Below are 230686 nucleotides of genomic sequence, written 5' to 3'. Positions count from 1 at the left end.
GAAAATCCTTGTTCTTTATATGCACTTTTTTTCAACTCTACCTTTATATTCTTCAATGGTGCGCTGATGATAAAATCTTCTATGACCTCAACCACATCACGATCCAGGAAATCTGCCCGTGTTGCATCAATGAGTACATAAGCGTTTTCAGGCACCTGTGCAAGTTTGCGTTTTATAATTGGCTTATTCAGGTAGCTAACATCCTTGCGTAAACGAAACAGATAATTGTTCTCATCATTCACAACAAATACTGCCGACCTGAAATTACTCCGCATAACGAAAAATAATCCTACAAGGCAACCGATCATGATCCCAACAAGAAGGTCGGTAAATAATATGGCCACAATGGTAACAACAAATGGAATGAATTGGTCAAATCCTTTGCGATAGAACTCCTTAAAGATAGCTGGTTTGGCAAGTTTGAAACCCGTGTAAATCAATACAGCGGCCAATGCAGGCAGGGGAATGAGATTGAGTATTTTGGGAATCAATGCAACAGTTAATAAAAGCATTATACCATGCATTATGGCCGACATTTTTGATTTTGCCCCCGAGTGCACGTTTGCCGAAGTCCGTACAATTACCGAGGTCACGGGCAATCCACCAAGTAATCCGGAAACAAGATTTCCCGCACCCTGTGCCTTTAACTCGCGGTTAGTTGGGGTAACTCGCTGGTAAGGGTCTAATTCGTCAGAAGCCTCAATATTCAGCAAAGTCTCCAGACTGGCAACAATGGCAATGGTTGCCGCAGAGATCCATACCTGGTAATTAGTTATATAACTGAAATCCGGAAACATAAAGAAGGATAGAAAACCCTCTAATGACTCGGCAACGGGTATGCTTACAAGCGCATGAGCCGGCAGTGCCAGCGAGGGGCTATAGATCATTGCCCATTGGTTGATGCCAATAGCAACCAACACAACTATCAAAGGCGCCGGAATGAGCTTGAAGAATTTTGCTTTTTTTGCCAGTATATTATCCCATACTATCTGGATTCCTAAAGAAATCAGCCCGATAGCAATGGCTAGTGGCAAAATATAATTTAATGCTTTGAAAATTCCTGTGAAAGTATTGGAGCCATCAGGCTGGCGAAAACTTTCATCTCCTTCGAAATCGGCATTATACCCCACAAGATGTGGTAATTGTTTCAGTATGAGTATAAGCCCAATAGCTGCAAGCATGGCCTTAATAACAGCACCTGGAATATAATCGCCCAGTATTCCCGCTTTCAGAAAACCAAGGATCACTTGAAATATCCCCGCCAGCACAACGGCAAGAAGAAATGCTTCAAATGCAGGTAACTTGCCTATTGCTGCTGCAACAATGGCTGTAAGTCCCGCTGCAGGACCGCTCACGCTGAGATTCGATCCACTTAGGATTCCGATAACTATTCCACCAGCTATGCCAGCTATAAGACCGGAAAATAGAGGAGCATTTGATCCGAGGGCGATACCAAGACAAAGTGGAAGCGCCACCAAAAAAACTACAACAGATGCGGGAAAATCAGCGCCAAGATTGCTGAAAACGTTGCGTACAGAACGAGCCATAAAAAAAGGAGTTTATAAATTAGCCAATCAACCGAACCGTCCGTTTGCACATGAAAATGCACAATTCTTACAGATGGTGATAAATGTTATTGCAGGAAAGTAAATATTGAAACTATCAACACTCCGGAGGCTGTACGATCCTTTTTGAATGTAAGGATGAGAGAATATCCACAGAACGTGGAATATTGTAATGAGACCTGCTTAAACGCTGGCTCAAAAGAAAAGCATCGAAATCATATAAATGGCCATTAAAGGATTTGCCATTCTTATGCTCTTCATTTATGTTATTTGAACTGCTCCCGCCTGCTTCCTCTTCAACAGTATTCAGGATCACTGTTTTGTTTTGTCTGGATGCAAAAGGCAGCATAACCAAACTGCTACTCAATGCCATCATGAAGAGCACCGCCACGGAACAGAGCAAGACCCTATACCGGTATAATGCCGGGTAAAATGATGAATTGATGTTGGTCATGGCGCGAAATTACTTTAATAACATCAGAATGCTTCCTATTGTTAATGTATTTAACAATGACTTTTTCTCAGTCTTCAATTTCTTCCGAACTCTCCGGAAGATGATCATATTCTCCTTTAAGTGCATAAAAACCAAATATTATTAAGCCGATCGCAATAGGGAAAAAGACAATTACAAAAACACCCCATTGGATCTTTGTATCAATTACAGGTTTGGCGGCAATCTCCGCCAGCGCTGTTCTTACCAGGTAATACATCGAAAACGGGGCCAATGCCATCCATAATATCCCCAGATATCTTTTCAGTAAGTTCATTTTTTGATGGTTTAGTCATTAACATTAGGATCAATCCGGTTACTTACATACAACGCTCCAATTACAAGGCAAACAGCCGCGATCGCAATCGGATACCATAGCCCTACCAGTTTATCAGCATAAATTGTTGTGAGCAACGTTGCGATAAACGGTGTCAGCCCTCCAAAAACCCCATTCCCGATATGGTAGGGGAGCGACATGCTGGTATACCTGATCTTGGTAGGAAACAGTTCAACCAGGAAAGCAGCGATAGGCCCATATACCATGGTTACAAGCAGAACCTGTATAAAAACCAGCAATACGAATTTCCAATAAGTTGATTGGTCAAGTTTTTTTTCCAGGTACCGGATTTCTGGGGCAGACGTTTGTAACTGGCCAGAAGTATAAAGAGTATCCGCCGCTACACTTTTATACCTGATACCGTTATAAGCTGTTTTATTAACAATGGTTGTGAGAAGAGAATCAGTGCTGTTTGGTAGCGCCGTTTTTTTAATAGTGGAAGCAGTGATAGTTGGAGATGTAACTTTTTCCAAAGCGGCCACATCACTGAGTAACAGGAATTGTTTATAAATGGGGCGATAAGAAAATATGGCTATCAGCATTCCGGCCATCATGATCCATTTTCTGCCAACCCTGTCGCTCCATGATCCGAACACAACGAAAAAAGGTGTTGCAAAAAGTATGGCCCAGATAATTATAGTTCGGCTTTGATCAAAATCTATTCTGCAAACATTTTCAATAAATGATTGGGCATAGAATTGTCCTGTGTACCAAACTACCCCTTGCCCCATCGTTGCGCCAAAAAGTGCCAGCAATACCATTTTAAGATTAGTACGATGCCCAAAACTTTCCTTCAGTGGATTGGTCGAGAGATTACCCTCCTTCTTGAGTTTGGCGAAAAGTGGCGATTCGTTCATTTTCATCCTGATATAAATTGAAACGATCACCAGTACAATCGACACCAGGAATGGAATCCGCCATCCCCATTCATTGAATTTTCGGATAGACTCCTCGGGGTCGGGGTCAAGACTATGCCGTGTGAGCAGTATCACTCCAAGCGAAACAAAAAGCCCTAATGTGGCAGTGGTTTGTATCCAGGAAGTAAAATATCCTCGGCGGTGCGGTGGTGCATGTTCCGCAACATAAGTGGCCGCACCCCCATATTCTCCACCCAGGGCAAGGCCCTGCAGCAACCGGAGCACTAATACAATGATCGGTGCGGCAAAGCCAATGGTTTCATAGCCTGGTACTAACCCTATCGCAAAGGTGGAACCTCCCATTAATACCAGGGTTAAGAGAAAAGTGTATTTACGACCAATAAGATCTCCTAGCCTCCCAAACACAAGCGCACCGAATGGTCTGACTATAAATCCAGCTGCAAACGTTGCCAGTGTGCTCAATAATGCTGCTGTGGGATTAGTATTGGGAAAAAATTGTGTGGCGATTACTGTTGCAAGGCTTCCGAAAATATAGAAATCATACCATTCAATTAAAGTGCCCACAGATGATGCACCAATCACTTTCCATATGCCTGTTGAAGTACTTGCCTGATTCATTGCTTGCTTCCTATTTACCTTAAACATACTAAATTAGCGAACTGAATTCGTTGCCCCTGAACCTTTTCCTGTTTCAGGAACGCAACCTAAAACGATACAAATGTCATATCCTTACCAAATCAGGTCACTCGAACAATACAATACTGTCTATAAAAAAAGTGTGGATGACCCCGAAGGTTTCTGGGCCGATATTGCGTCAAATTTTTATTGGCGCAAACGCTGGGATAAGGTATTGGAATGGAATTTCACAGAACCGAAAATTGAATGGTTCATCGGTGGCAAACTTAACATTACAGAAAATTGTCTCGATAGGCACCTTGGTTCTTTGGGCAATAAACCAGCTATAATATGGGAACCCAATGATCCTGATGAACACCACCGTATCCTCACATACCGCGAGCTTCATAATAAGGTTATTCAATTCGCCAATGTCCTTAAAAACAATGGCATCGGTAAAGGCGACAGGGTTTGTATCTACATGGGTATGGTACCGGAACTTGCCATTGCTGTGCTCGCCTGCGCTCGCATCGGAGCAATACATTCCGTGATCTTTGGTGGCTTTAGTGCCCAGTCTATCGCCGACAGACTTATGGATGCCAATGCTGAATTCGTGATCACCTGTGACGGCGCCTTCCGGGGCAATAAATCCATCCCTTTAAAAAGTGTTATTGATGATGCCCTCATTCAATGCCGCTTCGTTAAGCGGGTTATCGTACTTACAAGAAATCGTACGCCTGTTTCCATGATAAAGGGAAGGGATGTATGGTGGGAAGATGAGATCCGTAAGGTGGAAACACAGGGTAATCCTGATTGTCCGGCTGAAGAAATGGATGCTGAAGATCCCCTGTTTATTCTATACACCTCCGGCTCTACAGGTAAGCCTAAGGGAGTGGTTCACACCGTTGGCGGTTATATGGTTTACACCGGATATACTTTTGTGAATACCTTCCAGTATGAACCGGGCGATATTCATTTTTGTACCGCAGATATCGGCTGGATCACCGGGCACAGTTATATTGTTTATGGCCCCCTGCTATCAGGTGCAACCACGCTTTTGTTTGAGGGCATCCCCACCTGGCCCGATGCGGGAAGATTCTGGGAGATCGTTGACAAGTATAAGGTAAATGTGCTCTATACCGCCCCCACAGCCATACGTTCTTTAATGGGCTTTGGTCTTGGCCCCGTACATGGTAAAAATCTTTCTTCGCTTAAAGTGCTCGGTACGGTTGGCGAACCTATCAATGAAGAAGCCTGGAACTGGTACAATGAAGAGATCGGCAAAGGGCGCTGTCCAATTGTTGATACCTGGTGGCAAACCGAAACTGGTGGCGTGCTGATTGGTAATATGGCTGGAGTTACTCCCGCCAAAGCAACCTTCGCCACACTGCCTATGCCAGGTGTACAGCCAATATTACTGGATGAAAATGGAGTGGAAATTACCGGTAATAATGTTAGCGGAAACCTATGTATCAAATTTCCCTGGCCATCTATTTTACGCACAACCTATAATGACCATGAACGCTGCCGTATGAATTACTTTACGGCTTATCCAAATATGTACTTTACCGGCGATGGTTGTTACCGCGATGAATCAGGTAATTACCGTATCACAGGAAGGGTTGATGATGTACTGAATGTGAGCGGTCACCGGATCGGCACAGCTGAAGTAGAGAACGCTATCAATATGCACGCAGGAGTAGTGGAGAGTGCGGTTGTGGGCTACCCTCACGATATAAAGGGCCAGGGTATTTATGCTTTCGTAATTTACCAGAGCAGCCACGGAGATGAGCATCTTAGCCGTCAGGATATAACTCTAACGGTTAGCCGCATCATTGGACCAATAGCAAAACCCGATAAGATCCAGTTTGTATCCGGACTTCCAAAAACCAGAAGTGGTAAGATCATGCGCCGTATACTCCGTAAGATCGCAGAAGGTGAAACAGAAAATCTGGGCGATACTTCAACCTTACTCGACCCTGCAGTTGTAGATGAAATTAAAATTGGAAAGCTTTAATTATTGCTTAACGGATTACTATGTGCATTGATCTGCTCAAGTATTTCCTTACGCAGTCTTCCCATTTCTGAGCGTAATGCTTCTGGCAATTTAAGACCGTTTTGCTGCAATCTCCATTGATGGTAATAGCGGTAATAGTTCCAGGAATATTGTCCCGTTGCCACCATCACAAACAATATTCCTATGGTCTGCCATCCACTGAGCATATTCATTGCTGAAACAGTAATGCCAATAAACCATAATACATAAAGCAAAGCAGAACTAACTACAAGTACCCAGGAATAAAAATCAGTTCGTTTTACCTTTTTGTCGGTAATCATCCTTGCCAGCAAAAGGGGGAGGGCATTCAGAAACCATCCAATGGCAGCAGCGGGGAAGCCAAGTAAAAGTGGAGCCTTCGACATTTTTTTTCTGCCAGCCGCAACCACTTCTTCATCAGTGCAATGGTATGCCGCCAATAATTTTTCATATTCCTGTAATGGCAATTGCACATGGTGCATCCATTTCGGCTGTGCTTTGCTGATAGCATATTCTGCCACTATCTGTTGCTCACCAGAAATATTCAACGCATGTTCAGAATTACGCCATATGTTTAGGCAGGAAAATAGTTGAGGTGAGTGCCCGGCCATGGCATCTATAGCAATATCCCTTACAGCCTTTTCTGCATCCCTTGTTAACTGCCTTATGCCAATAGCCCTATGCTCATTATAATTATCCAGGTAGTCTTTTACAAATATGGGTTCCGCTGCCTGCACCCATACTGAACTGAAAATTGCAGTGGGGTGACTATAATTTATAGCTATTGGAACAACCTGAATATCAAGTCCGGGTTTCCGCGATACTGCCTGCAGAGCAATTCTGAATGCTCCTTTACGGAAGGAGAGAAGATGATAGTCTGTATGGCTGCTACCCTCCGGAAAAAATAATACAAGGGCACCTTCGTGAAGAAGCGTTATTGCTTTTTCGAAACTGGCATCGTTAGCAGTTAATGTATCTCTCCCGCCTTCATGATGATGCACCGGATGCATGTGCAGTGCTTTAAGGATACTGTTCACAATAGGATTCATGAAAACATCACCTCGTGCAAAAAAATGAATCGGCCTTTTCAACAATACACCCAGTAAGGCAGCGTCCATAAGGGAGGAAGGGTGATTAGAAATCAAAATTGCCGCGCCTTTCAAAGGGATTTGATGCATGTTCCGCAACATCGAATGCCGGTAAAACATTCCAAGGGCAGATCTCATTAGCATTTTAACCAGGCGGTACAGCATATTCGGATAATGGGTAAAAATAGGGGAATCTCCCAAAAAAAAGGACCGCCCTTTCGGACGGTCCATCGTATAATTTAGGGGATCTGATTATTGTACAAGGAAAGGCATTGTTTGCTTTTCGCCATTCAGGTAAGTGCTTACAAAGTATGATCCCTTCTGCAATGAAGAAATATTGACTTTGCTTCTTCCGTCAGCACCAAATGTCACCTGGTCCTGGTAAACAATACCACCCACCGCATTGAAGATGGTAACATTCACCTTCTTATTGGTCCAGCTGCTATTTTCAAGCGTTAATGGAATATTGCCAGCGGCCGGGTTCGGGAACAAGCGGAGACCTCTCATTGATGGACTGCTGCTTGAAACCCTGATCACATCACTGTAAGAAATTTTTCCATCGCGATCTGTTTGCTTAATACGATAATGTCCTGTTCCAGACAATGGTCTTGGATCTACAAAATTGTAAACTGAAGTAGTAGATGCATTACCTCTTCCTTTCACCGTACCAATGGCACTGTAATTAATTCCATCTGCTGAACGCTCCACAGTGAACATATCATTGTTCTGCTCAAGAGATGTACTCCAGTTCAATTCTACGGCTGCATTGTAATAACGACCTGTAAAGCTCAGCCAACGCACTGGAAGCGGGTTCGCAATTGGGTTGTTTGTTCCCAGCGTATAGATTCCTGAAATGAAGTTGACTGGTCCAATCGAACGACGGAAATTAACTGGTGAACCAGTAAATATGCCACCTGTTGCTTCCCAATAGCTGGTCAATGGTGGGATCCAGGCCATAACTGCAATGTTGTTGGGGGCTGTAATGCCACAACTTCTTGCATCATCAAAACTTAACCAGATTACTGGGTCAGCAGTACCAGCAGTACGCTGCATATTCCAATACTCGCATTCGCTCACCTTGAAATTATTTGCAATGGCAAATGGAGATAAACTTGTATGAGGGTACCCTGCCAGATCTGGGTTCACACGGAAATATTGAGCCACATGTGTAACGGAACTGGCAAAAGGACTCTCAAAAATGGTTGCTCCACTTATTGAAATCCCACCCCAGAATCCTGCATCACCAACCGGGAATGTAAATCCGGAAATTCCTGATTTCTGTACCGGACCATCAACATAGCTTGAATTTGATTGACCAATGGCAGTTACACCATCTGTGAAAATCATCAGATTGGTCTGCGTTGTATTAACCACTCCACTAGTAAAAGTTACTGTCTGACCTAACTGGTCAAATAAAATCGGACTATTTAAAGTAACTGTACCAGTCGGATTCCCTGATTTGTTAAATAGAATATTTCCATTCCAGCTGCCCTGTACTGCTGCATTAAAAGTGACCGTTTGGTTAGTATTGCCTGCAAATTCAAGTTGGGCATTTGACGGTAAGAATCCTGCACCGGCAACAATATTTCCTATAGCTCTTATTTTGCCAACAGTACTTCCAACACCCAGACCGTTAACTCTTCCATTTTGAAGTGTTAGTGTGCCTCGAACCTGCATTACATCACTAAATGAAATTAGTGTTTCATCACTTCCAGGGGCAATATTGTTTATAGTAACATTATAAAGATTGATTCCTGTAGTACCTGAACCATTACCAATAACCAATGCAGGCGTTGCACGCTCATTGTTGAAAATGACAGTGCTTCCTGTTTGTCCAACCACAGGTGTGTTTCCTTGAAGAATGGCACCATTGTCGAAATCTACTATGAGGCTTCCGTTTAATGTGGTGGTAGAACTATTGCCAAGTTGGATAATTCCGCCTGTCATGTTAATGTCCCCCGATGCATTAAGGGTACCTTGAACCTGAATTATTCCGCTGCTCATAACTATAGAAGAGAGAAGGCCGCTGGAAAGAAAGCCGGTAAGATTTTTATTTCCATTTCCGTTTAAGACAATAATGCCTTCAAATCCGACAATCCTAATACCCTGGAAAGTTTGTCCTCCTCCAATGGTCACTATGGAGTTAAATCCATTAGATGCAATGTCAAATACTGCGACATCATTGGCTCCTGGTGAGCCTGCATTGCCCGGACCTCCAGGTGTTAAGGACCAGTTTCCACTCTGTTGGAAATTGTCATTATTTCCTACCCAATATTTGTCAGCGGCATTGGCCGTGGTTAGGGTTACGAATAAAAATAAGGTTAAGTGTACAAGTTTTCTCATGGTAGAGTAATTGATTTAATTCAATGGTGGTTTTTGAAAACAAAGAGGCAGATTCCTCAAAGGAATTGGACAAGTTTGGTTGTTTTCGAAAAGGAAGATGGATCAATTACCCTGGTGGAAGTATTGTAGTGGGAGTACCATACGCCCTCATAAGCAAAACAAAAATAGCCATATTTGTGATATTGCTATAATAATGTCAATATTTTTCGGTTAACCCCTGTTTTTTAAAAGCGAATGGGATTATCACTACTCTTTTCAGTAGTAATAATCCCATTGCAGGATTCTTTTTCTGGTTATTTTAATTGATTGGTTGGCCCTGTTATTTCCTAATCGTTACCCTGGTACCAACCGGGATCATATCATATAGCTCGATCATTTCGCTTCGTTTCAGACTAACACAACCATTTGTCCAGTTCTGGAAATAATCTACAGCCATATCATCCCGCTGCCAGGTACCATGAATGCCTATCCCATTTCCAATTCCCTTTTTGGGCGGAATCAGGCCTTTGGCTTTTCTTTCATTGAACTTGGCCTTGTCGGCGGCTGTAGGATAATCGATCAGCATGATCTGTCCCCATTTCTCATGGGGGCGCTTGGAAATGATTTTGTAATCTCCTTCAGGCGTCTTCCGGTCGCCTTCCCACATTTTATCTCCCAGTGTCTTTTCACCAAAAACGACCGGATAAGTGGCATACCATCCCTCATCATCAAAAATGCTGAGTTCATAGTCTGATTTGTCAATGAGGATTCTTGCGGTACCATTTAATTCACTGTTTAAGCGATTGTACCGGATTTTCCGGATGTTGTGGCCGGAAAAGGACATTAGTCCAACGGCAAAAAGAAGCACCATGGATACGGATACTCGTGACAGCTGCATAGGTTTTCAATTTAAAAGTAGCTTCAACGGTTAGGGTACCCCAAAAACGCTGCCAGAGACTAATTTATTTTCAGTGTGGAAAAACTTTGATTAATGTTAACAAAAGCGCCCCGGAAATACCGGGGCGCTCTCTACCTGTCTGACATATGTCCTGACAAACGTCAGACGGATATCACTTGCGGGGGATCTTCAATTCCCATCCTGGCTGGATAAGATCAGGATTTTCGATCCTGTCCGTATTGGCTTCGTAAATTTCCCTCCAACTGATGCCGGGATATTTCTGCGCAATTTTACTAAGACTATCTCCGCTGCGTACCGTATACGTTTCCTCAGCTCCTTCCGCAACAGAAAGATTCATCACCAGATCAGAATCGCGGAAATCCGGGTTAATGGTTTCATACAGATCCCACAACTCCTGCTTTGCCGAACTGCTAGGAGCAGTACCATCAATATATAATACACCTTCCTGCTCGCGAACCTGAAGATCGCTGATGCCTTTTGCCGTAGCAGCATCAACAAGCGCTTTATATTTACTTTCCTGTAATGCCATGATGTTCTATTTATTTAATGGTCAATTTATTTTCAATCTTCTTAGGCTTCAGCTCATTAAGCTTTTGCATCAGATTAGGCAGATCCGCCTTTTTGATTTCACCCGTTAAGGTTACAACACCATCATTAACAGTAGCCACTACCTGGCCCAGGCCCATTGAAGTGAGCGTGCTTGCAACAGTTTGCTGAAGCGTGGCATCGGCACTAATCTCCACTGGTGGTGGTGGTGGCGGAACAGAAAGATTATTAGTTACCGATTTAACTCCTTTCACAGATTTAGCGGCAGTTTCAACAGCAGCCTTTGTGGATTCATCGGCAACCTCACCCGAAATGGTAGCCACACCATCATTAACACTAACACTTACACCCGGATAACCCGCAACAGCGGTGGTAACATTTTTTTCAATGTCCGTGTCCTTTGGTTTACATGCCGTTAACGACACTGCACTGGCTATTGCCAGTCCCAGTAAAACCCTTCCGATTCTTTTCATGCTTTTTGTTTTGAATTTATAAATAAGATTAATGGAAAACCTTTGGTTCCATCGATTTGGATGCAAGAATCATTCCCTCTACCATTTCTAATGAAGGAACTTTTCCGGTTAACCCAAACTCCTTGTTTACTTCTATTAATTTAGCGTGAAGATTGGCGGCATTCCTGGTTGATAACTCTTTTACCGTGTCTACTCCGGCCGCTTCAAGCAATTCAGCCGTTTGACCCGCAACACCATTGATGCGAAATAGATCTGCATGGTTTACCCAGGTAAGTATCAGTGATTCCGGAATACTTGTTGCTGCCGCAAGTATTTCACGTCCCGCCTTTGTACCTGCCTTCTGCAATAGATCCCCTGTTGTCCTTATGCCATGTAACTCAAGTTTGGCTCCATAAGTTTCTCCGATTCCCTCAATGTCAATTACATTATAACTCATAATTTAAAATGATTTATGCCTTCAATATACAACAATGTGGCTACTCCCCGGGGGAGTAGCCACATTAATATAGTATGAAATCAGACTACCAGTTGCTCAGCCTTAATCCAACCGCATAGGGTGTATGATCAAGCCCTTTTTTGTAAATTGATTTTGTTGCATATGATCCATATAGTTTAACCGGACCAAGTTGTACTTCGGCTACGTATGCCAGTTTGAAATCTCTCAGTCCGATATTTCCCTTGGTTTTCTCTTTACCCGTTTCACCACTCTTGTATTTCTGACGACTGGCATAGAGATAACTTCCGCTTACACCTGCACTGATCCCAAATGATTTATTGTATTCCTTATTGGGCGTGAAGTTGAAATCAAGCATCACAGGCACTGTCAGATAATCAGCTGCCAGCTTGTTTTTGGTGTAATTTATCTGGTTGTCTAACTCAATGCGTGCAGGTCCTTTCCTGAATCTGATGTCTTCTTCAAAACGGAAGTTGTACAATTCAATACCTACTCCGTATTTAAGGTTTACAACATGTTGGATGAGATTAAGTCTTTGTGTAAATATCCAGATGTTCACATTCACTGATTTTCCATTGCGAAGGTTAAACCAGTCCTCACTCGATCCCGGAGCAAATGCCTGCGCCTCAGCACTCGCATAGTTCGTATTGTCAATGAAATTATTGAAGCCAATATCAACAATTCCCCAATTCGTCACTTTACTTGACGATTTCTTTCGGTTGGTGTTAATGTTGATGGTCACATTTTTATCATTGTCCGTAGGTTCTGAACCACCGTTTTTCAGAATAATGATGTTCCCGATCCTGACGGTATCACCAGCTGGTGTTGGTTGTTTGGTGGTATCTGTCTGGGCCTGGCTGCTCATTACGGCAATACTTGCCAGGGCCAAAAAGGTAATCTTCTTTAGCATATCCTTTGTTTTATCGTAAGTGATTGATTACTGTTCTGCTGAGGCAGTGAATACACCGCCCTTACTGCGTTCTGTGGAAAGTGGATTTTTTTGTTCGAGATATCTCCCTGCCTTGCGAAGGATCCCCCGTAGCGGCGTCTTTCTCACCAGGTTATCTGTTGGCACGAATATATAATCTTCTTCTGCGGCATTACTTGCATACACTACATTCGGCCTGTCATCAGGAACTATCCGAACCACTTTATCTATACCTGCAGAAGGAACTGTTTTTGCTGCGACAACCTCTACATTCACCGCATTTAAATTGTCCTTTATTATAGGTGTTATCACTGCTTCCGGATCACGCCTCTTATCGTTATTCGCAACAGACTCCGCCACACTTGTCTTTTCACTATTACCTGTTGCCTTTAATTCCCCTGCTGATACTTTTTTCTTCTCTTTGCCTGCCACTAACTCGCTTGCCTTTTTTTCTTCAGGAATGATTGTTTCCTGCTTATCATCCACATCCTTCTTTTCGTTTAACGGTTGCTGTGATGCAATAGTTACAGTTCCGTCCAAATTATTTTCAACCACATTATTCTGACTCAGCCAGAAAATACCTGCAGCTATCAAAACTGCCGCCGCCACCGCATACCTGAACCACATACCGATCACCACCGGACGGCTCTCTTCCTTCTCATAACGATATAATGATTTCTTATCAGGGAATTTGACACTCATGTCTGGTACCAGCTTAGTCTGCTGCATGAGTTCAAAATCTGACTGGTACTCCGGATGCTTATAAACAAATAATTCAGTTGCCCCCTTTTCTTCATTCGTCAGTTCATCATCGGCATATCGTACAAACCAGTCTTCATAATTGGTGATATTCACCAGGCTATCAGTATCCGTTGTACGAAACAGGCTTTCTTTATCCGGGAATCCCAGGCTGCTTTCTACTGGAAGTATTGCCTGCATGAACATTTCAAGTTCAGCCTTCAGGTCGGGATTCTCTTTTATAAAATCTTCTACGCAACCTTTCTCGGCTGCTGTCAGCTCATTGTCAGCATATAGCAGGAAGATCGTTTCGTAATTATTTCTGTTGATGTTCATTGTGTTTCCTTTTGGGTGACTAAACAACATTTTCAGGTCGCACCAGCCAGTTTTTTAACTGTATCCGCGCACGGTGCAGGTAAACCTTCACCTGGCTCTCACTGAGTCCCGTTATCCTGCCTATCTCCTCGTATGAATAACCCTCGTAGTCCTTTAACAGCACCAGGCTCCTCTGTGTTTCCCCCAACCTGGCCAGCGCCTCATCCAGTATCTTCTTCAGGTTGTTCACGGGTTTGTTAATGATACTTGTCTGCTCACTGAATCCCTCTTTCAATAGAACCCTTTTGCTCTTTCGAAGGTGATCTATCATCTGGTGGTAGGCAACCGTAAAGAGATAACTCTTGCTTTTCTCATAATCCACTTCCTCCCTTCGCTGCCACATTTTTTCAAATGCACTCTGTACCACATCCCGTGCATCTTCCTCATGCCGGAGGTTTTTTACGATGAAGCGATATACATTATCTGCATATTGCCGCACACATTCATTGTATTCCCTTTCAGTCATAAACAGTTGAACTTGATATTTTCAGGATGGTTTGCTTGTAGTACGGATTATGAAACCATAAAGTTACAATCCCCGGTAAAAAAATATCCCCCGGCGGGCGGGGGAGGGTCAGGAATCATTCATTTATTGGTTCGCCTGGGCATTTTCAGGGGTGAATCAGCATAATTTAAGTACCAGTATTGCCCTTAAACAAGCATTTTCCCGCTTAAATTCAAAATGTGAGCATCAGCAGGTTTCCACTCATTGAATCCCAGATTATTGAACTGCCACCCGTAACAGGCTGCGGAACAATCAATTTTTTCTCCTCATCACATGACTTTTCTTTCAGGCAACAGGCTTGCATATTTTTTTCCGTGCTTCCGTAAGAATAATTATGATATATGGCAAAACCCGCAATAAATAGTATGGCGGTGGCCAATGCTTTAATATAGAATGGAATTTTCATGTGCAGGTTTTAGGAATATGACGCAATTTAATTACCTCATGTTACAGGTTGCATTTAAAAAAGTTAAAAAGGATGGCTCTCGATAAGATGACACGCTGTTTCCTTATTTGCTCATCAGCACTTTTCTTTCCTATTTTTGGGCCCTAAAATTTTCCTGATGAACGAAAAATTCGTGAAACGTATTGCTACAGAATTAGAAGAGATCAAGAGCGCAGGCTTATTCAAATCAGAACGCATCATCACCAGTGAACAGGGACCGGAGATCATGGTGAATGGAAAAGAGGTTTTGAATTTCTGTGCCAATAATTACCTCGGACTTTCTTCCCATCCCCGGGTTATAGAAGCTGCCCACAAAGCGATTGATTCCCATGGCTATGGCATGAGCAGCGTACGTTTCATTTGTGGTACACAGGATATCCATAAAACGCTGGAGAAAAAGCTTGCCGAATTCCTGGGTACAGAAGATACTATTTTATATGCTGCAGCATTCGATGCAAATGGGGGAGTATTTGAACCACTTTTTGGCACTGAAGATGCCATCATATCCGATGAGCTGAATCACGCTTCAATTATTGATGGTGTCAGGCTTTGTAAAGCCCAACGCTTCCGTTACAAACATAATGATATGGCCGATCTGGAAGTTCAGCTCCAGGCCGCCGCCGCTGCCAGAAGCCGTATTATAGTAACAGATGGCTCTTTCAGTATGGACGGAACCATAGCCCAGCTGCACACCATTTGCGACCTGGCCGATAAATACGATGCCATCGTAATGATCGATGAATGTCATTCTTCGGGTTTCCTGGGTAAAACCGGAAGGGGCACCCATGAATACCGCGGAGTGATGGGCCGCATTGATATCATCACCGGCACCCTGGGTAAAGCCCTCGGCGGGGCATCGGGTGGTTTTACCAGTGGTCGTAAAGAAATTATCGAGATGTTGCGTCAACACAGCAGACCATATCTTTTTAGTAATACACTCGCACCCTCAATTGTTGGTGCCTCTATTGCTGTGCTGGATATGCTTAGTGAAACAACTTCCCTGCGCGACCAACTTGAAACTAATACATCTTATTTCAGATCTAAGATGACAGAAGCAGGTTTTGATATCCGTCCCGGTGACCACCCTATTGTGCCCATCATGCTCTATGATGCAGTGATTGCCCAGCAATTCGCAGCAAAACTCCTTGAAGAAGGGGTTTATGTGATCGGCTTCTTTTTCCCGGTTGTGCCAAAAGGACAGGCTCGTATCAGGGTTCAACTAAGCGCAGCTCATAAACGGGAACACCTCGATAAAGCCATCGCTGCATTTACAAAGGTTGGAAAAGAGCTTGGTGTCATTCGCCCTTAACAGCAATCATACTTATCTCAACATTCACATTTCGTGGCAATCCCTTAACGGCAACGGTTTCCCGGGCTGGATAATCGCTATCGAAAAACCTGCCGTAAACCTCGTTCACTGAATTGAATAAACCCATATCACTCAGGAAAATGGTCGTTTTTACCACATCACTGAAATTCATTCCGGCTTCATGAAGCACGGCCTTGAGATTGCGCATAACCTGCTCCGTTTCCCCTGCTGCATCAGTTGCCTCCAGATTTCCGGTTACAGGGTTGATGGCCACCTGGCCTGATATGTATAAAAACGAACCTACCTGTACAGCCTGGCTGTATGGCCCGATCGGTGCAGGCGCATGCGGAGTATTGATGATCTTTTTTTCCATTCCACAAAAATAATGCTTTGTACTTTTGACCATGATTCTTCCCCCACTTTCTGTTGCCATGATGGTGAAACCAGGTCATGATCCTTTCCCGGTGAACTGCGCAGAGCCCGTTATTCTGCATCATTATCATGATTTCAGTCTCTTTTGCCAGGCTCATGCCAATCTCTTCATCGATTGTGATTTTTCCCCTTCAGCGGAGCGAATAAAATGCCTCACAGCACTGGCAGCACCGGTCATTGTCAATTCTGTTTCATATACCACCAGGGAGATCGGTTCCTCAATGATCCGTTTCAATGGGTGGACAGGGTTCAGCCACCAATCCGTTCTCGAACTTGCTGCTGCAAGTAAAGAACTGCCCGACGCGGTAGAACAATTTGCACTGGCCTGCGGACTCAGTATCGTAATGGCTCCCGATACCGCCGGAATGGTAAGAGCCCGTATAATAGCCATGATAATTAATGAAGCCTATCATGCCCTGGGAGAAGGCGTAAGTACAGAAGAAGATATAGATACCGCCATGAAACTGGGTACCAATTACCCTTACGGCCCCTTCGAGTGGGCTTCCCGGATAGGCCATGATAATATTGTAGAACTTTTGGAAATTATGTCTCTTACCGATAAAAAATACCAGCCCGCCCCAGCATTGGTGGCGGCTGCCAAATCATAATGGCCATAATATTAACCATCGATACCGCAGGTGAACAGGCCGGCATTTGCCTGTCTCTGGGCGAACATCATATTCAATCGGTGAACCCCCTTCAAAAAGACCATGCTGCCTGGTTGCAGCCCGCTATAAAGGGGCTTTTTGAGGCCTCATCCACTGAACTATCCTCCCTTGATGCAGTTGCCGTTACCGCCGGACCGGGTTCTTATACCGGACTTCGGGTTGCACTTTCTTCCGCCAAAGGCCTCTGTTATGCCTTAGGTAAACCGCTTATCACAATGAGTTCTTTACTTGTAATGGCCAAAACAGCAGTAAAACAACTGGAAAAACCAATGCTGCTCTGCCCCATGATAGATGCTCGCCGGATGGAGGTCTTTACCGCCCTCTTTGATGAGAACGGGCAGCAACTCCAGGAGGCCTTTGCCCTGGTCCTTGAACCCGATAGTTTTGATAAATGGCTCCTCGAAAAACCGGTTTGTTTCTTCGGGGATGGAGCTGCGAAATATAAAAACATGTTAAAAAATGTTAACGCATACTTTGAAAATATCCATGCCGATATCATTATAACAGCCCAATTAGCGGCTGAAATGTATGCCAAACAGGCTTTTTCTGATCTTGCTTACACAGAACCGAATTACGTAAAAGCTTTTTACAGCCCCCAAAAAGCAAAATCATGAAGCATTTTAAAAAATTGCAATGTAAATTTGCATGTTTAGGCTAAGGCAAATAGTTGACAATCATAAATCCAATTTTCACACATGAACACAGTAGCAGCAAATTATCTAGTGGTTAACGAGGTAGAAGGCTCGGAAATGAAAGTAGATTTCTTACATGTAAAAAAAGCGGCTCTTACACTAAGGGCGATGAATCACAAATTGCGTCAGCAGATCATGAAGTTGTTGGAAGAGAGTGACAAACTCACCGTAACTGAAATTTATGTCAGGTTAAGGTTAGAGCAGTCCGTTGCTTCTCAACACCTCGCAATTCTTCGCCGCGCAGGTATTGTGAAGACTGAACGCGATGGTAAATTCATTTATTACAAATTGAATGAACCCCGCATCATTGAAATCAGTCGCTGCGTGGAAGACATTATCAGCTAATTGGTTCTACCATAGTTTATAGCGGATCGCCTTCGGTCCGCTATTTTTATTACACCTCAACAAGCAGTTTTAATTTTTACTTTCAGCTATGTCAGCATTTAGTTTTATTTCTCCTGCCGAATTACAGGAAAAACTCAAGTCTTTAGATATAACCCTAATCGATACCCGACCATCTTCCGAATTCTCCATTGGCTTTGTTCCCGGCTCCCTTGGTATCGGACCCGATGGTCGCTATGACTCATGGGCTGCTACCTACACCGAAGGCAGCACTAATATCAATCTCATTACTCCCCTCGGTGAAGAAGCTTCTACTGTAGAGCGCCTCCGCAAAGCCGGGGTTCGGAATATCAGCGCAGTACTGGAAGGTGGATTTGAAGCCTGGCAAAACATCGGCGCCCCGGTCGACCTCCTGATCGAAGTTGAACCCGATGAACTTGCTATGGATCTTCCACATGATCCTCATCTGATCGTTGTAGACCTTCGCAGCCCTATTGAATACAATGAATCTCATGTTACCGGCGCGCAAAACCTTCCCCTCGCTGAAATGACCGACCTGGCAACTATTGCCAATTTCGAGGAGTTTCAAAATCTCTATATCCATTGCGGTGGGGGACAAAGAAGCGTTATCGCTGCCTCCCTTCTGAAAAGACAGGGTATTCATAATCTCCGGATCATTACAGGAGGATTTCCCGCTATTAAAGAAGAGAAACGGATACCTCTTGAAAAAGAGGTCAGCAAGCTGAATTAAACTGAAAATATCCCATTTCGGATCGCAAAGGTCACCAGCCCCACCCTTGTCTTTAAGCGCAGCTTTTCAAATAAGGTGTCCCGGTAACCATCTATGGTACGGGGACTCAGAAACATTCTCCCTGCAATTTCCTTATAGGTCATTTCCGTACAGGCATATTGCAGGAATTCAATCTCACGGTCATTCAAAACCGAAATTGGATTCCTGCCTTCCTCTTCTTCATATCCATTAATGGTATGAATAAGCCTGCCCGTTACCAGTTCCGAATAATAATATCCCTTTTGTATTAGCGCATCCATGGCAGTCCGCAAATCTCTTGGGTCTGCATATTTCATCACATAACCCCTTACTCCGGCCTTGAACATCCTGATGATAGCATTCTCTGTGTCATACATAGACAGGGCCAGGATCTTGACATCGGGGTAATGCCTTTTCAACCAGCTGGTGGTAGCACATCCATCCATCTCCGGCATGTTGAAATCCATCAACACGATATCCGGTAAATTCAATGGGTCGATCATGTTCATTAACTCCTTGCCATTGTTTGCCTCAAATATCACCTGGTACTGATCAAATCCCTCCACCAGTCTTGCCAACCCGTTTCTCAGCAGGGCATGGTCATCCACCAGCACTACCTTAAATAGTTCATTCATGTTTAGCTTTTAAGTGTGATAAATATTTAGAATTGTGGCAGGGAGAGGTTATTTCAGCAGATAATCAGACTGATTTATTTGAAACATAAGGGTTGATCCCACGCTGCGGTGGTGGAAGAAGATCGATCCATTGTGCAATGTATTCAGCCTTCCATGGTTTTTTCCATCGTCGGTGGCTCCATAACCACATATCGGGGTGTTGGCGGATAACTCGCTGTAAAAAATCCCGGTATTGTATCGTCATCTCACCTTCAGGCCAACGTGCAGGATCTTCCGTAACCAGTGTTGCATGCAGGTAGTAATAACCACGCTTTTCTTTAGTTATGTTCACAAATACAACTGGTATATTACCCGCCCTTGCACCTTTTTCAGGACCCGGAATGAAGCCCGTAGGCATTCCCAGGAAATCCATCCAGAAGGCCCGCTCGGGTCGGGGAGGTACCTGGTCGGCTACGAGCCCCAACAGGTATTGTTGGTCACGGTATGGCATTATGCTCTTTCGCATATCCGTTGCCGGAAGAAGGATGGTTCCAGTCCTGCTCCTGAGCTTGCGAAAGATACGATCCATGGTCTTATTCTTCAGGGGCATATATACTCCCAGCATCTGGTAACTGCTATTCAAACTGAATGAAAGATTTCCCAGCTCCCAGTTGAAATTATGCCCCATATGCACCTGGCATTTAAGACCCTTTTTATACAGGTCTTCAAAAACATGGTAATCGCCCGGCATACGTTCACGGATAAACGCATCGCTGGCCGAAAACAGTTTGATGGTCTCCATGAAAGTGTCAGTAAAATTCCTCGCAAAACGATAGGCTATCTCATCCCGCTCTTTCTGGGTCTTTCTGGGGAATGCAAGATTCAGATTCATGCGGATCACCCAGTAACGATAATTGAATACATCAAACAGAAGCCAGGCCACGAAATCGCTAATCAGGTAAAGCGCCCACATCGGCAGCAGCGATACAACATAAAGAAATCCGTACACCAGGTAATACATGTTGAGTTGGTTCAGGCTACAAATGTAACGGGCACTTCCTCTCTTTCCAAGTAGTGGGAGGGGAGAAAAACACGGTATTTTATCAAAGCACGATATTCTGCAGCAATCCGCTTTTTTCCGGGTAATCTGTATTGTAATGCAAACCCCTGCTCTCTTTACGGAACTGCGCCCCCTTAACAATAAGGAATGCAACACTGATCATATTTCGCAATTCACAGAGCTGGGGTGATACCGTTGTTGTTTGATAAAGTTGCTCCGTCTCTGTCCATAGGAGGTCGAGCCTCTTCATGGCTCTTTCCAGTCGCACATCTGTTCTCACGATTCCAACATAGTCGCTCATAATTAATTGTAGCTCCTTTAAACTCTGGGTTATAAGGATCATTTCTCTTGGGTCAGTTGTACCACCCGCATCCCAATCTGGTATCATGGCATCATCCAGAGGATCCACGTGATGTTTGGACCCTTCATCAAAAGCACGGTGACCAAATACCATTGCCTCCAGCAAAGAATTTGAAGCCAGCCGGTTGGCTCCATGCAATCCCGTTGAAGCACATTCCCCGGCCGCATAAAGATTGCGGATAGATGTGCGTCCCCACTCATCGGTCTTGATTCCGCCGCAACTATAATGGGCAGCTGGTGCAACAGGAATCATATGCTTTGAAACATCTATACCGATAGAAAGACATTTCTCATGAATGTTTGGAAAGTGATGTATGAATTTTTGCTGGTCCATATGCCTGCAATCAAGGAAAACATGGTCGGTACCCATGATCTTCATCTCACTGTCTATAGCCCTTGCAACAATATCACGAGGGGCAAGATCAAGCCGCTCATCATAGCGTTCCATAAAGGCCTCACCCTTTCTGTTGCGCAGAATACCACCATCTCCCCGAACAGCTTCAGTTATCAGGAATGCCTGTCCGCCACTGCCGGGCTCGTATAAGGCAGTAGGGTGAAACTGGATGAATTCCATGTTTTCAATGCGGCCCTTTGCTCTGTAAACCATTGCCACACCATCACCTGTTGCAATGGATGGATTGGTGGTGGTGCGATAAACCTGCCCATTTCCTCCGGTTGCAAGAAGGGTGGTGCCAGCAAGTATTTTTTCGATCTGGTAGTTATGCGTATTGAGCGCATATACACCATAACACTGGATGTCAGGAGTGCTCTTTGTTACCAGAAATCCAAGATGGTGCTGCGTTATAAGTTCTATCACAAACCAATGCTTGATGAACTCGATATTAGGATACTGCTTTACCTTTTCTAATAGTGTACGCTCAATTTCCTTTCCCGTCACATCCTTATGGTGCAGGATCCTGTATTCACTATGTCCGCCTTCCATACCAAGCGCATAATCTCCATCAGCATCCTTGTCAAATTTTGCACCCCATTCTATAAGCTCGCGGATTCGTTGCACTCCTTCCTTCACCACGATCTCCACTACCTGTGGATTACAGAGCCCGTCACCCGCTATGAGGGTGTCTTCAATATGCTTCGCGAAACTGTCATTCTCAAAATCGGTTACTCCCGCTATGCCTCCCTGCGCATACTTGGTATTGGTTTCGTCGGCTGCCGCTTTGGTCACAACCGTGATCTTTTTATCCGGAAAACGCCCCGCCATTTTAATGGCATAGGTCAATCCGGCAATGCCACTCCCTATAACAAGGAAATCTGTCTGTTTCATATTGAAAAATATCTTTTTGTTGTTTCCAGCCATCCGGTTACACCATATACTATCAACACCTGCGCCAAAATATAGGTGATCATTACTGCCAACGAAGCCATCGAAAAGTTTTCTACAAAGCTATTTACCGCAAGCAGGCTGTCTGATACAATGAATAAACCCGCCCCAATCAATACACCGCCCCGCTGTCGAAATGAATGCCAGGCCGCCGCAAACATGGAAGCTATCACCAGCGCATATACGAAAACAGGAATTTTCAGGATATGGTTCAGATGGGGAGAAAGGTAATAATAGAATACCCCCACATAGGCCAGCAACACTAGTATAACCACCCTGTTCAGCGGTGTTGAAGTGGTGGTAGCGCCACGTGCCCAAAGAAAAAATAGTATGTAAAAAATATGGGCAGTTAGAAAGGAAGCCAGCCCCGCTATAAAATATAATTCTCCACTTCCCATCAGGAATAGATCCCCCAGCCACGAAAAGAATATGGCAGCGGTGATAAAATGTTTTTTACCTGTGCCGATGTTGGCGGTTGCAGAAAGAAACCAGACCAATAATAATATCATCAGCAATGGCTTGGTTATGATCCTCAACCAATACAGATCTGCTGCAATGGCAAACAAATGCAACAAGGCGCAAACACCATATCCGTATAACCAGTTTCTAACCTGCATCAGTACTCGACGTTGATCTCAAGTGTTTCGGGTTTATCGATCATCTCCGTCATGCTTCCCGCCAGGGTCACCTGCCGCTTGTCAGCACTTAAGGTTGCTTTCGGGTTGGATACTTTTTTTGCAGCTCTCGGCAATTTGAGCACCAGCGTATATTTGGCATCTTCCATCATCGCCATCATCGACTTGGCTTCCGTCATTTTGGGATCGGCCATAAGCGTGTCATACTTGGCCTTGTTAAGCGTACGCTTATAACTATTCTTGCTATACAGAATATCATAAATGGATCCGATCTTATCAAGCCCGCCATTGGATCCGCCGCTTTGCGTATCTGCATTCGGGTTAACTCCCTTCATCGCCCTTTCCATCACGCCATTCTGGTTGATCACCGTATTGAGTTTGTTGGCATCAGCCAGATTGCTGAAGGGATTATTTATATACATCTTCAGCATGTTGCTGTCAAAATTCATTTGCATACGCAAACTTCCTCTCTGTAGCAATCGTCTTTCTTCAGCACTGATATTCTCTACTGTATCCATCACATCTTTAAGCATTATCAGGGTATCCATAGATTCTTTCATCCCCTCTTTCTTAAGGTCCTCTTCTGTGGCAAAACCCTTTAGCAATTCCAGCATCTTGCCCATGTCTGTGGTTATATTCATTTGTCCCGATCCGTCATTATTAAGCTGCACCTCTTCCGTGATTTCCAGGCAGGCGGTAAAACTCATGGCCAGCACAATGGCCAGCAAAACTTTGATCTTTTTCATCTTCAGGGTTTGTTTACAGTTACTTCGTAATGCAGGGTATAAGTTTGGGATTTTCCTGGTTCAAGTTCCAGCAGTCCCATTTTGTTATTGAATGCATCGGGGGCGGCACTTAGATTTTCTATTGCCATGCTCTCCCTGTGCGGTGGGATATAGATTTGTAAATAAGGATAATTTCCATCCGTATGAAAGCGGATGCCAACACCATTGGCCGGATTGAGGAAAACGCAAACCGGTTGTTCACCTGGCTCCAGCACAAAACAATTATCAAGCGAAACCGAGCCAACAGGAGCAGAATTGTTAAAGGCATCGAAAGGAACCATTTTGCCGGTTGGTAATAACTTATCATCAAATTCTAACATTCCGATCGCCGGAAATTGGAGAAGGCAATCATCCACTTTAGTTCCCATATTGAAATATGGATGCCAGCCATCTGCTATTGGAATGGTCCTGCTGTCGAGGTTTTCAAGTGTTGTCTGCACCTGCAGCGTTTGTGTGGGCAGTAAAGTATAAGTAATGGTGCAGGCATACCGGAATGGATAACCCGCATCCTCAGCATCGTATTCATATCGGAAACTCGCCGATGCCATAAAATCCGTAACCACCTGTTCTGTTACGGCAAAGGCTTTATTGAAAAGCAAACCATGGATGGCACTGCCATCAGCAAACTTATTCGCGAACTCATAATCCTTCCCTTCCCACTGGTACCTGGCCTGGTTGATGCGGCAGGCAAAGGGTGAAAGCTTGCTGCTTTTATAAGACCGGGAGAGGTTATCCTGAAGATCAGTTGCGTTTAAATAGTTATCTATTATGTTATGAGGCCCTTCAGCAAGCGGAACTACAAAAGCATGCAGCATGGCACCCGAATCCGGTGCAATGGATATGGTTACCCCGCCACTCTCATCATGAAGGTGCAATAGCGGTATATCGTTGGTGACAGATCTTGAAATACGGAATCTCATTGAACAAATCTACCATAAATGCACTTCAAATGAGAGTTCCCCTACCTTTGCGCCACAATTATTTCCATATGCTTTCAGTGTTCAATTATAGACGTCATATTCCTGGTTCCACTAAACAAGAGCAGAGTCTGTTCTCTATTCCCCTGATTCTTTTTTCATTACTGTTATTAACGGGTTGCGCTCCCAATAATGTGGAAGAAAATAGGGAGCTCGAAAAATATTTCACTGCACAAAAAGTGACCGGCGTTTTCGGGATGTTTGATAACGGCCTCGGCAGTTTTATTATCTCCGACAAAAAACATTTCCGCGATTCTGCATTCCTGCCAGCCTCAACGTTCAAAGTGGTGAATGCCCTGGTGGGCCTTGAATCGGGTGTACTGAAAGATGATAGCGTAGTAATAGCATGGGATGGCATTAAAAGGCCCATAGAAAGCTGGAACCAGGACCTGAGCCTCTATAGCGCCTTCCGATTTTCATCTGTTCCATATTTCCAGGAACTGGCAAGGCGTATAGGAAAGGATAGCATGCAGCAATGGCTCGATACACTGGGTTATGCCGGTCGGTATGGACGGGCCATCATTAGCCAGGTGGATAGCTTCTGGCTCGATGGCAGCATTAAAATAACCCCTGATGAACAACTGGGATTGATGAAAAAACTCTATTTCGATCAGCTTCCCTTCCAGCGTCGTAGCAATGAGATGGTGCGAAAAATGATGCTGATGGAAGATAATTCCAATTACAAACTCAGCTACAAAACAGGTTGGGGAAAAGATGCCAATGGCGACTCTATCGGTTGGATCATCGGTTGGATCGAGGAAAACCGCCATCCCTACTTCTTTGTACTACAACTTCGAACACCCGATCCCGCCGCCGATATCCCCACCATCCGGCTGAAGATCCTGAAAGATATCCTCGCCCACCTTGGCTTCCTGAAAGGCGAAAAATAACATACCCGTCTGACATGCGTCAGGACGCATGTCAGACGGGTACCTCCAAATACCAGTTTGGCCTCTTTTTTGTCTTAACTTGCTTCAAACAGTCCACCCTTGTTCCGATTTGAAAATATTTACCTCTTTGCAGCACTCGCCCTTGTGGCAGTTTTACTCTCTTTATTCATGGCTGCTTTGCGATGGAAACGTCGCGCTGCCAGAAAGGTTGGAGACCCCGCCCTGGTGCAGGCATTGACCCGCAGTTATTCTCCCCGTAAGTTTTTTGTAAAAACGGTTCTGGCATTATTGGCGCTCGCATTATTGGTTGTTGCCGCGGCCAATCCCCGTAAAAAAGGAGCAACGGAGGCGGTCAACCGAAAAGGTGTTGATGTGATGTTGCTCATGGACGTGAGTAAGAGCATGCTGGCGGAAGATATCAAGCCCAACAGGCTGGAGCGCTCAAGGCAGTTGGCTAGCCTGCTGATTGATCAACTGGCCGATAACAGGATAGGGATGATATGGTTTGCCGGGCATGCCTACATGCAGATGCCCCTCACATCAGATGCCTCCGCCGCCAAATTATATCTCCAGAATGCCGGTCCCGACGCCGTTCCTACACAGGGAACGGTCATTGGTGAAGCACTTCGGATGGCGGGCACAGCTTTCAATAGCAAAGAGAAAAAATACAAGGCCGTCGTACTTATATCTGATGGCGAAGACCATGACGCCGAGGCATTAAAGGTGGTTCGTGACCTGGCTTCTACAGGGGTTATGATCAATACAGTGGGAGTGGGGTCAGCCGAGGGTTCTACCATTTACGATCCCTCCATCAACGACAGCAAGCGCGATGCACAGGGCAATGTTGTAAGGACTAAATTGAACGAGGCGCAACTCCGCGAACTGGCCCAGGTGGGAAACGGCGTTTACGTATATCTGCAGGATGCAGGATCAGCCGCAGCCACCATTCGCGAACAATTAGCAGGTATTGAGAAAAAGGAATTGGAAGACGAGGCCTTCGTTCAATACCATAGTTATTTCTATTATGTTATGGCACTGGCACTTATCCTGCTGCTGGCAGAACTTTTTATTTCAGAACGTAAAAAAGTCCTTGCATGAGAACATTCTCTATAATGATGATTCTTGGGGGATGTCTTTTCATCTCCATAAATGCAGATGCACAATTGCCCGCCGTCCGTGAAGGCAACAAGTATTACCGCGAAGGCAATTTTGAAGAGGCACTTAAAGCTTATGATAAAGCAGTTACCACCAATCCAGCCGATCCAACTGCCATGTATAACCGCTCCAATGCACTGGTGAAAAAAGGCGATGCCTCAGCAGCTCTTGGTGGTTATGAAGAGGTCATCGAAAAAGGGAAGGACAAGAAACTTACCCAGCAATCATGGTACAATAAAGGGGTGGTACACCAGCAGGGGAAGGAACTTGATAAGAGTATCGATGCCTGGAAAATAGCGCTGAAGCTGGATCCGGAAGATAAGCAGGCACGCGAAAACCTACAAAAGGCTCTCCGGGAGAAAAAGCAACAACAGCAACAACAGCCCAAAGACCAGCAGCAAAAACAACAGGAACAACAAAAACCACAACCACAGCAAAGCAAACTGAACCAGAAACAGGTCGAACAATTACTTAAAGCCCTCGAGCAAAAAGAAAAGGAGATCCAGAAAAAGCTTCAACAAAAAGGCCCCGGCGTCAACCGCCCCGAAAAAGATTGGTAAGGGTTAGGTGGTAATAACCCGTCTGACATCCGTCCTGACAGATGTCAGATGGTGGGGAAAAGTATAGACATTCGATCAAGTTCAAGTAATTCCATCGCCATATCCTGGTTACACATTCCTTTCTTTTCTGGATATAAGTATTCTGAATATGAAGAAAATTTCCAATCCCGCATGCGCTTTACTAGACCAGCGGTAACCGGGTTAGAATGCACATAATGAAATGTATTTCGACCTTGGCGTAGAACATCTGGGCCTATGATTTTATGTTTATATTTCTGGTGGAAAAGGTTGCCTGATTTTTCATACCAGGAATTGAATGCTTGCGTATAACTGCTTTGGAGTTTACGCATACCATCTGATAATTGGGTAATGGGCAATACCCTCCCTTCGAGTATTTTTATAGTCTGCTCATTCGCATGAATTAGAAAATGAAAATGGTTTGGCATCAATGTCCATGAGAGCAGGTCCACGTGAGGAACCAGATGTTCATTCATTTTGTCCAGGAAATGGTAATAATTCTCTTCATTCAGAAAAATTGATTGTTTCTGATTGCCCCTGTTGTAAATATGGTACAACTCCCCAAGTAATGGTTTCATGAATACAATATAAAACCTCGATTTACCCCATGGTAGAGTGAAAAAACCCCTTATCGGTCTGACATCCATCCTGACGTAAGTCAGACATGTTATCTTTGCCCTATGCAACTATATACCGAATCACTGACTACATATAAAAGGCTGCTAACCAAAGAGGTTAAGATCGGGAATCTCCTACTTGGCAATGGCCACCCCATCCGTATTCAAACAATGACCACCACAGATACCATGGATACCCTTGCAACGGTGGAGCAAAGCATCCGTTGCATCGAAGCAGGGGCAGAACTGGTAAGGATCACCGCACCCAGTAAAAAAGAAGCGGAAAACCTCTTAGAGATCAAAAAAGAACTTCGCGCCCGGGGATATGAAACACCGCTTGTAGCCGATATTCATTTCACCCCAAACGCTGCAGAGATCGCCGCCCGCATCATCGAGAAAGTAAGGGTCAATCCGGGTAACTATGTTGATAAGAAGAAGTTTGAACAGATCGAATATACCAATGCAGAGTATGCCGCGGAAATTGACAGGATCCGCGAACGCTTTACCCCCCTTGTAAAAATATGCCGGGAATACGGTACCGCTATGCGTATTGGTACCAACCATGGATCATTAAGCGATCGCATCATGAGCCGTTATGGCGACACCCCCATGGGTATGGTGGAAAGCGCAATGGAATTTCTTCGGATCGCACGCGATGAAAGCTACCACAATATCATTCTTAGCATGAAGAGCAGCAATCCGCAGGTGATGGTTCAGGCTTACCGGATGCTGATACAAACCATGGAAGCCGAATTCGGAGAAATCTATCCACTGCACCTTGGCGTGACGGAAGCAGGCGATGGCGAAGATGGAAGAATCAAATCAGCGATCGGTATCGGCAGCTTGCTGGAAGACGGTATAGGCGATACCATACGGGTATCATTAACCGAAGACCCTGAATTTGAGATACCCGTTTGCCGCGACCTGGTAAAACGTTATTCAAATCCGCTATCATCAGAAAGAGTTCAGCCTGCCGACATTGCAAGGCTTGGATATTCTCCCTTTTCATACCAGCGTCGTAATACTGACCCTGTTCAGAATATTGGTGGCAGGCAGGTTCCGGTTGTTGTGGCCGATCTTAGTAGTATTTCCCGAATTCAACCACATCACCTGCAGGCAATCGGCTACACATATGATGCAACTACAGATAAATGGAATATTGGTGATGCCGCTGCAGATTATATTTTCACAGGTCACCAGCTTCTTACCTTTTCGTTACCCGGCACCCTCAAAGTAATCGTTTATCCCGCTGCATGGGAATCAGCAATCGATAAAACAAAATATTTCCCCATCTTCCAGGATAGTGGATTTGTAACTGCCAAAGAAAAAAGCAACCAACTTAATTTTGTGATGGTTGATTGTTTCGGTGATGATACTGCGCTCAATGATTTCACCCATATCGATACACTTGCGAATGATCATACTGTGGTCATATGCCTAAGCAGTACCAACCGGAATGCCATGCAATCGGTACGACGCATGTTCATAGAATTGCTGCAACGCGGTATTCTTAATCCAGTGGTCCTCATTACTGACAGTCATGGTCAAACGCCCGACGAGCACCTGATTCATTTTGCCACAGAAACAGGCGCCTTACTGCTCGATGGTCTAGGCGATGGTATCTGCCTCGGCTATAGTGCCGACGCTAAGGTTGAAAACATGCAGGTTAGCGGTCGCACCTATTTGCCGGTAAAAGATATTCAACAATTCACCAATAATACCGCCTTCAGTATTTTACAAGCCACACGCACACGAATCAGCAAAACTGAATATATTTCCTGTCCAAGCTGCGGCCGCACACTGTTTGATCTGCAGGAAACCACCGCAAAGATCCGCTCAGTTACCAACCATCTTAAAGGAGTTAAGATCGCAATAATGGGATGTATAGTAAATGGACCGGGTGAAATGGCGGATGCCGATTTTGGTTATGTAGGAAGCGGACCCGGAAAGATCACATTATATAAGGGTAAGGAAGTTGTAAAGCGAAATGTTGATAGTGAAGTGGCAGTGTCGGAACTGATAAGTTTGCTTAAAGAGAATGAAGCATGGGTTGACCCTGCTGTTTAAGATGAATTTTAATACCTGTATAAAACAGCTCGTTGGTAGGTTCTTATCCCATAACTTTTTACTTTAGGAATTGTACTATCCCCACCACCGCTTATCGCGATCGGCTTTTCCTGCATATTGTAAAATTCAACACTTAAACTATCCCCGCTTAGCCAGGTATTATTTATTAGTGTATTACCCTGAACTGTAAAACTGCTGCTAAACCTGTCGCCCACCAAAAAATGATCAAGCACGATACTATTCCTTTCATCAATAAGCCAATGTCCCTTCTCTTTATTAAAAGGCTTTAAAATGTATGGTCTCACATCCGATTGCTGACTGCCATAAATCATACGCCAGGTATAGTGATCAGCACTATCGAGCGGTAAAATATGCAGCTCCATTAGTACCGGCTCGCGTTCAACAAGGCCCTGGTACCAATGCATGGTTCCCTTCCATTTCCCAACCCACCTCCTGGGAAAATCATTTGTTGAATCATTGCCTTTTACGGATGTATTTTTTCCATTATCCTGTGCGAATAACGACATCGAACAAACGAAAATCAATAAACTCCCTAACCCATACATGCGGCATATCTTCATAATCGCAATATTACGAAAAAACCCATCTGACGCCTGTCACGACAGGCGTCAGATGGGTTTAACTGAGGGTTATCAGAATCTCAATGAATATCCCAGGTTCACGGAGTAGTCCGCAAAAGCAGCATCACCATGACGGAAGGTACCACTTTGCAAGGAGGCCTCCTTGTCTGTTACACTACGGGTACGGTTACGTTCCAATGCTACCGGTACAGTAGCATAAAACACGCCCCGCTTTGCCTGGTAAGTTATTCCGGGCTCCACAGCTATTACATATCCCGGCCTCCGAAATCCACCACTTTCTCCCAGCAGGTCCTCAACAGGAATTCCCTCAATGCGTCCACCAATGCTTCCGGATACACCCTTTAATTTCCCCAAAAAATTGTAATTGAATCCCGCCCTTGCCATATACTGGTCGGGAACGCTCATGATAGATTCATTGGCTAATACAGCATTTAATGTTTCTCGGTAAGTGCGTGTGCCATTTACTTCACGTGGATTGGATAAATAATAAAGATTGGTATATAGTCCGGCTATCGGCGAAAAGCTATAGAAACCATTCAACTCAACTGCAATGCCCGTACCTCCATCTCCCAACTGGATAGATTGATCAACAGGCCTCAGTTCCGGCTTTCCGTCTACCCCAACATTCTGGAAATAGTCCTGGTAATTATAATTGCCGGTGGGAAGTTTCAATCCCATCCCCAATTGAAAATTTCCCTTACTATGTTTCGCAGGATCGATCATCCACCGATATGCCATAACCCGCATATCGCCAATGCCGAATGATTCGGTATTATGACGCTCAGTGCGGCCATGCTCATATAAAGAGGATCGCTTGTTGATCCCTATCGGTAAGCCTATCAAAAATGACCACCTATCATTCAGTTGCTTAGCAACCGAAAGGTCCAAAAGATGTTGCCAGTTGATTACCTCTGTATTCTGTTTCAGTCTTTCTTCCTGTTCATCCCTGCCCTTAAAATGACGGAATGATTTGAAATAACGATAGCCGATATTTAATTGCCATTGCCCGGCAGCCACCTGCTGCCCCGATACTGAACAATTGGTGCCAGTGCCCCTGATCGCAACACAGCCCTGTGAATTCGCATTTAATGCCAGCAGCGCCAGCGCAAAAAGAGATAATATTATTTTTTTCATTGCAGTTGTTTTATCCGTCTGACGTCTGTCATGACGCATGTCAGACGGGTTAGTTATTTTTTCATTTTTAATCGGCTTACTACCATTTCGCCAATACGACGCCCCGACTCAGCGCCCATATCATTGTCAAAGCGGAAATGGATGCCTCCATAAAGGCGGCTCATGGCTGCTTCCGCAGCTGCATCCCTGAAAGATGTGATCTCCCGGTTGGCTATACCAAACTCAAGAAGGGAAGTATCCGTGAATCGTAATTTATCACCAAAAACACTGGTCATCGCCTCGGCAGCAGCAGCCGACGCCGTTCCATGCCCGCTCGGAAAAGAGGGGAATGGAGGTGTCTGAATATAAGGCCTCCACTCAGGATCGATCACCTGGTTTATGACTGTTTCAGGACGTATCGAATTGTAACTGTATTTACCTTCCCAGCAACTGATAAAAGCATCAAAAAGTGTAATGGCTGTTTTCGCATATCCGGTGACGGTAGTATTGAAATCGGCACCAGCCTTTTGTGCCGCTATCCCCACAATATTCATCCAGTGACCTGGCGGAGAAAACTTCTTGGTAGCAAACATTACATGACCACTCACATTCATTTTAAAGGGATTATCGTCCCAAAAATCTGCGATATGTTTTTGCTCATCTGTAAGGCTGTCACCAATAGTTTTTACTTCCATTGCCGCCTTGTAATAAACCCCACTGGTATCGCGCATGTTGAATGGCGGTGGCTGATGTGCCTTGCACACGGAAGCGCTGTCAAGCACAAGTGTCCTTATTTCCATCCAGTGCGGTTCCATTGCCTGGGCATACATTGGAGGAGTAGGTATCCAGCGACCTTCATCACTGTTTACTGTATATCGGGTACTGGAGCGGGTTTGGGCGTAGTTATCAGTTTTCGACCAGGCCATGATGGCAGCTGAGATTGTATCAGCATAGGCCCTGGTGCCATCCACTATTGCAGACGGCATGCCCAAACTATCAGCCTTCTCCAATAACTCATCATAATATCCCATTAAACTTCCTTCCGGAAAAGTAACCGCATTACCCACCTTTGTAAAAGCAAGCATCGCAGCCAGAGGAAAATCAATGAGTGAAGTATCGGCGGGTTTTGGCATTGGAGGAAGATGTTTAATCTGCCCCGATAAGCTCTGGTAATGCAAAGGGTCGCCGGCAGCTATGACCTCATATGCCGCAATATTGGCATAGGCATAATTCCGCGTTGCTATCATAGGAGGAAAATTATTCTCCAATACAACATCATTTAATTTCTTCACCGTTTTGCAGTAAAGAAATGGATCATGCATAGCAGCCTTATAATCCTTCTTGCCACCGCAACTTATAAGTTGCATCACCATTGCAAGTAAAGCCAAAACAGCCGACATCTTCCTCATCATTGTTCTCGTTTTCATGGATTATTTCTTCATTTGTATGTTATTCCTAATGCAACTACACATCACCGTTAATACTAATTAGAACCATCCCGCTGGCCAAGTTTTACCGCAAAACTACCTATTGCCTTACCACAATCCAGTCCGGCTTCCGAATCAAAACGATAATGTATGCCACCATAGATACGTGATTCAGCAGCTTCCAGCGCCATAGCTTCAAAGGATGCACTTTCTCCCGGAAAGATATAACCCAGAACAGTAGCCGCAGCAGCGGAAAAAGTTGAGTGCCCCGATGTGTAGGATGGAAAATTAGGCAGACCAATTGTTTTAATTGATGGATCTACCTGCGAGGGTCGTGGATAATAATAGTAGGTCTTCGCATCCCAGCAACTTATACCTGCATCAAAAATCGCCATATTCATAAGTGCAAGTGTTCTCGCTGTTCGCAACTCACTGAATTTATTGGCAACAATTGATTTGCAGGCGATCTCATTCCAATGTCCCGGTGGCGTATATGTGCCAGCACCATCGCCCCACAATTGTGCAATGCGCCAAACTTCTCCGGAGCGTATCTCTGACATTCGTTTCACTTCCGCAAGTGCTTCTTTAAATTCAGCCGAGCCAATAGCAGGTGGCGGCGGCGGACGTAATGAATCTCGCTGACTGGTTGTGATCAGGAATTGTTTCACATTCCCGAAAAACGTGAGCATTCCGGGCCTTGCCGGTTTCTCCAGGCTCTCCCATGGCATTGTTAATCCGCGGTCGATAGCGGCCTGTTTGGCTTCTGCCCATAATGCCGGATTACCTCCCGCCTGGCCCATACCATCGGTGCGGTAACGCGCTAACACCTTTTCCACTACCTGGTTGGCGATCTGCTCTCCCGCAGCAATATCTGATGGCGCAGCCACCCCGCTAACCACCTTTGCACGCTTCTGTTCATCGCGCTCAGCAGCCAGCATCGTACTGTCATTCGGAAACATAACCCTAAGCAGCCGGTAACTTACCTGTGCCACTACTGCATCTTCCGAAGGGAAAGATGGCAGGCCTTCCTGCAAAGGCTCAAGCGCTTTAATGGCCCCACCCTGCGCGGCGGGCGACTTCCTGTTATACTGAAATTTATATTTCCATGTGGTCACCAACGCATCATAAATAGCAACATGCAAATATGCATAGGCCCTTGATGCATAAGGGGGATTGGCAAAAGGAAATTTTGGATAAGCACCCGGATCATTGGCATTGGGAGCAGGATAATTACCTTCCGCATTTGCTTCCGGCGGAATATTATATACAGCTACCAGCTTTCTCGCAATTTCATTCCACCTTATGATCCCGCTATTTTTCCATTTGTTAATAGCGCGCTTATCCGTGTCCGTTATCGATGCCTGCATATCAGCTATCTGCTGTAATTCAGCCGTATAAGCTGCACTTCCAACCGCCTCAGGCGCGCTAATAGTAATGTCAGCAGGGCTTCCAACAAGTATGGTCTTCCAGTTGCCCCCATCGTTTTCAACAGCTACAGGTTCAAACGAGGGTAACGATCGTTGCTCAACCTCTTTTGAACACCCGGCGAAGATTGCCATCATAGCAACTCCCCCCAATATGATATAATTAGTTTTCTGCTTGCTCATTTTTCTTTTTTTGGAAAGGTTTAAAAACATATTGCACGCCACCCATCCAGGTAAAGGACTTGCCAATATTTCTGCCTGCCACAACCTGGTCGCCCATGGCATGTATAGCCAGTCCTTTGATCCATGGCGTCCACCATAATGCACTCACACCCACGCTCTGCCGGTCCATACGGTTTCCCGGAAACGGCATATCATTACGACGGATATCACTCCCACTGGTGCTGATGGCCCAGTTATACTGTACCCCAAGCCTTACATGACGATTATCAAAGCCGGCACGAACACTGCCATCCCAAACATCAGGAATGGCCATTTCCTTGCTGTAATACTGATCATCAGTATAATATGTCTCCCGGTCCACCTCAATTTTACCACGCATTATATAACCTGTCTGAATGGTAGTGAACCAACCCTTATCCAGTTTATAATGCCCTATGGCCCTTAATTGGGCTGTCTTGGATCCCAACCCGATTGAATATGGCAGGAAATCGGGGATATAATCTGTTACCGGAACAGAAAATCCTACAGTGGCAAAGCTTAACAGCGTGCCTTTTCCAACCCTATTCTTTGTCAGTTGAACCTTGGCCTCAACGGCCAGGTCCTGCCAGCCCTTTAAATTGGCCATATAGCCGGCATCTGATGAATTGTTGATATAAGGTACAGTGGCAAATACCGCTATCCTGTCGGTAATGCCATATCCCAGCATGGGCATAAAGATTTTAGAGGTGAATTCACCTATATTAAGATTCTCTCTCAATCTTTTTCCCTCCCAGTATTCTGTCCATTTGGATTCTCCATAATCGGCCACGATGCAGAGCTCTCCTTTTGTCATCGTGAAACCGTCGAAGGCGGTTTGCGCCATTGTATTTAACGCCGCCCCTGTAAAAAGATACAGAATGGCGACGCATTTAATTATGCGTCTGATCATTGCAGTTGATTGGTTAAGTTGCTTACTTAAGTGTGGCTCAACCGGGTATGCCATCAGTGTATGCCAACGCATACCCGGTTTGAGTACACTTACTTTCAATAAACGTAGTCACGAAAACAATCAGGCATCTGGCGGCTGTTCGGAAGAATGCTTTATTCCCGCAGGTAGATTTACCCGGAAATCATTATAGATTATCCCGGTCTCGCGGAAAACAGGTGTGAATGCTGCAATTGCCATGCTCTCCACACATTCAGTGAGAATATTTTTTATGGAAACAGATTGTTTCCCTGTTTGGTTACCCGTAGAATTTGTATGCTGCAGGTCATTCACTAACTGGAAAAATTCATCCCTCGCATTGGTGATATGGTGCGCCTCTGCATTGGGAATGCAACGCATTTCAAGTGAGTCGTTGTAGATCCTGCGCTCCACATATTGGTATTTCATTCCGCCAATCATCACCTCACCTTTTACACGTTCAAAAATGGGAGAGTTGGTATAGTAGGGGAGTTCGTCAACAGGAACTTTGATCGTTACCAATGCCGACGCATCATAATGATCAACATCAAGCCTGGCATCTAGTTTCTGACTATAATGTGTTTCCAGGTAAGAAAAAACAGCGCGGTATCCCAGCAGATTGAACAGCAGGATGCCCATGGCAAGTATGGCAGCTAGTTTTTTCACGAGGGGGAAAGTTAGGAAATTTTTTAATATTCCGCTCCCGAACCCCCACCGCCAAATTTTCCACCGCCAAATTCCACCTCTCCACCGGCATCTGGCGCCACAGCCACACCCGAATATCCGCCCACCACCAGCCAGGGGGCACTTTGCAGCAGGTCGCCCTCATCACCGCCCTTCCTGAAGCTGTAAGAACTGTTTCCTTTTTTCAGGAATCGTACCAACAGCCCGGTTAACCCCAGCAATAACAAGCCATATATTAATGTAGTGATCTCTCCCGCAAACACCGGGTAATAATAGTGCTGGAAATAAAATACACTCAACAGCAACACCATCCATATCCTTATTTGAAAACGGTCCTTATTCACAATCGAACGCCATAACATTATTATAGGTACTACAATGGTCCAGCCCCAATGAAATACTTGCCATCCCCCTGCCAGCGTGCCACCAGAAGGCTGTTCGGCCATCAACTTGTCTATTACAAATACATGCAGCGAAACATAGGCCATCGCCGCGGCAAAACTTCTCAGCACATGCAAACAGCTCTTATGCCACCTAAACCTTTCTCTTCCCATTAAATACCCGGCAATCAGGCTGCTGGCCCCCATCGTAAAGGCCAGTGCAAAACACATCAGCTGCGACTGTGGATAATCATTCCAGTAAAACAGGGTTATCACAACTGCACAGAGGCTGAGGAGGGAAGCCACCACCGCCAGCCGGTCGAGATATCTGAGCCAGGCAACACTGCACAACAAAAAGGCGATGACCGCCACCCAAACCCTGTCGGGTGCATACAACATATCCAGTTGAAGTCCCGCAAATAAAACCAACGAACTAACACTTGTATACAATAAAATATCATCGATGCCCGATCGGTAATGCCCACGTTTCTTCACAAAAAATTCCAATGCGGTAAGGCTCGCCAATCCTGTAAAAAGCGATATATAATTTGTTTGTTCTGCCCCTGTTGCCTGAATCGCCAGTGCAGTAATGGCTTGCAAAATTATACTTGTCAAAATCGCCAGACCAATTCGCACAAAGAAATTCGGCATGTAGAGCCTCGATCCTAACTGATGATTCACCAGTAGCTTTTCTTTTTCCGTTATCAGCTCCTGCTTGAAGGCCTCATCTATAAGATCCCTTTTCTCCAGTTGCTCCAGTTCAGGAATGGGATAAGCTATCATGGTGCCTTAGTTTTTTGTTGAGGGAAATCAGTAAGGTCGCGAGCCCAATGCCCGTACCAATAAAATAAAACAGTGTTATATAAATTGTATTGGGTCCCCGGTCAAGCATTGATAAAACCTTGTCTATAAATACTATCGTTATGCCAATATAACTGTACAACACCATCACCACCATATAGTAAAAAGATCGCTCCCGAATAGCTTTCAGGTAATGATACCCAGCGCCGGCCAGCAGTAAAACAAAAAACAATGGCCAGCTCCCTTCAAAATTCAGCATCGCCCCTATCGATGAAATAAAAAAGAAATGTGTTCCAAACTGGTGATAGGTTCCTTCAAAATGTGGACGGATACTGCTCCTTTTTACCACCCACGATAATCCTGTTAAAAATACACCCAGGCCCAGCGCGGTTATTATGGTACGGTTACTGTCAAGCTCGGCCAGTCCAAACACGCTCGACGCATTAATTGTCAGGCCCAGCCATGCCGCCAGGTTGGTGACGGCCAGTGCCAGCACTCCCCGATGATCAAAATAATAGGCCGTCGCAAATAGCAATACCATGGGTATAAAGCTTGCCAGTGACCACCTGCTTCCAAATAATTGAAACTGGCTCTGTAAATAACCCACCAGGGTCACCATTAATATGGCTCCCAGCATCAATACATAGTCGAATACCGGCGATGATTCTTTATCTGATTCTGCCACCCTCAGCGCCTGCTTCTCTTTATGAAGAAAACACCATGTATAGCACCCGATGGTTGCCAATAAAAGTCCGGAAATTATAGCCAGGTGACCGATCTGGTCGATATACTTATAGATCAATACCCCGGTACCCCCACTCACCAGTAATACGCCCAGGTAAAGCAATACCTGTATCTCCAGTCGTACAGAGGTCTTCTGATACTTGTAAAACTGCCGTATCTTTTCAATGGAAGCCTCCGAAAGCATCGAGCGCGTATAGAGGGCTTCAAAAAAAGCCAGTGCCATGTTGTTAGGGTTGTTCGGTTAAGGTAACTTATTTTCTCCCAATGCCGCCACCCGCTTCCAATCATCCGCAACCTCGTCCCCCCGCCGTTGATACTAACAGGCGTTCGTAATTCGGGCGACTAACGTACATTTGCTAACTAATTGAAACTGCTTCTAATATGGGTTATACACCGGTTAATAAAGTTCGGATAGTAACCGCAGCATCGCTGTTTGACGGGCATGATGCGGCCATCAATATCATGCGCAGGATACTTCAGTCAAAAGGGGCGGAGATCATCCACCTCGGGCATAACCGCTCCGTGCATGAAATTGTGGAAGCGGCCATTGAAGAAGATGTTCAGGGCATCGCCATCACCAGTTACCAGGGCGGCCACGTGGAGTTCTTTAAATACATGAAAGACCTGCTTCACCAGAACGGTTGCGGTCATATCAAACTTTTCGGCGGCGGTGGTGGTACCATCCTCCCCGAAGAGATCCGTGAATTGCACAGCTATGGAATAACACGAATTTATTCGCCCGATGATGGCCGCACAATGGGCCTCGAGGGAATGATAGAAGACGTTATCAGGCAATGTGATTTTTCGCTTAATGGCAACGGTTATAAAGCACCCATGACGCTGGGCGAATGGAAAGATGTTCGCCTCATCGCAAGGGCAATTACAAATAAAGAATTGGGTAATGGTGAACCCGCAACAGGGGAGAAGGAAACAACCACCATACCAGTGCTCGGCATAACCGGAACAGGTGGCGCCGGAAAGAGTTCCGTAACAGATGAGATCGTCAGGAGATTCCTCAACAATTTCACCGACAAAACAGTTGCCGTAATTTCCGTTGACCCCTCCAAGAAGAAAACAGGCGGGGCCTTACTGGGCGACCGTATCCGCATGAACAGCATCAGCTCTCCCCGTGCCTATATGCGTTCGCTGGCAACCCGCGATGATAATACAGCCCTCAGCGCACATGTTCAGGACGCCATTGATATTTGCAGGGCTGCCGGTTTTGACCTCGTGATATTGGAATCTGCAGGGGTGGGACAATCAGATGCTTCCATCCTCGATCATTGCGATGTTAGTCTCTACGTGATGACACCAGAATATGGTGCTGCTTCACAACTGGAGAAGATCAATATGCTCGATTATGCCGACCTGATCGCCATTAATAAATTCGATAAAAGTGGCGCACTCGATTCATTGCACGATGTACGCAAACAATACAAACGCAATTACAATCTCTTCACCGCTAAAGATGAAGACCTTCCTATCGTTGGCACCATCGCCGCACAATTCAATGATGCGGGAGTAAACGAACTTTTTGAAAAACTGGTATCAGCAATAGAGAAGAAAACAGGAACCAGTTTTGGCACCATAGAATTTCATAAACATAATAAAGATACTTCCGCAAAATCGCAGGTGATCCCTCCTAAAAGAGTTCGCTACCTCAGTGAGATTGCAGAGAATAATCGCGGTTATGATGCATGGGTGCAGGAGCAGGTGGCCATCGCCACAAAACTTTACCAGATCAATGGAATTATTGGTGAGAAAGAAGTTTCCGGCATTCCTGAGTTATCAAAGATGCGCGATCGCTACCAGGAACAGCTCCATCCCGATTGCCGTAAACTCATTGAGGCCTGGCCTTCGCTGGTAGATAAATACAACAAGCCATTCTTTGAATACGAAGTGAGAGATAAGATCATCCGCCAACCGCTTACCACGGTTTCGTTAAGTGGCACCACCGTCAAAAAAATGGTGTTGCCAAAATACCATGATTGGGGCGATATTCTTCGCTGGCAATTACAGGAAAATGTGCCGGGAGAATTTCCTTATACCGCAGGTGTTTTTGAATTGAAAAGGCAGGGAGAAGATCCTACCCGTATGTTCGCCGGCGAAGGTGGACCCGAACGTACAAACAAACGCTTCCATTATGTTTCACAGGACCAACCCGCCAAGCGCCTTTCTACCGCCTTTGATTCGGTTACACTTTATGGTGAGGATCCCGCTCCAAGGCCCGATATCTATGGTAAGATCGGTAACAGTGGGGTGAGCATCGCAACAGTTGATGATGCTAAAAAACTTTATAGCGGTTTCGATCTCTGCGATCCTAAAACCAGCGTTAGCATGACAATTAATGGTCCTGCCCCTATTTTGCTGGCCTTCTTCATGAACGCTGCCATCGACCAGGCTTGTGAAAAATATCTCGATAAGGAATTGAAGGAATGTCGCCCGGGCATTGGGCAGTGGGGACTTGAATCTGCTGGCGACAATAATATAGCGGGGAATAAAACAAGGTCGGATAATCCAGAACAGCTTAGCGATGGGGGTGCGGGGGGATCAGCCTCCAAAGCGGATCCTGCTTTGGTGAAAGAAGTGCTGCGAAACAAATTTGCAAAACTGCCCCGACCCAAATATTATAATCCCTCCTCACCCGAACGACTACCCGAAGGAAACAAGGGGCTGGGACTCGCACTGCTGGGCTTCAGTGGCGATGAAGTTTTACCGCCTGATATTTATCAACGCATAAAAGCAGAAGCACTTAGCCAGGTTCGCGGAACAGTGCAGGCTGATATCCTCAAAGAAGACCAGGCCCAAAACACCTGTATCTTCTCCACCGAATTTGCCCTCAAACTCATGGGCGATGTGCAGCAATATTTTATTGACCAGAAGGTCCGCAATTTTTATAGTGTCAGCATCAGCGGATATCATATTGCGGAGGCCGGCGCCAATCCCATTACACAACTGGCCTTCACACTCGCCAATGGATTTACCTATGTGGAATATTACCTGAGCCGCGGTATGCATATCGATGATTTTGCCCCCAACCTCAGCTTCTTTTTCAGCAATGGTATGGATCCTGAATACAGTGTCATCGGGCGTGTTGCAAGGCGCATCTGGGCCAAGGCAATGAAGTTGAAATACAAGGGCAATGATCGCAGCCAGAAACTTAAATACCATATCCAGACCTCAGGGCGTTCGCTGCACGCACAGGAGATCGATTTCAATGATATCCGAACCACGCTCCAGGCGCTCTATGCTATTTATGATAACTGCAATTCGCTCCATACAAACGCATACGACGAAGCCATTACCACACCAACAGAAGAAAGCGTTCGTCGCGCCATGGCCATCCAGCTGATCATCAACCGTGAGCTCGGTAGCGCCAAAACCGAAAACTTTATCCAGGGTTCCTTCCTCATCGAAGAAATGACCAACCTGGTGGAGGAAGCCGTGCTGGCCGAATTCGATCGCATCAATGAACGCGGCGGTGTTTTAGGTGCTATGGAAAGGATGTACCAGCGTAACAAGATCCAGGAAGAAAGCCTTCACTACGAAATGCAGAAACATACCGGCGAACTTCCCCTGATTGGTGTCAATACATTTCTCAATAAAAAGGGGTCACCCACCATCATACCGGGCGAGGTCATCCGAAGCACCCGTGAGGAAAAGGAACAGCAGATTGAAAACCTCCATGCCTTCTGGAAACGCAATGAGGGACGCTCCGCCGCTGCACTGGCCAAACTCCGCGAAGTGGCCATCAATAACGGCAACATCTTCGCAGAGCTGATGGAAACCGTAAAATACTGCTCCCTCGGCCAGATCACCCACGCCCTCTACGAAGTAGGCGGACAGTATCGCAGGAATATGTAAATTTAACGAGAACATACCCAACATACCCATCTGACGCCTGTCAGGACAGGCGTCAGATGGGTATTAACCAATTGTCGCGACAGACCACTAATACCTGTCGCGACATACGTCAGACGAGTTCAAACTAACATGCATGAAACACATTTCCCTTTTACTACTTCTTTTTGCCATTGCCTCTACCGGTTTTGCACAATCGAAAAAACGCAACACCGCCAAAACACCGACCCTGCAGTCCACACCCGATTCCTCGCTCGCTCACGCTTTCAGAACTGTCAAGTTCCGGAATATCGGTCCCCTCCGCGGTGGCCGCTCTGTAACGGCAACGGGTATCCCCGGCGATGATAAAACATACTACATGGGAACAACCGGTGGCGGTGTCTGGAAAACAACCGACGCTGGTATCAGTTGGAATAATATCTCCGACGGCTTTTTCAATACCGGCTCCGTAGGGGCCGTTGCAGTAGCTGAATCGGATCCAAACGTTGTATTTGTTGGCATGGGCGAACACGCTCCCCGCGGCGTAATGACCTCCTATGGTGATGGTGTTTATAAGAGTACCGACGCAGGCAAAACATGGAAACATGTTGGATTGAAAAGCAGCCGCCAGATCTCTGCAATCCGTATCCATCCCAAAAACCCCGACCATATTTATGTTGCCGTTCAAGGCGCCCTCAACGGTCCGTCCCCTGAACGCGGTATCTACCAATCTACCGACGGTGGCAGCACCTGGAAGAATATTCTTTTTGTAAATGACAGCACGGGATGTTCAGACCTCAGCATGGACCACAACAACCCGCGGATCCTATATGCCGCCATGTGGGAACATCACCGCCTCCCCTGGGAAGTTAAAAGCGGGGGACCAGGAAGTGGTCTTTTCAAGAGCACCGACGGTGGCCTGAGCTGGCAAAAACTGGAACAGGGCCTACCCGCTGAAAAGGGAAAGATGGCCATAGAAGTATCCCGCTCCAATCCCGATAAAGTATATGCGCTGGTTGAAAGCGATACCTATAAAGAGCAGGGGGGATTGTTTGTTAGTAATGATGCAGGTGCTTCGTTTAACCGTATCAGTAAGGACCACCGGCTTACAACTCGCGCATGGTATTATATTGAACTGGCAGTAGATCCGCAAAATGAAAATGTTGTGCATGTACTCGGGGCCGAATGGGTCAAAAGCATCGATGGTGGCGCTACATGGAACAACCTTAGTACCGCACACGGCGATTACCACCAACTCTGGATCAATCCTTCCAACCCTTCCAATATGGTGATGGCCGATGATGGAGGCGCTTCCATAAGTTTCAATGGAGGTAAAACCTGGAGCTCGCTCAACAATCAACCCACTGCACAATTGTATCGCATCAATGCCGATAATCTTTTTCCCTACCAGGTCTATGCCGGGCAACAGGATAACACTTCTTTATTAATTGAGAGCAGAAATACCTGGGGCGGTGAAATAACAGAGCGCAACTGGTTCTATAGCGCCGGAGGTGAAAGCGCATTCCTGGCTTTTGACCCCGATAGTCCACGTTACGTGATGGGAGGCAGCTACCAGGGAACCATTGAACTTGTAGATCAGCAAGCGAAAGAAGGGAAGGGCGTAATGGTAGTTCCCCTTCAATACCAAAGCCTCGAAGCTAAAAACATGCGCTACCGTTTTAACTGGAATGCACCCGTGATATATAGCAAACGCGAACGCGCATTTTACCATGCCGGTAACCGCGTATTCAAAACTACTGACATGGGTAAAAGCTGGACAGTTTTCTCTCCCGATCTCACCCGTCACGATTCAAGCAAACTCGGTAAGGGCGGAAGACCCTACACCAATGAGGGAGCAGGTGGCGAAAACTATGCAACCATTTCTTACCTCATCGAATCTCCCCATGAAAAAGGTGTTTTCTATTCAGGATCCGACGACGGACTGGTGCATGTAACACGTGATAACGGTAACACATGGACGAATATTACTCCCACGGGAATGCCCGAAGCGCTTGTCAACAGCATAGAAGTGTCGCCCCATGATAAATCAACAGTTTATATCGCATGCACACGCTATAAAATGAATGACCTCACCCCGATGTTATATCGCAGTAATGATTATGGGAAAACCTGGTTACGCATAAACAATGGCATTCCCGTTGGCGCTTATACACGAGTGATAAGGGAGGATGATAAGGTACCAGGATTACTCTATGCAGGAACAGAAACCGGACTCTATATTTCGTGGGATAACGGTCAGGGCTGGTCGAAACTGCAGCTAGGACTTCCCATCACCCCGGTTACCGACCTGAAACTGCACAAGGATAACCTGATCGCTTCCACCATGGGCCGCTCATTCTGGATTCTCGACGACCTCTACATGGTTCGCAATCGCACTGCATTATTGGATTCAACCCGCGCGGCCCTTTATGGTCCCGCGCAGGTATATCGCCTCAGCGGTGGAAGTAGTCTCAATAGTCCGTCTGCTCACGATGATGCGAAACCGCTCACTGCTGTTGGGGGCGGAGTGAATGCTCCAACCGGAGCAGTATTTTATTATCAACTCCCCGCGAAATCGGATAGTGCACGGATAAGCCTCGAAATCCAGGATGAAAAAGGCCTTACTGTTCGCCGTTATGTTGATACCGCCGATAAGAAGTTTGTCAGCTTTGCAGGTGGCCCATCTCCCGACCCACTGCTACCGCGGAAGACTGCCTTAAATCGTTTCGTATGGGATCTGCGCTATCCTTCCTACCCGGGAGTGCCTACTGCATATATTGAGGGCAGCTGGAGAGGTCATAGAGCTCCTCCCGGAAAATACCGTGCCATCCTGAAAATGCAACCTAAAGGATCAACTAACAGCCAGGAGTACACGCATAATTTCGAACTGTTGGCTGACCCTCGCTTTGAAGCCTCTCCTGCCGATTACCAGGAACAACATGAGTGGCTCACAAAAGTGGAAGATGGTCTTCGTGATCTTCACAGCTCCGTTCTGAATATTCGTGTGGCGAAAGAACAGGTGAGCTCGCTCCTGAAATGGATCGATGGCGCTCCTAAGTATGCAGAAGTTACCGTAACCGCATTGGCCCTGCAGGAAAAAATGGACAAGTGGGAAGAGGAACTTGTGCAGAACAGAACCCAGAGCTATGACGATATCATCAATTTTGTCAACAAACTCAGTGCAGACTATTTCTTCCTGAAAGGCGAGATGGATAACAATATGCCCCATGTCACCAATGGCCAGAAAGAACAGTTCGCAACACTTGACGCCACATGGCAACCCCTTCGCAAAAAATACGAAGAGATCAGCACCATCGATATTCCCGCGCTCAATGCCCTCTGCCGCAAGGCCGGCATCGATCGGGTGATGATGCCTCACAAATAACAATACCCATCTGACGCCTGTCACGACAGGCGTCAGATGGATCATACCATGGAAAACAACAAACAAGGAATTGATATAGTAAACGAAGTGCTGGAAGCCTGCATTATGGCTTTCCCTGTTTCTTCATTCATTATCAGCCTCTATAAACAATACATCAGCCGTGGTAGCCTGAGCCGCAAACAACTACAGGGACTTTATGGAAAGGCCTCAAAAATTGAAGACCTCCCGCCCGGAAAACTCGCTGCCCTGGAAGCATTGATCCAAAGAATGCCCACCCGTATTAAGTCGGAAAAGCCTGCTCCCAAGCCGATGTTTGAAAAGGACGAGGCAACTGGCGCCCTCATCGAGGCCATTCTTGCAAAATTTCCGCAACACAAGCAAGTGCTGTTTATTAAAAACAAATTCGATAATAACGAGAAACTCAGTCCCGCCGAACTCGCAGACCTGAAACGTTTCGCAAAACTGATCCTGAAACTACCAGGATAGGTGTCTGACACATGTTCGTGAGACGTTAGAACATATGTTCGAACATCCTCTTAACATGTGTCAGATACCTAGCCCGGGCTTGTCTGTCGGAAGCAGAAATCCATCTTTCACCAGAAATCCGCCCTCCACCAAATCCCGACTCAAATCAAAACTTCCATCAAGATCGAGGTAGCGGGTATTTGAACAACTCATGGCTGCGTGCAAAGCAGCAGTAATACTTACCATGCTTTCGTCATTGCATCCCCAAAAAAGATCGATACCTGCCTGTTTTGCCAGCATGCCGATTTCTCTTGCAGCCCTGATCCCACCGCATTTCATCAGCTTAATATTGAAGACACCGAATGCCTTCGGTTCCCTGCATAATTCAATAGCATCTTCCACACCACATAACGATTCATCAGCAACCAATATCTTCCGGACAAATTCAGGTAATAACCGCAATTGCATTTCCTTTCCCGCCATTAATGGTTGCTCGATCACCTCTATCTGTATGCCAGCAGTGGAATCCAAAAAAATCTTTAACTCCTCTAAACTATAGCCCTGGTTAGCATCTACCTGCAACACGATATGCTCGCCCAGTGCCTCGCGGATCTTTGTAACCCGTTCAATATCTTCCCCAACATCCAGTCCCATTTTAACTTTGAGTACGCGAAATCCCATCTTGTAATATTCCATAGCCTCGGCAAGCGTTTCCTGCACACCCTTAATGCCAATGGTGACCGAAGTTTCCAGCGGAGCAATTTGCTGTCCATAATAATCCAACACCGATATACCCATGAATTTTCCAAAGGCATCATGAACCGCAATATCTATGGCAGCAACAGTGCCCGGTAGATTGGGAAAGTTTTTATAAGCCTCATCAATGATTTTGTTGAAATCCCGTATGTCGCGGCCAGCCAATCCATTGATAAATCCTGATTGCAGATGAAGAAGTGTATCAGATGGTGTTTCCCCAACCACCTCCTCAAAAGGATTCGCCGCTCCCAATCCACGGATCCCGTTTTCAAGTTCCAATTCCAGAAAAACAATTTCCGTATCAGACGTGGTCATATAAGCAATGGTATAGGGCCTCTTGAGGGGAAGCTTTTCCATCCAGCAACGTGCGGCACGAATCTTCATGTTAGCTCGATTGTAAAATTGATCTGAACACATCAATGATTTCGTCTACCCCTTGCTGTAAGGGTAATAAAACCGGCAGATCAAGCCTTGAAGAAAGTTCCTGCTGGTAAGAATAAGCTTCTTCGTCGGAACAATCCTCCGTATTAAGAGCCACCGCAATAACTGCTGATCCATACAAGCCAATCAATTCAATCTCTGATTCTATTGAAGGGATAGCACCCCACTCAGGAAGATGTTCATAATGCTTTCTTTTTGGCGCATATACAAGCACGGTATACTTAGCATTTCCTGAAACAAGAAATTCAGAGCCCGCCGGACCACTTGGATTCCGCAAGGCCGATTGCCCCTCCAGTAATATAATTTCCGCTCCTGTTTCTTCACTACAACTTACAATGCTGTGCTCCACTTCACCGGAGATGAAATCATTCAGCGTGGAATCAAAAATGAATCCAAACCTTCCACCCTGAAGCCATCCCGTTTGCCCGGTATAGATCATCTCCGCATGAATACCACTGGCCGTACAGGCCTCTCTTATCATCCGGCAGGTTGTTCGTTTCCCCATAGCACAATCCATGCCCAGCACCGCCACTATTTTCGCTTTCACATCATATATCTTCCCCGTCCAGAAATGAAGATCAGCGCGCTGCTTAGGCCTCCTTATATCAATGAGATCTACCCCATTATCGACAGCCAGACTCACCAGCCTGTGCCTGTCGCCCAAAAAATCATGCAGACCATTAACAATATGCATTCCACGACGGATGGCCGTTTCAATAAGCGGGATAAAACCTTCCGGCAGTATACCACCAATAGTAGCTATACCAATTATGCAATAACGAATATCAGCAACCGAATTTGCAGCTTCTTCTATTGTTCTATACACGGGTATATTACGATGCCTTCCATCAAGAAGTTCACCTGCATCATTAACCGCATATACTTCATCAATAACCCCAACGATCCTGAAACGTTCAGTACCACGTATCAATCCGTGTGCGGTTTTTGCATCTGAATGAAGTAAAATGCCATTAGTAAGGATGATAGCCCCCGGTTTTTCCATCTGCATTATTTTTTTATGAAGATACCCGGAAATTTGCCTGTAGCGTTACCCGATGTATAAACTTCCTCACCGTTCACCCATACCCGAAGAATGCCATCCGACAATGCTTTGGGGCTCTTAATGGTAGCGTTGTCCTTCACCATCATGGGATCGAACAACACGAGGTCAGCATAATATCCGGGAGCAATCATGCCGCGATCCCTGATGCCCATGTGCCGCGCCGCTAATGCCGTCATCTTATGAATGGCATTTTCCAGCCGCATTGATTTTTTCTCCCGAACATAATGGCCCAGTATACGGGTAAAGGATCCATACCCGCGGGGGTGGCCCCCATCCGATCCATCAGAACAAATATTGGTATGTGCCCAGTTAAGTAGATCAACAACGTCTGAATCGGTCATCGATTTTCCCATGATGCCTTCAATGCCACTGCTGTCAGGGTTTTGCCGGCGGTATTCATCTGCTTCCGCAATCAGTTCCATAAGTGTCAGCGCTTCCGTTTTACCACGCTTCTTTGCAATTTCGGAAAGGGTCATCCCTTTGTAAGATGGCTCTGGTTTGAAGGCAACAATCACCGATTCGGATGGATCAAAACTATGATTCACTGCAAATTCAGCACTGCTCAGATTGTCATAATCTGTTTTCGGAAACAATACTTTCAAAGTGCTCCGCCAGAAATCATAAGGATAACAATCTGCCGTGATATCTATTCCTTCCTTCCTGGCAGAATCCAGTTTCGCAAGTAATAAGGGTGCAGTTTTCCAGTCATCCCGAAGAGCGATTTTCAGGTGGGATATCTGTACAGGTAAGCGGGCCTCCTTACCGATCCGTATGATCTCATCAAGGGCGGCATTCAGCCCGATATCTTCACTGCGCAGGTGACTTATATAACGGCCCTTCGCCGCCGATGCCGTCCTGGCCAACGCCAGTACCTCATTGTAAGAAGAAAAATAAGCGCCCGCATATTCAAGACCGGTAGACAATCCCAATGATCCCTTACCGATCTCTTCCGCCAACAATCTTTGCATCTCTTCAATCTCACCATCCGTAGCGGCCCTGCCCAGATTATTTTCACCAAGCACTTTTTCGCGTAATGTGGTATGACCGGTATAACTGGCAACATTAACCGCTACGGGGCTCCGGATTAATCTTTTTTCCAGGCTGTCGATCCAGCTCGCATAACCATCCTGCCCCACTATAATCGTAGTAACACCCTGGTTAACTGCTGCAAGAACAGCCGGATTATCAGCAAACGATCCCTCAAGGTGACTATGTGTATCTATAAATCCCGGCACCAGCATTTTGCCTCCGCCATCTATGATCTTTTCACCCGAAATAGTTTTGAGTTTCCCAACGGCTACTATCATCTTCCCGCTTATCCGCAGGTCCGTTTTTTTTGCCACACCACCCGTTCCATCCAGCACCAAAACATTTTGAATCTGCCATGTTTTTCCCACTGCTTCATCAACCTTTACCTTCACCTGCGCATATAGCATTCCGTTAGCCATAAACGCAATTACAGCTGTTGCCTTCAGGCATTTTATTCTCATATTCATATTGCTGAAACTTGCACCATCCCGCCATTTCCGAACACATGTTCGAACATCCCCTTAACATGTGTCAGACACCTCCCCGTACTGCCTATCATCTCACCATACATCCCTGGTAAGCCCCAGGCGTTATTCCCTCTGATTTCTTGAATAATCGCACAAAATAATTCACATCGGAAAACCCGCAGAGTTGCGACACCGCTGTGATTGAATTCCGCTCATCGGCAAGCAATTGCTTGGCAAGCCTTATCCTTTCGCGGTTGATATATTCAAGCGGGGTTACACCAAACTGCTGCCGGAACCATCTAAAAAAAACATTGCGGCTCAGGTATGCCTTTCTGCATAATACATCCATCGAAATATGATCCGTAAGATGTTCATTGATATATCGTAACACATAATGTAACCGCGTATGATTGCCCCTGTCTTCGCTTTCAATCTTAACCTGCTGCAGATGCTGGCTCTGTACAAGCCTTATCAAAAGCTCCTTGAGACTGAGGTCGGCATAAATATTCTTCGCCCTGTCGCCACTGCTGCAAACCCTGATCAGTTTGTTGATGATATCCGTTACCTCCGTATCATTTTCAAAATGATATTTATTGAAACGCAACTGCCAATCATGCGGTTGCTCCTCCTCGTTATAGTATCTGTTGAGATATTGCAGCGTGTCGTCTACATAGGCTGCATCAACTGCAAGTGCAATACATTGCGAGGGATTTTCCACTGAAGCTTCCGGGAAATCAATAACCATTGTTTCATTGGCGGGAACAATAACCGTTTCGCCGGGCATGTAATCAAAGGCAGGGGCATCAAAAAGATGCATGATCTTCTTACCACGAACCATACTGGTGATCACAAAATCACTGAAAGTAAGCGGCACACGCCAGGCTTGCTGGTAACTTTCAAATACATTCATCTCGCAATTCTGCAGATTGAAAACACGGCGGTTCTCAACCATCGTCTGCAGGTATTTCGGATGTGTCAGATCTATCTTATTTAAATAATTGCGTTGTGGCATAGCAAAGTTTCAACCCGGCCTTTCTCCTCAGCCAAAGGGCTATAAGTCAATTTACCGAAATTTCACGGCTATCTCCTTATGCAGTTCCAACAGAAGGTACGATCGTGCTATTAATAAATACGATTGTGAAACCAATTGATCTCAAAAGAATAAAACTTGAAGTCATTATCTAACGATTAAAATGCTTCCATATGAGCACTGCAACTGCTATGGCGCCCACTAACGTAGCGCCCCGTCCATCCTTTAAAGACCGGTACGACCATTATATCGGTGGCCGCTGGGTAGCCCCCTCAAGTGGCGAATATTTCGATAACGTTTCTCCCATCGATGGCAAAGTTTTCACCCAGGCTGCAAGAGGTAATGCTGCCGATATTGAACTCGCCGTAACAGCCGCCTGGCAGGCCTTCCCGGGCTGGAGCAAAACCGCTGCCGCCAAACGCAGCAATATATTGTTGCGCATCGCCCAGATCATCGAGGATAACCTCGAATTCCTCGCCCGCGTCGAAACAATCGATAACGGAAAAGCAATCCGCGAAACCCGCGCTGCCGATCTCCCGCTGGTGGTCGACCATTTCCGCTATTTCGCCGGCGTCATCCGCAGCGAAGAGGGCACCGTCAGCGAACACGATGAAACTACCGTGAGCCTTAATCTTCATGAACCCATTGGCGTGGTGGGACAAATTATCCCCTGGAATTTCCCGCTCCTCATGGCCACCTGGAAGATCGCACCCGCCCTGGCTGCCGGTTGTTGTGTGATCGTGAAACCCGCCGAACAAACGCCTACCAGCATCATGGTGCTTATGGAACTCATCGGCGCAGAACTCCCCGCAGGCGTATTGAACGTGGTTACAGGTTTTGGCGTTGAAGCTGGAAAACCGCTCGCTACACATCCCAAAGTGAGTAAAGTTGCCTTCACCGGCGAAACCACAACTGGCCGGCTCATCATGCAATATGCCGCCGAAAACCTGGTGCCCGTTACCATGGAACTGGGTGGCAAAAGCCCTAATATTTTCTTTAAATCCGTAGCCGATGCCGATGATGATTTCTTCGACAAAGCCGTGGAAGGTGCCGTGATGTTCGCCCTCAACCAGGGGGAAATTTGTACCTGTCCCTCACGCATCCTCGTTCAGGAAGAGATCTATGATAAATTCATGGAGCGCGTCCTCCGCCGCGTTCAGGCCATCAAAATGGGAAACCCGCTCGCCGATGATACCATGATGGGCGCCCAGGCCTCCGAAGACCAATTCAATAAAGTGCTCAGCTATATCGATATCGGTAAGCAGGAGGGAGCCCAACTACTTTGCGGCGGTGAGGCATTCCACATCAACAGTGGACTCGAACACGGCTACTATATCAAGCCAACCGTTTTCCGCGGACATAACAAGATGCGCATTTTCCAGGAAGAAATTTTCGGGCCCGTTGTTTCCGTAACCACTTTTAAAACAGTAGAAGAAGCCATCGAGATCGCAAACGATACGTTGTATGGACTCGGTGCCGGCGTCTGGACCCGCGATGCTCATGAACTCTACCAGGTTCCCCGTGCCATACAGGCCGGAAGGGTATGGGTGAACTGCTATCATGCCTATCCTGCGCACGCACCATTCGGCGGATACAAAAAATCAGGCTTCGGTCGCGAAACCCATAAGATGATGCTCAACCATTATCGCCATACCAAGAATATGCTGATCTCTTATAGCAAGCAAAAACTTGGATTTTTCTGATAGGTTGCAAGGTTTGAAAAGAGGGTAGTGAAAAGATTATGAAGAAATGAATGTGGTGAATTACCGGTTCAGTGTAAAAAGATCCTCTTTTTTGCAGACGGCACAAGCATCGGGCCCTCAATGGGCTCGATGCTCTATATATCCCTCACATCTATGTATCCCTTTTCAGGTAAGATGGCCTGGATTTCAGTTTCTAAATAACAAAAAAACAATTAGATGTCTGTTGAAAGAGTGCTGGTAACCGAAAAAGCGGTTGAATTAATTGAGCGACTTCGCGCCGTCCACGGCCCCCTGATGTTCCACCAGAGCGGCGGCTGTTGCGATGGCTCGCAACCCATGTGTTTCCCCGATGGCGAATTCCGCCTCGGTGGCTCCGATGTTCGCCTGGGTGAAGTTGCGGGATGCGGATTCTATATGAGCTCCGACCAGTTCGAATACTGGAAACATACCCAACTGATCCTCGATGTAACGCCCGGCCGCGGTAGCAGCTTCAGCCTCGAAATCCCCCTCGGACTTCGTTTCCTGACCCGCTCCCGGATCTTCACGCCCGAAGAGCTTGCGAGTTTAGGTGTCTGACACATGTTCAGAGGATGTTCGAACATGTTGCGAACATGTGTCAGACACCTTACCCCCTAGTTTTTCCACTTCGGATTTTCATTGCCATATCCATTATGCCAATCGCCTAACCCACGAGATTCACGCCATGTCTTTTCTTCTTTGTCGAGGCCGGCTTTTTTTGAACTTCCCACAATACTTAGAATCCTTTCCTGGCGCTCCCGATTCATTTCCTGCAGTTGTTGCTGACGCTGCACCTGGCTCAGTGATTCATCTTCCTTCACCCGGTTTGCCTTGCTATGATATTCACGATTGATGGCCTGTACCATCCGCCAATCCATTTCTTCCAGTCCAGCACGTTTGAACATTTCCTTCTCCTCTTTCTCAAGCTCTTCCTTATTATGGTATAACTTTTCTTCGATGTTCGTACGCGCCTCTTCATTTCCCTTCTTAGCAGATCGTAATTCTTTCTTTGCCTCTTTTTCGGCACGTGCCTTTTCCCTTTTGATCTCTTTCTTGCTCTGTGCCTCAACAGCAATCGTTAATATGAGGAGCACAATAGACAAAACCAGTTTTTTCATTTTCGGGTATTTTGAATGATTGGTATTCAATTAATTTTTACCAGGACCATTTTGAACGAAAAAAAGCCCGCAATATTGCGGGCTCCCTAGTGTCTGACGTATGTCCTGACAGGCGTCAGACAGGTTAAAACTATCAGCCTGTATTCACAGGCATTGGCCTATACACGCGTCTGACATATGTCCTGACAGGCGTCAGACGGGTAAAAAAATTATCCTTTTTTCTTCTTGCTTTTCTTATATCCGTCGATATCATCCAGCCACTCTTCGTCAGTATCTTCTTTCTGTGTTAAACGATAAGCCTTGCGCTCTTTCTCCAATTTCTTGGATTTAGACCTGCCTACAGTTTCCTTGATACGATCCAGGCGCTCTTCATTAAGGTCGGCCAACTCATCCTTTCTTTGCTCTTCGTTAAGTGCAGAGTTTTCACGGATCGCTTTCGCTTTTGCATGAAACTCCTGGTTGATTGCCTTAACCTGCTGGCCCTGGTTATCATCTAAACCAACTTTACGATTCAACTCATCACGACCTTTTTCAATGCGCTCGCGACGTTCGTTTTCAATACGCTCTTTTTCACGACGCTCTGCTTCCTGGCGTTCTTTTTCTATCCTCTCTTTTTCTATTCTCTCTTTCTCAATGCGCTCCCTTTCAATACGAGCGGCTTCTTCTCTTTCCCTTGCTACACGAGCCTCTTCAGCTGCCTGCTCAGCAGCAATTCTTTCCTGCTCCAACTTTTCTTTTTCAAGTCTTTCCTGTTCTGCTTTTTCTTTTGCAAGCTTCGCTTTAGTAGTTGCCGTTGTCTTCTTTGCTTTAGCAGATTGAGTAGGCTTTTTCTTCGCCGTCTGTGCTTCAGCAGTGAACATAAGAATGGCTGCAGCCATCATCAATAATAATTTTTTCATGTTGCTGTTTTAAGTCTCTTATAATTTCCAATATCTATGCCAATAATTAATTGTCTTTTTTGTACTTCTTGTTGTCGTCTTTTTTCTCCATCATATCATCTTCATCTTCCCAACCTTTCGCCTTGCGATAATCTTTTATTTCCTTCTCCAGTTCTTTCCATTTCTCTGCACCGAGAATAGCTTCCAGCTTTGCATTCCTGTCTTTCAATAATGTTTTGTACTGCTCTTTACGGGCATCCTTATCGAGTGATTCATCTTTCTTCAGCGACTTGGCTTTTGCATAAAACTCATCGTTGATCGCCTTTACCTGCTGCTTCTTGGAATCATCCAGACCAATTTTAACATAGATGGCATCCATGTCTTTTTCATGCTGCATTTTAGCTGCTTCTTTTTGAGCCATTTTGGAACTATCATGGTGCGAACTGTGCATAGTAGTATCCTGGCTGCGGGCAAATAGGATGCCCATAGCGGCAAACGCCGTCAGTAATATCTTTTTCATATTCGTGGTTTTATTATTTATACCATGCAAGAATGGTGCCCGACGGCACAGATTTTTTATCTTAACAGCATGATAATTATTGAAAACGATCATTTATATGTAGCGATCCATCCAAAAGGAGCCGAGCTACAGGAGTTGCGTAACAAGCATACCGGCATCAATCATTTGTGGAGCGGTGATCCAAATTTTTGGGGGAAGTTTTCTCCTATACTTTTTCCAATTGTGGGAACATTGAAGGACAATACATACATGTATAACGGTAATGAATACACGTTACCGCGACATGGTTTTGCACGCGACCGTACATTCATTGCCGAACAGTTATCACCCGTTGCCGCAACATTCACTTTGAAAGATGATGCCGAAACACGGATCAACTATCCATTCCCGTTTAAACTTGAAGTGCATTACCAGCTTGATGACGACCAGCTTACCTGTCGCTATACCGTTAGTAATACCGGCGAATCAGATCTCCTGTTTTCACTTGGCGCACATCCTGCATTTGCGGTGCCAATGGAGATGGAGGGAATGAGTGCCGGGTATGAAGACCATTTCCTTGTTTTTGACAGATCAAGCCAGTTGCTGCGTTACAAATTAAACGACGGACTCATAAGCGAGACCACAGCAGTAGTGGAACTGGAGCAGGGTCGACTTCCCCTGAGCAGTTCTCTTTTCAGTGAAGATGCGCTTGTGATGAAAGGCATTCCCGATACAGAGATCAGGATCGAATCAAACATGCATACGCATGGACTCAGTTTTCGTTGGGAGGGATTTCCTTTCTTCGGAATTTGGGCCGCACCCGGAGCGCCTTTTGTTTGCCTGGAGCCCTGGTGTGGCATCGCCGATAGCGTAAGCCATAATAAAGAACTTGTGGAGAAAGAAGGCGTAGAACGACTTCCACCCGGCGATATGTGGACCCGCCACTGGCTCCTCAAACCCTTTTAAATCTTACCTTTAAATCTTACCTCTTACCTCTAACCTGTTTCCACCTCTTACATGCAAAGCCTCTTCCAAATCTCCCTCCTCGTTGATGACTATGACAAGGCCATAGATTATTACACACGAGTACTGGGATTCGAACTAAAAGAAGACACAGAACTCTCTCCCATTAAGCGCTGGGTAAGGGTTGCGCCGCCGGGATCTTCCTGTGGGTTATTACTTGCTAAGGCAGCTAATGAAGCACAGTTATCCCGCGTCGGAAACCAAACCGGGGGACGCGTTTTCCTCTTCCTTCATACCGATGATTTTGATCGCGATTACCAGTTGTATACAGAACGCGGTGTACGTTTTATACGCGAACCTGCAGAAGAAGAATATGGTAAAGTTGTGGTGTTCGAAGACCTCTATGGAAATTTCTGGGACCTGATCGGACCTAAAGAATGATCCGATCCGGCACTAATTAGGTTCTCAATTTCAGGACCTAAGTTTTCTTATGGAAATCGTCCAACCTGAACCACTACTCACCTTATGTGTAGCCGCAAAATTTCCCATATTGATTCCGAATGATAAATTGAGCAGACTGTTTACATAGGCAACCGGCTTTCCCTCCGGAACATCAGAAAAAGTATTTCCATAAGGGACCATCCCCTTATAGACCAGACGCTTGCCATCGCTTATTTCCACTTCTAATCGATCGTTATCGTTTATTCCCCAGTTCTTCAAAAGGCTCACCGGTATATTTGTCCAGATATTTCCATACTGTGGATCCAGCACGGGAATATTGCCCCTTATTTTATCTCCATCCAACACGGCCTTTTGGTAGGGAAGTCTTTTAGGTGTTGGGGGGAGATCATTACCTACCTGTTGAAATTGGATAACGCCCGCAGCCAGTCTGGCGGCGGTATAGGCAAACACGTCTCGACCGTGAAATGTATAGGAATCGCCGGAACCCGGAAGCCGGTTGATGGTTTCATCGATCTGGCGGAGGGAATCTATGCCAACCCCGTCGGCTACGAGGGTTAGCGTTCCATTATCCGGGGTAACGATATAATGCCCGGCTTTTGTCTTTGCTACAACAGGTAGCCTGTCAGATCCAACACCAGGATCCACAACCACTATGAACACCGTGCCGGCAGGCCAATAGGGGAGGGTCTGCTGCAGCCGGTAAGCTCCTTCCCATATATTAAAAGGAGGGATCTCATGGGTAAGATCGAACTGTTTCAATTTAGGGGATACCCCAAAGGCAACCCCCTTCATGGCAGCAACGGCTCCATCTTTTAACCCAAAATCGGTGAGATAAACCATCGCGCCATTTTGTGCCCGCACCACCGATGAATGCAGGAAAATTGCTATGACCCATAGCAACAGCGGGAAATGTTTTTTTTGTACCATATGGTGATTTCTGTGGTAGTAGTGCCAGGTAAAGTTAATATGGAGAACACAAAATTGCTTTTGCCTATCTTTACGGGAATAGAAATGATTAATATTTGTGAATTTTAGTGAATTACCCTTAGATCCGGGGTTGATGGAAGGGATCGATGCAATGGGATATGTTACCCTAACTCCCGTGCAGGAACAAGTGATGCCCTCAATACTCGAAGGGCGCGATATTATTGCCTCAGCACAAACAGGAACCGGTAAAACTGCCGCCTTCGTTCTGCCTATACTTAGCAAACTCATCCAGCATCGCCACGAGGGTCATACAAGCGCAGTAGTGATAGTGCCTACCCGTGAACTGGCCGTCCAGATCGCCCAGGTAGTGGAGGGTCTCGCATATTTTACCCCCATAAGCAGCATCGCGATTTATGGAGGGGGTGATGGTAACGCCTTTGTACAGGAAAAACAGGCGCTTCGCAACGGGGTTGACCTCGTGATCTGTACCCCCGGCAAACTGATCGCACACCTCAATATGGGATATGTGGATTTCAGCCAGATCCAATACCTGGTGCTGGATGAAGCGGACCGCATGCTCGATATGGGTTTTCATGATGATATCATGAAGATCATGAAACACCTTCCTGCCAACCGCCAGAGCCTGCTGTTTTCGGCAACCATGCCCGATAAGATCCGGCAATTGTCGAAGCGGATCCTCAAAGACCCGGCAGAAGTAAATATTGCTATATCAAGACCCCCCGAGAAGATCGTTCAGCGCGCCTATGTAGTGTACGAACCACAGAAAAACCCGCTGATCATGCAGATCATCCGGGAAACCCCACACCGCAGCCTGATCATATTCTGCAGCCGAAAGCATACCGTTAAGGAACTAACGCAAACCCTCAAACGCGCTAAATTCAATGTTGCCGAAATTCATTCCGACCTTGAACAAAGCGAACGTGAAGAGCTGCTCCAGGGATTTAAAAGTGGACGTATACCCGTAATGGTTGCTACCGACGTTCTCAGCAGGGGAATTGATATCGATACCATCGATGTTGTAGTGAATTATGATGTGCCACATGACGGTGAAGACTATGTGCATCGCATCGGACGTACCGCCCGCGCTGAAAAAGATGGTAAGGCCTTCACCTTTATCACCGACAAAGAGATCGGCCGCTTCGCACGTATTGAGCAATTGCTCGGAAAAGAAGTTGAAAAGCTGCCATTGCCCGAAAGCTTAGGCACCGGACCGGAATATGTTGTGCGCAGGGGTGGTGGAAAACGTGATGGTGGACGTCGTGACGGTGGTGACCGCCGTAACTCGGGAGACCGTCGTGACCCAGGCGCACCGGGAAAACAACATAAGCACCATAGCGGAAACAGGCAACACCCGCACCTCGATAAACCTGTCTCCGTAAACGGCGAGCAATCTTCTGAACCTTCAGCTTCCGGGCAGGAGGATAGGTCAGGTCAGCCGCGTAGCCGTCATAATGGGAGTCAGCAACGGCAATCAAATAACCGGTCCACACGCAAGCCTTCAGAAGCAGGGATCAATGACCAGCATTCTCCTGCTCCAGCCCACACTGAGGGCGAAGCGCCCAAACAGAGGACCAAATTGCAACTTGTAAAAAAATCTTCGGAACCACAGGAAGGGGAGAGTGCCGGAGGGGAATAAGGCTGGAGCTCCATCAAAAATACTTGTTCATTTTCCGGTTGCCAGGCCCTTCCCGAATCAGCAGATTTGCATGATAATTCTAAAAGATATGCAACTCACCGACGATATCATGTACCAGGCGATCCTGGATAAGAATGCTGAATTTACAGGCCTGTTCTATACCGCTGTAAAGACCACGGGAATTTTCTGCCGGCCTACCTGCACCGCCCGTAAACCAAAAAGGGAGAACGTGGTATTTTATACCAGCAGCAGCGAAGCCATTCGCGATGGATTTCGTGCCTGTAAAGTTTGCCGGCCCATGGAACTTCCGGATGAAACACCACCACTGATCCGTGATCTTCTCGATAAACTCTCAGAAGATCCGTCTGCAAAATTCCGGGATCATGACCTCCGGCAGCGGGGACTGGAACCCCACGCCCTTCGACGTTGGTTCCTCAAACATCATGGTATAACTTTTCACGCGTACCAGCGTATGCATCGCATCAATTCTGCTTTCAAAAAGATCAGCAGCGGCGCCCCGGTAACAGGCATTGCCTTTGATGCAGGTTACGATTCATTGAGTGGATTCGGTGATTCTTTCAAATCAGTATTTGGATATGCTCCCTCTGAGAGTCGGCAAAAGCAGGTGATCGATATCAAAAGAATTGAAACGCCCCTTGGAACTATGCTGGCTTGCGCCGTAAAAGATGGGATATGCCTGCTCGAATTCAGTGACCGTAAAATGCTGGAAACTGAATTGAAAGATCTTTCCCGCATTTTCAACGCAACTATAATACAGGGACAAAACCCTCATTTCCCCCTTCTGGAAAAGGAACTTCAGGCATATTTTTCCGGTAAGCTCACTGAATTCACCGTGCCACTTCATACCCCGGGAACAAGCTTCCAACAGGCAGTCTGGAATGAACTACGCGCCATCCCTTTTGCCGGCACCCGCAGTTACAAAGAAATGGCCGGCGCTGTAGGAAAGCCTGATGCCGTGCGTGCCCTGGCCAATGCAAACGGAATGAATCGTGTTGCCATCATTATACCCTGCCATCGGGTGATAGGCTCTGATGGATCCCTCACCGGTTATGCCGGCGGCATCTGGCGCAAGCAGTGGTTGCTCAACCATGAATCGTCCGCCCTCGCCAACTCTCCCGCCACCACAACCATTTGAATTCCCTCCATCCCTCCATCCCTCCATCTCTCCAAATCCCTCCATCTCTCCATCTCTCCATCTCTCCAAATCCCTCCATCCCTCCATCCCTCCATCTCTCCATCTCTCCATATTTCCCTACTTTTATCCCTTCACTCAAACAGCACCCATTGAAATTTTTATTATCGATCCTTTCCGTTGTTTTTATATTGTTTCTTGCCTGCAGTCCCAACCCATATGCAAAAACAAATAAAGCGCATAAGCGTCAGGTTAAGGAACTTGCAAAAAGGTTAAGAACATTTCCGCCAGCTAATAGTCTGGATAACTCATTATTGCAATCAACAAACAGCTGGGTTGGCACTACTAACTTCGGATTACGCAAACCTAATTTTGTCATCATACATCATACCGCACAGGACAGCTGCGGACAAACATTACGGACCTTTACACTTCCGCGAACACAGGTGAGTGCTCATTATGTAATTTGTAAGGATGGTACCATTCACCATATGCTGAACGACTATCTGCGTGCGCACCATGCCGGTATAGGAAGCTGGGGTTATGACCGCGACCTGAATTCTTCCAGCATCGGAATTGAACTCGACAATAATGGTTTCGAAAATTTTCCGGAAGCACAGCTTATCAGTCTCTATCGCGTTCTGGATACGCTGAAAAAAAGACATAATATTCCGGCTGAAAATATAATCGGCCATGGTGATATTGCGCCTACCCGCAAGAATGATCCAAACTGGAGATTCCCCTGGAAAGCTTTATCAGAGAAGGGTTTCGGGAGATGGCATGGAGATACCACCGGAATAATAATACCTGAAAACTTTGACCATATCATGGCACTCCGCCTAGTTGGATTTGATACCAAAGACAGCACTGCCTCCATCCTTGCCTTCAAGCGTCACTGGATGCAGGACACCACCTTAGGAATGACCCCCGAAGCCAAACGCATCCTCTACACCCTCATCAAATAATGCCCTCCATCTCTCCATCTCTCCATCTCTCCATCCCTCCATCTCTCCCCTCTCACCTCTTACCTGAGCTGTTTCCTCGACAGCTCCACCAAATGAATTTCCTCCGCCACGATCCGCGTAGGTTTTCCTTCCACCTTACTCCATTTCACCAGGCGCATGTATCCATCTGAGATCTCAATGCCCGTGATATTTCCATCTGCATAACAACAACATCCCGAATTGAAATAGCTGGCCTTCATTTTCCTGAAGGAGTGGCTCAGATGATCATATTCCCTGCTTCTTCTTGGGATCTCGTTAAGGATCTTTTTGATAAGTGTCTCGTCTTTTTTTTCCTGTGCGTCTTCAAGTTCCAGGTAAAGTCTTTCCAGGTGCGTGAGTGAATTGAATACCGGCTGGTGTGTATGACCCGTGATCAATATAACATTTTCCTGGGAAGCACTCCATTCATACATATAGAGGTTGTGCAGGTTTTTAAGCGTAGTATTTCCGGAGGGCATATTGATCCTGATCTCGAGGAAACTTTGAATGGGCCCCCATATATAACTAACGAACCATTTACTGAAAACATTGCCATCACTCTGTGCATCCCCCTGGTGACCATGGGTGCAGAAAATATCGATATAGCCATATGGAAGTTCTGCCCTCAATACCGCTCCTGCAGATGCTTTCAGGGCTTTCCCATAAATCGATTTCAATACCATGGGAGCAAGCGGATCATTGTCCCAGTAAAGATCATGGTTGCCGAAAATTTTGACAAAAGCATTTCGGTCGGCGAATTTTTTTTCAAGTGCAAAATTATCCTTGTTGTAATTGATCACATTGGGTAGAAGGTTTTCCCAAAGCTCTTCACTATCACCCAGGTTGATATAATAATAACCATTGTTGTCGTAATGTGTAAGGGCCGCGAGATAATTGTCTTCACAAATGGCAAAGTCATCCGCGCCATCGCGGGTTCCTTTATGCAGATCACTGAAAATAATAACAGGTTGTTCATCGGGACGAAAAGGGACCAGGGGACCTTTCTTCCCAGGTTCGGTTATGATTGACCGGTAGAGTTCACTAAGCGCCTGATTCACCTTGTCCTGCCTGGGAGCAGATGAAAACCTGTCGGCCAGCCATATCACAAGCCTCCGGAACAGGAACTGCAACACGAACCGCAGTCCCTCCAATATGAACAAAAATATTCTTCGCATGATCAACTCAGTTAGCTCGCCCTTTGTATCGCGGGAAAGTTACCGACTATTTAAATGCTAAATTGCGTGCATTGATGCAGTAAACAACAATTATGGAGTTTGGACACCTGCCCGAAGAAATGCTGGATAAGGCCGATCTCAGCCTTCCCGCTGATCCGCCAATAAATGATGCTGTACTCCCCGGCTTGAGAGCCACCGATCCTAAACTTTACCTGGGCGCCACACGCTGGACCCAGCCCGAATGGCTGGGAAATTTATATCCCGAGAAAGCAAAGGCCGCAGATTTCCTTCAGCATTATGCAGCGCAGTTTAATTGCATTGAACTTAATGCCACTCATTATAAACTTTATGATGCCGTTGCTATGCTCAGGTGGCAGCAACAGGCAGAAGCCGGATCATCCCCTGTCGGCCGCTCGCCCTTCCTGTTTTGCCCCAAGCTCTACCAGGGAATCACCCATCGCGGAAGCCTGAAAGGGAAAGAATCGATGGTTTCCGAATTCACAACGGCAATGGATGCCCTAAGAGATAGGGGGGATGGCAACCTGGGACCGATATTCATCCAGCTCTCAGAAGCATTTGGCCCCGGCAGGCAGGTAGAATTGCTTGAATTCCTCTCTTCTCTTCCAACCGGATTCAACTGGATGGTAGAACTCAGGCACCCCGAATGGTTCAGCAAACCAACCCGCACAGAACAGTTCTTTGAAACCCTTCGCACGATAAATATAGGCGCTGTGATAACAGATGTTGCCGGCCGCCGCGATGTTTGTCATATGCATTTAACCCTGCCTTCCACCATGATCCGGTTTGTGGGAAACCAGGGTCATCCAACAGACTATACCCGCCTCGAGGCCTGGGCAACCCGCCTCGCCAAATGGTATGATGCCGGACTCCAGCAGGCAGTTTTCCTCCTTCATCTCGGAAATGATGCAGTATTGCCTGACTTCTCCCAGTTCGCCGCCAAAACGCTTTCCACTGCCACCGGTATTGCCCTTTCGCCCCCCAAGCTGCATGAGAGTTCCCAGGGCAAACTCTTTTAGGTGTCTGACACATGTTAAGGGAACGTTCGAACATATGTTCGAACATGTTGCGAACATGTGTCAGACACCTAACCGCCAGGCCCCTTACCTCACTTCAAACAACTCATCCCACCTCGTTGTGTATCGCGGACTCCGCATCTCCTGCCGCATTTTCCAGGGACGATCAATTCCTGAAGCCGCAAATTTCACCATATCATTACGCTGACTGAAATTGATATTGTCCAGCGCCTGCATCAGCATTTTCCCCTTATTGCCAACCTCCCCCGAAAACAGGTTCCCCTGAATCGCTTCATCAGGTACCAATCCCCCCAACAATACACCGGCCTTAAGATAGCGCTCGCCCTTTTTAAAGAGGGCCTCCGCCAGTGGAAGCGTATACGCGATCAGGTCATTGGTAGAACTGCTCGCCGAGGCCAGCACCGCATTGCTGCTGAACTTCCTTGGATTATAACTGAATTTTTCACCCGAGGCCGCCACCACATAAACTTCCACCCAACCCGCCGCATGCTGCTGCCGACGCAGTTTTTCAGCAGCCCTCGCTGTATAGGTTGCCACGGCCTCGCGAATGGCAGAAAGATTTTCCACCGGTCTTCCAAACATTCGCGAAGTGCCGATCATTTTTTTATTCTCCAACGGATCTTTCATTTGTATGCATGGCTCTCCATTAAGCTCACGGATCAGTCTTTGTCCCACCACCCCGCCCAGGTTTTTTCTCGCCCATTCCAGTGGCATCAAACTCAGCTTCCACGCATTGCTGATACCCCATTGCCGAAGCTTTTCCGCATACTGGTAACCCACTCCCCAAATATCTCCCACTTCAGTACTCTCCAGCGCACTGCGGATCTCGTCCCTGTCATCCAGCACCATCACACATCCCGATCCCTGCTTATCTTTCTTCGCAAGGCGGTTCGCAACTTTACAAAGCACCTTCGTTTGCGCCACACCGATAGATACCCTGATCCCTGTCCATTGCTCCACCATCTCCTTTAATTGAAACGCTTGCTGTCGAAAGCTTTCACCGGTTCCTTCACCTAGCTGAAGAAAGGCCTCGTCCACCGAATATACCTCCACATTTTCTGCTCCAACCTGCATCCGCAACGTATCCATCACGCGCATGCTCAGGTCGCCATATAAATTATAGTTGGAAGAAAACACAGCTACCGATCCGGACTTCATCGCATCCCGCTGTTGAAAAAAAGGAGCACCCATGGGGATGCCCAGCGTTTTAGCCTCATCACTCCGCGCGATCACACAACCGTCATTATTGCTCAGCACCACAACAGGCGAGTTCTCCAGGGATGGCCTGAACAATCGCTCGCAGGAACAGTAAAAGGAATTGCAATCAAGTATTGCCAGCATAGGGATTTTTTTAAAGGGAATGCACCACATAAGTGACCACTCCCCAGATGCCAAAGCTTTCCGATCCTGCATCAATATCAATGGCTGCAAGCTTATCGGTTTCAGGAACCAGCCGCATCTTGTTGAAGGTTTTTTCAAAACGGCGGATCAACATCTCTCCATTTAATATGGCGATCACTACCTTACCATTCTGGGGCTTCACCGACCTGTCCACGATCACCAGGTCGCCATCATGAATGCCAGCGCCAATCATGGCATCCCCGCGAACCCGCAGGAAAAAAGTGGCCGGCTTGTTACGCACCAACTGCTCATTAAGGTCAATACCCCGTTCTGAATAATCATCGGCCCCGGCGCCGAAACCCGTCGCATTGGCATTGCGGACCTGGTGCTGGTCAAAGGTTTTCGTGCCCAGGTAGGAGGCCGTAAAAATGTTGTCGAAATCCATATAAAATAAATTTTTCAATACTAAAATCTTTAGTAAATTTATGCTAAATAAGTTGGTTGCACAGATTTTATTTTAAGAAAATGACAGAAATATTAACCTCCCGCCGGGTTTATGAAGACAGGTCCATGGCCGATTACAGGCTCCAGGTGATAGCTCCTGAGGCTGTCCGGGAAAAAATCATCGAGGAGACCAATTATGCCCGAAATGTATTTGGAGAGGAGGCTTTCACGGGCGGGGAAGATTGCCTCGTACTGGCTTCATTCAAGGCAAGGGAAGAGATGGAAGATACCCTTCTCCGATGGCTCCACCGGATCATCGGACAGCAGGAGGGCTTTGCCATACTCCTTAATAATTATGGTAGTCTGCCTGGCGCCCCCTTGTACCTGAGGATCCAGGATCCAACCCCGTTCCACCAGTTGGTCGATTCCCTCAGGGTGATCGACGCACTTATGAAAGGAAATCAATGCTCCTCACTTCAATTATACAGGACGCCCCGTCTCATGCTGATGCGATCCATGAAAGAAGAGCGGGAACTGGAAATGCTGCTCGATTTCTCCGCCAGAACATTCCGCGCTGAGATGGAGGTGGAAGAACTGCAACTTGTAAGGCAGGATAGTGAGGGCAGTATAAGACTGGTCAGCCGGCTTGCCTTAATGCCAAGGGGATTAAAAAGACAAGAAACAAATAACGATAACGATTAAATGATTCAACATGCAAACTGCAACAAGAACATATGAGCATGGCGTTAATGGTGCTGCACCGTACAATGGATTATTCAGCATGCCCGGCTACCAGGTTTATGAATACCAGTTGGTGCTGGCTATTCCTGATACTATTAAGGACAGGATCCGCAAATTGCGCCAACAGTTTTCTGAACAATACAATCTTCCTGTCCCGCGTAACAGTGCAGTGATGATACCACTCGTCAAATTTCGTCAGCGGCAGTTACTGGAAGAGAAAATGAGATCTTCCCTACACCAACTGGTAATGGGATGGCGTCCCTTTACGGTGAACCTGAAAGATTATAAAAGTATGCCTACCCACAGCATCTATATTCCCGTTACCAGTAAATCCGCCTTGCAACAATGTGGTCGTGAATTGAAATCAATGCAACACCTGCTCCGGCCCGATACCAATCACAATCCTTTTTTTCCACAGGAACAACAGTTGATCATTGCTGCCAAATTGCCTCCGGGTATTTATGAGAAAGCCTGGCAGCAATATGCCTATCGCCATTTCAATGCTCAATTCATGGTAGATGCCTGTCTGTTGCTGAAAAGAAAATCAGGTGGACAGCACTGGCAAATTTTGCAGCGAATGGAATTAAAAGACATGCCGGTAGGGGTGAAGCAGGGGATGTTGTTTGCGTAAGGAAGGCAGATGGAGGGATAGAGAGATGGAGGGATGGAAAATAAAATATTTTTATGAAGGGAAGAGGTGCGCAAATAAATACTGCCAACCGTTTTGATAAACATTCGGCAAGCAGGGAACATATCGAATCAGTTGATGACTGGAGTGAAGCTGATCCTGTTACAAAATATATTGAACAGGAAGGGAAGGCGCTGGTCAATAAGGTTGATTCGCCAGATGTAAATATGTTCTACAGCATGAATCCCTATCAGGGTTGCGAACATGGCTGCATTTACTGTTATGCCCGTAATTCGCATGAGTATTGGGGTTATAGTGCTGGAGTGGATTTTGAACGCAATATCATTGTCAAGAAAAATGCTCCGGAGTTATTGAGAAAATTCCTGATGCGACCTTCCTGGGAATGCAAGCCCATCTCCATCAGTGGTAATACGGACTGCTACCAGCCGGCTGAAAAAAAATACCGTATCACCAGGCGCCTCCTGGAAGTATGTAATGAGTTCAACCAACCAATTGGCATCATAACAAAGAACGCCGGTGTACTGCGCGATAAAGACATACTATCTTCCATGGGTGAACGAAACCTGGCATCTGTCATCGTTTCTATTACCAGTATGGATGAATCCCTCCGGCGGGCAATGGAGCCAAGAACCACAACTGCCCAACAGCGCCTTCGTGTTATAAAAGAACTCAGTGATGCGGGGGTTCGCACCGGTGTAATGCTCGGCCCCATGATACCCGGTCTTAATGATCATGAACTTCCTTCAATACTGGAAGCCGCCGCTGAAGCTGGTGCAAAGTTTTCCGGATATACTTTCGTACGACTCAACGGTGCCGTGAAACTGATCTTCCATAACTGGCTCTATACAACATTTCCTGATCGTGCCGATAAGGTCTGGCATAGTATAGAAGACGGTCATGGTGGAAAGGTGAACGACAGCCGCTTCGGTACCCGTATGCGGGGAGAAGGAAAAGCAGCAGAAATGGTCCGCCAGCAATTTAAAACCTTCAGTAAACTCTACGGACTCAACCAGGATCGCTGGGAATTGGATACGGACTCCTTTCGTAAACCCGGACAGCAACTTAGCATATTTTGATATTTTCCCGTAATTTCTACGGGTAAAGCATCAAACGCATGCCCCAATTTTCAGTAGACCCCGATATCGCTAAGGCCAAAACAATTTCTAAGGATTTTTATATTAACCAACGGCATTTTGATGATGCCAGGGAACTGATATTTGCGCCCACCTGGCAATTTATAGGTACTACAGACCTGGTTAAAGAGCCCGGTGATTGCTACCCTATTACTTTATTGAATGGTTATCTCAATGAACCACTTTTATTGACCCGCGATAAGGATGGTCAATTACATTGTCTCTCTAACGTTTGTACCCACCGCGGAAACCTTATGGTCTATGAACCCTGTCGCAATAACCAGCTCCGCTGCAAATACCATGGCCGGCTTTTTGACCTCGATGGACAATTCCGCTCAATGCCCGAATTCAAGGAAGTGGAGAATTTTCCTTCGGAAGAGGATAACCTTAAACAACTTCCACTTTTTCAATGGGGTAAGCTGCTTTTCACATCGCTGCAAGGTGCGCGCAAGGCAGGTAGCGAATCCGTCGATGAAAATAATCCTACACCTACCGCCATACCCGAAGCCATACCTGCAGAAACGATGTTCAGCGAAATGATCAACCGGGTGGGATGGCTACCTATGGATAAGATCCAATATCGTCCCGATCTTTCCAGCGATTACATGGTCAAAGCAAATTGGGCACTCTATTGTGAGAATTATCTCGAAGGTTTTCATATTCCTTTCGTGCATGCCTCACTCAATGCCGTGCTCGACTTCGGAGAATATACCACGGAAGTATATAAATATTCCAACCTCCAACTGGGCATCGGCAAAAAAGGTGATAGCTGTTTTGAATTGCCCGCTAATTCACCCGATTTCGGTAAGCAGGTGTCTGCATATTATTTCTGGGTCTTCCCCAACATGATGTTCAATTTTTATCCATGGGGATTATCATTCAACCTGGTGCAACCCCTAGACGTTGATACCTGCAAAGTTTCTTTCCTGAGCTTCGTTTATGATGAAAGCAAAATTGGAACCGGCGCAGGCAGCGGACTCGATACGGTTGAACACGAAGACGAAGAAGTAGTGCAGATGGTACAGAAAGGTATCCGTTCCCGCTTTTATGAACATGGCCGCTACAGCGTAAAACACGAAAAAGGAACACATCATTTTCATTCGCTCATCGCATCATTCATGAGATGAGCAAACTCCTCCGCACCATAAATTCCAGAACGGCAATTGCCCTCGTGGTGGGAACCGTAATTGGTTCAGGTGTTTTCATGAAGCCATCCCTCATGCTTGGACAACTGGGCTCTCCCTGGTTGCTTTTATCTGTTTGGGTGGTGGCTGGATTGGTTACTATTTTCGGTGCGCTCAGTAATGCCGAAGTGGCTTCTTTATATCCTGAAACAGGTGGTCCCTTTATCTTCTTCCAGAAAATGTATGGCAAAACATTTGCCTTTCTTTATGGCTGGGCAGCCTTCGCGGTCATCAATACTGCAGGCAATGCTTCCATCGCCTATATCTGTGCAGAATACACAAATTATTTCATTGCTCTCCCGCGCTTCGATGCCATAACGGAGAAGGCTATCCGCTTCTATATTCCCTTTATCGGCTACGTATTCCCCCTTGCCAATGCAGGCGTTAAGGCACTCACCATAATGTTGATCCTGATTCTGACCGCCATCAATTATCGCACTGTTCACGGGGGTGGCGCATTGCAACGTTTCTTAACTGCACTAAAAGCGTTGGCGATTCTGCTTTTGATAGGCGGCATCTTCACAAGCGGTAAGGGATCTTTTACCCATCTGGCGCAATTGGTAGATCGGAATTTTGAAATGAGTTATATCGGTGCCTATATGGCTGCCTTATCGGGAGCTTTCTGGGCCTATGATGGCTGGAATAATATCAATACCGTGGCGGGTGAAATAAAGGATCCCCAACGCAATATTCCGAAGAGCCTGCTGCTTGGTTTGGGTGCCTGCATGGTCATTTACCTGCTGCTCAACCTCGCCTATATTTATGTATTACCCGCGGAGCAGATGAAGCAGTCTTCTTTTGTTGCCTCCGATACGGCTGAAATGGTATGGGGCGCAATAGGGGGAAGCCTCATAACGCTGATGGTTATCTTCTCAACCTTCGGCGCACTGAATGCAAACATCTTTGCTACGGCCCGGCTAACTTTTTCTCTCGGCGAAGAAAGTAAATGGTTCTCCCGCGCAGCTAAGGTTCAACCCGATTACAAAACCCCCGGCAATGCCCTCTGGCTGAACGCCATCTGGGCCTCCGCCATGGTGATCTCCGGCTCCTTCGATATGCTCACCGATATGCTCATATTTGTATCCTGGTTTTTCTATGGCATGGGCGGACTCGGACTCTTCATCCTGCGCTGGAAAAAGCCCGATCTCCCCCGCATTTACAAAGTTCCCGGCTATCCCATCATCCCCGCAATTTTTGTACTCTTCACTGCCCTATACCTTGTCACCACGCTCTACACCGATATTGCTAACTACCGCGCAGGGAACGTCCCCATCATCAACTCCCTGCTCGGCGTCCTCATCACTCTGGTAGGCCTCCCCGTTTACTGGCTCAGCCGGCGAGGAGCTAAGGTGTCTGACACATGTTAAGGGGACGTTCGAACATATGTTCGAACATCCCCCGAATTAATCATAATATATTAGAATTCCTGAAACCTTTTCACGGTTTTATCCCAACATGTCCGAACATCATCCGAACATGTGTCAGACACCTAAAACTTAAAGCCCAACCGCACAAATCCCCTGCGTCCATTAGCGCCCATCTGCACAGCATCCCAGGGACCGCCGGTTTCATTGTTGAACGCCCACCATTTCGCTCCCGGTGCAAAACTCATATCGGGATGGGTGTTGAAAATATTGTCCACGCCCCAGTACAGCCCGAAATTCTTGCTGAGTTGGTAGCTCATATAAATATCGGCAACAGCTTTTCCGCTATACACATACTGATCGCGTACGGGGCGGCCATCATCATCGGCAGGTACATAGGCATATAGATCACCACGATTGAAAGGGGGATTGAAATCTTCTGCCGTCCCATCCCCATATCCCAGCAAAGTCTGCTTACCGAAATAAGTGATGCGACTACCGATACCGAACTTCGCCCAGTTATGTTCCAGCACCAGCCCGAACTTACTGTTAGGCGCAGACGCTAATATGAAAGCCTGCTCACGATCGGTAAGGAAAGTCGCCCTTAGTTCCGGCGTTCCGCTGAGTTTGCCGGGAACATTCACCTTGTCAATGGTCATATCCTGGATATTGCCTGTCAGCAAAGCCTTAAAACTCCTCAATCCAAAACTCTTATTATATTCCAGCACCACATCAATGCCCTTGTTGGTTGTATTCACTGCGTTCGCAAAGAACTGCGCCAGTGCAACATCCAGGCGGATCATCTCGGCCCGCAGCGCCGGGTCAATGCCTTCATCATCCGCACTAAATTGTCCACTTAGCACCACCCTGTCTTTTACCTGAACCCAATAGCCATCAATGGTAAGCGATAATGCCGATCCCAGTTTGGCGGTAAATCCAAGTGAGGCATTCAGCGAATTCTCTTCCTTCAACTCGGGTATGCCCGCAGCACGCGTCACCTCCGAATAGTTGGGAGCGATCTTCACCTCCTTGATCTCGGTACCCTGCACCGTGGTGAAGGTGGAAGAAAAGTTCATCTGTTGCAGGGAAGGCGCGCGGAAACCCGTGCTGAAAGATCCCCTGATATTCACGGCCGGACTCACCTTATACCTCGATGCTACCTTGAAATTTATGGTCTCACCGAAATCACTGTAGTTCTCAAATCGGGTTGCAACACCCACCAGCCACTTAGTGCTGATATCGAATTCTGCATCCGCAAAAACACCTACCACCGATCTTGTTGCATTCACCTCATCCGCAGGCTGGTAGCCGGGGAAACCCTGCGCACCGCCCGCCTTTTCACCCGCCGGATCATAGTTCCGATAGGATGCTTCCTCACCAGCAAAAATCTTATAGCGCTCACGACGGTATTCCGCTCCAAAAGAGAGGTTCATGCCCGCCGCCACATTAGTAAAGGCACGCGTGAAATCAAGATTGGCAGTATTCTGCCGGAAATTAAATCCGCCATCATCAAACTTCGTTTGTCCCGCACCGAGAGAAGCATTAAAAGTGCGGTCGCCATAGAAATGAAAATCATTCATACCGAAACTATTACTCAGATCCCAGTTCCAGGAACCCGCCATACCACGCAATCCCGCAGCAACACTGGCATCCTTGATCTTCGTTTGTATATGAGGGTTAAAATAGGTTTCACCATCGGAAGTTTCCTTCATGATGCCATCCACAAAAATCATATCCCCGTTTTCATCTGTGGGAAAACGATCGGGCCGGGCCGACCAGTTCCTGGTAAACGCATAGGCATCGGAAGCCTTGGCATTATAGCCGCCAAAACTGTAGAAAGTTGCATTTCCCAGGGCCTTGGGTACTTCCGCATTGTAAAAAATTCCGCCCCCCAGCATGGAGCCATCCCCATGCGCGCGGCGATAAATATTGGTGGGAAGCCAGTCCTTGGCGAACTCTTCAGTAACCAGTGTTTGACGGAATGTTTTCCCGGTGGCAAGGAAGTTCCCGGTAAAATTGATAAAACCATTATTCTTTAAAGCAACACCATAATTGAGATTGGCATTAAAAGCATTTCCGTCGATCTTTCCCTTATAAACATATTGTCCGAGATCGGGTTTCTGCGCGGGATTGAATTCATCATCATAGTAGGCCGACCAGCCCGCATTACCCGTCAGCTCGCCGGTTGATTTTTTCAGCACCAGGTTGATAACGCCAGCAATTGCATCGGAACCATACTGTGCAGAGGCACCGTCGCGCAATATCTCCACGCGTTCAATAGCATTGATAGGGAAAGCACTGAGATCGGTCCCTGAGTTACCCCGTCCGCGGGCACCAAATACAGCCACAAAAGCAGTCTGGTGGCGGCGCTTACCGTTCACCAAAACCAGTGTCTGGTCCGGACCGAGACCCCGCAATGTTGCCAGGTCAATATGATCGGCACCATCACTACCGCTCTGTTTGTTATAGTTGAAAGAGGGCGCCGAATAATTAATAATGGAGGTCAGGTCCATTCTTGCCGTAGGCAGCGATACCTGTCCAACATTCACTACATCCACCGGCACCGGTGTTTCGATCTTCACCCTGCCAGCGCGCCGGGTACCAACCAGCACTACGCCGCTGAGGTCAGTAATGGTTGGTTCCAGCGAAATACTCAGGGATGTTTCATTGCCCACGGTCACCGTCAGCGGAGCGTAGCCGATCATCGTGATATCCAGCACATCTTTGGGGGAGGCCGTTACGCTGAACTGGCCGGCCTCGTTGGTGGAAGTTCCCGCTTTAGTGGCCCGCACTTTCACCGATACGCCGGGCAACGGGGCACCCGATTTGCTATCGGTAATTGTACCGCTAATGACGGTTTGGGAAAAAACGGGGAAGCTGAGCAGGCATAATAATGCCAGGAAGCTGTTAAACAGCAGTAGTCTGGTTGGTTTCATGCAGTTGGGTGGTTTTAGTGAATTTACAGAAAATCAGGTAAAAGCCATTAAGGGGCTGCCTTTCCCTTATATTTGACGCCACTTATATGGAAAGAATAATTGAACATGTAGCAGCGCTCTGGCGAAATTATACCGGTACCGAGGCCGCGGAGATTACCAAGTTACCGCAGAGCGGTAGTGATCGCCTGTATTTCAGGATCCGGGCAGGCAGCGCTGTGGGCAATGGCAACGCCGTGAACAATGGCAGCTCCCCGGGCAACGGAATCACCGCGACCCAACCCGCAATAGTAACCGACCCCGGTCCCGCCTATAACGGCATATCCTCCTGCAAGCATTCCTGCATTGCAACCTATAATAACAACCTGCGCGAAAACCAGACCTTTCTTTCCTTTACGGAATCGCTTCGTTCCGCTGGATGTCCCGTGGCCAATGTTGTAGCGCTTAACGATGCGGGTGATACTTACCTGCAGGAGGATTTTGGCGATACCTCCCTCCTCAACCTGCTGGAGCAGCAGGGGTATAGCGCCGAGGTATATGCGCTTTTCCAGGAGAGCCTTTCTAAACTGGCGCACCTGCAGGTTCGGGGAGGTGCACAGATCAATTATGATATGTGTCTTACCGCGCATGAATTCGGCAAGCAGGCGATACTAAGCGATCTCTTATACTTTAAATATTATTTTCTCGATACGCTGAAGTTCCCGTACGACAAGCAGGCTTTGCTCAACGATTTTGAAGCGCTGAGTACCTACCTCACGCATACGGAGAACAAGCATTTCATGTTCCGCGATTTCCAGAGCCGCAATATCATGGTTACTGATGATGGCCAGGTCCATTTCATCGATTACCAGGGAGGCATGCGGGGTGCATTGCAATATGATGTGGCTTCGCTGCTCTGGCAGGCGAGGGCCGAGCTTCCGGAAGATTGGAAGAACAGTCTGCTGGAATATTATATAGGGGAGGTGTCGCAACATTTGCCGCATCCGCTGGATCCGGCACTTTTCACGGCGCAGTACAATGGGTATGTATTGATCAGGTTACTGCAGGTGTTGGGAGCTTACGGCTTCAGAGGATTTTTCCAGCGCAAGGCGCAGTTTCTTTCGAGTATTCCGCTGGCGCTGAAAAACCTGGCGGCGTTTACCGATAGCCGGCGTATGGGCATTGCCGTTCCCGAGTTCGATAAATGCCTGCAGTATTGCACCAGTGAGGAGGTGATGGCAAAGTTTGAGCCGCTCCGCGCCGATGAATCCACGCCGCTTGTGGTGCGGATCCATTCGTTCTCTTATAAAAAGGGGATTCCTCCTGATCCCACTGAAAACGGGGGGGGATTTGTGTTTGATTGTCGGGGTATCCTTAATCCGGGAAGGATCGCTGAGTACAAGACGCAAACCGGCCGCGACAAAGCTGTTCGTGATTACCTTGAGCAGCGGACGGTGATGCCTGATTACCTGAACTCTGTTTTCGATCTCGTGGATATTACAGTCACCGATTATATTAAGCGGGGATTTGAGAGTTTGCAGGTGAATTTCGGTTGTACCGGCGGACAGCACAGATCTGTTTATGCTGCCGAAGCCCTAGCCCGTCATCTGAAGAATAAATTTGGTGTCCGTATCGAGTTGCGCCACCTGATGCAGGAAGAAAAAAATTGGATCAACACGGGTTAGGGGCCCCCAAATCTTACCTCTTACCTCTTACCTCTTACTTCTTACCTCACTTTTGCCTCTTACCTTAATTCTTAATTCTTAAATCTTACCTCTTACATGAAAGGGATGCTTTTTTCCGCCGGCCTCGGCACACGTTTCAAACCTTGGACCGACAAGCATCCCAAGGCTTTGGCGATGGTGAATGGAAAGAGTTTGCTGCAGCGTAATATTGAATATTTCCAGCGATTTGGGATTACCGAGGTGGTGGTGAATGTGCATCATTTTGCTGACCAGGTGATAGAGGCGTTGGATCGTTCGGGGGGATGGGGATCTAAGATCATCATCAGCGATGAACGCGAAGAACTTCTTGAAACTGGTGGCGGACTTCTAAAGGCGCGACCTTTTTTGGAAAGGCCTGCCGCGTCACCCGTCACGCATGATGCCGAACCACGGCCAGGTCCTTCTTCAGACTCAGGTGCCGCATCTGTGCATCAGGATAGTTCCGAACTATTTGTAACGATAAACGCCGATATCCTCACCGACCTTGATCTCAATAAACTGATCGCCTTTCATAAGGAGCAGGAAGCGCTCGTAAGTTTTGGTGTAACCGACCGACTCACCTCCCGCAACTTTTTATTTGATGCGGAAAATCGTTTACGCGGCTGGGTTAATACATCAACGGGTCAATACCGCTGGCCTTCTGGTTCCACAAGCCAGGAGCCTTCCGGCCCAGCAATGCAAAACCTTTCTGACTTTACTTCACAACACCCATCTGATTTACCTATTCATTCCGCTCCGGCAAACATTTCCTCCCTCATTCAGAAAGCTTATAGCTGCGTAGTCGTCTTTGATCCCCGCATATTCGGACTCATGCGCCATACAGGGAAATTCTCCATTGTTGATACGTACCTCGATCTTGCTAACGATCACCGCATCATGGGTTATGATCATAGTGGCGACCGTCTCGTGGATGTTGGCAAACCGGAAAGCGTTGCCCTCGCAGAAGCTATGTTTCCCTGATATTTTCTTACAAATAGAAAGTGGCGGTCAATCACAAGGTTTTTTCCACCGGCGCAAAATTTTTACAAATCGAAAGTTCCCCAAAGGCCATTGGTATTTTTCGCCCGCACATAATTCTTACAAATCGCAAATGGCAACTTTCTGTCCTAGGTATTTAGTCTCACCGATTTTTTACAAATCGAAAGTTCCCCAAAATGCCATAGGTCTTTTTAGCCCGCACATAATTCTTACAAATCGCAAATAGCAACAATCTGTCTTAGGAAATTTGTCTCATCGATTTTTTACAAATCGAAAGTTCACAATAGGGCATTGGTATTTTCTCCCGCATAAAAATTCTTACAAATCGAAACTACCAAATCAGGTCTTATCACCCCTTTTACAAAACCTCCAAAAATTTACCATCTTTATCAGCCACTTGCAAGTTGTAAATTCTAAGACAGGTTAACAAAATACCTGTAAGAGAATCATGCTTACAAGAAATATTCGACCTCCACTTCGGGAGTTGCTGGAGCAGTTAAATGAAGATGGTGGTATTATTTTTATTACCGGGCCGCGCCAATGCGGAAAGACAGTACTTGTAAAAAATATTCTCGAACTATTTTCTTTTTCGGAAATGAAGTTTAGTTATTTCTCTCTATCCGATCCTGCAATTCTGGAGAAGGCAGTGATAAATCCCCCGAAGTTTATTCGATCTTTAAAGGGTTTGGTGGTGCTTGATGACCTTCATTTTTTTCCGGAACTGATTGGGATGATAGCTGAATATTCAATTTCATTAAGGAGATCCGTTATTGAAAAGAGTTCATCTTCTGATCAGGAGAAATCGGGGTTAATATTGATTTGTCACGATAAAAGCCTGGCCCCGCCTGATATTGACATGGTAATCATGCACTATCTTTCAATTTATGAGCGATCGGCAAGAAGTAGAAAGCCAACTTCACCGGAGCAATATATCATCGGAAGTACTTTCCCGTCCCGGAGTAACAAACCATATGATCCAAGGTGGTGCCAAAAGCATGTGGAGGAATTGATAATGGATATTACCAATCGTTATCAGATTCGTCAGCTTGAAAATTTCAGGAAATTTATTAAAACGGTAGCTACTTATATAGGTAAGGCAGTTAATCTAACGGATATGGCTAGCTGTATTGGTGTGAGCCGTACTACCATTTCCACCTGGTTGAAAATTCTGGAAGATAATTTTATCATTTATCTTTTGCATCCTCACCAGGATGGTTTCAGTAGAAATGGATACAAAAGAAGAACCGTTAAAACACCCAGATTGTATTTTCATGAACCAGCATTGGCAGCGTTTTTGCTGGGCATTCAGGATTTTGAATCACAGGCGACAATTCAGCTCAAAGCAGCCCTCTTCGAAAATTTTATTATCCTGGAATATTTAAAATGGATGCTGAACCGGATCGCAGAACCAGGCCTGTATTACTGGAGGGATAATACCGGAAATGAAGTTCCATTGGTGATTGAGTTAGCTGATCGACTTTTCCCTGTGTTGATCCTTTACCAGCGAAAATTATCCAGGCGTGATCTCGATTTTGTTGAGCGGTGGAGGAAGCTATGCGGGTTCTGGTGGGGAACCGGCGTTTATGCAGGAGATAATTCCTATATGGATCGCTGCCGCCGGCTGCACGCCTGGCAAAAGCCTGTGGCAGTCGAACTGGTAGATGTGCCTAAATTCCATAGAAAAAATTTTAATCTCTTGCCGGTAAAACATAAAGTATAAATTTCGTATTGTCTGGATCTATTTACGATTTGTAAATACATACTCAAACTCCGAAACCAGCTTATCATACCTCTACTTACGATATGTAAAACGTAAACCATTTCCTTTGGTACAAATCAACATGCATCAAAATTGTATTAAACTTTAACCGCTTTCGATTTGTAAAAAAACTAATTCATTTGCTTTAGTGCTCTGTTTAAACCTGCTTTCGATTTGTAAAAATTAATCAATATCTAAAGAGTATTGTATTTTACCTATTTCCGATTTGTAAAAAGATCGCAATAGTCCCCAGCTGAGGCCCTGTAATAACTACTTTCACTTTGTAAAAAATATCAACCCTTATCCAACAATTACGCTGCGTTATCTACTTTCATTTTGTAAGTAATCGCAAACACGCATGAACAGTTGTCCTGCATTATCTACTTTCAATTTGTAAAAAAACGCAACCACCCGAAAACATCATCCTGTTCAGAACTACTTGCGATTTGTAAGCATTAATTCAAATACCCTAACTTTAATCCGGGCCCAAACGATATGACGAAACTGCTCGCCAATAATAAAAAGTGGATGCTGCTTGCATTGCTCGCCATCCTCATCGCCAGCGCCGGCTTCATAAGCTTCGGCAGCAACAATGAAGTTGATTATAGCGCCGATGTAAAACCCATCCTCAATAAAAAATGTATATCCTGTCACGGCGGCGTGCAGGCAAAATCAGGCTTCAGCCTTCTCTTCCGCGAAGACGCACTCGCGAAAACAGAATCGGGAAAACCCGCCATCGTTCCGGGTGATCCCTCCGCCAGCGAGATGATCCGTCGAATCACCCACGACGACCCGGAAGAAAGAATGCCCTACCAGCACGAACCCCTTTCAAAAGAAGAGATCCGCATCCTCAAAAACTGGATCAAACAGGGCGCTAAATGGGGCGATCACTGGGCTTACCTGCCCGTGCAAAAACAAATTGTTCCGGAAGCGGCGGATTTGGAGATTGACGCATTCATTCGCGCCAAGCTCCAAGAACAAGACCTCAAACCTTCCGCCCCGGCCGATAAACCAACCATCCTCCGGCGCGTGAGCCTCGACCTCATCGGCATATATCCCGAAGATCATATCAGCAAAAAATTCCTGCAAAGCGACGGCAGCCAGCAAGCCTACCAAACACTCGTTGACAGTCTCCTCGCATCACCCCGCTTCGGCGAAAGATGGGCATCCGTATGGCTCGACCTCGCCCGTTACGCCGACACAAAAGGATATGAATCCGACGGTCATCGCGATATATGGCCATACCGCGACTGGGTGATCCGCGCCTTTAATAACGACATGCCCTACGACCAATTCCTTACCGAACAAATGGCGGGCGACCTGCTTCCATCACCCACAAAAGATCAATATATCGCCACCGCCTTCCACCGCAACTCCATGACCAACGATGAAGGCGGAACCGATAATGAAGAATTCCGCATCGCCGCAGTAATGGATCGTGTCAACACCACCTGGGAAGCAACCATGGGAACCACCTTCAGTTGCGTGCAATGCCATAGCCATCCTTACGATCCCTTCCGCCATGATGAGTACTATAAATTCGTCGCCTATTTCAACAATACCCGCGATGAAGACGTGCCGGGAGAATATCCATGGCTCAGGCAACTGGAGACCAAACAGGAAGAGCAGTTAGAAAATATTTTAGCGTGGATAAAGTCAAGTGAAAAGGCAGTAGGGAATAGAAAGAATTCCGCGGGTGCGAAAGGACCTCAAACAGACGCTGATGCAGACGCCGCAGCCGTCGAAAGAATGCTCCGGTTCTACCAGCCCGCCATCAACTCCACAACCGCAGAATGCATAAAAAACGCCGTCATCGGCGGCAACAACTATGCCCTGCTCGTTCGCAATAACGCCATTGCAAAATTCAAAAACGTTGACCTCAGCAACGCCGAAACCATGACATGGCAGTTTTACTCCAATAAAAAAGGCGGCGTCCTCACCGTTAGAATCGATTCAGCCAACGGCTCCATAGTAGTAAGGGAAAAAGTGCCGGCTAATGAGAAATGGCAGTTTGCGGAATTTGATGTTGCGCTTAGAGTGGGAGAGATGGAGGGATGGAGGGATGGAAGGAAACTTGGCGTGCATGATATCTATATCTCGTACGACAACCCGAGCTTACCGAAAGCATTTAATGAGGGGCCCGATTTCGCCATAGTATTCAACTGGATCGCCTTCAGCCCGGCATTCCCCGGAAAAGGCAGGGAAGGCTATGAATCCAACAAGAAACTTTACCGCGAGCTACTCACCGCCTATGTTCCCGGCACCCCAATACTGCTCGAGAACCCAGCTAACCTGCATCGCACCACCAACCTCTTCGAACGCGGAAACCGCATGACCCCCGGCAAGGAGGTTCAACCCGCCGTACCTAATTCGCTCCAGATAAAAGGACTCGAAAATCTTCCACCCAACCGCCTCGGCATGGCAAAATGGATGACAGACAAACGCCATCCCCTCGTATCGCGAACCATCGTGAACAGGCTCTGGGAGCAGCTCTTCGGCAGCGGGATCGTGGAAACACTGGAAGACATGGGAACCCAGGGCATCGCACCCACCCACCGCGAACTGCTCGACCACCTCTCATGGAAACTCATGCACCAATACAACTGGAGCCTCAAAAGCCTGCTCAGGGAAATGGTTATGAGCGCTACCTACCGCCAGCAATCCCGCTTTGGGAAAGATGAAGGCGACCCTTTCAATAAATTCTATTCGCGTGGACCACGCACCCGACTAAGCGCAGAACAGATCCGCGACCAGCATCTCTTCGTAAGCGGACTCATCGATACCACCATGTTCGGCAAAGGCGTCATGCCATGGCAGCCCGACGGTATCTGGCTGAGTCCATATAACGGTGCCCGCTGGGAGAAAAGCAAAGGGGGCGACCAATACCGCCGCGCCATCTACACCTACTGGAAAAGAACATCACCCTACCCAAGCCTGATCAGCTTCGACGCCGCACAGCGGGTGGTCTGCAATGCAAGACGCATCCCCACCAACACCCCGCTTCAGGCACTGGTGACGCTGAACGACAGCGCCTACGTAGATATGAGCCGGCATTTCGCGCGCCGCATGCAGTCGGAGGGCGGAAGCATCCAACAGCAGATCGGCAACAGTTACCAATGGCTCACCTTCAAGCCCCTGTCCGCAGAAAAAGCAAAACTTTTGATGGACCTATATGATAAATCACTCCGCGTATTCCGTGCCGACCCGCAGGCCACCTGCGAAATGGTAGGGATCGACGACGAATTCAACAACCCGGCCGCCGCCGCCTTAGTAGTGGTTGCCGGCGCCATGATGAACCTCGACGAAGTGATCATGAAAAATTAAAAATGACGCATAAACACGACCACGCCCAGCGCCTCCTCAAAGAGGCAGAAGCAGCCGAACTGCGAAACCATACCCGGCGGCATTTCCTCAAGGAAAGCGCCATGGGACTGGGGTCCCTCGCCATCGGCTCCCTCCTCGGCGCCTGGGGATGCGGAAACGCCGCAAGCAAAACCAACCCCCTCGGGCAGGTAGCCTTCGACCCGGCACACCCACTGCTTCCGAAGAGTCCGCCATTTCTGGGAAAAGCGCGCAGCGTCATCTACCTCCATATGGCCGGAGCTCCCTCGCAACTGGAGCTGTTCGACTTTAAACCCGAACTCGCAAAAATGGATGGACAGGATTGTCCCCCCAGCCTGCTGGCCGGGAAACAATTCGCTTTCATCCGTGGTGTCCCCAAAATGCTGGGTCCGCAGGCCAAATTTGCGCAGCATGGCGAAAGCAGGGCCTGGATCAGCGAGCACCTGCCGCATTTTTCCACCGTTGCCGATGAGGTCAGCTTCCTCAAAGCCGTTACCACCGACCAGTTCAACCATGCCCCCGCGCAGTTGCTGATGCATACCGGCAGTCCCCGCCTCGGCCGCCCTTCCATGGGTAGCTGGGTCACCTACGGACTCGGAACAGAAAACCAGAACCTCCCCGGCTTCGTGGTCCTTACCTCCGGCGGCAGCTTCCCCGACGCGGGAAAAAGCGTTTGGGGCAGTGGCTTCCTCCCCAGCGTTTACCAGGGCGTCCAGTGTCGCAGCGAAGGCGATCCCGTTCTATTTATCAACGATCCAGCCGGAATGAACCGCGACCTCCGGAAAGCATCCATCGATGCCATCAACGCCGCCAACCTGCAGGAATACAACGAATACAAAGACCCGGAGATCCTGAGCCGCATATCCCAGTACGAAATGGCTTATAGGATGCAGATCAGCGCCCCGGAAGTAATGAATATCAATAACGAACCCAAATATATTCACGAGATGTACGGTACACAGCCGGGCAAGAGCTGCTTCGCCAATAACGCCCTGCTGGCGCGGAAACTGGTGGAGAAAGGAGTACGCTATGTGCAGCTGTTCGACTGGGGCTGGGATGCCCATGGCGATAATGCCGGCAACGCCCTCAACCTCGGAATCATCAACAAATACCGGAGTGTGGACAAAGCCATGACAGCCCTGCTGCTCGATCTCAAGCAACGCGGACTCCTCGAGGAAACCCTCGTGGTATGGGGTGGAGAATTCGGTCGCACCCCCATGATGGAAAACCGGAACGGAGCCCAGAACCCTTTCAAAGGACGCGATCACCATACCGAGGCATTCACCATCTGGATGGCCGGCGGTGGAATAAAAAAAGGCTATACCCATGGCGAAACCGACGAGATCGGCTACAGCGCCGTGAGCGGCAAAGTGGAAGCCTACGATATCCAGGCCACCATCCTCCACCAGCTAGGCTTCAACCACGAAGAATTCACCTATCCCTTCCAGGGCCGCCCATTCCGCTTAACGGACGTCGGCGGCAAGGTGATCACCGAAGTGGTGTCTTGACACGTTTTTTGTGGACGAAGTCCACGAAAAACATGTCAGACACCTTGCCTCCAAGTAAGATGTAAGAGGTAAGAAGTACGAAGTAAGAATTATTAAAACACCATATGAACCGACGCAACTTCCTAAAAAACACCACCCTCGCCACAGCCGGCGTCTGGACAGTCAAAGGCAGTTGGCTAACCCCCCCGGCCAAATCCAAACTCATCATCCTCGCCACCAACTGGGGATTCACCGGAACCATGGACGCCTTCTGCGCCGCCGCCAAAAAAGAAGGCTATGATGGCATCGAAGTATGGTGGCCCGGAGAGCCAAAACAGCAACAGGAAATCGCCGAAGCCGTACAGAAACATGGCCTTTCGGCCGGATTTTTATGCGGGGGATGGCAGACTAACGTGGAAGAACACCTGAAAACATTCACCGACAGCGTAGCAAGCGCAACCGAACATAAAGACATCAAACCGCTCTATGTAAACTGCCACGCCGGCCGCGATCATTTTAACTACAACAGCAATCGCCGCTTTATCGATTATGCACTGGAGCGCTCCGCAAAAACGGGTATTCCCATCTACCAGGAAACCCACCGCGGACGGATCCTTTTTGCCGCCAATATCGCCCGCGACTATATGGAAAGACACCCTCAGATGGAGCTGACCCTCGATATTTCACACTGGTGTAATGTGCATGAAAGCATGCTGGGCGACCAGGAAGAAACCATCTCCATGGCGCTGGATAAAAGTTCGCATGTGCATGCGCGTGTGGGCCATCCCGAAGGCCCACAGGTGAATGATCCCCGCGCCAAAGAATGGGTGCATGTGGTTGAACAGCATTTCAAATGGTGGGATAAGATCGTGGAGCGCAGGAAAAAGGCCGGCCAGAACATTACCTTCCTCACCGAATTCGGTCCGCCTACCTATATGCCCGTGATGCCCCATACCCAGCAGCCCGTGGCCGACCAATGGGCCATCAACGTATACATGATGAACGAGATCCGTAAACGCTATCAATAATATGCTGGAATTCATTGGCCGTTTTCATCCGCTGCTGGTGCACCTGCCCATCGGGATCTTATTGCTTGCCTGTTTCTTTGACCTGCTCGCCATCCGTCCAGCATATGCACAGCTTCGTTCCGTTGTTCCACTGATGTTATTGATCGGATTTATCAGCGCCCTGCTATCAAGTATAAGCGGGTTCCTGCTCTCGGGTACGGCCGATTATGATGAGGACATCGTGATCTACCATCAATGGCTTGGGATAGCTACCACCGTTATGGCCGGTATCCTCTTTAGTCTCCACAAAAAAGGAAACAGCTCCACCCGCTGGGGGAGTATGTTATTGGTATTACTGATCACCATCACGGGGCATTTTGGGGGAACACTGACACATGGCGAAGGTTATCTCACCGAGGGGTTGGGTGGAGAAGTAGAAACCGGTCCTGTCCTTGATTCAGTACCCAATATTCAGGAGGTGGCAGTCTATAACGGGCTGGTACAGCCGATATTCGAAGCCCGCTGTGTTGGTTGTCATGGCGATTCAAAACAGAAGGGTGGTCTTCGCCTCGATGGGGAGGAATGGATCCTTGAAGGGGGAGAAGATGGCCCTATTTTGCCCGACCCGAAAGACGGAGAAAACAGCGAAGGCGAAATGATAAAAAGATTGCTCCTTCCCGTGGAGGCGAAAAAACATATGCCCCCCAAGGCAAAGAGTCAGCTCACGGGGGAGGAGATCTCCCTATTGCATTGGTGGGTAAGAAGTGGTGCACCCTTCAATAAAAAAGTAGGGGAGATGGAACAGGATGGAAAGATGAAAACAGTTTTAGCAGCATTAGCATCGGGAAAATCTGCAGGTGGCCCCGAAGCCTTAGTTTCAGACCTGTTGCCTTCCGTGCCCGTGGCGCCGGCGCCAGCTACAGCGGTAGACCGTCTTCGCGATGCGGGCGTAATGGTACTGCCCCTTGCACAGAACAGCAATTATCTCTCCGTCAGCTTTCTTTCTGCGCAGCGGACCGATGATTCCATTTTCCAAATACTGCAGGAATTGAAGCCGCAATTGGTCTGGTTGAAACTCGATGATATGAAGCTAAGTCCTCAAACCATTAAAAGCCTTTCCAGTCTGGCGAATCTCCGCAAGCTCTCGCTCAGTGGCAGTAATATCGGTGATGCAGACCTAAGCGCTCTCCAACAGCTAAAGCAGCTTCGCTCGCTAAATCTTTCAGCGAGCACCATAACTTCGGCGGGACTTCAATCCCTAAAGGCTTTGGCGCATCTCCGCGAACTCTATCTTTATAAAACAGGTATAAAAGGCACCGATTGGCCAGTTCTCCAGCAAAACTTTCCGAAAGTGAAAATTGATACAGGCAATTACCGCCTACCTATGCTGCCGGGTGATACGAGTGAAGTGAAGCTAAACTAGTAGTGATATCTTTAAGGGGTCAAGAAATTATGTAGCATTTGTTTATTCGCAAGGATTTTGTTCATTTCATCTATGCCCCTTTTGTTCAAATGATTAGAGTTGTAAAAGAATTGAATATTATTAATTATAGATTCCTGGTTTGTATCGATAAATGGAATTCCACTTTCCTTGCACATCTGTCCCGTCAGCTTGAAAGTGGAAGAATCATAAATTACTCTATATACTGGCGTTTGAATACATAATAGTTTAATCCCTTTCGACATACAATACTGGTTTATCCCGGAAAGCTCAGTTTTTAAAGCAGGTATGTCAGCTGGTTTAAAAAAGAATTTCATATTTTCTTTGGAAGGAGGGTAATATAATGTATCCCATTGCTCATTATGAAATGCAAATCCGAACTTTTCATATGGAGTAGATCCTGGTTTTAATTTCAGGATATCCCATAATAAATTGTATCTGAAGACGGACAATAATGGTATATATTTCTCAGCCTGGTTGAATTGAAAATAGTCAACTATCGGTTTGTTTTCTTCTTTTGGTAAAAATGCATATCTGGCAAAAATATCCTTGTATAAAAAATTGGTGTTATTGTGTACTGATCCTTTATAAATAAATGGGTCGATATTTAATATAATATACCTGGGAGGCTGGTTGTGTTCCAAGTAATGATTCAATCTTGTGGTTGCCATGGATAATTCAGAATGACCATCAACTCCGATATTTACACTTTTCAAATTAAATGTTGAATCAAAAAAAAGTGGATCAAAATGAGCCCGGGTTCTTGAACTTCCGAGAAATAATAAATCAGCATTTATATTTTTTGTCAGGTCTAAATTGTCGTGTCCTGTAAGCGTTTTTCCTTCAATTCGATAAGAAATAAGGCATTGAAGAATAATTACAATTAATATTATTCCAAAGACAAAAAAACTTACGTTTTTAAGAAATAAACGCATTACTCAAAATTGAAAATATAGGGGATAACAATAGAATCTACACGCGTACATATATTTTTTTATTGTTCATCCACCATGCAATCGCCCATAGAAATACCACAAATGTTACCGCGTAAATAAGTGATCCGGTTTCCGGTTTTTCGCTGATGGGCTTACAGACATATTCATAAAACCAGCCCAGCGGATTGGTAAATTTCGGCTCCCCTTCTGCATTGGTACCATTGGGTATGCGGATCAATGCAAGCGATTTTGGTATCAATCCACTCAGTACATATATAAAGAGTGGGTTTTTACCGAATACATCAAAAAACCGGCTCCATCCACCTTTCCACCCCCGGTATTCAATAAGCTGAATAAGGGTAGCCAGCACAATAGTGGCCAATCCACAGGTATAAAGCGTATAAGAGCTTGTCCATATTTTCTTATTGATCGGAAATATAAGTCCCCAAGCCATTCCCGCCAACCATAACACCACCCCCGCAACGAAAAGGTTTGCAACCAATCCGCCGGTGTCACCCCTCGTGGTGTCTGACGTTCCGTCAGACACCTTGCCTCCAAAGCCCAATCCCTTCATCCTTATATAATCCCCCACCAAAAACCCAAAGATCACCTGTGCAATACTTGGTATCGTACTAGCAAGCCCTTCCGGGTCAAAAGCCACTCCTTCTCCTTTGTAAAGATGGTTTTCACCAAGCAATGCCCGGTCGAGGTGAGTGCCCCAAAACCCCTCCAGGCTATAAGGGTCGGCAGGGTCCCCTGCCATAGCCGTTATAACCCAATAACCCAGTAGTAGCAGTGCCGCCATATAAAATGCACCCCTTGTCTTAAAGAAGAATATGATCAGTGCGGCGAATGTATAGGCAAGTGCGATCCGCTGTAAAACCCCAAAAATCCTCAGATCGTGGAATGATTTACCCACTAATTGCCCGTCCTCCCATCTTACGAACGGAAACCAGTTAAGAAGAAGCCCGATCAGGAATATCAGAACCCCTCTTTTGACGATTTTGGCAACCGCCGCAGCCTGTCCCATTTTTTCAAGTTTGGGAAGCACAAAGGCAATAGCATTACCCACTGCAAAAAGAAAAAAAGGGAAAACCAGGTCGGTTGGGGTACATCCATGCCATGGCGCATGTTTCAGGGGACCGAAGATGGCGCTCCAGGTGCCAGGGTTATTAACTAAGATCATAAAAGCCACGGTAGCCCCGCGGAAAACATCGAGGGAGTAAAAGCGTTGGTTCACGGCAAGAGTGTTAAAAAGTGTATCCCTAAATATAAAGAGTCTGTATGAGTGAGGAAAATTCATAATTTCGCAAACCTTTTTACTGTAAGCATTATAACAGCTGGTATATTTTTTTTACATTAAGGTTGTTGAATGTTTCCGTACATAAATCCTATGAAATTCCAAACAAAGCTCTTTAGTCCTCAGAGCTAGATTAATCACAAAAATGTTTGGATGATACTACCAGATAAAGGGGTCTCAGTTGTTGTTTGCTGTTATAATAGTCAAAACAGGTTACCTGATACCCTTAAGTATTTGGCTAATCAAGCATTTGAGAGGCATATTTCCTGGGAAATTGTAATAGTTGATAATGCATCAACTGACGATACCTTCAATGTTTCTTTAGACTTATTAAATAAACTCCTTCCGGAAAAAAACTTTAAAGTTGTTTCTGAACCCAAACCGGGTTTAAACCACGCTCGGAAAAAAGGACTAGAGCTTTCTCAGTATGAATATGTTATCTTCTGTGATGATGATAATTGGTTATCAGCTGAATATCTTTATAAAGTTTTTGATCTATTTGAAAAGCATGCCGATATTGGCATTGTTAGTGGAAGAACAACAGGTGTTTATGAAATTGAGCCACCTGATTGGTTCCAAACTATTCAGGTTTCCTATGCAGTTGGTAAGCAAGCGCCTCAATCCACCATATTAAATGCTGTATGGGGTGCAGGGATGGGAATTAGAAAGAGTGCATATAAGGAACTTTTTGCCAAGGGGTTCAAACACATGAACCTCGACAGGTTTCAGGACAAATTATATAGTGGTGGTGATACAGAATTATGTTATGCTTTCGGTTTGATGGGATATAAAATTTGGTATGAAGATTCTCTTCATCTTTGGCATTTTATTCCCATTCAAAGGCTAAATTTTGAATATGCTAAGCAGTTATTTTATTATATAGGATATGCGTCACCTACTATTCTGGTTTATGGCAATCATTCGGAGAATAAGCGAAATAAACCTTTTAATTGGTTCAAAGCATTTGTGAAATCAGTTCTATGGATGATTTATACTAGTATTTTACCATCAAAGTCCTTATCTCATAAAACTGGATATCCAAATGCTCTGTTGGTTGAAGTCGAAAAAGGCAGAGCTGTTAAATTATGGCAATGGAAGGGTAGTTATAAGCATCTCAGGCAACAGGTAATTGATGCTGAATGGAACAAAAAGGGATCACGAATTAGCAATAACTATCACCCCGTAATAAATTTTGTTGATCTTGAATAAGTTATAAAGTGGTTTTAAATGTTATCTCCGCATTAAAGCATGTGATGGCTTATATTTGCGGCGGTCACATTGATAAGATTGGGGGTTTAGCATCAGGGAAATGATGGTAAGTCAGTAAATGAAAAACCTATATATTTCATATTCTTGAGATAAAGGCATTGAAGGGTCAAGTTAGATTCTTCCATGCCTTTGTTTATTAGATTGCTGATAATCAATATATGATCATGCCTTTGGCATGATTGTGGCTTAGGCCTGCCGGCAAGGAAGTTATTGCGGCCAGTTACAGTTTGTGACTGAGGAGGCGAAGCTCTGTCCGGGAAATACTAAATTTAATGCGGTATGAGCAATGTGGGTTTAAAAAACTGGTATGCCATCTATACCAAACCAAGATGGGAAAAAAAGGTTCATGGGCTCTTTCAACAAAGAGGTATAGAAAGTTATTGTCCCTTAAATAAGGTGAAAAAAAAATGGAGTGACAGGGTTAAGATCATTGAAGAGCCATTGTTTAAGAGTTATCTATTTGTTCATATTGCTGAAGACCAAAAAACAGAGGTTCGTTTTGTAGATGGGGTTGTAAATTTTGTTTATTGGTTGGGCCAGCCCGCAAAATTACGAGAAGAAGAAATTTCTCGTATCAAACGTTTCTTAGGGGAACATACTGATGTAAAAGTTGTTCAGCTCGTTGATCCTAAACCTGGTGATAAAGTAATGATAGTTTCCGGTGCCTTCATGGAGAATGAAGGGACAGTTCTTACTGCTGACAAAAAATGGATTGAAGTCAGGATTGAAAGTTTAGGCTGTAAACTGGTAGCTTACATGGAAAAGGAAAAAATTAGTTTAAAATCCTAATTTTTCGAGGTTTATAAAAAATGAATAAAATATCTAATTTCCAATTATACAACATGTTGAAAAAACTGATTAAAGGTGCAGCTTTCATGTCTGCACTTTTTTTATTGGGTGCCTGCGGTGCCAGTAAGGAAGCTCACGAGCTTCGGCTTATTCTGCAAGGAGCAGATTCACTTGATAAATTACCGGTTGCTTTGCCAGAATTACAAATACAAAAAGGCGACTTGCTTACCATTATGGTGTTTAGCGATAATAAAGAAGCAACAGAAATTTACAATCAGCCGCAATCTTCGGGAGCCGCTTCAATAGTGGCAGGCGGCGCTGGTGGAAATGTAGCGGGATCCGGCAGGGGTTACCTGGTTGATGTTAATGGCAATATTTATTTTCATTCCCTTGGTACCATTACTGCAGCAGGCACCACCAAAAGAGAATTGGCTGACTATATTAAGGAGAATCTTAAACAATATCTTCAAAACCCCTATGTGGTAGTTCGTTTTATGAGTGCAAAAGTAACAGTTATGGGTGAAGTGAATAAGCCAGGTCAAATTGATCTTCCAGACCAGCGCCTTTCATTGCTGGATGCTATTGCACTGTCTGGTGATATGACTCCATTTGCAAGACGCGACAATGTCTTACTGATTCGCGAGCAAGATGGAATCCGGAAGGTGCAAAGGTTTGATCTACGGAACACTGACATGTACAAGACGGAGGACTTTTATCTCAAACAAAACGACCTAGTTTACCTCGAGCCAAACCGCAAAAAACCAACCGGTAACGAACAGGTTCTGGTTAGAAATATTTCAATCGGTACGGGAGTTCTCTCCGCCATTGCTTTACTCATCACTTTAATTACCCGGTAAAAATGGAAGAAGCCATAGAATACGGTTCCGATACAAAAAAGCATGTTTCCCCACGGGAATTGATCTACCGGTATGTCAAATATTTGCCGTGGATTATTCTTGCGGCAATTATTTCATTGGTTCTTGCCTGGAGTAATTTGCGCTACACAGCAAAAATCTACCGATCTACAGGCCAAATGATCCTAAAATCAGAAACACCTATGGGTGGAGGGGATGATCGTTTTAAAGACATGTTCTCATTAAGTGGAGGTGCCAACCTTAATAACGAAATGGTGATGCTGAAGTCATCATCCTTTGTTCAAAGGGTGGTTCAACGATTGAAACTCCAAACACAATATTATGGTGTTGGCAATGTAAGATCAACAATGTTGTACAATTCAAGTCCCGTAAGACTTGAAACCGTTTCAAGAAAAGATTCAGGTTCTGTAGGTTTTTCTGTAATGATAATCGATAAAACGCAGTACAAGTTAGACCAGGAAGAAACACCAAGAACATTTGGTCAACCAATCGAAAACAGTCAGGGGGTATTCAAAATACATTTTACAGGTTCGATGCCCAATGAGGGTGAAAGAAATTACCAGATTTTTTGGTATCCCCTTGATATAGCTGCAGAAATTCTTGTTAGTGGTATTGAGATTCAGCAGACCAACGAAATGACTAATATATTGGATGTCTCTTATAATTCCACTGATCGTGCTTTGGCAGCGGATTTTGTAAATGCTATTATGGATGAATACGCGGCATCTACGGTAGAAGACAAATACCAGATCGCAAACAATACAATCAATTTCATTGACGAGCGGTTAGATTCATTGCAATCAGAACTGTCAGGAGTTGAAATTTCATTACAACGTTTTAAAGAAAAAAATGATGGAATGGAACTGGAAATGCAGACCCAGTTTTTTACCACTACAATGAAAGATTTGGAGAAAAATAATAATGAACTTGAAGTAAAGAAAAGGATACTTGATTGGTTAAAAGCTTATGTAGAAAGTGAGCAGAACTTCAATAATACAGTTCCGGTAAACCTTGAAATAAACGAACCGGCGCTTGCCGCCACTATCACAGCCTATAACCAAGCCCAATTGGAGAGAGTTAGCTTGCTTAAGACAACCACAAGTCAAAACCCAATAGTTGTTGATATTAGCGCCCGTATAGACAAATTGAGGAGTAACCTTATAGAAGCTATGCAGAATGTGCGATCCTCTTATGAGATAGCAATTAAAGAAAACGATAAGATATACCGTCTATCCCAATCAAAAGCCATTAGCGTGCCAGGTAAGGCGAGAAATCTCCTGAACATCGAGAGACAGCAAAAGATCAAAGAGGAGTTATATTTACTCTTGTTATCAAAAAAGGAGGAGGTAGCCATCGGCTCAGCTGGTCTATTGCCTAATTCTGCAGTGTTAGAAAAAGCCTCGGATCGTGCGAGATTAGTAGCGCCATTGCCCAAGTCTGTATATATTAAATTCCTTCTGATAGGTTTGGCCATTCCAATTGCAATTATTGCATTGATAGAGTTTTTAAATGATAAGATCACGACCAGGAATGACATTGAGAATAATATAAGCGCTCCTATAGCTGGCGAAATCAGCCGTTCAGCAGACCCAAGCCCATTACTTGTCACACAACAGAACCGGAGTTATATCACGGAGCAGTTTCGTGCAATCAGGGCTAATATGGCCTATCTTGCAAGTCATACCAAGGAACCTGTAATACTTATTACTTCATCCATGAGCGGAGAAGGAAAATCGTTCATTAGCACCAATATTGCAGCTGCGTATGCTTTGTCTGGTAAAAAAACTCTTTTAATGGAGTTTGATATCCGTAAACCAAAAGTTGCTTCCAATCTTGGCTTAACCGCAAGAAAAGGTATTTCCAGTTATTTAGTTGCGGATGAGGACCTAGACGAACTAGTGCTTGCTGTTCCAGGCAACCCAGATTTATTTGTGTTGCCTTGTGGGGTGTTGCCGCCGAATCCATCTGAATTGCTGTTATTGCCGGGAATGAATAATTTATTCAGTTGGGCTCGCAAAAAATATGACATTATTGTTATCGATTCAGCCCCTGTTGGATTGGTTAGTGATGCTATAAGCCTTGGTAAATATGCTGACGCAACTCTTTATCTTGTGCGCCAGGGTTACACACTTAAAAAGATGACAGAATTCATTGAAAACATGTACCAGTTGAAGCGTTTACCACAGATGGCATTAGTGATAAATGATGTGAAAGTTGGAGCAGGATATGGTTATGGCTACGGCTATGGATATGGTTATGGGTATGGTTATGGGAATAAGCAAGACCAGTATTTTGATGTTGAAAAAAAACGCGCCTGGTGGAATTTTTGGAGCTAATTATTAAGATTAGAAATCATGAAAGAAAAAGTTAGTAATTCAGAATGGGACCTTGTCATATCTCCAAAATCTTCATTATTTGATTTAAACCTTCAAGAATTATGGAGGTATAGGGATTTGATGGTTCTTTTTGTTAAGCGGGATTTCATCGCTCAATATAAACAAACGATCCTTGGGCCACTTTGGCACATAATCCAACCCATTCTTACTACATTAATGTTTTTATTAGTTTTTGGTCGAATTGCAAAAATTTCAACTGATGGGATAAATCCGATTTTATTTTACTTAAGTGGCATTACTATCTGGAGCTATTTTAGTGCTTGTATTACAAACACCTCAAATACATTCGTTACTAATGCAAGTATTTTTGGCAAAGTTTATTTTCCCCGTTTAGTACTTCCAATTTCTGTAATAATGTCAAACTTAGTTAGGCTACTAATTCAATTTGGATTATTGATTATTATGATTATTTATTTTCATTTTAATGGAACTGCATTCAATTTTTCGATAAACATTTTACTAGTACCATTAATTATTATAATAGTTGCTGGTCTTGCTTTAGGTCTGGGATTAATTATTTCCGCATTAACTACAAAATATCGCGATTTCACTGTTTTGTTAGGCTTTGCAGTTCAACTGGGCATGTATATTACTCCAATTGCTTATCCCTTATCTTTTATAGAAGATAAATCATATAAATGGTTGATTATGCTAAACCCTCTTTCACCTTTAATTGAAGCATTTAGGTTTGCCTTATTTGGTAAGGGTATATTTTCAATTACTTCTATTTCGTATAGTTGTTTATTTATGTCTATATGCTTGATAATAGGAGTATTAATTTTTAATAAAGTGGAAAAGAGCTTTATGGATACCGTTTAATTAATCGAAGTAGATAATCCAGAAAAATGAGTAATACGGTAATAAGAGTTGAAAACGTATCTAAGCAATACCAACTAGGAAAGATAGGGACAGGATCCTTTTCGCATGATATAAATAGATGGTTGCACAGGGTTAGAGGTAAGGAAGATCCATATATTAAAGTAGGTGAGACTAATGACCGTACCACAAAAGGATCAAGTGACTTTGTTTGGAGTCTAAGAGATGTGAGCTTTGATGTACAGAAAGGTGAAGCCTTAGGTATTATGGGAAGAAATGGTGCTGGCAAAAGCACTTTATTGAAGATTTTAAGCAGAACAACTTCACCAACTTTAGGGAAAATTAGTATTAAAGGAAGAGTTGCAAGCCTTTTGGAAGTGGGTACTGGCTTTCATCCCGAATTGACAGGAAGAGAAAACATCTTTTTAAATGGCGCAATTTTAGGAATGACAAAAAAGGAAATTTTAAGAAAATTTGATGAGATAGTGGATTTCGCAGGTGTCGAACGTTATATTGATACCCCTGTAAAGCGATATTCATCAGGTATGTATGTTAGGCTTGCATTTGGTGTTGCAGCCCATCTTGAACCAGAAATTTTAATTGTTGATGAAGTGTTGGCGGTAGGTGATCTAGAATTCCAAAGAAAGGCGTTAGGGAAAATGGAACAGGTAAGTGAAGGGGAAGGAAGAACAGTTCTGTTTGTTAGTCACAATTTAGATTCATTGGCACGATTATGTAAAAAGGGCGTATTGTTAGATCAAGGAAAATTATTGTATTCAGGTTCAATTAGTGAAGCTTTGAATAGGTACACTTTAGTTAAACAAACGGAAGAATTTTATATCAATAATGATTCTAATCCTGAAAAGGATGTCTTTATCAGGGAGATTACATTATTGGATAAAGGAGGAAATAGAAAAAATACATTTTTCCATGACGAGGAAATTGTAGTAAAATTAAATTTAGTTTTAAATAGAAATGTTGAAGAATACTCCATATTTCTAATGGTACTTGATAAAACTAAAAGTAGAGTTTTCCCAACAGAACATAAGCTAAAAAGTGCAGTTGACACATATGAATTAGTTATAAATCCTAACTTTTTGGTAAGGGGTTCGTACTCATTGCATGTGATAATTCATAAGCCGAGAAAGGTGCAGATTGATGTAGCTGAAGATGTATGTGGATTTGAGATTGTAGATAATAATTCTCCTTTGAATATTCACAATAAATATGATTATGGGAATGTTTTTGGTAACTGTTATTGGAAATGAATATGAAATTTAACTCTTCTTACGTAGCCCCGAGAAAAGATATCGCAAAGTATATTCAAGGAAAAAATCTTCAAATACTAGATATTGGATGTTCAGATGGAACCAATGGTGTTTATCTGAAAGAATTAGGCATTGCATCTCATGTAACTGGTATTGAATATGATAACGATATGGGCCTAGTAGCATCTTCTAATTTGGATAGTGTATTTATCGGTAGTATTGAAGACCCATTAATTATTGAGAATTTATCTGATGAATTCTTTGATTATATTCTTTTTGGTGATGTATTAGAACACCTTGATAACCCCTGGAATGTATTAGCAGCATTAAGAGCGAAATTAAAACCAACCGGTAGAATCATTGTTTCAATACCTAATACTGGACATATTGATGTTGCGTATCATTTGTTGATTAAAAAAAAGTGGCCAATTAATGAACGTGGTATTTTTGATAAAACCCATAAAAGATTCTTCGCATTAAATAATTTGCACGATTTAATTGAAGGGTCTGGTTATACTACAATGGCAATAAATCGCAATTTTAGATTTAGAGATGCTATGTTCAGTGAATTTCCCTTTTATGGTAAGGTATTAAAAAAGATATTTCCAGACTGGTTTACGCATCAGTTTATAATCATTGCAAGTAAATAACTATTACTTCATACTACATTAGAGTGATAAAATAATGAAAGTATATGCTGTTATTGTTACCTACAATGGTGCTCAATGGATAGATAAATGTTTTAACAGCTTATTGAAATCTTCAATACCCATAACATGTGTAGTTGTTGATAATGCTTCAACTGATAATACAGTAAGTTTAATTAAATCTAATTATCCAGATGTTCAAATAATTGAGAATAATTCAAATATGGGGTTTGGAGGTGCTAATAATATCGGAATTAGAACTGCACTAGAAAATGATTGTGATTATATTTTCTTATTAAATCAAGATGCCTGGATCGAGGTAAATACAATTAAAGAACTTGTAGGCTATTTTCACAAGGTTACTAACCTGGGTATCATTAGTCCCCTACATTTAAATGGTGCGGGTACAGCTTTGGATAGAAATTTCTCCAAATATATTGGACCTATTAGCAATTGCATGATACTTAGTGATTGTTTAATCGGAAAGTTAAAATCCTTCTATCAAGTTGAATATATTAATTGTGCCGCATGGCTCATTTCAGCAAAATGCATTAAAAAAGTGGGAGGATTCGATCCTGTTTTTTTTCATTACGGTGAAGATGTTAATTACTGTCACAGAGTTTTATATCATGGTTTTAGTATAGGTGTGACTCCAAATACTAGAATTTGGCATGATAGAGAAGATAGAGGTGGAGGGATCCGAGAGGAATTCAAAGCATTAAATGAAAGAAGGGCTGAATTGATTTCATTTTTAAATATTAATAGTGATTCATTTAAAGAAGAAATTGGCTCAAGAAAAGCCATGTGTTTTAAATTTTTTATTAAGTCTCTATTAAAATTCAACTTGAAAAAAGCAAAATTTTGGATAGATAGTTTTATGGAGTATAAAAAGCAAGAGCCAATTTTGATCAAAAGCCGAGAGCTTAATATTAAGGGAGGAGCTTATTTGAGTTAATCCTAGTATCGAAATTTATTAAAATTTAATCTGGATTGCCTTTATTGAAAATTGAATTGAATTTATGTCTGGTTCTCCAACTATTGTTGCTATCACTTTCGATAGATTAAATTCCTTGTCAAGATTATTAGATTCATTATTGAAGGCTAATTATAATGGACATACAAATGTAAGATTGATTATTAGTATAGATGGTGGCGGATCAAAGGATGTAATTACACATTCTAATTCATTTGCTTGGCCATTTGGGGATAAGATTGTTATTAAGCATCAAAAAAATTTGGGGTTACGTAATCACGTTCTGTCTTGCGGAGATCTAACAAGTAAATGGGATGAAGTTATTATTTTGGAAGATGATTGTATAGTAGGACCTGAATTTTACAATTTTGCAGTTCATGCTTTAAGGTTTTATAATGATGATATTAGGATGGCCGGTATTTCTCTATATTCTTACCAAGTGAATGAATATGCTCAACTCCCTTTTCAACCCATTAATAATGGGTATGATAATTTTTTTATGCAAGTGCCTAGTTCTTGGGGACAAGCATGGACAAAATTCCAATGGTCGAGGTTTAAAAATTATTATAAGGACAATATGGTCATAACCGACAAGGATAAATTACCTGAAACAGTTAAGGGTTGGCCTGAAAGTTCATGGAAGAAATATTTTTATAAATATATCGTGGAAAATGATCTCTATGTTGTTTACCCTTTCCATTCTCACACATCAAATTTTTCTGAGTTAGGAACTCATGTGCAATATGATACCAGTTTTTTGCAAGTTCCATTAAGATTATTTGCACCGCACGGGGGGTATCACTTTCAAGAATTTTCAGAATCCCTTAATAAGTTTGATGCCTACTTTGAGATAGATCCGAAGTTCCTTAATTTATTTGGGTTTAATATTCAAGAGAACTTTGGTATGGATCTTTATGGCTTAAAGCAATTAAACCTGTTTTCCTATAATTATGTCTTTTCTATTAAAGATTGTAATAATCCCATTAAAAAATATGATGGTAGAATGTTTCCATTAATTCAGAATTTGATTTTTGAATTAGGTGGTGATTTCATAAGTTTTGCAAAATCTGAAGATTTTAGTTCTGTAGAAATTAACACCAAAAAAAAGTTGCTTATAAACACACAATATTTTGGATTTTGGTCTGGTTTTAAGGCTGGCATGTCGGAGGGTGTTTTGCAAGTGCAACATTCTAATACCTATAAATTAGGCACATTTCTTTTAAAACCATTTCAAATATTTAAAAAGAAAAGCAAACATTAAACTCACTGCTCATTATTGCATTGCCTGCGTTGTAAATTAAATAGGTCAAAAGCGCAGGTTCAAGGTAATGCACATAGAAGAACTCATGTTACCACCACCTTTAGTTTCGATTATTATACCAACGTATAATTCAGCAATCACTTTAGAGAAAACCCTTCAAAGTATTTTAGATCAAAGCTATATAGCACTAATTGAATGTTTAATAATGGACGGTGGTTCCAATGATAATACCTCAGCAATCATTTCTAAATTTCAGGGATTAAATATAAATTTCTCTTCTGAGTCTGATAATGGCATCTATGATGCCATGAATAAAGGTATTCGAAAGGCAAAAGGTGAATTTGTTTATTTTATTGGTAGTGATGATAGATTATATGATCCGCAGGTTATTGAGAAAGTATTTTCCAATGATTATAAGAATTACGATGTCCTTTATGGCAGTGTTTACAATGAGGAATTAAAAATTACATACGACGGAGAATTTGATGATGAGAAAATTTGCCTTCAACCAATTTGCCATCAAAGTACATTTTATAGGAAAACCCTATTCAACGAATTTGGTTATTATAATACTTCTATGAAGGTATCAGCTGACGCCTATCTGGATAAGATTCTTTTTACAGCACCGAATGTAAAATGGCTATATGTAAATCAGATCATAGCCAGCTACAGCGGAACAGGACTTAGCGCCAATACGTTTGACCTTGTTTATTGGTCAGGGGCCGAGAAATTGCTAACCAGTAGGTTTAAAGGAAAATTACCTAATAAGACCATTTACAAGGCTCTGCTTCCGTATGTGCGTTGGCATTTCAGTGGAAGGACTTTCCTTACCGCAATTAAAATTGCATGGCATGGAAACCCCATTAGTTTGAAGTACTGGCTTAATCATCCCTTCGGTTATTTCCGGAGGTTATACAAAAGGCTTTTTTGAAGAAGATATTGATTATACCCTCCTGGTATCCTACCAGTCATAATCCATCCCTGGGAGTATTTTTCAGGTTACAAGCACAGTTGCTGAGAAATGTTGGTAACGATGTTAAGGTTCTTCTACCGGTAGTGAAAAAGCAGTCAAAAAAAGAGTTTATAAAAAGCGGATTGAAAAAATCTATAACTATAAATTCCGATTATTGCCTTCAGGAACCCGAAGCAATATTCCTACAGTTTAATGTAAATGCACTTTCAAAGAAACTCGATCTTACAAAGGAAATAGTAGAAGATCTTATACCTGATCTGATTTCCATGGTTTCTAAATGGAATTGGAAACCAGATATAATTCATGCACACGATTGCTTTCCAGCAGGTTTTTTTGCCCAAGCACTTTCAAAGCATTTTAAATGTCCTTGGGTGCTAACACAGCATACTCCCTTGGTTGCAACTACACTTAATGAAAACTCCCTGAATGGATATAGGTTTCTGACTGCGAATGCCACTCTTTTCAGTGTTGTTAGCAGCTATGAAAGGGATCTTTATATCCGTAACCAGTTCCTTCATGATGCTTTTGTGCTTGGCAATCTTCTGGATGAAACATCCTTTTATCCCGCAGATGTTGGCAGTTCAGATAATAATTCCTTTACGATAATTAATGTTGGGAGCCTTAGTGCCAGAAAAGATTATCCAACCTTGCTCTTGTCATTAAAAATTTTCAAGGAGCGGTATGCTCATTTTTTTAAGGCAAAACTTGTTATGCTAACAAGCTTTACGGATGGTATTTCTCTGGAAGATATTAAGGAGATGGTTTCTGATATGAACTTAACTGATAATATCGAATTTGTTTTTGATATTTCGGATCCCGACATTATGCGAAAGCATTATCAGACATCTTCTGTTATGGTATCCACTAGTTTGTATGAAACCTTTGGTGTCGCAGTCGCGGAGGCAATAGCCTCAGGTATTCCAGTTATTGCTACTGATAATGGCGGCGTAAGAGATATTGTGGATGAAGGGGTTAATGGCTTTGTAGTGCCCTTGAAGAATGCAGAAGCCATAGCAGATAAGCTTGAATTGCTATATAATTCTTCAAACAATCTGAATAAAGAAAAATTGCATAATTCAGTTGTAAGTAAATTTGGTTCCAGGGCGTTTGAAATAAGATTGAATACCTTATATAATGATGCGGTTAATCTTTACAATAATTAATCATGATAAATGTAGCCAAGTCTTTTTTACCACCATTTGAAACATATACGGAATATTTAAAAGGAATATGGGAAAGGGGTCATCTGACCAACCACGGTCCGCTGGTAAACGAGCTTGAGGAAAAATTAAGGGATTATCTTGGTGTAAAACATTTTTTCTTTGTCAATAATGGTACAATTGCTCTGCAGATCGCCATACGAGCATTGGATTTAAAAGGAGAAATTATCACTACGCCTTTTTCATATGTTGCCACCACTTCCTCTATTGTTTGGGAACAGGCAGAACCTGTTTTTGTAGATATAGACCCGGAAACGTTTACTATCGACGCAGCTAAAATTGAAGAATCAATTACAGAAAGAACTACAGGAATTCTGGCTACCCATGTTTATGGAATCCCATGCAACACAGTTGAAATTGAAAGGATTGCTGCTAAGTTCAATCTGAAAGTTATATATGATGCAGCCCATGCATTTGGAGTGCAACACCGGGGTAAGGGCGTGATGAATTTCGGTGATATTTCAACGCTTAGCTTTCATGCCACAAAGCTCTTTCATACTGTGGAAGGGGGAGGCATTACAACTAATGATGATGATGTTGCTCATAGGATAGCATATATGCGAAACTTTGGACATAAGGGACAGGAAGACTTTTGGGGAATGGGTATTAATGGTAAGAGTTCGGAATTTCATGCTGCAATGGGCCTTTGTGTTTTCCCATACATAAATGAAATTCTTGAAACCAGGAAGGAGCTGTCCCAATATTATGAAACCTGTCTGGCTGAAAATGGCATAAAACTTCAGCGTCCTATTATTACGCTTGATACTAACTATAATTATTCTTATTATCCTGTGGTTTTTGAAACGGAAAAGCAATTGCTTGCAGTGAGGGATGCACTCAATGCCGCTTATATATACCCAAGAAGATATTTCTATCCTTCATTGAATAAGTTAGTGTATGTTAACAACAGATCAATGGAAGTTGCAGAATCTGTTGCAGCAAGAGTGATTTGTTTGCCCTTATACCATGACTTATCGAAGGAGAACATCCGGCGGATTTGTTCTATAATCGGTGATATTCTAAAATATTGACATGATAATACTAGGGGCTGGAGGTCACGCAAGGGAATTATATAATGAATTTATTTGGAGTGGAATACAACCTCCAAACTACTTTTATGATGATTCCGGCAATGCTCCTGCCACTCTGTTGGACCAAATTGTTTTGGATAGTTTGGATTCTGCCAGGAACTTGAATTCAGCTATTCAACAATTTGTAGTAGGGGTAGGAAATCCGCTAATCCGTAAGAAATTATATGACCTTTTTAGTAATGCAGGATTTGAGCCGTTCTCTCTAATATCTATTCAGGCTCGAGTAGGTATAAATAATGAACTTGGAAGAGGGTTGAATGTAATGACGGGCGCTGTGATAACCACGAATGTTTGCATAGGAGATGGGACACTCGTTCATATAAATTCTTCAATTCACCATGATTGTAAAATCGGCTCTTTTTGTGAAATATCTCCTGGCTCCAGAATTCTTGGAAAGGTGACATTAGGGAATTTGGTAAGCATTGGCAGTGGAGCTATTATTCTACCGGGTATCAGGATTGGAGATAATGTTAAAGTGGGTGCCGGAGCTGTAGTGACACGCGATTTGGAAAACAATGAAGTTGTTGTTGGCATACCGGCAAAGCCGATTAAGAAATGAAAACAATACTAGGAAATATTTCACCAGAACTTATAAAGAAAACTTATCGCTGGTTTAGGTATGGCCATGAACGGAAAAGGCTAGTCAGGGAAAATGGTATCAGGAGAAGGCAAAATGAATTATTGCCAAAGTTGTTTGTCAATAATAACCGCCCATTGGTAGTTTTTGTTGTACAAGGAGCAGATCGATTTTCTGGCAAGGATAATATTTCTGGAGGTGCAATTTCTATAATGTCTCTCTGCGAAGAAACACGTAAACTCAATGAACAGTTCGGTTTTCAGACCATTATGTGTACCATGCATGGTGAGGTCCTTCTTGAGAAGCATGAACAGTTTGAGAATAATACACCTGTTTTTCGGTTTGAACAATTGCATCGATATTTCACCCAGAGTTCTGTGTTAACATTTCATATACCAGAGTATATGACAGAAAAGTTTGTTATTACCCTTTCGGTGGCAGACCGCTTATGGTTTCAGGAGAGAAAAATGGTACACATCAATATCATGAACCAAAATATTCGCTTAATGCCTGGGGTAGACATAATAGCGAAAGTTAAAAATGTTACTAATAAGGTAACAATAACGACTGCTCACCAAAAATATTGTACTCCCATATACCGCGAGAAATATGGAGTACCAATTCATAAATTTTCTGTATGGATCAGTCCGGAACAATACAGATTTGTTGAGTGGAAGGATAAAGATAACCTGATAGTCGTTTCACCTGATGAGCATCCTATGAAATCGCAAGTATTGGAACAATTGAAGTTTATACCTGGATTAAAGGTTCAGATCATTAAAAATCTAACATATAATCAATATAAGGAACTGATATCAAGAGCTAAATGGTCGTTGACTTTTGGAGAAGGTCTTGATGGTTATTTGATTGAGCCTGTTTTTAGTGGAGCTATTGGTTTTGCCGTTTACAATGAAGATTTTTTTACCCCTGATTATAAGGAATTAAAAACAATATACAGTGATTATAATGACCTGTCTGGAAATATTCATAAGGATATTGTTAAGCTAGATATAGAGAAAGAATTTGAGAATTATCAGAAGAAGATTTTTCAAATTTGCGCTTATCATTATAGTAAAGAACAATATTTATCAAATGTTAAGGCGTTTTATGACGGAAAGTATACCCACCCTTAATAATAATTCTGATAGTCCTTTAGTTTCAGTTGTCTCGGTCACATATAATTCTGCTCGATATGTCAGAGATACTATATCTAGTGTTTTGTCACAATCATATCCTAACATTGAATATATTATAGGAGATGATAACTCCTCTGATAATACCTGGGAGATTATTAATGAATTCAAAGATCCGAGGATAATAACATATCGAAATGAGAGAAATCTGAAAGAATATGTTAATAGAAACAAAGCCATTCAACTGGCCAAGGGTAAATACCTGATTTTTATTGATGGTGATGATATTATTTATCCACATGCTATAATCACATTTCTTGAATATATAGAAAAGTATCCTGAGGCTTGTATGGCAATTCAGAAAGGTTATTTGAATAATGCAGTATTTCCATTTTTGCTTCAACCGGTAGAACAGTATAAAAATTATTTCTTTGGTAGCGTGAATCTTCTGGTATCAAGTTTTGCGTCTAATTTTTTCAGACTTGAGCATCTCAAAAAATTTATGCTGTCCGAAAAATATAAATCGGGTGATGACGAAATTCGGTTGAGGTTAGCTGCTAACTTTCCTGTGTTGTATATTCCTGGGTGGCTCTCATGGCCGCGCGAAACGCCGGGTCAGGCGTCATCCCAGATTCCCGAGGATGTGGCTTTAATTCAGGCTATGGATTACATTAATAACATTCTCAATGCTGATAATATTATTTCAGGAAATCCTGAACTTACTTATAGTATTCATGAAAAGCTTAAATGGAAATGTGCCGAATTCTGTAAACGTTCTTTAAAGAAAGGCAGAATAAAAAAAATGCTCGAGTTTCTACGGGATTCTGGTTTCTCTTCTCGTGAATTATTAGCTACAAAAAATGTAAGAGTTACTGATGTGCTTGCTACTTCAACCCCAATAAATCCATATAAAGAACCAGACAAGGTCTTATAATGATAAGTAAATTGAGGTTTTATTTAAAGAATCCATTTCGATTAATTACTGTTCCCCTGACCAGGCTTCCATATTTTTCATTTATAAGGGCTACCGATGATTATCAGAACAGAATAAATTTTGACTTCTGGTTTAAACAGAAGGTTCTGAATTTGGGGGGTAATCGAAAAGCATATTGGCCGGTTCATTGGACCAGTCAGGTATATGATGCGGATAAAATTCTTGTTGGTGTAGATGCCTATCCCGGTATAATGAAAGGCTGCTATATTCAAGGTAAGGGAGGAATTGAAATAGGTGACTACACCCAGATTGCGCCCAATGTTGTTATTGTAAGCGCCAATCATAACGTTTATGATAGCAGAGAACATATATCAGAGCGAGTTCAAATTGGTAAATATTGTTGGATTGGTGCTGGAGCCAAAATAATGCCCGGGGTTAAATTAGGTGATTGGACTATAGTTGGGGCTGGAGCAGTTGTTACGAAATCTTTTGAAGAGGGCTTTTGCATAATTGGGGGAGTGCCAGCAACGAAGATCAAGGACCTGGATGTTTCAAGATGTATTCCATTTCAGAATAAAAAACTCTATCATGGGTACATAAAAGCTGAAAAATTTGAGAAGTATAAAAATAAATATCTTAAAACTTAATGCTTGTAATTGTTGATTATGGTGTTGGAAATTTATCCTCCATTCAGAATATGATTAAAAAAGGGGGTAACCAATCAATTATATCCGGTGATATAGATACTGTAGCAAATGCTTCTAAAATTCTACTGCCAGGTATGGGACATTTTGACAATTGTATGATCAAGTTAAAAGCCTCTGGATTGTTACCTGCAATTGAAAAGAAGGTGTTTGAGGAAAAAATTCCTTTATTGGGTATTTGTGTAGGACTGCAGATGTTTATGCATTCAAGTGAAGAGGGAAGTGAACCAGGCTTGGGGTGGATTCATGGCAAAACTGTGCGTTTTGATACTACTCGCATGGATACAAACACATTCAGAATTCCAAATATGGGATGGCTGGATGTGAAGCCGGTAAAGCCCTCTAGTTTGTTTGCCGGACTGGAGGATTCCAGATTTTATTTCGCCCATACATACCATGTTAAGGTCGACAATAATTTAGATGAAATGGTAATGGCAAATTATGGGTATAATTTTACAGCCGGAATTGAATGCGGAAATATAGTTGGGGTACAGTTTCACCCTGAAAAAAGTCATCGGTTTGGTATGCAGTTGCTCAAAAATTTTATTGAGCGTTATTGATAAATAGTAGGATAGATGCGAAGAATTCGGGTAATTCCTGTTTTGCTGATACAGGATGGAGGTCTTGTTAAATCTGTGCGGTTTAAACATTATACTTATGTAGGAGATCCTATTAATGCTGTGAAGATATTCAATGACAAAGAAGTTGATGAAATTGTAATACTTGATATTGAGGCTACGAAAAATCAATCAGGACCTGACTTTCAACGAATTAAAGAAATAGCTAGCGAAGCGTTTGTTCCTTTAGCTTATGGTGGGGGAATAACTAAGATCGATGAGATTAAGCAACTATTTTACCTGGGAGTTGAGAAAGTTGTTCTGAATAACCAGGCTTATCAGAATCCATCTTTGTTGACAGAGGCGGCCAGTCTGGTAGGTAGTCAGAGTGTTGTAGCATCTGTGGATGTTAAAAAAAATTGGTTGGGTCAATACAAAGTATATGTTAAAAACGGAGGGCAAAACACAGGGAAGAGCCCTGTGGAATATGTTCAGGAGCTGGTTAATGCTGGTGCAGGAGAAATATTCCTAAACAGTATCGACAGAGATGGAACATACAATGGGTTTGATCTTGACCTGATTAAACAGGTTTGTTCAGCTGTTAATGTTCCTGTAATTGCTTGCGGAGGGGCTTCTATTATAGATGATTTTCAATCTGCAGTAGCAGCTGGAGCATCAGCTGTGGCTGCCGGAAGTATGTTTGTTTTTCAAAGAACGCATAGAGCAGTACTGATCAGTTATCCCTCACAGAAAGATTTGGAAGATAAATTATTTAGCAGATTTAATTAATTATGATGGTTTTAAGTAAGGATGATCCCAATTACCAACAATGTGTTTTGACTGTTATGGATAATATTGCAGACCCTGATATTCAATTTGATCAGAACGGGGTTTGTAATTACTATCATGAATACATGATGGCTGAAAAGGAAGGTGTTTACAAGGGTGCTGACGGAGAGAAGAAGCTAAATGAGCTGGCAGTAAGGATAAAGGAATCGGGTAAAGGAAGCCAGTACGATTGCCTTATTGGGCTAAGCGGTGGAGTTGACAGTACATATGTGGCATACCTGGTAAAAAAGCTAGGATTGCGCCCGCTGGCAGTACACCTGGATAATGGCTGGAATAGTGAACTGGCAGTTATGAATGTAGAGAATATCATTAAGAAACTTGGTTTTGATCTATTCACACTTGTCATCAACTGGGAGGAATTTAAAGACCTGCAACTATCATATTTAAGGGCTTCGGTGGTTGATATTGAGGTGGCAAGTGATCATGCCATTTTTGCAACTATGTATAAATTGGCAAAAGAGAAAAATATTGGTTACATCATCAGCGGTACTAATATTGTAACTGAATTTATAATGCCACCCAGTTGGTTGTACAAGAAAATGGATTATGCCAACCTGGAAGATATTCACAATAAGTATGGTAAGAAAAAACTGAAGTCGTATCCCACTTTTGACTTTAAAAAGTATGTGTATTACTCTGCTGTATTGAGGTTAACACCAATTTCAATTCTGAATTATGTTCCATACAACAAAGCTGAAATTAAAGAGCTCATAAAAAAGGAGCTGGACTGGCGGGATTATGGGGGAAAACACTATGAATCAATTTTCACCAAATTCTACCAGGCATATATTTTACCAGAAAAATTTCACATTGACAAACGAAAGGCACATTTGTCAACTCTAATATGTTCCGGCCAGATTACCAAATCCGAAGCAATTGCTGAGCTTGATAAACCTTTATATGATTCGAAAGAATTAGAGGCAGATAAAGAGTATGTGCTAAAGAAGCTGGGATTAAGCAACGAAGAGTTTGAAAAAATTATGGCGCTGCCTGTTCGCAAACACGAGGAGTTTAAAACGGATACAGAATCAAAGCGCAGATACATGAGTTTCCTTAAGAAAACAGAAAGAATAAGAAGAATATTAAAACCTAATAAATAAATGGGCTCATCATTAAAATTTGGAATTGTAGGTTGTGGCAGAATTGCCCAGCGACATGCAGAACATATCAATAATAAAGGTGTACTTGTTGCTGTTTGCGATATTGTAAAGGAAAAGGCTGATGAAATGGCGGGAAAATATGGCGCAAAGGCATACTATTCTATTGAAGATATGTTGCAATCAGAAACTGCTATTGATGTAATAGCGGTATGCTCACCAAACGGGCTCCATGCTCAGCATGCGATTCAGATTCTTTCAGCCGGATTTCACTGTTTGTGTGAAAAACCAATGGCGCTTACTGTAGCTGATTGTGGTGAGATGATTAAAGTTGCGGAAAGAAAGAATAAGCGGGTTTTTGCCATTAAGCAGAATAGATTCAATCCGCCAGTTGAAGCAGTTAAACGTTTATTAGATGAAGGCCGCCTTGGAAAAGTGCTAAGCGTTCAACTAAGTTGTTTCTGGAACAGGAATCCAGATTATTATCATAATTCATGGAAAGGCACGCTTGCACTGGACGGCGGTACATTATACACTCAATTCAGTCATTTTATCGATCTTCTTTACTGGATGGTCGGAGATGTGAAGAATGTAAAAGCCTTTATGGGAAACTATATTCATAAGGGTATTATTGAATTTGAAGACACTGGTGTGGTTATACTGGAGTTTAACAATGGAGCTATTGGAACAGTTAACTATACAGTAAATAGTTACAATAAGAATATGGAAGGTTCACTTACCATATTTGGCGAGAAGGGAACAGTGAAAATAGGGGGGCAATACCTTAATGAATTGGAATACCAGAACATTGAGGGTTATAAAATTGAGAATCTTCCTGAAGGAAACAAGGCAAATAATTATGGAAATTACCAGGGTTCAATGAGTAATCACGATAAGGTTTATGATAACCTTATTGATGTATTGGAAAACAATGCTGAGATATCTACCAGTTCCTTTGAAGGAATGAAAACTGTTGAGATTATTGAGAAAATCTATTCTTCTGCAGTTAAACTCTCCTAATAATTAATATGAATCAGCCATTATTATCACAGGTTCAGATTCGAATCGATGTTGAATTTGGTGAAAATGTAAAAGTTGTTCAACCCGTTAATCTCTATGGTTGCATTATAGGTGATAATTGTTTTATTGGTCCTTTTGTTGAAATTCAAAAGGATGTAAAAATTGGTAGTAATACTAAGATTCAATCTCATTCTTTTATTTGTGAACTAGTATCAATAGGTGATTATTGTTTTATTGGTCATGGCGTAATGTTCATAAATGATTTGTTTTCTGGAGGCGGACCAGCCCAGGGAAATAAAGCATTGTGGCGGCCAACGAAAATTGGTAACAATGTTTCAATAGGTTCCAACGCAACAATTTTACCTATTAATATATGTGATAATGTAGTTATTGGGGCAGGTTCTGTTGTTACAAAAAATATTACTAAAAGCGGTGTATATGCTGGAAACCCCGCAAAATTCATAAGAGAAATTTAAATAAATGAGAGTCCCGTTTGTAGATCTGAAAGCTCAATACCTTTCTATTAAAGATGAAATTGATTCTGCTATATCAAATGTGATCAACGAAACTGCCTTTATTGGTGGCAAATATGTGAATGCGTTTGAATCAGAATTTTCAAAATTATATGGAATTAAGAATGTTATCTCCTGTGCAAATGGTACAGATTCACTTTATATTATCATGAAAATGCTTGGTATTGGTGAAGGTGATGAGGTGATCACAGTGGCTAACAGTTGGATTTCAAGTTCAGAAACAATTACTCAAACCGGGGCGAGACCTGTATTTGTAGATATTGATCCGGTTTATTATAGTATGGATGTCACTAAGCTTGAAGCCGCAATAACCCCACATACAAAGGCAGTGATAGCTGTTCACCTGCAGGGACAAATGTGTCCGATTGATCTTATTAAAGCTATTTGTGATAAACAGAAGATTAATCTGATTGAGGATTGTGCCCAATCTCATTTTTCGGAATTGGATGGGCAAAGAGCCGGATATTTCGGTCTGGCTGCATCCTTTAGTTTTTATCCTGGAAAGAACCTGGGTGCCTATGGTGATGCAGGATGTATTATGACGAATGATGATGAACTGGCACAAAAGTGTCGGATGTATGCTCGTCATGGAGCACTCAAAAAGCACGAACACAAGATGGAAGGAATCAACAGCCGCCTTGATGGTCTGCAGGCAGCGATTCTGTCGGCCAAACTGCCTCATATTTTAGAGTGGACAAGGATGCGCATACAGAATGCAGATCTTTATCATAATCACCTTGCTGGAATTGCTGAGATCATCTTACCAGCCACAAGGCCGGGAACGGTGCATACCTGGCATTTATATGTGATAAGGGCGAAGGAAAGAAATGAATTAGCGAGATTTTTGTCGGACAGAGGTATAGAAACCGCAATTCACTATCCAACGGCATTACCTAATTTGCCTGCATATGAATATCTTGGCTATAAACCGGAGGATTTTCAAGTTGCTACTAACTTACAATCTGAAATTCTGTCTTTGCCAATCTACCCGGAACTGAAGGAAGAAATGATCGTTTATGTAGCTAATTCTATAAAGGAATTTTATTCTGGCAGGAAGTGAAAGTATTAACCGGTAAAACCATCTTGATATTGTCTCCCCAGTCCTGGGGAAAAATGTTCGTATCCAAGCATCATTATGCCGTTGAATTGGCGAAAGCGGGTAATGAAGTCTATTTCCTGAATCCTCCTGCACCGAATCTCGCTAATAGAGTACAGGTTTCTATACATTCCGAGATTAGGGGACTTTACATTATAGACCACAAGCTATGGTTCCCGTATGCTCTGAAGTTCCATGCTAACTCTGTCTTTCAATTGCTGATGAAAGGACAGGTTAGAGCTATTTTGAAGGAAATCAGAAAACCTGTCAATGTTATTTGGTCTTTTGACCTTGGCAATTTATACCCCTTTAAGTTCTTTCCGAAGACCGCTATTAAGATTTTTCACCCGGTGGATGAACCTTTGAATTCTTTAGCTATTCAATCGGCTCAAGGGGCCGATTTGATCATTTCTGTAACCACAGAAATACTTGAAAAGTATGGACATTATAATGTTCCTCGTTATTTTATTAATCATGGTGTCAATGAAGAATTTCTTCGTCCAACTGATTTCGAGGAACACTCAGGCCCTTTACGGATTGGTCTGGCAGGCAACCTAATCAGAAAGGATATTGACAGGAAGACTTTATTGGACATAGTAGGTAATCATCCTGAATATGAATTTTATTTCTGGGGAAACTATGATTTGTCATCTTCAAATACAGGGGGCGATGATGATGATCAGACGCGGGCCTTTATTGATTCCCTTAAGAACTTTTCGCATGTAAAGCTCTTCGGACCCGTTTCGCCATCAGATTTAGCCCGTGAATATGGAAATGTGGATGCCTTCCTGATTTGTTATGATATCAACAAAGACCAGAGCAACGGTACCAATTATCATAAGGTGCTGGAGTTTATTAGTACTGGAAAATTGGTCATTTCTAATAATATTACCACTTATTCAAGTCACCCCGACCTCGTTCAAATGACAAAGAGCAGGAATTCCAATGATCAATTAAGTGAGCTGTTTTCCGATTGCATTAGTAATCTTAAATTCTGGAACAGTCCTGAAAAAATAAAAATCAGAAAGGATTTTGCCTTGGATAACAGTTATCAACGACAATTGGAAAGAATTGATGAAAAAATTTCCCTGATCAGATAAGAACAGAATGTCGGTTTTAATTATTAGTCCATCGGGTAATTTTTACGGTAGCGAACAGGTTTTGTTTGACTATTTAACCGATTCTGTCCTGCCTTCCAGTGTTGCTATAAATGAAAGAGGTTTATTCTTAAAATATTTGAGGGCAGCAGGTACTCCGCATGAACTCTCCGGGTTTGATCCATATAAGTTACGAAGATTTTATTGGAGGCTTATACGGCATTTAGCATTAGGAAAATACCATACAGTTTATTGGAATGAAGCCGGGCATATAAATTACGTTATTCTGCTTTCCAAATTATTTCCCGGTAAGAGGTTCATAGTCCATGTACGCATAATAGAAGATACAAAAACGCAAAGGTGGTTTCTTAAACCAGGTTCCAATGTTCGTTTTATTTCTGTTTCGGATTATATCCGCCAAAACCTTCCATTTCCTTCCATCTTGTTATATGACCCTTTCAATTTTGAGGGGAAGGAAATTCCTCCATTGCACTTTAGTGGTCCATTGAGAATAGGGGTAATTGGGAGATTAACTTTTACCAAAGGCATTGAAACATTCACCGAATTGTTTTCGATGATAGAACGAAAAGGTTTGGGCAGTATGTTCAATTTTATTTTTTATGGTGAAGTTTCAGAAGATGTGAAGGAATCAGATTGGTTAAATAAGAATAGCACCTACTCCTTTGTTGCTTTTGCAGGATTTCAGAAGGACAGGAACGTCATCTACAATTCAATAGACTGCGTAATGCATCTGAGCAAACAAGAGGCATTGGGCAGAATTTTTCTGGAAGCTCTTGATGCGGGTAAGCCCCTTATAGGTATGAACGCTGCTGGAATTGGAGAAGTGGGTAATATGCTAGCAATGAGAGATTTACTAATGGAGGATGGAAAGGGGAATGATTTTTTTGAAAAGATTCTTGAGAAACTGATATATGTGCACCAAAACAGGGAAGGATTGTATTCAATGGTAAAAGATGCAAAAAATAAAGCAAAGGAAATATTCTCGCTTTCGGATTATACTGCAACAATAGATAAAATAATATCCGGTTGAATTTTTATTATATTGGTCAATACCAGTCGGGGTCCACTTCCAGAATGCGGGGAGAAGTTTTAGCGGGTTTAATAGGTGCTGCAGCTAATATAGTTATTGATACAAACGTTCCTATTACCGATGCGGGTAGGTTATTCAAAAGTATAGGCTGGAGGTTTTATATCGGCCCATTGATAAAAAAGGTCAATAATTACATTAGGGAAAGGTTAAAGGATATGGGGAAGGGTGATTTCGTTTGGGTGGATAAAGGTGTGTTTATTGAACCTGATATATTATCAGAAATAAAAAATGCCGGTGCCTTTCTGGTCCACTATACACCGGATACTGCTTTTGCACATAACAGGTCCGGATTGTTTTTCAGAGGGCTTCCTTATTACGATGCCTGTATAACGACGAAATCTTTTGAGCTACTGGATTATGAAAAAGCTGGATCACAAAAAACCATATTTTGTACCCAGGGTTATAACCCCAATTTGCATCAGCCTTTACATTCATTTGCTGAAAAAAAGGGAATATGTTTTATAGGACTTGCAGAACCTAATCGCCTCCATATTTTGAGTAAGTTGATTGAAGCAGGTTTCCCAGTTAAAATAGGGGGATACGGGTGGAGTAAACTATCGAAAAAATATTCGGGAATGGAAAACTTTACATTTCTTGGAGAAAGAATTTTTGGCGAGGATTATGTGCAAGCCATTTCATCTTCTTTACTCGCACTTGGTTTGTTATCAAAGCGATTCCCCGAATTGCACACAACCAGAACATTTGAAATACCTGCTTGCGGTACCGCATTGATAACTGAGGATAATAAAGAAATAAGACAATTTTATGGAGAGGATGAAGTTTTGTATTTCCACGACCACGATGATCTTGTAGAGAAGATTCAATACTATTTGAATAATATAAACCAATTGCAGATATTAACCCAAAAGGGGACTGAAAAAATGAGAACGGGAAAATATGATTACCCTTCCATTTTAAAGAATATTTTGGTACAACTGGATGTAGTATGAGCAAGAGGCTTTTTATCTATCATTATAATCCAATTGAGCTATTTCCGCCTGTTGTTAATTTTTTGAATTTTGCAGATGTAGCGTTGGCTCCGGAATGGCAGGTAAATGTATATACTACCTATCCGCCCGATTCAGTTGGTCTTTACCATTCCGGTTCCCGCCGAATTCAGATAATTCGACTGGGTAATGGTTTTTCAAAAGGTAAAAAGTGGCGAAACCTTATATCGTTGATGTGGTTCAATTTAGCAGGAACCTTTCAGTTGAGCCTCACCAGGATAAATGCTTTATTATATTTTGAGACAAGTTCTGCATTACCCACTATTATCGGTAAGCTACTGTTGAAGAAAGATTTCAACCTTTATATTCACTACCATGAATATATGAGTCCGAAGGATTATGCCCGAACAAGATTCCAATCCTACATTCAATCTAAAGAATTGCTTTTATATAGTAAGGCACAATGGGTCTCACATACAAATCAGAAACGAATGGAAATGTTCTTGAATGATATTCACCAACCTTTACTAAAGAATAGTGAGATAATGCCGAACTACCCCCCTGCAGAATGGATAACACATAAAAATCCTTCTTTGCGTTCGGTTGATGTGATTCGCTTTGTATTCGTAGGCTCAGTAGCTGAGCAGGGCTCCTATATCAGGGAGTTTTTGACCTGGTTAGCTGGTTTGAAAAGAGATTACACCTTCGATATATTTACACAATCAGAAACAGAAAGTTTGCGTCGCATTATCCGGGAGTGTAATGTAAAAGGGGTAAGGATTCGTGGATATGTTAATAACAGCAACCTGCCTGATGTATTAAGTTCTTATCATGTAGGCCTGATCTTGTATAAAGGTATTGAATTGAATGTTATTTACAGTGCTCCTAATAAATTGTTTGAATATCTCGCCTGTGGCCTTGATGTGTGGGTAGATACAGCAATTGAGGGTGTAATACCTTATTATACGGATAAGGTGTTTCCGAAAGTAGTGCCCGTATCATTTTCAAATCTCGATGAATATAATGTTGAACAATTAATTAACAGGGAAGGTCTTTCTTATTTACCTTTTTCAGAGTCATACGAAAAAGAATATAAAAGATTGTTGGATCGGATTTCTAATGTATCTGGTAATTAAACATGCAGTACAGATTATACATATATAATATTTTACTTTTCGCCGTAATGGTTTTATCATTTTTTGATAAAAGCTATTTCAGCTTGTCAATTTCTCTGGAAGCAATTTTACTTGTGATGATCCTTGACAAGTTGGGGAAAGGCATAGTATTAAGGGAACTAATTGCATTTCATTTTACACTGATATGTCTTCTGTTCCCGATTCTGGGCTACACATTGTACAACCGTTCCGATAGCCTTGCACAATTATGGGTACGTTATATGCCAGTATCCGAAGATATTTATTACGGATATGCCCTTCCGGCAGTTGCTGCCTTTAGTTTTGCGATAACTCTACCATTTTCACCATCCTCAGAAAAATCAGATTACGGGCAAAACCTGTATGGGATCTTTAAGCGTATAAAGGAAAAGCTTTGGCATTCTAAAACCGAAGGTATTTATATTACCATATTTGGTCTCGTATCCCTGCTTTTGATTCAAAGAGTTCCGATGTCGCTGCAATTCGTACTTAACCTGGTCTGGTTTTCTTCCTTCGCGGGAATTTTATATGTATTCTTTACCGTTAACTTGAAATACAGAAAGCTCCTGCTTGCTGGTTTTAGTTTATTTATTGTATTCTATTCCTTGCGGTTAGGAATGTTTACCATCGTGGCTTATATGGGCATGCTGATGTTTTCCTTTTTTTTCCTGGGGAAGAAATATTCGTTCATTAATAAGCTATTAGTTTTCGTTATAGGCGCATTGTTGCTTGTAGCCATCCAGAGTATAAAGCCCATATACAGGGAAATGACATGGGAAGGACAATATGAAGGCAATAAAGTCGAACTATTTGTTGAGCTGTTGGTAGATAAAGTGTCGAGTGGCGATATACTTGATGAAAAAGGGTTCTTTCCTATCTATTACCGGGGCAACCAGGGTTTCAATATCGCTTTGGTGATGATAAGATTTCCCTCGATCAAATTACATGATAATGGTAAAGTCTTATTTACCAACCTGTTTTCTTCGCTTGTTCCCAGGTTTTTCTGGCCCGATAAACCATTAGCGGGTGGGCGTTTCAACATGAAACATTATACAGGCAGCGTTATTAAAGGTTATTCAACAAATATTGGTCCTGTGGGTGAAGCTTATGGGAGTTTTGGTGTAAGTGGGGGCATTTTGTATATGTTTTTATTAGGACTTTTCATCCGATGGGCATATTCTTTACTTTTTAAAATTTCCACAAAGGTTCCCCTGGTCCTTTTATGGATGCCCGTAATTTTTTACCAGGTTACCTATTCCGCTGAAACCGATACCCTTCAAATCATGAATTCTTTGATCAAATCATCTGTTTTTGTTTTTGCTCTTTATAAGGTATATCCGAAACTATTTGAGATAGTCCAAATTATAAAGCGAAACCAGGTGAGAAAACGATTACCAGTTGCGGTTACTGTCTTGCTGGTAATGTTGTTGCCCACTTTTAACGCTTATTCTCAGGCGCTTGAAGAATTTAATGGTGCCATGCCGGGATGGGCGAATGTTAAGTCGCGATTCCGTGCTGCGGGAAATGGCAGGCAGGATGATACCCGCTCGCTTCAACAGGCATTAGACAGCCTCACCTGTACCCCTGTGAAGTTCAACACAGGTGAAAAAGCTTATACCGTTATTTATCTGCCTAAGGGTAGATATCGGATTTCTGAAACATTACGATTAAGAGGCAAAATTGGTGTTCAGATTGTTGGAGAAGATCCTCAAAATACTTTTATTGAATGGGCAGGAAAAGCTAATGACACCATGTTCTGGTCCAACGGTTCTGCTTATTTTAAATTGTCGCGCATCACCTTTAACGCTAATGACATTGCAGGAACGGAATGTGTTGGGATCCATTGGAAGGAGAAGTGGAACACTCCTACGAGTAGAAGCTTTGCCACCTTAAATATTGAATTAAGCGATCTGTATTTTATTGGAAAACCAAAATTTGGTATTAGTGGTGGTACACTTGGTGGAGGTGGAACTAACGGTACGGGTAATAATGATTCTGAGATAACAATCCGGCGATGTGTGTTCAATAAATGTACCGAGGCCGGAATTAGAATAGTGGGTTATAATGCCCTGGAATATTGGGTTTGGGATTCCAGGTTCCTGGAATGTAAAAGAGGGATTTATAGTTCATATGGAAACTATCATGCCTATCGCTGCTATTTCACACGTTGCGGAAGTGATGTGGTTCATAAGGATGGTTATTATACTTCTCTTAGGCATTGTTTTTCTGAAAACAGTTATCAATTCTCAGGTGACGAGGGAATGAGCTCTAATCCTTTTAAAAGGACATTTGAGGAAAATGTTATCAGTAATACAGGCACAATGCCAATTCAGTATTACCATGTAGGGAGACTGTCTTTATATGATAATATTATTTCAAAGTCCAGGGATAGCGCCTATCCTTTTATGGTGAACCAGAGGAGTTTTGCCCCTGTTAGCTATCAACTGCTTTCACTCGGAAATTCTTACGGTTACCAAAAGCAACCAATAAGGCTTGCTGTTGAAAAACCCCAAATATATTCTGCCGGTGACCAGCATTTTAATGGGCAGTTATCATCTGCTGCATTCCTGGCTGCAATGCCCAAAACCCCCAAGCTAACAAGAAGGAGAATGTTTGCTGTTCCAAGGGGGGCCGATAATATAGTTATTCAAAGAATTATTAATGAGGCATCTCGTTATAGAGGTAATAGACCCGTAGTTTACTTTCCATTCGGGGATTATATTTTGAAAAAGCCTGTAATTGTTCCGGCTAATACTGATATCCAGTTCGTAGGTGATGGATTAAGATATTCCACAACAATACGGTCCCAGGACCCCAATATTTTTCCCGGTCCGGCATTGTTTATAGTCAAAGGGCCCACCCATGTTAGCTTCCGGGAAATGCAATTTGGTACTGCTGCCCGCTATAAATGGAAGGGCATTGATTTCCAGGGAGTGGATCAGAAAGATGCTGCCGTACATATAGATCAGATATACTGTATTGCTGATACCAGTCTTTTTATCAAGGGTATCAACCATACTTACTTTGAAAAGAATAATTCATTTTTCAGTTCAGGTAATATCCTCATTGGCGGCGATCTTGTAAAAACAGGCAAAGGGGTATCGAGGTTAAATGCATTTGGTGGCCAGTATGCAGGTGTGAAAGTTTTCAACGGTGCTCGTTTTGTGGCAAAGGATTGCTGGTGGGAAGGACCGCAGGAAGTTGCATTGAATTTTGCTGGTGATGGCTTTATTACAATCGATGGTGCCAAAATCGCTCCAAACCGTGGTGATAGTACACCCACAATAAAAGTAGGGGACTTTACAGGTAATATATCATTGTTAAACACTTATATACAAGGGGGCATAGAATTCAAGGGCAATCATGACCGTTTGAAATTTTTGATGTGGAACGCAAATTTTTATTACAAAAAAGACATCAACGGAACTTTACCTCTCAGAACAAAGGGGCAGATAGCGTTGGCAGGTATCACCACACAGTGTTTTTATAAAGATGATCCATATTGCCAGGTTATTAAATCAACTCCCAATAAGTTTATTAATGTGAAGAATGAGACCTCATTTATGGAAGAGATGTCCATCCAGGGAAGATCTGAAGCTCCAAGAAATAACTGGAGTATGGCAAAGAACAAAAGTTCTGTTTATATCACCAGGGTCTCATTCGACTCTTTTAATGTTGCCTTACAGTTCAATTAAATTTCCATTTGAAAGTTATTCAGGTATTCCGAAAAAGGAAACAGGATTTTTTTAGCATTGAGAAAGTCTACCAGGCAGTGAATCAACATCTGGGGTCCTCAATAGAGTTAGAAGTAGTTGAACTTGGAGCATCGGCAGCTAGTTGGAAAGCGATATTGTCCAATTGGAAACAACTGAGAAAGATGAAAGCGGATGTTTATCATATTACTGGGGAGGTTAACTATGTATCACTTTTCTTACCTGGTAATAAAACAATTCTGACATTGCACGATTGTAATTTTATCAGGAGAAGCAATGGCGTCAAAGCATATTTATTGAAATTGTTTTGGTTGACTCTTCCCGTGAAGCATTGCCGCAAAATTATCGCTATCTCTCAGGCAACAAAGGAGGACATTATTCGATTAACTGGTTGTGACGCCCAAAAAATAGAAGTAATACCCAATCCTGTATTAGAATATTTCGAACCACGGCCAAAGCCTACAGCCAACAATCCATTTAAAATACTTCAGGTGGGTACCCGTTGGAATAAAAACCTGGAAAGGGTTTTGGATGCTTTGGATGGATTACCTGTCCAACTTACTATTCTGGGTAAGGTTACTAACGAGCAGGAAGAGATTATTTCAAGTAGAAAATTGGATCTAATTTATGTTAGTAATTTGAATGAGCCTCAGTTGGTAAACTTATACCAGCAATCAAATCTTGTTATGTTTGCTAGCCTGAGTGAAGGCTTTGGTTTGCCAATTCTGGAAGCACAGGCAACTGGCACACCCGTTATAACAAGCAACCTGGAACCAATGTGTACTGTAGCAGGGCAGGGGGCATTACTCGTGGATCCATATGATGTAAGTGATATAAGAAAAGCAGTGCTTCTTATTTCAGGCGATCCCTCATTTGCCGATAGCCTTATTGAGAAAGGCTTTGAGAATGTTGAAGCATACCGGTCGGAGGCCATAGCCAAAAAGTATGAAGGGATTTATAAAAGGGTAGCAGAAGCATCTTGAAATTAAAATCAAAAAATAAGCCAAGGCTGCTGGTAATGGCTGATTGGTTTGCACCAGCCTTTAAGGCGGGTGGTCCGGTACAATCAGTAGTTAATTTTGCTGAATACGCCAGTCGTTGGTATGATGTATTTGTTTTTACAGGTGATCGGGACCTTGGTGAATTGCAATCGATGAATGGAATTACAACAAATTCCTGGGTTAAATACAAGGACGTAGCTCAGGTTTATTATGCTACCCCCCAGAACCAAAAATATGGTTCAGTTTTAACAGTGATTAAGGAACTGGATCCGGATTATGTTTATTGTAACAGCATGTTCTCAACAGCCTTTGCTGTTTACCCAATGATGCTGAAAAGATTATTCGATTTCCGGGCAAAGTTAGTATTGGCTCCAAGGGGAATGCTTAAATCAAGTGCCCTTGCTTTCAAACCCGTTAAGAAAAAATTATTTCTCAGAATAATTCGCTTAATGGGTATCCCGTCAAAGATTACTTTTCATGCCACAGACATTAATGAAGAGCAAAATATACGACAGCTATTTGGACAGGTTGATGTAATCAGAGCAGCTAATATTCCGGGTAACGTTCCTGATGAAATCTATCCTGTCAAAAAGGACCCTGGTGGACTTTCCATCATTTTTATTGGACGTATTCACCCGGTGAAGAATCTCAAATTTTTACTTGACCTGCTGGGTTCTGTAAAGGGGCAGATTAAACTGACCATTGTTGGGCTTCCGGAGGATAGGGGCTATGTAAATATTTGCAGGCAATTGATTAATTCTTTTCCGGAAAGAATTAAGGTTGAATTTGCCGGAGAATTGCCCCATAATATTACAAGTGAAAAATTGAGACAGCATCATATACTGGTTTCGCCAACTTTAGGAGAAAATTTTGGACATGCAATATTTGAATCCTTGTCAATGGGTAAACCTGTGTTGATTAGTGATCAAACACCATGGCGAAACCTGGAAGTCAAAAATGCAGGCTGGGACCTCTCTTTGACAAATCCAGAGGCATTTATTAATGTGTTGAATAATTTTGTTGGAATGGATCAAAGGGAATATGAAAATTATGCCCGGGGAGCTTTTAATTTTGTCAAGGAATATTTATCTGCAAACGATCCAATGAGCGCCTATTTCAAACTTTTTCCCATCAATGAAAACTGATCTTTCATCATACAATAACAGTTGGTATGCGCCCACCATCGGGGCATCGCGTTTCAAACAATTTGTTTGGTATTACTTTAATGCATTTGTTTTTGCCACTCAATTTTTCCCAATATCTGGCATTAAGGTCAGTCTGCTTCGTTTCTTCGGCGCAAAAATTGGCAAGGGCCTGGTTTTGAAACCATCCGTGAATATTAAATATCCCTGGAAACTTACTATTGGAGATTATTGCTGGATAGGTGAGAATGTATGGATTGATAATCTCACTGAAGTGGTTATCGGGAACAATGTTTGTATATCACAGGGAGCAATGCTTTTAACCGGGAATCATGATTATTCAAAATCTACCTTCGACCTGAGTGTTAAATCCATTTATCTGGATGATGGCGTTTGGATAGGAGCTCATTCGGTTGTTTGTCCGGGGGTCACCTGTCAATCCCATGCAGTACTGGCTGTTGGATCTGTCGCAACTAAAAATCTTGAACCATATACGGTTTATCAGGGAAATCCTGCTTTGCCCATAAAAGAAAGGATAATACCTGAATAAATAATTTTAGTATGTGTACTATTTCAATTATAACTGCCACATTTAATAGTTCGGCTACTGTGGAAGATACTCTTATCAGCGTGGGGCGTCAAACACATACGGATGTGGAACATATAATTATTGACGGGCAATCCACCGATGATACGCTGAATCGGGTATATAAATACCCTCATGTCTCAAAAATTATCTCAGAACCCGATACCGGTATTTATGATGCCATGAATAAGGGAATACTTCTTGCGAGTGGTGATATCGTAGGCATTTTAAATTCGGATGATATTTATGCCCATAACAGGGTTTTGGAGAAAGTTGCCAGACTTTTTAGAAATCCTGATGTTCAAATTGTATATGCTGATCTGCAATATGTAAAACAGGATAACCTGAACAAAGTAGTCCGTCAATGGAATAGCGGTGAATACAGCTCCCAGAACTTCTTTTATGGCTGGATGCCTCCCCACCCAACATTTTTTGTAAGGCGTGAATTGTTTGATGAGTGTGGCTTGTTTGATACCAGTTTTAAATCGGCAGCTGATTACGAATTGATGCTACGCTTTCTGGTTCGCTATGATATCCCGGCAACCTATTTACCCGAAGTGATAGTGAAAATGAGAAATGGTGGAATGAGCAATGCAAGTTTCAAGAATCGCTGGCGCGCTAACCGCGAAGATCGTCGTGCATGGGATGTAAACGGCCTTACCCCTTATTTTTTTACCATACCTTTGAAACCCTTTAGAAAGCTATCTCAGTTTTTTCTTAAATATTAAATATGTCCAAAGTTGCTTTAGTTACAGGTATTACGGGCCAGGATGGCGCCTACCTGACCGAGTTGTTACTTGAAAAAGGTTATTTCGTTCATGGGATCAAGCGCAGAGCATCCCTCTTCAATACAGACAGGATCGACCACCTTTACCAGGATCCGCATGATAAAGATGTTCGGCTGAAATTACATTATGGTGATCTGACCGACAGCACCAACCTCATCCGCATCATCCAGGAAACTCAACCGGATGAGATCTACAACCTCGCGGCAATGAGCCATGTGCATGTGAGCTTCGAAGAACCTGAATATACTGCCAATGCCGATGGTATTGGAACGCTCAGAATCCTGGAAGCAGTACGTTTATTAGGGTTAACAGAAAAGACTAAGGTCTACCAGGCCTCTACCTCTGAGTTGTATGGTTTAGTGCAGGCTGTACCACAATCTGAAACAACCCCATTTTATCCTCGCTCGCCTTATGCAGTAGCAAAAATGTATGCCTACTGGATTACCGTAAACTATAGGGAAGCCTATGGCATGTTTGCTGTAAATGGTATCCTCTTCAACCACGAATCACCTCTCCGCGGTGAAACTTTTGTAACCCGGAAGATCACGCGTGGTGTGGCTAAAATGGCACTTGGTCTTCAGGATAAAATTTACCTGGGTAATCTTGACGCACAGCGCGACTGGGGTCATGCAAAAGATTATGTTGAAGCCATGTGGCTTATCCTCCAGCAAGAAAAACCAGAAGATTATGTAATTGCTACCGGGGTTACAACACCCGTAAGAGAATTTGTGAGGATGGCATTTGCAGAAGTGGGAATTGAACTAGCCTTCCGTGGTAAGGATGCAAATGAAGTGGCCATCGTAGTTTCTTGCAGTAATCCTGAATATCAATTGGAAATTGGCAAAGAAGTAGTTGCTGTTGATCCCCGCTATTATCGTCCAACTGAAGTGGAATTATTGATTGGTGATCCAACAAAAGCAAATACCCAATTGGGCTGGAAACCTAAATATGATCTCCCTGCCCTTGTTAAAGAAATGGTGGCTGCTGATGTGGAGAGTTTCAAAAAAGAAAAGCTCCTGAAAGAAAGCGGCTATTATGTGAAAAACCAGTACGAGTAATTATGCAAGTCAATTCGAAAATTTATATAGCCGGCCATCGTGGGATGGTCGGTTCTGCTATTCATAGGAAATTACAGCAGGAAGGGTTTACAAATTTTGTCTTACGGACCTCTGCTGAACTTGATCTACGTAGCCAGCAGGCCGTTGCTGATTTTTTTGTCGCTGAAAAACCTGAATATGTTTTCCTGGCAGCAGCAAAAGTTGGGGGCATACTCGCCAACAATACCTATCGGGGTGAATTTCTCTATGATAACCTGATGATCCAGAACAATGTGATCCATTCTGCCTATACAAATGGTGTTAAGAAACTTATGTTCCTTGGTTCCTCCTGTATATACCCGAAAATGGCTCCGCAGCCATTGAAAGAGGAGTATTTACTTACTGGTGAACTTGAGCCAACCAATGAGCCTTATGCCATAGCCAAAATCGCCGGCATAAAACTTTGTGATGCTTACCGTTCGCAATATGGCTGCGATTTCATTTCTGTTATGCCTACCAATCTTTATGGTCCTAATGATAACTACGACCTGAAGAACTCACATGTACTCCCCGCACTTATTCGAAAATTTCATGAAGCAAAACAAAACAACGAACCTTCCGTTGTGATGTGGGGAACAGGCACGCCTAAGCGAGAATTCCTTCATGCCGATGATCTTGCTGATGCATGTTTTTTTCTTATGCAGAACTATAGTGATTCGGGATTGGTGAATGTTGGGGTAGGAGATGATATTGCCATTAAAGATCTCGCGCTGATGGTACAGAAAGTAGTAGGGTACGAAGGTGCTATTGAACATGACCTTTCTAAACCAGATGGTACACCGAGAAAACTAATGAATGTTGACAAGCTGCATTCCCTCGGTTGGAAACATAGGATAGAGCTGGAAGAAGGACTTAAAGCTGTTTACGAAGAATTTAAAACCAAACATGCCTGACCGGCACCATGTTCTCTCTATTTAAAAAAAAGCTTCCTCCAGCGCCTGACTTATCTGTCATTGGTATCGACATGCATTCTCATCTGCTCCCCGGCATTGATGATGGATCTCCTGATACGGAAACATCCTTGCATCTTATCAATGGCTTGACTGAACTAGGCTTCAGCAGGTTTATTACAACTCCCCATATCTTTTGGGATCTTTACCGGAATAATGATAATACAATAGGCGATGCACATACAAGATTAAATGTTGCCGCCTCTTCTGCGAACGTTTCATTGTCACTCCATGCAGCCGCAGAATATATGATCGATGATCATTTCACGAACCTTCTTAAAGAAAAAACACCGCTTAGAACACTAAAGAATAATTACGTCCTTGTAGAATTTTCCTTTGTTGCCCTTCCATTCGATTGGAAAACAGTGTTCTTTGATCTTCTTATCCAGGGCTACCAACCCGTGCTGGCTCACCCCGAACGGTATAACTACCTGGCTGCCCAGCCAGAAATTTTTCAGCAAATAGCTGACATGGGCGTTCTGTTGCAGGTTAACCTTAATTCCCTTACTGGCTACTACGGCAAGCAAGCACTTCAATTGGCGCAGTATCTCACAAAGCATAAACTGGTTTCCTTCCTCGGTACAGATCTCCATCACCAGCGCCATCTCGATGCCATAAGGCATTCTCCTCCTTTGATGGAAAATATTCAACCAATTCTCGACAGCGCTAAACTCCTTAATTCAACACTGGTATAATACCCTCTTCTTATTCTCTTTTCTTATCTGAAATAAATTTGTAATATTATGGAATAACCCTTCCTAAACCATCAAGCTCTGATTATGAGAAAGATTCTCATCTATGGCGGCACAACAATAGTATTGATATTGCTGGCCGCTTTGTTGTTTATACAAGTGAAAGGAATACCATCTTACCCCGTGGAAAAACCTCCCATTACCCTCAATACTGATTCCGCATCACTTGCCAGAGGAAAAAAACTTGCATCCATGTTATGTGCAAGCTGCCACCTCAACCCCGATACCCGACAATTAACCGGAAGGCCGATGGTTGATGCCCCTAAAGAATTTGGTGAAATTCATGCACCAAATATTACCCAGCACAAGACTTATGGAATTGGCGACTGGACAGAAGGGGAGATCCTCTTCCTGCTCAGAACCGGTATCAAAAGGGATGGCAAATATGCACCACCTTATATGGCTAAACTCCCGCTGATGGCTGACCAGGATATCAATGCCATCATCGCCTTTCTTAAATCAAATGATCGCATGGTTGCAGCGGCTGATATTCCTGACCAGCCAGCAAAGCCCTCATTCCTTACTAAAGCGCTTACCAATACCGTTTTCAAGCCATTCCCTATGCCTACTGCACCGATCCCGATGCCGGATACATCCAACGCCATTGAACTGGGAGGCTACCTGGCAAAAAATCTCGAATGTTTTTCCTGCCATTCAGCCGATTTTAAATCAAACGATTTTCTTGTTCCAGAACACAGTGAAGGCTATTTTGGTGGGGGTAATAAGCCGCTTAACGAGGAGGGACAAGTAATGCCTACACCAAACCTGACTCCTGATAAGGTAACCGGTATTGGTAACTGGTCGGAAGAAAAATTTGTAAAAGCGCTTAAATCGGGAATCAAAGAGGGCGAACCTGCATTGCGATACCCGATGAAACCATACACAGAACTAACAGATAAGGAAGCAGCAGCTATCTACAAATACCTGATGTCAATTCCGCCAATTTCCAATAAAGTGGAAAGGAGTCCGGAATAGTTATTTCCTGTACTTCTCCACATCAAAATCTACAGAGATTAATTGTTCTGTAAACCGCTTTCCATTGCGCGTTTGCCGGCTGAAGTATAATTTCTTTTCCTTTTGATGCACAAAGGGACAAAATTCTGCCACCGCTGAATTGATCGGCATACCCAGGTTTATGGGCTTGCCCCAGTTTCCATCTTTGCGAAAACTGATATAGAGATCTATCTCCCCATAACCACTTGAATCGGTAGAGAAATAGATCAAATAATCTTCCTCCGGCGATATGTAAGGATTGGATTCCCTTCCTCTCGTATTGATCGGCACACCCAGGTTCTGTGGTACCTGATATTCGACATCCTTCCATGCTGATACATAAATATCAGAACTCCCCACACCATCCTCGTTGGATTTCATGAAATAGATATTTCCATTACCTGCCATGGAAGCAAATGATTCGGAACTATCTGTATTGATGGTATTTCCTAAATGATAGGGCTCCGTCCAGCCATTCCCATTTCTCTTCACTGCCCAGATATCAAATCCCTTCCGCTCAGGCTTTCCCGCTACCGGCCGGTTGCTTTGAAACAGAACCGTTTTACCATCCACGCTAAACATGGGATCAATATCCTTCCAATCCGCATTTCGGGTTGAAAAACTTGCCACCACAGGCTTGGTCCACTTGCCCCGAAATTTCTCCGATTGCATGATCTGCAAGGTATCTCGCCCACCACCGGAATAAACCCAGAGTGCGATCCTGGAATCGGGCGAAATAGTCAGGCCAAATTCACCGCCGGTTGAAATGATTCCCGGCTCAAATTGTTCAGGAGTATTTTGTGCCTGCCCATGCATCACGCAGCAGACCAGAAACGCCATCCATAGAATTCGCATATACAAGGTTTTGAAGAGGAAAGATTATACATTTTCCGCTTTTCTCAACCTAAAAGGGATGAATGGCGCTAAGCTCAGCCCAATGGCTCGCTTAGGGCTGGAATATGCAATGCGGACCAGAGAAATAGTTCGCGATGCTCAATCTTCTGCGGGTATCCTGTTTAGCAGGTTCCTTGTTTTCTTTTTCTTTAACCGTACCCGCAACATACATTCTCCTGCTATTGGGAGTAAGCAGGCTGCGGTAAGGCATTTGCTGATTATTAGTTTTCATCATTTTTCTTTTGTGTGTGTTTGGCTGCAGGGCATAAAAATAGCCTGCAAGGCCGCAGGCAATCGTAGAACACAAAATTACGCTATTTCACCCCTTTTGCTCCAAACAAGCTGTTAATGTTGAAACGCTAATTCAGCTATATCTCTGCTTGTGCAGGCTACTCCAGCTTGAAAAATACCGTGTTTTTCTCCCCCTGACCATATTCAAAAATTTAGTTAATTGTAATAACCAAACCAACATCTATGTATCATTTTGAATTCGCAACCAAAGACAAAAGGCTAACAGCCCTTGAGAGAATGGAGCCTATTGCAAACCTTACACCTAAAATACTAGGGTATTTGCACAGATATTTTCTCGAAACCGCCTCGCAGGAGGAAAAGGATGAAATTGATAACTGGATGCATGAATGCTATGCAAATGACTTCTATTTTGACCTGCTTCTGGATTATAGTGGGTTCAGGTGCATTGAATATTTGGCTGATTTGATTGAAAAAGCTGAGAAGCGCCAGCAACCAAAATCCGATTTCCAACCCCTTGCTTTCGAAACTATATTCAACAATGCTCCTGATCTTATAGGGGTTCATGATGAGAATGGTATTTTTAAACAGGTATCGGCTTCAAGTTCTAAAATAGTAGGTTATCCACCGGAAGATTTGATTGGTAAACACATTCTTTTTAGGGCTTTTGAAGAAGAATTCGAGGACCTGGTGAGTTATTACTATGAAATCGTTGAAAACGATTCTATCGCCTTTCCTCAATTTGTTTATCAAATCGTTCTTCCCGATGATTCAAGGCGTTGGCTGGAAAGCACTTTCTCCCGTATTCCACAAGATCAATCCACAACTGACCAGGTATTTATTTCTATAACACGGGTGGTTGACGATAAAGTTATCCGCCAACTTAATTACAATAGTCAAATCAGGAGTATCGGAGAAGAAATATATTGGTTGATAAGAAATGAGGCACTTACAGGTAATCTTCAAAATGAGTTAGACAAACTGAGCAGTGATCTCAATATAGATTTGGATATTCTGATAACGCCCTGGAGAAGAAAATTTCAAAATTGACAATAAATCTTGCATAAACGGGTATTTCCTGAGCCGGAATTTGCTCATTTCAATCTCCGTTTTTAAGTTTACCTGATCATTACCGTTAGTGATTTATCCAATTGGATCTTCCCGTTCTACACTCCGTCCCCCTCCCTCTTAGTCCTGCCCCATGAACAATTTATCACCCTTAAATTGTTTATCGTGTTATTCAAACTTTTTTTCAAAGACAGAAAACCCTTCTTGTTCAGTAAAATTCCACCTGATGATTTTTCTCAACCCTATATTACTGGATCAAACATTTTTTTCAGGAAATCTTTTCAAGGTGATTTATGGGTACAGGATATCCAATCAGAAATGTATGGCATTAGCTATAGGAAGTTCGATTATAAAAAGGAAGCCAATCTGAATGTAGAGGAGCTGCCCGACTGCATTCGAATAGAATATATCTATAGTGGAGCAGCCCAGATTTCACAGGATGGAAAAGATCCAAAAAAGTTGAATATTGGAAGCTATGTTATTACGAATGCCCGGGAATATATCTTCCAATCTTGTGAGAAAGAAGGGGCCGAAATTTTCATTTTTTATATTTATGACCTTCCCAGGTTAATTCCCAAATCATCAAATCTGCTGACCAGTGAAATTTATTATAGTTCACCAACGATGGCTGCAATGGTCCATAGTTTATTCAATCATAATTTTTCCGATGATAGTTGCCCATTACTTTATTACCAGACAATCTACTCTTTTTTGACTGGTCATGTAGTAACAGTTCAAAACCAAAAAGTCAAAGGCCGTTATTACCACAAAGTGATGGAATTGGCTCATATCATACGTACCCAGCTAGAAAAACGGTATACCATTCCGGAGTTGGCAACAATTGTAGGAGTCAATAAGACTACTATTCAATTACAATTTAAACTTCATACTAAAATGACCATACACGATTTCCTCTATAATTACCGTAACGAACTGGTTAAGCATTTACTCTCGCACACGGATAAGCTTTTAGATGAGATCGCTAAACTAACTGGGTATTGTCATGCTCCCCACCTGGTTAAAGACTTTTCAGACCAACATAAATTAACCCCTAATCAATGGCGCCAGCTAAACTATAGAACCTATGAGTCAAAAATTATATGAAACCATTTCCAGGTACCTTGCCCCTGATGCAAGGCCAAGATACCTGATGACTTCTTTCTTCCGTAATAAGCTTTCTCTTCGTGAAAAAAGAGAACTTGAAATATGGATAATGGCTAATGATCAGAATATGAAAGAGTTTGAATCGTGGGTAATGAAATCTGTTCATGACCCCAGCCTTGCCTTTCTCGAAGAGAAAACAAATAAATGGTTTGCCCGCGGCACTTTCGAGTACAACCTTGCCGCCTTTTTCATCTTCTGCCTCTCTGCCTGGCTTATTCACCTCGCGGTACAATGGGAACAACAGAACAATCCCATCATCATGGCAGGCGAAGGCAATGCAGCAAAGGATTTCAGGATGTTCAATAAAACAGCGCCCGCCGATAGTAACCTTTCTGTAATACTTCCGGATAGCTCAACAGTTCAACTCTCACCCAACGCTTCTGTCAACTATCCGATGAAATTCCGGAGTACAAGAATTGTTACCCTCAAAGGCGATGCATTGTTTGATGTAAGCGGTTCTCATAAAGCGCGGTTATACATCAACGTTAAAGAGTTTAATGTACGCATTCCTTCAGGAGCTGCGCGCATCACCGCAGCCATGGCAGGCGATTCCATACGCCTCGATGCAATAAATGCCGATATCCTTTTTGAAGCAGGTAAGGATTCCTGGCAGCTTAGTCCCGGCCAGTCTGCTCTCTTCGCCAATGGTAAATGGACACCATTGAATTTCTAACGAAACTCCCCGAAATATCAAAATTGATAATGCCAATTGCAGAATCGGATTGAAAAATTCCGATCTGCAAAAGGCAAGGGGGCAAGCCCTGTCCATTTTTTCACTTTCCTGAAATGTTGTTCACCATCCGTTTTATGTTGTTCACATACATATTTATGTCGTTCACCACATAAATTTTGATACAACTTCTTCCATTCTTATAGTTGATTAATTCTTTAACCCCATCAATAACCGACCATGCAACTTCATGAACTGTACATCAAAACCAACAACCGCCGTTACAGGGTGGCCCTGGAAGACATACTCCTGGTAGAGTCGTCCAACAATTACTGTCGCATTCATACAACAGCCAAAAAATCCCATCTGGTCAGAAGACCATTGGAAGAGTTGGCCGACAAATTACCAGCCGAGGCCTTCATCAGGATCCACAAGTGCTATATCATTGGCAGAAGCCATATTCAATTCTTTGAAGGCTACCATGTACAGGTCAATGATAAGCGCCTTCCCATCGGCAGGGCTTATTACAATGAGTTGATGGAAAAAATGGTGGTGGTGTAAAGAAGCCAGCCGCTCCGGCCCTCTCCTGCGGGGTGACGCACAGCGAACCGGGAAGTGCGTCCCCGGTTCGTTCCCTCCGCAGGATTAAAGGCCTGAGTTGCTGGATTATCAAACGTGAAATTGATCTGCTTTACTTCTTAAATCCTGATCCGAAATCATTGCAAAATCGCTTTAAAAATCAGAGCAGCGATGGAGCAAGGATAGAGCAAGGATAGAGCAAGGATAGAGCAAGGATGGAGCAAGGGTTAATTTCTCAAAAAAACGGTACCAAAATTTATCCAAACCTTTTTAAAAACTAAGTAAAATGGCACGTAATAAAACCAATATGTTTATGAATGGCTTCGGCGGCGCAATCGGCAAACAAATGCTCGTGCGCACAAGAGGTGGTAGAACCTACCTCGGAAAGATGCCGGCAAGTAATCCACTGTTAAAAGCCAGTGAGCAACAGGCAGTCACCCGTTTGAAATTCAGGGATTGTGTACTCTTTGCAAAAGGAGTTAAAGATAATCCTGAACTCAAAGCGCGCTATGCTGCAGCAGCAAAGCCTTACCAGACATTTGCCAACGTTGCTTTTGCCGATGCATTTAAAGCACCGGTAATCGAAAATCTCAGGGCAGAGGCTTATAGTGGTTCAGTGGGTGAGAGGATTGTGGTTAAAGTGACGGATAATTTTTCTGTTGCAAATGTTACCATCTCTATTTATGATCCGCAGGGTAACCTGCTGGAACAGGGACTGGCAATTCAGGAACAGAATCTGATCGACTGGACTTATACCACCTCACAGTTGAACCCTGCAACGGTTGGTTCATTGATTCGGGTAAGCGCCTCCGATATTCCCGGTAACCAGGTCACACTTGATCAACAGCTTTAACCATGGAACTGCATTTACAACGCAGGTACTATGAGTCGGGCACCAACGGAATCCTTAGCCATAACGGCAAACCCCTTTGTTATACCATCGAGCTCCCCTGGCGGAATAATATACGCATGGAGTCCTGTATTCCTGAAGGGAAATTCAAACTGGTTTTCCGCTACAGTAAACGACATAAACTGCACCTGATGTTGCAATCCGTTCCGGGTAGAACGCTGATCCTGATCCATAAGGCCAACGATGCGGCTAAAGAGTTGAAGGGTTGTATTGCCCCGGTGAGTTCACTCGAAGCACCAGGTAAAGGAACCGCATCGGCAAAGGCCTTTAAAAAGTTGATGGGCCTCGTTTTTAAACTCAGTACCCTTGAAAAACCGATCTGGCTGCTGGTCGACAAGCTGCCGGATTATTATTCACTTTAAAATTCAATTTGTATGAAACAAACCGAAATCGACAAACTCAGCCTGGTAGAACGCGCTACCGCACCAACCCCAGGCTTATTCGTAAAACTGCGCAACATCGCATTGGCCCTGGCCGCTGTTAGCGGTGCACTTCTCGCCTCACCCGTTGCATTACCCGCTATCATAACTACGATAGCCGGTTATCTCGGAGTGGCAGCAACAGTAGCATCTGCCGTGAGCCAGATTGCGGTGAAGGGATAACTACCCTTTCCTTTCAAACCCCGGCCGCGCCGGCCGGGGTTCTTTAAAAATTTGATCACCAATAAAAACTATTTAAAATGGCAATTTGTAACAATCCAATTATGAGCGGCATGAGTGGCCGTGTTGGTAACCTGATCTTTAGAAGGCATGGTAAAAAAACCATCGTGGCTGCCGCACCAAAAACCAATAACAAAAAACGATCGCCAACAAGCCAGCAATCTAAGAACCAGCTTACATTTCACAAAGCTACCAGGTACGCGAGTTGGGCAATGCAGCATTCCAGTCTTAAAGAATTATACGAGAAGAAGGCGCGGAAGGGGAGGACCGCTCTCAATGTTGCTTTCCGGGATGCATATATACCACCGGAAATCAGGGATATATATGCAGAATCCTATCTGGGAAAGCCGGGAGATATGATCATGATAGAAGCGGATGATGATTTTAAAGTGATCAGTGTAAAAGTGTCCATTCGCCTGGCTGGTGGTGAATTACTGGAAGAGGGAAAAGCATTAGAAGATGTTAACCCTGTTTATTGGGTCTATTTTACCTCTTTCCCGAATAATTCACTTCCCGGTACTACCATTCAGGTAATGGCAGAAGACCTCGCAGGAAATATTACCATAAGATCCCTGCAGTTATTATGATCAACACTTAGTTCATTTTTAAATTTTCATACTATGACAAAGAATGATATCCTTCTCCAGATGTATATGGATGGAAAACTTCCCAATGCTGTTCTCCGCCAACATCGAAACAAGTTATTGGTAACGCGTAAACCCAAATTCACCAATTACCAGGCAACTGATAAACAAATAAACAATCGGAAAAAATTCCGCCTCGCGGCAATCTATGCTAAAACGGTTGAGGCCGATCCATCACTTAAACAGGCATACCAATTATACACAAAGGAAGACCAGACCGTTTATACTTTGGCCATTAAAGACTATATGCAGGGACCGCGGGTACATGGATGGGACATCTCCGGTTACCACCGACGTAAAGGTGACAGTATCTTCATTAAGGCCAGCGACAATGTTTGCGTTACACGTGTGATGTGCCGCATCTTTAATGTCTTCGGTTTGCTCATTGAAGAAAATGATGCCCACTACCAACCCGATATCGAAAAATGGGAATACAAACTGCAAAAGAACCACATAATTTCACGCGCAGCCGGCTTTCATTTCAAAGCCTGGGATCTTGCAGGAAACTCAACCATCCAGAAAGTCCGCTTTAGTACAACTATTGCCGGCGACTAAAACTCTAACCAGGCCGCCGATATATAAAAATAATACAGAAGCGCATCTGCGATGCAGGGGTGCGCTTTATTTTTAAAATCATATTCCCCACTTTCGATTTGTAAAAAATTCCCGCACCTCCAAAATCCCTTCCATCTCTCTATCCCTCCATCTCTCCATTCCATCTCTCCATTTTTCGCCGCTGAACAAAACAATTCCTCTAATTTCCGTGCTGAACAGGAGAATCACCTTCCCTTGCAACAAATAATGGAAATGAAAGCAAGCCTTCTTTTACTTAAGTCAACGATCTCAAAAATTGAATCAACGATCACCAAATTAGTTTGGAATACCCTGCCATGTTTGCTGCTCCTTCAAATTTTCAGCGCAAATTCCTTAGCGCAATCAAGCCCACCCACCTCAAAAACACCACCATCAAGTGCGCAACCCGCCAACCGTACCCGTGCTTTACTCATGGAAGGCAATATCCGCCAGGTATTTTATGAACCTTCCGTAGCCCTCTACCGCGAAACCGATACACCCTCCGCCAATGAAAAACCATATTCTTATCTCTGGCCTCTCTGCGCGTTAATACAGTGTATGCAACTTGCCGACGCAAAGGATGCTGAAAAGCCGGTAGCCGTCAATCCAAATGCCACTACCAGGGTGGACCAGGTCCTCAAGTCGATCCAGCAATATTACAGCGCCCGCCAACCTGCCCCCGGCTATGCTTCCTATGTGATCAGCATGGGTGGAGGCGATCGTTTTTATGACGACAACCAATGGATCGGCATCGCTCTCATGGATGCCTATGCGAAAAACAAGAACTCTCAGTATCTCAGCATCTCCGAAGAGATCTATCGCTACATGATGACGGGCTGGGATAGCACCAGCGGCGGTGGTATCTATTGGAAAGAGGGCAATCGCTCCACCAAGAATACCTGCTCCAATGGTCCGGGTATCGTGCTGGCCCTGCAGCTTTATGAAGCCACCGGAAAATCTTCCTATCTGGATACCGCTAAGCTTTTATACAAATGGGTGAACCGTTGGCTTCGCAGTCCAGCGGGCGTTTATTGGGATAACATAAAACTACGTGATGCAAATAAGATCGATACCGCAACTTACTCCTATAACACGGGTATCATGATTCAGGCCAATGCAAAACTCTTCCGCATTACAAGCGATAACGCCTATCTTAACGAGGCCCGCCAACTCGCCCGTGCAAGCTTCGATCATTTCTTCAGTTACGATATTTTTCATTCCACTTATTGGTTCAACGCTGTGCTTCTCCGTGGCTACGAAGAACTCTACGCCATCGACAACGATCCTCAATACATGAACGCCATGCAGCGCTACGCCGACCGCGTTTGGCGTCGCGAGCGCAATGTCCGCAACCTCATCGGCCAGCAGGAAGTACGCAGCCTGCTCGACCAGGCGGGGATGTGGGAGATCTACCTCCGCCTCTCGCGCTTTCAGAAGGAGTGAGAATTTACAAAACGCGTTTAGAGTAAAAGCTATACTAAAATCTACCCAAGTGATTTATTGATTCATATATGGAGCATTATGTGGTTTTATTGTTTCATATATAGGTCAATAAAAAACATGCCTTTTTCCTGTATAGTATACTCGCTGGTTGCAATTTGTAAGACCTGCTCCCCATCACATATTCTAGTTGTCCCGCCTCCTAGTTTCAATTTGTAAGATTCTGCTCCCCTCTGACACAAATATTGCCCCGTCTGCTAGTTTCCATTTGTAAGATCTGCTCCCCATCATACATTCAAGTTACCTCACCCGCTGGTTGCAATTTGTAAGATTCAGCTCCCCATCCGACCTGTACCCCCCGCAATTCGCAAATCATACCAAACCTCCTAAAGAAAACCTTCACATTTTCTGGCACGCCACTTGTCTATGCAGGCCCATGAAAAACCTTTGGAAGCCCTGGATGGGCTGGTGCGTAGTGATCGCCGTAGTATTCTTTCTTCTCCTCACCCCCGCAGTACCCAAATTCCTGAGCAGGAACCACCTCCTGTTTAACGATGTATTCATGCATACCACCCTCTTCAGCGCATGCTACCTCCTGGCAACCGCTATCTGGAAAAACCCCATCAGCCAGTTCCTCCTGGTTACCCTGCTCTCCATATTAACAGAATACCTCCAGCAGTATACAGGCCGATCCTTCGAATGGAGCGATATGGGCGCAAACTTTATCGGCGTATTCGCAGGTTTCGCCTTCTACCAGCTTCTACTTACTTTTCCTAACTTCCGATCAACAGTCTCAAAATTTCAATCGACCCGGTAATCTAAGCAACCCGTTAAAACACCCCAAATCCCCCAATTTTTAATCCAAATCCAAACCTTTTCTACAGATTTCTGTTTAATTTCATACTAACGATATTTAAACACAAAATCTGCAACCATGAACGCCTTCACCATCAAGGATCTTGAAAACCTCTCCGGCATCAAGGCCCATACCATCCGCATATGGGAGCAGCGATACAACTTCCTCAAACCCCAGCGGACCGAAACCAATATTCGTTACTACAGCACCGATGAACTGAAATCAATCCTCAACATTGCCCTGTTAAACAAATATGGCTATAAGATCAGCCATATCGACAAAATGCACCCCGGCGAAATCCGCGACCGCATCCTCACCATCGGAAACGCCCAGGCCCAGCAGGAACGCATCGTCAACGAACTGATCCAGCATATGGTCGATATGAATATCGAAGACTTCGAAGCCGTCCTCGATACCTATATCACCGCCCGCGGAATCGATAAAACAATCACCCAGGTCATCTTCCCCTTCCTCGAAAAGATCGGTATCCTCTGGATGACCAACCATATCAATCCAGCCCAGGAACACCTTGTAACCAATATTATCCGCCAGAAACTGATCGTGGGAATCGATGGTGCCTTCTCCCATGTCCGTATAAATAAAACCGTCCTCCTTTTCATGCCCGAAGGCGAACACCATGAGATCGGCCTGCTCTTTACCTACTATCTCCTCAAAAGCAAAGGTGTGAACGTTCTCTACCTCGGCGCCAACCTGCCCCTGAAAGACGTGGAGTTTGTAGCTAACCTCAAGCAACCCGATTTCCTCTATACACATCTTACTTCTGTGGCTGCCAACTTCAATTTCGACCGTTTCCTGACTAACTACCATAACCGTTGCGGAACACATAAACTGGTGGTATCCGGATTGCTTACACAACAGTATAAAAAGAAAGTGCCCGAATCCGTCACATTCAAATTATCACTGCCCGCGGTAATGGAATTTATTGCCGCACTTGCATAAATTTTAACATTTATTAGCAAGATAATCGTTGGTTAAACTTAGAATTTTGTTTAAATTTGGACTCTTAACACTTAAACATAGACGCCATGTCAAAAGCTGACTTCAATGAGATGCTGGTGAACAACGCGGAGTTTCTTCGTCCTTTTGCCATTACCCTTACACGCGATAACGAAGCCGCGCAGGACCTGTTCCAGGAAACCATGTACCGCGCCATCGCCAATAAGGAAAAATACAATGTGGGCACCAATATCAAGGCATGGCTCTATACCATCATGCGGAATATATTTATCAATAACTACCGCAGGAAGGCTAAGCAGAATACTATATTCGATAATACACCCAACGACTTTCTCCTCGATTACAACCAGGTGGTTGCAGCCAACGCGGCCGAAAGCAACCTTAAAATAAAGGAGATCCACGAAGCCGTTCATAAGCTCCCGGAGATTTTCCGCAACCCATTCCTGCTTTATTTCGACGGTTTCAAATACCACGAAATTGCAGACATGCTCGGCGAACCACTCGGCACCATAAAAAGCCGTATCCACTTTGCCCGCAAACTGTTGAAGGCGCAGATCTCCCGTTATTGATATTCCCAACCAAATTTTAAAACAGGGTTTCCAATTATTAAAAGTTACCTTCCATAAACAACATTCTTCCAACCCTCCATCCCTCCATCCCTCCACATGTCCCTATCCAAAAAATGCATCATCATCGGTTCCGGCTTCGCCGGAATGTCGGCGGCAGCATTTATGGCGAGAGCAGGATGGGATGTAACAGTCATCGAAAAGAATGACCAGCCGGGTGGCCGCGCACGCCAATGGAAACAGGATGGCTTCACCTTTGACATGGGACCCTCCTGGTACTGGATGCCCGATGTGTTTGAAAGATTCTTCCAGCAGTTCGGAAAAAAAGTGTCGGATTATTATACCCTGGAGCGCCTGGATCCTTCGTATCGTGTGTATTGGAGCGAAGAAGAGGAGAGATGGAGAGATGGAGGGATGGATATTCCCGCGGGGTTGCCGGCGTTGAAAGAGTTATTTGAAAGTATTGAAATTGGAGCAGGTGCGAAGTTGGAACAGTTCATGGAAGAAGCCGCTTTTAAATACCGCGTAGGTATGCAGAAGCTGGTGCACAAGCCCGGTCAATCGCTCACAGAATTCATAGACCTCGATATAGTTAAAGGAGTTTTCAAACTCGACGTTTTCACTAACATGAAGGCGCATGTGCAGAAATTCTTTAAAGACCCCAAGCTCCGCCAGTTGATGGAGTTCCCCGTGCTATTCCTCGGCGCCATGCCCGAAGATACCCCAGCCCTCTACAGCCTGATGAATTATGCAGATGTTGTGGGCGGCACCTGGTACCCAAAAGGCGGCATGTACAGCATCGTGGATGCTATGTACAAACTCGCAAAAGAACAGGGCGCAAAATTTAAGTTTAATGAAACCGTTACGGCCATTGAATTGCATGCATCTACTGCCCGCTCAGTTTCAACTGACCATGGCCGTTATGATGCCGATGTCGTAATAGGAGGGGCCGACTACCACCATATCGAAAGCGCACTGCTCCCTGAAACGCATCGTTCCTACTCAGAGCAGTACTGGGATAGCAGGGTAATGGCCCCTAGCTGTTTGCTTTATTACGTTGGACTCAATAAAAAACTTGAAGGCATTCACCATCACAGTTTGTTCTTCGATACCTCTCTTCACCAGCATGCGCGGGAGATCTATGCTCATCCGCAATGGCCTTCGGCACCATTGTTCTATATGAGCGCAACATCTGTTTCTGATTCTACCGTTGCGCCTGAAGGTTGTGAAAACCTGTTTTTGCTGGTTCCTGTTGCGGCAGGACTGAACGGTGACACTGAAGAAGTGCGTGAAAAATATTTTGATCTTATCATCGGCCGACTCGAAAAACATCTTGGTCAATCTGTCCGCGATGCCATAATTCTTAAAAGAAGTTTTGCACAATCTGATTTTGTGCGTGATTATAATTCGTTTAAGGGGAATGCCTATGGACTGGCTAATACTCTTAAACAAACTGCTATTCTCAAGCCAGGATGTCGCAGTAAAAAGGTAAATAACCTCTTTTTCACTGGCCAATTGACAGTTCCAGGACCGGGTGTTCCACCCAGCCTCATCAGTGGTGAACTGGTGGCCAAAGAAGTGATAAAGAATTTTTAGTTATCTTAAAACCTGCCTAACCAACGCGTATGATGCAATTGTTCCATGCTGTTTCTGAGGTCTGTAGTCGCGTTACCACAGAACGTTATAGTACCTCTTTCTCTTCGGCCATCAAGCTGTTGCACAACGATCTGCGCCAGCCCATCTTCAATATCTATGGACTCGTGCGCTTTGCTGATGAGATCGTTGATACATTCCACGATCACGACAAAAGCCTGCTGCTGGCAGAATTCAAGCAACAAACCTATGATGCCATAGAAAGAAAGATCAGCCTTAATCCGATCCTCCACAGCTTCCAGCTTACCGTGAATGCCTATAATATTGACCATTCTCTTATTGATGCATTCTTCCGTAGCATGGAAATGGATCTCGATAAAAAGGCCTACGATCACCAGGGTTATATCGACTATATATATGGTTCTGCAGAAGTGGTTGGGCTCATGTGCCTCTATGTTTTCTGTGAGGGCGACCGCCAGCTTTATGACAAACTAAAAGGATCGGCACGATCATTGGGCGCTGCTTTCCAGAAAGTGAACTTCCTGCGCGACCTGAATGCTGATTTCAAGCAGCTCGACAGGGTGTATTTTCCAGGTTGTGATTTTACTAATTTCACCGACTGTGATAAGACAAAAATTGAAGCCGATATCCAGGCCGATTTTGATGAAGCCTATAATGGCATCATGCAATTGCCGGTAAAAGCGCGATTTGGTGTATATGTAGCCTATAAATATTATCTCTCCTTATTCCGGCGTATCAAACGCATCAAACCCGCGCGCATCATGCAGGAAAGGGTTCGCGTTCCGGATTATAGAAAGGCAGCGATCGTGCTGAGGGCAGGGGTGAAGCAGCAATTGGGGATGATGTAGTGGAGGGATGGAGAGGTGGAGGGATAGAGGAGAGATGGAGAGGTGGAGGGATGGAGGGGAGACATTTGGTAGTTTAAAACAAAATTATTTTGGAGAATTTGGTGAAAAATATGGAAGTGGTTCTGGTTGATGCATTGGATCGTGAGTTGGGTACAATGGAAAAAATGGCTGCACATGAGCAGGGTCTCCTCCACCGCGCGTTCAGTGTGTTCATCTTCAATGCCAGTGGACAAATGCTTTTGCAACAACGCGCCTTTGATAAATACCATAGCGCTGGCCTCTGGACCAATGCCTGCTGCAGCCACCCTTATCCGGGTGAAGCTGTAGAAGAGGCCGCCATCCGCAGGTTAAAGGAAGAAATGGGTTTTACCACACAACTGCAAAAAGCATTTGCGTTTGTATATAAGGCCGAATTTGACAACGGTCTAACGGAACATGAATTCGATCATGTTTTTGTTGGTGAATTCAGTGGAATAGTTAATCCCGATCCAAAAGAAGTGAATGAGTATTGTTATCTCCCGATAGAAGAAATTGAATCATCTTTGCAAAACCATCCCACCCGCTATACCGCCTGGTTTCACCTGGCATTTCCAAGGGTGAAGGAATGGAGAAAAAAATCAGCAGTATGCATTGGCTAGTTTATATAGGAATTGTGGTTGGAACGTTTTTAGTGATGGAAGGAATAACCTGGTTAACACATCGCTATGTTATGCACGGATTTCTCTGGTACCTGCATGAAGACCACCATAAAAAGGGTCCGGGTTTCTTTGAGAAGAACGACTGGTTCTTTGTGATCTTCGCCGTTCCTAGTTTCCTGATGATACTCTATGGTACCCTTCAGCCCCTTTACTGGTTGCAGGCAATTGGCTTCGGTATCATGTCATATGGACTCGCCTATTTTCTCGTACATGACATTATCATCCACCAGCGCTTCAAATTTATGAGTCGCTCTAACAATATCTATGTTCGTGCCATTCGCTGGGCGCACAAGATGCACCATAAGCATATCGGTAAAGAACATGGTGAATCTTTCGGCATGCTCATGGTGCACCAGAAATATTGGGAGAAGGTCAAAAAAGACCGTGAAAACACCCTTTCCAGGGGTAAATAATCTCCCTATCTTGTCTGGGCCAAAACAAGATTATGCCCCCGCAATATTTTTTTGAACTTCTTGATCCCGACTCCACACACGATTATGATTACGTGTTCTGCGGAGCCGGATTATCCTCTCTGAGCCTTCTCATGCGAATGCTGCAGAGCGAGGAGTTTAAGGATTGCAGGTACCTGCTGGTAGACAAGGACCAGAAGAAGGTAAACGACCGCACATGGTGTTTCTGGGAAAAAGGTGAGGGCTTCTTCGATTCTATTGTACACAAAAGATGGGATAAGGTCTGGTTTCATGGCGAAGGTTTTTCAAAGCAATTCAACATCGCACCATACCAATATAAGATGATCAGGGGCATAGACCTCTACCAGCATTGCCTGAACATCCTGGTTAAAAAAGAGAATGTTCGGATCATTTTTGAACCTATCAACAGCATCACCAATCTCAAAGGCAAAGGGGTGGTTGAACTGCATAACGGGGTGCGCTTCGGTGCCCGTAAATGGCTTTTTAATTCCATCCCATTTGACCCGCCAAAAGCGGAGCCCGGCACCCATTATCTGAAACAACATTTTAAAGGCTGGTTCATTGAAACTGCAGAACCTTTGTTTGATCCCTCTTCTAATACGCTGATGGACTTCCGCGTAAACCAGGAGCACGGAACCACTTTCGTTTATACCATGCCGTTGGATGAAACCCATGCCCTTATTGAATATACCCTTTTCACGGAAAACCTGCTGCAACAAGAGCAGTACGATGAAGGCTTAAGGAACTATATTACTGACTACCTGCAACTCAATGATTATTCTATCAAAGAGGAAGAATTTGGGGTGATCCCTATGACGGGTTTTACATTTCCCGAGCGGGATGGTAATATTGTTTATATAGGAACTGCCGGCGGACAAACCAAGCCTTCCAGTGGATACACCTTCCAGTTTGTGCAGCAGCACAGCGCCGCCATTCTGCGATCACTCCTGAAGAAAGGGCATCCCTTTCCCCCTAAGCAACATGGCGGAAGATTCCGTTTCTATGACAACGTGTTGCTGGATGTGCTGGTGAATGAAGACCTGCCTGGCGATAAGATCTTTACCCGGCTCTTCAAACGCAATAGTGCACAGCGCATATTCAGGTTCCTCGACAATCATTCTTACCTGCCCGAAGAGCTGCTGCTTATTAGCAGTCTGCCTACCATGCCTTTTTTAAGAGCCGCCCGGCGGGTAATATAGATTTGCCTTAAATTACGGTTGTGTAGTTAATTGCACAACCCATTAGCATGAGTATTAATATCAATGAGCTTCTTACCGTCACATTCACGCTATTTGCTATCATTGATATTCTCGGCTCTATTCCCCTGCTGATCTCTTTAAAAACCCGGATGGGTGCCATCCATGAGTTGAGGGCAACCCTTATTTCCGGTGGATTGATGTTATTATTCCTGCTTACCGGCGAAAAATTCCTCCAGATCCTGGGCCTCGATGTGAGCTCTTTTGCGGTGGGCGGTTCCATTGTGATCTTCATCCTTGGCCTTGAAATGGTACTTGGCATAGAATTTTTTAAATCAGATGGGGATATAAAGTCGGGCACAGTAGTGCCCATTGCATTTCCCCTGATCGCGGGTTCGGGAACGCTAACCACCATCATTTCACTGCAGGCCAACTATAATACGCTTACAGTGGCGATGGCCATCATATTAAATCTTGTTGTAGTGTATATAGTACTCAGGTCATTGGATTACATAGAAAAACTCATAGGACCTGCCGGTTTACTGGCCATCCGTAAGTTTTTTGGTGTAGTTTTGCTCGCCATTGCGGTAAAAATATTTGCCACCAATGCAGCAGGATTAATAAAATGATCCAACCGGCCTCGTAGTACAATGGATAGTATAAGAGTTTCCGAAGCTCCAGATCCAGGTTCGATTCCTGGCGAGGCCACCCATAATCCGTAATTTTCTATGAGGTTCCGCAAAACAATGTTTCGGTGAAATTGAAACATATCTAATGATTGAACGGATTCCACAAGCACCTCCTCTCATCAAGCCGGTTGAAACTACAGACAGGCCTTTATGGTCAATTATGATTCCCGCATATAATTGCCTGGAATTTCTAAAGGATGCTATTGAAAGTGTTTTAGTGCAGGATGAAGGTCAATTTCTTATGCAAATTGAGGTTGTAGACGATGCAAGTACTGATGGCGATGTAGAAGCACAGGTTAAGGAATGGGGAAAAGGAAGAGTAAGATATTTTCGGCAGGCAGAGAATGTTGGCAGCCTTCGCAATTTTGAAACCTGTCTGAACCGGGCGACAGGTCATTATATTCATCTCCTTCATGGTGACGACCTGGTCAAGCCTGGTTTTTATAAGGAAATTGAACTTCTCTTTGAAAAATTCCCATCTGTTGGCGCTGCTTTTTGTAAGAACTCTTTTATAAACAAGTTTGGTAATGAACTAACTTTCTCGGGCAATATCCTCGAACACCCTGGTATAATTCCAGATTGGTTAGATCAAATCTCACTGGTTAATCTCTGCCAGCCACCTGCAGTTGTGGTAAAACGTTCTGTATATGAACATTTAGGTAGTTTTTTTGGTGGGCATTTTGGAGAAGATTGGGAAATGTGGTGCAGGATTGCAGCAAACTATGAAGTTGCATATACGCCAAAATGCCTGGCTATGTATCGTTCGCATGCGAATAATATCACTACCCGCTCACACATGAGTGGCCAAAGCGTGGCCGATATTGAAAAATTCATAAGTATTATTCAATCATATTTACCGGAGGAGAAACGTAGAAAAATTAAGCACGGCGCTAAAAAAAATTTCTCAAACCTCTTTTCAATTGTAGCCGCTAAAAACTTTTACGGCGACAAAAAAAAATACCTGAACCTTGCTTACAAGTCTTTCCTGATGAATAAGAATAAAACCACCATATACTTTCTTACAAAAATAGTACTGAGTTATTTTGCTCAACAGAATCCTAACGACCCTAAAAGCTAGTTGATATAGTAGAAAATGCTTTTAATTTGACCTTAAGAATACCAAATGAGCCCCCGATAATACTTCCGGTAAAGGAAGGTGTTTACAGACCAAGATGGTCTGTAATGATCCCAGCGTATAATTGCAGTGAATTTTTGGCTGATGCGATCAACAGTGTGTTAATTCAAGACCCTGGTGAAAAGGAGATGCAGATTGAAGTTGTAGATGATGCAAGTACAGATAGCGATGTTGAAGCACTTGTAATGGAAATTGGAAAGGGCAGGGTCTCTTACTACAGGCAGGAGGAAAATATGGGTAGCCTTCGGAATTTTGAAACCTGTATTAATCGTGCGACTGGGCACTATATTCATTTACTACATGGGGATGATAGAGTAAAACCTGGCTTTTATGCTGCAATCGAATCTTTATTTGATGATTATCCTGACGCTGGTGCTGCATTCACAAATTGGGACTTTATCAATGCTGATGGTACGCTGATCAAGGAGGAAACTCGAAGAGCTGAATCCCCCTGTATTATTGAAAATTGCCTTCAACGTCTGTCTCATGGGCAGCTGATGCAATATGTATGTATGGTGGTAAAAAGAAGTGTCTATGAAGACTTAGGAGGATTTTATGGCGTCACTTATGGAGAAGACTGGATAATGTGGGCCCGCATTGCTAATAGATACCCTATTGCATATACACCCGCATCGCTGGCAGAGTACCGAACACACTATAATTCCATATCAGGTCATAGTTTCTTAAGTGGTAAAAATATTGAGGATCTTAGAAAAGTATTTAAGGAGATTTCCTTGTTATTGCCAGATACTCAGCGAGCAGAAGCGTCGATATCTGTACGAAGAAACTATTCTTACTGGGCCGTTGATGCTGCAAAATTTATGTGGCTGAGAACAGGAAAGAAAAAAGTTATTTATAGCCAGGTTTATCAACTACTTCGTTTATATCCTCATGGAACATTGGTTATAAAATCTTTTTCATTGTTCATATTTGTTTGGAGAAGAGAACTTATGATTAATATGAGGAAAGCGTATAAGTCTTTACGAAAATGAACTCATTCCGTCCATATCGAATAATAAACTTGAGGCTTGAAACTGACCTTGATCATATACATAGTCATTGGTATGAATTTCAAAAAGAGTTTTGTATTTTTTGGTGGCGAGGTGTTGCATTGGGCCATTTTTTCCTTGAAGGAAAAGAAAGGGATATCGCCAATGTTCCATTTTTGCAGGCGGTAAATGTTATAGCAAGTTCGCTCGAATTACAGAAGATAACTAAAAGTAAGATTCAATTAATTATTTCTGCGCTTATCGATGGTGATCAAACAGCCCTGAATGATATTCTTTCAAGTGTGTTTACAGATTCGGAATTGCTTACTGTTTCATCAAAGGCTGATATAAGCGTTGTGATTTGTACACGTAACCGAAGTAAGGAACTGAAAGAATGTCTTCATACATTATTAACTCAGTTTACGAAACCAGCGGAAATAATAGTTGTTGACAATGCCCCAACTGATGATACCACATGGTTAGTATGTAATGAATTTGGCAATGTCAAATATTTAAAGGAAGATCGGAAGGGATTGGATATTGCCCGAAATACTGGAGCAAAATTTGCCGGCTGTCCATTAATTGTTTATCTGGACGATGATGTTGTAGTTGATCCATATTGGTTATACCACATTCAAAATTCCTTTGGTGACAAGTCAATTGATGCAATTACTGGTCTTGTTTTGCCACTTCAGTTGGAGACCGAGAGTCAGTTTATTTTCGAAAGATATTGGACATTTAACAAGGGGTATGCGAAGCATTTGTATAATGATGAATTTCTTCAATCTACCCCATCCGAATGCCCAAAGGTTTGGAATATTGGGGCAGGCGCTAATATGGCATTTAGAAAAGAAGTTCTCCAAAAAGCAGGTTATTTTGATGAAAGATTAGATGCAGGTGCTGCGGGCTGCAGCGGCGATTCAGAAATATGGTTTCGGATCTTATTAATTGGAGGTAAAATTCTGTATGAACCACGTGCCATTGTATACCATAAACATCGCAGGGAAATGAAAGAGCTCAGGTCGCAGCTCTTTTATTATATGAGAGGTAATGTAGTAGCCTCTCTTATTCAGCATGAACTGGCCCCTCATTTGAATTATAGAGAGCATGTGTTTAAAGGAATGGGAGTTAATTATTTTCTTCAGTTCATTCAAAAAATAAGGCGGCCGACCCTTCGACAGAAAACCGTTGTTCCGGAGGTGATGGGAGTGCTTTCAGGTATCCTGTATTACTTTCGAAACCGTGTAAAGCACAATTAGAATTTATTGGTAATTTTCCTATATGTCAGGTAAACAAGAGGAATGGAAATGGGTCATTAATGCCCAGACAAGCTGGCTGGGGGCCCCAGTTCAGGAATTGGTTGCACATAAGGATCTGCTTTTCGGACTAGTTCGAAAGGACTTATTAGGTTCCTATCAACAAACCTTACTTGGACCTCTTTGGATATTGGTCCAACCTATTTTTTCAGTTATTATTTATGTTATAGTCTTTTCCCGAATAATGGGACTGGAGACTGCAGGGGTTCCTGCATTTTTATTCTTCCTGATCGGCATTACATTATGGAACCTTTTCTCTGATTTGTTAATCCAAACATCTTCAACCATAACTACAAATGTTCACATTTTTAGTAAAGTTTATTTTCCCCGATTGATCTCACCGCTGTCGATTCTCGTGTTGCACTATTTTCGCTTTATTATTCACTTTACACTATTGGTTGGAGTATTCATTTATTTCATATGGATGAGGAAAGTGGATTTGGTATTTTCCCGCATGGTTTTATGCTTAATACCAATTTTAGTATGCTCTGGGTTTGCATTTGGTATTGGTTTGGTTTTTTCAGTCCTTACAGCGAAGTATCGTGATTTGGCTGGCTTGCTTCAAATTTTGCTGAGATTGTTCATGTTTATCTGTCCGGTATTTTATTCAATGACTACTATACCGGTGAAATATAGGTTTTATATTGAATGGAATCCGCTGGCATACCAGTTTGAGTTGTTCAGATATGCATTTACAGGGCATGGGTTGATTGCATTCTACCCAATAATTTTAGGGATTGTACTTATGATATTCACACTATCTGTTGGGGTTTTGCTATTTAATAAAATGACCGATAAATTAATGGACGTGGCATAGTATTATTCAAAATTCAACATTACCAAATTTGTCAGCTTTTCCAAAGGTTTCAATTGTCATAACCACATTTAATAATTACCACTTTATTGGTACTGCGATAAGGAGCGCTCTTGAACAGGATTATAAGAATATTGAGATAATTGTAGTGGATGATGGCTCAACTGATCAAACAAAAGATTTGGTGGATTCTTTTTCTGGTGTTACTTATATCTTTCAATCTAATCAGGGCTTATCTGCCGCTCGAAATGCTGGGTTGCAATATGCTGGTGGTGAATTCATTTGTTTTCTGGATGCGGACGATTGGCTTTATTATAATGCCATTTCCCTGAATGCCATGTTTTTACTGGATGATCCTGATTTAGCTTTTGTTGCAGGCGCACATACAATTTATTATGAGTTTACCGGAGTATTCGTTGATGTAATTAAACAGCCCGGCAATAATATGTATAATGAACTGTTAGGTGGAAATTTCATTGGTATGCATGCCACAGTTCTCTATCGGTCTGATATTTTGAGAGAATTTATCTTTGACACTGCTCTGCCAAACTGTGAAGACTATGATGTTTATCTAAGAATCGCCCGTAAACACCCAATAAGACACCATAAAACAATCATTGCGGCTTACAGGAAACATCAGGAGAATATGTCGGGCGATAATATTGCCATGCTAAATGGAATACAGGAGGTGCTTGGGAGACAAAAATATTTTTTAAAGAATGAGGATGAAGTAAAGGCCTATGTTAAAGGGATTGAGTTTAACAGGAGATACTATTCAGAGCAGATGGCTTCCCGACTTAAAACTATACATTATAGTAAATGGGAGATTCGTGAAAGTAAGGAGTATTACTTTTTGAAAAAGTATTTTCCTGAGATTGGAAAGGAGCTTTCCAGCTACATTTTCAAGCAAAAAAAATTTAGTGTTATGAGAAACATTAAGAGAATATTTTTTGGGAGAAAGCAGGAGTCTAATGAAATGATTGCACTAAAAAACCTGCCATTAAAACCTGTCAGTACACAGTTTGGATATGATAGGGGTGGTCCGATCGACCGATATTACATCGAAACATTCCTGGCTGAGAATAGTTTTTGCATTCATGGGAATATCCTTGAAATAGGTGATAATTACTATACCATGCGTTTTGGGGGGGATAGGGTTAAAACAAGCGATGTATTGCATGTTGATGATACCAACCCTGCAGCCACAGTCATTGGAGATCTTTCTGATCTACCCAATGTTGCAGACAATACTTACAATGCAATCGTACTAACTCAAACCTTGCATTTAATTTATGACTTTAAGAGGGCCCTTGATACATGTTACCGGATATTGAAACCCGGTGGTTCACTGCTGGTTACTGTGCCAGGTATAAGCCATATTGCCCAGGATGAATGGGGTAAGTATTGGCAATGGTCATTCACGAGTAGATCCCTTAGCAGGGCCTTGGAGGATTCTTTCATAAATAACAAGCCCGTTATGAAAACTTACGGAAATGTGTTCATAGCTAGCGCCTTTATTTATGGATTTGGATTGCCGGAGATTAAACCTGAGCAATTGAATTACCATGATGATCATTATCAGGTTATCATTTCCGCAGTTATCAAAAAGCTCTAATGGGATGTTTAGGAATTTAAATTTTTGGGGTAATAAAAAGGTCATCACTCTGATGTATCATCAGATTGGTCAATCAACTTTTGATCCATGGGGGCTGGCTGTTTCACCCATCAATTTTGAAGCCCACTTAAAAGTTTTACATAATCATTTTACTGTCATCACTTCAGATTCGCTTGCCAATTCAATAGGCCAATCTTTCCCCAAAAATGCAGTTTGTATTAGTTTCGATGACGGCTATTCCGATAACTTTTCTATAGCTAAAGGCATGTTAGAGAAGTTTAAATTACCAGCTACATTTTTTATTAGCTCATATTACATTGAACATCAAATTCCTTTTTGGTGGGATGAATTGGAATCGGTGATTTTTGACAATAATCTGATGTCTGCGGATATGAAAATTTACCAAAACTGGAGATGGCCTGCTAATCCACCAGACGCAGTTTCTGATAAATATATTAATGAATGGGCCAGACTGAAGCCACTGGCCTATCCTGAGATCCGCGATCGGATTGATATACTTTCACAAAATAACCAATCTAACAACGGGTCATGTAATAAGCTTCCTATGTCCACTAATGATCTTATTGAATTGAGTAAATCACCTTTGTTTACTATAGGAGCTCATACTATGACGCATCCGGCACTTTCAAATCATCACATCAATTATCAGGAAAATGAAATAGTTTCAAATATTCATTGGATTGAAGCGCATACGGGTAAGTCTGTGACAGCATTTTCTTATCCTTATGGCGATTTTAATGATGATAGTCTGACGATAGTTAAGAATAACGATCTGAAACTCGCGTTCACTACAAAAGGCAAATCGATAAAGTATAATGATGATCCCTACCAACTTGGTCGTTTCCAGGTCCAAAACTGGACTGGAGAGCAATTCGAACAACAGCTACGGCTATGGTTTAAAAAATATTAATTCAGTGAGTTTAATTATTCAATAGTATGGCTGATTTGGCATTGCAGGTAGAGAATTTGTCTAAGATGTACAGACGCGGTTCAATTGGAACCGGCTCTTTAAGACAAGACCTTCACCGCTGGTGGACACTGGATGTTTTGAAAAAAGATGACCCTTTTTTCACCAAACAGCCACATGCTGATTCGGCAGTAGCTTTTTGGGCACTCAAGGATATAAATCTACAGGTTAATGAAGGCGAAGTGCTTGGTATTATCGGTCAAAATGGAGCAGGTAAATCAACACTCCTTAAAATAATGTCCAGAATCATTAAACCTACTTCTGGTATTATTAAAGGAAAAGGAAGGGTAAGCAGTTTGTTGGAAGTGGGTACAGGATTTCACCAGGAACTTTCAGGTAGAGAGAATATATTTCTAAGTGGTTATATTCTTGGGATGAAAAAAAGGGAAATTCTGCGCCGCTTTGATGAAATAGTTTCTTTCGCAGGAATTGATGAATTCCTTGATACTCCCGTCAAGAGATATTCTTCAGGAATGTATGTCAGACTTGCTTTTTCTGTTGCCGCTCACTTAGAGCCCGACATTTTGATAGTTGATGAAGTACTGGCTGTTGGGGATGCAGAGTTTCAAAAGAAGTGCCTGGGAAAAATGAAAGAAGCATCTTCTGGAAGTGGTAGAACTGTGATTTTTGTCAGCCACAATATGCAGGCAGTTAACCAGCTTTGTGATAATGCAATATGGCTTCACAGCGGTACGATAAAAAAGCAGGGCCAATCTGCGCAGGTAGTCAATGCCTATTTGTCAACGTTACAACAAGACCTGCTTAAGCAGCAATGGCCAGATATAAATTCATCTCCCGGTAATGCTTATTTGCGAATGAGCAGCGTTGAGTTGAATCCTGATCTATTGCCTGGGTCAGCATTTATTGATATTAGCACATCAATAGAAGTGATATTTAGATTTTATTGGCTGCAACAAAAAGATATATTAATAACAGAAATAGCTTTGTTTAACAGTGCTGGCGACTGCATATTCGTGGTTTCTCATCCGCCTGTACTTGCAGAGCCAGGTGAGTTGATGGGCAAATGCATTATACCCGGTCATTTTCTAAATGACGGGAATTATTATATTTCTATTGCTTTCTTTAACGCAGAAAAAACCACTCTTTTCTATTTTGAAGAATGCCTTCATTTTACAGTTGCGGATATACCTGATGGAAACGGTCACTACATTAAATGGTGGGGCTATGTAAGGCCACAGTTTCCTTATGAGCTTAATCAACTTACTGTTTCCTGAAATGCACAATAAGGTAGGCGCCTCTCCAGCTTAAACTAAAATCACTTTTCTGTAGTGCATTAAAGAATGATCTGGTACAGCCTGGTCGCATATGATCATGCAACTCTATTGTAATAACCTCGGTTATTTGTAACCATTTTTCATAGTTTTTTTCAAATAACTCTTTCTCTGATCCTTCTATATTTATTTTGCATAAATCTATACTGCTTATATCGAACTCCTCTACTAATTGATCCATTGAAATGGCTTGCATGCTTCCCGTGCCGGGCTCTTTTGCTTCCTCGGTCATATAACCCCAATTTCCAAGCTCCTTATCAACGATGTTGATATTTGTTGGTTCATTCCATATCGCTTTATTAATGCAGGTGATATTTTTGTAAAAGCTTGTATTCTTTAAAAGTATTTCAAAATTTGACTTCTCTGCCTCTACGGCAATAATCCTTGCCGCAGGATATTTATTGGCAAAAAAAGTCGCACTTAAGCCTGTATGAGCGCCAAGGTCAACTATAACATCAGGAGATTTTTCCAGATTAAAATCATATTCCCTGTTAAGATAAATATGGTAAAACATGGGTATGTCAGTGGTCTGGTTCCTCATATATATAGGATGATCAAATCCCCTCAACTTCAATTGTAGCAATTCTTTTTTTCGCCACTTATTATACAAAAATTGGATCGCATCCGGGCCAAAATGATTTATATGATAAATTAACGTCCGTAGGTAAGATAATGCTCTGATCATAAAGTGAAAATAGGAACTCAATTTATTGGGTCAAACTCTTTCTTTCTCATCTTTTTTCCAAACTCAACACTGGGTGATTCCAGGTATTTAAAGAGGATCCAGGATAGTAAAAATATTACCCAGAAAGCAAATACAGGTTTAATAAATATTGAAACCATTGTATTCGGCGTCACAAATATCCAACAATTTGATTGTAAAATGAAAATAAGACCTTGAGAAGGGGTTGGTGAATCAAATAAAAACTGTAACTGCAAAGACCCAATGTGGTCATAAGATTAAACAATTTCTTTCCTATTCTTATTGTTTTATATAACAGGTACCATTCCATTATAGAAACCCAGGTCAGTATAGCTAATAAATGCATCAGGTAATAATGAAATGGAAACAACCGGCTTGAGAATAATAGTAGAGTAGCAATGATAGCTACCTTACCTGCGTGTCCTCTAAATATTAATATCTTATAATAATGGAATTCAACCAATAAAGCCCCCGCACACCAATTATACCATAGTGCTCCCGGCGATAAATAGTAGGCATTGTAATATTCTTGATTGGTAAATATTGGTTCCATGATCTTAAGAAAAACAGCAATCGATAAACTGAGACCAAATGCCTGAGTGACTCCCCAACGATGGCGCACATATAAGAAAAAAGGGTATAATAAATACAATTGTGCCTCTAAAGCTATGCTCCAAAAGGAAGGATTAATTCCAAATATGTATGTTTCAGAAAAGTTGTGGAAAAGGAAAACATGAGAAATTATATCCATTAAATTGCTACCCCCATAAACGGTGAATGGTAGCAAAATAATCATGACAAAAAGGACAAATATATAAGGAGGGTAAATTCGCCAAAATCTTTTATTAAAAAATATGGCTGCATTTAAAATGGATCCATTTAATAAATAATTTCTATGTATCAGATAGCCACTGATCACGAGGAATAACTGAACTCCGGTCCATCCAAATGCAGTAGGTGAAAATCGTAATGCAAGATCTCTTAATCCCCCCTGTAGAATACCCTTATCTGAATAATGGAGATCATTACTATCCGGGAAAAATACCAATTGGGCATGAAACAGGAATACCATCAATATGGCAATGCCGCGTAAAAAATCAATTTTAGCAATATGCCGATTGGTCACCGGAATAGGTTTAGGAGGGTTAGTAAGGGAATATACTTATATTTTGAACCCGCCGGCATCCGCCGGCGGGTTCAAAATATAAACTACCCACTTACCCCTGTGGCTCTCTTTACAACTGCACCCTCACCCCCGCCATCATATTGAACCGCCTCGTGTTATACCCATAGAGATCGGCATATTTCCGGTCGGTGATATTCCTGAAATCGGTAAATACATCCAACTGCTTATTTAACTGGTAACGCGCATAGGCATCGAGATTATAATAGCTGTCCAGCTCCTTGATCTCCGTGCTCCAGGTGGCGGAATTGTACCAGGTGTCCTGGCGCTTATCTACCCAGCGTAAACTCAGCCCCACATGCAGCTTTTTACTGAACTGGTAGGATGTTCCAAGGTTAATACTGTGCTTCGGACGGCGGTAGAGATTAAAATAACTGGTATCCTTACCAGCAAGCCTGGTCTCTATCTTGCCATCAAGCCAACTGTGGTTGGCCGTTATCTGCCATCGCTCATTTGGCTGCACCCTCAGCTCCGTTTCTACCCCCTTATCATCCTGCTTATCTGCATTCCTGTACTGCCCATAAGGAGGATCTGGTAATCCAGCAAACACGATCACATCTTTTATCTTCCGCCTGAAGGCTGTAACCCGCGCGGAAATGATCTTGTTATTGCTTGTAAAATGCAGTCCACCCTCGTATTGATTGCTTCTCTCCGGCTCCAGCGCCGTATTGCCATACTCCGAAGCTAAATGATAGAGCGATGGCGCCCTGAATGCCGTTGCCACCGAAGCATATAGCTTCAACTGCGGCAGCAGGTAGATATAGGGGTTGAATGCATAGGTAAAGGCATCCCCGAAATCCTGGTGCTGCGTGAACCTTCCGCCCAACTCTGCACCAAATCGCTCAAAACCCTTCAATGTAAAGGCGGCATAAGCACTCATCATACTCGCTTCCAGACTGTCCTTGCCCAGGTTCCCGAAACTGGTATTGATATCTGCTGTATTGCGACGGTAGTCGATGCCCGCCAACAATCCAAGGTGCTTCTGCAAACTGGTATTTATATAGGCCTCCGCAAACAGGGCCCGACCCTTATAATCGCCACTCGACGGATCCCAGTCATTTGCGCCCGCTGGAATATTCACCGGGTCATCATACACCCTTCGAACGGTATTGTAATTGGCATTGAATACCAGGTTGCCATTTTTCAACTGGTGACTGCTCTGTATGCCCGCTACCTGCTGCCGCTGCTGGCTCCTACTGTTACGGTCGTCTTCCAGGGCATTGTCATCAAGGTCGGCATCATACTCGCTGAACTGGTAATAGCCCTTAAACGTCCAGGCCTCGCTAAACTTATAGCCCGCAGCCAGGTTCACCATATCCTGCTTCACCCCGTCTTTATCGAAATTGCCGGCACCACCCTCATCCTTAGCCGAAGAAAATCCTTCGGACTGCAGGCGGTTATACTGCACCGAATAATTGAATTTATCAATGGCCCCCGATAAGCCAAGGTTGCCTTTGTATGTTCCATAGGTACCCGCTGCTAAAAGTCCGTTCAGTCCGATGGCTTTATTGCTTTGGTTCTTCCGGGTAATGATATTGATCACGCCCGCCACTGCGTCAGACCCATAAAGTGTACTCTGCGCGCCTTTGAGGATCTCTACCCGCTCCACCTGGTCAATGGATATATGATTCAGGTCAAACTGGATCGTTATCCCCGACCCATCGGTTACCGGCATGCCATCCACCAAAATCAGTGTATTGGCCGCTCCCGCACCCCGCAGGTAAACGGTCTGGTTGGTGCCGGGCGAATTCTGTGCTCCATTGATGATGAGTCCGGCCTGTTCATTTAGTACCTGTGAAAGTGTTCTGCCCGCATTGTTCTCGAGCGTTCGCCTGTTGATGACCGTTAGTACCTTCCCCGTACTGCTTTGTTTCTGGGGTTGCTTGTTGGCAGTTACAATTACTTCATCGAGTGTTCTGCTGCTGTCGGCCTGCTTTTCGCCGGTTGATTGTGACATCAGTTTTGTACTGACATGGCTGCTGATGATCGTAGCAGCCACCATGATCCATTGTTTTTTCATGTCTGAAAAAAGATTAGGGTGACTGCTTCCGGAAAGTGGTGGGAATTATAAATCGCCTGCGCGTTTACCATTCCTGCTTTTCTCCCGAAAGCAAAATGTTGATTGATGGACGCGGCAGGTCTTCTGGCTCGTGTCTGTCAGTTACCTTCCCACCCGCTTCCGCGGATAGTGGTCATTCACCAACAGTGAGGTATAATCTGGATTCTCTCTCCATCACTCTATCTCTCCATCTCTCCATTTCCTCTCCACTTTACAGCTACGGGGATAGCGCCGGAATCAACCGGACTTCCCTTTTAATCCGCCGAAGCGGAACCGTTTCCGGCGCGAAGATATATGAATGAACCTATTATTGTGCGATGATTTGTTTGCGCAAGGAATATCCGATAAATAAAATGTCTTTCTGGGTTTCCTCATCAATATTATGACTGGAAAGTACCTGCATGATATCATCCATGGCAGCCATATACTCTGCTTCACTGATATTCATGCCTCGATGGGTCGCCTGCATATCCCTTCCGGTATATGCTTCCGATCCGCCACTTCCGGCACATAGAAATTCCACCAGCAATGACTTGGTATGTGCTAATTTCTCTCCCTGTTCCAGGTAGGGCAAAAATCGCGCTTTAATGAGGGGATTGCTCATATGCGCTGCTACGATATCTTCTACTATGGTCTCAATGCGCTCTCTTTTTCCAAGGCGCTCGTAAAGTGAAAGGGTGGGCATGGTTAAGGTGCTCATGATGTGAAATTTTAATGGTTAAAAAATACTTCATGAGGGTGCAGAATGGTCTCTTAATTTACAAAATTTAGTTCAATTGTAAACGCAGTCCCGCATAGTAGTTCCGCCCCGGCGCCACATTGTAATACCGCCCCCCAAAGGCATTGATATCATTTCCTAAACTATAGGTTGTATTGAATAAATTATCTGCGCCCGCAAACCAGTTCAGCCCACGGTACAGCCTGCTGCCTCCCCTTATTCCGAGTAAATGATATTGCTTCGCCTTTTCACTGTTGGCATCATTGAGCCAGATGGGATCCACATACTGGTATGCCAGATGTAAATTCATTCCCCCCTTACCGTCAACATCAAATCCCGCTGCCAATGTTTGCTTAGCCACACCTGGTAATCTATTTCCACTAAAATCATTCTCAACCTGCTTATAATCCACATAACGGAAGGGATGCAGCGTATAACTCATCCATGTTGATAAACTGATCTGCTGTGCTGGCACCAGCGCCACAGGCCCGTAGGTGAGGAATCCCTCAAATCCTTTCTGCCGCGTGGAGCCCGCATTTTCGAAATAGTCCGCCCCGCTTGCATCTCGTCTTTGAACTATTGCATCCCGCAGCCGGTAATAAAAAAAGTCGAGGTCAAAATAGAGCTTCTGCTTCAGGATCCTTCCTCTCACCCCTGCTTCATAATTCCAGCCGCTTTCTGCCTGCAAGCTGGTATTGATCACACTTGTGGATGGCAATAACTCCGACGTAGTGGGTGGCGAAAATCCTTTCGCGATCATACTATAAAAAGTGAGGGCCCCAAGTTTCTTTGTTAGCGCAACCCTTGGCATCCACTCTTTCCGGTAATTGCTGTTGAATTCAAATGCAGGCTCTTCACTCACCCGCCTGATCCCCACGGTATTGGCATTATAACTGAGTCCCGCACTGAGCTGCCAGTCCCCCGGCAGGTCCAGTATCCCCTGTCCGAACAACAACGCCGACCTGGGTTTCAGCCGGTCATCGGTTTGCAGTTCGCCCTGTTCTCCATTTACATTACGGTAAACCTTAACCGAATAATTTCCCTGCTGCCACTCACCCCCAATATTGAATTGCAACTTCGCTCCATCCTCTGCTCCGTCTGTTGTTTCAGGGAATAACGGAATGGTATAACCGAATACAACTCTTCCCCCAAAATGTGGTTCCTTTCTTCGCTCATAATTTCGTACCGCCGGATTAGTAACGCTTGTAGTTGCTCCATACAAGGAGATATCAATACTCGATCCGGAAAAAGGTTTTAGCTCCTGGTGCAATCCCCCGAATAATGTCTTCTGTTCAATGCTTGCATCCGCATCAACCGAGGAAGGAAAATTTCCTACTGCCGGCCTCGATTGCTTCGGGTCAGCTTCAAATTCATTCCTGTTCAACCCCCCCGGCGTCTGGTACCAGAGATCACCATAGAGCAGCACCATATCAAGCCCCGCTACAGCGCTTTGCTGCCATCTTCCAGTATATGCTGCCACTGTTCGTTTCATATTGGTATGATCGCGGTAACCATCTGACCGTTGGTGATGCCCATAAACAGAATGTTCAAAGGCCCTGTTGGAGGAGAGTGTTGCCTTTGCCTCCACCTGGTGCAGTCCATAGGAGCCCGTCATATATTGGAGGGATAGATTGCTGCTGTCGGCAATTTCTGTATTGGCTAATAACAATCCGCCGGTACCTGCGCCATATAGACTGCTACCCGGACCTTTTAATATTTCTATATTGCTGAAATTGCCCACCGCAAACTGGTTCAGGTAGGTATTTCCTCCCGGGTCGGTAAAAGGGATCTGGTTATAATACATCCTTATATTCCTCACCCCAAATGGCGATCGCAGTGAACTACCACGGATGGCCAATCGATAACTTCCCGGCGATCTTTCTTCCATGCGCACACCCGGCAAACGGTTAATGGCCGGTAAAGCAGAAGCGGGTGAAAATCTTTGCCAGTCGCGCTCACGAACCAGCACAACCGAAGCCGCTGCATCCTTAATGACCGTACGTCGTGCAAAAGCCGTAACTGTTACAGAGTCGAGCTTCTCCTGCGTGATGGCAGCAGTGGGTGCCAGGCAGCAGGTGGCCAGCAAAAGGACTGCAGTATTTTTGATCGCCTTCATCCCCGCAAGTAACGCCACATTTTAATATCTTCCACCAATGAGTGCAAGAAACAAACTGAAACTTTTTGACCTTACCATGATCACGGTCGGATTGGTGATCGGCATGGGCATCTTCCGCACCGCCACCGATTCGGCACAGGCAGCGCTTACCCCAACTATTTATTTTGCCGCCTGGATCGCCGGTGGTATCATCGCCCTCTGCGGCGCCCTTACCTATGCCGAGATCGGATCGCGCTTCCCCGTTACCGGTGGCTACTACAAGATCTTCGCCGAATGCTACCATCCCTCCGTTGCATTCGCCATCAACTGCATCATTCTTATTTCCAATGCCGCCTCCTTATCGGGTGTGGCATTGATAGGCTCTGAATATATCGCCCAGCTTGTTTTTGACCAGCCCGCTTCTGATGTCACCAAGGCCTTTATCGCTATGGGCGCCGTACTGGTTTTTTATTTTGTAAACCTGGCCGGCCTCCGCCTTAGTTCCGGCACCCAGAACATCCTCATGATCATCAAGATCGGGATGGTACTGGTACTCATCGGTGCGCTTTTCTTTCCCGGCGCCGATTCGCTGGTGGCGAGTACCGCGGCTGCCAGTCCCACTGATCATTCCACCATGGACATCATCAAGTCTTTCGGCATCGCCCTTATCGCCGTTTCGTTTACCTATGGGGGTTACCAGCAGACCATCAACTTTGGCGATGAGGTGCATGAACCGCGCAAGACCATCCCCCGTGGCATTTTTATCGGTATCCTTATGATCATCGGGCTTTACCTGCTGGTACAAATGGCCTATGTGCATGCAATTGGTTTCGAACAACTGAAAACCACACGGGGCATCGCTGCCGTAGTGGCTGAGCGGATGTTCGGACCAACCGGAAAAACTATTTTCACCCTCTTGCTTTTTATGGCCGTACTAGCCTACGTGAATGTGCTGCTGCTCAGCAATCCACGCGTGATGTATGCCATGAGCAAAGACGGGATCCTTCCAAAGTCCTTCGCCAGAAAAGACGAAAAGCGTGATGTGTTAACGGTAAGCCTCAGCGTTTTTGCCGCCATCTGTATCCTCGTCCTTTTCTTCGCCAACACTTTCGATAAGATCCTTGGCTTCACTATATTTCTCGACTCTATCGGGATGGCCACTTCTGCTGCCACCATTTTCATATTGCGCAAGCGCACCAGCCACCTAAACGGAACCGGTATCTATACTATGAAATTATTCCCCCTCATGCCACTGATCTTTATCAGCGCCTATGCCTTCGTGGGGATCAGCATATTTCTGAATACCCCCAGCCTCGCCATAACCGGCCTGGTGGTATTCGCCATTTTCCTGGCCATCTATTTCCTGATAGTCAAGGGAAGCAAAAAGCCACAAAGGGAATAGCTAAGCCTCCATCCCTCCATCCCTCCATCCCTCCATCCCTCCATTCCATCTCTCCATCCCTCAATCTCTCCATATGGATCTCTCCCACATTCTTTATGCCTACGCCGAAGACCGCTCCCAATACTTCAACGCCATCGCGCCACCCATCATGCAAACCAGCAATTTCGCTTTCCGCAAAGTGGAGGATATGTCGCGCGCTTTTGAAGATGAAATGAGCGGATACCTCTATAGCAGGGGAATAAACCCCACCGTGGATATTCTCCGAAAAAAACTGGCAGCCCTCGATGGGGCTGAAGATGCCCTTGTGTTCAATTCCGGCGCCGCTGCCATCTTCGCCTCGGTGCTGGCCAATGTGAAATCAGGGGACCATATCCTCTCGGTTGATAATCCCTATACATGGGCCAAAAAAATGTTCGATATCATCCTTCCCCGTTTCGGTGTGAAGACTACTTATATTGATGGACGGTCAGTGGAAAATTTTCGCGACGCCATCCGACCCAATACCGCGCTCATTTACCTGGAGAGTCCCAATAGCTGGGATTATGCGATGCAGGACCTCGAAGGCCTGGCCGCATTAGTGAAATCGATCAATGCCACCCGCGCATCGTCGCCCGCTGTAGATAAGCCTTCCCCCCAGATCATCACCATCTGCGATAACAGCTATTGTACGCCGCTATACCTGCAGCCTGTAAGACTAGGGATCGATATTTCGCTTCAATCTGCCACCAAATATATTGGCGGACATTCAGATGTGGTTGCCGGCGTCATCAGCGGCTCCCATGCCATGATGAAAAAGATCTTCGATTCCGAATACCTCAATATCGGTAGTGGCATACAGCCTTTCAACGCATGGCTGCTGATACGCGGACTGCGAACCCTGCCCATGCGGCTCCAGCAGATCAGCGCTACCACCCGCACCGTCATCGATTTCCTTAAAGGGCATCCCAAGGTGGAAGAACTGCTCTTTCCGCTCGATCCCTCCTTTCCCCAGTTTGAGCTGGCACGAAAGCAACTCTCCGGTGCCTGCGGATTGCTCACCATCGTGTACCGCACCGAAGAGCGCGCCGAGATCGTCCGCTTCTGTGAATCTCTCAAGCATATAATGATGGCCGTTAGCTGGGGTGGTCATGAGAGCCTGGTGATTCCACGTTGCGCCGGTATAAAACCCGAGCTTTTTGATGCTACCGTCCGCGAACACCGGATGGTCAGACTCTATATAGGCCTCGAAACCGCCGACTATCTTATTGAGGACCTGCGGCAGGCGCTGGAGTGAAATTCATAGCGATCAGCCGTTCCCGTAAATGGGTGTTTTCACGATAATTATATGGCCGGCAGGTTAAACAAGATCAAAAGCTTTATTTTTAGCCCCTTAACCATTATTCATGAGCTTGTTGAGAAAGCGTTGTTCATTGCTTTTTACTATTGGATTTTTATTGGTCACATCCCTACCCACGGCCTTTTCACAGCAGCAGCCCGAAGTGTGGGACCTCCGCCGTTGCGTGGATTATGCCGTCGCCAATAATATCTCTGTTCGCCAATCCGATGTCCAGAAGCGCCTCGCCGTGCTGCAGTATGAGCAGAACAAATACTCCAAATACCCTAACGCAAATTTTTCCACCAATACCGGTTTGCAGTTTGGTCGATCCATTGACCCTACCACCAACCAGTTCACCAACCAGCGACTCCTCTTCCAGGGCTTCCAGTTCAGCACCGATGTTACTATTTACAATTGGGGCCGTATAAGTAATAATATTACCGCCGCCCGCCTCGAAGCCGAAGCCGCCGGTTCTGATGTGGACAAGGTGCGCAATGATATCGCCCTGAATGTGGCAACCGCCTACCTGCAGGCCCTGCTTTCCAAAGTGCAGATCGATATCTCCGCCGTTCAGGTGGAACAGAGCAAAGGGCAGCTAACGGATACACGCAAACGCGTTGATGCGGGAACACTTCCTGAACTTAATGCAGTTGACCTCGAGGCCCAGCTCGCCCGCGATTCAGCCACCCTTATAGGTGCCGAAGCTACCTACGAACAGAACCTCCTCAACCTCAAAGCCCTCCTCAACCTCGACGCGGCGCTTCCTTTCACTATCGCCGTTCCGCCGGTTGACCAGATCCCCGTTGAGCCCATGGCCGAACTGATGCCTGAGGTGGTTTATGCGCTGGCGCTGCAAAACCAGCCCGCGCAGAAGGCTAATGAAACAAGGAAACAATCGCTCGAATACGCGGTGAAAGCTTCAAAGGCCGCTTTGTATCCCACTATCTTCGGATCGGGGGGACTCGCATCCAACTTCGCCTCCACAAACCGTAAGATCACGGGATTTAATTTCCTTGGCTATAGTGATCCCAATCCCGCCGCTGGGGCAGTTACAGTTGACGGACAACTTATATTTCTTCAGTCGCCTAATGTTCAGATAACCCAGGCCAACAAAGGTTTTGGTGAACTCTGGAATGGCTGGGGAACACAGATGAATAATAACTTCCGCCAGAATGTGGTGGTGGGCATGAGCATTCCGATCTTCAACGGCTACCAGGCGCGCACGGCCTATGAGCGTTCCAAGCTCAGTGTCAAAAACCAGGAGCTGATCATAGAACAGGGCAACCAGACCCTCAAGCAGGATATCTACAGCGCTTATACCAATGCGGTTTCTTCCATGCAGCGCTTCAATGCCAGCCAGAGTAGTCTCAATGCTACGCAGAAGGCCTATGATTTTGCCCGCAGACGCTATGATCTCGGATTATTAAGTACACTCGAACTGATCACCTCACAGAATAATCTCACCCGCGCGAAGATCGATATGGCCAATGCACAGTTCGATTATGTTTTTCGCATGAAGGTGCTGGAATTCTACAGAGGGCAGGGGATCAAATTATAAGGGATACTCCCCAAAATCAAAGGGACTCCTCAAGATCAAAAAGGAACACCTCAATAACAAAGGGAACTCCTCAATAACAAAGGGAAATCCCCCAGGAAAAAATTGGAATATTAAATTGAATTATTTTACATCGTATGAATAAGAAACTTATCTGGGTTATAGTTGGCGTAGTAGTGTTGGTTGGCGCTTTATTCGGTATGAAGAAAGCCGGCATTATCGGCAAGAAAGAAGGTATAAAAGTGACCACCGAAAAAGTGGAGAAGCGAACCATTATTGAAACGGTTAACGCCAGTGGTAAGGTATATCCCGAGATCGAAGTGAAGGTTAGTTCCGATATCTCCGGTGAAATCATTGAGCTCACCGTGGAAGAGGGCGATAGTGTTCGCCGCGGTCAGATGCTGGCGAGGATCTTTGCTGATATCTATGTTACGCAGCGCGACCAGGTAGCCGCCGCCGTTCGACAGCAGCAGGCCCAGGTTGATAATAGCCAGGCACAACTGGAGGCCTTGAAAAGTGTACTGAACCAGAGTGAGGCGCAATACAAAAGACAGCAGCAATTATTGAATGAGAAAGTGATCTCCCGCGCTGAATTTGAGCAGGCGGAGAATGCATATAATACCGCAAAAGCCAATTACAATGCGGGATTACAGGGTATCCGCGGTAACCAGGCTTCTGTGCAGAGTGCGATGGCCAATCTCCAGCGCGCTAATAAAGACCTTGGACGAACAACTATTCTAGCTCCTATGGACGGCGTGGTTTCATTGCTTGCGGTGAAGAAAGGAGAGCGCGTGGTAGGAACAGCTCAGATGGCGGGTACTGAGATGATGCGGATCGCCGATATGGGCAAGATCGAGGTTAGGGTTGATGTGGGGGAAAATGATATTCCGAAGGTACACCTTGGCGATTCTGCACTAGTGGAAGTGGATGCATATAATACGCGGAAATTTAAGGGGATCGTTACCCAGATCGCGAGTAGTAGTACGGGCTCCGCAACGGCAACTGCTGCCGTGAGTGATGTTACCAATTACAAAGTCTTCATACGCCTGCTTCCTGAAAGTTATTCCGATCTTATCGATTCTTCCCGTCCCAAGGCCTTTCCTTTCCGCCCGGGAATGAGCGCCAGTGCTGATATCCAGACCAAGCGTCATATTGATGTTATCGCTGCGCCTATTAATTCTGTAACAACGCGCGAGAAGGATTCCGATAAGGCAGTAACTGCTGCGAAAAGTTCAACTGAGAAAGTGGAAGAGGATAATAATCCTACCGACGAACGTAAATCTTTAAGTGCAGAACTCGATGAAGTGGTGTTTGTGCTGCAGGCGGATAAAACGACTATTAAGAAGGTAAAAGTGCGGACCGATATACAGGACATCAATTATATTGAGATCCTCTCCGGACTTAAGCCGGGTGATGAAGTTGTGACGGGGCCATATTCACTGATCTCCCGCACGCTGAAAGATAATGATAAGGTTCAGGTAGTGAAGAAAGAGGATCTCTTCGAAAAGAAAAAGAAAGATTAAAGATCAACAATCCATAAAAAGTTAAGATCCACAAACCAGTAAAGGGAAGATCAATGCGGTTGGGAATAATTGGAAGCGGAAGCTGGGCTACGGCGCTGGCCAAGATCGTAACAGACAATAAGCACCCATTGAACTGGTGGGTTCGTAACGATGCAATTCTTGAGCATCTCTATGAACGCAAGCATAATCCACAGTATTTGTCTTCAGCAACTTTCGATACTTCACTCATAAATCTCAGTACAGATATTGCTGCGGTTGTGCGTGACAGTGACTGCGTGGTGATCGCGGTTCCCTCTGCATACATTGAAGAAACGCTGGGCGCTCTTTCCGCTGATGCATTTACCGGTAAGTGGGTTGTGTCTGCGGTTAAGGGCATGCTTCCCGAGCAGAATATTCTCCTCAATGAGTGGTTCAATGATCGGTTCGCTCTACCGATCTCGGATTATTATACGCTCATGGGTCCATGCCATGCCGAAGAGGTTGCACGGGAGCGATTGAGTTATCTCACATTCAGCGGGATGCACGAAGATCGCGCAGAAGAGATCGCTTCGATGTTCCGTTGCTATTATATCAATACGGTTGTGAATAGTGATGTTATCGGCGTTCAGTATGCAGCAGTGCTGAAGAATATTTATGCGCTGGGTGCGGGTATTGCGCACGGACTCGAGTATGGTGATAATTTCCTCAGCGTATTCATCGCCAACTGCGCTGATGAGATGGCGGGTTTCCTACGCCGCATGGGGGTAGGGAAGGTGGAGGTCGGTATCCACGGTCTCGAGAACCCCGTTACCCACCAGAAAGACGCCAACTATGCTGCCTCCGTTTACCTGGGCGATCTGCTGGTAACATGTTACTCCCTCCATAGCCGCAACCGCACATTCGGAAATATGATCGGAAAAGGGTATTCCGTGATGAGTGCACAGCTCGAAATGAATATGGTGGCGGAAGGTTATAACGCTTCCCGATGCATTCATGTGGTTAACCAGGTTGTTGCCGCTGACATGCCGATCGCCGAAACCATCTATCGTATTCTATGGCAGCACCTCCCTCCCCGACAGGGCTTCCGCCAGATCGAAAAGGTGATGATCTGAGTTTATCTCATACTCCCGCTAAATCTCAATTTCCCCATTTACAAATCGCAAGTACGTAAAACGGCTCCACTGTTTTCAGGTGGCCCAAGAAATTTTACAAATCGAAAGTATGCGGCACTACTCTACAGTTTTCGATTAGCGCAAATATTTTACAATCGCAAGTACGCGTATCGCCTACAACTCTTTGCAACTGTCTAAAATTGCTTACAAATCGAAAGTATACGGCACTACTCTACAGTTTTCGATTAGTGCAAATATTTTACAAATCGCAAGTACGCGTATCGCCTACAACTATTTGCGACTGTCTAAAATTGCATACAAATCGAAAGTATACGGCACTACTCTACAGTTTTCGATTAGCGCAAATTTTTTACAAATCGCAAGTACGCGTATCGCCTACAACTATTTGCGACTGTCTAAAATTGCATACAAATCGAAGTATACGGCACTACTCTACAGTTTTCGATTAGCGCAAATATTTACAAATCGCAAGTACGCGTATCGCCTACAACTCTTTGCAACTGTCTAAAATTGCTTACAAATCGAAAGTATACGGCACTACTCTACAGTTTTCCATTAGTGCAAATATTTTACAAATCGCAAGTACGCGTATCGCCTACAACTATTTGCGACTGTCTAAAATTGCATACAAATCGAAAGTATACGGTACTACTCTACAGTTTTCGATTAGCGCAAATATTTTACAAATCGCAAGTACGCGTATCGCCTACAACTCTTTTCGACTGTCTAAAATTGCATACAAATCGAAAGTATACGGCACTACTCTACAGTTTTCGATTAGCGCAAATATTTTACAAATCGCAAGTACGCGTATCGCCTACAACTCTTTGCAACTCTTTGCAACTGTCTAAAATTGCTTACAAATCGAAAGTATACGGCACTACTCTACAGTTTTCCATTAGTGCAAATATTTTACAAATCGCAAGTACGCGTATCGCCTACAACTCTTTGCAACTGTCTAAAATTGCTTACAAATCGCAGGCAGGGCAAAATGTTTCGTGATAAATAAATGCTATGGTGTAAGAAAATGCTATGGTGTAAGAAAGTGCAATGGTGAAAGTAAGTGCGGTGGTGTAAGAAAATGCAATGGTGAAAGAAAATGCAATGGTGAAAGAAAGTGCAATGGTGAAAGAAAATGCTATGGTGCAAGAAAGTGCAATGGTGAAAGAAAGTGCAATGGTGAAAGAAAGTGCAATGGTGAAAGAAAGTGCAATGGTGAAAATGAATGTTATGCAGAAAATGAATGCCTGGAAGATCAATGAACGCTATTGCGTTGTTTGCGTTGTACCAGCCAATCCCGTAATAGTATCACAGCCAGGAAAACCAGGCCAAGCGAACCGTATATGGTATAACTGAGGGGCATATTCACTGTTAAGATACAAATTTCAATTTATTCGTTGCCTACGGCACTGTTAAAAAGATGATCTTTTGCCTACTGGCGGTTTGTAAGTTTTTACAACAAGAAGAAAATCACCTGTTCCCGGGAGATACTTTCAATTTGTAAGTTATGGCTGCACCAGGAAAATGGACTGTTCTGATGGGCTACTTGCGATTTGTAAATATTGGCTGCACCAGGAAAATGGACTGTTCTGATGGGCTACTTGCGATTTGTAAATATTGAATGCCCCAGGAAAATGGACTGATCTTTGGAAACTACTTTCGATTTGTAAATTTTCACAGCACGTGAAAAATGCACTGGTCCAGGGGCTACTGTCGATTTGTAAACCAACCTAGATGAACAACTCCGCAGCAATTCCGTCCGCAAATAATTTGCCCTTATTCGTCAGGCGTACGTTCTTTTCGTTTATCATTAATCGTTCCTCTTCCAGGTTGAATTTCTCTGCTCCCTCAATTAAATTCTGCACCAGCTCCCCTCCAAATTCTTCCCGGATAAATTCGAGATCAATCCCTTCCATCGTGCGAAGCGCTGTCATCACGTATTCGTTGAAACGATTTTCGCGCGTGAGTATTTCCTCTTCATAAATGAGTGGGATCTGCAGCCTTATTTCATCAGTAGTGTGCAGCTTTAGATCTTCAGTAGCATCCAATCCTCTTTCATTGGCGGTTAACTCATTTACCTCGTTTTGCAGGTAGTAGCGCTCCGAAAATGATCGCATATACAATGCATTATTCGCAATATTCCAGCGCCGGCGCGGGGCGCCGGAACCCTTGCTATATGAATGCGCCCCAGGCCCAATTCCCAGGTATTCCACTCCCCGCCAGTATGAACTGTTGTGACGACTCCTCCATCCAGGCCGCGCAAAATTCGAGATCTCATAGTGTTCGTAACCAGCACCCTCCATCCAATCCATCAACAATAAAAACTGCCGGCTCTGTTGCTCCGGATCAGTATCCGGCATTTTATTAACGATCACCATATGATGCAGCGCGGTCTTTGGCTCCACAGTAAGCGCATAACAGGAGAGATGCGGCACTCCCAATTCCAAAGCCTTACGAACATTTCCTTCCCAGGCTTCATCCGTTAGTCCCGGCGTTCCATAGATCAGATCGATCGTCAGATTGCGGAAACCAGCAGCTTTTGCCAGAAGAATACATCGTTCAGCCTCTGCTGCCGTATGAGCACGGTTCATCCACAACAGATCTTCCTCCCGGAAGGATTGTACTCCTATACTCAACCGGTTTACCCCAGCCGCCTTCCACCCCTCCAGCATCTCTTCATTTATATCATCAGGATTAGCCTCCAGCGTGATCTCGGCATCAGCAGCCACGGTAAAATTGCGGCGAATCGCCTCTATTAAAAGATTTAGCTCCCCGATTTGTGAACCCGCAACAGCGCTCCTATCCTCCATTCCTGGTGAATCACTCACAGCTTTAGCCCTTTTTTCAGTGCCACCGGAAAGAGCCGTAATATTCTCTGCACTAACCGTCAGCAGTGAAGGTGTTCCACCTCCAAAATAGATCGTATCAACCCGCTGCCCGTCCAGCCGCACACTTTCCTGCTCGATTTCCCTCAATAAAGCCTGCACCATCCCGTTCTTGTTTTGCAATAGCGTAGAAAAATGGAAATTGCAGTAATGACATGCTTTTCTGCAGAAAGGGATATGAAGGTAAATTCCGGCCAAAATGTTCCATCAGTTTGTTCAGCCGCAAAGGTAGGACCATGCCGCCATTTCGCCTTGTTAATGCTTCTGCTGCTGGCAACTCCCGCCCTCATAGCCCAATACCTCCTGCAGATAAAGCCCGCAGATACCGATAGCAACGCCATCGCCGCCCTTCAACTCAACAGTAGTTTCAAAAACCGGGAAGACTGTATCCGCTTCATCCAGAAACTACCCGAAACCCTGGCCGCAAAAGGATTTGCCACGGCATCAGTTGACAGCATACTCACCGACTCATCGCAAACAACCATACACCTCTTCCTCGGTGAAACCTATCAGTGGAGCAGCCTACGTCTCTCCGGTATTACAGAACCCGAACTGCAGGCAGCAGGCATCCGCCTCCCCAAAAAATCACAGCCGTTCAAAGCCTCCCTGGTTGAGCAGATCCAACAACAATTACTGGATCACCTCTCCGATAACGGATTCCCCTTCGCCACCGTGCAGCTTGACAGTATAGTTTTGCTGAATGGCGGAGACGGTGATCCGGTAAGCGAAAATCCGATCCGGAAGGGAACAGGCGATAAAAGTCACCAGATCAGCGGAGTACTCGTCGTAAACAAAGGCCTGGCCTATAAAGTGGATAGCCTGGTGCTCAAAGGCAGCGCCTCCATCTCCGAAAACTTCCTTCACCGCTACCTCGATCTCCCGCGCGGCAGCAACTACGATCGCAGCCGCTTTGAAAACATCAGTCTCCGCCTCCGCGAGCTTCCCTTCCTCCAGGAATCACAGCCCTGGCAACTTCGCTTCGGCGGCAACGGCGCCATCCTCGATCTCTTCCTCGAACCGAAGAAATCAAGCCAGGTGAACGTGCTGGTGGGACTTCTCCCAGGAACCAATGCCGACGGCAGCAATAAATTCCAGGTAACAGGAGAGGCCAACCTCAACCTGCGCAATGCACTGGGCAATGGCGAAACCATCGGACTGAACTGGCAACAATTGCAGGTAAAATCACCGAGACTCAACCTGCTTTTCGAACAGCCCTACCTTTTCGGCAGCGCATTCGGTATCAGCACCCGTTTCGACCTCTTTAAAAAAGATAGCTCCTTCCTCAACCTCAATATGCAACTGGGACTGCAATACGCTGTTTCCAGCCGGCAAACCGGAAAGATATTCCTCCAGCTTCTTCGCACCAACCTGATCGATATCGATACCCAACGCATCCGCCAAACCCGCCGTCTCCCCGCAGATGCCGACCGCAGTATCCTGAACCTCGGCGTCGATTACGAACTCTTCACCACCAATTACCGACGCAATCCAACAAACGGGTGGGAAGTATTCAGCAGCATATCTGCCGGTACCCGAACCATTCGCCGCAGCAACGCCGTGCTCGATCTCAAAGACCCGGCGTTCAACTTCGCCTCACTATACGATACCATAAAACTCAAGAGCTACCAGTTCAAATTACAGGGCCGCGTTGCACGATTCCTTCGGCTGGGCAGGCAATCTACCCTGCAGCTGCTTGCAAGCGTAGGCATGCTGGAAAGTCCAACCCTCTTCCGCAACGAACTCTTCCAGATCGGCGGTTATAAACTGATGCGGGGATTTGATGAGGAAAGCATTTTCGCCTCACGTTACCTCGTAAATACGATCGAGTACCGATACCTGGTTGGAATGAACTCTTATTTCTTTGGATTTGCAGATGTTGGATTCACCGGAACCAAAGCCAATGCGGCTGTCTCAAGCGGCACACCCGGCTCTCCAACAACACCGGGTTCAGCATTGTTTTCCGGAAAGGAACGTTTAATAGGCACCGGCATCGGTATGGCCTTTGAAACTACCGCCGGATTCTTCAATCTTTCACTGGCAGTTGGTAAGCGCGGTAACGAGAATTTTGCCTTCCGCCAATCGAAGATCCATCTCGGTTATCTCTCTTATTTTTAAGGCTCACAAAATATTTTTCATGCGCAGGTATTGAAGCAGCATGATCGTCTTGGCATCCCTGATCTCTCCGGTTTCTGTCATGCCTATTGCCTTTTCAAAAGCCATCTCCAACACCTCGATATTCTCCTGCTCATCAGCAGCGCCACCACCTTCATTCACCTTCATCTCCGATTCGTATTCCGCAATAAAAAAATAAAGGATCTCTGTGACGGAGCCGGGCGACATATATGCCTCATATATTTTCTGCAGATCATGAATGCGATACCCAGTTTCTTCCTCGGTTTCACGGCGAATACAATCCTCCGGATTATCTGCATCCAGCAATCCGGCACAGGCCTCGATCAACATCCCATCCGGATTTCCGTTAACATAAGTGGGCATCCTGAACTGGCGTGTAAGGATCACCGTTTGCTTCTCTTTATTATACAACATAATTACCGCACCATTGCCGCGGTCGTAAGCTTCCCGCTGCTGCTCCTTCCAGGTCCCATCATGTTGCAAATAATCGAAACTGTATTTTTTTAATTTGTACCAGTTGGCTGATAATAATTCTTCCCGGATGTTCCGGATCTTTTCATGGCTGGCATTGCTTGTTTGCATAGCGAAGGGATAAGTTTTTTATGGATCTTAAAGATCGGTTGATAAATTATAATTTGCGGCCGGTTGCGGCTACCTATTTTTGCATCCATCAACAATGCGCCTACTTCTACTTTTCATATTTGTATTCATCATTTCAATTCCTGCAGCGCTGGCCCAGGATTCAGTCAACAGGCAGCAACCACCCGGCGTGGCCGCAACTCCGCCAGCACCGAAGTTGCCACAAAACAGGCAAAGCCGAACAGCTTCATCTGCAGTCCGCGATTCACTGGCGGCCAGTAATCTATTGAAGCAGGATTCTCTTAAAAACGTTGCGCGCCGTATCGATTCACTTCGTACTGATTCCCTCCGACTGGATTCAATCAGCAAAATTCCCATTGAGCCGGTCAACTACAAAGAATCATCCGTTTACAAAGTGTTGGAGGAGAATCCATACTTCAATTTTTTTGGGGAGGGTGTATATCGCACCATCCAACCGCGTAAACATTCAGGCAAAGAGCATTTCTTTTACCTTCTGGCTGCTCTTTTTCTGTTACTGGCTGTGGTAAGAGCTGGATTTGGACGCTATTTCAATAACCTCTTCACCGTCTTTTTCCGGGCTTCCCTCAAACAAAAGCAGATCCGCGAACAGCTTCTGCAAACCCCCCTGGCTTCCCTCTTGCTGAACCTCTTATTCATTCTGGCAGGGGGATTATACGCCAGCTTTATCATCGGTAAACAGCCCGGTGCGGCAGACCTGAATTTCTGGGTTCTTTTTGGATATTGTGTGGCTGGATTGGCCATCATCTACCTTGGTAAATTCTTCATCCTCAAACTATTGGGATTAACCCTGGGTATGGAGCAAACTACCGATACCTATATCTTCATCGTTTTCCTCTGCAATAAAGTACTGGGTATCCTCCTGCTGCCGCTACTGCTCTTACTGGCCTTCGCATCGCCCAGCGGTGCCATCATCGCCCTCACCATTTCCTATGTATTGGTGGGAGGAATTTTCCTGTACCGCTACATAAGTTCTTATGGTTATATAAACAGGGAAGTAAAAGCTAGCAGATTCCACTTTTTTCTTTACCTTTGTGCCTTCGAACTAGCACCCTTACTGTTGATTTATAAGGGATTATTGAAAATTGTGTAGCGGTTAATTAACTTTAAGAAAATTTAGCTTGATAAAAATGCTAAAGAACGAGGCTAAGAAAGGAGCAACGGCTCCCCAAATAAAAAAAATCCTGATTACCCAGCCAAGGCCTGAAAGCGACAAGTCCCCCTACTTTGAGCTCGGCAGAAAGTATGGTGTCACCCTCGACTTTCACCCCTTTATCAGGCTTGAAGGCATTCCCGCCAAAGACTTCCGTAAGCAGAAAATCGATATTTCCCAGTATTCTGCAGTGATCTTCACCAGCCGCAACGCGATCGATCATTTTTTCCGTACTTGTGAAGAAATGAAACTGAGTGTTAGCCAGGATACGAAGTATTTCTGTATCACCGAGGCAGTGGCGCTTTATCTCCAGAAGTTTATCCTTTACCGCAAGCGAAAAGTGTTCTATGGCGCCGATGGCACCAATAAGAGCATGTTCGATGTTATCAATAAGCATAAGGAGAATGAAAAATTTCTCTACCCCTGTTCAGAAAACCAGCAGGATGGTGATATCGTCAGCTGGCTGAAGAGCCATAAATGCGAGTTTGCAACGCCCTGGATGTACCGCACGATGTTCAATGACGTTACCTCCCTCCTGGAAGGAAAACATTACGATATCATCTGCTTTTTTACACCTTCCGGCATAAAAAGCCTTTTCGAGGCCATTCCCCAATTCAAACAGAACGGGATGCACATCGGAGCCTTCGGCAGCAACACAACCCGCGCCGCCGAAGAACATGGACTTGTGCTCGACATCATGGCGCCCCAGCCCAAGGCCCCCAGCATGGTAGCCGCCCTGGAGCAGTTCCTTAGCACAGTGAATAAGAAGAAGTAGGCAGTAGGGAATAGGCAATAATCAATACGCAATAATCAATACGTATTTACGCAATAATAAATACGTATTTACGCAATAATCAATACGTATTAAGGAATAGGCAGTGTCCACCTTCGGGCTACTTTCGATTTGTAAATTAATTCCCGCAATAAAAATAGCATCCCACCTTCCCGCCACTTTCGATTTGTAAATTAATTCCAGCAACGAAAAAACAACCCACCTTCCGGGCTACTTTCGATTTGTAAATATTTCTCACAATATAGTGCCCTCTCCATCCCTCCATCTCTCCATCCCTCCATCCCTCCATCCCTCCATCTCAACATTTTTTCTCCCATATTTCCCTTTTCCCATATCTTTACTGTCCACTATTATTTTTTGCATAAAACTTCTATTTTCTAAGCCTATCGTTTATCTCTACCCAACAGAAGTTCCAGTCACTAAACAACATTGATGCCTAACCGCCTTGCAAAGGAAAGCAGTCCCTATCTGCTCCAGCATGCCCATAATCCCGTGGATTGGTATCCATGGGGCGATGAAGCGCTGGAAGCCGCCATGGCACAGGATAAGCCCATACTCGTAAGTATCGGCTATGCTGCCTGTCACTGGTGTCATGTGATGGAGCGCGAGAGCTTTGAAGACGATACAGTGGCAGCGATAATGAATGAACATTTCATCAATATCAAGATCGACCGCGAAGAACGTCCCGACCTCGATCATATTTATATGGATGCAGTAACCGCAATGACGGGAAGTGGTGGCTGGCCCTTAAATGTATTCCTGACCCCGCAGGGAAAACCTTTTTATGGCGGAACGTATTTCCCGCCACAACCTGCGCATGGCCGAAACAGCTGGACGGAGATCCTTGAAGGCGTTTCGCGAGCCTGGACCGAACGGAGGCCGCAAATTATAGAGCAGGCAGAAAACCTCACCAGTCATATTGAAGAGGGAAATAAAATTGGCACCCTCCATCCCTCCATCCCTCCATCCCTCCACCCCGACCAACTTGATATAATTACCACGGAACTGCTGAAATCGGCCGACCGCCAGCAAGGCGGCTTCGGCCGTGCCCCCAAATTCCCCCAAACAGGAATCATCGCCTTCCTACTGCGCTATGGTATGGACGCGATCAACCCCTCAGCAGAACAGCCCGATCATCCTTCCAAACAGGAAGCGCTCCAGCAAGCCTTCCTCAGCATCGATAAAATGATCCAGGGCGGCATATATGACCAGATCGGCGGTGGATTGGCGCGTTACAGTACCGACAACCAATGGCTGGTTCCTCATTTTGAGAAAATGCTCTACGACCAGGCCCTTCTTATATCGGTATTGGCAGACGCCTGCCAGCTGGCCGGCCTCCACAGCGAGCGCGGCAGGGAATATGCAAGAGTGATCGATCATACCATTGCATTCCTCCGCCGCGAACTAATGAGTTCCGAAGGTGGATTTTACGCCGCCCTCGATGCCGACTCCGAAGGTGAAGAAGGTAAATTCTACGTTTGGGAAAAGGGCGAGATAGAAGATGTGCTGGGCAACGACGCCCCAATAGCTGTGGAATGGTTTGGCGTATCCGGGGAAGGCAACTGGGAGGGGATAAATATCCTCACCCGTGAAAAAACGGTTTCTGAGCTCGCAAAAACATTTGGCCTGAGTCTTGAGGAAACTTTAACAAAAGTTGACAGTATCAGCTCCCGGCTCATGGAAAGAAGATCTACCCGTATAAGGCCCGCCCTCGACGATAAACAGATCCTTGCATGGAATGCATTGATGAACATGGCCATTAGCAAAGCGGCAGGGGCTACCGGTAGCAGCGAATACAGGCAATTAGCCATTGAGAACATGGAATGGATGCTGCGGGTTTTTGCAGCTGAAAATGGGCAATTCTATCATACCTATAAGGATGGGCAGGCAAAGTACCTCGCCTTCCTCGATGATCTCGCATACTTGGTACAAGCTTTGATTTATTTGCAGGAGCTGACGGGTGATACCATATATATAGAGCGGGCAGCAGAGCTTACGACCATGATAAAGAGGGAGTTCGGAACCAACGATAATCATTTGTTTTATTATACGGGTGCAAGCCAGCACGATGTGGTGGTTCGCAAACGCGAAATATATGATGGCGCACAGCCTTCCGGTAATGCGGTGATGGCATTCAATCTCAAGTGGCTGGGATTGGTGCTCGACCGTGCCGAATGGAAGCTGGCGGCGGAAAATATGCTCACCGTGATGGCCGGGGTGATCACCAGATACCCGGCTTCTTTCGGTTATTGGGCTATTGAACTGATGCGGGCTATAAGGGGTTGTGAAGAAATAGTTGTTGCAGGACCCCGGGCGGATGTATTGCGAAACGAAATATTAGCTAATTTTATTCCTTTCCGCGTATTACAATCCACCACCCGCGAAAACGAAGCTTACCCGCTTCTGCGCCACAAGTTCAGCGCCCCCGACACTGCCATACATGTATGCCATAACTATAGCTGCGCCCAACCGGTAGCTACAGTAAGGGAAATGTTGGCGTTGATAGGGGAGAGATGGAGGGATGGAGTGATGGAAGAGAGGCAGTAGGGAATAGAGAAAAGATGGAGATATATTATATATGAGAAGAGATAAGAGGGTAGGAGATGCGATAGAATCGTTAAAATTTAGGATTAAAATCAGGCGGAAATACAATAATCCGCAATTAATGACCGTTAATTCACACACGGACAACCGTCGAGAGACTAAATCCGTATAAACTATAAACTAGAGAAGCTGATGTTGACCAAACATTATATTTGCCCACTACCCTCTAATATTATGAAAATGAAAAACCTGTCCACGTTATGTGCAGTTGCTGCTATTTCCATGCTGGCAAGCTGCTCCATGTTTGGCAAGTCCGACAAAAAGGGAGCAGGTGTTCCCCAGGACGGCCAACTTCACGGTATCGCACCGGGTAACAAGTACAGTATGCCAAAGCCCCCGGGCATGGTGTATGTACCACCTGGAACCTTCCACATGGGACCAAGCGATGAAGATATCAACTTTGCCTATACCGCAAGGAATAAGCAGATATCTATCAATGGTTTCTGGATGGATGCCACTGAAATCACCAACAACGAATATCGCCAGTTCGTATACTGGGTACGTGACTCTACAGCCGCAAAGCTGATGGGTTATGTGAAGAATGTGGATGGTATCGACTATGTAGACTGGGGTAAAGCCAAAACCATCAAATGGGGCGACAAAGCCACTGTTGAGAAGATCGACCAGCTGATCATTTCTCCCGAGAACAGGATTTTCGGAAAGAAAGAACTGGACGCTTCCAAACTGGTATTCCATTCTGAAACATTCGATACCAAAGAAGCTTCTAAAAGAGAAAACCAGGGTAAATCCCGTTCACAGTTCATCGTGAAGAAAGATGTTCGCATCTATCCCGACACGCTGGTGTGGATCCGTGATTTCTCCTATTCTTATAATGAGCCGATGACCAAGCGCTATTTCTCTCACCCTGCTTTTGGAAACTATCCGGTAGTAGGTGTGAACTGGAACCAGGCTACTGCATTCTGCGAGTGGAGAACCCACTACCTGAATTCATTCCTGGAAAGCAAGAAGCGCGCACAGGAGTCTGACTTCCGCCTGCCTACAGAAGCAGAGTGGGAATATGCAGCCCGCGGTGGTCGCTCTCAATCAATGTTCCCCTGGGGTAACTACTACCTGAGAAATAAGAAAGGATGCCTGCTGGCCAACTTCAAACCCGGCCGCGGTAACTATCCTGAAGATGGTGGATTCTACACCGTTCGTGCCGACGCATACTGGCCTAATGATTTCGGCCTTTACAATATGTCAGGTAACGTAGCAGAGTGGACATCATCTCTTTATTATGAAGGTGGTTACAACTTCCAGCACGACATGAACCCCGATATCCGTTACAATGCGAAGGATTCTGATCCTCCCCGCATGAAGCGTAAGGTTCTCCGTGGTGGTAGCTGGAAAGACGTTGGTTACTTCCTGCAAACCGGTACCCGCTCTTACGAATACCAGGATACGTCTAAGTCGTACATTGGTTTCCGTACAGCAATTGATCTTCCTCCAATGCAGGGAAAAGGCAAAAAATAAGCTTATAGAAAATTTTTAAAAAGTAAAATTTTACGGTGTCAGATTGATTCTTAAAAATCAACAGGAATCCCTTTGTCCCTAAACCTTACTTCTTAAATCTAAAATCTTACATATTTAAAATCCAATTTTTAATTCTTAACTCTTACATCTTAAATCTTAAAACTATGGCTGGTACATCTAAATCTACTGAAAGACTCGTTAACATAATAGTGTGCGTAGGTGCCGCTGTTGTAATCTTTGGTGCCTGGGCAAAAATCCTGCACAAGCCTTTTGCCGACATCATGCTTACCCTCGGACTGTTAACCGAAGCTGCCATCTTCCTGGTATATGCATTCCTCCCGCCTCCAGGTGCTGAAATGGCTGCTCTCGCTGAAGCGCTCCCTAAAATGTCTGGAAATACCGGTAACCCCGCTCTCCAGAACCTGGATAAGATGATGCAGGAAGCTGACATCACTCCAACAAACCTGAAGCGCCTGAGCGATGGTTTCAACAAACTCGGTACTACTGTTAACCAAATGAAGGATGTTTCTGATGTTGTTGCTGCTACTAATGATTACGCAGTGAAAACTAAAGAAGCTGCCGGTGCACTGGGACAAATGAAAGATGCTTACGTAAAGAGTGCTGCTACCATGCAGAGCTTCAACGATGCTTCTGAATCAACTAAAATGTTCCATGGCCAGGTACAGACCCTTACCAAGAACCTCGGTTCTCTCAACACCATCTATGAGCTGGAGTTGCAGGATACTAACAATCACCTGAAGGCTATGAATAAATTCTATGGTAACCTCGCACAGGCTTCTGAAGCAATGCAGGGTAGCGTGGAAGATGCTAAGAAAACACAAGACCAGATTGCAATGCTGGCCAAGAACCTGGGTAACCTCAACCAGATCTATGGCAACATGCTGAACGCAATGCAGGGTAGAGCTTAACCGCTACCCGCTGGAAACTATGAAAAACTTTGTAACAAACTAAATCCCAGATCCATGGCCTTACCTAAAGAGCCCAGGCAAAAGATGATCAACATGATGTATTTGGTGCTTACCGCACTACTTGCATTGAACGTTTCATCTGAGATCCTGAACGCTTTCAAAACAGTTAATAATTCCATCAACACCGCCAGTGGCGTGGTTGATTCCAAGAATGACGCTACTTATAAGTCTTTCGAAGCCAAGCTGAAAGATCCAAAGACCGCTGAAAAAGCCGGAATCTGGTATCCCAAGGCCCAGGAGGCACAGAAATTGTCTGACGACATGAGTAAGTACCTCGAAGCACTGAAAGTAGATTTAAAAACAGAATCAAAAGGAGAGAACATCGGTACTGCTGAAGAAACTTACAGTATCGATAACCTCGACGCCTCTACCCGTTTGCTGGTAGAAGGTCCTAAAGGAGAAGAATTGCTGAAGAAGCTCACTGATTACAGAAATGGTATGTTGAATATCGTTCCTGAAATGAAGGCAACTTTTGACAAGACCCTTCCTATCGACCTGAGTGTTCCTAAGTCTGAAACTGGTACACTTGCCAATAAAGACTGGAAGAGCGCCTATTTCCGCATGACCCCAACCATCGCTGCCCTTACCATTCTGAGCAAGTTCCAGAACGATGTGAAGAATTCAGAAGCACAATTGGTTGACTACTGTCACAAAGAAATCGGTGAAGTAGAAGTAGTATTCGATGAGTTCCAGGCTTTTGCCGGTACAAACTCAACTTACCTGATGCCAGGCCAGGAACTGGAGATCACAGCCGGTGTAGGTGCTTTCTCTAAAGCAGCCAAGCCATCTGTATCCATCAACGGTTCACCTATTGCCCTTGGTGCTGAAGGTACTGCGTTGTACAAAACTACCGTTAGCGGAGCAGGAGAGAAAAGTGTGAATGTAGTGGTGAACTTCGTTAAGCCCGATGGTACTCCCGCTACCCTCAACAAAACGATCAAGTATACTGTTGGTATTCCTTCCGGTGCATCTGTGTTCCTCGAGAAGATGAACGTACTGTACCAGGGTGTTGAAAACCCGGTAACTGTATCAGCTGGTTCTGCTGGAAAAGAGAAGATGAGCGTTTCCTTCACCGGTGGTTCTATAACTCCGGCTGGTGGTGACCGTTATATCCTCAAGCCGAACAAAGTTGGTCCCGCTGAAATCAAAGTAACCGTGAACGGTAAAACAAGTTCTTTCGCAATGCGTTGTAAGAATCTTCCTGATCCTACTGCTTATGTAGGCCAGTCAAGAGGTGGTTCTATGTCAGCATCCAGCTTCAAAGCAATGGGTGGTCTGATGGCAAAGCTGACCGATTCTGAATTTGACGCCAAGTTCGAAGTGGTAGGATATACCCTCGGTGCTAATGGTGGTGCGTTCCAGACTTACCAGCAGAGTGCCAACCAGGGTCCTCGTTGGTCAGGTGGTGCACAGCAGATCATCTCCCGTGCAGCTCCCGGTACAACCGTATATTTTGACCAGATCCGCGTAAAAGGTCCTGATGGCCGTGTACGTGAACTGCCAGGTATCTTTTTTAACTTGAAATAAGACATTGACTAAAACAGGCATAAAATGAAAAACCGTATCATTCATATTTGTTTACTGGTAGCAGCCATGGGAATATTTGCCCCTGACGCCAGTGCGCAGCGGAAGAGAACTTCAACCAAGCGTACCACTACCAAGAAAGCAAGTACCAATAAAAGTAACACCGGAAATGCCGCTGCACTTACAGCCGCTCCAGCACAGGACACTGTGCCTGCAGCACCGCCAGTGGAGCAGGAACTCGACCTGGGTACAAACCGTAAATCACTTCGTAACGACAATGCTATTGAGCGTAACCTGGTGAAGGAACGTATCCCGCTTACCTATGAGCATATCCGTGAGGATGATGCGGTGTATCGTCAACGCCTGTGGAGGGAAATAGATATACATGAAAAAATGAATCTTCCTTTCATGTATAAGGCTGATGATGACAATGGTAACCAGCGTTTCATCAACATTATCCTGGGTGCATTGAAAAGTGGAGAGCTTACAGCTTTCAACCCGATCGATGACCGTTTCACCACACCTATCACCATGCGCGAAATCACTGAGCAACTGGTTGGTAAGCCAAAGGTGGAATCTATCCCCGACTGGGATAAGGATCCCGATGGTTCCCTGGGTATCATGAAAGATACTACCATCATCAACATGTTCAACGCAGAAGAAGTGGAGAAGTACTGGGTAAAGGAAGACGTTGTATTTGATAAAGAATCTTCAAGACTGCATGTTCGTATCCTCGGCATCGCACCACTGAAGACCATCAAGAACTCCGACGGATCCTTCCGTGATGTTACCCCGCTGTTCTGGGTTTACTATCCTGACATGCGTCCGCTGCTCGCTCGTTACGAAGCCTATAATGGTAAGAACTACGGTGCGCGTATGAGTTGGGAAGAACTGTTCGAAAGCCGCATGTTCGCCAGCCGCATTATCAAATCAACAATGGATAACCCATCTGATCAAATGATCGCAGGTTATATCAAAGATCCGATCCTGCGCCTGCTCGAAGGTGATAACATGAAAGAAAAGATCTTCAATTACGAACAAGATCTCTGGTCATATTAAGTTTAGTTTTTAGTAAGTTCAAAGGCCCCACTTCGGTGGGGCCTTTTTGTTTAAACATTGATGTGATCCTACAGCTAAGCGCAAACGAAATAATAAAAAAATACCCACTTTAGGGTATTGCAAAGGTGAAAAATAGGTTTACCTTTGTAATGGTTTTTCATAGGATATTGGATTTTAAAAACGGGGCTGGATTTCTATCCTGGCCCCTTGTTTTTTTAAGCACTCACTGCTTAACAAAATCATCACTGAACTTTACACCTCCATCCGCATAATCATATTTCACTTCAACTTCGCCTCCCTCAAGTATCTTGAATTGAAGCGTTGCATATTCTCCCGGTGGCAATGATGGATATTCAAACCTGTTGTTGCCCGTAAACACAAAGAACCCCTCCGCAAATACATCATTCTTCATCCATAACAGGTCGTTCTTCTTAAAGAATTCGAGTTTTTTAGCACTGTCTTTCTTACTGGTATAAATACCTGTTAACTGGTCCAGCGCCGCAGGCTCCGCAGCAAGCATATCTGCCATGCCAACATTATAGATCACCTTCAAATTATCTTTATCGGCGTTCCTGATGTCAAGGATCCTGCTTTTCGCCTGCTTCGTTGATGCATAGGCGTCAGTTGCAATATTCGCATCACCGGCAAAGTATAACTGTGTCACCAGGGGCTGGTATCCTGTTGCCGTTATCATCATATGAAAATGCGCCGGCCGCATATTGCCATTTCCTACATCATATGGTACCGGAAGTATGGTTCGGAAACTATAATTGCCGCTCTCATCAGTGTAGGTGGTGCCTCGGTATCTGTAGGCATCTGTATTGTTATCATAAACTCCTTTGGCATCGCAATGCCAGAGTTCCACTTTCGCATTCTTGTAGGGGCTGATACAATCCTTATGCAGAACGGTTCCGGTAAGTTCCAGCTGCCTGCCTGCCTCACCCGCTATTAAAAGGTTTGTACGTACCGGGCTGTCGGGCCGGTAAAATGGTCCAAGAATATCACTGGTGGTTTCGCAATCGCCAATATATTGCCTGCCATCAAATCTGATAAAACCGGAAGCGCTTACCGCTACGGCCATAAGGGCGCTGTTCTGGATGAATTTCCTCCGTTGCATGGTTGTTGGTTTGGGTGTAAAAAAGTTAAGGCCAGTTCAATAAGGTAGGAACCAATCGCAATCAGGGGGTAAAATCAGGTAAAGTAAGGTAAGGAACTTATGGCATATTATACGGTAGCCTCGTCTCCGGCGCTGTTATGGAAATAGTCCCATACAAGTTTTGCTTTGGCAGTACCCACCGCGTCGGCCAGCGTTTCCAGCGTTTGTTCGCGAACATTGGTTACACTCCGGTAGGTTTTGAGTAGATGGTCGGCAGTGGCCTTACCAATACCCCTGATCTCCTGTAATTCATTCCGGAACGTGCCCTTGCTTCTCTGCTGCCTGTGAAAGCTGATTCCAAATCGATGCACCTCATCCCGGATGCTCCTGATCAGTTTGAGTGGCTCACTGTTATAAGGGAGTTTAACCGATTCCGCATCTCCCGGGAAAAAGATCTCCTCCTCATTTTTGGCCAGTCCCACCACCGTCATTTCTCCCACCAGCTGCAATTCCCTGATGGCTTCCATCGCAGCTCCCAGCTGCCCCTTGCCGCCATCAATGATAACCAGTTGAGGAAATGGTTCCGATTCGTCACGTAGTCGCCTGTAGCGCCTGAAAACGACCTCTTTCATGGTGGCGAAATCATTGATGCCTTTTACCGTCTTCACATTATAGTGACGGTAATCTTTTTTTGAAGGGATGCCATCCCGAAAACAGACCATCGCCGATACAGGGTAACTGCCCTGGAAATTGGAGTTATCAAAACATTCGATATGCAATGGCAACTCTGGCAAACCCAGGGCTTCCTGCAACTGGTAGAGCACCTGTTTCTTTTCCATATCACTGCGGCCCTCCAGGTTAAGGGTCTTCTTGCGCCTTATTTCCTCCTGGAAATAATTCACGTTCTTAAGGGAGAGATCCAGTAGTTTTTTCTTATCACCACCTCTTGGAATTGTTATACGCAATGTTGTATCCGATGATGTTACACCCATCAGTTCGGGCAGTTCAAATGGTATGATGATCTCATCGGCCATACTGTTGAAGGTGCTGCGCATCTGGCCGATGGCAAAGGCCAGCACTTCTTCCTCGCTTTCATCAAGATGGGTTTCCAGCTGTATAGTATGTGTCTGAACAATGGTGCCGTTCTGTACCATCAGGTAGTTCACGTAGGCAATATCTCCATCCTTGAGCAGTGAGAACACATCAATATTGCCGAGGTGTTTGCTCACAATAACACTGCGGCTCTGGTATTGCTCAAGATGGTCTAGTTTCTTACGCATCATCTCCGCCTTTTCAAACTGCAGGTCCATGGCATACTGCTGCATCTCTTTGCGGAACTGTTGCATCACTGGCGATAGATTTCCCTTCATGAGATTCTTTACCTGCTGTAAACTTTCCTGGTATTCCGCGAGCGACTGAAATCCTTCACAGGGACCCTTACAATTACCTAAATGATATTCAAGGCAAACCTTGAATTTTCCCTTGCGGATATTGCTCTCCGTTAGGTTCAGCTTGCAGGTGCGGAGGGGTATATTATGGCGGATAAAGTCGAGTAGCTCCCTCACCTTACCAACAGATGTGAACGGACCCAGGTATTCTGATCCGTCATTGATCTTTCTTCGTGTCAGGAAAACGCGGGGGAAGGGCTCTTTCTTGATCACCAGAAAGGGGTATGTCTTGTCGTCCTTAAGGTCAATATTGAAACGGGGACGAAACTGTTTGATCAATGCATTTTCAAGCAGGAATGCATCCTGTTCCGAATCCACTATCGTAAATTCTATATGATCGATCCGCTGCACCAGCTCATGGGTCTTATAGCTGGTGAAGGTTTTTGTGAAATAGGAACTTACCCGCTTGCGGAGATTCTTCGCCTTACCAACATACAACAGGTTGCTGCCGGCATCAAAATATTTGTATATACCGGGAGCCTGTGGAATCGTATGGGCGATATGTTGAAAGTTGGCGCTTGTCATCGGCACTTCTCCTGGCTATTCCGTTCCATCCCAAACAACCTTGGTCTGGCTGAGTACAGGTTCGGCTCCGGGTAATTGATGGGTACGGATAAACTGGTAATAACGTTCGGCCTTCCAGAATAGTTTTTCATTTACAAGGGTGTCTCCCCGCTGGTAAACCTTATCCATAAAAACCGAGATCACTTTCTCTGTTCTTTCCGGGTCTGGTTTGAGTACTACATCAACCCGCTTCAGTGGCAGACTGCTGTCTTTAGTCAGATAAGTGAAATTGATGCTGGGTATCGACTGATCCGCGAAACTGCTCTCTTCATATTTATCGCGAAGTGCAGGGGCCGTAATATCCTGGTCGAGATATGCCTCTGCCATTGCTTTGCATTCTGCTGTGGTCATGGGCAGGGTGTCGGTCTTCCCGTTTGCTGATTCATAGCGCACAACAGGAAGCTGCAATGAATCAATTTTTTTCAGCTCTGAACTGATATATGCGTTAACAGGGAAATATGTTTTTTCTTCTGCCGCTGTTTCTTTCTTTTCGGTATTGTTACATGCACCTAACAGGGTCGCCAATACAAGGGCTGCCGGAATAAAGATTTTTTGCATGGTGCAAAATTAGCGCAAAGTTTTGCTTACACCGATTTTCATACCGTATTCCATCAGGTTTTCGCGGATGGGGTATTCCTTTTTATAAGTGGAGAAAAGATTATACCGGAATTGCGGACCCACCTGCCAGCGAATATCACCGCTCTGGTATGAAACAAATGCTTCAAGACTGCTTGCCATATTCCAGCGGCGTACCAGCGATGGCTCCCGAACATAATTTGAGAGGTTGCTGCTTAGCAGGTATTGGTTGGTATTAAGGAGATAACTTGGTTGTAAGCCTGCTGCAATGTTCACCTGCAGTTTTTGATCGCCCATCAGCTTTAATTCCGCGGCTATAGGAATGGTCAGCTGCAGATACTGGTTCTGCATGCTGCGGGGATTATCACCTGCCAGGTTTCTCACATTAGACGTTGCAACAAGTGTATCCCTGCGATATCCATATTCTGATTGTAATGCCACTGTTGTTTTCTCAAGAAGATGAGAAAATGCTTCGATCTTATAACGCGTCAGGTTAAGTTGTAATCCTGATCGAATGGAAAATGCTTTGCTTGCCTGGTAGCGGAACGCACCACCCAGCTCGAACCCGATGGCCGGTTGGTGGTTTACAAACTGGTTCACATTCAGGTGCCTTACCATCAGGGGAGAGTTGCCGTAAGTAGGCCTTGATTTCCCTTCAAACAGGTTGCGATATCCGATGGTGGGGGCAAAATGCATCAGGAAAGAAAAATTCCTCCGGGCTGGCATTCTGAATTTTATCAGCCTGTTATCCACCACAGGTATAGAAGTTGATGATGCCTGCAAGCTGGTACTTGGCGTTATAGGTAAAGGAATAAAAGTGGTTGTTGGCGGATTGCCTTCGTCCTTACCGAGACGAGCATTAACATTGGGTGCAAGTGTTACCTCAGATGCAGTCTCTGCTTCAGGTTTAATTATTTCATTTGCATTCACCACACCGCTCACTCCATTTCTGGAACCAGCATTTGCAATTGATGCTGGTTGCTGGGCATACAAGGCAGTATTAGAGCCAGGCAGGATACCAGTGGCAGGCAATGTTCCGTTATGCACGATTAGCTGGCTGTATTGAGTGGAGTTGATCTCTTGTAATAAAAGGTTGGCGGCAGCCAGTGTTGGTGCTAAAGCAAGCGGACCAACCCTTATGCCCGAAGGGTCAAATGCGATCAGTGTGCTTCCTTCTGTATTGGCCTGGATCTTCAGCGGGGTCAGTCTTATGGGGGCCTCAATGGCCATAGGCGGGATCAGCGACTTTGCCCTGAGTTTTGCAATGATATCATGAACGGTTACGCCGGAGCTTTCCCCATAAAGTGAATGTTCGCTGACCGATGTGCTTGAAATGTTTTTCGCAGGGCGACGTGAACGATCAACTGCATCTGTAGTGCTTAACCACACAATGCCAGACAGAACTAATAAGAGTAGGGCGCCGAGAGCAACACGTCTCCTTCCGGGGTGCATACGACGATATATATTCGTCCATACTCCATCAGAAGGGTACATTCTATGCTGATCGGCGTTCTCCTTTAGAAACTGTTCAAATTCGTTCTCAAAAAATTGTTGCTCCATCTTCGTCCGGTTAGGGATGCGTTTTCATTAAAATGCCCTGTTTCCTTACATAGAGTCTTTTTAGCGTCCAAACGCTGCTAACAAAGACACTTTATCCTGAGGTTTTTGCAGGATTTTTTTTCTCACAAGAATCTCTTCCAGCATTTGCCGGGCACGGGTATATTGCGATCGGCTGGTACTTTCTTCAATATCCAGCACGGTAGCGATCTCTTTGTGTGAATAGCCCTCCAAAGCATAGAGGTTCAGAACGGTCCTGTAACCAATTGGTAGCATACGGATACATTCTATAACCTGTTTGGCCTGTACAATGGAATGCACTGATTCTTCCCGCACCTGCACACCATTGGCATGGATAATGTCAACACTCTCGTTGAACTTCTTATTTCTTTTCAGATGATTGATACAGGTATGTACCATGATGCGCCGCACCCAGCCTTCAAAGGCTCCCTGGCCGCGGAAACTATGGATCTGTGAGAATACTTTAATGAAACCTTCCTGCATCATGTCCTCCGCATCTTCGCGGTTGTGTGCAAATCGGTAACATACCGATAACATGCGGGAACTGTATTTCTGGTACAGTTCCTTCTGCGCCATCGGATCATTGTTCAGACATCCATTGAGAAGGATTTCTTCCGTCATAGTGGGGGTTATGCTCTCGTAAGTTATGGAAAAAACAAATAAGTTCCCTACATCTTACCTCTTACTTCTTACCTCTTACCTTACATCGTACCTCACCCCTACGACTACCTGGCTGCCTGCCGCCACCAAGCCCGACGAATAAGGCCTGTATCGCTGGTTCGTTATATTCTCCCATGCGGCCTGAATACTGAAGGCGCTATTCAGCCGGTAACTGGTATTGAGATTAACGGTATACCAGTCGGGCGAATAAGGCCTGCCCTCCCTGTCAACAGCGTATATTTCTGCCTTAGCCTGTTCTGTTGGCGCCAGTTTACTATTGGAGAGCCGGCTATTGTAAATGGTATTGAGTTCTACCTGGATCTTCCCCTTCAAATAAGCTAAAGCGAGGTTGCCATAAAAAGGCGGCGCATGGCGCAACGGTACTTGCTTCTCTTCCCCGTCACCCGCCGTTTCATCCGTTTCTTTCCCTGTGATATAGTTGGCATTGAGTCGCGCACTGAAACCCTCATAAATCGGGATAATTGTACTGAGCTGCAATCCCCACACCGTTGCCCGGGCAACATTCTGCAATGCTTCCACCCGGCCGCGGGTGCCATCGAAAAAAATGCTGTCCTGCCCGTTAAAGGAAAATGGTCTTCGCACAATTGCATCTTCTAAAAGGGTATGGAAACCCGTCAGCTCCACCCTTACACCGGCCGACCTGTATGCCAGCCCCGTTTCAAAATTCCAGGCATACTCGGGTTTAAGGGCTGGATTGGGAACAGTGATATTTCCCGGCGCACTTTCAAAGAGTTTACCGATATCATCAATATTCGGCATGCGGTATCCGCTCGCGATATTGGCATTGAATTGCCAGTGATTGCCGGCCCGGTAAACCATCCCCGTATTGAAGGTGAATGCCCCCTTTCGTAACCGTGCATTATCATAAGGGAATGGAATATAAGTATCATCAAAATCAGCATCCAGTCCCGTATAACTATACCGTATACCCGAACTTGCCGTCAGTGCATTGTTTATATTTATTTTGTAGCTCCCGTACAGTCCGGAAGAAAACCATTTACTACCATCCGGGTACCTGCTTACCGCCTGCTCTTTATTGCCATTACTGATATCAATTATTTCCCCGGTAGAACCAACCTTGTTATGTACATATTCGGCTCCCCAGAATAACTGGCCCCGACCCAGTGTTTTTTCAGCATCCCAGTTTAAACTGGCTGCTTTTACATGCTCGGTCTGTATATTTCTGCTCACCCTGTTACGCTGCCGGTCGATCCTGCTCTCCGTATAATTTTGATAGGCCATTGTAAGCCGCGCATTATCATAAAGCGCAGTTTTTTTGGCATGTAAAAAGTTAAGGTTATGCATGCGCCATAACATTGGTCCATAGTTCCACTCGGCAAAGCGAAGATTACCTCCCCGGTATTGAATAAGCCGGTCATACCTGGGCGCGCTTCCCGTACCCGCATACGTGAAACCATACTGCATCATCAGCTTATCCGATAAACGGATTTTTATTTTCTGGAGTATGTTCACCTGATCGTAGCCGGTATATTTCTGCACCCGCGGATCAGCATTTTTTCTGATACTATCATTCATGCCTATACGCTGAATATATTCGGGTCGAAGGTAGTTGTCCTGCCCCCCGTGCTTACCCATTTTCAGGTCATCAAATGAACTATAGGTGATGGAGCCAACCCATGAAACTCTTCTGCCCCCGATGTTGAGGTCGGCATGGATGGTTTTTTCGCGATTGGCGCTGCTATAACGTGCCAGCGCACCCGCCTCTATTAATGTTGTGCTATCACTGCTGAAGCGGGGTTCGAGGCTATGGAAATCCATCACCCCGCCAATTGCATCAGAGCCGTAGATCAGGCTGCCCGGACCAAATACCACTTCACTTTCTTCTATGGCAAGTGGATCGATACTGATAACATTCTGCAAATTGCCGCTGCGATAAATGGCGTTGTTCATCCGTACTCCATCTACTACCAGCAATACCCTGTTGGTTGCGAAACCCCTGATCATGGGACTGCCTCCGCCCATCTGGCTTTTCTGTATGAAAACAGTTCCCGTCTGCGCCAGCATATCGGCCGATGTCTGGGGCTGACGGAACAATATCTGCGCACGCGAGATCTTGGTGATCTTATTGGGCACTTCATTCAACTGTTGCTCCCATTTATTGAACGAAAAGATGACCTCGTTGAGTTCCGCAACTTTGATGCTGTCCCGGGCAGTTTCCTGTGATAGAACAGTATCACGCAGCACCAATAAAAGACTGAAAATTAAAATGCATTTACGCATATAGCATGCCATAATGCCCGGGTTATTTCTTTAAGATCAAACTATCCATCGGGTATTTTGACTTCATATCATTCATCACATTGGTGGTCCAGCCGATGATAAGTTTTTTCTGCTCCTCATCCAGTTTGGCAGCGGTATGAACTATGGTGTAGGAGGGTAATGGCATCTCGCCTTCTTCAACCATTTCAGCGACCTCCTCAATTTTATGGTATTTACGGCGGAGATTATAATTGCCGTAATCATCAAAGTTCAATTCCTTCTTTCCTTCATTTACATGATCATCAAGCCACCAGCCGATGGGTTGAATATTTGAATACCATGGGTAGGTGGTCTTATTACTATGACAGTCGTAACAACTTGTTTTCAGCAATTGGTCAACATCTGACGGTACATTCACAAAATTGTTGATATTAGCTGCCAGTCCGGTTGGTCCGGTATTGTCTTTTTTAGGTCTGAATGCCTGCAAAACCAACAGAACCACCAGCAGGAAAAGGAGAATCTTTTTGATCATATAATTTGAGTGTTAAGAGTGATTAGTTTTCAACCAATACATTTCCGGTCATCTCCGCCGGAATCGGTAATCCCATAAACTTAAGGATAGTGGGTGCAATATCACCCAGCTTACCAGGGTTCACCGTGCCTCGCCAGTTTTTGTCAATGATAAACAGCGGAACCACATTGAGGGTATGCGCGGTATTCGGACTTCCATCTTCATTGATCATATAATCGGCATTGCCGTGGTCGGCGGTCAGGAAAACAGTATATCCATGATCAAGAGCCTTTGTCACCACCTGCTGAACACATTGGTCAACCGTTTCTACCGCCCGGATGGCAGCGGAAAAAATACCGGTATGTCCCACCATATCAGCATTGGCATAATTCAGGCAAACGAAATCAGGATTCTCTGCTTCTAATTCTGGCAGGAGCGCATTGGTTAGTTCGAATGCACTCATTTCGGGCTGCAGATCGTAGGTGGCTACTTTGGGGGATGGCATCAGGATCCTGCTCTCGCCATCAAATGGATTTTCGCGGCCGCCGCTAAAGAAAAATGTTACGTGCGGATATTTCTCGGTCTCCGCTATGCGGATCTGCTTTTTTCCATTCCTGGCCAGAACTTCTCCTAAAGTGTTGTTCAGGTTATCTGTTTCAAATATGACATGCACATTGCGGAAGGTCTTGTCGTATTCTGTCATGGTGGTATAATGGAGATCCAGGTGCCTCAGGCCATGCTCCGGCATATCCATTTGCGTGAGTACTTCAGTGATCTCCCTGCAGCGGTCGGTTCTGAAATTGAAACAGATGGCCGTATCCCCATTCTTAATGGTTGCAAGTGGTATTCCTGCTTCATTGGTAATAACGGTGGGCAATATAAATTCATCTGTGAGGCTGCGGTCATAAGAATCCTGTACAGCCGCAAGAGCGTTGGTGGCTTTTTCTCCCTGACCCCTCACCATGGCATCATAGGCCAGTTTAACCCGCTCCCAGCGCCTGTCGCGGTCCATAGCATAATAACGCCCACTCACAGTGGCAATGGTTCCGGTGGTCTGGTCGAGGTGACCCTGCAAACTGGTCAGATAATTCAGGCCACTCTTTGGATCAGTATCCCTTCCGTCTGTAAAGGCGTGAATAAATACTTTTTGGAGCCCCTCCTGTTTGCAAACGCTTATAATGGACTTCAGGTGATTGGTATGGGAATGAACTCCTCCATCGCTCACCAGTCCCAGCAGATGCAGTGCCGTATCAGTGGCTTTGGCATGTCGGATCGCCTGCAGCAGAACAGGATGCTGTTGTAACTCGCCATCACGGATGGCAACATTGATTCGTTGCAATTCCTGGTAAACAATGCGGCCGGCTCCCAAATTCAGGTGACCCACTTCACTGTTACCCATCTGCCCGTCGGGAAGTCCTACTGCTTCACCACAGGTTACCAGGGTTGTATGGGGATATTGGTGGTAGAGACTGCTTACAAAAGGTGTATTGGCATGCTGGATGGCATCACTGGAAGCAACTTTTCCGAGGCCCCATCCGTCCATAATGATCAGGATCGCTTTTTTCATCGTTTGAAGGGTTCAGCTTGATTTTATCCTGTAAATCTAGTTTATTTTGGGGTTTTGATGACCGGTAGAAGGTTTGATGACAGTTGGCACACTTTTGGGGGATGGAGAGGTGGTCAGCCCAATCCGTAGTCCTGGTGAAAACATATAAACCAATCAAATTCTACGAATGAAAAACATTTTTACACTTATCCTTATCGCATTGGGTTCACTCCTGGTTTCTTTTACCAATAAAGGAACTGAGATGGATTCGGTTGTGGTAGCACTGAAATCAGGCAATGCCAACATGCTTTCAAGATTTTTTGATAATCGGGTTGATATATCACTGCCCGATCGTAGCGATAACTACAGCAGGAGCCAGGCGGAGATGATCATAAAGGATTTTTTCAGCAGCAATGGCGGCGTTAAATCCTTTGAGCCCAAGCACCGGGGTGAGAACAGCGGCTCCAACTTTGTGATCGGTATGTTAAACACCCATAATGGTCGTTATCGTACAACCATATTTATGAAGCAGAAAGGCGACAAGCAGCTTCTGCAGGAGGTTAGGTTCCAGCAGGAGTAATTGGGGACCTTTATATAGTAACAGAAGAGAAACCATAGTTTTATAGTAAGAAGGCTCGCCAGCGATGGTGGGCTTTTTTTATGCTTAGATTTGTTTTATGATAGCATTTGAAGCACTCCTTAACAAACTCATCACCGATGCATTGGCAGAAGATATTGGTGACGGCGACCATTCTACCCTCAGCGCTATTCCGGCCGGCGAAAAAGGCACTGCTGTTTTGAAGATCAAAGAAGACGGTGTGCTTGCAGGCATGGACGTGGCAGAACGTATTTTCCGTCATATGCAATCTGATATCAGCTTCCGTGCTTTCAAAAAGGATGGGGATCTCATGAAATTTGGAGAAGTTGCCTTTGAAGTGGATGCCGATGTGCATACCATTCTTATGTGCGAAAGGCTTGTATTGAACTGCATGCAGCGCATGAGCGGAATCGCCACCCTCACCAGGAAATATACCGACCATTTAAAAGGCCTTCATACCAAAGTTCTGGATACCCGGAAGACTACTCCCAATTTCCGCCTGCTCGAAAAATGGGCCGTTGCCATAGGTGGCGGCGTTAACCATCGTTTTGCACTCTATGATATGATCATGCTCAAGGATAATCATATAGATTACTGCGGTGGCATCACAAAAGCCATCGATAAGGCCTTCAACTATGTGCAAACACAGAAACCCGGCCTGCTGATAGAAGTGGAAACAAGGTCGCTGGAGGATGTTACGGAAGTGGTATCCGTTGGACAAGGAAAGGTCTTCCGTATTATGCTTGATAATTTTAGTCCGGCCATGATCCGTGAAGCACTCCCCCTCATCCCCCCCGGTTTTGAAACCGAAGCAAGCGGAGGGATCAACCTCGATAACCTCCTTGAATATGCCTCAACAGGTGTCGATTATGTGAGCGTGGGCGCCCTCATTCACCAGGCCCGGAGCCTGGACCTCAGTCTGAAAGCGGTTATGCGCTAAATCCTGTTAAGATTTCATTTCAGTTTTTTCGTCTCGTCTTTAATGCCGAACTTTGTTTGTACTTTTTTGTATTAATAACAAGATGAGTGGAAAAATAATGGAAAACGAACTGAATACTATTCCGCCTCATGTTTTCACGGAATATAAATATGGGTTTGTAACCCCCATGGAAGCAGATGAGGCCCCGATGGGACTGGATGAAAGCACAGTCCGCTTTATTTCGGCCAAGAAAAATGAACCCGAATGGATGTTAAACTGGCGGCTGAAAGCTTTCCGTCACTGGCTAACCATAAAGGATAAGGAACCTCAATGGGCTAATATCAAATATGATAGCATTGATTATCAGGATATTATCTACTATTCCTCCCCCAAACAAAAGATAGCTCCGGGTAGTCTTGATGAGATTGATCCTGAACTTCGCAGAACCTTTGAAAAACTCGGGATCTCTCTCGACGAACAGAAAAGATTAAGCGGTGTAGCAGTTGATGTGGTAATGGACAGTGTTTCGATTGCCACCACATTTAAAGACCAGCTTAAGGAACAAGGTATCATCTTCTGTTCTATAAGTGAAGCCATCCGCGAGCATCCCGAACTGGTTCAGGAATACCTCGGTTCTGTGGTGCCAATTACCGATAACTTTTTCGCCACCCTCAACTCTGCGGTATTCAGTGACGGTTCCTTCTGCTATATCCCCAAAGGAGTTCGCTGCCCGATGGAACTCTCCACCTATTTCAGGATCAATGCTGAAAATACCGGTCAGTTTGAAAGAACCCTCATCATTGCCGACGAAGGCAGCTATGTGAGTTACCTGGAAGGTTGCACAGCCCCGATGCGCGACGAAAACCAGTTGCATGCGGCGGTGGTGGAACTGATCACCATGAAAGATGCCGAAATAAAATATTCAACCGTACAGAACTGGTACCCCGGCGATAAGGAAGGTAAAGGCGGTATCTATAATTTCGTTACCAAGCGGGGCATATGTAAAGGCGATAACTCAAAGATCTCCTGGACGCAGGTAGAAACAGGCTCATCCATAACCTGGAAGTATCCCAGCGTGATTCTTAAGGGTGATAATACCACTGGCGAATTTTACTCTGTTGCCGTTACCAATAACCACCAACAGGCCGATACCGGAACAAAAATGATGCACCTGGGTAAAAATACCAAGAGCAGGATCGTATCAAAAGGGATCTCTGCCGGGTTCAGCAATAACAGTTACCGCGGACTTGTTCATGTGAGCAGGAATGCTTCCAACGCCCGGAATTTTTCGCAGTGTGATTCATTGCTGCTAGGTGATAAATGTGGCGCACATACCTTCCCTTATATAGAGGTGAAAAACAATTCTGCTATTGTTGAACATGAGGCTACTACTTCCAAGATCGGTGAAGACCAGCTATTCTACTGCAACCAGCGGGGAATTGATACAGAAACTGCTGTGGCACTCATCATTAACGGATTTGCAAAAGAAGTGATGAACCAGCTGCCGATGGAATTTGCCGTTGAAGCACAGAAACTGCTGGCCATCAGCCTCGAAGGAAGCGTAGGGTAATGATGCCCGTGAGAACAAATTAATAATAGAAAAAAACTGATAATGTTAAGCATTAAAAATCTGACAGCGAATATTGAAGAACGTGAGATACTGAAAGGAATTAACCTTGATATAAAAGCGGGTGAGGTTCATGCCATCATGGGCCCCAATGGTTCCGGTAAAAGCACCCTGGCCTCCGTTCTGGCCGGCCGTGATCATTATGAAGTGACAGGAGGATCCGTGGAATTCAATGGTAAGGACCTGCTTGATCTTAAGCCCGAAGAAAGGGCAGGGGAAGGGCTGTTTCTCGCATTCCAGTATCCTGTGGAGATACCGGGACTGAGCACAATCAACTTCATGAAAACTTCTTTGAACGAAGTACGTAAGTACCGCGGACAGGATCCTTTGGATGCTGTGCAGTTCCTGAAGCTTATGAAGGAAAAAATGGCTTTGGTGAATATTGATAAAACATTGTTGAGTCGTTCGCTGAATGAAGGTTTTTCAGGTGGTGAAAAGAAAAGAAATGAAGTGTTCCAGATGGCAATGCTCGAACCCAAGCTGGCGATCCTGGATGAAACCGATTCTGGTCTCGATATTGATGCCATAAGGATCGTGGCGAATGGTGTGAACAGCCTTCGCAGGGAAGATAACGCTGTATTGGTGGTAACGCACTACCAGCGTTTATTGGATTATATCGTACCTGATTTTGTACATGTATTGTGGAACGGTAAGATCGTTCGTTCCGGTACAAAGGAACTTGCATTGGAGCTGGAAGAAAGGGGCTATGATTTCATCAAGAATGAAACAGCCGCAGTTTAAAACCTTCTTTCATTCGCCCTTTACAGGGATCATAAAAACATCAGAAACTTAATGGAAAATATCGATAACATATACGAACAGCTTGATAAGGAACTATCGATGAACGGGGCTGATAATCTCCGGGAAATTCGTCGTGGTGCCCTTGAAAAATTCAGGCGAACTGGTATTCCCACCACCCGTCACGAAGAATGGAAATATACCCGTCTCAGCAGCCTGTTCAACAAGCAACTCAACCTCCCTGTTTCGGGAGCTGATCTTCCCTTTACGCGCGAAGACCTCAATGCTCTGCGGCTGCCGGGGCAAGCGGAGGCCAACGAATTGGTTTTCATAAATGGACTTTATTCAGAGGCATTCTCGGTTATACGATCCAGTGGTATTGAAGTATTACCGCTGGCAATTGCTGCAGAAAATGAATATGCACCCATCGTAAAAGCTCATCTCGGCCATAGCAGCAAATACCATGAAGATGGTTTACATGCACTGAATACTGCATGGCTTCGCGATGGCGCTTTTGTTGCCGTTAAAAAGGCTGCCGTACCAGAGCAACCCCTCTATATAATTAATATCGCTGATGCCCGCACGCAGCACCAGTTCCTGCAGCCCCGTTGTCTTATTCACCTTGCTGAGCGCGCTGTTTTGCAGGTGATCGATAATAATATCACCATTGGAAATGTTGATTGCCTCACCAGCCAGGTTGTGGAAGCTGTTGTTGAAGAAGCTGCATTCCTGGAATATTATAAGTTACAGCATGATGCGCCTAACAGCAGCATCGTGAGTACCACGCATATCCGTCATGTAGGAAAAAGTAATAGTCATGTGGTTACCATCAGTCTTGACGGCAAACTGGTTCGGAACAACCTGAACATCGTGTTGGATGCAGAACATTGTGAAAGTCATATGTACGGCCTCTATATGCCTAAAGGCGATGATCATATTGATAACCACACCCTGGTAGATAATGTAAAGCCACATTGTTTCAGTAATGAACTATATAAAGGTGTAATGTCTGACAGATCCACCGGGGTTTTCAACGGTAAGATCTTTGTAAGACAACAGGCGCAGAAAACAAATGCCTACCAGTCGAACAAGAACATCCTTCTCTCTCCGGATGCAACTGTAAACACAAAACCACAGCTGGAGATTTTTGCGGATGACGTGAAATGTTCACATGGTTGTACCATTGGACAGCTTGATGAAGATGGGATCTTTTACCTGCGTTCGAGAGGTATTTCCGAAGAGATGGCGAGGTCATTGTTATTGCATGGCTTTGCCACCGATATCCTGGAACAGATCAAGCCCCTGGCATTGCGGAATTATATGGAAGAACTGATCAATCATCGGTTAGAACTTAAAGACTATGAATACTGATTCAACCGTTTTGAAGCATAGTGCAACACAGCGGAGATCAATAGATGTTGATGCTGTACGTAAGCAGTTCCCGGTTCTTTCCAGGGAAGTGAAAGGTCATCCGCTTGTTTATTTTGACAATGCAGCCACAACGCAGAAACCGGCGGAGGTGATCCATGGGCTGATCAATTACTATTCGCATACTAACGCCAATATACATCGCGGCATTCACACACTGGCTGAAGAGGCTACGGCGGCTTATGAGGCTACACGCCACCTGGTTATGCAATTCCTCAATGCATCTTCCATAGAAGAGATCATTTTTACACGTGGCGTAACCGAAAGCATAAATCTCGTCGCGTATTCATGGGGACGCCAGCAGATCAAAGCCGGTGATGAGATCATCATCAGCACCATGGAACATCATTCCAATATTGTTCCATGGCAGATATTATGTGAGGAAAAAGGCGCTGTATTGAAAGTGATCCCAATCAATGATGCAGGCGAACTTCTGCTGGAGGAATATGAAAAGTTGTTATCACCCAAAACCAGGTTAGTATCTATAGTACATGTTTCCAATGCACTAGGAACAGTCAACCCGGTTAAGCAGGTCATTGAAATGGCACATAAGAATGGCGCTCTCGTATTGATTGATGGAGCACAATCGGCAGCGCATATCCCTATTGATGTACAGGACCTGGATGCTGATTTCTATACTTTCTCTGGTCATAAGATCTATGGTCCAACGGGCATTGGCGTATTATATGGAAAGAAAGCTATTCTGGAAAACATGCCCCCATTCCAGGGCGGCGGAGAGATGATTAGGGAAGTGCGTTTTGAAAAAACCACTTACAATGATCTTCCCTATAAATTTGAAGCGGGCACACCAAATATTGCCGATACAGTTGCACTTCGTGATGCCATTCATTTTATACAACATTATGGCAAAGAAAATATAGCTGCCTGGGAGGATGAACTGTTGCTATATGCTACCGACAAACTACAGGCAATACCGGGCTTGAAAATAATCGGCGAAGCTAAAGAAAAGATCAGCCTGGTATCGTTTGTGATTGATGGAATTCATCCGCAGGATATTGGTATAATGCTTGATAATCGTGGTATTGCGGTTCGTACAGGTCATCATTGTACACAGCCCCTGATGAACAGGTTTGGGATTCCCGGAACTATCCGTGCATCCTTTGCTATTTATAATACCAAAGAAGAAATTGATAGCATGATGGCAGCCCTTGAAAATGCCATCAGGAAACTTTCCTGAGGAAAACATAGGAGATGACAGAAAAGACAATAGAAATAATTGAAGAAGAAATAATAGAAGAGTTCAGTCTCTTCGACAGCTGGGATGATAAGTATGAATATATCATAGACCTGGGAAAAAAACTTCCGGTTTTGCCATCGGTTCATAAAATTGATGAGAACCGTGTAAGGGGGTGCCAGAGTACAGTTTGGCTGGTTGCGGAGAGAAGAGGTGACAGGGTTTATTACCAGGCCGATAGTGATTCAGTGATTGTAAAGGGTTTGATCAGTATGTTGATCAGGGTATTGAGTGGGCAGCGTGCTGATGATATCATTGAAGCAAAACTTGGCTTTATTCAGGCCATCGGGATGACCACCCATCTTGCCCAAACCCGTTCTAATGGACTTGTTGCCATGGTGAAGCAGATGAAGAGTTATGCCATGGCCTTTAAATTAATGGACAAATCAAGCGGATAGCATGAACACAGAGGAACAATTAAAAGAAAAAGTTATTGAGGTACTCCAAACCATCTACGATCCGGAGATCCCGGTGAGTATTTACGAATTGGGCCTCATCTATGAAGTGTCAATTCTACCTATCAACAATGTTCAGGTGGTAATGACGCTCACAGCGCCTAGTTGTCCCGCCGCACAAAGTATTCCTGTTGAGGTTGACCAGCGTGTCCGTGAAATTGAAGGGGTGAATGATGTGCATGTTTCTGTAACCTGGAACCCGCCATGGGATAAAAGCATGATGTCTGAAGCTGCAAGGCTTGAGCTTGGATTTATGTAAAACAAATAATAATGAAGATCACCGCACAGGAAGAATATGGATTGCGTATCCTGATCAGGATAGCCGCTTGCTCCGAGCCGGAGGGTCTCACTATTTCCCAGCTCAGCCAGGCGGAGGGCCTTAGCATGAACTATGTAGCTAAGCTCACAAGGCTGCTAAGGCAGGAAGGATTTATTAAAAGCACTCCCGGAAAAATAGGCGGATACTTTTTATCGAGGCCGCGGAAAGATATTTCAGTGAACGTTGTTCTTAAAGCCCTTGGTGGGAGTTTGTTTGATGATGGTTACTGCGGCCTACATGCCGGCCTTTTAACTGTTTGCACCAACTCTGCTGAATGCAGTTCAAGGTCGTTGTGGCGGGTGCTACAAAACCAGATCGACCGATTCCTCGATAAGATAAGTCTGGAAGACCTCATCGGTAATGAAAAGAATGCGGAGAAAATGTTCCGACAGCTTCTGGCAGAAACCGCAGCGCAAAAGCAGGCCGGACCGATGCCGCAAAATTTAGCCGACCCAGCCATATCAAATCATAATGATACAGCCTCATTTCAGCACCAGCATCCTCATGAAGCTACTTCAAATGAGCATGGAGCCTCTTCTGAGAACCAGCCTGAAAATACCGCGCCAATTAAAGTTGACGCATTTGCAAAATAGTAACTCCCAACCTCCGTTTGCTTCCTGAGTAGTATTTTTGGACCATCATACCATTTCAAATGTCTAAGAAACGATCATCAGATAAGAACGGTTTCGTTTTTTCCACTGACCCCGGTTTCCGTTTTGAACCTGAAGAAACGGAACAATCTGAAACACTCCCATCCGATAAACAATTGTTGCGCATTAAACTTGATACCAAACAAAGAGGGGGGAAGGCCGTAACGCTCATCACAGGCTTTATCGGCTCCTCTGATGATCTGGAGAAGCTGGGAAAACAACTCAAAAACTTTTGCGGTACCGGCGGGTCAGTTAAAGATGGAGAAGCGCTGGTGCAGGGCGACCAGCGGGATAAAGTATTGCAGTGGCTTCTGAAAAATGGATATGGTCGCTCAAAGAAAGTGTGAGCTAAGCGTCAATACTTTACTCTGTTTTCAAAGTCCCTAAACTGAATTATCGCTTTCATATCATAAATTTCTATCTCACCTATTCTGAAGCCCTCTAACCAAGACCATCGCTAATAATCAATAATTCCAATGGCTCATCAATTCCTTCAAAAATTATTTCTTCTCGATGCTACCGCAGCAAGTTGGGGGCTCTACCAGCTTGTTTTCGTTTGTGCAGCATTGTTAGCTATGTACAGTGCGTATATATGGTATGAAGGGCGGCGTGATAAAGAACCGGAGATAATCCGGCGGGGTAAACTGCTATTCCTGCTGGCAGTTGTAACGATGGTGGCAACAGCATTTGTTTCCTTTGCTATAACCCAAAAATTGCCTTTCTAAGCTTAAATGAACGGCATCGCTCAATTCATTATTGCCAACCGATAAAACATGATTCAATAAAGTATTGGTTAGTCTATTGCATTCGCACGGCCTTTGATCATATACAATACCCCGGCAAGGGTGGGCATTATTAACAGCCCGATTTTCCACCTGTTCTTTTCGGCCTTGCTTAACCTGGTTGAAGCAGAAATTTCCATCCAGCACAACACGCAAAAGCTGATGGAAAGGATCATGCCGGTGAGTCCCATTAGGAGAAGGTAATTGTTTCCTGATCCGCGCAAATCAAGCAGGAACAATGCGAGGCATAACATACTATACCCGGTAATAAACAAAAAGGGGAGGTGGCGCGCTTTATACATAGAATGGTTTCTTAGAAGAGTAATATACATAACAAAAAAAACAGCCGCAAATATGCGGCTGTTTTTATGATTGGGCTCCATTGCGTTTATTCAGCCCGGAATATTTTCCTTCCCCTTTAGCTTATTGCCCTTGCGCCAGACTATAAGCATTCTTATCGCCCCATTTATTTAATAATTCAGTTGAACAGATCTTGAAATCGGCCATCAGTGCACGATACAGTTCGAGGATGTCTGTTTGTGTTACAGCAGCCCCGCCAACACTTTCAAAACGGGCGCTGTACTGGTTAACCATATTTGTAAATACCGATCCTTTAGGCCATACCTGTGTACCGCGATTGCTGATGGTTACAAGTTTAAAAACATCACCAACATGCAGCAGGCATTTTTCCGCGATCACCATTGGTTGTTCACTGCTTTCAATGAACATATCTACCCCTACGATCAGTTCATCTTCGGGTTCTTTTGACATGATCATCGGGTTTTCTTCCAGCTTGAAAACAGTTTGAGTGGCAGGCTGGTTGGGTAACATAGGTCTTGCACCATGTGTTGGTGTTTTGCCAAGGTTGGAAATGATCGCATTCGCAAACACGGTGGTATTTACTGAAGGAATACTCTTATCTCCAAAATCACCTGTATGTACACCACTTTCCAAAGTATATAGGAGGGCGTTTTCAATTGTTGCCGCATTTTCCATCATTCCCAGGTGCCTCAGCATGGCGATACCGCTTAAGAGCAGCGCAGTTGGATTTGCAATGTTCTTCCCTGCAATATCAGGTGCGGTGCCATGTACTGCTTCAAAAATACAGATATGGTCGCCGATGTTTGCGGATGGAGCAAATCCGAGACCGCCAACCAGTCCGGCGCAGAGATCACTCACAATATCTCCCTGCAGGTTAGTGAGTACCACCACATCAAATTCCTGAGGGCGGCTCACGAGTTTCATACAGAGATCATCAACAATAACATCGTCGGCTTTAAGATGGGGGTATTCTTTTGCCACTTCATAAAATACTTCCAGGAAGAGTCCGTCGGTGATCTTCATGATATTGGCCTTATGACCACAAGTGATGCGTTTTGATCCGTTCTTGCTGGCCATTTCAAATGCGTATTTGATCACCTGGAGTGATCCCGGCCGCGTAATAAAACGACGGCTGAGTGCAACATCATGCGTTAGCATATGTTCAATTCCGCCATAGGTGTCCTCAATATTTTCGCGAACAATGGTAAGATCGATGGGAATTCCTGCTTTACTGAAAACAGTGTCTACACCATGAAGGGTCTGGAAAACGCGCTTGTTCGCATAGGTATTCCAGGTTTTCCGCGCAGTAACATTCACGCTTTTTACGCCTTTGCCTTTGGGAGTTTCCATGGGTCCTTTAAACAGGATTCCCAGGTCTTCAATGGTCTGCTGGGCTTCGGGGGTCATCCCATTGGAATAACCTTTGTCGAACACCCATTTACCCATATCCACATATTCATATTCGATCGGAACTTTATTGGCCGTAAAAATATCCAATACAGCCTGCATGATCTCGGGACCGATACCATCGCCTTTGGCTACAGCTATTTTCATATAATGCTATTTACAGATTGAAATTATCAGGTGGCGCAAAGGTAAGCCGGGGTTACGAACGAACGTTCATAAAATGAACAAAAACTACCTGCTGCTGTTGTTTTTGTATACCTTTAAACAAATTTTGGGAATGAACAGTACTACCACACAGGGGGTTGAGGTGAGTGTGGAAACCTATTACCAGCCCGATTATTCCAATCCGTTAGCGGGCGAGTTCATGTTTGCCTACCGGATCACCATAGATAATCACAATAATTTTTCGGTGAAACTGCACCGCAGGCACTGGCATATATTCGACTCAAATGGCGACCACCGGGAAGTAGAAGGCGAAGGTGTAGTTGGCGTTCAACCCATGCTCACGCCCGGTGACCGTTACCAGTATGTAAGCGGTTGTAACCTTCGCTCCGAAATGGGCCGCATGTCTGGCACCTACCAGATGGAAAACATGGATACCAAGAAATTCTTTGATGTTGATATTCCCGCCTTCGAAATGGTGGTCCCATTCAAGAACAACTGATACAGGTAAGAGGTAAGAGGTAAGATGTAAGAATTAGGCTGGAGCACTTCCAAACTATTTTCATTCACTTAACACACCTGCTACCACAACAAATCTTACATCTTACCTGTCTAGAGTCCTCTTTCCCTTAAGATGCCATTAAGCCATTTCAACATTGCAAAGCACATCGCCGCAGCTGCCATCAGCAATGCGAAATTCAACCAGAAATAGTTCGCCTTATGCTCGTATTGATCCCACATGGTGGCGAGTACACCGGAGAGTTTGTTGCCAATAGATGTTGACAGGAACCAACCTCCCATCATCAGGGAAGTTATACGCGGCGGACTCAATTTGCTTACTATCGACAATCCCATCGGACTCAGAAATAGTTCACCCACCGTGATAACACCATATCCTGCTACAAGCCACCATAGGCTTGCTTTCTCTGCACCATTATTGCTTGCATAAACTGCTGCCACCATTACAAGTGCGGAGAGTCCGGAGATAAATAATCCCCAGGCAATCTTGGTTGCGGTGCTGGGTTCACGGTTTCGATTACGCATCCAGGTGAATAGGGCAACTATTAATGGGGTCAGAAGTATCACCCAGCCGGGATTAATGCTCTGGCTCAGGTTGGTTGCCCAAACCATAACGCCAGATCCTTCCGCTGGCTTCTGTTCTTCATTCAGGTTGCGGAAATAAGGATGGTAGTTAAACTCTTTCAGTATCACGCCGTTTTCCTTTTGTAAGCGGAACTGCTGATCGTAGAGGGCAACACTGTCTTTTTTATAGGGAATGGTCTGCGCGAGACTTAGTTTGTCAAATACTTTTGCCGTCGTGCCTTCCAGTGAGCGGTTTGTATAACGATCGGCCCACGTAGTTAATGCCGATCCATTTTGTTTGAATACTGCCCAAAACAAGATCACCACAGCAAAGATCGCCAGCAGCGCGGCAATAGGTCGCTTCTCGCTGGCTTCGGCCTTGAAATAGAGCGAACCATAAAAATACAGAACCGGGATACAGGCGAAGATGAATGCATCCGTTGAGTCTGATCCGAATAATGAGCCGGGAAGCAACCAGCCAAGTATACCCGCAATTACGGAAGGCAAAAGAATAAGTAATACGATACGGGTGATTGACATATCATCCTTGCTCACGCCTTTCTTTATATCAAATGCTATATAGTGTTTTGTGCCAATGATAAATACCACCACCCCGATCAGCATTCCAATACCCGCTGCTATAAACGCATATCCCCAGCCCAGCATTATATATAGGGCGGCACCAAAAAAGTTACAGATAAAGGCACCCAGGTTGATGCCCATATAAAAGATATTATACCCCTCGTCTTTCTGCGCTTTAAACTGAGGGGTTGAATAAACGTTACCAAGCAACGTACTGATATTGGGTTTGAAGAATCCGTTTCCCACTATAACAAGTGACATACTGGTATACAGCATGGCGGTGTTATGGATGGCCATGAGGCAATATCCTGCTGCCATCATCAATCCACCGGCAATGATTGATCTACGGTAACCAAAATAACGATCGGCCAGTAACCCTCCCAAAAATGGCGTAAGGAAAACCAGGGCGATGAAAGTGCCATAGAGATCTGCAGATTCTGCTTCCGTCATTCCATACCCGGTCTTTACATCTTTCAGGTAAAGCGTAAAAATTCCGATCATCAGGTAATAACCAAAACGTTCCCACATTTCGGAGAAGAAGAGGTATGGTAGTGCGCGCGGATGCTTCACAGATAAAATTTAAGAGGTAAGAGGTAAGAATTGAGGTAAGATTTAAGAATTAAGAGGTAAGATTTAGCACTTCCAAATTTTTTCCATTCACTCAACACACCTGCCACCACAACAAATCTTACTTCTTAACTCTTCCCTCTTACATCTCCCGCGGGTGCATCATCTTCTGCAGCTTCTTGGTGAGCAGGAAGAGTATCAATGATGCGAGGCCCGCCATGCCCACAAAGAGCATGAAGAAATCATAATTATCTTTCATCTCGTAGCCGAGGAAGCTGGTGGTTTTTCCATCGGGATACAAGGCACTCAGCACACCAGCAAATTTATTGGCGGCAGCATTGGCAAGAAACCAAACAGCCATCAGCAGGGAGGCAAATTTTAAAGGAGCCAGCTTATTCACCAGGCTAAGTCCGATGGGTGACAAACAGAGTTCACCCCAGGTGTGCAAGGCATACATGCCAAGCAACCACATCATACTCACCTTAATGCCAGGCTCAACATTTTTTACGCCAAATGCGATCCACAAATATCCAAGGGCTAGTAGCAATAATCCCCATGCCATTTTTGTAGGGGACGATGGTTCGTTTTTACCAAGTTTTATCCAGAGCCACGCAAATACGGGTGCAAATGCCACAACATAAATGGAGTTCAGTGACGCAAATGCGCTGGCAGGAACTTCATCAATAAGTATTGATGACTGTCCTTTCATCGCAAGTAAAATATTTCCAACCAGCACGGTGATAAACAAAATAGCCAGCAGCACCTGCACGGTAATACGAAGATTTTTGTGGAAGGAATCTGCCAGTCCTTTCGAAACCTTCTGGAAAAGGGTGAATGTATAATAGAGAAGAGCTGCCGATAGAACGTAAATCAGCCACATGGGGATATTCCAATTCAATACCCGGTCGGTCTGTTCATCTGCGAAGAAGGTGAGGGATGCTCCCGCCTGTTCAAAAGCACTCCAGAAAAAGATCACGAAAAACGCCACGATGAATATCACCATGATGCGGTCTTTTTCAAACTTATTAATGGTTTTATCAGAGAATATAAAAAACGCGATGAATATCACTGATGCCAGCAACAGGTACGTGAGGAAGCTGAATACTTTCGCATCAATGTATAACAGTCCGATCATAAGGGCCGATAAGACAGCGAGGCCCAACCCCACAAATATGGGATTGGAAAATGCTTTCGGGGCATCTCCAGGAACCTGTCCCAATGGCTGCCCGTCTGGCGCTACCACATATTTATTCTGGAATGCAAGTTGTACTACCACACTGAGCAACATGGCAATTCCACCTGCCAGGAAAGCCCATTTGAAATCTGCCGGGTCGCCGGTATCTCCCAGGAATGCACAAACGATTGGTCCGAGTGCACCTCCTACATTGATCCCCATATAGAAAATTGTATATGCGGCATCTGTGCGGCGATCACCTTTTGGGTAAAGTTGTCCTACCAGTGATGAGATATTTGGCTTAAAAAAACCATTACCTGCAATCATGAATCCGAGTCCGGAGAAAAAGAATATGGAGGACAATGATTCGTTTGTGCTATATAGTGAGCCGCAGAAAAAAAGTATGAATTCGCCGATCGCCATCAGCAATCCCCCTGCAATGATCGATCTTTTATTTCCCCAGTAACGGTCGGCAATATATCCACCGATCAATGGGGTGAGGTAAACAAGTCCGGTATAAGAGCCATAAAGATTGGAGGCAAACACTTTGTCAAACAGAAGGGCTTTGGTCATGAATAGCACCAGCACGGCCCGCATGCCGTAATAGTTAAAACGTTCCCACATTTCCGTTGCGAAGAGAATATATAGCCCTTTGGGGTGGCCTGATTGGGATGCAAGCTGTGATTGACTCATAAGTGGATCGTTAATTTATGATTAGCTGTTGTTTGGATGGGCCAAAATAAGGATAAAATCCGTATGAGTGCCACCGGATGAGCTTTTCAAGGCATTTCTCTATTTTCGCAGCCGGATTGGTTGATCCGGCTCATTTATATAAGAAAGAATTATCATGAATATATTATTACTCGGATCTGGTGGCCGCGAGCATGCTATGGCCTGGAAAATGGCCCAGAGCCCGCTTTGCGACCGTTTATTCATTGCCCCGGGTAATGCCGGTACAGCCCAATGCGGCACCAATGTTGACCTGAAATTGACGGAGTTCCGACAGATCCGCCAATTCTGTATGGATGAATCCATTGACATGATCCTTGTTGGTCCGGAAGAACCATTGGTAAAGGGAATAGTGGATTATTTCCGCATGCATCCGGTGGCGCTTAAGAGCGGCGCACTGATGTCAATTATCGGTCCCTCCCTCTATGGTGCACAATTGGAAGGATCAAAAGCCTTTGCCAAAGCCTTCATGGATCGCCATAAAATACCCACCGCTGCTTACCGTGAGTTTGATGCCGCCAGCTTTGAAGAAGGCCTTCTATATATTAAACAGCATGCACTTCCTATCGTATTGAAAGCGGATGGCCTGGCCGCCGGTAAAGGTGTTCTCATATTAAATGATCACGATGAAGCAGCTAAGGAATTTGAAGAGATGATCAAAGAGGCAAAGTTTGGGGAGGCATCTAAAAAAGTGGTGATCGAAGAATTTTTAAGCGGCATAGAAATGAGCGTCTTCGTTCTCACCGATGGCAAGAACTACGTTCTGCTGCCCGACGCAAAAGATTATAAACGTATTGGTGAAGCTGATACCGGACTAAATACAGGAGGCATGGGTGCTGTTAGTCCTGTTCCTTTTGCTGATGATATTTTCATGAATAAAGTGATTGAAAGAGTGGTAAGGCCCACGGTGGCTGGCTTACAGGAAGAACGTATTGATTATAAAGGTTTCATTTTCGTGGGACTGATCAAGGTAAATGAAGAACCCTTTGTTATTGAATACAATTGCCGGATGGGTGATCCCGAAACTGAGGTAGTGATGCCCCGCCTGCAGAATGACCTCGTGGAACTTCTCGTGGCTACTGCCAATGGTGAATTGGATAAGGTTACCGTAGTACAGGATCCGCGGGTAGCCTGCACCGTTATGGCGGTTAGTGGTGGATATCCGGGTGATTATGAAAAGGGAAAGCTTATTAAAGGGCTTGATGCACAGCTTCCTCCCGCCAGTATCCTCTTCCATGCAGGAACTGTAGAAAAAGAAGGGGAGGTGCTTACTGCCGGAGGACGAGTACTCTGCGTTACTTCTTATGGTGAATCTGTTGGTGAAGCAGTTGCTTTATCAAAACAGGCACTGAACACAATATCTTTCGATGGTATGTATTTCCGGAAAGATATCGGGTATGAGTTTTCTGAAAGCAATAAATCCTGATCATGAAAAACGTTCATTATTCTGATTACCTCCAGCTTGATAAGATTCTTAATGCGCAACAACCGGAAAGTGATTTATTGCAGCAACCCGCACATGATGAAATGTTATTCATCATTATCCACCAGGCATATGAATTATGGTTCAAACAGGTGATGTATGAGGTGGAATCAGTGAATGCCATCATGAAGCAGCCCGAACTAAATGATAATTCACCCGAATTACAAACCGTGGTCCATCGGCTCCAGCGTTCTGTTACCATATTAAAAGTATTGGTACACCAGATCGATATTATGGAAACTATGACACCAATGGATTTTCTCGATTTCCGTGATATGCTCAGGCCGGCATCGGGTTTCCAAAGCTGGCAGTTCAAGGCGCTGGAAGCCAGGCTGGGACTGCAATTCATGCAGCGCCACGGTCAGGAGTATTACACTTCGCAATTACGGCCGGAGCAGGTGGCTTTGATCAAGCAGGTAGAATCTGAACAGCCCCTTATCAGTCTGCTTAATCAATGGCTCGAACGAATGCCATTTCTTGACCAGGCACCCGATTGGTTTGCAGATTATTCAGCTGTCTACCGGTCAAGCCTGAGTGAAAAAGAATTAGCTAATCTCCAGGGCTTTGAATCAGTATTTGGAGAAAACACTGATAGCATCACCAGCATCCCAGCTGACCATGCAGCTACTGGAAATAATTCTGGTTCCATTCGACAGCTCTCACCAAGAGCTTGCAGGGCAGCTCTTTTTATTATGCTCTACCGCGGCTACCCGATGCTTCAGCAGCCCTTTCAGCTGCTTAATGTTTTACTCGAGATCGATGAGCAGCTCAGCACCTGGCGATATCGGCATATGAATATGGTACACCGTATGATCGGAACCCGGGTGGGTACCGGTGGCAGTACCGGCAAAGACTATCTTAAAGGTGCGGTTGACAAACATTATATATTCAGGGAGATCGCCCAGCTGACAAGCTTTTTGGTAGAGCGCAGGCGCCTGCCTTCATTGGATAAGGAAACGGAAAAACGTCTGGGCTTTCTGTCTCATTCCTGATACTTGTGCCTTTTTAAGGTGCAAACAAAACGATTGTGTATGAAATTTTCGGTTTCTATTCTTCTGTTTTCAGCAGTTATGGCATTTACAACTTTGCCGGCCCAAACAGGAGTGGTTGTACAGCAAACAGAAGGGCAGGTGGCAAGTGAAAAAACTGCTGCCCCTGGGGCGGATAGCTCAAAGATGCAATGGTTTGCTGATGCCAAACTTGGCATTTTCATCCACTGGGGGATCTATGCAGTGAACGGCATTGATGAGAGCTGGAGCTTTCACAACCGCAAGATCAGCCATAGCGACTATATGAAACAGTTAGGTGGCTTCACAGCCTCCCGTTATGACCCTGAACAGTGGGCAGAACTGATCCGCGAAAGTGGTGCACGCTATGCAGTCATCACCACCAAACACCATGATGGTGTTGCCTTATGGCCCAGCAAACAAAATCATTATAATGTTGTGAAAGATACGCGCGCCCGCCGCGACCTGCTCACCCCATTCTTTGCAGCATTGGATAAACGCAATATCAAACGCGGGGCTTATTTTTCTTTGATCGATTGGTCGCATCCCGACTACCCCGGCTTTCTTAGCGACAGCTCCCGTTATAAAGTGAAGGACGACTCTTTAAAATGGAAGAGATTCCTTGCTTTTAATCTGGCACAGATCAATGAAGTGTCTAACCAGTTTCGTCCCGATCTGTGGTGGTTTGATGGCGATTGGGAACATAGTGCGGCAGAGTGGAATGCCGCGGCCATACGCTCCGCAATTCTGGCTAAAAAACCTTCTGCCATCATTAATGCGAGGTTGGCAGGCTATGGTGATTATGACACACCCGAACAAAATACACCTATTACCCGCCCAAAAGGAAAATGGTGGGAGCTGTGCATGACCATCAATAATAATTGGGGCTACCAGCATGCTGATACCAACTGGAAAACTCCATCTGAGATCATTCATATTTTTGCTGATGCCATAGGAAGTGGCGGCAACCTGCTGCTGGATATTGGACCAAAAGAAGATGGCAGTATTCCTACACAACAGGTTACTGTACTAAAGGAACTGGGCAGGTGGAATAAAAAACATGAAGAGGCAATATTTGGTTCCCTGGGAGGAATGCCGCAGGGGCATTTTTATGGTCCCTCCACCATTTCTAAAGACTCCACCATTCTTTATCTTTTCTTAACTGGAAAACCTTCGGGATCGGTTATGGTTAAGGGTTTGAAGAATACGATCAAAAAAATAAGGGTTGTTGGATCAGAGCAAACCCTTCAGCACAAAATCGTCGGAAAGATCTCCTGGAGCCAGGTTCCGGGTCTTGTATTCATTGATATTCCCGCTACGGTGAAAGACGAATATATGTCTGTACTTGCGCTCGAACTTGATAAACCGCTGAGTCTTTACTCCGGTCACGGTGGATTATAGCAGTATACCGGATAGGGCTAGGCGAAGTCCAGGTCTCTGTATCGGAGATACTTAGCCGAAGTTAGCTGGCTTGTGAGGATGATTCATTCCTTACTGGAACCAGCAACAACCAGATCAAAGATGTGATGGCCAGGGTAGCCGCTACTATGAAAGTAAAAGATGCACCCCATATCACCCAGATAAATCCTGCCAGAGTGCTTGATATTAACGTGCAGATACTTTGTAATGAACCATATAATCCGAGTGCAGTGGCTGTTTTATTAGGATCAACGGTGTTGCTGAGCCAGGCTTTCGAAATGCCTTCGGTGGCTGCAGCATAAATACCGTACAGGAGAAATAATATAAAAACCAGGAACGCATAATCAGCCAGGATTTTCCCCGCATTCAAACTCATAAAGGCAAAGCCTGAATATACCAGTACGAATAATGCCATTCCCACAATTAAAGTTTTTTTCATGCCCCATCGGTCCGCCAGCATCCCCATGGGATAGGCAGCGCCCGCATAAATAATATTGTAGAAAATATAGGCGCTGATTGTAATGGTGTCGGAACCGGTGATCGCTTTAGCCTGCAATAAAAGAAATGCATCTGAGCTGTTTGCTAAGGCAAACAGGAGTAGTCCGGATACAAGTCTGCGGTATTCCTGGCTTCCCTCGCGCCAGAAAGAAAAAAAGGAAAAGAAGTTGGTTGGTTTTTTTTGAAGCTGAAATTCTTCTTTTTCATGTTTGATGATCTTTTTCTCCCGCAGCAGGAATAGTAAAGCAACAGAAATAACCCCTGGTATAAAAGCCCAAAAGAACAATGGGCGATAAGAACCCGGATAAAAATGCAGAAAGGCAAGGGCGGCAGCAGGTCCGAGAACAGCGCCTACCGTATCCCATCCCCGGTGAAATCCGAATACTCTCGCCCGGGTTTGTGGCGTACTTTCTCCGGCCAGTATGGAATCCCGGGCAGCACTGCGCATGCCTTTGCCAAGCCGGTCGATAGTTCTTGCAAAAAAGATCCAGGCGGGATAAATAAAAACAGCCATCAATGGCTTTGACACAGCACTGAGTGCATAACCCATGCGTACAAAAGGTAGTCGCCGCCCTCGTTGATCTGATAAGTTTCCAAAATAACCCTTTGTGAGTCCGACCACAAACTCTGCTATCCCTTCAAGAACTCCTATCAATGCTATTGAAAATCCGATTTCTTTCAGGTATAAGGGTACAACAGGGTAAAGCATTTCACTCGCAAAATCTGCGAACAGGCTGACCATCGCCAGGATCCAGACTGTGCGATTGATGTTTACACCCCGTGTTGACATATGACGAAAGTAACAGATGTCGGCAAAAAGCCATTGTGAACTTATTTCGGCACTTCTTTTGCGATAGTTGGCTAATTGTGAAAAAATTGGTGATAATCAATGAATACTACTTTGATAAATCGGATTATTTCCTCCAATTTTGCTCACATTATATCCTGACTAAAAATCTGACCGCATAAAATGGGATTATTCAATTTTCTGACCCAGGAAATCGCCATGGATCTGGGTACTGCTAATACCCTTATCATACATAACGACGAGATTGTGGTCAACGAGCCTTCGATAGTGGCACTTGACCGGAACAACCCGAAAAATGTTCTTGCCGTAGGTAAGCGCGCCCTGATGATGCACGAGAAGACGCATGAAAGCATCCGGACGGTAAGGCCACTTAAAGATGGTGTTATCGCTGATTTCAACGCTGCCGAGCTCATGATCCGTGAGATGATCAAGATGATCTACCCCAAAAAACCTCTTTTCCCTCCTTCATGGCGGATGATGATATGCATTCCTTCTTCCATCACGGAAGTTGAAAAGCGTGCTGTTCGCGATAGCGCAGAGCAGGCCGGCGCCAAGGAAGTTTACCTGATCCATGAGCCAATGGCGGCTGCACTGGGTATTGGTATTGATGTGGAAGAACCCGTGGGTAACATGATCATTGATATTGGTGGTGGTACAACGGGTATCACTGTGATTGCACTTGCAGGTATCGTATGTGATCAGAGTATCCGTATTGCCGGTGATGAATTCACTGCCGATATCATGGAAGCCCTTCGCCGTTACCATAGCCTCCTGATCGGTGAAAGAACCGCTGAACAGATCAAGATCCAGATCGGAGCCGCGATGAAAGACCTCGACAATCCCCCCGACGATATCCCTGTTAATGGTCGCGACCTGGTAACAGGAATTCCAAAACAGATCATGGTCAGCTACCAGGAGATCGCCGAAGCACTCGATAAAAGCATTTTCAAAATTGAGGAGGCCATCCTCAAGGCACTGGAAACAACACCACCGGAACTGGCAGCGGATATATATCGCCGTGGACTTTACATCACAGGTGGAGGAGCTTTGCTGAGAGGGCTCGACAAACGCCTTAGCCAGAAGATAAAACTTCCGGTGCATGTTGCCGACGATCCATTGAAAAGTGTTGTTCGCGGAACGGGAATTGCACTTAAAAATTATGACCGGTATCCGTTTGTGATGCGCTGATAAAGGAGCGGGTTAGAAGCATAAATTTGATAAGAGGAGGCTGCTATGCGTAATATCTTTCTGTTCATCCGGCGCTATTTCAATTTCATTTTTTTCCTGGCGCTGCAGGTGCTTGCATTGTCCTTTCTCTTCCGTTATAACAAATTTCATGAGGCAGCGGCCATGGGCGTTGCCAGTGAAATAACGGGAAGCATCAACGACCGCTATAATACGGTTGAATACTACTTCAAACTAAAAAAGGCCAACGAAGTGCTCGTGAAGGAAAACGTATCTCTTCGCGAAATGCTTCGGTCTAATTACCAGCCTGCCGATACCAGCAGCAGGATCGTGGTGGATTCCATTCGTGTTGACTCCCTTAAGCCATACCAGAAATACACCTATCTGGATGCGCGTGTAGTTGGTAGTTTTGTTACCACGCAAACCAATTTCTTTACCCTGCATAGGGGTTCCAACCAGGGCGTAACGGTTGATATGGCCGTGATCGGATCAAGGGGGATAGTTGGCAGGGTGGTGAATGTGAGCAATAATTTCGCCACAGTAATGAGTATGATCAGCCGGCAATTTAAAGTGGATGGTAAACTCAAAGGATCTGAAGAACGTGGATCCGTTAGCTGGGATGGAGTGAACCCCCGATTTGTACAGATGCGGAACATCCCCAAGAACATCAAGGTCAATAAGGGGGATTCCGTTCTCACCAGTGATCTGTCCTCGATATTTCCACCTAATATCCTGATCGGAACTGTTGATACCGCCATCAGTGATCCAAGTACTAATTTTCTCAACCTCCGGTTGCGCACGGCCACAAATTTTTCTACGATACAATATGTATATGTAGTTCGGAATAAACAAATGGAAGAACAAACAGCGCTCGAAACAGCAACAAGAAAAACAAATGAGTGACCTGGTAAAAAATACTATCCGCTTTATTGTTTTTATCCTCGTGCAGGTATTCGTCCTGCATAAGATTCCACCCCTGCACCAGTTTGTGGTTCCATACCTCTATTTTTTATATATTCTCTGGCTGCCTTTCAATATGGGCCGTGCCTGGCTTATGATCGTAGCCTTTCTGTTCGGGCTCTCACTCGATTATTTCCTGGTAACTCCCGGCCTTCATGCCGCCGCCTGCGTATTCATTGCTTATATCAGACCATTCCTGGTTAACCTGCTGATTCGCCAGGAAGGCGCTGAACAAAGCTATGGCGCACCTTCTCCTGCCAGCATGGGATGGGCACCTTATTCGGTTTTTGTTCTGGTGCTTACCGTTCTTCACCATGGCTATCTTGTTTTCCTGGAATGGATGCAGTTCGGTAACTTCTGGTACTTCCTTGGAAAAGTATTTGCAACAACCGCCGTAAGCCTCCTTCTTATACTCATAACAGAACTCTTGTTCTACCGAAAAGAAAGGTACAGAACCAACGCCGTGTAGGACTAAACAGGTAAGAAGTAAGAGGTAAGAGGTAAGATTTACGTGGAGGATGTACTGCGGTTTGTTGGAGAATTGATTCATTAGTTTTCTTTATTGTTGCTTACTTACCTTTAATTGGGTGTACATGATTAATTTTGTCAAATCTTAAATCTTACTTCTTAAATCTTAAATCTTACTTCAACTCTTACCTCTTACCTCTTAATTCTTACCTCCCTCATGTCTGTTTTCAACCAATCACGTTCAACTGTCATCCGCCTTATTATTGCGGGGGTATTTGTCGTGATGCTTGCCCAGCTAATCAACCTCCAGCTTTTTTCAAATAAATACCAGGCTCTTGCATTCAACAATGCTGTTTATCCAAAGGTAAAATACCCCGACCGTGGTATCATTTATGACAGAAAAGGAAAGGCTATCCTCAATAATACTATCATGTATGATCTGGAAGTAACACCAACACAGATCAAAGGAGTAGATACAACCTATCTCTGCCAATTGCTGGATATCGATACAGCCGAATTCCGCAAAAGAGTTATCACCGCCATCATAAAAAATGGACGCTACCGTCCAAGTATATTCGAAGATCTTTTGCCTCCCCAGGTTCATGCCAGGCTGGAAGAGAATATCTACAAGTTTCCGGGCTTCGCCCTTGTGGAAAGGCCGGTACGTACCTATCCCTTCAATGCGGCAGCACATATTATGGGTTATATCGGTGAAGCAGATTCTGGCAATATTAAACGGTCAGATGGTTTCTACCGATTGGGCGATTATGTAGGTAAAACAGGATTGGAATCTTTTTATGAGCGGGTACTGATGGGAAGGCGAGGTGTTGAATACATGATCAAAGACAACAAGAACAGGCTGGTGGGAAAATATGAAGAGGGCGCCTTTGATACTGCCGCTATTGCCGGCAGAAACCTGAGAACATATATAGATATTGAAGTGCAGCAACTCGCCGAAAAACTGATGCAGGGTAAGGTTGGAGCTGCAGTGGCTATAGAGCCCAAAACTGGTGGGATCATCGCCATGGTATCAGGCCCTAATTTTGATCCGAACATGTTAACCGGTCCGGAGAAACAACAGAATTTTAATAAACTTTTTCTTGATGTCAGCAGCCCTCTGCTGAACCGTGCCATCAAAGGCCAATACCCTCCCGGCTCTACCTTCAAGCCGCTGGGGGCACTGGTCGCTTTAGATGAAGGTATCATTACACCCTCATTCGGCATAGGATGCAGCGGTGCCTACTACGGATGTGCGAGACCGGTAAAATGCACCCATAATAATCCGGGGCATGCCGCCAATCTTCGCCTGGCAATTGCGAATTCATGCAACTCTTATTTTACCCATATCTACCGATTATCAGTAGACGCTAACCGGCATGGAGGCGTAAAGAAAGGTTACCAGAAATGGAAAGGATATATGAACAATTTCGACCTCGGGGTAAGGGTAGGGGTTGACCTCCCCAGCGAGGATAAGGGTAATATCCCCGACAGTTCCGTCTACAATAAAGTGTATCGGAATTCATGGAGTTCCTGTACAAACCTCACGTTGGGTATCGGGCAGGATATGATGCTGGCAACCCCGCTTCAGCTGGCCAATTCAATGTGTATCATAGCCAATAAGGGCTATTATTTTACCCCGCATTTCGTAGAGAAGATTGATGAGGAAACACCCGAAGATACCATCATGAATGCCTTCCGGAAGAAGCACTCACCTCTTACCAGTATTTCTGACGATGCCTATGAAGCCGTTATGGCTGGTATGCAGGATGTGGTTGAAATAGGTACGGCCCGAATGGCACAGTTGCCTGGTATCAACGTGTGCGCAAAAACAGGAACTGCAGAAAACTACCGTGTTATTGATGGTAAGCGTACCAAACTTAAAGACAACTCTGTTTTTGTATGTTTCGCCCCCCGCGAAAATCCGAAGATCGCCATTGCAGTTATTGTAGAGAACGCGGGATATGGTGGTACATGGGCCGGACCAATCGCGGCCCTTATGATGGAGAAATACCTTAATGATACCTTAAGGCCCGAACGTGTAAAAGAAGTTGAAAGAATTGCATCTACTGATCTGATGCCTTCCTGGATAATCCGTGAGCAGTATAAAGCCGATTCTACCCGGGCCTGGAACTGGTTCAAGCGTACCAATGATACAAGCGTTATCCGTAAATTCATGCGTAAACATTCGGCCACGCCCGACAGTCTCAAGCGCTATAAAGATGAGAAGCCATCTCCTGCTCCAAGGCCCGAAACAAGAACCACAAGAACAGGCATAGAGGCCATCCTCCCTCAACAACAAAAAATCAAATCTACATCTGTATAACTGGTATGAATCAACGAAAACCTGATATATCGAAAGGGGTCGACTGGCTGGTAGTATGGCTTTACATACTGCTTGTGAGCATCGGTGTACTCAGTATTTTCGCAACCACCTATACAGAAGGTGAGTCTGTGATCCAGACCTTCCTTTCACTCAAAACTGATTATAGCCGTCAACTATTGTATGTGGGAATTGGCGCTGTACTGGCCGTCTTCATTTTACTTACCGATAGTAAATTCTTTACGGCCACTGCCAATCTCTGGTATGCATTTGGCATTCTGCTCTTACTATTGGTGTTTCCTTTTCATACGGAAGTGAAAGGAACGCGTTCCATTATGCGCTTCGGGGGATTCCAGCTACAGCCTGCCGAACTCTGCAAAGTATTTGTAAACCTCGCGCTGGCAAAATACCTGAGTAGGGTGGATACTGATTTCTCCAAAACGCGTTCGCAACTTATCGCTACAGCAATAGCAATCACTCCCGCATTCATAACGATTCTACAACAGGAAACCGGACTCGCATTGGTCTATTTCTCTTTCTTCCTCGTGATGTTCAGGGAGGGGTTGCCTGCGGCTGTCCTCATCATTGGGTTCTCATTGGCGGCACTTGTTGTGGCTACTTTACTCGTTGACCCCAATATACTGGCAATCATTCTTACTGCCGCTGCAGCCATCGCCATCTATATCATGCGAAGGCAGATCAAAAGGCAGAGACAATTGCTGGTGATAATAATGGGAATATGGTTTGTTGCAGTTGGTATCCAGCGATTTGCTGTACCCTATATTTTCGAGAATGTAATGCAACCTTACCAGGTAAAAAGAATCTACGACACCATTGGTAAAGACTATGTTCCAAAGGATGCCAGTGAGGCCATGGAAATTGCCCAGGCACCCGATGCAAAGAAAAAGGATGATGGGGGTGATTATAATGTCAGGCAGAGTAAGATCGCCATTGGCTCCGGCGGATTTGCCGGTAAAGGCCTGCTAAAAGGAACGCAAACCCGCTATGACTTTGTACCGGAGCAGCGAACGGATTTTATTTTTTGTACAATTGGCGAGGGTTTCGGTTTCCTGGGAAGCATGGTACTGCTATCGATTTATTTCCTGCTGCTGATGCGTATCATCACCATTGCAGAACGACAGCGAAGTGTTTTCAGCAGATGTTATGCATACGGTGTGGCATCCATATTCTTTTTCCATATCGCTATTAATATCTGCATGACCATCGGTCTCGCACCCGTTATCGGAATACCACTTCCATTTATCAGTTATGGCGGAACATCATTGCTTACGTTCACAATATTATTATTCATTCTCGTACGCCTCGATGCCGACCGCCAGATGGTCCTTCGCTAAATCTTACCTCTTACCTCCTAAATCTTACCTCCTACATGACTATCGTTCCTCTTTCTGAAGGCAGTTTTACCATCGATGGTACAAAGCAGTTTGTTCCATTTGATCAGGATGCACATGAACTGCAGGACAGGCCCAAGGGTAGCCTGCTTGTTGAGATACAGCCATTCGTGGTAGTGACGGGTGAAGACGTGTTGCTATTGGATACAGGCCTGGGTTTCGAGAAAGATGGAGTACCACAATTACACAGGAATCTTATGGATGCAGGGATCAATCCCGGCGAAGTCACTAAAGTATTGATGAGCCATCTCCATAAAGACCATGCCGGTGGGGTGAGTCGTTTTGACTCCAATGGGAAGCATGTGATTTCATTTCCGAATGCTACTTATTACGTTCAGCAAAAAGAGCTGGACTATGCCTTTGAGAAAGATTCCGCTTCATATATTACAGAAGAACTTGAATGTTTGAAGTCAGCTCCTAACGTGGTATTCCTTGATGGAGACGGTGTGATAGGGGGATATATCCAATACCAATTGGTAGGAGGTCATTGCCCTTATCACCAGGTATTCAGGATTGTTGATGGTGGCGAAACGGTTTTTTTCGGGGGCGATAATGCACCACAATTGCAACAGATGAAAAGCAGGTTTGCAGCCAAATATGATTATGATGGTAAAAAGGCGATGGAACTGAGGCAGCAATGGTGGCAGGAAGGTCACCCCGCTGGATGGAAGTTTCTATTCTATCATGATATAAAAACTCCGATAGGCTGATTATTATTAATTATCATTTCCATTACGGCGCGGACGGTTATCCTGCCGCTGCTGGCGTCTTTCCATCAATTCTTTCTGTACATAGCCGTAAAAATCCTTTTCAGCTTTATAGAACTGGTTCGCACGGTCGGGCGATAATGCTTTACTGAATTGAGGCTGGTATTTTTTCCGGACAGCCAATATCTTTTCTTCCCGCTCTAATTCATTTCCATTGCGAAAAGACATCCTCGCCTGTTTTGTTTCTGCGATATAGTTATTGTAAACCGGCCAGAATTGCTGTGCTTCTTCTGTAGTGAGGTTGAGCTTCTTTGTGAGGTAGGCGATCTTCAGCGCCTCAAGCCTTTCGCCTTCGCGCGGTTGTTGTGCCACCACGGCGGTGGAGAGTGAGAATGCCAGCACTAATATTATATAGATTTGTTTCATGATCTTTTGTTTTTGGTTTATAGGGTCTTTCCGGGTTGTTCAGCCAGATACTGCTGCAGGGCTTCATCACTAACATCATTGAGTAAGTAATGAAATACCGGTTCGCTCAGATCTGCATTGGAAGCCGTTGCTGCCCCCATATAAATTGACTGAACAGAATCGGCATAGTCAAAAATCACATCATCACTGAGTTGGTCCATCTCTGCCTGCAATTGTGCGGAAATTGTTCCGGCACCTGCAATTTCTGTGCTGCTGTCATTGTTCTGATTGTACCACCAGGCACTTATAAGGATCAATCCTGTGATTGCGGCGGCGGCAGCATACCTGAACCATGACCGCCCCATTCCCACTACTTTCGCCTCCTGCTTAACTATATCCTTCCCTGGAACCTTCACACCCGTAACTCTTTCAAGCATTACCTGTGGAAGCTGTTCAAAATAGCCATCGGGCACCTTGTAAGGTTGAAGGTGACGGGCTGCTTCCAATGTAGGGGAGAGGGTCTCTAAAATCTCATTTGCCTGCTCCAATGCTGAAACACCTGCATTGATCTCCCCGGCAACCTGCTCAAAATATCCTTCTGGTACCCGGAAAGGTGATTTTTTGGATAAACCCGCCAGTAAAGGCGATAATTGCTGCAACTCAGCACCGGGATCCGGCTCTCCTTCTTCAAAACCAGTTCCTTCCTGGCTTTTTGCCACCACAAGCATCCGGTCAGCGAAATTTTCGAAATACCCGGCAGGAACCTTGTAGGGAAGCTGGCGCGGAACGCCTGCCACCAGATCACTGATGGCTTTTATCTCTTCATATATGGTATTATCGGGTATCATCGCCTTTTAGACCTTTTCTGGGGGTGGGGGTTTAATGATTCAACAGGTAATCTTCAATTTTTTTTACTGCGTGGTGATAAGAGGCTTTCAAAGCTCCTTCTGATGTTTCCAGCACACGGCTCATCTCTTCATATGGCATCTCATCATAATACCGGAGATTGAATACGATCCGCTGCTTTTCAGGCAATTTCTGGATGGCCAGTTGCAATTTCCACTCGATCTGCTTAGGATCAAAATCTTTATCAGCCTTGATCTGGTTACCAAGCCCTTCCTCAGAATCATCAAAAGATACCGTTGCCTTTCTTTTCTGCTGGTCTAAAAAAGTCAGGCATTCATTGGTTGCCACCCGGTAAAGCCAGGTATAAAGCTTGGCATCCTCCCTGAAATTTTCCAGTCCGTTCCAAACCCTTATGAACACATTCTGCAACACATCGTTGGCATCTTCATGACCTACTACCATACGCCTCACATGCCAGTAAAGTCGTTCCTGGTATTTTTTTATGATGCTGGTATATGCCTTTTCCCGGGAAGCGGGTTCCCGGAACATAATCAGCAACTCATTGTCTTCGATGGCCATCGACATGCTCCTTGTTTTGTTGCTAAAGATAAGACTGAAGCCAGAATGGAAAGTTTAAAAACAAAAAACAACCGGGTTGCCGGTTGTTTCTTTTATAAAATATATTTTGCCTTTATTATTTTCTTGCCATCACTTTCTCTGCTGCGGCAACAATATTCTCCGTGCTCAATCCATATTTCTCGAGCAATTGCATTGGTGTACCACTTTCACCAAATGTATCATTGGTTCCGATATATTCGATGGGCACGGGGTTATGTCGTGCAGCAACTTGTGCAACACAGTCCCCCATTCCCCCCAGCACATTATGCTCTTCCACGGTAACGGCACAGCCTGTTTTTTTCAATGATCTGATGATGGCTTCTTCATCAAGTGGTTTGATGGTATGTATATTGATCACTTCTACGCTTATACCTTTTTCTTCCAGTATCCTGCCAGCTTCAATAGCATTCCATACCATATGTCCGCAGGCAAAAATGCTTATATCAGTTCCTTCGCTGAACACCTGCGCCTTTCCGATTTCAAATGGCATCCCCTCAGTAAAGATGGGCCATACCGGCCTTCCGAACCGGAGGTAAACAGGGCCTTCATATTCAGCTATAGCCAGGGTGGCTGCCTTTGTTTGCGCATAATCACAGGGTACAACAACCGTCATACCAGGTAACATTTTCATCATGCCGATATCTTCCAGGATCTGGTGCGTGGCGCCATCTTCACCCAGCGTAAGTCCCGCATGGGAAGCGCATATCTTCACATTCTTACCACTATAAGCAACCGACTGCCTGATCTGGTCATATACACGACCGGTAGAGAAATTCGCAAAAGTTGTAGTGAAAGGTATCTTACCGCCAATGGTGAGTCCCGCCGCAATTCCAATCATATTGGCTTCAGCAATACCGCACTGAATAAAGCGATCTGGATTTTCTTTTATAAATGTCTGTAGCTTAAGTGATCCCGCCAGGTCGGCAGTGAGCGCCACTACATTTGGATTGTTTCTTCCCAGTTCTGTAATCCCATCACCAAATCCGCTTCTTGTATCTTTTTTACCGGTTACCTGTATATCTTTTAACATGTAGTATTGGTTTTTGCCCTGCAAAGGTAAGGTTAATTCAAATTGGCATTCTGTAAGAGGTAAAGTGTTTCATCCGCCTTTAATCGCTGCTCCCATTTCCAGGCGGTTTCCATCATGTCTTCCAGTGAATATTTGATCTCCCATCCCAACTCTTTTACTGCGTATTCATTGTTTGCATAAATGGCAATAACATCTCCGGGCCTCCGAGGTCCAATGGCATAGTTCAACGCTGCACCGCTTACTTTTTCAAATGCCCTGATGGCTTCCAGAACGGTCACGCCATTGCCTGTTCCAAGATTGAAAACATCACAGTGCTTCTGGCTCTTGCCATCCATCAGGTATTGCAACGAAAGCGTATGTGCATGGGCGATATCGGAGACATGTATAAAGTCACGCAGACAACTTCCATCACGGGTTTCATAATCATTTCCGAAAACAGTCATTTGCGGAAGCTTGCCTATAGCGGTTTGTGTAATGGCGGGAACCAGGTTGGCTGGTTTCCCTATCGGCAGCTCCCCGATCTGGATACTGGGGTGGGCTCCTACGGGATTAAAATACCTTAGTAAGATGCATTGTGTGGGGTTCACCTTCGCAAATTCATTGATGATCTGCTCACCCATCTGCTTGGTATAGCCATAGGGCGATTCTGCAGGCTTGGGTGGAGTGGTTTCCGTAACCGGTATTACATCCGGATTTCCATACACCGTACAGGATGAAGAGAAGACAAAATAAGGGACCTTAAATTCCTGCACGCATTTGAGCAGGTTGAGCAGGCTTACAAGATTATTCTCAAAATACATCACCGGTTCTGCAACCGATTCCCCTACTGCCTTATACGCTGCAAAATGAATGATACCTGCTATATCTGTATTTTCCTGGAATATCGCGAACGTATCATCGAAATTACACAGGTCAACTTTGTAGTTTTTTATTTTCTGGCCGGTGATTTTTTCTACGCCTTCCAGTATCCTCGGAGAAGAACGCGAATTGTTATCAACGGATATCACTTCGAAACCGCTACCGATCAGGTCAACCAGGGTATGAGACCCGATATAGCCACATCCGCCGGTAACAAGAATTTTACTCATAGTTTCTATTTAGGTGTCTGACACATGTTCGATGAACGTTAGAACATATGTTCGAACATGTTTTATTTTTTTTCATGAATAAGTCCCAGCAGGTATTCTCCATAACCGCTTTTAATAAGCGGCTGAGCTATCTTTTTCAGCGCCTCATCATCAATGAATCCTTTTCTCCACGCGATCTCCTCCACACAGGCTATCTTAATTCCCTGCCTTTGTTCAATGACCTGAACAAACTGGGAGGCCTGCATGAGTGAATCAAAAGTGCCGGTATCAAGCCATGCTGTTCCACGGTCCATAATGGAAACTTTCAACTTACCCCTTTTGAGGTATTCACGATTCACATCGGTGATCTCATATTCACCCCGGGCACTGGGTTTCAGATTTTTTGCGATCCCGATCACCTCGTTATCGTAAAAATATAGTCCGGGTACTGCAAAGTTACTCTTGGGCTCCGTAGGTTTTTCTTCAATAGAAATAACATTATTGTCTTTATCGAATTCAACCACCCCATATCGCTCGGGGTCACTCACATGGTAAGCATATACAATTCCGCCATCCGGATCAGTATTATTTGCCAGTTGCTTCCCCAATCCCATTCCATAAAATATATTGTCACCCAACACAAGCGCTACCTTATCATTACCGATAAAATCGGCCCCAATTACAAATGCCTGGGCCAGACCGTTCGGAACAGCCTGTTCTGCGTAAGAGATATTCAATCCCAACTGGCTGCCATCGCCAAATAATTTTTTGAAAAGTGGCAGGTCGTGCGGCGTCGATATGATAAGGATATCATAGATCCCTGCCAGCATAAGGGTGGAAAGCGGGTAATAGATCATGGGCTTATCATACACGGGCATGATCTGTTTACTGATCGCATAAGTTATTGGATGAAGGCGGGTGCCGGATCCGCCGGCCAGGATGATTCCTTTCATAGTCATTTTAAATGAGGGGGCAAGATAATAAAAAACCCGTCGGGTAAGGACGGGCTCTTGTTAGTTTATAATGAATATCAATAATTTCTGGTCTGTTAAAAGATCGCTCTCAATATATAATATACCACGGCTGCAATGAAAGCACTCACCGGTATGGTAAGTATCCATGCCCATAAGAGGTTGATTGTAACACCCCAGCGAACTGCACTCAGTCGTTTGGTGGCACCAACCCCGATGATTGCACCGGTAATAGTATGGGTGGTACTTACGGGTATACCCGCAGCCTCTGCAAGGTATAGGGTGGCAGCACCGGCCGTTTCCGCACTCACACCTTCAAGCGGCGTAACCTTGGTGATTCGTGTTCCCATGGTCTTAACGATCTTCCACCCACCGCTAAGTGTTCCCAAAGCTATGGCAGTGAAACTTGCCACAGGTACCCACCAGTAGTCCTCTACAAAATGGGTGAAGCGATGTGATGAGTCAAGTGTGGTATAGCTGGCGTTTCCGTTCTGTACTTCAAAAAATATCACCGCCGCACCAATGATTCCCATTACTTTTTGTGCATCATTACCCCCATGTCCCAAACTGAAAAGGGCAGAAGAAACAAGCTGCATCCTGCGGAACCATTTTTCCGCCTTATAGGGCATAACATTCCGGCACACGTTCAGTATGATAACAGTAATTACATATGCGATGATCATTCCGATAACCGGTGCCAGGAAAATAAATAGGAATGTGGGTATAACTTTTACATAGTTAATAACATGTTCGCCATTCTTCATCACTCCGCCTGCATGCGCCATGGCCGCACCAATAAATCCACCCAATAATGTATGGGATGAAGAAGAAGGAATACCAAACCACCAGGTGAGCAGGTTCCAGGTGATGGCGGCGATCAACCCCGCAAAGATCACATCCAGTGTAATGAAGTTCTCGTGAACAGATTTGGCGATGGTATTACCGATCTTGAATTCACCTATCAGGTATTTTGAAATAAAGAATGCTGCAAAGTTGAAGACTGCTGCCCAAAGCACCGCCTGGAAAGGTGTAAGTACTTTAGTGGAAACTATAGTGGCTATGGAATTGGCTGCATCGTGGAAACCGTTGATGTAATCGAAGATCAGGGCCAGTACGATGATTACTACTAAAAAGGTCATGTTGGTATTTTTATGCAGGAACCATTAAGCGTACTTGATAATAATGCTTTCGATCACATTGGCAGCATCTTCGCATTTATCGGTAACTATCTCCATTACCTGGTAGATCTCGCGTTTTTTGATAACCTCTTTTGCGTCAGGCTCTGTTTCAAAAAGCCTGTCGATGCTAAGGTCGAAAATATCATCTGCCTGGTTCTCAATACTATTAACTTTCACAAGTGCGTCTGTGATGAGGCGCATGTTCTTCATATTCCTCAACTCTATCACCGCATTGCGGATCTGGTCGGCGCTCTGTTCAATGAGATCAGCCATCTTTTGAATTCCCGGATCGTTGGGGTTTACCTTGTAAAAATTGATCTTTTTAGCTGATGCATATATATAGTCAGCAATATCATCCAGTGAAGTTGCCAGGTAATGGATGTCTTCACGGTCAAATGGTGTAATGAAGTTGCGGCCCAACTCAGTGAAGATCTTATGGGTAAGATCATCATTCACATGTTCAAAATCTTCCATCCGGGCTATGAGGGCGGCGCGCTTGTCAAAATCTGACTCACTCACCACCTCTTTCATAAGTTTCCCCATCTTGGCCACCGTATTGGCCACTTCTTCGAAAAGAGAATAAAATACCTTGTCCTTGGGAGTGAACAATTTAAGAAATGCTGCTAGGGCCATAACTGAATTTTGCGCAAAATTAGACCCTTTAGCTTGCCCGCAAGGGTTATGTGGCTATGGTAATAATTTCTTAACATAGGTTTTCAAGGGGTTTGGCACATATCCCTGGGTAACAATTACTTAATGATGAATTAACATGGTAATAATTCCTTAACACTGCAAATCCTTATCCAGCTTGTATTTGAATCTACCTTTGCGCCCTGTTAACAATTAATTCATATTATGGTAACATTGGGAAGGTCACTGATAATGAAGGCAATACACCTGAGTCTCCTCATTTTGGTTGCAGGTTCAACCTTACTTGCGCAGGATTCTACTAAGCTAAAGGATACTCTCGTGGTGCAGGTGACGCCCCCAAAAAAATGGTATGAATCATTTTCAATAAGGGGTTATATCCAGGTCCGTTATAACAGACTCCTTGAAACCAATCCCGATCTCAAATGTGAGCAGTGCGACAGGAGCTGGGGCGAAGACGGTGGCTTTTTTATTCGCCGGGCCCGACTGGTATTCAGTGGTAATATCTCCGACAGGGTATATCTCTATTTCCAGCCTGATTTTGCCTCATCAGCTTCTTCAACCGGTCTTCATTTTGGACAGATAAGGGATGCATACTTTGATGTTGCCCTGGATAAGAAAAAAGAGTTCAGGATAAGGCTTGGACAAAGTAAAGTGCCCTATGGATTTGAAAATATGCAGAGCAGTCAAAACCGTTTGCCGCTCGACCGTAATGATGGAATGAACAGTGCTGTCGCAAATGAACGCGACCTGGGGGGATTCTTCTTCTGGGCGCCTGCGGCAAAGCGTGAATTGTTGAGCCGGCTTGTGAGTGATGGACTGAAAGGATCCGGCGATTATGGTGTAGCTGCCTTTGGATTGTATAATGGTCAAACTGCAAATAAACCAGAACTGAATAATAGCCCACATGTTGTTGGAAGATTCTCCTGGCCAACACAACTTTCTAATGGACAGATCATTGAGGCGGGCATCCAGGCATATACAGGAAAGTTTGTAATTGCCGATACTACCAGGGGTGTTAAGCTATCACATGTTAATGCAGAATTTACTGACCAGCGGGTGGGCGCCAGCTTTATTCTTTATCCGCAACCTTTCGGATTGCAGGCTGAATACAATATTGGAACCGGACCCGAATATGATCCCGCTACCAATACAATCACAGATCAGAAATTGCAGGGTGGTTACGTTCTTGCCAGCTATATGATCAAACCCGGAAAACAGGTAGTAATTCCTTTTAGCAGGTACTATATATATAAAGGTGGAAAAAAGCATGAACTTGATGCACGCAGCTATGATGTGAAAGAACTGGAGATGGGGGTGGAATGGCAGGTGAATAGAAATTTTGAGTTTGTTGCCATGTACACTATTTCTGACCGTAGGTTTGAGGACGCCCGAAAACCCATCAATCACCAGAAAGGAAACCTTCTACGCTTACAGGCTCAGGTGAATTTTTAGCCTTAATATTCCGGTAACATTCACGATACAATTCGTTAACCTTCCCGTAACGGGTCGGTAACATTGCGAAGCTACTTTTGCGGGCAAATAAACCCTCATAGTTGTGAGCAAAAAGTTTCTCTTCCTGTTGATGGCGATGGTTCTTACAACCATTCATTCCTTCGCGCAATCAACAGCTAAACTCAGTGGTAAAGTTATCAATACCCAGAATGAGGCCGTACCGGGTGCTACTGTTATCGTACTTGGTACAGAACGCAGGGCCGCAGCAGATGTGGAAGGCCGCTTTTCTTTTTCACTTGAGGTGGGAAAGAAATACACCATCCAGATCTCCAGTGCCGGTTATAATACAAAATCACTGGAAGAGGTTGAAGTAAAGGCAGGAATTGATAATACGTTCACTGTTGTACTGGAATCTAAATCAGAACTGGGTGAAGTTATCGTTAGGAGTTCTGTACGTAAGGAAACAACCAGTGCCCTTATCAACCTTCAAAGAAATAATACTGCTGTTTCAAGTGGTATCGCAGCCGACCTCATCAAAAGAACACCCGACCGTACAACAGGAGAAGTGTTGAAACGTGTAAGCGGCGCTTCTATTCAGGATAATAAATTTGTAATTGTTCGTGGTTTGAGCGATCGCTACAACGCTGCATTCATCAACAACTCTCAGTTACCTTCGTCTGAACCTGACCGTAAGGCATTCTCTTTTGATGTGATTCCTGCCAATATGATTGATAATATCATTATCAATAAAACTGCCACGCCCGAACTTACAGGTGAATTTGCCGGAGGCCTCATTCAGGTTCAAACAAAAGACGTTCCTTCAAAAGATTTTCTTTCACTCGGCGTTTCTTTTGGTTTTAATACGAATAGTGTATTTAAAGATTTTACCAGCAACCAGCGTGGATCAACAGATTGGCTTGGGTTTGATGACGGTACCCGTAAATTTCCTTCGGGCTTTCCCAATACACCACAGGAATACAGGCTACTAAGTACAGAACAGAAAATTGCGGCATCATCCACCCTGAGTAATGACGTATATGCACAAACTACAAGGAAGGCAGCTCCTACAATGACTTATAACCTTGCCTATGGTTCTACAAGGGTATTGAAAAATGATGCGAAACTTGGTTTCATCGCCTCTGTGATGTACCGGAATGCTCAATTGAAATATGATGTTAATCGCTCATTCACACAATCGGATGGCAATCCTATTTTTAATTTCTTTGACCAGCAGAACCGTTACCAGAGTAACCTCGGCGCTTTGATTAATATCACCTACTCACAGAAAAAGAATAAGATCTCTTTCAAGAATATCTTCAACCAGTTTTACGATGATAATTATTTCACCCGTGAAGGATTTAACACCAATCGTAACCAGGATATCCGGTTCTATTCTTCTTTCATGAACCAGCGAAGCTTCTATAGCGGCCAGTTGGAAGGCGACCATCAACTGAACCTGGGGAAGATGAAATTCAGGTGGAATGGCGGTTATTCACTTGTAACAAGAAACCAGCCCGACCTTCGCACACAACAGTATGCAAAATCGCAGGGTGGACAATTCCAGATTGATACGGATGATACCCGTCGTTTCTGGTCCGATCTTAAAGATCATACCCTCAGCGGATCAGCAGCACTCACTATTCCATTCAATTTGTTTGATGAAAAGCAAAACTTCAAAGTGGGTGGATCTACTATAGTTAGATTCCGTGATTTTAAAAGTCGAATTCTTCGATATACTGAAGCTTCACAGGCCAATTTTGATGAAGAACTTATCTACGAAAACTATGACAAGATTTTTGCGCCGGAAAATATTGGCCTGAATGGATTCATCATCGATGATTTCACCAATAACCAGGATAAATATTTTGGTATATCTGCCATCAATTCTGGGTTTGCAATGTTCGATAACAAGCTCAGTGAAAATGTAAGATTGGTATGGGGGGCAAGAATGGAATTTTTTGAACAATATCTTACCACGAAAGATGTTACCGCCAAGCGCCTTAACCTTAATACAGAAACCTGGGATTTCCTTCCCTCTGTTAACCTCACTTATTCGCTGAATACCAAGAATAATATTCGCTTCTCCGCTTTCCAAACAGTGGCTCGTCCCGAGTTCCGCGAAATAGCACCTTTTGCTTTTTATGATTACGAAGCTAACTATGGTGTATCTGGAAATCCCAATCTGAAGCGAACTAAGATAATTAACCTGGATCTGCGTTATGAGATCTATCCCGCTGCAGGTGAAGCATTCACTTTAGGCGCTTTCTATAAAAGATTTACTAACCCCATCGAATTCCGCCTTGATCCGGGATCCAACTCTGATCGCAGGCTTTATTTCTACCAGAATGCAGGTGAAGCCGATACTTATGGTGCTGAGCTGGAGATTCGAAAGAACCTTGATTTCATGAATCCTGAAAGTGATTTCTGGAACAATGTAACAGCATTTGGAAACTTCACTTATCTCTTTTCCGATGTGAGTTTCCCCGATGAAGTATCTGGCCAGCCGGTAAATTCTAATCGCCCGATCCAGGGCCAGTCACCCTATCTAATTAATGCAGGAATCCAGTATACTTCTGATAAAGCACTGAATGCGACTATTCTCTATAACAGGATAGGCCCAAGACTGGCACTTGTTGGTAACAGTGAGTTCCCGGATATCTATGAAAGGCCAAGGCATCTCCTCGATTTCCAGCTGTCTAAAAGGATTATGGATAAAAAAGGCGAACTGAAACTGACCTTCTCAGATATCCTGAACAATGATATCTACCTATATGAAAACGTAGGTGGTGGTAGTAAAGAATTTGGTGGTGCAGACAGGATGTTCAGTCGCTATAAACCCGGCAGCACGATCTCAATCGGATTTACTTATGACTTCGATCTTAGGAAATAAAACAACAAACAAACTCTGAAAATTTTAAACTTAATAGAAATGAAATTGGTAAAACAATTTGCAATTGTAGCGTTCAGTGCATTAACCATTACTTCCTGCATCAAAGTTGATGTAGGGGATGATATCAACACTGGCGGTGGTGGAGTAGTTCCTGGTGATAATATTCTTAATGGAACAATTGACCAGAGTCGGACACTCACGAAAGGCATCTGGACGCTGAAGGGATATGTTTATGTGAACAATGGCGCAACGCTTACCATTGAACCAGGAACAGTCATCAAAAGTGATATAGCAGATAAAGGCGCCCTGATCATTGAAAGAGGGTCTAAGATCATTGCCGATGGAAAGGCAGACGCTCCAATAGTATTCACTTCTGGTAAAGCTGCCGGCGAACGTGCCCCGGGCGATTGGGGTGGCATCATTATTCTTGGTAATGCTCCAACAAACCGTCCAACTTCACCCGCTCCAATAGTTGAAGGTGGTGTAAACCGTCCTTATGGTGGAACAGTTGCAAACGATAATAGCGGCATACTTCGTTATGTGAGGATCGAGTTTTCAGGAATAGCTGCTGAACCAGGATCAGAGATCAATGGTCTAACACTTGGAGGCGTTGGTTCAGGAACAATCATAGAAAATGTTCAGGTATCATTTGGTGCTGACGATGCATACGAATTCTTTGGAGGAACCGTAAACTGTAAGAACCTGGTTGCCCTTGGTACCATGGATGATGATTTCGATTTCGACTTTGGATATATCGGGAAGATACAAAATGCCGTTTCACTTCGCGACAAACCAGCTGATACAGACCAGGCAAATGGTATCGAATGTGATAATAATGGTTCTGGTGATCCAACTGAACCCTATACAAGGCCTGTGCTTTCTAACCTCACTTTGATTGGACCATATGATACTACTGGTTCTAACTCAAACCACGGATTCAGTAATCGTTGGAGAAGGGCTACCCGCTTTGTATTACGTAACTCTATCCTTCTGGGTCACCGTAAAGCTGGATTTTCAATGGAATCAGCTGCAACTGCCCAGGCTTACAAAGATGGCCAGTCAGAATTCAAAAACAATATCGTAGCAGTTTATACAAAGCCATACAATGTTGCCGGCGGTGCTGAAACAGTTTTCGCTACAGCTGATCTTGTTAAGGCTAAAGCTGAATCTGAAGGTGTACGCACACTTGCTTCACGTGATGATGTGCAGCTTACAGATCCATTCAATTTAACAACTCCAAATTTTCTGCCGAAAGCCGGTTCACCTGCCCTCACCGGAGCTGATTTCTCCGGACTGGATGCAGCATTCTTTTCACCTACTACACATGTTGGTGCATTCGGAACTACAAACTGGCTGCAAGGCTGGACAAGCTTCAACCCAAAAACAAACGCTTACTAATACCGCGCGTTATTATACTTCCAAAGCCCGGCACCAGCCGGGCTTTTTTTTACAATTGGGTAACCATCCCTTCATTTGCTGGTAATATACCCGCAATACTTTTGTACCTGTTCGTTCAGTTGTAGTGTTAGCAAATATTTTCTCATGCAGTCAGTCGGGATATGTCTATATCCCGGCTTTTTTTTTCCAATCCGTATATTCGTTAGACAGCATGAAAATGAAATTCACCAAACAGGAATGGTCAACAGCTCTCTATGCGGCACTGGTAGCCTTCTGCTTATATACCTGCCTGTTCTCATTCCGAAAAGCTTTTAACGTAGCGCCTTTCAGCGGATATGCAATCTTCGGGCTCGATTACAAAATAGTGATCGTCATCACACAGGTGATGGGTTATATGGCCAGTAAATTTTACGGTATACGTTTTATCGCGGAGATGAAAAGGATCGGACGCGGACAATTGATTTTGATCCTCACAGGTATTGCCTGGTTTTCATGGCTGGCTTTTGCATTGCTTCCCGCTCCCTATAATTTCTGGTGCCTGTTCTTTAATGGCTTTCCACTCGGGATGCTCTGGGGCATCGTATTCTCTTATGTTGAAGGCCGTCGCATGACCGACCTTATTAGTGCGGCCCTTGCTGTGAGTTTCATATTTGGATCCGGATTGTCCAAATCTGTTGCTGCATTTACCATGAGCACATGGCAGGTCAGTGAATACTGGATGCCATTTATAACGGGCGCTATTTTCGCTGGTCCGTTACTGTTATTTGTTTACCTGGTGGAGAAGCTTCCGCCACCAACTGAGAAAGACGTTGCCCATCGTACAGTGCGACTTCCAATGAAAAAGGAGGATAGGAGAAAATTACTGCGTGAGTATGGAACCGGTCTTTTTTTTCTCATAATGGTTTATATTCTTGTAACCATCCTGCGCGAAGTACGTGACAGTTTCATGGCCGATATGTGGCGCGAATCAGGTGATGTTTTCAATAGCTCAGTGTTTGCACAAACGGAAACGATCATCTCGCTGGTGATGCTCCTGTTAATCGCTTCCATGGTTATGGTTCGTAATAACAAACGCGCCTTCAATATCACCCACCTTATAATGGCCGCCGGCTTCCTGTTAAGCCTGTTGATGACGCTGGCCTATAAACAGCAGATCATTAGTACATGGTGGTGGATGCTTAGTGTTGGGATGGGCCTCTACCTTGTTTATATTCCTTTCAACAGTATCCTCTTTGAAAGATTCATCGCGAGTTTTCGGATAAGCGGAAACGTTGGATTCCTCATTTATCTCGCCGATGCCTTCGGTTATCTGGGCAGTGTGGCTGTTCTACTCAGTAAAACTCTACTTCAGATCGAGCTTAGCTGGCTGCAGTTTTATACCAACCTGGTGATGATCACGGGAGTGAGCGGACTGCTTGCAACACTTATTTCGATCCGATTCTTCAACAAAAAGCCGGTGCCGGACCAGGCCGATTTATCTTAACTTTCTACAAACAATATTTTAATGAAACGACTACTGGTTACGCTCGTATTATTAGCAACATTATTTTCAGCCGGTGCCCAAACCCAAAAGCCCGTACTGCACGGCAAAAACTGGATGGCAATTACCGGAAAACCGCTGGCTGCCACAGCAGGTGCCATGATATTCCAACAGGGTGGTAATGCAGTGGACGCCGCCTGCGCCATGCTGGCCGCTACCTGTACTATGTGGGATGTGCTGAGCTGGGGTGGTGAAACCCAGGCGCTTATCTATAACCCTAAAACAGGAAAGGTAATTGCCATCAATGCACTGGGCGTGGCTCCAACAGGTGCTACCCCCGCTTTCTTCCAGGGAAAAGGAATGGAATTTCCCCCTCAGTACGGACCGCTTGCCGCTACAACTCCTGGAACCGTAGGGGGGCTCTGTCTCATGCTCGCCAACTATGGAACCATGACGTTGGAGCAGGTGCTGAAACCTGCCATGGAACTCGCTGCTGGTTATCCCATCGAGGCCCAGACCGCCAATCAAATGGAAAGAGGTAAGGAAATGATACGCCAATGGCCCTATAGCAAAGCTGTTTTCCTTCCTCATGCCGGTGAAAAAAGAGAAGCACCCGAGGCAGGTGAAATATTTGTGCAAAAAGACCTTCTCGAAACGCTTCGTAAAATGGTGGAAGCAGAACGTTCAGCCCTTAAGCGTAAAATGAACCGCAAAGATGCCATCATGGCTGCCAACGACCGTTTTTATAAAGGCGATATCGCAGCAGAATTTGTGAGGGGAGCCCAGGAGCAGGGTGGCCTTATAACGCTTCAGGACCTTGCCAACTGGAAAGCCATAGAAGAGGAACCCATGAAAGTGTCTTATAAAGGAATTGATGTTTACAAGTTGCAGCAATGGACCCAGGGGCCGATGATGCTTCAGGCGCTCAATATCCTGGAAAACTTTGACCTGAAATCAATGGGTTATAATAGTGCCCGTTATATACATACCATTTACCAGGCCATGAACCTCTCATTTGCCGACCGCGATTTCTATTATGGCGATCCCTATTTCCCCCCGGCCGAACCTATGAAAGGCCTCCTCAGTAAAGATTACGCGCGAATGAGGGCTGCCCAGATCAATA

209 protein-coding genes, 1 tRNA gene and 1 riboswitch (2 of these 211 only partly in view) are annotated in these 230686 nt (G+C 44.6%); of the genes, 135 read left to right on the top strand and 75 right to left on the bottom strand.

Annotated features, from left to right (window positions below; all coding sequences use genetic code 11):
- From V6M43_RS05580 to V6M43_RS05565, 4 genes are all read right to left on the bottom strand, one after another.
- Window positions 1–1547, bottom strand: the 5' portion of a protein-coding gene (locus V6M43_RS05580) for a SulP family inorganic anion transporter (RefSeq protein WP_332733150.1). Its footprint begins 34 nt before the window's first position; the window shows 1547 of its 1581 coding nt (coding positions 1–1547); the start codon lies at window positions 1545–1547; its stop codon lies beyond the left edge, outside the window.
- 115 nt (window positions 1548–1662) lie between these two features.
- Window positions 1663–2019: a hypothetical protein gene (locus V6M43_RS05575; RefSeq protein ID WP_332733149.1), complete on the bottom strand. Its 357-nt coding sequence runs from the start codon at window positions 2017–2019 to the stop codon at window positions 1663–1665.
- A 67-nt stretch (window positions 2020–2086) separates the two neighbouring features.
- Complete coding sequence (locus V6M43_RS05570) at window positions 2087–2332, bottom strand: DUF6814 family protein (protein ID WP_332733147.1); 246 nt, start codon at window positions 2330–2332, stop codon at window positions 2087–2089.
- Between the two features lie 11 nt (window positions 2333–2343).
- Window positions 2344–3888, bottom strand: a complete 1545-nt coding sequence (locus tag V6M43_RS05565; RefSeq protein WP_332733146.1) for an MFS transporter — start codon at window positions 3886–3888, stop codon at window positions 2344–2346.
- 100 nt (window positions 3889–3988) lie between these two features.
- Here V6M43_RS05565 and acs point away from each other — a divergent pair, with 100 nt between their 5' ends.
- Window positions 3989–5902 (top strand): acetate--CoA ligase, encoded by a 1914-nt coding sequence (acs, locus tag V6M43_RS05560; RefSeq protein WP_039126459.1) that lies wholly within the window; start codon window positions 3989–3991, stop codon window positions 5900–5902.
- Here acs and V6M43_RS05555 read toward each other — a convergent pair.
- The 10 genes from V6M43_RS05555 to V6M43_RS05510 form a co-directional block, all read right to left on the bottom strand.
- Window positions 5899–7098, bottom strand: a complete 1200-nt coding sequence (locus tag V6M43_RS05555) for a 1-acyl-sn-glycerol-3-phosphate acyltransferase (RefSeq protein WP_332734367.1) — start codon at window positions 7096–7098, stop codon at window positions 5899–5901. The two genes, acs and V6M43_RS05555, sit on opposite strands and share 4 nt — an antisense overlap.
- A gap of 162 nt (window positions 7099–7260) precedes the next feature.
- Entirely contained in the window at window positions 7261–9351 is a 2091-nt protein-coding gene (locus tag V6M43_RS05550) for a T9SS type A sorting domain-containing protein (protein ID WP_332733144.1), read from the bottom strand.
- A 319-nt stretch (window positions 9352–9670) separates the two neighbouring features.
- Window positions 9671–10228, bottom strand: coding sequence for a L,D-transpeptidase family protein (locus tag V6M43_RS05545; RefSeq protein WP_332733143.1), 558 nt, complete (start codon window positions 10226–10228; stop codon window positions 9671–9673).
- A gap of 172 nt (window positions 10229–10400) precedes the next feature.
- Window positions 10401–10778, bottom strand: a complete 378-nt coding sequence (locus tag V6M43_RS05540) for a LysM peptidoglycan-binding domain-containing protein (RefSeq protein WP_332733142.1) — start codon at window positions 10776–10778, stop codon at window positions 10401–10403.
- 10 nt (window positions 10779–10788) lie between these two features.
- Complete coding sequence (locus tag V6M43_RS05535; protein ID WP_332733141.1) at window positions 10789–11268, bottom strand: BON domain-containing protein; 480 nt, start codon at window positions 11266–11268, stop codon at window positions 10789–10791.
- Between the two features lie 28 nt (window positions 11269–11296).
- Window positions 11297–11704: a DUF4332 domain-containing protein gene (locus tag V6M43_RS05530; RefSeq protein WP_332733140.1), complete on the bottom strand. Its 408-nt coding sequence runs from the start codon at window positions 11702–11704 to the stop codon at window positions 11297–11299.
- 85 nt (window positions 11705–11789) lie between these two features.
- Entirely contained in the window at window positions 11790–12632 is an 843-nt protein-coding gene (locus V6M43_RS05525; protein WP_332733139.1) for an outer membrane beta-barrel protein, read from the bottom strand.
- A gap of 27 nt (window positions 12633–12659) precedes the next feature.
- A complete protein-coding gene (locus tag V6M43_RS05520; protein WP_332733138.1) occupies window positions 12660–13724 on the bottom strand; it encodes a hypothetical protein in 1065 nt (354 codons plus the stop codon).
- 19 nt (window positions 13725–13743) lie between these two features.
- Entirely contained in the window at window positions 13744–14229 is a 486-nt protein-coding gene (locus tag V6M43_RS05515; RefSeq protein WP_332733137.1) for an RNA polymerase sigma factor, read from the bottom strand.
- Between the two features lie 211 nt (window positions 14230–14440).
- Complete coding sequence (locus V6M43_RS05510; RefSeq protein ID WP_332733136.1) at window positions 14441–14674, bottom strand: hypothetical protein; 234 nt, start codon at window positions 14672–14674, stop codon at window positions 14441–14443.
- 157 nt (window positions 14675–14831) lie between these two features.
- Here V6M43_RS05510 and kbl point away from each other — a divergent pair, with 157 nt between their 5' ends.
- Window positions 14832–16022: a glycine C-acetyltransferase gene (gene kbl, locus V6M43_RS05505; protein WP_332733134.1), complete on the top strand. Its 1191-nt coding sequence runs from the start codon at window positions 14832–14834 to the stop codon at window positions 16020–16022.
- Here kbl and V6M43_RS05500 read toward each other — a convergent pair.
- Window positions 16009–16395, bottom strand: coding sequence for a RidA family protein (locus tag V6M43_RS05500; RefSeq protein WP_332733133.1), 387 nt, complete (start codon window positions 16393–16395; stop codon window positions 16009–16011). The two genes, kbl and V6M43_RS05500, sit on opposite strands and share 14 nt — an antisense overlap.
- A 31-nt stretch (window positions 16396–16426) precedes the next feature.
- Between V6M43_RS05500 and V6M43_RS05495 the strand changes: the two genes are divergently transcribed.
- From V6M43_RS05495 to V6M43_RS05480, 4 genes are all read left to right on the top strand, one after another.
- Window positions 16427–17062 carry a 3-hydroxyacyl-CoA dehydrogenase family protein gene (locus V6M43_RS05495; RefSeq protein ID WP_332733132.1) on the top strand — a complete coding sequence of 212 codons (636 nt, stop codon included), beginning with the start codon at window positions 16427–16429 and terminating at the stop codon, window positions 17060–17062.
- Complete coding sequence (tsaB, locus tag V6M43_RS05490; protein WP_332733131.1) at window positions 17062–17736, top strand: tRNA (adenosine(37)-N6)-threonylcarbamoyltransferase complex dimerization subunit type 1 TsaB; 675 nt, start codon at window positions 17062–17064, stop codon at window positions 17734–17736. The genes V6M43_RS05495 and tsaB overlap by 1 nt, the downstream gene beginning before the upstream one ends.
- A gap of 81 nt (window positions 17737–17817) precedes the next feature.
- Entirely contained in the window at window positions 17818–18159 is a 342-nt protein-coding gene (locus V6M43_RS05485) for an ArsR/SmtB family transcription factor (protein ID WP_332733130.1), read from the top strand.
- An 88-nt stretch (window positions 18160–18247) separates the two neighbouring features.
- Entirely contained in the window at window positions 18248–18907 is a 660-nt protein-coding gene (locus V6M43_RS05480) for a rhodanese-like domain-containing protein (RefSeq protein ID WP_332733129.1), read from the top strand.
- Here V6M43_RS05480 and V6M43_RS05475 read toward each other — a convergent pair.
- From V6M43_RS05475 to V6M43_RS05450, 6 genes are all read right to left on the bottom strand, one after another.
- On the bottom strand, window positions 18904–19560 hold the full coding sequence (locus tag V6M43_RS05475; RefSeq protein WP_332733127.1) for a response regulator transcription factor: 657 nt from the start codon (window positions 19558–19560) through the stop codon (window positions 18904–18906). The genes V6M43_RS05480 and V6M43_RS05475 overlap by 4 nt on opposite strands.
- 64 nt (window positions 19561–19624) lie before the next feature.
- Complete coding sequence (locus V6M43_RS05470) at window positions 19625–20560, bottom strand: lysophospholipid acyltransferase family protein (protein ID WP_332733125.1); 936 nt, start codon at window positions 20558–20560, stop codon at window positions 19625–19627.
- A gap of 82 nt (window positions 20561–20642) precedes the next feature.
- Window positions 20643–22244, bottom strand: a complete 1602-nt coding sequence (gene nadB, locus V6M43_RS05465; protein WP_332733123.1) for an L-aspartate oxidase — start codon at window positions 22242–22244, stop codon at window positions 20643–20645.
- Window positions 22241–22918, bottom strand: a complete 678-nt coding sequence (locus tag V6M43_RS05460) for a lysoplasmalogenase (protein ID WP_332733122.1) — start codon at window positions 22916–22918, stop codon at window positions 22241–22243. Before V6M43_RS05460 ends, nadB begins: the two co-directional genes overlap by 4 nt.
- Window positions 22918–23682 (bottom strand): hypothetical protein, encoded by a 765-nt coding sequence (locus V6M43_RS05455; RefSeq protein ID WP_332733120.1) that lies wholly within the window; start codon window positions 23680–23682, stop codon window positions 22918–22920. The genes V6M43_RS05460 and V6M43_RS05455 overlap by 1 nt, the downstream gene beginning before the upstream one ends.
- Before the next feature lie 2 nt (window positions 23683–23684).
- Window positions 23685–24641 (bottom strand): aldose 1-epimerase, encoded by a 957-nt coding sequence (locus V6M43_RS05450; RefSeq protein WP_332733118.1) that lies wholly within the window; start codon window positions 24639–24641, stop codon window positions 23685–23687.
- 29 nt (window positions 24642–24670) lie between these two features.
- On the opposite strand from V6M43_RS05450, the gene V6M43_RS05445 reads away from it, so the two are divergent.
- The 3 genes from V6M43_RS05445 (at window position 24671) to V6M43_RS05435 (ending at window position 27303) form a co-directional block, all read left to right on the top strand.
- Window positions 24671–25588, top strand: a complete 918-nt coding sequence (locus tag V6M43_RS05445; RefSeq protein WP_332733116.1) for a penicillin-binding transpeptidase domain-containing protein — start codon at window positions 24671–24673, stop codon at window positions 25586–25588.
- Window positions 25589–25687: 99 nt separating this feature from the next.
- The gene (locus tag V6M43_RS05440) at window positions 25688–26686 is read left to right on the top strand and encodes a VWA domain-containing protein (RefSeq protein ID WP_332733114.1); all 999 of its coding nucleotides are present in this window, start codon (window positions 25688–25690) and stop codon (window positions 26684–26686) included.
- Window positions 26683–27303: a tetratricopeptide repeat protein gene (locus V6M43_RS05435; RefSeq protein WP_332733112.1), complete on the top strand. Its 621-nt coding sequence runs from the start codon at window positions 26683–26685 to the stop codon at window positions 27301–27303. Before V6M43_RS05440 ends, V6M43_RS05435 begins: the two co-directional genes overlap by 4 nt.
- A gap of 44 nt (window positions 27304–27347) precedes the next feature.
- Here V6M43_RS05435 and V6M43_RS05430 read toward each other — a convergent pair whose 3' ends face one another.
- A complete protein-coding gene (locus V6M43_RS05430; RefSeq protein WP_332733110.1) occupies window positions 27348–27899 on the bottom strand; it encodes a transposase in 552 nt (183 codons plus the stop codon).
- Between the two features lie 102 nt (window positions 27900–28001).
- On the opposite strand from V6M43_RS05430, the gene ispG reads away from it, so the two are divergent.
- The gene (gene ispG / locus V6M43_RS05425) at window positions 28002–30005 is read left to right on the top strand and encodes a (E)-4-hydroxy-3-methylbut-2-enyl-diphosphate synthase (protein WP_332733108.1); all 2004 of its coding nucleotides are present in this window, start codon (window positions 28002–28004) and stop codon (window positions 30003–30005) included.
- An 8-nt stretch (window positions 30006–30013) separates the two neighbouring features.
- Here the strand turns inward: ispG and V6M43_RS05420 are convergent, their stop codons facing one another.
- The 8 genes from V6M43_RS05420 to V6M43_RS05385 form a co-directional block, all read right to left on the bottom strand.
- Window positions 30014–30532 carry a hypothetical protein gene (locus V6M43_RS05420; RefSeq protein WP_332733106.1) on the bottom strand — a complete coding sequence of 173 codons (519 nt, stop codon included), beginning with the start codon at window positions 30530–30532 and terminating at the stop codon, window positions 30014–30016.
- Window positions 30533–30658: 126 nt separating this feature from the next.
- Window positions 30659–31741, bottom strand: coding sequence for a hypothetical protein (locus V6M43_RS05415; RefSeq protein WP_332733104.1), 1083 nt, complete (start codon window positions 31739–31741; stop codon window positions 30659–30661).
- Window positions 31742–31794: 53 nt separating this feature from the next.
- Entirely contained in the window at window positions 31795–33147 is a 1353-nt protein-coding gene (locus V6M43_RS05410; RefSeq protein ID WP_332733102.1) for a vanadium-dependent haloperoxidase, read from the bottom strand.
- Between the two features lie 56 nt (window positions 33148–33203).
- Window positions 33204–34754 carry a phosphatase PAP2 family protein gene (locus tag V6M43_RS05405; RefSeq protein WP_332733100.1) on the bottom strand — a complete coding sequence of 517 codons (1551 nt, stop codon included), beginning with the start codon at window positions 34752–34754 and terminating at the stop codon, window positions 33204–33206.
- Window positions 34735–35682 carry a transporter gene (locus tag V6M43_RS05400; RefSeq protein WP_332733098.1) on the bottom strand — a complete coding sequence of 316 codons (948 nt, stop codon included), beginning with the start codon at window positions 35680–35682 and terminating at the stop codon, window positions 34735–34737. Before V6M43_RS05400 ends, V6M43_RS05405 begins: the two co-directional genes overlap by 20 nt.
- A 120-nt stretch (window positions 35683–35802) precedes the next feature.
- Complete coding sequence (locus V6M43_RS05395) at window positions 35803–36363, bottom strand: hypothetical protein (protein ID WP_332733096.1); 561 nt, start codon at window positions 36361–36363, stop codon at window positions 35803–35805.
- Window positions 36364–36386: 23 nt separating this feature from the next.
- Window positions 36387–37544, bottom strand: a complete 1158-nt coding sequence (locus V6M43_RS05390) for a hypothetical protein (RefSeq protein ID WP_332733094.1) — start codon at window positions 37542–37544, stop codon at window positions 36387–36389.
- Window positions 37522–38529, bottom strand: coding sequence for a DUF2157 domain-containing protein (locus V6M43_RS05385; RefSeq protein ID WP_332733092.1), 1008 nt, complete (start codon window positions 38527–38529; stop codon window positions 37522–37524). The genes V6M43_RS05390 and V6M43_RS05385 overlap by 23 nt, the downstream gene beginning before the upstream one ends.
- A gap of 158 nt (window positions 38530–38687) precedes the next feature.
- Here V6M43_RS05385 and V6M43_RS05380 point away from each other — a divergent pair, with 158 nt between their 5' ends.
- The 3 genes from V6M43_RS05380 (at window position 38688) to V6M43_RS05370 (ending at window position 46017) form a co-directional block, all read left to right on the top strand.
- Entirely contained in the window at window positions 38688–42170 is a 3483-nt protein-coding gene (locus tag V6M43_RS05380; protein WP_332733090.1) for a methylmalonyl-CoA mutase family protein, read from the top strand.
- A gap of 133 nt (window positions 42171–42303) precedes the next feature.
- Window positions 42304–45531 (top strand): WD40/YVTN/BNR-like repeat-containing protein, encoded by a 3228-nt coding sequence (locus V6M43_RS05375; RefSeq protein WP_332733089.1) that lies wholly within the window; start codon window positions 42304–42306, stop codon window positions 45529–45531.
- Between the two features lie 48 nt (window positions 45532–45579).
- On the top strand, window positions 45580–46017 hold the full coding sequence (locus V6M43_RS05370; protein WP_332733088.1) for a hypothetical protein: 438 nt from the start codon (window positions 45580–45582) through the stop codon (window positions 46015–46017).
- A gap of 60 nt (window positions 46018–46077) precedes the next feature.
- On the opposite strand, the gene V6M43_RS05365 is transcribed toward V6M43_RS05370, so the two are convergent.
- From V6M43_RS05365 to V6M43_RS05350, 4 genes are all read right to left on the bottom strand, one after another.
- A complete protein-coding gene (locus V6M43_RS05365; RefSeq protein ID WP_332733087.1) occupies window positions 46078–47136 on the bottom strand; it encodes a mandelate racemase/muconate lactonizing enzyme family protein in 1059 nt (352 codons plus the stop codon).
- A gap of 1 nt (window position 47137) precedes the next feature.
- Window positions 47138–48196 carry a DUF1611 domain-containing protein gene (locus tag V6M43_RS05360; RefSeq protein WP_332733086.1) on the bottom strand — a complete coding sequence of 353 codons (1059 nt, stop codon included), beginning with the start codon at window positions 48194–48196 and terminating at the stop codon, window positions 47138–47140.
- A 5-nt stretch (window positions 48197–48201) separates the two neighbouring features.
- A complete protein-coding gene (locus tag V6M43_RS05355; RefSeq protein ID WP_332733085.1) occupies window positions 48202–49752 on the bottom strand; it encodes an N-acyl-D-amino-acid deacylase family protein in 1551 nt (516 codons plus the stop codon).
- A gap of 88 nt (window positions 49753–49840) precedes the next feature.
- Complete coding sequence (locus V6M43_RS05350; protein WP_332733084.1) at window positions 49841–50764, bottom strand: AraC family transcriptional regulator; 924 nt, start codon at window positions 50762–50764, stop codon at window positions 49841–49843.
- Window positions 50765–50955: 191 nt separating this feature from the next.
- On the opposite strand from V6M43_RS05350, the gene V6M43_RS05345 reads away from it, so the two are divergent.
- Window positions 50956–52485, top strand: a complete 1530-nt coding sequence (locus V6M43_RS05345; protein ID WP_332733083.1) for an aldehyde dehydrogenase family protein — start codon at window positions 50956–50958, stop codon at window positions 52483–52485.
- A gap of 216 nt (window positions 52486–52701) precedes the next feature.
- A complete protein-coding gene (locus V6M43_RS05340) occupies window positions 52702–53061 on the top strand; it encodes a DUF779 domain-containing protein (protein WP_332733081.1) in 360 nt (119 codons plus the stop codon).
- Between the two features lie 56 nt (window positions 53062–53117).
- Here V6M43_RS05340 and V6M43_RS05335 read toward each other — a convergent pair whose 3' ends face one another.
- The 3 genes from V6M43_RS05335 to V6M43_RS05325 form a co-directional block, all read right to left on the bottom strand.
- Entirely contained in the window at window positions 53118–53621 is a 504-nt protein-coding gene (locus V6M43_RS05335; protein ID WP_332733079.1) for a hypothetical protein, read from the bottom strand.
- A 209-nt stretch (window positions 53622–53830) separates the two neighbouring features.
- Complete coding sequence (locus tag V6M43_RS05330) at window positions 53831–54520, bottom strand: hypothetical protein (RefSeq protein WP_332733077.1); 690 nt, start codon at window positions 54518–54520, stop codon at window positions 53831–53833.
- Between the two features lie 46 nt (window positions 54521–54566).
- The gene (locus V6M43_RS05325) at window positions 54567–55019 is read right to left on the bottom strand and encodes a hypothetical protein (protein WP_332733075.1); all 453 of its coding nucleotides are present in this window, start codon (window positions 55017–55019) and stop codon (window positions 54567–54569) included.
- Between the two features lie 69 nt (window positions 55020–55088).
- Between V6M43_RS05325 and V6M43_RS05320 the strand changes: the two genes are divergently transcribed.
- Window positions 55089–55964, top strand: a complete 876-nt coding sequence (locus V6M43_RS05320; RefSeq protein ID WP_332733073.1) for an aldose 1-epimerase family protein — start codon at window positions 55089–55091, stop codon at window positions 55962–55964.
- Between the two features lie 51 nt (window positions 55965–56015).
- Window positions 56016–56402, top strand: coding sequence for a VOC family protein (locus V6M43_RS05315; protein ID WP_332733071.1), 387 nt, complete (start codon window positions 56016–56018; stop codon window positions 56400–56402).
- A gap of 30 nt (window positions 56403–56432) precedes the next feature.
- On the opposite strand, the gene V6M43_RS05310 is transcribed toward V6M43_RS05315, so the two are convergent.
- On the bottom strand, window positions 56433–57350 hold the full coding sequence (locus V6M43_RS05310) for an SAM hydrolase/SAM-dependent halogenase family protein (protein WP_332733069.1): 918 nt from the start codon (window positions 57348–57350) through the stop codon (window positions 56433–56435).
- A 133-nt stretch (window positions 57351–57483) separates the two neighbouring features.
- Here V6M43_RS05310 and V6M43_RS05305 point away from each other — a divergent pair, with 133 nt between their 5' ends.
- The 3 genes from V6M43_RS05305 (at window position 57484) to V6M43_RS05295 (ending at window position 61125) form a co-directional block, all read left to right on the top strand.
- Window positions 57484–59007 (top strand): DEAD/DEAH box helicase, encoded by a 1524-nt coding sequence (locus V6M43_RS05305; RefSeq protein WP_332733067.1) that lies wholly within the window; start codon window positions 57484–57486, stop codon window positions 59005–59007.
- Window positions 59008–59077: 70 nt separating this feature from the next.
- On the top strand, window positions 59078–60163 hold the full coding sequence (locus V6M43_RS05300; RefSeq protein ID WP_332733065.1) for a bifunctional transcriptional activator/DNA repair enzyme AdaA: 1086 nt from the start codon (window positions 59078–59080) through the stop codon (window positions 60161–60163).
- Entirely contained in the window at window positions 60160–61125 is a 966-nt protein-coding gene (locus V6M43_RS05295; protein ID WP_332733063.1) for an N-acetylmuramoyl-L-alanine amidase, read from the top strand. The genes V6M43_RS05300 and V6M43_RS05295 overlap by 4 nt, the downstream gene beginning before the upstream one ends.
- A 59-nt stretch (window positions 61126–61184) precedes the next feature.
- On the opposite strand, the gene V6M43_RS05290 is transcribed toward V6M43_RS05295, so the two are convergent.
- Window positions 61185–62318, bottom strand: a complete 1134-nt coding sequence (locus V6M43_RS05290; RefSeq protein ID WP_332733061.1) for a metallophosphoesterase — start codon at window positions 62316–62318, stop codon at window positions 61185–61187.
- Between the two features lie 92 nt (window positions 62319–62410).
- Here V6M43_RS05290 and V6M43_RS05285 point away from each other — a divergent pair, with 92 nt between their 5' ends.
- On the top strand, window positions 62411–63355 hold the full coding sequence (locus V6M43_RS05285; RefSeq protein ID WP_332733059.1) for a DUF72 domain-containing protein: 945 nt from the start codon (window positions 62411–62413) through the stop codon (window positions 63353–63355).
- 84 nt (window positions 63356–63439) lie between these two features.
- On the opposite strand, the gene V6M43_RS05280 is transcribed toward V6M43_RS05285, so the two are convergent.
- Both V6M43_RS05280 and V6M43_RS05275 read right to left on the bottom strand, forming a co-directional pair.
- Window positions 63440–64714: a Y-family DNA polymerase gene (locus V6M43_RS05280; RefSeq protein WP_332733057.1), complete on the bottom strand. Its 1275-nt coding sequence runs from the start codon at window positions 64712–64714 to the stop codon at window positions 63440–63442.
- A 10-nt stretch (window positions 64715–64724) separates the two neighbouring features.
- On the bottom strand, window positions 64725–65159 hold the full coding sequence (locus V6M43_RS05275; RefSeq protein ID WP_332733055.1) for a LexA family protein: 435 nt from the start codon (window positions 65157–65159) through the stop codon (window positions 64725–64727).
- 80 nt (window positions 65160–65239) lie between these two features.
- On the opposite strand from V6M43_RS05275, the gene V6M43_RS05270 reads away from it, so the two are divergent.
- Genes V6M43_RS05270 through V6M43_RS05250 form a run of 5 tightly spaced genes read left to right on the top strand, consistent with a single transcriptional unit; the run spans window position 65240 to window position 70232 of the window.
- A complete protein-coding gene (locus V6M43_RS05270) occupies window positions 65240–65860 on the top strand; it encodes a hypothetical protein (RefSeq protein WP_332733053.1) in 621 nt (206 codons plus the stop codon).
- 10 nt (window positions 65861–65870) lie between these two features.
- Window positions 65871–66530: a 2'-5' RNA ligase family protein gene (locus tag V6M43_RS05265; protein ID WP_332733051.1), complete on the top strand. Its 660-nt coding sequence runs from the start codon at window positions 65871–65873 to the stop codon at window positions 66528–66530.
- A 53-nt stretch (window positions 66531–66583) separates the two neighbouring features.
- Entirely contained in the window at window positions 66584–67624 is a 1041-nt protein-coding gene (locus V6M43_RS05260; protein WP_332733049.1) for a PA0069 family radical SAM protein, read from the top strand.
- A 38-nt stretch (window positions 67625–67662) separates the two neighbouring features.
- Entirely contained in the window at window positions 67663–68808 is a 1146-nt protein-coding gene (locus tag V6M43_RS05255; protein ID WP_332733047.1) for an aromatic ring-hydroxylating oxygenase subunit alpha, read from the top strand.
- A complete protein-coding gene (locus V6M43_RS05250) occupies window positions 68805–70232 on the top strand; it encodes an APC family permease (RefSeq protein WP_332733045.1) in 1428 nt (475 codons plus the stop codon). The genes V6M43_RS05255 and V6M43_RS05250 overlap by 4 nt, the downstream gene beginning before the upstream one ends.
- Window positions 70233–70354: 122 nt before the next feature.
- Here V6M43_RS05250 and V6M43_RS05245 read toward each other — a convergent pair whose 3' ends face one another.
- The gene (locus V6M43_RS05245; protein WP_332733043.1) at window positions 70355–73165 is read right to left on the bottom strand and encodes a TonB-dependent receptor; all 2811 of its coding nucleotides are present in this window, start codon (window positions 73163–73165) and stop codon (window positions 70355–70357) included.
- A gap of 86 nt (window positions 73166–73251) precedes the next feature.
- Between V6M43_RS05245 and V6M43_RS05240 the strand changes: the two genes are divergently transcribed.
- The 7 genes from V6M43_RS05240 to V6M43_RS05210 all read left to right on the top strand — a co-directional run bounded on the left by V6M43_RS05240 (window position 73252) and on the right by V6M43_RS05210 (window position 84861).
- Window positions 73252–74826 carry a RapZ C-terminal domain-containing protein gene (locus tag V6M43_RS05240; RefSeq protein ID WP_332733041.1) on the top strand — a complete coding sequence of 525 codons (1575 nt, stop codon included), beginning with the start codon at window positions 73252–73254 and terminating at the stop codon, window positions 74824–74826.
- Window positions 74827–74922: 96 nt separating this feature from the next.
- A complete protein-coding gene (locus V6M43_RS05235; RefSeq protein ID WP_332733039.1) occupies window positions 74923–75825 on the top strand; it encodes a nucleotidyltransferase family protein in 903 nt (300 codons plus the stop codon).
- Window positions 75826–76291: 466 nt separating this feature from the next.
- The gene (locus V6M43_RS05230; protein ID WP_332733037.1) at window positions 76292–77563 is read left to right on the top strand and encodes an ATP-binding protein; all 1272 of its coding nucleotides are present in this window, start codon (window positions 76292–76294) and stop codon (window positions 77561–77563) included.
- 534 nt (window positions 77564–78097) lie between these two features.
- Window positions 78098–80926, top strand: a complete 2829-nt coding sequence (locus tag V6M43_RS05225) for a DUF1553 domain-containing protein (protein ID WP_332733035.1) — start codon at window positions 78098–78100, stop codon at window positions 80924–80926.
- 2 nt (window positions 80927–80928) lie between these two features.
- A complete protein-coding gene (locus V6M43_RS05220; RefSeq protein WP_332733033.1) occupies window positions 80929–82452 on the top strand; it encodes a DUF1501 domain-containing protein in 1524 nt (507 codons plus the stop codon).
- A 104-nt stretch (window positions 82453–82556) separates the two neighbouring features.
- Window positions 82557–83459: a sugar phosphate isomerase/epimerase family protein gene (locus V6M43_RS05215; RefSeq protein ID WP_332733031.1), complete on the top strand. Its 903-nt coding sequence runs from the start codon at window positions 82557–82559 to the stop codon at window positions 83457–83459.
- A 1-nt stretch (window position 83460) separates the two neighbouring features.
- A complete protein-coding gene (locus V6M43_RS05210) occupies window positions 83461–84861 on the top strand; it encodes a DUF2231 domain-containing protein (RefSeq protein WP_332733029.1) in 1401 nt (466 codons plus the stop codon).
- A gap of 11 nt (window positions 84862–84872) precedes the next feature.
- Here V6M43_RS05210 and V6M43_RS05205 read toward each other — a convergent pair whose 3' ends face one another.
- Window positions 84873–85814, bottom strand: coding sequence for a hypothetical protein (locus V6M43_RS05205; RefSeq protein ID WP_332733027.1), 942 nt, complete (start codon window positions 85812–85814; stop codon window positions 84873–84875).
- Window positions 85815–85851: 37 nt separating this feature from the next.
- Window positions 85852–87054 carry an acyltransferase family protein gene (locus V6M43_RS05200; protein WP_332733025.1) on the bottom strand — a complete coding sequence of 401 codons (1203 nt, stop codon included), beginning with the start codon at window positions 87052–87054 and terminating at the stop codon, window positions 85852–85854.
- A gap of 213 nt (window positions 87055–87267) precedes the next feature.
- Here V6M43_RS05200 and V6M43_RS05195 point away from each other — a divergent pair, with 213 nt between their 5' ends.
- The 35 genes from V6M43_RS05195 to V6M43_RS05025 all read left to right on the top strand — a co-directional run bounded on the left by V6M43_RS05195 (window position 87268) and on the right by V6M43_RS05025 (window position 124505).
- Window positions 87268–88323, top strand: a complete 1056-nt coding sequence (locus V6M43_RS05195) for a glycosyltransferase (protein ID WP_332733024.1) — start codon at window positions 87268–87270, stop codon at window positions 88321–88323.
- Window positions 88324–88662: 339 nt separating this feature from the next.
- Entirely contained in the window at window positions 88663–89172 is a 510-nt protein-coding gene (locus V6M43_RS05190; RefSeq protein WP_332733022.1) for a UpxY family transcription antiterminator, read from the top strand.
- A gap of 53 nt (window positions 89173–89225) precedes the next feature.
- Window positions 89226–90029 (top strand): polysaccharide biosynthesis/export family protein, encoded by an 804-nt coding sequence (locus V6M43_RS05185; RefSeq protein WP_332733020.1) that lies wholly within the window; start codon window positions 89226–89228, stop codon window positions 90027–90029.
- A gap of 2 nt (window positions 90030–90031) precedes the next feature.
- On the top strand, window positions 90032–92383 hold the full coding sequence (locus tag V6M43_RS05180; protein WP_332733018.1) for a GumC family protein: 2352 nt from the start codon (window positions 90032–90034) through the stop codon (window positions 92381–92383).
- A gap of 18 nt (window positions 92384–92401) precedes the next feature.
- A complete protein-coding gene (locus V6M43_RS05175) occupies window positions 92402–93262 on the top strand; it encodes an ABC transporter permease (protein WP_332733016.1) in 861 nt (286 codons plus the stop codon).
- A gap of 26 nt (window positions 93263–93288) precedes the next feature.
- Window positions 93289–94527, top strand: coding sequence for an ABC transporter ATP-binding protein (locus V6M43_RS05170; protein ID WP_332733015.1), 1239 nt, complete (start codon window positions 93289–93291; stop codon window positions 94525–94527).
- Window positions 94524–95177, top strand: a complete 654-nt coding sequence (locus V6M43_RS05165) for a class I SAM-dependent methyltransferase (RefSeq protein ID WP_332733013.1) — start codon at window positions 94524–94526, stop codon at window positions 95175–95177. The genes V6M43_RS05170 and V6M43_RS05165 overlap by 4 nt, the downstream gene beginning before the upstream one ends.
- Before the next feature lie 34 nt (window positions 95178–95211).
- Window positions 95212–96129 (top strand): glycosyltransferase family 2 protein, encoded by a 918-nt coding sequence (locus V6M43_RS05160; RefSeq protein WP_332733012.1) that lies wholly within the window; start codon window positions 95212–95214, stop codon window positions 96127–96129.
- Between the two features lie 64 nt (window positions 96130–96193).
- The gene (locus V6M43_RS05155) at window positions 96194–97408 is read left to right on the top strand and encodes a hypothetical protein (RefSeq protein ID WP_332733010.1); all 1215 of its coding nucleotides are present in this window, start codon (window positions 96194–96196) and stop codon (window positions 97406–97408) included.
- Between the two features lie 67 nt (window positions 97409–97475).
- On the top strand, window positions 97476–98339 hold the full coding sequence (locus V6M43_RS05150) for a glycosyltransferase family 2 protein (RefSeq protein WP_332733008.1): 864 nt from the start codon (window positions 97476–97478) through the stop codon (window positions 98337–98339).
- The gene (locus V6M43_RS05145) at window positions 98336–99544 is read left to right on the top strand and encodes a glycosyltransferase (RefSeq protein ID WP_332733007.1); all 1209 of its coding nucleotides are present in this window, start codon (window positions 98336–98338) and stop codon (window positions 99542–99544) included. Before V6M43_RS05150 ends, V6M43_RS05145 begins: the two co-directional genes overlap by 4 nt.
- Window positions 99545–99546: 2 nt before the next feature.
- Complete coding sequence (locus tag V6M43_RS05140) at window positions 99547–100632, top strand: DegT/DnrJ/EryC1/StrS family aminotransferase (RefSeq protein WP_332733006.1); 1086 nt, start codon at window positions 99547–99549, stop codon at window positions 100630–100632.
- Between the two features lies 1 nt (window position 100633).
- A complete protein-coding gene (locus tag V6M43_RS05135; RefSeq protein WP_332733005.1) occupies window positions 100634–101251 on the top strand; it encodes an acetyltransferase in 618 nt (205 codons plus the stop codon).
- Complete coding sequence (locus tag V6M43_RS05130) at window positions 101248–102402, top strand: hypothetical protein (RefSeq protein ID WP_332733004.1); 1155 nt, start codon at window positions 101248–101250, stop codon at window positions 102400–102402. The genes V6M43_RS05135 and V6M43_RS05130 overlap by 4 nt, the downstream gene beginning before the upstream one ends.
- Window positions 102377–103336 carry a glycosyltransferase family 2 protein gene (locus V6M43_RS05125; protein WP_332733002.1) on the top strand — a complete coding sequence of 320 codons (960 nt, stop codon included), beginning with the start codon at window positions 102377–102379 and terminating at the stop codon, window positions 103334–103336. The genes V6M43_RS05130 and V6M43_RS05125 overlap by 26 nt, the downstream gene beginning before the upstream one ends.
- On the top strand, window positions 103336–103983 hold the full coding sequence (locus tag V6M43_RS05120; protein ID WP_332733000.1) for an acyltransferase: 648 nt from the start codon (window positions 103336–103338) through the stop codon (window positions 103981–103983). The genes V6M43_RS05125 and V6M43_RS05120 overlap by 1 nt, the downstream gene beginning before the upstream one ends.
- Window positions 103983–104600 (top strand): imidazole glycerol phosphate synthase subunit HisH, encoded by a 618-nt coding sequence (gene hisH / locus V6M43_RS05115; RefSeq protein WP_332732998.1) that lies wholly within the window; start codon window positions 103983–103985, stop codon window positions 104598–104600. The genes V6M43_RS05120 and hisH overlap by 1 nt, the downstream gene beginning before the upstream one ends.
- A 15-nt stretch (window positions 104601–104615) precedes the next feature.
- A complete protein-coding gene (locus V6M43_RS05110) occupies window positions 104616–105386 on the top strand; it encodes an AglZ/HisF2 family acetamidino modification protein (RefSeq protein WP_332732996.1) in 771 nt (256 codons plus the stop codon).
- Between the two features lie 5 nt (window positions 105387–105391).
- On the top strand, window positions 105392–106546 hold the full coding sequence (locus tag V6M43_RS05105; RefSeq protein ID WP_332732994.1) for an N-acetyl sugar amidotransferase: 1155 nt from the start codon (window positions 105392–105394) through the stop codon (window positions 106544–106546).
- On the top strand, window positions 106547–107563 hold the full coding sequence (locus V6M43_RS05100; protein WP_332732992.1) for a Gfo/Idh/MocA family protein: 1017 nt from the start codon (window positions 106547–106549) through the stop codon (window positions 107561–107563).
- Between the two features lie 8 nt (window positions 107564–107571).
- On the top strand, window positions 107572–108039 hold the full coding sequence (locus V6M43_RS05095) for an acyltransferase (RefSeq protein WP_332732990.1): 468 nt from the start codon (window positions 107572–107574) through the stop codon (window positions 108037–108039).
- A gap of 4 nt (window positions 108040–108043) precedes the next feature.
- Entirely contained in the window at window positions 108044–109156 is a 1113-nt protein-coding gene (locus tag V6M43_RS05090; protein ID WP_332732988.1) for a DegT/DnrJ/EryC1/StrS family aminotransferase, read from the top strand.
- 437 nt (window positions 109157–109593) lie between these two features.
- Window positions 109594–110292 (top strand): hypothetical protein, encoded by a 699-nt coding sequence (locus tag V6M43_RS05085; protein WP_332732987.1) that lies wholly within the window; start codon window positions 109594–109596, stop codon window positions 110290–110292.
- A gap of 7 nt (window positions 110293–110299) precedes the next feature.
- Complete coding sequence (locus V6M43_RS05080) at window positions 110300–111340, top strand: glycosyltransferase (protein WP_332732985.1); 1041 nt, start codon at window positions 110300–110302, stop codon at window positions 111338–111340.
- Window positions 111341–111384: 44 nt separating this feature from the next.
- Window positions 111385–112350 (top strand): CgeB family protein, encoded by a 966-nt coding sequence (locus tag V6M43_RS05075; RefSeq protein WP_332732983.1) that lies wholly within the window; start codon window positions 111385–111387, stop codon window positions 112348–112350.
- Window positions 112347–113483 carry a hypothetical protein gene (locus V6M43_RS05070; RefSeq protein WP_332732981.1) on the top strand — a complete coding sequence of 379 codons (1137 nt, stop codon included), beginning with the start codon at window positions 112347–112349 and terminating at the stop codon, window positions 113481–113483. Before V6M43_RS05075 ends, V6M43_RS05070 begins: the two co-directional genes overlap by 4 nt.
- 2 nt (window positions 113484–113485) lie before the next feature.
- Window positions 113486–117196: a glycosyl hydrolase family 28-related protein gene (locus V6M43_RS05065; RefSeq protein WP_332732979.1), complete on the top strand. Its 3711-nt coding sequence runs from the start codon at window positions 113486–113488 to the stop codon at window positions 117194–117196.
- 8 nt (window positions 117197–117204) lie between these two features.
- Window positions 117205–118197, top strand: coding sequence for a glycosyltransferase family 4 protein (locus V6M43_RS05060; RefSeq protein WP_332732977.1), 993 nt, complete (start codon window positions 117205–117207; stop codon window positions 118195–118197).
- Window positions 118194–119360 (top strand): glycosyltransferase, encoded by a 1167-nt coding sequence (locus tag V6M43_RS05055; protein WP_332732976.1) that lies wholly within the window; start codon window positions 118194–118196, stop codon window positions 119358–119360. The genes V6M43_RS05060 and V6M43_RS05055 overlap by 4 nt, the downstream gene beginning before the upstream one ends.
- A complete protein-coding gene (locus V6M43_RS05050) occupies window positions 119350–119907 on the top strand; it encodes a putative colanic acid biosynthesis acetyltransferase (protein ID WP_332732975.1) in 558 nt (185 codons plus the stop codon). The genes V6M43_RS05055 and V6M43_RS05050 overlap by 11 nt, the downstream gene beginning before the upstream one ends.
- 11 nt (window positions 119908–119918) lie before the next feature.
- Window positions 119919–120671: a glycosyltransferase family 2 protein gene (locus V6M43_RS05045; RefSeq protein ID WP_332732974.1), complete on the top strand. Its 753-nt coding sequence runs from the start codon at window positions 119919–119921 to the stop codon at window positions 120669–120671.
- Window positions 120672–120673: 2 nt separating this feature from the next.
- The gene (gmd, locus tag V6M43_RS05040) at window positions 120674–121789 is read left to right on the top strand and encodes a GDP-mannose 4,6-dehydratase (RefSeq protein WP_332732972.1); all 1116 of its coding nucleotides are present in this window, start codon (window positions 120674–120676) and stop codon (window positions 121787–121789) included.
- Window positions 121790–121791: 2 nt separating this feature from the next.
- Window positions 121792–122721, top strand: a complete 930-nt coding sequence (fcl, locus tag V6M43_RS05035) for a GDP-L-fucose synthase (RefSeq protein WP_332732970.1) — start codon at window positions 121792–121794, stop codon at window positions 122719–122721.
- Window positions 122722–122792: 71 nt separating this feature from the next.
- Window positions 122793–123473, top strand: a complete 681-nt coding sequence (locus V6M43_RS05030; protein ID WP_332732969.1) for a tyrosine-protein phosphatase — start codon at window positions 122793–122795, stop codon at window positions 123471–123473.
- 84 nt (window positions 123474–123557) lie between these two features.
- Window positions 123558–124505 carry a c-type cytochrome gene (locus tag V6M43_RS05025; RefSeq protein WP_332732968.1) on the top strand — a complete coding sequence of 316 codons (948 nt, stop codon included), beginning with the start codon at window positions 123558–123560 and terminating at the stop codon, window positions 124503–124505.
- Here the strand turns inward: V6M43_RS05025 and V6M43_RS05020 are convergent, their stop codons facing one another.
- Both V6M43_RS05020 and V6M43_RS05015 read right to left on the bottom strand, forming a co-directional pair.
- Window positions 124506–125378, bottom strand: coding sequence for a hypothetical protein (locus tag V6M43_RS05020; protein WP_332732967.1), 873 nt, complete (start codon window positions 125376–125378; stop codon window positions 124506–124508).
- A 91-nt stretch (window positions 125379–125469) separates the two neighbouring features.
- Entirely contained in the window at window positions 125470–125649 is a 180-nt protein-coding gene (locus V6M43_RS05015; protein WP_332732966.1) for a hypothetical protein, read from the bottom strand.
- A 242-nt stretch (window positions 125650–125891) separates the two neighbouring features.
- Here V6M43_RS05015 and V6M43_RS05010 point away from each other — a divergent pair, with 242 nt between their 5' ends.
- From V6M43_RS05010 to V6M43_RS04880, 27 genes are all read left to right on the top strand, one after another.
- Complete coding sequence (locus V6M43_RS05010; RefSeq protein ID WP_332732964.1) at window positions 125892–126716, top strand: PAS domain S-box protein; 825 nt, start codon at window positions 125892–125894, stop codon at window positions 126714–126716.
- A 183-nt stretch (window positions 126717–126899) separates the two neighbouring features.
- Window positions 126900–127838 (top strand): helix-turn-helix domain-containing protein, encoded by a 939-nt coding sequence (locus tag V6M43_RS05005; RefSeq protein WP_332732962.1) that lies wholly within the window; start codon window positions 126900–126902, stop codon window positions 127836–127838.
- Window positions 127819–128571: a FecR domain-containing protein gene (locus V6M43_RS05000; protein WP_332732961.1), complete on the top strand. Its 753-nt coding sequence runs from the start codon at window positions 127819–127821 to the stop codon at window positions 128569–128571. The genes V6M43_RS05005 and V6M43_RS05000 overlap by 20 nt, the downstream gene beginning before the upstream one ends.
- Window positions 128572–128808: 237 nt before the next feature.
- Complete coding sequence (locus V6M43_RS04995; RefSeq protein ID WP_332732959.1) at window positions 128809–129129, top strand: LytR/AlgR family response regulator transcription factor; 321 nt, start codon at window positions 128809–128811, stop codon at window positions 129127–129129.
- Between the two features lie 304 nt (window positions 129130–129433).
- Window positions 129434–130000, top strand: a complete 567-nt coding sequence (locus tag V6M43_RS04990; protein ID WP_332732958.1) for a hypothetical protein — start codon at window positions 129434–129436, stop codon at window positions 129998–130000.
- Between the two features lie 2 nt (window positions 130001–130002).
- Window positions 130003–130419, top strand: a complete 417-nt coding sequence (locus V6M43_RS04985; protein WP_332732957.1) for a DUF5675 family protein — start codon at window positions 130003–130005, stop codon at window positions 130417–130419.
- Between the two features lie 12 nt (window positions 130420–130431).
- Window positions 130432–130659 carry a hypothetical protein gene (locus tag V6M43_RS04980; RefSeq protein WP_332732956.1) on the top strand — a complete coding sequence of 76 codons (228 nt, stop codon included), beginning with the start codon at window positions 130432–130434 and terminating at the stop codon, window positions 130657–130659.
- Between the two features lie 77 nt (window positions 130660–130736).
- Window positions 130737–131303: a hypothetical protein gene (locus V6M43_RS04975; RefSeq protein ID WP_332732955.1), complete on the top strand. Its 567-nt coding sequence runs from the start codon at window positions 130737–130739 to the stop codon at window positions 131301–131303.
- Between the two features lie 33 nt (window positions 131304–131336).
- Window positions 131337–131915, top strand: a complete 579-nt coding sequence (locus tag V6M43_RS04970) for a hypothetical protein (protein ID WP_332732953.1) — start codon at window positions 131337–131339, stop codon at window positions 131913–131915.
- A 252-nt stretch (window positions 131916–132167) separates the two neighbouring features.
- Window positions 132168–133376: a glycoside hydrolase family 76 protein gene (locus V6M43_RS04965; RefSeq protein WP_332732951.1), complete on the top strand. Its 1209-nt coding sequence runs from the start codon at window positions 132168–132170 to the stop codon at window positions 133374–133376.
- 433 nt (window positions 133377–133809) lie between these two features.
- Window positions 133810–134190 (top strand): VanZ family protein, encoded by a 381-nt coding sequence (locus V6M43_RS04960; RefSeq protein WP_332732948.1) that lies wholly within the window; start codon window positions 133810–133812, stop codon window positions 134188–134190.
- Window positions 134191–134307: 117 nt separating this feature from the next.
- Entirely contained in the window at window positions 134308–135189 is an 882-nt protein-coding gene (locus V6M43_RS04955) for a MerR family transcriptional regulator (RefSeq protein WP_332732946.1), read from the top strand.
- A gap of 86 nt (window positions 135190–135275) precedes the next feature.
- Entirely contained in the window at window positions 135276–135776 is a 501-nt protein-coding gene (locus V6M43_RS04950; RefSeq protein ID WP_039126773.1) for an RNA polymerase sigma factor, read from the top strand.
- Between the two features lie 96 nt (window positions 135777–135872).
- Window positions 135873–137369, top strand: coding sequence for a phytoene desaturase family protein (locus V6M43_RS04945; protein ID WP_332732945.1), 1497 nt, complete (start codon window positions 135873–135875; stop codon window positions 137367–137369).
- Between the two features lie 29 nt (window positions 137370–137398).
- Window positions 137399–138235 (top strand): phytoene/squalene synthase family protein, encoded by an 837-nt coding sequence (locus tag V6M43_RS04940; RefSeq protein ID WP_332732943.1) that lies wholly within the window; start codon window positions 137399–137401, stop codon window positions 138233–138235.
- 110 nt (window positions 138236–138345) lie between these two features.
- Window positions 138346–138873, top strand: a complete 528-nt coding sequence (idi, locus tag V6M43_RS04935) for an isopentenyl-diphosphate Delta-isomerase (RefSeq protein WP_332732941.1) — start codon at window positions 138346–138348, stop codon at window positions 138871–138873.
- Window positions 138861–139346 (top strand): beta-carotene hydroxylase, encoded by a 486-nt coding sequence (locus V6M43_RS04930; RefSeq protein ID WP_332732939.1) that lies wholly within the window; start codon window positions 138861–138863, stop codon window positions 139344–139346. Before idi ends, V6M43_RS04930 begins: the two co-directional genes overlap by 13 nt.
- A gap of 32 nt (window positions 139347–139378) precedes the next feature.
- Complete coding sequence (locus V6M43_RS04925) at window positions 139379–140563, top strand: lycopene cyclase family protein (RefSeq protein ID WP_332732937.1); 1185 nt, start codon at window positions 139379–139381, stop codon at window positions 140561–140563.
- 47 nt (window positions 140564–140610) lie between these two features.
- Window positions 140611–141189, top strand: a complete 579-nt coding sequence (locus tag V6M43_RS04920) for a MarC family protein (protein ID WP_039127868.1) — start codon at window positions 140611–140613, stop codon at window positions 141187–141189.
- A gap of 7 nt (window positions 141190–141196) precedes the next feature.
- A tRNA-Arg gene (locus tag V6M43_RS04915) sits at window positions 141197–141268 on the top strand.
- 66 nt (window positions 141269–141334) lie between these two features.
- Complete coding sequence (locus V6M43_RS04910; protein WP_332732932.1) at window positions 141335–142327, top strand: glycosyltransferase family 2 protein; 993 nt, start codon at window positions 141335–141337, stop codon at window positions 142325–142327.
- Between the two features lie 26 nt (window positions 142328–142353).
- The gene (locus tag V6M43_RS04905; protein WP_332732930.1) at window positions 142354–143376 is read left to right on the top strand and encodes a glycosyltransferase family 2 protein; all 1023 of its coding nucleotides are present in this window, start codon (window positions 142354–142356) and stop codon (window positions 143374–143376) included.
- Window positions 143377–143405: 29 nt separating this feature from the next.
- Window positions 143406–144632, top strand: coding sequence for a glycosyltransferase family 2 protein (locus V6M43_RS04900; protein ID WP_332732928.1), 1227 nt, complete (start codon window positions 143406–143408; stop codon window positions 144630–144632).
- 22 nt (window positions 144633–144654) lie between these two features.
- Complete coding sequence (locus V6M43_RS04895) at window positions 144655–145506, top strand: ABC transporter permease (RefSeq protein ID WP_332732926.1); 852 nt, start codon at window positions 144655–144657, stop codon at window positions 145504–145506.
- 28 nt (window positions 145507–145534) lie between these two features.
- Window positions 145535–147118 carry a glycosyltransferase gene (locus V6M43_RS04890; protein WP_332732924.1) on the top strand — a complete coding sequence of 528 codons (1584 nt, stop codon included), beginning with the start codon at window positions 145535–145537 and terminating at the stop codon, window positions 147116–147118.
- Window positions 147069–148049 (top strand): polysaccharide deacetylase family protein, encoded by a 981-nt coding sequence (locus tag V6M43_RS04885; protein WP_332732922.1) that lies wholly within the window; start codon window positions 147069–147071, stop codon window positions 148047–148049. The genes V6M43_RS04890 and V6M43_RS04885 overlap by 50 nt, the downstream gene beginning before the upstream one ends.
- 26 nt (window positions 148050–148075) lie before the next feature.
- Window positions 148076–149341 (top strand): ABC transporter ATP-binding protein, encoded by a 1266-nt coding sequence (locus V6M43_RS04880; protein WP_332732920.1) that lies wholly within the window; start codon window positions 148076–148078, stop codon window positions 149339–149341.
- Here V6M43_RS04880 and V6M43_RS04875 read toward each other — a convergent pair.
- The 5 genes from V6M43_RS04875 to V6M43_RS04855 form a co-directional block, all read right to left on the bottom strand.
- Entirely contained in the window at window positions 149328–149939 is a 612-nt protein-coding gene (locus tag V6M43_RS04875) for an FkbM family methyltransferase (RefSeq protein ID WP_332732918.1), read from the bottom strand. The genes V6M43_RS04880 and V6M43_RS04875 overlap by 14 nt on opposite strands.
- A gap of 313 nt (window positions 149940–150252) precedes the next feature.
- On the bottom strand, window positions 150253–151227 hold the full coding sequence (locus tag V6M43_RS04870; protein WP_332732917.1) for an acyltransferase family protein: 975 nt from the start codon (window positions 151225–151227) through the stop codon (window positions 150253–150255).
- A gap of 109 nt (window positions 151228–151336) precedes the next feature.
- Window positions 151337–153304 (bottom strand): TonB-dependent receptor plug domain-containing protein, encoded by a 1968-nt coding sequence (locus V6M43_RS04865; RefSeq protein WP_332732916.1) that lies wholly within the window; start codon window positions 153302–153304, stop codon window positions 151337–151339.
- A 96-nt stretch (window positions 153305–153400) separates the two neighbouring features.
- Window positions 153401–153636: riboswitch (cobalamin riboswitch) on the bottom strand.
- A gap of 14 nt (window positions 153637–153650) precedes the next feature.
- Window positions 153651–154043 (bottom strand): group I truncated hemoglobin, encoded by a 393-nt coding sequence (locus V6M43_RS04860; RefSeq protein ID WP_332732915.1) that lies wholly within the window; start codon window positions 154041–154043, stop codon window positions 153651–153653.
- Window positions 154044–154110: 67 nt separating this feature from the next.
- Window positions 154111–156177, bottom strand: coding sequence for a TonB-dependent receptor family protein (locus tag V6M43_RS04855; RefSeq protein ID WP_332732914.1), 2067 nt, complete (start codon window positions 156175–156177; stop codon window positions 154111–154113).
- Window positions 156178–156214: 37 nt separating this feature from the next.
- On the opposite strand from V6M43_RS04855, the gene V6M43_RS04850 reads away from it, so the two are divergent.
- From V6M43_RS04850 to V6M43_RS04825, 6 genes are all read left to right on the top strand, one after another.
- Window positions 156215–157558, top strand: coding sequence for an APC family permease (locus V6M43_RS04850; protein ID WP_332732912.1), 1344 nt, complete (start codon window positions 156215–156217; stop codon window positions 157556–157558).
- 73 nt (window positions 157559–157631) lie between these two features.
- On the top strand, window positions 157632–158831 hold the full coding sequence (locus V6M43_RS04845; RefSeq protein WP_332732910.1) for a trans-sulfuration enzyme family protein: 1200 nt from the start codon (window positions 157632–157634) through the stop codon (window positions 158829–158831).
- A 109-nt stretch (window positions 158832–158940) separates the two neighbouring features.
- Window positions 158941–160431, top strand: a complete 1491-nt coding sequence (locus V6M43_RS04840) for a TolC family protein (protein WP_332732908.1) — start codon at window positions 158941–158943, stop codon at window positions 160429–160431.
- A gap of 134 nt (window positions 160432–160565) precedes the next feature.
- Window positions 160566–161951 carry an efflux RND transporter periplasmic adaptor subunit gene (locus V6M43_RS04835; RefSeq protein ID WP_332732906.1) on the top strand — a complete coding sequence of 462 codons (1386 nt, stop codon included), beginning with the start codon at window positions 160566–160568 and terminating at the stop codon, window positions 161949–161951.
- A gap of 53 nt (window positions 161952–162004) precedes the next feature.
- Window positions 162005–163042, top strand: coding sequence for an NAD(P)H-dependent glycerol-3-phosphate dehydrogenase (locus V6M43_RS04830; RefSeq protein WP_332732904.1), 1038 nt, complete (start codon window positions 162005–162007; stop codon window positions 163040–163042).
- Between the two features lie 1107 nt (window positions 163043–164149).
- Complete coding sequence (locus V6M43_RS04825) at window positions 164150–164419, top strand: hypothetical protein (protein WP_332732902.1); 270 nt, start codon at window positions 164150–164152, stop codon at window positions 164417–164419.
- A gap of 374 nt (window positions 164420–164793) precedes the next feature.
- On the opposite strand, the gene V6M43_RS04820 is transcribed toward V6M43_RS04825, so the two are convergent.
- The gene (locus V6M43_RS04820) at window positions 164794–166146 is read right to left on the bottom strand and encodes a coproporphyrinogen-III oxidase family protein (RefSeq protein WP_332732900.1); all 1353 of its coding nucleotides are present in this window, start codon (window positions 166144–166146) and stop codon (window positions 164794–164796) included.
- Here V6M43_RS04820 and V6M43_RS04815 point away from each other — a divergent pair.
- Window positions 166099–168063 (top strand): hypothetical protein, encoded by a 1965-nt coding sequence (locus V6M43_RS04815; protein WP_332734371.1) that lies wholly within the window; start codon window positions 166099–166101, stop codon window positions 168061–168063. The two genes, V6M43_RS04820 and V6M43_RS04815, sit on opposite strands and share 48 nt — an antisense overlap.
- 3 nt (window positions 168064–168066) lie before the next feature.
- On the opposite strand, the gene nudK is transcribed toward V6M43_RS04815, so the two are convergent.
- Window positions 168067–168663 (bottom strand): GDP-mannose pyrophosphatase NudK, encoded by a 597-nt coding sequence (nudK, locus tag V6M43_RS04810; protein WP_332732898.1) that lies wholly within the window; start codon window positions 168661–168663, stop codon window positions 168067–168069.
- A 94-nt stretch (window positions 168664–168757) separates the two neighbouring features.
- Between nudK and V6M43_RS04805 the strand changes: the two genes are divergently transcribed.
- Window positions 168758–169792 carry a DUF4271 domain-containing protein gene (locus V6M43_RS04805; RefSeq protein ID WP_332732896.1) on the top strand — a complete coding sequence of 345 codons (1035 nt, stop codon included), beginning with the start codon at window positions 168758–168760 and terminating at the stop codon, window positions 169790–169792.
- A 37-nt stretch (window positions 169793–169829) separates the two neighbouring features.
- Window positions 169830–170627 carry a uroporphyrinogen-III synthase gene (locus V6M43_RS04800; protein ID WP_332732894.1) on the top strand — a complete coding sequence of 266 codons (798 nt, stop codon included), beginning with the start codon at window positions 169830–169832 and terminating at the stop codon, window positions 170625–170627.
- Window positions 170628–170879: 252 nt separating this feature from the next.
- On the opposite strand, the gene V6M43_RS04795 is transcribed toward V6M43_RS04800, so the two are convergent.
- Window positions 170880–171008 carry a hypothetical protein gene (locus V6M43_RS04795; protein ID WP_332732892.1) on the bottom strand — a complete coding sequence of 43 codons (129 nt, stop codon included), beginning with the start codon at window positions 171006–171008 and terminating at the stop codon, window positions 170880–170882.
- A gap of 69 nt (window positions 171009–171077) precedes the next feature.
- Here V6M43_RS04795 and V6M43_RS04790 point away from each other — a divergent pair, with 69 nt between their 5' ends.
- The 5 genes from V6M43_RS04790 (at window position 171078) to porN (ending at window position 178294) form a co-directional block, all read left to right on the top strand.
- Complete coding sequence (locus tag V6M43_RS04790; RefSeq protein ID WP_332732890.1) at window positions 171078–173192, top strand: thioredoxin domain-containing protein; 2115 nt, start codon at window positions 171078–171080, stop codon at window positions 173190–173192.
- Window positions 173193–173429: 237 nt separating this feature from the next.
- Window positions 173430–174722 carry a type IX secretion system lipoprotein PorK/GldK gene (gene porK, locus V6M43_RS04785; protein WP_332732889.1) on the top strand — a complete coding sequence of 431 codons (1293 nt, stop codon included), beginning with the start codon at window positions 173430–173432 and terminating at the stop codon, window positions 174720–174722.
- Window positions 174723–174886: 164 nt separating this feature from the next.
- A complete protein-coding gene (porL, locus tag V6M43_RS04780) occupies window positions 174887–175651 on the top strand; it encodes a type IX secretion system motor protein PorL/GldL (protein ID WP_039126907.1) in 765 nt (254 codons plus the stop codon).
- A gap of 54 nt (window positions 175652–175705) precedes the next feature.
- Window positions 175706–177238 carry a type IX secretion system motor protein PorM/GldM gene (gene porM / locus V6M43_RS04775; protein ID WP_332732888.1) on the top strand — a complete coding sequence of 511 codons (1533 nt, stop codon included), beginning with the start codon at window positions 175706–175708 and terminating at the stop codon, window positions 177236–177238.
- A 24-nt stretch (window positions 177239–177262) separates the two neighbouring features.
- On the top strand, window positions 177263–178294 hold the full coding sequence (gene porN, locus V6M43_RS04770; RefSeq protein WP_332732887.1) for a type IX secretion system ring protein PorN/GldN: 1032 nt from the start codon (window positions 177263–177265) through the stop codon (window positions 178292–178294).
- A gap of 223 nt (window positions 178295–178517) precedes the next feature.
- Here porN and V6M43_RS04765 read toward each other — a convergent pair whose 3' ends face one another.
- The 8 genes from V6M43_RS04765 to gpmI form a co-directional block, all read right to left on the bottom strand.
- Window positions 178518–179411: a dioxygenase family protein gene (locus tag V6M43_RS04765; RefSeq protein WP_332732886.1), complete on the bottom strand. Its 894-nt coding sequence runs from the start codon at window positions 179409–179411 to the stop codon at window positions 178518–178520.
- A gap of 107 nt (window positions 179412–179518) precedes the next feature.
- A complete protein-coding gene (gene uvrC / locus V6M43_RS04760; RefSeq protein WP_332732885.1) occupies window positions 179519–181363 on the bottom strand; it encodes an excinuclease ABC subunit UvrC in 1845 nt (614 codons plus the stop codon).
- A gap of 15 nt (window positions 181364–181378) precedes the next feature.
- Window positions 181379–181960, bottom strand: coding sequence for a hypothetical protein (locus tag V6M43_RS04755; RefSeq protein WP_332732884.1), 582 nt, complete (start codon window positions 181958–181960; stop codon window positions 181379–181381).
- 9 nt (window positions 181961–181969) lie between these two features.
- Entirely contained in the window at window positions 181970–183538 is a 1569-nt protein-coding gene (locus V6M43_RS04750; RefSeq protein ID WP_332732883.1) for a hypothetical protein, read from the bottom strand.
- Between the two features lie 60 nt (window positions 183539–183598).
- Complete coding sequence (locus V6M43_RS04745; RefSeq protein WP_332732882.1) at window positions 183599–184177, bottom strand: RNA polymerase sigma factor; 579 nt, start codon at window positions 184175–184177, stop codon at window positions 183599–183601.
- 75 nt (window positions 184178–184252) lie between these two features.
- The gene (locus tag V6M43_RS04740) at window positions 184253–186490 is read right to left on the bottom strand and encodes a TonB-dependent receptor (RefSeq protein WP_332732881.1); all 2238 of its coding nucleotides are present in this window, start codon (window positions 186488–186490) and stop codon (window positions 184253–184255) included.
- A 10-nt stretch (window positions 186491–186500) separates the two neighbouring features.
- Window positions 186501–186989, bottom strand: a complete 489-nt coding sequence (locus V6M43_RS04735) for a heme-binding domain-containing protein (RefSeq protein ID WP_332732880.1) — start codon at window positions 186987–186989, stop codon at window positions 186501–186503.
- Window positions 186990–187011: 22 nt separating this feature from the next.
- On the bottom strand, window positions 187012–188535 hold the full coding sequence (gene gpmI, locus V6M43_RS04730; RefSeq protein ID WP_332732879.1) for a 2,3-bisphosphoglycerate-independent phosphoglycerate mutase: 1524 nt from the start codon (window positions 188533–188535) through the stop codon (window positions 187012–187014).
- Window positions 188536–188701: 166 nt separating this feature from the next.
- On the opposite strand from gpmI, the gene V6M43_RS04725 reads away from it, so the two are divergent.
- The 11 genes from V6M43_RS04725 to V6M43_RS04675 all read left to right on the top strand — a co-directional run bounded on the left by V6M43_RS04725 (window position 188702) and on the right by V6M43_RS04675 (window position 197228).
- On the top strand, window positions 188702–189094 hold the full coding sequence (locus V6M43_RS04725) for a DUF4783 domain-containing protein (protein ID WP_332732878.1): 393 nt from the start codon (window positions 188702–188704) through the stop codon (window positions 189092–189094).
- A gap of 97 nt (window positions 189095–189191) precedes the next feature.
- The gene (nadC, locus tag V6M43_RS04720) at window positions 189192–190052 is read left to right on the top strand and encodes a carboxylating nicotinate-nucleotide diphosphorylase (protein ID WP_332732877.1); all 861 of its coding nucleotides are present in this window, start codon (window positions 189192–189194) and stop codon (window positions 190050–190052) included.
- Window positions 190053–190134: 82 nt separating this feature from the next.
- Window positions 190135–191601, top strand: coding sequence for a Fe-S cluster assembly protein SufB (gene sufB / locus V6M43_RS04715; RefSeq protein WP_332732876.1), 1467 nt, complete (start codon window positions 190135–190137; stop codon window positions 191599–191601).
- A gap of 42 nt (window positions 191602–191643) precedes the next feature.
- Window positions 191644–192399 (top strand): Fe-S cluster assembly ATPase SufC, encoded by a 756-nt coding sequence (gene sufC, locus V6M43_RS04710; RefSeq protein ID WP_332732875.1) that lies wholly within the window; start codon window positions 191644–191646, stop codon window positions 192397–192399.
- A gap of 51 nt (window positions 192400–192450) precedes the next feature.
- Complete coding sequence (gene sufD, locus V6M43_RS04705; protein WP_332732874.1) at window positions 192451–193767, top strand: Fe-S cluster assembly protein SufD; 1317 nt, start codon at window positions 192451–192453, stop codon at window positions 193765–193767.
- Window positions 193757–195022: a cysteine desulfurase gene (locus tag V6M43_RS04700; RefSeq protein ID WP_332732873.1), complete on the top strand. Its 1266-nt coding sequence runs from the start codon at window positions 193757–193759 to the stop codon at window positions 195020–195022. The genes sufD and V6M43_RS04700 overlap by 11 nt, the downstream gene beginning before the upstream one ends.
- A gap of 14 nt (window positions 195023–195036) precedes the next feature.
- Window positions 195037–195477, top strand: a complete 441-nt coding sequence (locus tag V6M43_RS04695) for a SufE family protein (protein WP_332732872.1) — start codon at window positions 195037–195039, stop codon at window positions 195475–195477.
- A 1-nt stretch (window position 195478) separates the two neighbouring features.
- Window positions 195479–195793, top strand: coding sequence for a DUF59 domain-containing protein (locus V6M43_RS04690; RefSeq protein WP_332732871.1), 315 nt, complete (start codon window positions 195479–195481; stop codon window positions 195791–195793).
- Window positions 195794–195804: 11 nt separating this feature from the next.
- Window positions 195805–196446, top strand: a complete 642-nt coding sequence (locus V6M43_RS04685; protein ID WP_332732870.1) for an RrF2 family transcriptional regulator — start codon at window positions 195805–195807, stop codon at window positions 196444–196446.
- A gap of 59 nt (window positions 196447–196505) precedes the next feature.
- A complete protein-coding gene (locus V6M43_RS04680) occupies window positions 196506–196850 on the top strand; it encodes a translation initiation factor (protein WP_332732869.1) in 345 nt (114 codons plus the stop codon).
- Window positions 196851–196979: 129 nt separating this feature from the next.
- Window positions 196980–197228: a hypothetical protein gene (locus V6M43_RS04675; RefSeq protein WP_332732868.1), complete on the top strand. Its 249-nt coding sequence runs from the start codon at window positions 196980–196982 to the stop codon at window positions 197226–197228.
- A 68-nt stretch (window positions 197229–197296) separates the two neighbouring features.
- On the opposite strand, the gene V6M43_RS04670 is transcribed toward V6M43_RS04675, so the two are convergent.
- Together V6M43_RS04670 and V6M43_RS04665 are read right to left on the bottom strand one after the other, a co-directional pair.
- A complete protein-coding gene (locus V6M43_RS04670) occupies window positions 197297–197587 on the bottom strand; it encodes a hypothetical protein (protein WP_332732867.1) in 291 nt (96 codons plus the stop codon).
- A 121-nt stretch (window positions 197588–197708) separates the two neighbouring features.
- Window positions 197709–199160, bottom strand: a complete 1452-nt coding sequence (locus V6M43_RS04665) for an NADP-dependent isocitrate dehydrogenase (RefSeq protein ID WP_332732866.1) — start codon at window positions 199158–199160, stop codon at window positions 197709–197711.
- A gap of 130 nt (window positions 199161–199290) precedes the next feature.
- On the opposite strand from V6M43_RS04665, the gene apaG reads away from it, so the two are divergent.
- Window positions 199291–199677, top strand: coding sequence for a Co2+/Mg2+ efflux protein ApaG (apaG, locus tag V6M43_RS04660; RefSeq protein ID WP_332732865.1), 387 nt, complete (start codon window positions 199291–199293; stop codon window positions 199675–199677).
- 110 nt (window positions 199678–199787) lie between these two features.
- On the opposite strand, the gene V6M43_RS04655 is transcribed toward apaG, so the two are convergent.
- Together V6M43_RS04655 and V6M43_RS04650 are read right to left on the bottom strand one after the other, a co-directional pair.
- Window positions 199788–201410, bottom strand: a complete 1623-nt coding sequence (locus tag V6M43_RS04655) for a peptide MFS transporter (protein WP_332732864.1) — start codon at window positions 201408–201410, stop codon at window positions 199788–199790.
- 139 nt (window positions 201411–201549) lie between these two features.
- The gene (locus V6M43_RS04650) at window positions 201550–203274 is read right to left on the bottom strand and encodes a peptide MFS transporter (RefSeq protein ID WP_332732863.1); all 1725 of its coding nucleotides are present in this window, start codon (window positions 203272–203274) and stop codon (window positions 201550–201552) included.
- Between the two features lie 154 nt (window positions 203275–203428).
- Here V6M43_RS04650 and purD point away from each other — a divergent pair, with 154 nt between their 5' ends.
- Genes purD through V6M43_RS04635 form a run of 3 tightly spaced genes read left to right on the top strand, consistent with a single transcriptional unit; the run spans window position 203429 to window position 207201 of the window.
- Window positions 203429–204736 (top strand): phosphoribosylamine--glycine ligase, encoded by a 1308-nt coding sequence (purD, locus tag V6M43_RS04645; protein WP_332732862.1) that lies wholly within the window; start codon window positions 203429–203431, stop codon window positions 204734–204736.
- A 2-nt stretch (window positions 204737–204738) separates the two neighbouring features.
- Window positions 204739–205785 (top strand): tryptophan 2,3-dioxygenase, encoded by a 1047-nt coding sequence (locus V6M43_RS04640; RefSeq protein WP_332732861.1) that lies wholly within the window; start codon window positions 204739–204741, stop codon window positions 205783–205785.
- 39 nt (window positions 205786–205824) lie between these two features.
- Window positions 205825–207201, top strand: coding sequence for an alpha-L-fucosidase (locus V6M43_RS04635; RefSeq protein ID WP_332732860.1), 1377 nt, complete (start codon window positions 205825–205827; stop codon window positions 207199–207201).
- A 61-nt stretch (window positions 207202–207262) separates the two neighbouring features.
- Here the strand turns inward: V6M43_RS04635 and V6M43_RS04630 are convergent, their stop codons facing one another.
- Window positions 207263–208507 (bottom strand): MFS transporter, encoded by a 1245-nt coding sequence (locus V6M43_RS04630; RefSeq protein ID WP_332732859.1) that lies wholly within the window; start codon window positions 208505–208507, stop codon window positions 207263–207265.
- Window positions 208508–208687: 180 nt separating this feature from the next.
- Between V6M43_RS04630 and V6M43_RS04625 the strand changes: the two genes are divergently transcribed.
- The 6 genes from V6M43_RS04625 to V6M43_RS04600 all read left to right on the top strand — a co-directional run bounded on the left by V6M43_RS04625 (window position 208688) and on the right by V6M43_RS04600 (window position 215580).
- A complete protein-coding gene (locus V6M43_RS04625) occupies window positions 208688–209713 on the top strand; it encodes a rod shape-determining protein (protein WP_187256272.1) in 1026 nt (341 codons plus the stop codon).
- A gap of 45 nt (window positions 209714–209758) precedes the next feature.
- The gene (gene mreC, locus V6M43_RS04620; RefSeq protein WP_332732858.1) at window positions 209759–210613 is read left to right on the top strand and encodes a rod shape-determining protein MreC; all 855 of its coding nucleotides are present in this window, start codon (window positions 209759–209761) and stop codon (window positions 210611–210613) included.
- Window positions 210606–211139 (top strand): rod shape-determining protein MreD, encoded by a 534-nt coding sequence (locus tag V6M43_RS04615; protein WP_332732857.1) that lies wholly within the window; start codon window positions 210606–210608, stop codon window positions 211137–211139. The genes mreC and V6M43_RS04615 overlap by 8 nt, the downstream gene beginning before the upstream one ends.
- A gap of 216 nt (window positions 211140–211355) precedes the next feature.
- The gene (gene mrdA / locus V6M43_RS04610) at window positions 211356–213461 is read left to right on the top strand and encodes a penicillin-binding protein 2 (RefSeq protein ID WP_332732856.1); all 2106 of its coding nucleotides are present in this window, start codon (window positions 211356–211358) and stop codon (window positions 213459–213461) included.
- Window positions 213462–213466: 5 nt separating this feature from the next.
- The gene (rodA, locus tag V6M43_RS04605) at window positions 213467–214813 is read left to right on the top strand and encodes a rod shape-determining protein RodA (protein WP_332732855.1); all 1347 of its coding nucleotides are present in this window, start codon (window positions 213467–213469) and stop codon (window positions 214811–214813) included.
- Window positions 214814–214848: 35 nt separating this feature from the next.
- On the top strand, window positions 214849–215580 hold the full coding sequence (locus V6M43_RS04600; RefSeq protein ID WP_332732854.1) for an MBL fold metallo-hydrolase: 732 nt from the start codon (window positions 214849–214851) through the stop codon (window positions 215578–215580).
- A 6-nt stretch (window positions 215581–215586) separates the two neighbouring features.
- Here V6M43_RS04600 and V6M43_RS04595 read toward each other — a convergent pair whose 3' ends face one another.
- From V6M43_RS04595 to V6M43_RS04560, 8 genes are all read right to left on the bottom strand, one after another.
- Window positions 215587–216003, bottom strand: a complete 417-nt coding sequence (locus tag V6M43_RS04595; protein WP_332732853.1) for a hypothetical protein — start codon at window positions 216001–216003, stop codon at window positions 215587–215589.
- A gap of 17 nt (window positions 216004–216020) precedes the next feature.
- The gene (locus tag V6M43_RS04590; RefSeq protein WP_332732852.1) at window positions 216021–216830 is read right to left on the bottom strand and encodes a hypothetical protein; all 810 of its coding nucleotides are present in this window, start codon (window positions 216828–216830) and stop codon (window positions 216021–216023) included.
- A gap of 31 nt (window positions 216831–216861) precedes the next feature.
- Entirely contained in the window at window positions 216862–217413 is a 552-nt protein-coding gene (locus tag V6M43_RS04585) for an RNA polymerase sigma factor (RefSeq protein WP_039126992.1), read from the bottom strand.
- Window positions 217414–217522: 109 nt separating this feature from the next.
- Entirely contained in the window at window positions 217523–218476 is a 954-nt protein-coding gene (locus V6M43_RS04580; protein ID WP_332732851.1) for a transketolase family protein, read from the bottom strand.
- 32 nt (window positions 218477–218508) lie between these two features.
- Entirely contained in the window at window positions 218509–219564 is a 1056-nt protein-coding gene (gene galE / locus V6M43_RS04575) for a UDP-glucose 4-epimerase GalE (RefSeq protein WP_332732850.1), read from the bottom strand.
- Between the two features lie 62 nt (window positions 219565–219626).
- A complete protein-coding gene (gene rfbA, locus V6M43_RS04570; protein ID WP_332732849.1) occupies window positions 219627–220496 on the bottom strand; it encodes a glucose-1-phosphate thymidylyltransferase RfbA in 870 nt (289 codons plus the stop codon).
- Between the two features lie 95 nt (window positions 220497–220591).
- Window positions 220592–221653 (bottom strand): inorganic phosphate transporter, encoded by a 1062-nt coding sequence (locus tag V6M43_RS04565; RefSeq protein WP_332732848.1) that lies wholly within the window; start codon window positions 221651–221653, stop codon window positions 220592–220594.
- A 24-nt stretch (window positions 221654–221677) separates the two neighbouring features.
- The gene (locus V6M43_RS04560; RefSeq protein WP_332732847.1) at window positions 221678–222325 is read right to left on the bottom strand and encodes a DUF47 domain-containing protein; all 648 of its coding nucleotides are present in this window, start codon (window positions 222323–222325) and stop codon (window positions 221678–221680) included.
- A 222-nt stretch (window positions 222326–222547) separates the two neighbouring features.
- On the opposite strand from V6M43_RS04560, the gene V6M43_RS04555 reads away from it, so the two are divergent.
- The 5 genes from V6M43_RS04555 to V6M43_RS04535 form a co-directional block, all read left to right on the top strand.
- Entirely contained in the window at window positions 222548–223795 is a 1248-nt protein-coding gene (locus tag V6M43_RS04555; RefSeq protein WP_332732846.1) for a porin, read from the top strand.
- A gap of 103 nt (window positions 223796–223898) precedes the next feature.
- The gene (locus V6M43_RS04550) at window positions 223899–226685 is read left to right on the top strand and encodes a TonB-dependent receptor (RefSeq protein ID WP_332732845.1); all 2787 of its coding nucleotides are present in this window, start codon (window positions 223899–223901) and stop codon (window positions 226683–226685) included.
- A gap of 39 nt (window positions 226686–226724) precedes the next feature.
- Window positions 226725–228083, top strand: coding sequence for a hypothetical protein (locus V6M43_RS04545; protein WP_332732844.1), 1359 nt, complete (start codon window positions 226725–226727; stop codon window positions 228081–228083).
- Between the two features lie 217 nt (window positions 228084–228300).
- The gene (locus V6M43_RS04540; protein WP_332732843.1) at window positions 228301–229566 is read left to right on the top strand and encodes a DUF5690 family protein; all 1266 of its coding nucleotides are present in this window, start codon (window positions 228301–228303) and stop codon (window positions 229564–229566) included.
- Between the two features lie 21 nt (window positions 229567–229587).
- On the top strand, window positions 229588–230686 hold the 5' portion of the coding sequence (locus V6M43_RS04535; RefSeq protein ID WP_332732842.1) for a gamma-glutamyltransferase family protein. The gene runs 815 nt beyond the window's last position; only the first 1099 of its 1914 coding nucleotides appear in the window; it begins with the start codon at window positions 229588–229590; its stop codon lies off the right edge, out of view.

The organism is Flavihumibacter sp. (genome assembly GCF_036676075.1).
GTDB lineage: Bacteria > Bacteroidota > Bacteroidia > Chitinophagales > Chitinophagaceae > Flavihumibacter.
Note: the sequence above shows the minus strand (reverse complement) of the source record. Positions and strands in the feature narration are given on the sequence as shown.

Coding starts and splice junctions, on each gene's coding strand:
- V6M43_RS04750 (WP_332732883.1), bottom strand. CDS start 183,538: ATGGAGCAACAATTTTTTGAGAACGAATTTGAACAGTTTCTAAAGGAG.
- V6M43_RS04740 (WP_332732881.1), bottom strand. CDS start 186,490: ATGGCATGCTATATGCGTAAATGCATTTTAATTTTCAGTCTTTTATTG.
- V6M43_RS04980 (WP_332732956.1), top strand. CDS start 130,432: ATGAAACAAACCGAAATCGACAAACTCAGCCTGGTAGAACGCGCTACC.
- V6M43_RS04950 (WP_039126773.1), top strand. CDS start 135,276: ATGTCAAAAGCTGACTTCAATGAGATGCTGGTGAACAACGCGGAGTTT.
- V6M43_RS04680 (WP_332732869.1), top strand. CDS start 196,506: ATGTCTAAGAAACGATCATCAGATAAGAACGGTTTCGTTTTTTCCACT.
- porL (WP_039126907.1), top strand. CDS start 174,887: ATGGCTGGTACATCTAAATCTACTGAAAGACTCGTTAACATAATAGTG.
- V6M43_RS05390 (WP_332733094.1), bottom strand. CDS start 37,544: ATGATAGCTTATCCCATTCCTGAACTGGAGCAACTGGAGAAAAGGGAT.
- V6M43_RS05170 (WP_332733015.1), top strand. CDS start 93,289: ATGAGTAATACGGTAATAAGAGTTGAAAACGTATCTAAGCAATACCAA.
- V6M43_RS04600 (WP_332732854.1), top strand. CDS start 214,849: ATGACTATCGTTCCTCTTTCTGAAGGCAGTTTTACCATCGATGGTACA.
- V6M43_RS05260 (WP_332733049.1), top strand. CDS start 66,584: ATGAAGGGAAGAGGTGCGCAAATAAATACTGCCAACCGTTTTGATAAA.
- V6M43_RS05190 (WP_332733022.1), top strand. CDS start 88,663: ATGAGCAATGTGGGTTTAAAAAACTGGTATGCCATCTATACCAAACCA.
- V6M43_RS04805 (WP_332732896.1), top strand. CDS start 168,758: ATGCGCCTACTTCTACTTTTCATATTTGTATTCATCATTTCAATTCCT.
- V6M43_RS04975 (WP_332732955.1), top strand. CDS start 130,737: ATGGCAATTTGTAACAATCCAATTATGAGCGGCATGAGTGGCCGTGTT.
- V6M43_RS05030 (WP_332732969.1), top strand. CDS start 122,793: ATGCATTCTCATCTGCTCCCCGGCATTGATGATGGATCTCCTGATACG.
- V6M43_RS04800 (WP_332732894.1), top strand. CDS start 169,830: ATGCTAAAGAACGAGGCTAAGAAAGGAGCAACGGCTCCCCAAATAAAA.
- V6M43_RS05370 (WP_332733088.1), top strand. CDS start 45,580: ATGGAAAACAACAAACAAGGAATTGATATAGTAAACGAAGTGCTGGAA.
- V6M43_RS04920 (WP_039127868.1), top strand. CDS start 140,611: ATGAGTATTAATATCAATGAGCTTCTTACCGTCACATTCACGCTATTT.
- acs (WP_039126459.1), top strand. CDS start 3,989: ATGTCATATCCTTACCAAATCAGGTCACTCGAACAATACAATACTGTC.
- V6M43_RS05495 (WP_332733132.1), top strand. CDS start 16,427: ATGATTCTTCCCCCACTTTCTGTTGCCATGATGGTGAAACCAGGTCAT.
- V6M43_RS04865 (WP_332732916.1), bottom strand. CDS start 153,304: ATGAAAAAACAATGGATCATGGTGGCTGCTACGATCATCAGCAGCCAT.
- V6M43_RS04725 (WP_332732878.1), top strand. CDS start 188,702: ATGAAAAACATTTTTACACTTATCCTTATCGCATTGGGTTCACTCCTG.
- apaG (WP_332732865.1), top strand. CDS start 199,291: ATGAACAGTACTACCACACAGGGGGTTGAGGTGAGTGTGGAAACCTAT.
- V6M43_RS04685 (WP_332732870.1), top strand. CDS start 195,805: ATGAAGATCACCGCACAGGAAGAATATGGATTGCGTATCCTGATCAGG.
- V6M43_RS05280 (WP_332733057.1), bottom strand. CDS start 64,714: ATGCTGGCAATACTTGATTGCAATTCCTTTTACTGTTCCTGCGAGCGA.
- V6M43_RS05305 (WP_332733067.1), top strand. CDS start 57,484: ATGGAAGGGATCGATGCAATGGGATATGTTACCCTAACTCCCGTGCAG.
- V6M43_RS05335 (WP_332733079.1), bottom strand. CDS start 53,621: ATGAAAAAACTGGTTTTGTCTATTGTGCTCCTCATATTAACGATTGCT.
- V6M43_RS05015 (WP_332732966.1), bottom strand. CDS start 125,649: ATGAAAACTAATAATCAGCAAATGCCTTACCGCAGCCTGCTTACTCCC.
- V6M43_RS04670 (WP_332732867.1), bottom strand. CDS start 197,587: ATGTATAAAGCGCGCCACCTCCCCTTTTTGTTTATTACCGGGTATAGT.
- V6M43_RS04795 (WP_332732892.1), bottom strand. CDS start 171,008: ATGCAAAAAATAATAGTGGACAGTAAAGATATGGGAAAAGGGAAATAT.
- V6M43_RS04930 (WP_332732939.1), top strand. CDS start 138,861: ATGCATTGGCTAGTTTATATAGGAATTGTGGTTGGAACGTTTTTAGTG.
- V6M43_RS05165 (WP_332733013.1), top strand. CDS start 94,524: ATGAATATGAAATTTAACTCTTCTTACGTAGCCCCGAGAAAAGATATC.
- V6M43_RS04815 (WP_332734371.1), top strand. CDS start 166,099: ATGACATGCTTTTCTGCAGAAAGGGATATGAAGGTAAATTCCGGCCAA.
- V6M43_RS04765 (WP_332732886.1), bottom strand. CDS start 179,411: ATGCAACGGAGGAAATTCATCCAGAACAGCGCCCTTATGGCCGTAGCG.
- V6M43_RS05075 (WP_332732983.1), top strand. CDS start 111,385: ATGCGGGGAGAAGTTTTAGCGGGTTTAATAGGTGCTGCAGCTAATATA.
- V6M43_RS04925 (WP_332732937.1), top strand. CDS start 139,379: ATGCCCCCGCAATATTTTTTTGAACTTCTTGATCCCGACTCCACACAC.
- V6M43_RS05330 (WP_332733077.1), bottom strand. CDS start 54,520: ATGAAAAAATTATTATTGATGATGGCTGCAGCCATTCTTATGTTCACT.
- V6M43_RS05070 (WP_332732981.1), top strand. CDS start 112,347: ATGAGCAAGAGGCTTTTTATCTATCATTATAATCCAATTGAGCTATTT.
- nadB (WP_332733123.1), bottom strand. CDS start 22,244: ATGAAACAGACAGATTTCCTTGTTATAGGGAGTGGCATTGCCGGATTG.
- V6M43_RS05195 (WP_332733024.1), top strand. CDS start 87,268: ATGATACTACCAGATAAAGGGGTCTCAGTTGTTGTTTGCTGTTATAAT.
- V6M43_RS05500 (WP_332733133.1), bottom strand. CDS start 16,395: ATGGAAAAAAAGATCATCAATACTCCGCATGCGCCTGCACCGATCGGG.
- idi (WP_332732941.1), top strand. CDS start 138,346: ATGGAAGTGGTTCTGGTTGATGCATTGGATCGTGAGTTGGGTACAATG.
- V6M43_RS05405 (WP_332733100.1), bottom strand. CDS start 34,754: ATGAGCAAGCAGAAAACTAATTATATCATATTGGGGGGAGTTGCTATG.
- V6M43_RS05520 (WP_332733138.1), bottom strand. CDS start 13,724: ATGAACATCAACAGAAATAATTACGAAACGATCTTCCTGCTATATGCT.
- V6M43_RS05385 (WP_332733092.1), bottom strand. CDS start 38,529: ATGGCACTGGCTTTTTTTGAAGCCCTCTATACGCGCTCGATGCTTTCG.
- V6M43_RS05235 (WP_332733039.1), top strand. CDS start 74,923: ATGAAAGGGATGCTTTTTTCCGCCGGCCTCGGCACACGTTTCAAACCT.
- sufC (WP_332732875.1), top strand. CDS start 191,644: ATGTTAAGCATTAAAAATCTGACAGCGAATATTGAAGAACGTGAGATA.
- V6M43_RS05365 (WP_332733087.1), bottom strand. CDS start 47,136: ATGAAGATTCGTGCCGCACGTTGCTGGATGGAAAAGCTTCCCCTCAAG.
- V6M43_RS05125 (WP_332733002.1), top strand. CDS start 102,377: ATGACGGAAAGTATACCCACCCTTAATAATAATTCTGATAGTCCTTTA.
- V6M43_RS05410 (WP_332733102.1), bottom strand. CDS start 33,147: ATGAAAACGAGAACAATGATGAGGAAGATGTCGGCTGTTTTGGCTTTA.
- V6M43_RS04545 (WP_332732844.1), top strand. CDS start 226,725: ATGAAATTGGTAAAACAATTTGCAATTGTAGCGTTCAGTGCATTAACC.
- V6M43_RS05470 (WP_332733125.1), bottom strand. CDS start 20,560: ATGTATTACCTGGTGTACGGATTTCTTTATGTTGTATCGCTGCTGCCG.
- V6M43_RS05475 (WP_332733127.1), bottom strand. CDS start 19,560: ATGAATGAACTATTTAAGGTAGTGCTGGTGGATGACCATGCCCTGCTG.
- sufB (WP_332732876.1), top strand. CDS start 190,135: ATGAGTGGAAAAATAATGGAAAACGAACTGAATACTATTCCGCCTCAT.
- V6M43_RS05150 (WP_332733008.1), top strand. CDS start 97,476: ATGCACATAGAAGAACTCATGTTACCACCACCTTTAGTTTCGATTATT.
- V6M43_RS04565 (WP_332732848.1), bottom strand. CDS start 221,653: ATGACCTTTTTAGTAGTAATCATCGTACTGGCCCTGATCTTCGATTAC.
- V6M43_RS04665 (WP_332732866.1), bottom strand. CDS start 199,160: ATGAAAATAGCTGTAGCCAAAGGCGATGGTATCGGTCCCGAGATCATG.
- V6M43_RS04590 (WP_332732852.1), bottom strand. CDS start 216,830: ATGATACCCGATAATACCATATATGAAGAGATAAAAGCCATCAGTGAT.
- V6M43_RS05230 (WP_332733037.1), top strand. CDS start 76,292: ATGCTTACAAGAAATATTCGACCTCCACTTCGGGAGTTGCTGGAGCAG.
- rfbA (WP_332732849.1), bottom strand. CDS start 220,496: ATGAAAGGAATCATCCTGGCCGGCGGATCCGGCACCCGCCTTCATCCA.
- V6M43_RS05175 (WP_332733016.1), top strand. CDS start 92,402: ATGAAAGAAAAAGTTAGTAATTCAGAATGGGACCTTGTCATATCTCCA.
- V6M43_RS04940 (WP_332732943.1), top strand. CDS start 137,399: ATGATGCAATTGTTCCATGCTGTTTCTGAGGTCTGTAGTCGCGTTACC.
- V6M43_RS05180 (WP_332733018.1), top strand. CDS start 90,032: ATGGAAGAAGCCATAGAATACGGTTCCGATACAAAAAAGCATGTTTCC.
- galE (WP_332732850.1), bottom strand. CDS start 219,564: ATGAGTAAAATTCTTGTTACCGGCGGATGTGGCTATATCGGGTCTCAT.
- V6M43_RS04745 (WP_332732882.1), bottom strand. CDS start 184,177: ATGACGGAAGAAATCCTTCTCAATGGATGTCTGAACAATGATCCGATG.
- nudK (WP_332732898.1), bottom strand. CDS start 168,663: ATGCAAACAAGCAATGCCAGCCATGAAAAGATCCGGAACATCCGGGAA.
- V6M43_RS04965 (WP_332732951.1), top strand. CDS start 132,168: ATGAAAGCAAGCCTTCTTTTACTTAAGTCAACGATCTCAAAAATTGAA.
- V6M43_RS04595 (WP_332732853.1), bottom strand. CDS start 216,003: ATGAAACAAATCTATATAATATTAGTGCTGGCATTCTCACTCTCCACC.
- V6M43_RS05540 (WP_332733142.1), bottom strand. CDS start 10,778: ATGGCATTACAGGAAAGTAAATATAAAGCGCTTGTTGATGCTGCTACG.
- V6M43_RS05320 (WP_332733073.1), top strand. CDS start 55,089: ATGATAATTATTGAAAACGATCATTTATATGTAGCGATCCATCCAAAA.
- V6M43_RS05325 (WP_332733075.1), bottom strand. CDS start 55,019: ATGAAAAAGATATTACTGACGGCGTTTGCCGCTATGGGCATCCTATTT.
- V6M43_RS05225 (WP_332733035.1), top strand. CDS start 78,098: ATGACGAAACTGCTCGCCAATAATAAAAAGTGGATGCTGCTTGCATTG.
- V6M43_RS05530 (WP_332733140.1), bottom strand. CDS start 11,704: ATGAGTTATAATGTAATTGACATTGAGGGAATCGGAGAAACTTATGGA.
- V6M43_RS05515 (WP_332733137.1), bottom strand. CDS start 14,229: ATGACTGAAAGGGAATACAATGAATGTGTGCGGCAATATGCAGATAAT.
- V6M43_RS04880 (WP_332732920.1), top strand. CDS start 148,076: ATGGCTGATTTGGCATTGCAGGTAGAGAATTTGTCTAAGATGTACAGA.
- V6M43_RS05245 (WP_332733043.1), bottom strand. CDS start 73,165: ATGAAACCAACCAGACTACTGCTGTTTAACAGCTTCCTGGCATTATTA.
- sufD (WP_332732874.1), top strand. CDS start 192,451: ATGGAAAATATCGATAACATATACGAACAGCTTGATAAGGAACTATCG.
- V6M43_RS05430 (WP_332733110.1), bottom strand. CDS start 27,899: ATGAAACCATTACTTGGGGAGTTGTACCATATTTACAACAGGGGCAAT.
- V6M43_RS05155 (WP_332733010.1), top strand. CDS start 96,194: ATGTCTGGTTCTCCAACTATTGTTGCTATCACTTTCGATAGATTAAAT.
- V6M43_RS05350 (WP_332733084.1), bottom strand. CDS start 50,764: ATGCCACAACGCAATTATTTAAATAAGATAGATCTGACACATCCGAAA.
- tsaB (WP_332733131.1), top strand. CDS start 17,062: ATGGCCATAATATTAACCATCGATACCGCAGGTGAACAGGCCGGCATT.
- V6M43_RS04625 (WP_187256272.1), top strand. CDS start 208,688: ATGGGATTATTCAATTTTCTGACCCAGGAAATCGCCATGGATCTGGGT.
- V6M43_RS05565 (WP_332733146.1), bottom strand. CDS start 3,888: ATGAATCAGGCAAGTACTTCAACAGGCATATGGAAAGTGATTGGTGCA.
- V6M43_RS05095 (WP_332732990.1), top strand. CDS start 107,572: ATGAATCAGCCATTATTATCACAGGTTCAGATTCGAATCGATGTTGAA.
- V6M43_RS05290 (WP_332733061.1), bottom strand. CDS start 62,318: ATGCGAAGAATATTTTTGTTCATATTGGAGGGACTGCGGTTCGTGTTG.
- V6M43_RS05340 (WP_332733081.1), top strand. CDS start 52,702: ATGTCTGTTGAAAGAGTGCTGGTAACCGAAAAAGCGGTTGAATTAATT.
- V6M43_RS05080 (WP_332732985.1), top strand. CDS start 110,300: ATGTCGGTTTTAATTATTAGTCCATCGGGTAATTTTTACGGTAGCGAA.
- V6M43_RS04560 (WP_332732847.1), bottom strand. CDS start 222,325: ATGGCCCTAGCAGCATTTCTTAAATTGTTCACTCCCAAGGACAAGGTA.
- V6M43_RS04885 (WP_332732922.1), top strand. CDS start 147,069: ATGATGATCATTATCAGGTTATCATTTCCGCAGTTATCAAAAAGCTCT.
- V6M43_RS05020 (WP_332732967.1), bottom strand. CDS start 125,378: ATGCGAATTCTATGGATGGCGTTTCTGGTCTGCTGCGTGATGCATGGG.
- V6M43_RS05105 (WP_332732994.1), top strand. CDS start 105,392: ATGGTTTTAAGTAAGGATGATCCCAATTACCAACAATGTGTTTTGACT.
- V6M43_RS04630 (WP_332732859.1), bottom strand. CDS start 208,507: ATGTCAACACGGGGTGTAAACATCAATCGCACAGTCTGGATCCTGGCG.
- fcl (WP_332732970.1), top strand. CDS start 121,792: ATGCAAGTCAATTCGAAAATTTATATAGCCGGCCATCGTGGGATGGTC.
- gmd (WP_332732972.1), top strand. CDS start 120,674: ATGTCCAAAGTTGCTTTAGTTACAGGTATTACGGGCCAGGATGGCGCC.
- V6M43_RS05185 (WP_332733020.1), top strand. CDS start 89,226: ATGTTGAAAAAACTGATTAAAGGTGCAGCTTTCATGTCTGCACTTTTT.
- V6M43_RS05275 (WP_332733055.1), bottom strand. CDS start 65,159: ATGGATTTCGACAACATTTTTACGGCCTCCTACCTGGGCACGAAAACC.
- V6M43_RS04635 (WP_332732860.1), top strand. CDS start 205,825: ATGAAATTTTCGGTTTCTATTCTTCTGTTTTCAGCAGTTATGGCATTT.
- V6M43_RS05120 (WP_332733000.1), top strand. CDS start 103,336: ATGATAAGTAAATTGAGGTTTTATTTAAAGAATCCATTTCGATTAATT.
- V6M43_RS05360 (WP_332733086.1), bottom strand. CDS start 48,196: ATGGAAAAACCGGGGGCTATCATCCTTACTAATGGCATTTTACTTCAT.
- V6M43_RS05065 (WP_332732979.1), top strand. CDS start 113,486: ATGCAGTACAGATTATACATATATAATATTTTACTTTTCGCCGTAATG.
- V6M43_RS04850 (WP_332732912.1), top strand. CDS start 156,215: ATGAGTGCAAGAAACAAACTGAAACTTTTTGACCTTACCATGATCACG.
- V6M43_RS05375 (WP_332733089.1), top strand. CDS start 42,304: ATGAAACACATTTCCCTTTTACTACTTCTTTTTGCCATTGCCTCTACC.
- porN (WP_332732887.1), top strand. CDS start 177,263: ATGAAAAACCGTATCATTCATATTTGTTTACTGGTAGCAGCCATGGGA.
- purD (WP_332732862.1), top strand. CDS start 203,429: ATGAATATATTATTACTCGGATCTGGTGGCCGCGAGCATGCTATGGCC.
- V6M43_RS04700 (WP_332732873.1), top strand. CDS start 193,757: ATGAATACTGATTCAACCGTTTTGAAGCATAGTGCAACACAGCGGAGA.
- V6M43_RS05460 (WP_332733122.1), bottom strand. CDS start 22,918: ATGCAGGTTAGAAACTGGTTATACGGATATGGTGTTTGCGCCTTGTTG.
- V6M43_RS05220 (WP_332733033.1), top strand. CDS start 80,929: ATGACGCATAAACACGACCACGCCCAGCGCCTCCTCAAAGAGGCAGAA.
- V6M43_RS05135 (WP_332733005.1), top strand. CDS start 100,634: ATGATAATACTAGGGGCTGGAGGTCACGCAAGGGAATTATATAATGAA.
- V6M43_RS04895 (WP_332732926.1), top strand. CDS start 144,655: ATGTCAGGTAAACAAGAGGAATGGAAATGGGTCATTAATGCCCAGACA.
- V6M43_RS05090 (WP_332732988.1), top strand. CDS start 108,044: ATGAGAGTCCCGTTTGTAGATCTGAAAGCTCAATACCTTTCTATTAAA.
- V6M43_RS05420 (WP_332733106.1), bottom strand. CDS start 30,532: ATGTCGTTATTCGCACAGGATAATGGAAAAAATACATCCGTAAAAGGC.
- V6M43_RS04540 (WP_332732843.1), top strand. CDS start 228,301: ATGAAATTCACCAAACAGGAATGGTCAACAGCTCTCTATGCGGCACTG.
- V6M43_RS05250 (WP_332733045.1), top strand. CDS start 68,805: ATGAGCAAACTCCTCCGCACCATAAATTCCAGAACGGCAATTGCCCTC.
- V6M43_RS04830 (WP_332732904.1), top strand. CDS start 162,005: ATGCGGTTGGGAATAATTGGAAGCGGAAGCTGGGCTACGGCGCTGGCC.
- V6M43_RS04615 (WP_332732857.1), top strand. CDS start 210,606: ATGAGTGACCTGGTAAAAAATACTATCCGCTTTATTGTTTTTATCCTC.
- V6M43_RS04585 (WP_039126992.1), bottom strand. CDS start 217,413: ATGTCGATGGCCATCGAAGACAATGAGTTGCTGATTATGTTCCGGGAA.
- V6M43_RS05160 (WP_332733012.1), top strand. CDS start 95,212: ATGAAAGTATATGCTGTTATTGTTACCTACAATGGTGCTCAATGGATA.
- V6M43_RS04955 (WP_332732946.1), top strand. CDS start 134,308: ATGAACGCCTTCACCATCAAGGATCTTGAAAACCTCTCCGGCATCAAG.
- rodA (WP_332732855.1), top strand. CDS start 213,467: ATGAATCAACGAAAACCTGATATATCGAAAGGGGTCGACTGGCTGGTA.
- V6M43_RS04985 (WP_332732957.1), top strand. CDS start 130,003: ATGGAACTGCATTTACAACGCAGGTACTATGAGTCGGGCACCAACGGA.
- V6M43_RS04910 (WP_332732932.1), top strand. CDS start 141,335: ATGATTGAACGGATTCCACAAGCACCTCCTCTCATCAAGCCGGTTGAA.
- V6M43_RS04650 (WP_332732863.1), bottom strand. CDS start 203,274: ATGAGTCAATCACAGCTTGCATCCCAATCAGGCCACCCCAAAGGGCTA.
- V6M43_RS05380 (WP_332733090.1), top strand. CDS start 38,688: ATGGGTTATACACCGGTTAATAAAGTTCGGATAGTAACCGCAGCATCG.
- mreC (WP_332732858.1), top strand. CDS start 209,759: ATGCGTAATATCTTTCTGTTCATCCGGCGCTATTTCAATTTCATTTTT.
- V6M43_RS05285 (WP_332733059.1), top strand. CDS start 62,411: ATGGAGTTTGGACACCTGCCCGAAGAAATGCTGGATAAGGCCGATCTC.
- V6M43_RS05575 (WP_332733149.1), bottom strand. CDS start 2,019: ATGACCAACATCAATTCATCATTTTACCCGGCATTATACCGGTATAGG.
- V6M43_RS04855 (WP_332732914.1), bottom strand. CDS start 156,177: ATGAAGGCGATCAAAAATACTGCAGTCCTTTTGCTGGCCACCTGCTGC.
- V6M43_RS05355 (WP_332733085.1), bottom strand. CDS start 49,752: ATGAATATGAGAATAAAATGCCTGAAGGCAACAGCTGTAATTGCGTTT.
- V6M43_RS05445 (WP_332733116.1), top strand. CDS start 24,671: ATGAGAGTTCCCCTACCTTTGCGCCACAATTATTTCCATATGCTTTCA.
- V6M43_RS05535 (WP_332733141.1), bottom strand. CDS start 11,268: ATGAAAAGAATCGGAAGGGTTTTACTGGGACTGGCAATAGCCAGTGCA.
- V6M43_RS04695 (WP_332732872.1), top strand. CDS start 195,037: ATGACAGAAAAGACAATAGAAATAATTGAAGAAGAAATAATAGAAGAG.
- V6M43_RS05100 (WP_332732992.1), top strand. CDS start 106,547: ATGGGCTCATCATTAAAATTTGGAATTGTAGGTTGTGGCAGAATTGCC.
- V6M43_RS04970 (WP_332732953.1), top strand. CDS start 131,337: ATGACAAAGAATGATATCCTTCTCCAGATGTATATGGATGGAAAACTT.
- V6M43_RS04555 (WP_332732846.1), top strand. CDS start 222,548: ATGGTAACATTGGGAAGGTCACTGATAATGAAGGCAATACACCTGAGT.
- V6M43_RS05400 (WP_332733098.1), bottom strand. CDS start 35,682: ATGATCAGACGCATAATTAAATGCGTCGCCATTCTGTATCTTTTTACA.
- mrdA (WP_332732856.1), top strand. CDS start 211,356: ATGTCTGTTTTCAACCAATCACGTTCAACTGTCATCCGCCTTATTATT.
- V6M43_RS04875 (WP_332732918.1), bottom strand. CDS start 149,939: ATGAGGAACCAGACCACTGACATACCCATGTTTTACCATATTTATCTT.
- V6M43_RS05110 (WP_332732996.1), top strand. CDS start 104,616: ATGCGAAGAATTCGGGTAATTCCTGTTTTGCTGATACAGGATGGAGGT.
- V6M43_RS05415 (WP_332733104.1), bottom strand. CDS start 31,741: ATGAAAAAAATAATATTATCTCTTTTTGCGCTGGCGCTGCTGGCATTA.
- porK (WP_332732889.1), top strand. CDS start 173,430: ATGAAAAACCTGTCCACGTTATGTGCAGTTGCTGCTATTTCCATGCTG.
- hisH (WP_332732998.1), top strand. CDS start 103,983: ATGCTTGTAATTGTTGATTATGGTGTTGGAAATTTATCCTCCATTCAG.
- V6M43_RS05555 (WP_332734367.1), bottom strand. CDS start 7,098: ATGCATCAAATCCCTTTGAAAGGCGCGGCAATTTTGATTTCTAATCAC.
- V6M43_RS05550 (WP_332733144.1), bottom strand. CDS start 9,351: ATGAGAAAACTTGTACACTTAACCTTATTTTTATTCGTAACCCTAACC.
- V6M43_RS04690 (WP_332732871.1), top strand. CDS start 195,479: ATGAACACAGAGGAACAATTAAAAGAAAAAGTTATTGAGGTACTCCAA.
- V6M43_RS04845 (WP_332732910.1), top strand. CDS start 157,632: ATGGATCTCTCCCACATTCTTTATGCCTACGCCGAAGACCGCTCCCAA.
- V6M43_RS05045 (WP_332732974.1), top strand. CDS start 119,919: ATGTGTACTATTTCAATTATAACTGCCACATTTAATAGTTCGGCTACT.
- V6M43_RS05510 (WP_332733136.1), bottom strand. CDS start 14,674: ATGAAAATTCCATTCTATATTAAAGCATTGGCCACCGCCATACTATTT.
- V6M43_RS05210 (WP_332733029.1), top strand. CDS start 83,461: ATGCTGGAATTCATTGGCCGTTTTCATCCGCTGCTGGTGCACCTGCCC.
- V6M43_RS05205 (WP_332733027.1), bottom strand. CDS start 85,814: ATGCGTTTATTTCTTAAAAACGTAAGTTTTTTTGTCTTTGGAATAATA.
- V6M43_RS05010 (WP_332732964.1), top strand. CDS start 125,892: ATGTATCATTTTGAATTCGCAACCAAAGACAAAAGGCTAACAGCCCTT.
- ispG (WP_332733108.1), top strand. CDS start 28,002: ATGCAACTATATACCGAATCACTGACTACATATAAAAGGCTGCTAACC.
- V6M43_RS05255 (WP_332733047.1), top strand. CDS start 67,663: ATGCCCCAATTTTCAGTAGACCCCGATATCGCTAAGGCCAAAACAATT.
- V6M43_RS05270 (WP_332733053.1), top strand. CDS start 65,240: ATGACAGAAATATTAACCTCCCGCCGGGTTTATGAAGACAGGTCCATG.
- V6M43_RS04640 (WP_332732861.1), top strand. CDS start 204,739: ATGAAAAACGTTCATTATTCTGATTACCTCCAGCTTGATAAGATTCTT.
- V6M43_RS05525 (WP_332733139.1), bottom strand. CDS start 12,632: ATGCTAAAGAAGATTACCTTTTTGGCCCTGGCAAGTATTGCCGTAATG.
- V6M43_RS05455 (WP_332733120.1), bottom strand. CDS start 23,682: ATGAAAAAGATCAAAGTTTTGCTGGCCATTGTGCTGGCCATGAGTTTT.
- kbl (WP_332733134.1), top strand. CDS start 14,832: ATGAACGAAAAATTCGTGAAACGTATTGCTACAGAATTAGAAGAGATC.
- V6M43_RS04755 (WP_332732884.1), bottom strand. CDS start 181,960: ATGCAAAAAATCTTTATTCCGGCAGCCCTTGTATTGGCGACCCTGTTA.
- V6M43_RS05025 (WP_332732968.1), top strand. CDS start 123,558: ATGAGAAAGATTCTCATCTATGGCGGCACAACAATAGTATTGATATTG.
- V6M43_RS04945 (WP_332732945.1), top strand. CDS start 135,873: ATGTCCCTATCCAAAAAATGCATCATCATCGGTTCCGGCTTCGCCGGA.
- V6M43_RS05310 (WP_332733069.1), bottom strand. CDS start 57,350: ATGGTACAAAAAAAACATTTCCCGCTGTTGCTATGGGTCATAGCAATT.
- V6M43_RS05240 (WP_332733041.1), top strand. CDS start 73,252: ATGGAAAGAATAATTGAACATGTAGCAGCGCTCTGGCGAAATTATACC.
- V6M43_RS05000 (WP_332732961.1), top strand. CDS start 127,819: ATGAGTCAAAAATTATATGAAACCATTTCCAGGTACCTTGCCCCTGAT.
- V6M43_RS05050 (WP_332732975.1), top strand. CDS start 119,350: ATGAAAACTGATCTTTCATCATACAATAACAGTTGGTATGCGCCCACC.
- V6M43_RS04990 (WP_332732958.1), top strand. CDS start 129,434: ATGGCACGTAATAAAACCAATATGTTTATGAATGGCTTCGGCGGCGCA.
- V6M43_RS04735 (WP_332732880.1), bottom strand. CDS start 186,989: ATGATCAAAAAGATTCTCCTTTTCCTGCTGGTGGTTCTGTTGGTTTTG.
- V6M43_RS05315 (WP_332733071.1), top strand. CDS start 56,016: ATGCAAAGCCTCTTCCAAATCTCCCTCCTCGTTGATGACTATGACAAG.
- V6M43_RS04840 (WP_332732908.1), top strand. CDS start 158,941: ATGAGCTTGTTGAGAAAGCGTTGTTCATTGCTTTTTACTATTGGATTT.
- gpmI (WP_332732879.1), bottom strand. CDS start 188,535: ATGAAAAAAGCGATCCTGATCATTATGGACGGATGGGGCCTCGGAAAA.
- V6M43_RS04960 (WP_332732948.1), top strand. CDS start 133,810: ATGAAAAACCTTTGGAAGCCCTGGATGGGCTGGTGCGTAGTGATCGCC.
- nadC (WP_332732877.1), top strand. CDS start 189,192: ATGATAGCATTTGAAGCACTCCTTAACAAACTCATCACCGATGCATTG.
- V6M43_RS05130 (WP_332733004.1), top strand. CDS start 101,248: ATGAAAACAATACTAGGAAATATTTCACCAGAACTTATAAAGAAAACT.
- V6M43_RS04860 (WP_332732915.1), bottom strand. CDS start 154,043: ATGAGCACCTTAACCATGCCCACCCTTTCACTTTACGAGCGCCTTGGA.
- V6M43_RS04995 (WP_332732959.1), top strand. CDS start 128,809: ATGCAACTTCATGAACTGTACATCAAAACCAACAACCGCCGTTACAGG.
- V6M43_RS04835 (WP_332732906.1), top strand. CDS start 160,566: ATGAATAAGAAACTTATCTGGGTTATAGTTGGCGTAGTAGTGTTGGTT.
- V6M43_RS04825 (WP_332732902.1), top strand. CDS start 164,150: ATGGTGAAAGAAAATGCAATGGTGAAAGAAAGTGCAATGGTGAAAGAA.
- uvrC (WP_332732885.1), bottom strand. CDS start 181,363: ATGACAAGCGCCAACTTTCAACATATCGCCCATACGATTCCACAGGCT.
- V6M43_RS05345 (WP_332733083.1), top strand. CDS start 50,956: ATGAGCACTGCAACTGCTATGGCGCCCACTAACGTAGCGCCCCGTCCA.
- V6M43_RS04580 (WP_332732851.1), bottom strand. CDS start 218,476: ATGTTAAAAGATATACAGGTAACCGGTAAAAAAGATACAAGAAGCGGA.
- V6M43_RS05215 (WP_332733031.1), top strand. CDS start 82,557: ATGAACCGACGCAACTTCCTAAAAAACACCACCCTCGCCACAGCCGGC.
- V6M43_RS05545 (WP_332733143.1), bottom strand. CDS start 10,228: ATGCAGCTGTCACGAGTATCCGTATCCATGGTGCTTCTTTTTGCCGTT.
- porM (WP_332732888.1), top strand. CDS start 175,706: ATGGCCTTACCTAAAGAGCCCAGGCAAAAGATGATCAACATGATGTAT.
- V6M43_RS04675 (WP_332732868.1), top strand. CDS start 196,980: ATGGCTCATCAATTCCTTCAAAAATTATTTCTTCTCGATGCTACCGCA.
- V6M43_RS05485 (WP_332733130.1), top strand. CDS start 17,818: ATGAACACAGTAGCAGCAAATTATCTAGTGGTTAACGAGGTAGAAGGC.
- V6M43_RS05265 (WP_332733051.1), top strand. CDS start 65,871: ATGCAAACTGCAACAAGAACATATGAGCATGGCGTTAATGGTGCTGCA.
- V6M43_RS05480 (WP_332733129.1), top strand. CDS start 18,248: ATGTCAGCATTTAGTTTTATTTCTCCTGCCGAATTACAGGAAAAACTC.
- V6M43_RS05435 (WP_332733112.1), top strand. CDS start 26,683: ATGAGAACATTCTCTATAATGATGATTCTTGGGGGATGTCTTTTCATC.
- V6M43_RS05300 (WP_332733065.1), top strand. CDS start 59,078: ATGATAATTCTAAAAGATATGCAACTCACCGACGATATCATGTACCAG.
- V6M43_RS04790 (WP_332732890.1), top strand. CDS start 171,078: ATGCCTAACCGCCTTGCAAAGGAAAGCAGTCCCTATCTGCTCCAGCAT.
- V6M43_RS05140 (WP_332733006.1), top strand. CDS start 99,547: ATGATAAATGTAGCCAAGTCTTTTTTACCACCATTTGAAACATATACG.
- V6M43_RS05450 (WP_332733118.1), bottom strand. CDS start 24,641: ATGAGATTCCGTATTTCAAGATCTGTCACCAACGATATACCGCTATTG.
- V6M43_RS05570 (WP_332733147.1), bottom strand. CDS start 2,332: ATGAACTTACTGAAAAGATATCTGGGGATATTATGGATGGCATTGGCC.